The 229252-nt window shown below is 64.8% G+C and carries 204 protein-coding genes, 3 tRNA genes, 1 pseudogene and 1 riboswitch (2 of these 209 running past the window's edge); of the genes and pseudogenes, 109 read left to right on the top strand and 99 right to left on the bottom strand.

Going from position 1 to position 229252, the window contains the following annotated elements; translation table 11 throughout:
- On the top strand, positions 1–1068 hold the 3' portion of the coding sequence (locus ACFZAI_RS02385; protein ID WP_391565405.1) for an efflux transporter outer membrane subunit. 411 nt of this gene lie to the left of the window's left edge; 1068 of the gene's 1479 nt are visible here — the last part of the coding sequence; the start codon falls outside the window, past its left edge; its stop codon occupies positions 1066–1068.
- Between the two features lie 302 nt (positions 1069–1370).
- Here the strand turns inward: ACFZAI_RS02385 and ACFZAI_RS02380 are convergent, their stop codons facing one another.
- Entirely contained in the window at positions 1371–1916 is a 546-nt protein-coding gene (locus ACFZAI_RS02380; RefSeq protein ID WP_391565404.1) for a hypothetical protein, read from the bottom strand.
- Entirely contained in the window at positions 1916–2851 is a 936-nt protein-coding gene (locus ACFZAI_RS02375; RefSeq protein ID WP_054427075.1) for a LysR substrate-binding domain-containing protein, read from the bottom strand. Before ACFZAI_RS02375 ends, ACFZAI_RS02380 begins: the two co-directional genes overlap by 1 nt.
- 183 nt (positions 2852–3034) lie before the next feature.
- On the opposite strand from ACFZAI_RS02375, the gene gtdA reads away from it, so the two are divergent.
- The 9 genes from gtdA (at position 3035) to ACFZAI_RS02330 (ending at position 11571) form a co-directional block, all read left to right on the top strand.
- Positions 3035–4078 carry a gentisate 1,2-dioxygenase gene (gtdA, locus tag ACFZAI_RS02370; protein ID WP_391565403.1) on the top strand — a complete coding sequence of 348 codons (1044 nt, stop codon included), beginning with the start codon at positions 3035–3037 and terminating at the stop codon, positions 4076–4078.
- A gap of 96 nt (positions 4079–4174) precedes the next feature.
- Positions 4175–4873 (top strand): fumarylacetoacetate hydrolase family protein, encoded by a 699-nt coding sequence (locus ACFZAI_RS02365; protein ID WP_391565402.1) that lies wholly within the window; start codon positions 4175–4177, stop codon positions 4871–4873.
- Positions 4874–4891: 18 nt separating this feature from the next.
- Positions 4892–5530, top strand: coding sequence for a maleylacetoacetate isomerase (maiA, locus tag ACFZAI_RS02360; protein WP_391565401.1), 639 nt, complete (start codon positions 4892–4894; stop codon positions 5528–5530).
- Entirely contained in the window at positions 5527–5922 is a 396-nt protein-coding gene (locus ACFZAI_RS02355) for a chorismate mutase (protein ID WP_391565400.1), read from the top strand. The genes maiA and ACFZAI_RS02355 overlap by 4 nt, the downstream gene beginning before the upstream one ends.
- Positions 5923–5992: 70 nt before the next feature.
- A complete protein-coding gene (locus tag ACFZAI_RS02350) occupies positions 5993–6946 on the top strand; it encodes a Bug family tripartite tricarboxylate transporter substrate binding protein (RefSeq protein WP_391566248.1) in 954 nt (317 codons plus the stop codon).
- Positions 6947–6972: 26 nt separating this feature from the next.
- A complete protein-coding gene (locus ACFZAI_RS02345) occupies positions 6973–8325 on the top strand; it encodes an FAD-dependent oxidoreductase (RefSeq protein WP_391565399.1) in 1353 nt (450 codons plus the stop codon).
- Between the two features lie 19 nt (positions 8326–8344).
- Positions 8345–9568 carry a 3-hydroxybenzoate 6-monooxygenase gene (locus ACFZAI_RS02340; RefSeq protein WP_391565398.1) on the top strand — a complete coding sequence of 408 codons (1224 nt, stop codon included), beginning with the start codon at positions 8345–8347 and terminating at the stop codon, positions 9566–9568.
- A gap of 51 nt (positions 9569–9619) precedes the next feature.
- A complete protein-coding gene (locus ACFZAI_RS02335) occupies positions 9620–10795 on the top strand; it encodes an ABC transporter substrate-binding protein (protein ID WP_391565397.1) in 1176 nt (391 codons plus the stop codon).
- 110 nt (positions 10796–10905) lie between these two features.
- Positions 10906–11571 carry an imm11 family protein gene (locus ACFZAI_RS02330; RefSeq protein ID WP_391566247.1) on the top strand — a complete coding sequence of 222 codons (666 nt, stop codon included), beginning with the start codon at positions 10906–10908 and terminating at the stop codon, positions 11569–11571.
- A 377-nt stretch (positions 11572–11948) separates the two neighbouring features.
- On the opposite strand, the gene ACFZAI_RS02325 is transcribed toward ACFZAI_RS02330, so the two are convergent.
- The 6 genes from ACFZAI_RS02325 to ACFZAI_RS02300 all read right to left on the bottom strand — a co-directional run bounded on the left by ACFZAI_RS02325 (position 11949) and on the right by ACFZAI_RS02300 (position 17604).
- On the bottom strand, positions 11949–12965 hold the full coding sequence (locus tag ACFZAI_RS02325; protein WP_391565396.1) for a Bug family tripartite tricarboxylate transporter substrate binding protein: 1017 nt from the start codon (positions 12963–12965) through the stop codon (positions 11949–11951).
- A gap of 33 nt (positions 12966–12998) precedes the next feature.
- Positions 12999–13190, bottom strand: a complete 192-nt coding sequence (locus tag ACFZAI_RS02320; RefSeq protein ID WP_391566246.1) for a hypothetical protein — start codon at positions 13188–13190, stop codon at positions 12999–13001.
- A 173-nt stretch (positions 13191–13363) separates the two neighbouring features.
- Positions 13364–14104 (bottom strand): amino acid ABC transporter ATP-binding protein, encoded by a 741-nt coding sequence (locus ACFZAI_RS02315; RefSeq protein WP_046803291.1) that lies wholly within the window; start codon positions 14102–14104, stop codon positions 13364–13366.
- A gap of 60 nt (positions 14105–14164) precedes the next feature.
- Complete coding sequence (locus tag ACFZAI_RS02310) at positions 14165–15265, bottom strand: amino acid ABC transporter permease (protein WP_391565395.1); 1101 nt, start codon at positions 15263–15265, stop codon at positions 14165–14167.
- A gap of 1 nt (position 15266) precedes the next feature.
- On the bottom strand, positions 15267–16457 hold the full coding sequence (locus ACFZAI_RS02305; protein ID WP_391565394.1) for an amino acid ABC transporter permease: 1191 nt from the start codon (positions 16455–16457) through the stop codon (positions 15267–15269).
- Between the two features lie 130 nt (positions 16458–16587).
- Complete coding sequence (locus ACFZAI_RS02300) at positions 16588–17604, bottom strand: amino acid ABC transporter substrate-binding protein (RefSeq protein WP_391565393.1); 1017 nt, start codon at positions 17602–17604, stop codon at positions 16588–16590.
- A 326-nt stretch (positions 17605–17930) separates the two neighbouring features.
- On the opposite strand from ACFZAI_RS02300, the gene ACFZAI_RS02295 reads away from it, so the two are divergent.
- From ACFZAI_RS02295 to ACFZAI_RS02270, 6 genes are all read left to right on the top strand, one after another.
- Positions 17931–18731, top strand: coding sequence for a cell division ATP-binding protein FtsE (locus ACFZAI_RS02295; protein ID WP_391565392.1), 801 nt, complete (start codon positions 17931–17933; stop codon positions 18729–18731).
- Positions 18728–19636: a cell division protein FtsX gene (locus ACFZAI_RS02290; protein WP_391565391.1), complete on the top strand. Its 909-nt coding sequence runs from the start codon at positions 18728–18730 to the stop codon at positions 19634–19636. Before ACFZAI_RS02295 ends, ACFZAI_RS02290 begins: the two co-directional genes overlap by 4 nt.
- A 490-nt stretch (positions 19637–20126) precedes the next feature.
- Positions 20127–20981 carry a chemoreceptor glutamine deamidase CheD gene (cheD, locus tag ACFZAI_RS02285; RefSeq protein WP_391565390.1) on the top strand — a complete coding sequence of 285 codons (855 nt, stop codon included), beginning with the start codon at positions 20127–20129 and terminating at the stop codon, positions 20979–20981.
- Between the two features lie 47 nt (positions 20982–21028).
- Positions 21029–21661, top strand: a complete 633-nt coding sequence (gene thpR, locus ACFZAI_RS02280) for an RNA 2',3'-cyclic phosphodiesterase (protein ID WP_391565389.1) — start codon at positions 21029–21031, stop codon at positions 21659–21661.
- Positions 21662–21708: 47 nt separating this feature from the next.
- Positions 21709–22269, top strand: coding sequence for a 5'-3'-deoxyribonucleotidase (locus ACFZAI_RS02275; protein ID WP_391565388.1), 561 nt, complete (start codon positions 21709–21711; stop codon positions 22267–22269).
- Between the two features lie 83 nt (positions 22270–22352).
- The gene (locus ACFZAI_RS02270; protein ID WP_054427058.1) at positions 22353–23690 is read left to right on the top strand and encodes an NAD(P)H-dependent oxidoreductase; all 1338 of its coding nucleotides are present in this window, start codon (positions 22353–22355) and stop codon (positions 23688–23690) included.
- 24 nt (positions 23691–23714) lie between these two features.
- Here ACFZAI_RS02270 and ACFZAI_RS02265 read toward each other — a convergent pair whose 3' ends face one another.
- Both ACFZAI_RS02265 and ACFZAI_RS02260 read right to left on the bottom strand, forming a co-directional pair.
- Complete coding sequence (locus tag ACFZAI_RS02265) at positions 23715–24461, bottom strand: FadR/GntR family transcriptional regulator (protein WP_391565387.1); 747 nt, start codon at positions 24459–24461, stop codon at positions 23715–23717.
- A gap of 37 nt (positions 24462–24498) precedes the next feature.
- Positions 24499–25236, bottom strand: a complete 738-nt coding sequence (locus tag ACFZAI_RS02260) for an SDR family NAD(P)-dependent oxidoreductase (protein ID WP_054427056.1) — start codon at positions 25234–25236, stop codon at positions 24499–24501.
- 387 nt (positions 25237–25623) lie between these two features.
- Between ACFZAI_RS02260 and ACFZAI_RS02255 the strand changes: the two genes are divergently transcribed.
- The 10 genes from ACFZAI_RS02255 to lpdA all read left to right on the top strand — a co-directional run bounded on the left by ACFZAI_RS02255 (position 25624) and on the right by lpdA (position 37059).
- The gene (locus ACFZAI_RS02255) at positions 25624–26859 is read left to right on the top strand and encodes a branched-chain amino acid ABC transporter substrate-binding protein (protein ID WP_391565386.1); all 1236 of its coding nucleotides are present in this window, start codon (positions 25624–25626) and stop codon (positions 26857–26859) included.
- 168 nt (positions 26860–27027) lie between these two features.
- Positions 27028–27969: a branched-chain amino acid ABC transporter permease gene (locus ACFZAI_RS02250; RefSeq protein WP_054427054.1), complete on the top strand. Its 942-nt coding sequence runs from the start codon at positions 27028–27030 to the stop codon at positions 27967–27969.
- On the top strand, positions 27966–29234 hold the full coding sequence (locus ACFZAI_RS02245; protein WP_391565385.1) for a branched-chain amino acid ABC transporter permease: 1269 nt from the start codon (positions 27966–27968) through the stop codon (positions 29232–29234). The genes ACFZAI_RS02250 and ACFZAI_RS02245 overlap by 4 nt, the downstream gene beginning before the upstream one ends.
- Positions 29231–29983 (top strand): ABC transporter ATP-binding protein, encoded by a 753-nt coding sequence (locus tag ACFZAI_RS02240; protein WP_391565384.1) that lies wholly within the window; start codon positions 29231–29233, stop codon positions 29981–29983. The genes ACFZAI_RS02245 and ACFZAI_RS02240 overlap by 4 nt, the downstream gene beginning before the upstream one ends.
- Positions 29980–30759, top strand: a complete 780-nt coding sequence (locus tag ACFZAI_RS02235) for an ABC transporter ATP-binding protein (protein WP_391565383.1) — start codon at positions 29980–29982, stop codon at positions 30757–30759. The genes ACFZAI_RS02240 and ACFZAI_RS02235 overlap by 4 nt, the downstream gene beginning before the upstream one ends.
- A 36-nt stretch (positions 30760–30795) precedes the next feature.
- Positions 30796–31584, top strand: a complete 789-nt coding sequence (locus tag ACFZAI_RS02230; protein WP_391565382.1) for an SDR family NAD(P)-dependent oxidoreductase — start codon at positions 30796–30798, stop codon at positions 31582–31584.
- A 37-nt stretch (positions 31585–31621) separates the two neighbouring features.
- Complete coding sequence (locus ACFZAI_RS02225) at positions 31622–33805, top strand: thiamine pyrophosphate-dependent enzyme (RefSeq protein WP_391565381.1); 2184 nt, start codon at positions 31622–31624, stop codon at positions 33803–33805.
- A complete protein-coding gene (locus tag ACFZAI_RS02220; protein WP_391565380.1) occupies positions 33802–34290 on the top strand; it encodes a VOC family protein in 489 nt (162 codons plus the stop codon). Before ACFZAI_RS02225 ends, ACFZAI_RS02220 begins: the two co-directional genes overlap by 4 nt.
- Before the next feature lie 10 nt (positions 34291–34300).
- The gene (locus ACFZAI_RS02215) at positions 34301–35653 is read left to right on the top strand and encodes a pyruvate dehydrogenase complex dihydrolipoamide acetyltransferase (RefSeq protein WP_391565379.1); all 1353 of its coding nucleotides are present in this window, start codon (positions 34301–34303) and stop codon (positions 35651–35653) included.
- 8 nt (positions 35654–35661) lie between these two features.
- Positions 35662–37059 (top strand): dihydrolipoyl dehydrogenase, encoded by a 1398-nt coding sequence (lpdA, locus tag ACFZAI_RS02210; protein ID WP_391565378.1) that lies wholly within the window; start codon positions 35662–35664, stop codon positions 37057–37059.
- Between the two features lie 59 nt (positions 37060–37118).
- Here lpdA and ACFZAI_RS02205 read toward each other — a convergent pair whose 3' ends face one another.
- From ACFZAI_RS02205 to ACFZAI_RS02190, 4 genes are all read right to left on the bottom strand, one after another.
- Positions 37119–38000, bottom strand: coding sequence for a LysR substrate-binding domain-containing protein (locus ACFZAI_RS02205; protein WP_391565377.1), 882 nt, complete (start codon positions 37998–38000; stop codon positions 37119–37121).
- Between the two features lie 147 nt (positions 38001–38147).
- A complete protein-coding gene (gene ilvD, locus ACFZAI_RS02200) occupies positions 38148–40016 on the bottom strand; it encodes a dihydroxy-acid dehydratase (protein ID WP_391565376.1) in 1869 nt (622 codons plus the stop codon).
- Between the two features lie 124 nt (positions 40017–40140).
- Positions 40141–40980: an AraC family transcriptional regulator gene (locus ACFZAI_RS02195; protein ID WP_391565375.1), complete on the bottom strand. Its 840-nt coding sequence runs from the start codon at positions 40978–40980 to the stop codon at positions 40141–40143.
- Between the two features lie 130 nt (positions 40981–41110).
- Entirely contained in the window at positions 41111–42001 is an 891-nt protein-coding gene (locus ACFZAI_RS02190; RefSeq protein ID WP_391565374.1) for a LysR family transcriptional regulator, read from the bottom strand.
- Between the two features lie 123 nt (positions 42002–42124).
- On the opposite strand from ACFZAI_RS02190, the gene ACFZAI_RS02185 reads away from it, so the two are divergent.
- Both ACFZAI_RS02185 and ACFZAI_RS02180 read left to right on the top strand, forming a co-directional pair.
- Positions 42125–42670 (top strand): GNAT family N-acetyltransferase, encoded by a 546-nt coding sequence (locus ACFZAI_RS02185; protein ID WP_391565373.1) that lies wholly within the window; start codon positions 42125–42127, stop codon positions 42668–42670.
- On the top strand, positions 42667–43854 hold the full coding sequence (locus ACFZAI_RS02180; RefSeq protein WP_391565372.1) for an MFS transporter: 1188 nt from the start codon (positions 42667–42669) through the stop codon (positions 43852–43854). Before ACFZAI_RS02185 ends, ACFZAI_RS02180 begins: the two co-directional genes overlap by 4 nt.
- Positions 43855–44284: 430 nt before the next feature.
- On the opposite strand, the gene queC is transcribed toward ACFZAI_RS02180, so the two are convergent.
- Positions 44285–45004, bottom strand: a complete 720-nt coding sequence (gene queC / locus ACFZAI_RS02175) for a 7-cyano-7-deazaguanine synthase QueC (protein ID WP_391565371.1) — start codon at positions 45002–45004, stop codon at positions 44285–44287.
- A 171-nt stretch (positions 45005–45175) separates the two neighbouring features.
- Here queC and ppc point away from each other — a divergent pair, with 171 nt between their 5' ends.
- From ppc to ACFZAI_RS02155, 4 genes are all read left to right on the top strand, one after another.
- The gene (ppc, locus tag ACFZAI_RS02170; protein ID WP_391565370.1) at positions 45176–48025 is read left to right on the top strand and encodes a phosphoenolpyruvate carboxylase; all 2850 of its coding nucleotides are present in this window, start codon (positions 45176–45178) and stop codon (positions 48023–48025) included.
- A 371-nt stretch (positions 48026–48396) separates the two neighbouring features.
- Positions 48397–49332 carry a 3-hydroxyacyl-CoA dehydrogenase family protein gene (locus ACFZAI_RS02165; protein ID WP_391565369.1) on the top strand — a complete coding sequence of 312 codons (936 nt, stop codon included), beginning with the start codon at positions 48397–48399 and terminating at the stop codon, positions 49330–49332.
- A 177-nt stretch (positions 49333–49509) separates the two neighbouring features.
- The gene (locus tag ACFZAI_RS02160) at positions 49510–50850 is read left to right on the top strand and encodes a short-chain fatty acid transporter (RefSeq protein ID WP_391565368.1); all 1341 of its coding nucleotides are present in this window, start codon (positions 49510–49512) and stop codon (positions 50848–50850) included.
- Positions 50851–50885: 35 nt separating this feature from the next.
- Positions 50886–51614, top strand: a complete 729-nt coding sequence (locus ACFZAI_RS02155) for an SDR family NAD(P)-dependent oxidoreductase (RefSeq protein WP_391565367.1) — start codon at positions 50886–50888, stop codon at positions 51612–51614.
- 77 nt (positions 51615–51691) lie between these two features.
- On the opposite strand, the gene ACFZAI_RS02150 is transcribed toward ACFZAI_RS02155, so the two are convergent.
- Positions 51692–52474: an IclR family transcriptional regulator gene (locus ACFZAI_RS02150; protein WP_391565366.1), complete on the bottom strand. Its 783-nt coding sequence runs from the start codon at positions 52472–52474 to the stop codon at positions 51692–51694.
- A 194-nt stretch (positions 52475–52668) separates the two neighbouring features.
- Here ACFZAI_RS02150 and ACFZAI_RS02145 point away from each other — a divergent pair, with 194 nt between their 5' ends.
- The 6 genes from ACFZAI_RS02145 to ACFZAI_RS02120 are packed head-to-tail and all read left to right on the top strand — an operon-like array spanning position 52669 to position 56465.
- Positions 52669–53346: a 3-oxoacid CoA-transferase subunit A gene (locus ACFZAI_RS02145; RefSeq protein WP_054427034.1), complete on the top strand. Its 678-nt coding sequence runs from the start codon at positions 52669–52671 to the stop codon at positions 53344–53346.
- On the top strand, positions 53343–53987 hold the full coding sequence (locus ACFZAI_RS02140) for a 3-oxoacid CoA-transferase subunit B (protein ID WP_391565365.1): 645 nt from the start codon (positions 53343–53345) through the stop codon (positions 53985–53987). Before ACFZAI_RS02145 ends, ACFZAI_RS02140 begins: the two co-directional genes overlap by 4 nt.
- Before the next feature lie 15 nt (positions 53988–54002).
- Positions 54003–54278 carry a muconolactone Delta-isomerase gene (catC, locus tag ACFZAI_RS02135; RefSeq protein ID WP_006227165.1) on the top strand — a complete coding sequence of 92 codons (276 nt, stop codon included), beginning with the start codon at positions 54003–54005 and terminating at the stop codon, positions 54276–54278.
- Between the two features lie 12 nt (positions 54279–54290).
- Positions 54291–54587: a YciI family protein gene (locus ACFZAI_RS02130; protein ID WP_006216052.1), complete on the top strand. Its 297-nt coding sequence runs from the start codon at positions 54291–54293 to the stop codon at positions 54585–54587.
- A gap of 53 nt (positions 54588–54640) precedes the next feature.
- Entirely contained in the window at positions 54641–55420 is a 780-nt protein-coding gene (pcaD, locus tag ACFZAI_RS02125; protein WP_391565364.1) for a 3-oxoadipate enol-lactonase, read from the top strand.
- Positions 55421–55424: 4 nt separating this feature from the next.
- The gene (locus ACFZAI_RS02120) at positions 55425–56465 is read left to right on the top strand and encodes a cyclase family protein (protein WP_391565363.1); all 1041 of its coding nucleotides are present in this window, start codon (positions 55425–55427) and stop codon (positions 56463–56465) included.
- A gap of 145 nt (positions 56466–56610) precedes the next feature.
- Here ACFZAI_RS02120 and ACFZAI_RS02115 read toward each other — a convergent pair whose 3' ends face one another.
- Positions 56611–56943: a PsiF family protein gene (locus ACFZAI_RS02115; RefSeq protein ID WP_391565362.1), complete on the bottom strand. Its 333-nt coding sequence runs from the start codon at positions 56941–56943 to the stop codon at positions 56611–56613.
- Between the two features lie 351 nt (positions 56944–57294).
- Between ACFZAI_RS02115 and ACFZAI_RS02110 the strand changes: the two genes are divergently transcribed.
- The 4 genes from ACFZAI_RS02110 (at position 57295) to ACFZAI_RS02095 (ending at position 60012) form a co-directional block, all read left to right on the top strand.
- The gene (locus tag ACFZAI_RS02110; RefSeq protein ID WP_391565361.1) at positions 57295–57633 is read left to right on the top strand and encodes an FxLYD domain-containing protein; all 339 of its coding nucleotides are present in this window, start codon (positions 57295–57297) and stop codon (positions 57631–57633) included.
- A gap of 250 nt (positions 57634–57883) precedes the next feature.
- Positions 57884–58534, top strand: coding sequence for a carbonic anhydrase (locus ACFZAI_RS02105; RefSeq protein WP_391565360.1), 651 nt, complete (start codon positions 57884–57886; stop codon positions 58532–58534).
- A 73-nt stretch (positions 58535–58607) separates the two neighbouring features.
- Positions 58608–59216, top strand: a complete 609-nt coding sequence (locus ACFZAI_RS02100) for a glutathione S-transferase (RefSeq protein ID WP_391565359.1) — start codon at positions 58608–58610, stop codon at positions 59214–59216.
- A gap of 205 nt (positions 59217–59421) precedes the next feature.
- Positions 59422–60012: a hypothetical protein gene (locus ACFZAI_RS02095; protein WP_391565358.1), complete on the top strand. Its 591-nt coding sequence runs from the start codon at positions 59422–59424 to the stop codon at positions 60010–60012.
- 118 nt (positions 60013–60130) lie between these two features.
- Here the strand turns inward: ACFZAI_RS02095 and ACFZAI_RS02090 are convergent, their stop codons facing one another.
- Positions 60131–61468: a DUF3100 domain-containing protein gene (locus tag ACFZAI_RS02090; protein ID WP_391565357.1), complete on the bottom strand. Its 1338-nt coding sequence runs from the start codon at positions 61466–61468 to the stop codon at positions 60131–60133.
- Positions 61469–61722: 254 nt separating this feature from the next.
- Here ACFZAI_RS02090 and ACFZAI_RS02085 point away from each other — a divergent pair, with 254 nt between their 5' ends.
- The 4 genes from ACFZAI_RS02085 (at position 61723) to ACFZAI_RS02070 (ending at position 65359) form a co-directional block, all read left to right on the top strand.
- A complete protein-coding gene (locus ACFZAI_RS02085; RefSeq protein ID WP_391565356.1) occupies positions 61723–62658 on the top strand; it encodes a LysR family transcriptional regulator in 936 nt (311 codons plus the stop codon).
- A gap of 74 nt (positions 62659–62732) precedes the next feature.
- Positions 62733–62924 (top strand): DUF2970 domain-containing protein, encoded by a 192-nt coding sequence (locus ACFZAI_RS02080; protein ID WP_391565355.1) that lies wholly within the window; start codon positions 62733–62735, stop codon positions 62922–62924.
- A gap of 154 nt (positions 62925–63078) precedes the next feature.
- Entirely contained in the window at positions 63079–64821 is a 1743-nt protein-coding gene (locus tag ACFZAI_RS02075) for a nitrite/sulfite reductase (RefSeq protein WP_391565354.1), read from the top strand.
- Positions 64814–65359, top strand: coding sequence for a DUF934 domain-containing protein (locus ACFZAI_RS02070; protein ID WP_391565353.1), 546 nt, complete (start codon positions 64814–64816; stop codon positions 65357–65359). The genes ACFZAI_RS02075 and ACFZAI_RS02070 overlap by 8 nt, the downstream gene beginning before the upstream one ends.
- Here the strand turns inward: ACFZAI_RS02070 and ACFZAI_RS02065 are convergent.
- Positions 65307–66113 (bottom strand): IclR family transcriptional regulator, encoded by an 807-nt coding sequence (locus ACFZAI_RS02065; protein WP_391565352.1) that lies wholly within the window; start codon positions 66111–66113, stop codon positions 65307–65309. The two genes, ACFZAI_RS02070 and ACFZAI_RS02065, sit on opposite strands and share 53 nt — an antisense overlap.
- 103 nt (positions 66114–66216) lie before the next feature.
- Between ACFZAI_RS02065 and ACFZAI_RS02060 the strand changes: the two genes are divergently transcribed.
- The 4 genes from ACFZAI_RS02060 to ACFZAI_RS02045 are packed head-to-tail and all read left to right on the top strand — an operon-like array spanning position 66217 to position 70439.
- Entirely contained in the window at positions 66217–67209 is a 993-nt protein-coding gene (locus ACFZAI_RS02060; protein WP_391565351.1) for a tripartite tricarboxylate transporter substrate binding protein, read from the top strand.
- Between the two features lie 16 nt (positions 67210–67225).
- Positions 67226–68839: a class I adenylate-forming enzyme family protein gene (locus ACFZAI_RS02055; RefSeq protein WP_391565350.1), complete on the top strand. Its 1614-nt coding sequence runs from the start codon at positions 67226–67228 to the stop codon at positions 68837–68839.
- Entirely contained in the window at positions 68836–69627 is a 792-nt protein-coding gene (locus ACFZAI_RS02050; RefSeq protein WP_391565349.1) for a citryl-CoA lyase, read from the top strand. Before ACFZAI_RS02055 ends, ACFZAI_RS02050 begins: the two co-directional genes overlap by 4 nt.
- On the top strand, positions 69624–70439 hold the full coding sequence (locus ACFZAI_RS02045; RefSeq protein ID WP_391565348.1) for an SDR family NAD(P)-dependent oxidoreductase: 816 nt from the start codon (positions 69624–69626) through the stop codon (positions 70437–70439). Before ACFZAI_RS02050 ends, ACFZAI_RS02045 begins: the two co-directional genes overlap by 4 nt.
- A 24-nt stretch (positions 70440–70463) precedes the next feature.
- Here the strand turns inward: ACFZAI_RS02045 and ACFZAI_RS02040 are convergent, their stop codons facing one another.
- Positions 70464–71258 carry a MetQ/NlpA family ABC transporter substrate-binding protein gene (locus ACFZAI_RS02040; RefSeq protein WP_391565347.1) on the bottom strand — a complete coding sequence of 265 codons (795 nt, stop codon included), beginning with the start codon at positions 71256–71258 and terminating at the stop codon, positions 70464–70466.
- A 172-nt stretch (positions 71259–71430) separates the two neighbouring features.
- On the opposite strand from ACFZAI_RS02040, the gene ACFZAI_RS02035 reads away from it, so the two are divergent.
- Positions 71431–72504 (top strand): DUF6817 domain-containing protein, encoded by a 1074-nt coding sequence (locus ACFZAI_RS02035; RefSeq protein ID WP_391565346.1) that lies wholly within the window; start codon positions 71431–71433, stop codon positions 72502–72504.
- Positions 72505–72631: 127 nt separating this feature from the next.
- Here the strand turns inward: ACFZAI_RS02035 and ACFZAI_RS02030 are convergent, their stop codons facing one another.
- The 5 genes from ACFZAI_RS02030 to hemA all read right to left on the bottom strand — a co-directional run bounded on the left by ACFZAI_RS02030 (position 72632) and on the right by hemA (position 76937).
- A complete protein-coding gene (locus ACFZAI_RS02030; RefSeq protein WP_006227138.1) occupies positions 72632–73195 on the bottom strand; it encodes a UbiX family flavin prenyltransferase in 564 nt (187 codons plus the stop codon).
- 7 nt (positions 73196–73202) lie between these two features.
- A complete protein-coding gene (gene grxD, locus ACFZAI_RS02025) occupies positions 73203–73529 on the bottom strand; it encodes a Grx4 family monothiol glutaredoxin (RefSeq protein ID WP_006227137.1) in 327 nt (108 codons plus the stop codon).
- A gap of 128 nt (positions 73530–73657) precedes the next feature.
- On the bottom strand, positions 73658–74485 hold the full coding sequence (prmC, locus tag ACFZAI_RS02020) for a peptide chain release factor N(5)-glutamine methyltransferase (protein WP_391565345.1): 828 nt from the start codon (positions 74483–74485) through the stop codon (positions 73658–73660).
- Between the two features lie 10 nt (positions 74486–74495).
- Entirely contained in the window at positions 74496–75578 is a 1083-nt protein-coding gene (gene prfA, locus ACFZAI_RS02015; RefSeq protein ID WP_054427011.1) for a peptide chain release factor 1, read from the bottom strand.
- Positions 75579–75662: 84 nt separating this feature from the next.
- The gene (hemA, locus tag ACFZAI_RS02010) at positions 75663–76937 is read right to left on the bottom strand and encodes a glutamyl-tRNA reductase (protein WP_342067054.1); all 1275 of its coding nucleotides are present in this window, start codon (positions 76935–76937) and stop codon (positions 75663–75665) included.
- Positions 76938–77242: 305 nt separating this feature from the next.
- On the opposite strand from hemA, the gene ACFZAI_RS02005 reads away from it, so the two are divergent.
- The 11 genes from ACFZAI_RS02005 to ACFZAI_RS01955 all read left to right on the top strand — a co-directional run bounded on the left by ACFZAI_RS02005 (position 77243) and on the right by ACFZAI_RS01955 (position 87507).
- Positions 77243–77318, top strand: a tRNA-Phe gene (locus ACFZAI_RS02005).
- 95 nt (positions 77319–77413) lie between these two features.
- Positions 77414–77489, top strand: a tRNA-Phe gene (locus ACFZAI_RS02000).
- Between the two features lie 159 nt (positions 77490–77648).
- On the top strand, positions 77649–78422 hold the full coding sequence (locus tag ACFZAI_RS01995) for a hypothetical protein (RefSeq protein WP_391565344.1): 774 nt from the start codon (positions 77649–77651) through the stop codon (positions 78420–78422).
- The gene (locus ACFZAI_RS01990; RefSeq protein ID WP_391565343.1) at positions 78419–78916 is read left to right on the top strand and encodes a PIN domain-containing protein; all 498 of its coding nucleotides are present in this window, start codon (positions 78419–78421) and stop codon (positions 78914–78916) included. The genes ACFZAI_RS01995 and ACFZAI_RS01990 overlap by 4 nt, the downstream gene beginning before the upstream one ends.
- Positions 78917–78930: 14 nt before the next feature.
- Positions 78931–79022, top strand: a riboswitch (TPP riboswitch).
- A 69-nt stretch (positions 79023–79091) separates the two neighbouring features.
- The gene (locus ACFZAI_RS01985; protein ID WP_391565342.1) at positions 79092–80174 is read left to right on the top strand and encodes a long-chain fatty acid--CoA ligase; all 1083 of its coding nucleotides are present in this window, start codon (positions 79092–79094) and stop codon (positions 80172–80174) included.
- Positions 80171–81631, top strand: a complete 1461-nt coding sequence (locus ACFZAI_RS01980) for an acyl-CoA reductase (RefSeq protein WP_391565341.1) — start codon at positions 80171–80173, stop codon at positions 81629–81631. Before ACFZAI_RS01985 ends, ACFZAI_RS01980 begins: the two co-directional genes overlap by 4 nt.
- Positions 81628–82392 carry an ABC transporter ATP-binding protein gene (locus tag ACFZAI_RS01975; RefSeq protein ID WP_391565340.1) on the top strand — a complete coding sequence of 255 codons (765 nt, stop codon included), beginning with the start codon at positions 81628–81630 and terminating at the stop codon, positions 82390–82392. Before ACFZAI_RS01980 ends, ACFZAI_RS01975 begins: the two co-directional genes overlap by 4 nt.
- Entirely contained in the window at positions 82389–83153 is a 765-nt protein-coding gene (locus ACFZAI_RS01970; RefSeq protein WP_391565339.1) for an ABC transporter permease, read from the top strand. Before ACFZAI_RS01975 ends, ACFZAI_RS01970 begins: the two co-directional genes overlap by 4 nt.
- Positions 83154–83173: 20 nt before the next feature.
- A complete protein-coding gene (locus ACFZAI_RS01965) occupies positions 83174–84181 on the top strand; it encodes an ABC transporter substrate-binding protein (RefSeq protein ID WP_391565338.1) in 1008 nt (335 codons plus the stop codon).
- A gap of 1 nt (position 84182) precedes the next feature.
- On the top strand, positions 84183–84962 hold the full coding sequence (locus ACFZAI_RS01960; RefSeq protein WP_391565337.1) for an SDR family oxidoreductase: 780 nt from the start codon (positions 84183–84185) through the stop codon (positions 84960–84962).
- A gap of 43 nt (positions 84963–85005) precedes the next feature.
- On the top strand, positions 85006–87507 hold the full coding sequence (locus tag ACFZAI_RS01955) for a mechanosensitive ion channel domain-containing protein (protein ID WP_391565336.1): 2502 nt from the start codon (positions 85006–85008) through the stop codon (positions 87505–87507).
- Here ACFZAI_RS01955 and ACFZAI_RS01950 read toward each other — a convergent pair.
- A complete protein-coding gene (locus tag ACFZAI_RS01950) occupies positions 87504–88676 on the bottom strand; it encodes a M20 aminoacylase family protein (RefSeq protein WP_391565335.1) in 1173 nt (390 codons plus the stop codon). The two genes, ACFZAI_RS01955 and ACFZAI_RS01950, sit on opposite strands and share 4 nt — an antisense overlap.
- 150 nt (positions 88677–88826) lie before the next feature.
- Here ACFZAI_RS01950 and ACFZAI_RS01945 point away from each other — a divergent pair, with 150 nt between their 5' ends.
- Both ACFZAI_RS01945 and ACFZAI_RS01940 read left to right on the top strand, forming a co-directional pair.
- On the top strand, positions 88827–89750 hold the full coding sequence (locus tag ACFZAI_RS01945; protein ID WP_391565334.1) for a LysR family transcriptional regulator: 924 nt from the start codon (positions 88827–88829) through the stop codon (positions 89748–89750).
- Between the two features lie 178 nt (positions 89751–89928).
- Positions 89929–90936 (top strand): Bug family tripartite tricarboxylate transporter substrate binding protein, encoded by a 1008-nt coding sequence (locus ACFZAI_RS01940; RefSeq protein ID WP_391565333.1) that lies wholly within the window; start codon positions 89929–89931, stop codon positions 90934–90936.
- A 27-nt stretch (positions 90937–90963) separates the two neighbouring features.
- Here ACFZAI_RS01940 and ACFZAI_RS01935 read toward each other — a convergent pair whose 3' ends face one another.
- Positions 90964–91428 (bottom strand): Lrp/AsnC family transcriptional regulator, encoded by a 465-nt coding sequence (locus ACFZAI_RS01935; protein ID WP_391565332.1) that lies wholly within the window; start codon positions 91426–91428, stop codon positions 90964–90966.
- Positions 91429–91606: 178 nt separating this feature from the next.
- Between ACFZAI_RS01935 and ACFZAI_RS01930 the strand changes: the two genes are divergently transcribed.
- Together ACFZAI_RS01930 and ACFZAI_RS01925 are read left to right on the top strand one after the other, a co-directional pair.
- A complete protein-coding gene (locus tag ACFZAI_RS01930; protein WP_082387239.1) occupies positions 91607–92251 on the top strand; it encodes a LysE family translocator in 645 nt (214 codons plus the stop codon).
- A gap of 63 nt (positions 92252–92314) precedes the next feature.
- On the top strand, positions 92315–93244 hold the full coding sequence (locus ACFZAI_RS01925; protein WP_391565331.1) for an EamA family transporter: 930 nt from the start codon (positions 92315–92317) through the stop codon (positions 93242–93244).
- 137 nt (positions 93245–93381) lie between these two features.
- On the opposite strand, the gene ACFZAI_RS01920 is transcribed toward ACFZAI_RS01925, so the two are convergent.
- From ACFZAI_RS01920 to ACFZAI_RS01910, 3 genes are all read right to left on the bottom strand, one after another.
- A complete protein-coding gene (locus ACFZAI_RS01920; RefSeq protein ID WP_391565330.1) occupies positions 93382–94473 on the bottom strand; it encodes a Bug family tripartite tricarboxylate transporter substrate binding protein in 1092 nt (363 codons plus the stop codon).
- Between the two features lie 36 nt (positions 94474–94509).
- Entirely contained in the window at positions 94510–95295 is a 786-nt protein-coding gene (gene otnI, locus ACFZAI_RS01915) for a 2-oxo-tetronate isomerase (protein ID WP_391565329.1), read from the bottom strand.
- A 151-nt stretch (positions 95296–95446) separates the two neighbouring features.
- Positions 95447–97486: a TonB-dependent receptor domain-containing protein gene (locus ACFZAI_RS01910; RefSeq protein ID WP_391566245.1), complete on the bottom strand. Its 2040-nt coding sequence runs from the start codon at positions 97484–97486 to the stop codon at positions 95447–95449.
- A gap of 330 nt (positions 97487–97816) precedes the next feature.
- Between ACFZAI_RS01910 and ACFZAI_RS01905 the strand changes: the two genes are divergently transcribed.
- A complete protein-coding gene (locus ACFZAI_RS01905) occupies positions 97817–98296 on the top strand; it encodes a VOC family protein (RefSeq protein WP_391565328.1) in 480 nt (159 codons plus the stop codon).
- Between the two features lie 40 nt (positions 98297–98336).
- Here the strand turns inward: ACFZAI_RS01905 and ACFZAI_RS01900 are convergent, their stop codons facing one another.
- From ACFZAI_RS01900 to ACFZAI_RS01860, 9 genes are all read right to left on the bottom strand, one after another.
- Positions 98337–99386 carry an ABC transporter substrate-binding protein gene (locus tag ACFZAI_RS01900; RefSeq protein WP_391565327.1) on the bottom strand — a complete coding sequence of 350 codons (1050 nt, stop codon included), beginning with the start codon at positions 99384–99386 and terminating at the stop codon, positions 98337–98339.
- A gap of 91 nt (positions 99387–99477) precedes the next feature.
- Positions 99478–100497: a CobW family GTP-binding protein gene (locus ACFZAI_RS01895; RefSeq protein WP_391565326.1), complete on the bottom strand. Its 1020-nt coding sequence runs from the start codon at positions 100495–100497 to the stop codon at positions 99478–99480.
- Position 100498: 1 nt separating this feature from the next.
- Entirely contained in the window at positions 100499–102205 is a 1707-nt protein-coding gene (locus ACFZAI_RS01890) for an amidohydrolase family protein (RefSeq protein WP_391565325.1), read from the bottom strand.
- A gap of 5 nt (positions 102206–102210) precedes the next feature.
- Entirely contained in the window at positions 102211–103458 is a 1248-nt protein-coding gene (locus tag ACFZAI_RS01885; protein WP_391565324.1) for an amidohydrolase family protein, read from the bottom strand.
- Between the two features lie 27 nt (positions 103459–103485).
- Positions 103486–104367, bottom strand: coding sequence for an ABC transporter permease (locus ACFZAI_RS01880; protein WP_054426973.1), 882 nt, complete (start codon positions 104365–104367; stop codon positions 103486–103488).
- Between the two features lie 8 nt (positions 104368–104375).
- Positions 104376–105422, bottom strand: coding sequence for an ABC transporter ATP-binding protein (locus ACFZAI_RS01875; RefSeq protein ID WP_391565323.1), 1047 nt, complete (start codon positions 105420–105422; stop codon positions 104376–104378).
- A gap of 3 nt (positions 105423–105425) precedes the next feature.
- Positions 105426–106289: an ABC transporter permease gene (locus tag ACFZAI_RS01870; RefSeq protein WP_391565322.1), complete on the bottom strand. Its 864-nt coding sequence runs from the start codon at positions 106287–106289 to the stop codon at positions 105426–105428.
- A gap of 251 nt (positions 106290–106540) precedes the next feature.
- Positions 106541–107638 carry a M14 family metallopeptidase gene (locus tag ACFZAI_RS01865; protein WP_391565321.1) on the bottom strand — a complete coding sequence of 366 codons (1098 nt, stop codon included), beginning with the start codon at positions 107636–107638 and terminating at the stop codon, positions 106541–106543.
- Positions 107635–109074, bottom strand: coding sequence for an MFS transporter (locus tag ACFZAI_RS01860; RefSeq protein ID WP_391565320.1), 1440 nt, complete (start codon positions 109072–109074; stop codon positions 107635–107637). Before ACFZAI_RS01860 ends, ACFZAI_RS01865 begins: the two co-directional genes overlap by 4 nt.
- 227 nt (positions 109075–109301) lie before the next feature.
- On the opposite strand from ACFZAI_RS01860, the gene ACFZAI_RS01855 reads away from it, so the two are divergent.
- Together ACFZAI_RS01855 and ACFZAI_RS01850 are read left to right on the top strand one after the other, a co-directional pair.
- Entirely contained in the window at positions 109302–110252 is a 951-nt protein-coding gene (locus ACFZAI_RS01855) for a LysR substrate-binding domain-containing protein (protein ID WP_391565319.1), read from the top strand.
- A 42-nt stretch (positions 110253–110294) separates the two neighbouring features.
- Complete coding sequence (locus ACFZAI_RS01850) at positions 110295–111002, top strand: FadR/GntR family transcriptional regulator (protein ID WP_391565318.1); 708 nt, start codon at positions 110295–110297, stop codon at positions 111000–111002.
- A 49-nt stretch (positions 111003–111051) separates the two neighbouring features.
- On the opposite strand, the gene otnK is transcribed toward ACFZAI_RS01850, so the two are convergent.
- The 11 genes and pseudogenes from otnK to ACFZAI_RS01795 form a co-directional block, all read right to left on the bottom strand.
- Positions 111052–112305, bottom strand: a complete 1254-nt coding sequence (otnK, locus tag ACFZAI_RS01845) for a 3-oxo-tetronate kinase (protein ID WP_391565317.1) — start codon at positions 112303–112305, stop codon at positions 111052–111054.
- A pseudogene (gene ltnD / locus ACFZAI_RS01840) lies at positions 112302–113237 on the bottom strand (L-threonate dehydrogenase); the annotation flags it as partial. The pseudogene ltnD and the gene otnK, both read right to left, overlap by 4 nt.
- Before the next feature lie 16 nt (positions 113238–113253).
- The gene (gene denD, locus ACFZAI_RS01835; protein ID WP_391565316.1) at positions 113254–114228 is read right to left on the bottom strand and encodes a D-erythronate dehydrogenase; all 975 of its coding nucleotides are present in this window, start codon (positions 114226–114228) and stop codon (positions 113254–113256) included.
- 10 nt (positions 114229–114238) lie between these two features.
- A complete protein-coding gene (otnI, locus tag ACFZAI_RS01830) occupies positions 114239–115024 on the bottom strand; it encodes a 2-oxo-tetronate isomerase (RefSeq protein WP_391565315.1) in 786 nt (261 codons plus the stop codon).
- 26 nt (positions 115025–115050) lie between these two features.
- On the bottom strand, positions 115051–116382 hold the full coding sequence (locus ACFZAI_RS01825; RefSeq protein ID WP_391565314.1) for an MFS transporter: 1332 nt from the start codon (positions 116380–116382) through the stop codon (positions 115051–115053).
- A 106-nt stretch (positions 116383–116488) separates the two neighbouring features.
- Positions 116489–117127: an aldolase gene (locus ACFZAI_RS01820; protein WP_391565313.1), complete on the bottom strand. Its 639-nt coding sequence runs from the start codon at positions 117125–117127 to the stop codon at positions 116489–116491.
- Between the two features lie 186 nt (positions 117128–117313).
- Positions 117314–117763 (bottom strand): hypothetical protein, encoded by a 450-nt coding sequence (locus ACFZAI_RS01815; RefSeq protein WP_391565312.1) that lies wholly within the window; start codon positions 117761–117763, stop codon positions 117314–117316.
- 99 nt (positions 117764–117862) lie between these two features.
- Positions 117863–118786, bottom strand: coding sequence for a glycerophosphodiester phosphodiesterase (locus tag ACFZAI_RS01810; protein ID WP_391565311.1), 924 nt, complete (start codon positions 118784–118786; stop codon positions 117863–117865).
- Entirely contained in the window at positions 118776–120380 is a 1605-nt protein-coding gene (locus ACFZAI_RS01805; protein ID WP_391565310.1) for a hypothetical protein, read from the bottom strand. Before ACFZAI_RS01805 ends, ACFZAI_RS01810 begins: the two co-directional genes overlap by 11 nt.
- A 1-nt stretch (position 120381) precedes the next feature.
- A complete protein-coding gene (locus ACFZAI_RS01800) occupies positions 120382–121398 on the bottom strand; it encodes a hypothetical protein (protein WP_391565309.1) in 1017 nt (338 codons plus the stop codon).
- Positions 121399–121480: 82 nt separating this feature from the next.
- Positions 121481–121942 (bottom strand): hypothetical protein, encoded by a 462-nt coding sequence (locus ACFZAI_RS01795; RefSeq protein ID WP_391565308.1) that lies wholly within the window; start codon positions 121940–121942, stop codon positions 121481–121483.
- Between the two features lie 175 nt (positions 121943–122117).
- Between ACFZAI_RS01795 and ACFZAI_RS01790 the strand changes: the two genes are divergently transcribed.
- From ACFZAI_RS01790 to ACFZAI_RS01770, 5 genes are all read left to right on the top strand, one after another.
- Entirely contained in the window at positions 122118–122708 is a 591-nt protein-coding gene (locus ACFZAI_RS01790) for a hypothetical protein (RefSeq protein ID WP_391565307.1), read from the top strand.
- A 111-nt stretch (positions 122709–122819) separates the two neighbouring features.
- Positions 122820–123485, top strand: coding sequence for an RNA polymerase sigma factor (locus ACFZAI_RS01785; RefSeq protein WP_391565306.1), 666 nt, complete (start codon positions 122820–122822; stop codon positions 123483–123485).
- 2 nt (positions 123486–123487) lie between these two features.
- A complete protein-coding gene (locus ACFZAI_RS01780) occupies positions 123488–124096 on the top strand; it encodes a hypothetical protein (protein ID WP_391565305.1) in 609 nt (202 codons plus the stop codon).
- 8 nt (positions 124097–124104) lie between these two features.
- Positions 124105–125622, top strand: coding sequence for a caspase family protein (locus ACFZAI_RS01775; RefSeq protein ID WP_391565304.1), 1518 nt, complete (start codon positions 124105–124107; stop codon positions 125620–125622).
- 62 nt (positions 125623–125684) lie between these two features.
- On the top strand, positions 125685–126074 hold the full coding sequence (locus ACFZAI_RS01770; RefSeq protein ID WP_391565303.1) for a hypothetical protein: 390 nt from the start codon (positions 125685–125687) through the stop codon (positions 126072–126074).
- Positions 126075–126109: 35 nt separating this feature from the next.
- Here ACFZAI_RS01770 and ACFZAI_RS01765 read toward each other — a convergent pair whose 3' ends face one another.
- The 5 genes from ACFZAI_RS01765 to ACFZAI_RS01745 are packed head-to-tail and all read right to left on the bottom strand — an operon-like array spanning position 126110 to position 130747.
- Positions 126110–127315, bottom strand: a complete 1206-nt coding sequence (locus tag ACFZAI_RS01765; RefSeq protein ID WP_391565302.1) for an acetyl-CoA C-acyltransferase — start codon at positions 127313–127315, stop codon at positions 126110–126112.
- A gap of 16 nt (positions 127316–127331) precedes the next feature.
- Positions 127332–128909: an aldehyde dehydrogenase family protein gene (locus ACFZAI_RS01760; RefSeq protein ID WP_391565301.1), complete on the bottom strand. Its 1578-nt coding sequence runs from the start codon at positions 128907–128909 to the stop codon at positions 127332–127334.
- A gap of 19 nt (positions 128910–128928) precedes the next feature.
- On the bottom strand, positions 128929–129390 hold the full coding sequence (locus tag ACFZAI_RS01755) for an acyl-CoA thioesterase (protein WP_391565300.1): 462 nt from the start codon (positions 129388–129390) through the stop codon (positions 128929–128931).
- Complete coding sequence (locus ACFZAI_RS01750; RefSeq protein ID WP_391565299.1) at positions 129387–130262, bottom strand: SDR family NAD(P)-dependent oxidoreductase; 876 nt, start codon at positions 130260–130262, stop codon at positions 129387–129389. Before ACFZAI_RS01750 ends, ACFZAI_RS01755 begins: the two co-directional genes overlap by 4 nt.
- 5 nt (positions 130263–130267) lie before the next feature.
- Entirely contained in the window at positions 130268–130747 is a 480-nt protein-coding gene (locus ACFZAI_RS01745; protein ID WP_391565298.1) for a MaoC family dehydratase, read from the bottom strand.
- A 237-nt stretch (positions 130748–130984) separates the two neighbouring features.
- Here ACFZAI_RS01745 and ACFZAI_RS01740 point away from each other — a divergent pair, with 237 nt between their 5' ends.
- Positions 130985–131626, top strand: coding sequence for a TetR/AcrR family transcriptional regulator (locus ACFZAI_RS01740; protein ID WP_346552884.1), 642 nt, complete (start codon positions 130985–130987; stop codon positions 131624–131626).
- Positions 131627–131742: 116 nt separating this feature from the next.
- Here the strand turns inward: ACFZAI_RS01740 and ACFZAI_RS01735 are convergent, their stop codons facing one another.
- Positions 131743–133365 carry an AMP-binding protein gene (locus tag ACFZAI_RS01735; protein WP_391565297.1) on the bottom strand — a complete coding sequence of 541 codons (1623 nt, stop codon included), beginning with the start codon at positions 133363–133365 and terminating at the stop codon, positions 131743–131745.
- A gap of 171 nt (positions 133366–133536) precedes the next feature.
- Between ACFZAI_RS01735 and ACFZAI_RS01730 the strand changes: the two genes are divergently transcribed.
- The 6 genes from ACFZAI_RS01730 to ACFZAI_RS01705 all read left to right on the top strand — a co-directional run bounded on the left by ACFZAI_RS01730 (position 133537) and on the right by ACFZAI_RS01705 (position 142443).
- Entirely contained in the window at positions 133537–134268 is a 732-nt protein-coding gene (locus ACFZAI_RS01730; protein ID WP_391565296.1) for an enoyl-CoA hydratase/isomerase family protein, read from the top strand.
- 93 nt (positions 134269–134361) lie between these two features.
- Entirely contained in the window at positions 134362–135570 is a 1209-nt protein-coding gene (locus tag ACFZAI_RS01725; protein WP_391565295.1) for an ABC transporter substrate-binding protein, read from the top strand.
- A gap of 226 nt (positions 135571–135796) precedes the next feature.
- On the top strand, positions 135797–137896 hold the full coding sequence (locus ACFZAI_RS01720) for a PhoX family protein (protein ID WP_391565294.1): 2100 nt from the start codon (positions 135797–135799) through the stop codon (positions 137894–137896).
- A 226-nt stretch (positions 137897–138122) separates the two neighbouring features.
- The gene (locus ACFZAI_RS01715) at positions 138123–138623 is read left to right on the top strand and encodes an ankyrin repeat domain-containing protein (protein ID WP_391565293.1); all 501 of its coding nucleotides are present in this window, start codon (positions 138123–138125) and stop codon (positions 138621–138623) included.
- Between the two features lie 251 nt (positions 138624–138874).
- The gene (locus ACFZAI_RS01710; RefSeq protein WP_391565292.1) at positions 138875–141325 is read left to right on the top strand and encodes a TonB-dependent siderophore receptor; all 2451 of its coding nucleotides are present in this window, start codon (positions 138875–138877) and stop codon (positions 141323–141325) included.
- Between the two features lie 89 nt (positions 141326–141414).
- Complete coding sequence (locus ACFZAI_RS01705) at positions 141415–142443, top strand: RNA methyltransferase (RefSeq protein ID WP_391565291.1); 1029 nt, start codon at positions 141415–141417, stop codon at positions 142441–142443.
- Between the two features lie 173 nt (positions 142444–142616).
- Here the strand turns inward: ACFZAI_RS01705 and ACFZAI_RS01700 are convergent.
- From ACFZAI_RS01700 to ACFZAI_RS01690, 3 genes are all read right to left on the bottom strand, one after another.
- Positions 142617–142693 (bottom strand) — tRNA-Pro (locus ACFZAI_RS01700).
- Positions 142694–142971: 278 nt separating this feature from the next.
- Complete coding sequence (ispB, locus tag ACFZAI_RS01695; RefSeq protein ID WP_391565290.1) at positions 142972–143937, bottom strand: octaprenyl diphosphate synthase; 966 nt, start codon at positions 143935–143937, stop codon at positions 142972–142974.
- A gap of 201 nt (positions 143938–144138) precedes the next feature.
- On the bottom strand, positions 144139–145314 hold the full coding sequence (locus ACFZAI_RS01690; protein ID WP_391565289.1) for a fumarylacetoacetate hydrolase family protein: 1176 nt from the start codon (positions 145312–145314) through the stop codon (positions 144139–144141).
- 121 nt (positions 145315–145435) lie between these two features.
- Here ACFZAI_RS01690 and ACFZAI_RS01685 point away from each other — a divergent pair, with 121 nt between their 5' ends.
- From ACFZAI_RS01685 to proB, 5 genes are all read left to right on the top strand, one after another.
- Complete coding sequence (locus ACFZAI_RS01685; protein ID WP_391565288.1) at positions 145436–146194, top strand: IclR family transcriptional regulator; 759 nt, start codon at positions 145436–145438, stop codon at positions 146192–146194.
- 277 nt (positions 146195–146471) lie between these two features.
- The gene (gene rplU / locus ACFZAI_RS01680; RefSeq protein WP_006216228.1) at positions 146472–146783 is read left to right on the top strand and encodes a 50S ribosomal protein L21; all 312 of its coding nucleotides are present in this window, start codon (positions 146472–146474) and stop codon (positions 146781–146783) included.
- A 34-nt stretch (positions 146784–146817) separates the two neighbouring features.
- Positions 146818–147078, top strand: coding sequence for a 50S ribosomal protein L27 (rpmA, locus tag ACFZAI_RS01675; protein WP_050445798.1), 261 nt, complete (start codon positions 146818–146820; stop codon positions 147076–147078).
- A gap of 172 nt (positions 147079–147250) precedes the next feature.
- On the top strand, positions 147251–148387 hold the full coding sequence (obgE, locus tag ACFZAI_RS01670; protein WP_391565287.1) for a GTPase ObgE: 1137 nt from the start codon (positions 147251–147253) through the stop codon (positions 148385–148387).
- A gap of 55 nt (positions 148388–148442) precedes the next feature.
- Positions 148443–149579, top strand: coding sequence for a glutamate 5-kinase (gene proB, locus ACFZAI_RS01665; RefSeq protein ID WP_391565285.1), 1137 nt, complete (start codon positions 148443–148445; stop codon positions 149577–149579).
- On the opposite strand, the gene ACFZAI_RS01660 is transcribed toward proB, so the two are convergent.
- Entirely contained in the window at positions 149505–150320 is an 816-nt protein-coding gene (locus ACFZAI_RS01660; protein ID WP_391565284.1) for a transcriptional regulator, read from the bottom strand. The two genes, proB and ACFZAI_RS01660, sit on opposite strands and share 75 nt — an antisense overlap.
- A 35-nt stretch (positions 150321–150355) precedes the next feature.
- Here ACFZAI_RS01660 and ACFZAI_RS01655 point away from each other — a divergent pair, with 35 nt between their 5' ends.
- Positions 150356–150784, top strand: a complete 429-nt coding sequence (locus tag ACFZAI_RS01655; protein ID WP_391565283.1) for a helix-turn-helix domain-containing protein — start codon at positions 150356–150358, stop codon at positions 150782–150784.
- A 76-nt stretch (positions 150785–150860) separates the two neighbouring features.
- Positions 150861–151958: a M14 family metallopeptidase gene (locus ACFZAI_RS01650; protein WP_391565282.1), complete on the top strand. Its 1098-nt coding sequence runs from the start codon at positions 150861–150863 to the stop codon at positions 151956–151958.
- A 73-nt stretch (positions 151959–152031) separates the two neighbouring features.
- On the opposite strand, the gene ACFZAI_RS01645 is transcribed toward ACFZAI_RS01650, so the two are convergent.
- Complete coding sequence (locus ACFZAI_RS01645; protein WP_391565281.1) at positions 152032–152589, bottom strand: preprotein translocase subunit SecD; 558 nt, start codon at positions 152587–152589, stop codon at positions 152032–152034.
- A gap of 413 nt (positions 152590–153002) precedes the next feature.
- Here ACFZAI_RS01645 and thiC point away from each other — a divergent pair, with 413 nt between their 5' ends.
- Positions 153003–154916, top strand: a complete 1914-nt coding sequence (thiC, locus tag ACFZAI_RS01640; RefSeq protein ID WP_391565280.1) for a phosphomethylpyrimidine synthase ThiC — start codon at positions 153003–153005, stop codon at positions 154914–154916.
- 811 nt (positions 154917–155727) lie between these two features.
- Here thiC and ACFZAI_RS01635 read toward each other — a convergent pair.
- From ACFZAI_RS01635 to gpmA, 7 genes are all read right to left on the bottom strand, one after another.
- A complete protein-coding gene (locus ACFZAI_RS01635) occupies positions 155728–157140 on the bottom strand; it encodes an FAD-binding oxidoreductase (RefSeq protein WP_391565279.1) in 1413 nt (470 codons plus the stop codon).
- Positions 157137–157856: a FadR/GntR family transcriptional regulator gene (locus ACFZAI_RS01630; protein WP_391565278.1), complete on the bottom strand. Its 720-nt coding sequence runs from the start codon at positions 157854–157856 to the stop codon at positions 157137–157139. Before ACFZAI_RS01630 ends, ACFZAI_RS01635 begins: the two co-directional genes overlap by 4 nt.
- A gap of 120 nt (positions 157857–157976) precedes the next feature.
- The gene (locus ACFZAI_RS01625) at positions 157977–159173 is read right to left on the bottom strand and encodes a diguanylate cyclase (protein ID WP_391565277.1); all 1197 of its coding nucleotides are present in this window, start codon (positions 159171–159173) and stop codon (positions 157977–157979) included.
- A gap of 140 nt (positions 159174–159313) precedes the next feature.
- The gene (locus ACFZAI_RS01620; protein WP_391565276.1) at positions 159314–160069 is read right to left on the bottom strand and encodes a HesA/MoeB/ThiF family protein; all 756 of its coding nucleotides are present in this window, start codon (positions 160067–160069) and stop codon (positions 159314–159316) included.
- Entirely contained in the window at positions 160066–161511 is a 1446-nt protein-coding gene (locus tag ACFZAI_RS01615; RefSeq protein ID WP_391565275.1) for a S41 family peptidase, read from the bottom strand. Before ACFZAI_RS01615 ends, ACFZAI_RS01620 begins: the two co-directional genes overlap by 4 nt.
- 68 nt (positions 161512–161579) lie before the next feature.
- Complete coding sequence (locus ACFZAI_RS01610) at positions 161580–163202, bottom strand: peptidoglycan DD-metalloendopeptidase family protein (protein WP_391565274.1); 1623 nt, start codon at positions 163200–163202, stop codon at positions 161580–161582.
- Positions 163203–163209: 7 nt separating this feature from the next.
- Positions 163210–163962: a 2,3-diphosphoglycerate-dependent phosphoglycerate mutase gene (gene gpmA / locus ACFZAI_RS01605; protein WP_391565273.1), complete on the bottom strand. Its 753-nt coding sequence runs from the start codon at positions 163960–163962 to the stop codon at positions 163210–163212.
- A gap of 184 nt (positions 163963–164146) precedes the next feature.
- Between gpmA and ACFZAI_RS01600 the strand changes: the two genes are divergently transcribed.
- The 5 genes from ACFZAI_RS01600 to ACFZAI_RS01580 are packed head-to-tail and all read left to right on the top strand — an operon-like array spanning position 164147 to position 167596.
- The gene (locus ACFZAI_RS01600; protein WP_054420614.1) at positions 164147–164569 is read left to right on the top strand and encodes a rhodanese-like domain-containing protein; all 423 of its coding nucleotides are present in this window, start codon (positions 164147–164149) and stop codon (positions 164567–164569) included.
- Between the two features lie 43 nt (positions 164570–164612).
- The gene (grxC, locus tag ACFZAI_RS01595) at positions 164613–164870 is read left to right on the top strand and encodes a glutaredoxin 3 (RefSeq protein ID WP_054420615.1); all 258 of its coding nucleotides are present in this window, start codon (positions 164613–164615) and stop codon (positions 164868–164870) included.
- A 39-nt stretch (positions 164871–164909) separates the two neighbouring features.
- Complete coding sequence (gene secB / locus ACFZAI_RS01590) at positions 164910–165452, top strand: protein-export chaperone SecB (protein ID WP_054420616.1); 543 nt, start codon at positions 164910–164912, stop codon at positions 165450–165452.
- 15 nt (positions 165453–165467) lie between these two features.
- Complete coding sequence (locus ACFZAI_RS01585) at positions 165468–166553, top strand: NAD(P)H-dependent glycerol-3-phosphate dehydrogenase (protein WP_391565272.1); 1086 nt, start codon at positions 165468–165470, stop codon at positions 166551–166553.
- Between the two features lie 50 nt (positions 166554–166603).
- The gene (locus tag ACFZAI_RS01580; protein ID WP_391565271.1) at positions 166604–167596 is read left to right on the top strand and encodes a Bug family tripartite tricarboxylate transporter substrate binding protein; all 993 of its coding nucleotides are present in this window, start codon (positions 166604–166606) and stop codon (positions 167594–167596) included.
- 66 nt (positions 167597–167662) lie between these two features.
- On the opposite strand, the gene ACFZAI_RS01575 is transcribed toward ACFZAI_RS01580, so the two are convergent.
- Together ACFZAI_RS01575 and ACFZAI_RS01570 are read right to left on the bottom strand one after the other, a co-directional pair.
- Positions 167663–168133: a tRNA (cytidine(34)-2'-O)-methyltransferase gene (locus ACFZAI_RS01575; protein WP_054420619.1), complete on the bottom strand. Its 471-nt coding sequence runs from the start codon at positions 168131–168133 to the stop codon at positions 167663–167665.
- Positions 168134–168317: 184 nt separating this feature from the next.
- Positions 168318–169001, bottom strand: a complete 684-nt coding sequence (locus tag ACFZAI_RS01570; RefSeq protein WP_391565270.1) for a ComF family protein — start codon at positions 168999–169001, stop codon at positions 168318–168320.
- Positions 169002–169118: 117 nt separating this feature from the next.
- On the opposite strand from ACFZAI_RS01570, the gene ACFZAI_RS01565 reads away from it, so the two are divergent.
- A complete protein-coding gene (locus ACFZAI_RS01565; protein WP_391565269.1) occupies positions 169119–170054 on the top strand; it encodes a methyltransferase domain-containing protein in 936 nt (311 codons plus the stop codon).
- Between the two features lie 27 nt (positions 170055–170081).
- Here the strand turns inward: ACFZAI_RS01565 and ACFZAI_RS01560 are convergent, their stop codons facing one another.
- The 7 genes from ACFZAI_RS01560 to rsmB all read right to left on the bottom strand — a co-directional run bounded on the left by ACFZAI_RS01560 (position 170082) and on the right by rsmB (position 179536).
- A complete protein-coding gene (locus tag ACFZAI_RS01560; RefSeq protein WP_391565268.1) occupies positions 170082–171326 on the bottom strand; it encodes a YbdK family carboxylate-amine ligase in 1245 nt (414 codons plus the stop codon).
- Between the two features lie 327 nt (positions 171327–171653).
- Positions 171654–173123, bottom strand: a complete 1470-nt coding sequence (locus ACFZAI_RS01555) for a TrkH family potassium uptake protein (protein ID WP_391565267.1) — start codon at positions 173121–173123, stop codon at positions 171654–171656.
- A gap of 53 nt (positions 173124–173176) precedes the next feature.
- Positions 173177–174556, bottom strand: a complete 1380-nt coding sequence (gene trkA, locus ACFZAI_RS01550) for a Trk system potassium transporter TrkA (protein WP_391565266.1) — start codon at positions 174554–174556, stop codon at positions 173177–173179.
- Entirely contained in the window at positions 174553–175245 is a 693-nt protein-coding gene (locus ACFZAI_RS01545) for a response regulator (RefSeq protein WP_391565265.1), read from the bottom strand. The genes trkA and ACFZAI_RS01545 overlap by 4 nt, the downstream gene beginning before the upstream one ends.
- Before the next feature lie 11 nt (positions 175246–175256).
- Complete coding sequence (locus ACFZAI_RS01540; RefSeq protein ID WP_391565264.1) at positions 175257–177572, bottom strand: ATP-binding protein; 2316 nt, start codon at positions 177570–177572, stop codon at positions 175257–175259.
- Complete coding sequence (locus ACFZAI_RS01535; protein ID WP_391565263.1) at positions 177569–178159, bottom strand: DUF4390 domain-containing protein; 591 nt, start codon at positions 178157–178159, stop codon at positions 177569–177571. Before ACFZAI_RS01535 ends, ACFZAI_RS01540 begins: the two co-directional genes overlap by 4 nt.
- 39 nt (positions 178160–178198) lie before the next feature.
- Positions 178199–179536, bottom strand: coding sequence for a 16S rRNA (cytosine(967)-C(5))-methyltransferase RsmB (gene rsmB / locus ACFZAI_RS01530; RefSeq protein WP_391565262.1), 1338 nt, complete (start codon positions 179534–179536; stop codon positions 178199–178201).
- Positions 179537–179629: 93 nt separating this feature from the next.
- On the opposite strand from rsmB, the gene ACFZAI_RS01525 reads away from it, so the two are divergent.
- Positions 179630–180262, top strand: a complete 633-nt coding sequence (locus ACFZAI_RS01525) for a LysE family translocator (RefSeq protein ID WP_391565261.1) — start codon at positions 179630–179632, stop codon at positions 180260–180262.
- 241 nt (positions 180263–180503) lie between these two features.
- Here ACFZAI_RS01525 and ACFZAI_RS01520 read toward each other — a convergent pair whose 3' ends face one another.
- The 7 genes from ACFZAI_RS01520 to ACFZAI_RS01490 form a co-directional block, all read right to left on the bottom strand.
- Positions 180504–180824, bottom strand: a complete 321-nt coding sequence (locus tag ACFZAI_RS01520) for a hypothetical protein (RefSeq protein ID WP_391565260.1) — start codon at positions 180822–180824, stop codon at positions 180504–180506.
- A gap of 330 nt (positions 180825–181154) precedes the next feature.
- Positions 181155–181580 carry a hypothetical protein gene (locus ACFZAI_RS01515; protein ID WP_391565259.1) on the bottom strand — a complete coding sequence of 142 codons (426 nt, stop codon included), beginning with the start codon at positions 181578–181580 and terminating at the stop codon, positions 181155–181157.
- A gap of 55 nt (positions 181581–181635) precedes the next feature.
- A complete protein-coding gene (locus ACFZAI_RS01510) occupies positions 181636–182001 on the bottom strand; it encodes a hypothetical protein (protein ID WP_391565258.1) in 366 nt (121 codons plus the stop codon).
- Positions 181998–182426, bottom strand: a complete 429-nt coding sequence (locus ACFZAI_RS01505; RefSeq protein WP_391565257.1) for a hemagglutinin repeat-containing protein — start codon at positions 182424–182426, stop codon at positions 181998–182000. Before ACFZAI_RS01505 ends, ACFZAI_RS01510 begins: the two co-directional genes overlap by 4 nt.
- A 170-nt stretch (positions 182427–182596) precedes the next feature.
- Entirely contained in the window at positions 182597–182848 is a 252-nt protein-coding gene (locus tag ACFZAI_RS01500; RefSeq protein WP_391565256.1) for a MafI family immunity protein, read from the bottom strand.
- Positions 182849–182858: 10 nt separating this feature from the next.
- A complete protein-coding gene (locus ACFZAI_RS01495; protein WP_391565255.1) occupies positions 182859–197069 on the bottom strand; it encodes a hemagglutinin repeat-containing protein in 14211 nt (4736 codons plus the stop codon).
- Positions 197070–197185: 116 nt separating this feature from the next.
- Complete coding sequence (locus ACFZAI_RS01490) at positions 197186–198901, bottom strand: ShlB/FhaC/HecB family hemolysin secretion/activation protein (RefSeq protein WP_391565254.1); 1716 nt, start codon at positions 198899–198901, stop codon at positions 197186–197188.
- 378 nt (positions 198902–199279) lie between these two features.
- Between ACFZAI_RS01490 and rimO the strand changes: the two genes are divergently transcribed.
- Positions 199280–200596 (top strand): 30S ribosomal protein S12 methylthiotransferase RimO, encoded by a 1317-nt coding sequence (gene rimO / locus ACFZAI_RS01485; protein ID WP_391565253.1) that lies wholly within the window; start codon positions 199280–199282, stop codon positions 200594–200596.
- An 88-nt stretch (positions 200597–200684) separates the two neighbouring features.
- On the opposite strand, the gene ACFZAI_RS01480 is transcribed toward rimO, so the two are convergent.
- A complete protein-coding gene (locus ACFZAI_RS01480) occupies positions 200685–201233 on the bottom strand; it encodes a bacterioferritin (protein ID WP_391565252.1) in 549 nt (182 codons plus the stop codon).
- Positions 201234–201466: 233 nt separating this feature from the next.
- Here ACFZAI_RS01480 and ACFZAI_RS01475 point away from each other — a divergent pair, with 233 nt between their 5' ends.
- The 5 genes from ACFZAI_RS01475 to ACFZAI_RS01455 are packed head-to-tail and all read left to right on the top strand — an operon-like array spanning position 201467 to position 204500.
- A complete protein-coding gene (locus ACFZAI_RS01475) occupies positions 201467–202057 on the top strand; it encodes a TIGR00730 family Rossman fold protein (RefSeq protein ID WP_054420635.1) in 591 nt (196 codons plus the stop codon).
- Between the two features lie 34 nt (positions 202058–202091).
- A complete protein-coding gene (locus ACFZAI_RS01470; RefSeq protein ID WP_391565251.1) occupies positions 202092–202655 on the top strand; it encodes a hypothetical protein in 564 nt (187 codons plus the stop codon).
- A 36-nt stretch (positions 202656–202691) separates the two neighbouring features.
- Positions 202692–203318, top strand: a complete 627-nt coding sequence (locus tag ACFZAI_RS01465; protein WP_391565250.1) for an HAD hydrolase-like protein — start codon at positions 202692–202694, stop codon at positions 203316–203318.
- A gap of 14 nt (positions 203319–203332) precedes the next feature.
- On the top strand, positions 203333–203959 hold the full coding sequence (locus ACFZAI_RS01460; protein WP_391565249.1) for a pyridoxamine 5'-phosphate oxidase family protein: 627 nt from the start codon (positions 203333–203335) through the stop codon (positions 203957–203959).
- A gap of 22 nt (positions 203960–203981) precedes the next feature.
- Positions 203982–204500, top strand: a complete 519-nt coding sequence (locus ACFZAI_RS01455) for a class IV adenylate cyclase (RefSeq protein ID WP_391565248.1) — start codon at positions 203982–203984, stop codon at positions 204498–204500.
- A gap of 70 nt (positions 204501–204570) precedes the next feature.
- Here ACFZAI_RS01455 and fmt read toward each other — a convergent pair whose 3' ends face one another.
- Both fmt and def read right to left on the bottom strand, forming a co-directional pair.
- A complete protein-coding gene (fmt, locus tag ACFZAI_RS01450; RefSeq protein ID WP_391565247.1) occupies positions 204571–205512 on the bottom strand; it encodes a methionyl-tRNA formyltransferase in 942 nt (313 codons plus the stop codon).
- Positions 205513–205556: 44 nt separating this feature from the next.
- Positions 205557–206069, bottom strand: coding sequence for a peptide deformylase (gene def / locus ACFZAI_RS01445; RefSeq protein ID WP_332609728.1), 513 nt, complete (start codon positions 206067–206069; stop codon positions 205557–205559).
- A gap of 248 nt (positions 206070–206317) precedes the next feature.
- Here def and dprA point away from each other — a divergent pair, with 248 nt between their 5' ends.
- The 3 genes from dprA (at position 206318) to ACFZAI_RS01430 (ending at position 208968) form a co-directional block, all read left to right on the top strand.
- On the top strand, positions 206318–207430 hold the full coding sequence (dprA, locus tag ACFZAI_RS01440; RefSeq protein WP_391565246.1) for a DNA-processing protein DprA: 1113 nt from the start codon (positions 206318–206320) through the stop codon (positions 207428–207430).
- A gap of 146 nt (positions 207431–207576) precedes the next feature.
- Positions 207577–208485 (top strand): hydroxymethylglutaryl-CoA lyase, encoded by a 909-nt coding sequence (locus ACFZAI_RS01435; RefSeq protein ID WP_391565245.1) that lies wholly within the window; start codon positions 207577–207579, stop codon positions 208483–208485.
- 9 nt (positions 208486–208494) lie between these two features.
- Positions 208495–208968, top strand: coding sequence for a hypothetical protein (locus ACFZAI_RS01430; protein WP_391565244.1), 474 nt, complete (start codon positions 208495–208497; stop codon positions 208966–208968).
- A gap of 47 nt (positions 208969–209015) precedes the next feature.
- Here the strand turns inward: ACFZAI_RS01430 and ACFZAI_RS01425 are convergent, their stop codons facing one another.
- On the bottom strand, positions 209016–210032 hold the full coding sequence (locus tag ACFZAI_RS01425; RefSeq protein ID WP_391565243.1) for an amino acid ABC transporter substrate-binding protein: 1017 nt from the start codon (positions 210030–210032) through the stop codon (positions 209016–209018).
- A 240-nt stretch (positions 210033–210272) separates the two neighbouring features.
- Positions 210273–211514 (bottom strand): PLP-dependent aminotransferase family protein, encoded by a 1242-nt coding sequence (locus ACFZAI_RS01420; RefSeq protein ID WP_391565242.1) that lies wholly within the window; start codon positions 211512–211514, stop codon positions 210273–210275.
- Between the two features lie 191 nt (positions 211515–211705).
- Here ACFZAI_RS01420 and ACFZAI_RS01415 point away from each other — a divergent pair, with 191 nt between their 5' ends.
- Both ACFZAI_RS01415 and ACFZAI_RS01410 read left to right on the top strand, forming a co-directional pair.
- Complete coding sequence (locus ACFZAI_RS01415; RefSeq protein WP_391565241.1) at positions 211706–212425, top strand: YggS family pyridoxal phosphate-dependent enzyme; 720 nt, start codon at positions 211706–211708, stop codon at positions 212423–212425.
- 173 nt (positions 212426–212598) lie between these two features.
- Positions 212599–213567, top strand: coding sequence for a Bug family tripartite tricarboxylate transporter substrate binding protein (locus ACFZAI_RS01410; protein ID WP_391565240.1), 969 nt, complete (start codon positions 212599–212601; stop codon positions 213565–213567).
- Positions 213568–213678: 111 nt separating this feature from the next.
- Here the strand turns inward: ACFZAI_RS01410 and ACFZAI_RS01405 are convergent, their stop codons facing one another.
- Both ACFZAI_RS01405 and ACFZAI_RS01400 read right to left on the bottom strand, forming a co-directional pair.
- Positions 213679–217638, bottom strand: a complete 3960-nt coding sequence (locus ACFZAI_RS01405; RefSeq protein ID WP_391565239.1) for a DUF3683 domain-containing protein — start codon at positions 217636–217638, stop codon at positions 213679–213681.
- Positions 217639–217770: 132 nt separating this feature from the next.
- The gene (locus ACFZAI_RS01400; protein WP_391565238.1) at positions 217771–218391 is read right to left on the bottom strand and encodes a YqaA family protein; all 621 of its coding nucleotides are present in this window, start codon (positions 218389–218391) and stop codon (positions 217771–217773) included.
- 158 nt (positions 218392–218549) lie between these two features.
- On the opposite strand from ACFZAI_RS01400, the gene ilvA reads away from it, so the two are divergent.
- On the top strand, positions 218550–220058 hold the full coding sequence (gene ilvA / locus ACFZAI_RS01395; RefSeq protein WP_391565237.1) for a threonine ammonia-lyase, biosynthetic: 1509 nt from the start codon (positions 218550–218552) through the stop codon (positions 220056–220058).
- A 171-nt stretch (positions 220059–220229) separates the two neighbouring features.
- Here the strand turns inward: ilvA and ACFZAI_RS01390 are convergent, their stop codons facing one another.
- Together ACFZAI_RS01390 and ACFZAI_RS01385 are read right to left on the bottom strand one after the other, a co-directional pair.
- Entirely contained in the window at positions 220230–221342 is a 1113-nt protein-coding gene (locus tag ACFZAI_RS01390; RefSeq protein ID WP_391565236.1) for a porin, read from the bottom strand.
- Between the two features lie 515 nt (positions 221343–221857).
- Positions 221858–222241 (bottom strand): DUF4148 domain-containing protein, encoded by a 384-nt coding sequence (locus ACFZAI_RS01385; protein WP_332609705.1) that lies wholly within the window; start codon positions 222239–222241, stop codon positions 221858–221860.
- Between the two features lie 396 nt (positions 222242–222637).
- Between ACFZAI_RS01385 and ACFZAI_RS01380 the strand changes: the two genes are divergently transcribed.
- Entirely contained in the window at positions 222638–223528 is an 891-nt protein-coding gene (locus ACFZAI_RS01380) for a LysR family transcriptional regulator (RefSeq protein ID WP_391565235.1), read from the top strand.
- 90 nt (positions 223529–223618) lie between these two features.
- Here ACFZAI_RS01380 and ACFZAI_RS01375 read toward each other — a convergent pair whose 3' ends face one another.
- From ACFZAI_RS01375 to ACFZAI_RS01350, 6 genes are all read right to left on the bottom strand, one after another.
- Entirely contained in the window at positions 223619–224170 is a 552-nt protein-coding gene (locus ACFZAI_RS01375; protein ID WP_391565234.1) for an adenine phosphoribosyltransferase, read from the bottom strand.
- Positions 224171–224224: 54 nt separating this feature from the next.
- Positions 224225–225922: a thiol reductant ABC exporter subunit CydC gene (gene cydC / locus ACFZAI_RS01370; protein ID WP_391565233.1), complete on the bottom strand. Its 1698-nt coding sequence runs from the start codon at positions 225920–225922 to the stop codon at positions 224225–224227.
- Positions 225919–227664 (bottom strand): thiol reductant ABC exporter subunit CydD, encoded by a 1746-nt coding sequence (gene cydD / locus ACFZAI_RS01365; protein ID WP_391565232.1) that lies wholly within the window; start codon positions 227662–227664, stop codon positions 225919–225921. The genes cydC and cydD overlap by 4 nt, the downstream gene beginning before the upstream one ends.
- A 77-nt stretch (positions 227665–227741) precedes the next feature.
- Complete coding sequence (gene cydX / locus ACFZAI_RS01360) at positions 227742–227867, bottom strand: cytochrome bd-I oxidase subunit CydX (protein WP_006216286.1); 126 nt, start codon at positions 227865–227867, stop codon at positions 227742–227744.
- A 14-nt stretch (positions 227868–227881) separates the two neighbouring features.
- Entirely contained in the window at positions 227882–229036 is a 1155-nt protein-coding gene (gene cydB / locus ACFZAI_RS01355; protein ID WP_391565231.1) for a cytochrome d ubiquinol oxidase subunit II, read from the bottom strand.
- 14 nt (positions 229037–229050) lie between these two features.
- A protein-coding gene (locus tag ACFZAI_RS01350; protein WP_391565230.1) for a cytochrome ubiquinol oxidase subunit I crosses the window boundary here: on the bottom strand, positions 229051–229252 show its final stretch. The gene runs 1370 nt beyond the window's last position; 202 of the gene's 1572 nt are visible here — the last part of the coding sequence; the start codon falls outside the window, past its right edge; the stop codon is at positions 229051–229053.

The raw sequence follows: 229252 nt of genomic DNA, 5'->3' as shown, positions 1-229252 counted from the left end.
ACGCCGGTCACGACGTGGCGCGCGCAAGGCGCGGTGTCGTATGAAGCCGACCTGTTCGGCCGCGTGGCCTCCACGGCAGACGCCGCCACCGCCGACGCCCAGCAAAGCGAAGCGCTGTACCGTTCGGTGCTGCTCGCCTTGCAGGCCGACGTGGCCACCACGTACTTCCTGGTTCGCGAACAAGACGCCGAATCGCAGCTCTACCGCCAGACGGTCAAGCTGCGCACCGACACCTTGCAACTGATCCAGCGCCGCTACGACGCGGGCGACATCAGCGAACTGGACCTGGCGCGCGCCAAGGCTGAACTCGCATCCGCACAATCGGAAGCCCTGGGCATCGACCGCCGCCGCGCCGCGTCGGAACATGCGCTGGCCGTGCTGCTGGGCCGCGCCCCGTCCGACTTCACGATGCCGCCGCAGCCCATCCAGAAGGTCGCCTTGTCGATCCCCGCCGGCCTGCCGTCCACCTTGCTGGAACGCCGCCCCGACATCGCCGCCGCCGAACGCGCCATGGCCGCCGCCAACGCCCGCGTCGGCGCCGCCAAGTCCGCGTTCTTCCCGCGCCTGGACATCACCGGCGCCTTCGGCTACGAGTCATCTGACCTGGGCAACCTGTTCCAGTGGTCCAGCCGCACGTTCCTGCTCGGCCCCCTGGTCGGCGCCGCGCTGTCGATGCCCATCTTCGACGGCGGCCGCCGCCAAGCCGGCCTGGACCGCGCCCGCGCCGTCTACGAGGAAGACGTCGCCGTCTACCGCCAAACCGTCCTGAACGCGTTCCGCGAAGTCGAAGACAACCTGGCCAACCTGCGCATCCTGGCCGACCAGACCAAGGCCCAAGACGCCGCCGTCGACGCCTCGGCGCGCGCCGCCAAGCTGTCCCACACGCAATATCGCGAAGGGTCGATCAGCTACCTTGACGTCATCGAAGCCGACCGCAGCGTCCTCTTGCAACAACGCGTGGCCGTGCAGTTGAGCGGCGAACAAGCAAGATCAGCCGTAGAACTGATCCGCGCCATCGGCGGCGGCTGGGAAAACCCCGTCCCGCCAGAAACGGTAGCCGCCAAGTAGGACTGCTGTGTTGATAGTATGTGTGTTGGAGTCAGACTGCATTTTTGAAATTGCAGTCTGACTCCAAAAAAAATGCAGTCTGACACCTAACCCACACGCGAAGCGAACCCAAGCCTGACGCACCCCCACGCGTAAGCTCCACAAGGCCGCCCGCGCGGCCGGCATGGAGCGGGCCCCGCAAGATCTTCCGCCACCAAAAACCTAGTGGCGAGCACCCTAAGAAAACAAGTCGCCCCGCAGGCCGCCGACGCAACGGGCGTCAATAGCAAACAAAAACGCTACCGCAACCGCAAACACAACCGCTACCTCCCCCCCTCCAACCACCGCCGAGCCACCCGATACCCCACAAACACATAAAACCCCGAACTATTCGCCACCAGCCAAGCCCCCAGCCCTCCCAGCAACGCCACCACCGGCCCCACCGCCCGCACATCTCCTTGCGTCCACGCGATCACCCCCAACGCGCCCGCCGTCACCAATCCCATCGCCAGCCGCTTCACCACCACCAACCCCGCTGACCGCCCCGCCATCAGCATCACCACGCCAATTGACAACGCCAGCGCCGTCCCCGCGCACACCGCCACCAGCGCAAACGCCGCCCATGCCGACCCGGCCACCCGCAGCAGCAGGCTCAGCACTTCAATTCCCACCCCCAGCCCGCCCGTCATCACCAGCACCGACAGCGCCAGCGGCGACCACATCCCCGGCGGCGTATCGCGCGCATCCATTTCCGCCACGAACCGATGCATGGCCGCGGACTCGGCCGGGCGCTTGCCTTCCGCCAGCGCAGCCTCCACCCTGCGGCACTGCGCGATCAACGCATTCAGGCCGGAGCGGGACGATGGCATCACAACCTCGTCACACCCGGCGCATGTTCCGCCACGGTATTTCGCAACGCCGCCATGGCCTCTTGCACCGCCATCGGCCTGAACGCGTCCTCACGCCAGTACATCGCCACGGACCCGAACCCTGACAGCCGCACCGGAATGATCTGCATCGCCCGCATCTGCGAAAACCGCAACGCCGCGCGATGCGACGCCACGCCGATCATGTCGCTGTTGTTGATCAGCGTAAGGTTGATCGTCACTGAATTCGACTCCACGTGATCCACCGGCGGCGACTGCCCCGCCGCCGCCAGCGCCGCGTCCACCGCATTGCGGATCGGCGTGCCTTTGGGCCACAGAATCCATCGGTACGACAGCAGATCCTGCCAACTCGGCTGCTCAATGGAAAACAGCGGATGACGCGGCCGCGCCACCAGATGAATCGGTTCCAGATACAGCGCTTCAAAGCGGATGGCAGGGTCGTGATGCTCGGGCGCCGAACGGCCCACCACGATGTCGAGATCGCCTTGGGCCAACTGCGCCAGCAAGCGGTCTGTTGTGCCTTCCACCAGCTTCACGCGCGCTTGCGGCATGCGTTCCAGCAGCTTCATCACCGCCAGCGGCACCGTGTCGGACGCCGACGCGCCAGACGCGCCAATCACCACGCGCCCGCCGCCGCCTTCGCGCAGCGCGGCCATGTCGGCGCTAGCGCGGTCCAGCTGCGCTTCCATGCGCTGCGCATGCGCAATCAACACATCGCCATGCGGCGTGGGCCGCAGCCCGCGCGCGTGGCGTTCGAAGAGCGGCAGCCCGATGTCGTCTTCCAGGTCTTTCAGCCACTTCGACAAGCCGGGCTGCGTTGTGTTGAGCATTGCGGCGGAATGGCTGATGTTGCGGGTCTGCGCCAGACTCAACAGCATCTTCAGATTGCGCAGCCGCAGGCGGTGGGTCCAGTCCATGCAGGCCCTCGTCTTGGGGGGGGTGTCTCGTATGTATATCGTTATTCGTATGGATAATAAGATAATTTCATTTCAAAACACATAGCTGCCCTGCGCATAATCGTCTCCATATCGAGACCAGCCGCGAACCACGCGGCGGCCACCCGTAGAAGCCGGCATCAGCCGGACATACAGGAGACAACCATGCCCGACAGTAGCGCCGACCGCGCCGCCTACTACGCCCGCATCGCCAAGAAAAACATGGCTCCCCTCTGGGAGTCCCTGCACAACCTGGTTCCCCGCCAGCCCGCTCCGCGCTGCGTTCCCGCCCTCTGGAAGTACGACGACGTGCGCGACGACGTCATGGCCTCGGGTTCGCTCATCACCGCCGAAGAAGCCGTGCGCCGCGTGCTGATCCTGGAGAACCCCGGCCTGCCCGGACAAGCCAGCATCACGCAAAGCCTGTATGCGGGATTGCAACTGATCCTGCCGGGCGAAATCGCGCCCAGCCACCGCCACACGCAGTCGGCGTTGCGCTTCATCGTGGAAGGCCGCGGCGCGTACACCGCCGTCAACGGCGAACGCACCACCATGCATCCGGGCGACTTCATCATCACGCCGTCATGGACGTGGCACGACCACGGCAATGCCGACACCACCGAAGGCGGCGAGCCCGTCGTCTGGCTGGATGGGCTGGACATCCCGCTGTTGCGCTTCCTGGATGCCGGCTTCGCCGAAAACTATCCGCACGCGACCCAACCCGTCACCCGCCCCGAAGGCGACAGCATGGCGCGCTACGGCAACAACATGGCGCCGGTGCGGCATCAGACAAGCAGCGGCACGTCGCCCATCTTCAACTACCCCTACGAACGCAGCCGCGAAGCCCTGGACGCGCTGTACCGCCACGGCGAACTCGACCCCTGGGACGGCGTGAAGCTGCGCTATCTGAATCCGGCCACGGGCGGCTATCCCATGCCCACGATGGCGACCTTCATGCAGCTGCTGCCCGCGGGCTTTCAAGGCAAGACCTACCGCAGCACCGACTCCACGGTCTATAGCGTGGTGGAAGGCCGCGGCACCGCCCGCATCGGCGACCAGGAATTCCACTTCGGCCCGCGCGACGTCTTCGTGGCGCCGTCGTGGCTGCCCGTGCAATTGGCCGCGCTGGATGACGTCACCTTGTTCAGCTATTCCGACCGCCCCGTGCAAGACGCGCTGGGCGTGTGGCGCGAAGAACGCGTCGGCTGATCCACACCGCCGCGTTCGCTTGCCTTTGCGCTTGCCTTTGCGCTTTCCTCTGCGCTTTCCGCATTGATTCCTGCCGTTTCCCTCCAAGGGTGATCCATGTCTTTTGTGTTTGCTCCCCCCGCCCCTGCCGCCGTGCCCATTGCCGGCAGCCAGGACGCCTTCCCTGTGCGCCGCGTGTACTGCGTGGGCCGCAACTACGCCGCGCATGCGCGCGAAATGGGCTTTGACCCTGACCGCGAACCGCCGTTCTTTTTCTGCAAGCCCGCCGACGCCGTCGTGCCCGTGGCCAACGGCCACACGCTGGAACTGCCCTACCCGCCCGAGACCGCCAACCTGCATTACGAGATTGAACTGGTGGCGGCCATCGGCAAAGGCGGCGCCAACATCGCGGTTGGCGACGCGTTGCAACACGTGTGGGGCTACGCCGTCGGCCTGGACATGACGCGGCGCGACTTGCAGATGAAGATGCGCGAAGCGGGCCGCCCGTGGGAGCTGGGCAAAGCCTTCGACCAAAGCGCGCCCATCGGCCCGCTGCACCCTGCCAGCGCCGTCCCCAACATCCACCAGGCCGCCATCTGGCTGCAAGTCAACGGCGCCGACAAGCAGCGCAGCGACATCGGCAAGCTGATCTGGTCCGTCGCCGAAACCATCGCCTACCTGTCCAAATACTTCCGTCTGGAAGCGGGCGACCTGATCTACACCGGCACGCCCGAAGGCGTCGGCCCCGTGGTGCGCGGCGACAAGATGACAGGCGGCGTCGACGGCCTGGGCACGCTCAACGTGCAGATGGTTTGACTCTTACAGGAAGCCTCCATGCAACTTCATAGCTTCTTCAACAGCTCGACGTCGTATCGCGTGCGCATCGCGCTGGCGCTCAAGGGTTTGTCTTACGACTATCTGCCGGTGAACCTGCGCAAGCAGGAACAGCGTGCGGCCGATTATGTGGCGAAGAATCCGTCAGCGGGCGTACCGCTGCTGATCGATAAGGGCATGCAGCTGTCGCAGTCGCTTGCCATCATCGACTACCTGGACGCAACGCACCCCGAACCGCGCCTGATCCCCGCAGACACGCTGGCGCGCGCGCGTGTGCTGGAACTGTCGGACGCCATCTCCTGCGACATCCACCCCGTCAACAACATGCGCATCCTGCGCTATCTGCAAGACGTGCTGGGCGCAAGCGATGAGCAAAAGACAGCCTGGTATCACCACTGGATCAAGGAAGGGCTGACGGCCGTGGAAGCACTGCTCGCCCGCCACGGACACGGCGCGTACTGCTTTGGCGACGCGCCCACGCTGGCCGATTGCTGCCTGGTGCCGCAAGTGGCCAACGCGCAGCGCATGGGTTGCGACCTGTCCGCTTACCCGCGCATCCTGCGCATCTTCGAACACTGCAATGCGCAGCCCGCGTTCCAGCAGGCCGCGCCCGCGCAACAACCCGACTACACCTCATGACGACGCCGACTCCCCCGCAAGAGCCCGATACCCACGGCGCGCCGCTGCGCGAATACACCGACCCTGCGTATCGCCCCTTATGCGCGAACCTGGCCGACGTACGCGCCAACATCGACCGCCTGGACGACGAGATCGTGCGCCTGATTGCCGAACGCGCCATGTATGTGAAGGACGCCGCGCGCTTCAAGCGCGACGCGTTTCAGGTGAGCGCCCCCGCGCGCCAGGCCCAGGTGTTCGACAAGGCCCGCGCGCTGGCCACGCGCCACAACGCGGGCTTTGCGAACCTGGAACAGGTGGTGGACGCCACCTACCGCGCGATGGTCGCCGCCTTCATCGCCAACGAGCAAACCTATTTCGACACCATGAAAGACGTGGGAGACACGCATGCTTAAGTTCTTGCCGCCGGCGCACTTTTCCCCGCCGTGCTTTGCCCTGCCGCCTGCCAAGCGGGCGGCTGCCGCCATGCTGCTGGGACTGGCTGCGCTGACGCCCTGGACGGCATCGCAGGCCGCCGACACCTGGCCCGCGCAGCCGCTCAAAGCCATCGTGCCTTTCGGCCCCGGGTCCAGCCCCGACCAGGTCGCGCGCATCGTTGGCGAGAAGGCCGGCGCCATCCTGGGCCAGACCATCGTCATCGAAAACAAACCGGGCGCAAGCGGCAACATCGGCACCTTCGCCATCGCCAACGCCAAGCCCGACGGCTACACATTCGGCGTATCCATCACCGGCCCGCTGGTGAACAACACGCTGCTGTTCGACAAGCTGCCCTATGCGCCCGCCACCGATCTGTCGCCGCTGACGCTGGCCGTACACCAGCCCAACGTGCTCGTGGTGCCCGCCTCGGCCGGCATCGACAACGTGGGCCAGCTGCTGGAGGCGCTGAAAAAGAACCCGGACAAGTACAACTTCCCGTCGCCGGGCGCAGGCACCGTGTCGCATCTGGCGGTGGAGCTGCTGCTGCAACAGATTGGCGCGCGCGCAACGCATGTGCCGTATCCGTCGTCGCCCGCCGCGCTGACGTCGCTGCTTTCCGGCGACACGCAATTCGCGGCGCTGCCCCCGATTGCCGTCATGCCCATGGTGAAAGACGGCCGCTTGAAGGCGCTGGCCGTCACGTCATCCAAGCGCTCGGCGCTGCTGCCCGATATTCCGACCTTGGCCGAAGTGGGCGTGCCGGGTATCGAAGGCTCGGCCTGGATCGGTTTCGTGGTGTCGTCAAAGGTGCCGGCCGATATTCAAAAGAAGCTGTCCGATGCGCTGATCCAGGCGATCCGCGACCCGGACGTCGCCAAGCGTCTGCAAGCGCAGTTCATGGACCCGGTGGCCAGCACGCCGGCCGAATTCCGCACCTATATGGATGACGAACTCACGCGCTGGGCGCCCCTGATCAAGAAGCTGGGCATCAAGGGCCAGTGACACGCATCACACGCAAGGAGAATCTGATGGTCATTACCGAACCCGCCCGCCAAGTCCCGCTGTACGGGGAATATGACGTCGTGGTGCTGGGCGGCGGCCCCGCCGGCATCCTGGCCGCCACCAGCGCCGCCCGCAACGGCGCGCGCGTGCTGCTCGCGGAGCGCTACGGCTTCCTGGGCGGCATGGGCACCGCCGCGGGCGTGTCCAACTTCTGCGGGCTGCACGCCAACATCCACGGCAGCATCCAGCAAGTGGTGCACGGCATGACCAACGATCTGCTGGACCGCATGCGCGCCCTGGACGGGCTGAATGATCCGCACCTGATCCTGGGCAAGATCCACGCGCAGGCCTACGACATCTCGGCATTCAAATGCGCCGCCGACGGCCTGGTGCAAGACAGCGGCGCGCACGTCCTGTTCCACGCCTTGGCGACCGGCCTCACGCGCGACGCCGAAGGCCGCGTCGACGCCCTGTTCCTGGAAACGAAATCCGGCCGCTGCGCCGTGCGCGCAAAGGTCTTCATCGATTGTTCGGGTGACGCCGACATCGCGCAATGGGGCGGCCTGCCGTTTGAAAAGGGCGACGAGCACGGCCACATGCTTTACCCCACGCTGATGTTCAAGGTGGGCAACGTGGACGGCGCGCGCGCCCGCGATGCCTGGAAGACCATTCCGCTGCTGATGGACGAGGCCGCCGCCAGCGGCGAGTTCACGTTTCCGCGCCGGGGCGCCATCGTGCGTCCGCAAAAGCACGACTACGAATGGCGCGTCAACGTCACGCAGCTGGCCAATGCCGATGGCAGCGCGGCGGACGGCACCGATGCGGGTTCGCTGTCCGCGGGCGAACTCGAAGGCCGCCGCCAGATCGTGCAGTACTTGAGCTTCTTGCGCGCCAAGGTGCCGGGCTTTGAAAATGCCTATGTGCTGGACATCGCGCCGCAACTGGGCATCCGCGAAACGCGGCGCATCGTGGGCGAAGCGGTGCTGACCAAGGAAGACGTGCTGGGCTGCGCCAACTTCGACGACAGCATCGGCGTGAACGGCTGGCCGCTGGAAATGCACACGGCGGGCGACGTGCAATGGATGTGGCCGCCCATTCCCGAATCGCGCGGCTACAACCAGCTTCCCTTTCGCATGATGGTGCCCAAGCGCGGGCCGGGCGTCGCCAGCAACGTGCTGGTGGCGGGCCGCTGCGCATCCATGACGCACGAAGGCCAATCGGCCGCGCGCGTCAGCGGCAGCTGTTTCGTCATGGGCGAAGCAGCCGGCACGGCGGCGGCGATGGCGCTGCGCGCAGGCATCGCCCCTGCCGACATTTCCATTTCCGCCTTGCAGGCGCAGCTGACAGCACAGGGCGCCTTTCTGGGCGAACAAGGCTGATGGCATGCAGGAAGCAAACATGAACGCATCAACAACGGCAACAACGGCAACGCAGGCGGCGCGATCCGTCATCGTGGTGGGCGGCGGCATCGGCGGGCTGGCCGCCGCGCTGGCGCTGACCAGACAAGGCATCGCGGTGCAACTGCTGGAACAAGCGGCGCACATCGGCGAAATCGGCGCCGGCATTCAACTGGGCCCCAACGCGTTTGCGGCATTGGACGCGCTGGGCGTGGGCCAAACGGCGCGCACGCGTGCCGTCTTCACCGACCACATCATCATGATGGACGCGGTGGACGCCAAAGAGGTCGTGCGCATCGACACGGGCGACGCGTTCCGCACGCGCTTTGGCGGGCCATATGCGGTGATTCACCGCGCCGATATCCACTTGTCCATTCTGGAGGCCGTGCAGCAGAATCCGCTGATCCGCTTTCGCACGTCGACCCAGATCGCCAGCATGTCGCAGGACGCGCACGGCGTGGAAGTGGTGGACACCGATGGCAACCGCTATCGCGCGGACGCGGTGGTGGGCGCGGACGGCGTCAAATCGGTGATCCGCGAACGCACCGTGGGCGACCCCGCGCGCGTCACCGGCCATGTGGTCTATCGCGCCGTCGTCGAACGCGACAACATGCCCGACGAACTGCGCATCAACGCGCCCGTGCTGTGGGCCGGCCCGCACTGCCATCTGGTGCACTACCCCTTGCGCGGCGGCCAGCAATACAACCTGGTCGTCACCTTCCACAGCCGCGAACAAGAAGAATGGGGCGTGCGCGAAGGCAGCAAGGAAGAGGTGCTGTCGTACTTCGAAGGCATACACCCGCGCCCGCATCAAATGCTGGACCGCCCGACCTCATGGAAACGCTGGGCCACCGCCGACCGCGAACCCGTCGACCACTGGGGCGAAGGCCGCGTCACCCTGCTGGGCGACGCCGCGCATCCGATGACGCAATACATGGCCCAAGGCGCCTGCATGGCGCTGGAAGACGCCGTCACGCTGGGCGAAGCCGTGCGGCAATGCGATCACGATCTGCAAGCCGCGTTCCGCTTGTATGAATCGGTGCGCATTCCGCGCAGTGCGCGCGTGGTGTGGTCCACGCGCGAAATGGGCAGGCTTTATCACGCACGAGGCGTTGAACGCACCGTGCGCAACATGCTGTGGACCGGCCGCAGCCAGTCCCAGTTTTACGACGCGTTGCAGTGGCTGTACGGCTGGAAGGTGGAACACTGCCTCGCGGCACCATAACTCGCGCACCAAACAAAGCGCATCAAACAACGCGCAAAAGAGGAGACAACCATGACAGGCATCACCTTACGCAGCGCCGCCGCCATCGCGCTGGCGCTGGCGGCATCTGTAGCCGGCGCGCAAAGCAAACCGGTGGACATCGGCTTCATCGGCACGCTCTCCACGCCCGCCGGCTACATCGGCGAAGACGAGCGCGATGCGTTCATGCTGGCCGTGAAGGAAGGCGGCGGAAAGCTGGGTGGCGTGCCCGTCAACGTGCGCGTGGAAGACGACGCGCTCAAGCCCGCCAACGCCAAGCAGACGGCCGACAAGATGGTGCAGGATGGCGTGCGGCTGTTCACCGGCGTCAACTTCTCGAACGTCATGGCGGCCGTTGGCCCCACGGTGCTGAACGCAGGCGGCTTCTACGTCAGCCTGAACGCCGGCCCGTCGAACTACGCCGGTAAAGCCTGCAACCCGAACTACTTCGCCGTCGCCTTCCAGAACGACTCCTACGCCGACACCGCCGGCATCGCCGCCAACGAGCTTGGCGTCAAACGCGTCGTCGTCATGGCGCCCAATTACCAGGCCGGCCGCGACGCCGTCGCCGGCTTCAAGCGCGCGTACAAAGGCGAAATTGCCGAAGAGATCTACACCAAGCTTGATCAATCGGATTTCTCGGTGGAATTGGCGCGCATCCGCTCGCTGAACCCCGACGCCATCTTCCAGTTTCATCCGGGCGGCGCGGGCATCAACCTGACCAAGCAATTCGCCAATTCCGGCCTGTCGGACAAGATCAAAATGATCACCCCGATCTATTCCATGGACGACCGCATGCTTGCCGCAACCGGCACGGCAAGCAAAGGCTTCTACCTGAGTTCACTGTGGAGCGCCGACCTGGACAACGCGCAAAACAAACACTTCGTCGACGCCTTCACGCAAGCCTACAAGCGCCCGCCCACCGCCTACGCCGCCCAGGCCTACGACACCGCCAACCTGATCGCCTCGGCCCTGAAGGCCGTCAACGGCGACATCACCGGCCGCCCCGACGACTTCCGCGCCGCCCTGCGCAAAGCCGACTTCGCCAGCGTGCGCGGCAAATTCAGATTCGGCCCCAACAACCATCCGATTCAGGACTGGTATCTGCTGCACATCGAAGCCGGCCCCGACGGCAAGCTCGTGTATAAAAACCTGAAAGTGCTGGCCCGCGACCACACCGACGTGCACGCGGCGGAATGCAAGATGTAGCGCAGGGGGGCAAGCGCGGAAAGCAAAGCGAAGGCTTCGACGGAACTTGTGGCTGCGCTCAAGCCCCGCTAGCATCGGCTCAACTGCATCCCCGTTCTGCCCCCGCATCCCTGATGGAAGCCACCGTGACCGAACCGAACGCCATTGAAGTTTCAGCCAAAGCCGCATCTCATCAGGGCGAATTTTTCCTGATCGACGCCAGCTTCTTGGAAAACGGCAGGGTCCCCGGCATCGAAATCGCCAACGAAGAGAAGCTGATTGATCCGGGGATGAATGTCCTCATGCGCCCTAATGGAATGCCGGATCAGTATCCGGAGCGTCCCCAGCTGGTTCATGTACCGGAGAAGGGCGGAATGCCACGCGATCTGGAAGAGCTCGCTGGCATCTGGATTGTGTCGGAGCCGTTGAAGCAACTGTTTGAGCAGTTGGACGCCGAGGCGTTTGCATTTGTGGCCTGCGACTTCCGCCTTGCTGACGGCAGCCCCGCCCCTCAGTACTACCTAGGCAATGTGCTGCGCACACTCGACGCCCTGGATGAAGCCTCTTCTCGCGTGAGGATCAAGCTCGACCACAATTATCAGACCGGCAAGGACGAGAAACGATATAGCCTCGTCGGCGGAGCCAGCTTGGTGTTCAAACAGAATGTTGTAGGAGATGCCCATATCTTCCGCCAGGATCGCATGGGAGCGCCTCCCATCTGCGGCCGCGCGATGTTTGAAGCATTGAGAGCGGCCAACTTCTCCGGCGTACGGCTGCGCGATGCCGCCGATTTATAGCGCGTGTTATGAGCACGAAGTGAGCCACGCCGACGCAGCACATCGCGTAAGCCCCAAGAGGCCGCCCGCGCGGCCGGCATGGGGCGGGCCCCGAAAGATCTTCCTTCCCCACTCCGCCAACGAGCAGAACCCTAAGCAAGCAGCCCGCCCCAGCGACCGTGAGATTGCCGCTGCTGGAGTCCGTCGCGCTGGCGGTCTGCGGTGCGCGGGGCGTCGATAAGCCCGACGGAATCCGAAGGCAGGCGCCGCAGGCGCCAACGAGGATGAGGCAGGGGAAGTCCGGAGCGAAGGCTCCGGACCGCAATCGTTGCCCCGCGCACCGCAGGCCGCCGGCGCGACGGGCGTCAACAAAACCCCATCACTTCAACAAAACACCATCAATTCAAACTAGCCCCAGAAATCTTAACGATCTCCTGGTACTTCGCCTTCTCGCCCTTCACGAATTCAGCAAACGCCTCTGCCGTCATCGGCCCCGACTCCGACCCCATGGTCAGCAGGCGTTGCTTCACGTCCGGCTGTTGCATCGCATCCGCATACGCCTTGTTCAGCTTCGCCACCACCGGCGCCGGCGTGCCGCCCGTCGTGAACACGCCAAACCACGTACCCAGATCAAAGCCCTTCACACCCGACTCTTCAACCGTCGGCACGTCCGCCAGCAACGACGAACGCTTCGCCGTCGTCACGGCCAAAGCCTTCACCTTGCCGTCCTTGATCAACGGCGCCGACGCCGCCAGATTGTCGAACATGAAATCCGACTGACCCGACAGCAACGCCAACTGCGCAGGCGCCGCGCCTTGGTAGGGAATGTGTTCAACATTGATGCCAGCACGCGCCTTCAGCAGCTCACCCGACAGATGGCCCGCGCTGCCGTTGCCGCCCGAACCGTAGTTCAGCTTGCCCGGATTCTTCTTCGCGTACTCGATCAGATCCGCCAGGGTCTTGATGTTGTTCTTGTCAGCGAACTCAACGTTCATCACCAGCACGTTCGGCACCGACGCCACAATCGTCACCGGCGCAAAATCCTTCACCGGGTCGTACGGCAGGTTCGCGAACAGCCAGGGGTTGATGGCATGCGTGGCCACCGCGCCCATCACCAGCGTGTAGCCGTCAGCCGGCGCCTTGGCCACCAGGTCAGCGCCAATGTTGCCGCCTGCACCCGACCGGTTTTCAACGATCACGGGCTGGCCCAGCGAACCGCGCACCTTCTCGGCCAGCATGCGGGCCATGGTGTCCAGCGGGCCGCCAGGCGGGTAAGGCACAACGAAGCGGATCGGCTTCGTCGGAAAATCAGTGGCCTGAGCCAGCGCGGGCGCGCCGAAAGGCAGGGTCACGGCAAGCGCCACGGCGCCTTGCAACAATGCGCGGCGAACCGCGTTACGGGGGGTGTGCGTCATGATGTTGTTCTCCTCACTCCAGATCGATGGCGGTCAGTAGCATACCGCAGGGAGAAGGATGACGTAACAAAGGGATACTGGCGTGCCGTGCGCCCGAGCCACATCTTCCCACGCTTCGAGAAGCGCATCAGCCTCATCTTCCGCCGCCGCGTCAGCGAGGTAATGGTGAACAGTTTCAGCGTCCTTTAAGTAATTCGCGGCATCGAATTCACGGCATTTCGTCATATCGGCATTCCGATTCATTTGCGTCCCCGGCCTTGGCGTGGCGGTGGTCTCTGGTCAGGCTACCGAGTGTCGCTGAAATGGGAGATTCAAACCTGCGCCCATGAAAAACACCCCAAAAGCCGGACTGAAATCCAACCTTTGGGGTGCTTGCCGAACAGGCGGTCTTCAGCCGATCAATGCAAGATCTGGCTCAAGAACAGCTTCGTGCGTTCGTTCTGCGGATTATCGAAGAACTCGTCCGGGTTGTTCTGTTCGATGATTTCGCCGCGGTCCATGAAGATCACGCGGTTGGCGACCTTGCGTGCGAAGCCCATTTCGTGGGTCACGCAGATCATCGTCATGCCGCTTTCCTGGGCCAGCGACACCATCACATCCAGCACTTCCTTGACCATTTCCGGGTCAAGGGCCGAGGTGGGCTCATCGAACAGCATGATCTTGGGGTTCATGCACAGCGACCGCGCAATTGCCACGCGCTGCTGCTGGCCGCCCGACAACTGGCCGGGGAATTTCTTCGCCTGTTCCGGAATGCGCACACGCTCCAGATACTTCATGGCCGTCGCCTCGGCTTCCGCGCGCGGCTTCTTCAGCACCCACATGGGGCCCAGCGTCAGGTTTTCCAGCACCGTCAGATGCGGGAACAGATTGAAGTGCTGAAACACCATGCCCACGTCCTTGCGGATCGTCTCGATGTGCTTCAAGTCATTGGTGAGCTCCGTGCCGTCCACAATGATGTGGCCTTTCTGGTGCTCTTCAAGACGGTTGATGCAGCGGATCATCGTCGACTTGCCCGACCCCGAAGGGCCGCACACCACGATGCGCTCGCCCTGCGCCACGTCCAGATTGATGTTGCGCAACACGTGGAACTGGCCGTACCACTTGTTCACGTCCTGCATACGAATAATGGCATCCGACATGCCTGTACTCCCGTAAATATCGCTGTGCGCGCCCGCCCGAAGGCGGACGCGCGCCAGGGGCTAGCGTTTGTGATCAGTCGCAAGACGTTTTTCAAGCGCCTGACTGTACTTGGACATGGAAAAGCAGAACACGAAGTAGATCAGCGAAATGAACAGGTACGCCTCTACGCCGAACCCGCGCCATGCCGCGTCGGACAAGGCCGCCTTGGCTGCCAGTGTCAGGTCGAAAATACCGATGATCACCACCAGCGACGTGTCCTTGAACAGCGCAATAAAGATGCTGACCAGCGGCGGGATCACGATCTTCAGCGCTTGCGGCAGGATGATCTTGCGCATCTGCTGCCAGTAGTTCAGGCCGAGCGAATCGGCGCCTTCGTACTGGCCCTTCGGAATGGCTTGCAAGCCGCCGCGCACCGTTTCCGCGATGTAGGCCGCGGCGAACATGATGATGGCGATCTGCGCGCGCAAGAGCTTGTCGATGGAGAAGCCCTCCGGCAGAAACAGCGGCAGCATCACCGACGACATGAACAGCAGGCTGATCAGCGGGACGCCGCGAATCAGCTCGATGTACACGACGCACAGCGCCTTGATGGCGGGCATCTTCGAACGCCGGCCCAAGGCCAGCAGCACGCCAATCGGGAACGCAAAGGCGATGCCGAACGTGGACAGGATGAGCGTCAGCGGCAAGCCGCCCCAGCGCGCGTTTTCCACGTAGGTCAGGCCGAACACGCCGCCCCACATGAGCAACGCCACGGCCGTCAGGCCCACGGTCCAGATAGCGGCCAGCTTCCAGTTCCAGAAATAACGGATGCCGCTGCAGATGATCACGCCCACCAGAATGATGGTGGCGATCAGCGGACGCCATTGCTCGTCGAACGGATACGTGCCGAACAGGATCAGCCGGTGCTTCTCGATGATGAACGCCCAGCAGGCGCCTCCCGAGGCACGGCATTCCTGCGCGTTGGCGGCGTTGAAGTCCGCTTTGAAGAAAGCCCATTCCAGCAGCGCCGGCACCGCCATCAACAGGAACCACGCAAGCAGTACCGTGATGAGGATGTTCAGCGGCGACGAGAACAGGCGCGTCTTGAGCCAGGCCCACGCGCCCACGTGCGTGCTGGGCGGCGGCATGGCTTCGGTGGGAGTATGCGTAGTGCTGCTCATCTCAACGCTCCACCAGCGCGATGCGCTTGTTGTACCAGTTCATGAATATCGAGATCGACAGGCTGACCGTCAGGTACGCGCCCATGATGATGAGAATGCCCTCGATGGCCTGGCCCGTCTGGTTCAGTGTGGTGTTCACCACCGACACGATGTCGGGGTAACCGATGGCCACAGCCAGCGAGCTGTTCTTCGTCAGGTTCAGGTACTGGCTGGTCATCGGCGGGATGATCACGCGCAGCGCCTGCGGCAGAATCACCAGGCGCAGCACCTTCGCGCGCGGCAAGCCAAGCGAACCGGCGGCTTCCCACTGGCCGTTGCTCACCGCCTGGATACCCGAGCGCACCACTTCAGCGATGAACGCCGAGGTGTAGATCACCAGGCCCGCCAGCAGTGCGGCGAATTCCGGCGACAAGGTCAAACCGCCCGAGAAGTTAAAGCCCTTGAGTTCCGGCATGTCGAGCGTCAGCGACGCGCCGCTGACCAGCCAACCGATGAACGGCAGCCCGATCAGCAGGGCAATAGCCCAACGGCCCAACGGGAACATATGGCCAGTCGCTTCGTGGCGCTTCTTGCCGTAGTGGCCCAGGAAGATGATGGCGACAATGGCCAAACCCAGGCCCGCCAGCATCCAGTCCAGCGAATTGCCTTCCAGCCCCGGCACTTTCAGGCCGCGGTTGGAGATGAACACACCGGGCAGCGGATTGTGCGCCTGACGCGGACCCGGCATGTTTTCCGTGATCAGCGCGTACCAGAAGAACAATTGCAGCAAGAGCGGCACGTTGCGCATGACCTCGACATACACCGAGGTGATCTTCGCAACCAGCCAGTTCTTGGACAGGCGGCCGATACCGATCAGGGTGCCGAGGATGGTGGCCAGCACGATGCCGATGACGGCGACGCGTAGCGTGTTGAGCAGACCGACCAGGATGGCGCGGCCGTAATCATTTGCGGGGGTGTAGGCGATGGGCGTTTCGCCGATCGCGAACCCGGCTTCACGGTTCAGAAACCCGAAACCCGTGGCGATGTTGCGCACGGACAGGTTGTGTAGCGTGTTGGAAACCAGGAACCACACGGCCCAGGCCACCGCCGCCAGCGCAAGCACCTGGTAAACCACGGAGCGCACCCCGGGGTCATTCCAGTTCAGCCGCCGGCGAGGTGCCGAAATCGGGGCGTTTTTATTGGAAGTCGTCATGATGAATCTACAGAAGTCGTACACCGGGTGGCAACGCCGGCAAGGCCACGCCCCCCACTCCTGCCGCCCGCTCGGTGGCGGGCTAGGCAAAACGGAGCGCTAGGGCTCCGTTTTGCCAGGCAGCCGTGTGTTAGCGCACCGGCCAGCCGTACATCAAACCGCCTTGCTTGTACGACGCGTTCAAGCCACGTTCCAGCTTCATCGCGCTGTTCTTGCCCAGCGTGGCTTCGAAGCTTTCACCGTAGTTGCCCACGTTCTTGATGATGTTGTAGGCCCACTTGTCGTCCACGCCCAGGTTCTTGCCCATGCCCGGGGTCACGCCCAGGATGCGCTGGATGTTGGGGTTGGGGCTCTTGGTCATTTCATCGACGTTCGCCTTGGTGATGCCGTATTCCTCGGCTTCCAGCATCGCGTTCAGCGACCAGCGGACGATGTTGAACCATTGCTCGTCGCCCTGGCGAACCATGGGGCCCAGCGGTTCCTTCGAGAAGTCTTCCGGCAGGATGACGTACTTGTCCGGATTCTCGAGCGTGGTGCGGGTGGAAGCCAGTTGCGACTTGTCGGTCGTGAAGGCGTCGCAGCGGCCGGCCGAGAAGGCGCGGATGATTTCGTCGTACTTGTCGATCACGACCGGCTTGAATTCGATCTTCTGGCCGCGGAACCAGTCAGCCAGGTTCAGCTCGGTGGTGGTGCCCGGCTGCACGCAGATCGTGGCACCGTTCAGTTCCTTTGCGCTCTTGACGTTCAGGTCCTTGGAGACCATGACGCCTTGCGAGTCGTAGTAGTTCACGCCGACGCCGATCAGGCCCAGCGTCGTGTCGCGGGTCAGCGTCACGGTGGTGTTGCGGGTCAGCACGTCGACTTCACCGGATTGCAGCGCGGTGAAGCGTTGCTGCGTGTTCAGCGGCGTGAACTTCACCTTGGAGGCATCGCCGAACATGGTCGACGCGATGGCGCGGCACATGTCCACGTCAATGCCCTTGTACTCGCCCTTGCTGTCGGCGATGGAGAAACCCGGAATGCCCGTCGACACGCCGCACTGGACAAACCCTTTTTTCTTGACGTTATCGAAGGTCGCGCCCGCATTGGCGGCTGCCGAAACAGCGAACAATGCCGCGCCAATAGCAGCGAGTTTCAGTACTTTCATCGTGATCTCCGTGTGGGATAAAGCGAGCCTTGCGCGGGCCGGGTTGGGCCGACGCATGGGGCGGATGGTAGCGTCCACGAAGCACGCGGCGCATCCGGGAATTCCCTTGAAATATAGGGACACTGGCGAAATCAAACGTCGTTTTCGTACGAAAACGGGGACGCGTTTTCACCTATTTCGAACCCGTCCGAGACGCGTTCATTTCGTTCTAATCAAAAGGTGTCCACCCGGTCACGCCGTAATGCTTTTTCACAGGGAAGGCACGAATCGGCTTAGGTCTCCTTACTGTCCCCGAGTTACTATTGCGGCTTCATCTGACAGCCGCCATGATCGAATTCCAGCACGTATTCAAATCATATGGTCGCGGCCGAAATATTCTGGCCGACATCAACTTCCGCGTCAGCGCGGGAGAATTCGTTTTCGTCTCGGGGCCGTCCGGCGCCGGTAAGTCCACCCTGCTCAAGCTGATCGGCGGGCTGGAGCCCGCCAGCCGCGGCTCCATCCAGGTCAACGGCCAGCGGCTGGACAAGCTGCCCGCACGGGCCCGGCCGTACTTGCGCCGCGCCGTGGGCGTCATCTTGCAAGACACCCATCTGTTGTTCGATCGAAGCGCGTTCGAAAACGTGATGCTGCCGTTGGCGGTCCAGGGACACCCCTGGGATTCCGCCGCCGCGCGCGCACGCGCCGCGCTGGACAAGGTGGGGCTGTCGGGCAAGGAAGATTTGAATCCCATCGAACTGTCGGGCGGCGAGCAGCAACGGCTGGCGATTGCGCGGGCCATTGTGAACCGGCCCGCCATCCTGATTGCGGATGAACCCACCGCCAACCTTGACCACGACAACGCGCAACGCATCATGAACGTGTTCCGCGACTTCAACCGCGTGGGCGTGACGACGCTGATCGCCTCGCACGACCAGGACCTCATGGCGCGCTACGCCACTCGCACCTTGCGCATCGACCCGGGCAAATTCTCGGATTCCCACGGCACGTACGCGCCGCCGGACGCCGGGCAAACGCAAGCCCAAGCCCAAGTCCAAGCCCACCCCGGCCATGGCCATGCCGCCGCGCCGCGCGCCGGCGCCAGCCGTACTGAGCCCGGCCTGGGCCACCCGGGAGAGCCGTCATGAACGCCTGGCTTCGGCAACACCGCTATGCGTTGATGGTCACCCTGCGCCGGCTGGCCAAACAACCGTTCTCGTCCCTGGCCAACCTGCTCGTGATGGCGCTGGCGCTGGCCCTGCCCTTGCTGGGCAGCGCCATCCTGGTTTCAGTGCAGCCGGTGGCGCGCCAGATGTCCGTCACCCCGGAAGTCACTGTGTTCATGCGCGTGGACGCCCCCTCGGGCGCGGCGGCAGACGTGGCCAAACGCATCAAAGACGAATATCAGGAAGACGTGCGCGCCGTGCGCGTGGTGGGCCGCGACGCCGCGCTGGCCGATCTGCGCGCCAACCCGGCATGGCAGCAGGCGCTGGCCGTGTTGCCCGGCAACCCGCTGCCAGACGCCGTGGTCGTGACGCTGGCCGATGGCGACAACCTGGCCGGGCGCGCCGACAAGCTGGCCGCTGCCTGGAAACAATGGAATCACGTGGACCTGGTGCAACTGGACAGCGCCTGGGTCCAACGCCTGGAAGCCATTCTGCGTTTTGCGCGCATCGGCCTGGGATTCCTGGCCGCGTGCGTGGCCGTCGTGGTGCTGGCGACGGTGTTCAACACCGTGCGCATGCAAGCGCTGTCGCAGCGTGAGGAGATCGGCGTCGCCCGTTTGGTGGGCGCCACCGAATCCTTCGTACGCCGGCCGTTCTTGTATTTGGGCGCGCTGTCGGGCGCCGTGGCGTCATTGCTGGCGATTGGCGTGTCGGCCATTGCGCTGTCACCGCTGAACGACGCGCTGCTCGGGCTTGCCCGCAGCTACGGCGCGGAATTCGCGCTGCACCTGCCGGGCGCATCCGTGCTGATCTTCGCCGTGGTGGCCTCTGCCGCCTTGGGCGCCTTGTCGGCCCGGTGGTCGGTAACGCGCAGCACGCGGTTCTGAGCACCGACGCGGGCGCCCCACGCTGGGATGCCCGTGCCGGGATGCCCACGCGGGGAGGCCCGCGCTGGTACGCCCACGGTGGGATGCCCCCCGCGGGGATGCCCTCCCGGTACCGCCATACCGGTATCCCCACACCGGCGCTCGGGCCGCAGCGCCTCCAGAAATCTTCCATAAGCCACGTATGAAGCCTGAACCTCCCCGTGATCCGGGGAAAGGCCCCATGCGTGGCTGTGTACGATGATTCCAAGCCGTCCTTGCGGACGGAGCCTACGTCTTCGAGCGTCCAGCAATCAGCCGGCCATGCGCCAGGGAGAGAAAGCGCGTTAACAATCAGGGACGTATCACGTCGCCTCCGTTACAAGCATTTCCCCCGTTGTCCGCTGGGATATGTAAGAATAAAGCGACATTTTTTTACACTTTTTGAAACATTCGCTGTTTTACCGAGCTACGTCCTTCGTGTCCCAATCGCTGTTCTTGCCCCTTAAGTCCCATGGTCGCCCGTCTTGAAGCCCGTGCAACGCGCCACTATTTCGATAGCGCGTTCCAATGTCAGGCGGTGAAAGTGCTCCCCAACGAGTACTACGTCACCGACGAAGACCTGATGATCTCGACCGTACTCGGGTCGTGCGTTGCCGCCTGTATCCATGACCCGGTCACGGGCGTGGGCGGCATGAACCATTTCATGTTGCCGGAAGGCGACATGCAGTCGCCCGCGTCGGCCACGATGCGCTATGGCGCGTTCGCCATGGAAGTGCTGATCAACGAACTGCTCAAAGCGGGCGCGGTGCGCGACCGCCTGGAAGCCAAGGTGTTCGGCGGCGGCGCGGTGCTAAGCGCCATGCAGCAGATGAACATCGGCGAACGCAACGGCGAATTCGTCCTGAACTACCTGCGCACGGAAGGCATTCCGGTCAAGGCGCAGGACCTGGGCGACGTGCATGCGCGGCGCATCAATTATTTCCCGCGTGATGGCCGGGTGATGGTGCGCAAGATGGCGCCGCACCACCAGCGCGCCGAGGAAATCATCGCCAAGCGCGAACAGGCCGCGGCGCAAAGCGTGCAGGCCAAGACGCAAACGCCGCAGCGTGTCGAACGCTTTACCCGGCCGGGCGTGGAACGCTTTGACCGGCCGGGCGTGGAACGCTTTGACCGACCGGGCGTGGAACGCTTTGACCGACCCGGCGTGGAACGCTTCGACAAGCCTGCGCGGCCCGGTGTGGAACGTTTCGACAAGCCCGCCCGCCCCGGCGTTGAGCGCTTCGACCGCCCGGCCCGGCCTGGCGTCGAACGCTTTGACACCGCGCTCTCGCGCCTGCGCAACAAGCCGGAAACCACCGACACCTGAAGCGCAAGCGGCGGCGGAACGGGACGCAGCGCGCCTACAATCAGCGCATGTCCACCGTCCGTCTCTTCTTCGCCCTGTGGCCGTCGCCCCCGCTTGCCGCCTCGCTTGCCGGCTGGGCGGAAGCCGCCCGGCCTGCCTGCGGCGGGCGCGTCATGCGCACCGAAACGCTGCATCTGACCTTGGCTTTTCTTGGCCCCGTGGATGCGCAACTGGCGGATGAGCTGGCCGCCGCCACGCCGGAACACCGGCTGCCGCCAGGCGAGGTCACGCTGGATCATTACGGCGTCTTCAAACGCCAGCGCATCCTCTGGGCCGGCCCGCGCGCAACGCCTGCCGCGCTGCAAGCCGTGCATGACGAGCTGTGGCATTGGCTCGCCGGATACGGCCTGGCTGCGCCGCCCCAACCGTTCCGCCCGCACGTCACGCTGCTGCGCAATATCGAACGTGCGGGGCCGGCCGACGGCACGCCTGAGCGCCCCTCTGAACAGAGCCCGGCTCAACAGCCCCCTGATCATCCCTCTGCGCAGACGCCTGCACATCATTCCCCTGAGCAGGCACCGGCTCCGCCCCCCGAACCGCTCGTCTGGCGCTATGACCGCATGGTGCTGGTGGCGTCCGAATCGCTGACGGGCGGCAGCCGCTACCGCATCGTTGCGCAATCGCGCCCCGTGGAACCCTAGCCGGGCTCTGGCACAATCAGGCGCTTGCACAACCCCCTGGGATCACCATGATCATCCTGCTGGACCAAGACGGCGTGCTGGCCGATTTCGAACACGCGTTCATCGACGCCTGGCGCGCGCGCTACCCCGACATCGCGCCTATTGAATTCGATGACCGAAAGTCGTTCTACATCCGCGAGGATTACGGCCCCGAACTACGCGATAAGGCCGAGGCCATCTACACCGCCCCCGGCTTCATCCGCAACCTGCCGCCCGTGCCGGGCGCTCTGGACGCCGTGCGTGAATTGCTGGCGCTGGGCATGGATGTACGCATCTGCACGTCGCCGCTGTCGCAGTTTGAAAATTGCGTGGCCGAAAAATACCTGTGGGTGGAAAAGAACCTGGGCCGCGACGCCACCAACCGGCTGATCCTGACCAAAGACAAGACGCTGGTGCAAGGCCATCTGCTGATCGACGACAAGCCCCTGATTGAAGGCGCCGTGAAGCCCCGCTGGAAACACATTCTGTTTGACGCGCCTTACAACCGGCACGTTACCGGCCAGCCCCGCATCACGTGGTCGACATGGCGCAATGTGCTGGCGGGCGAGCTCTATACGGCAGACGAGTGAGTTCCCCTGAATCCTGTTCAGCGGTCATGAATTAGGACTATTCTGTGTTGGCTGTACCCCCCCACCCCGGAGGAGCCTGCACCATGAATCTGTACCGTCTGCTCAAGCAGCGAGAAGCCGACCACAAGCCTTTACGTGTTGCACTGTTAGGCGCCGGAAAGTTCGGCGCCATGTTCATGAGCCAGGCTCCCCGCACGCCGGGGATGCGGCTGGTGGCGGTGGCGGACCTGGCGCCCGACCGCGCCCGCGCCGCCCTGACCCGAGTCGGCTGGCCCGCCAGCGCCCTCAACGCCGCCAACACCAACGATGCGCTGAAAAATGGCAAAGTCTTCTTCAGCGATGACCCCTTGGCCATCATCGCCAGCCCCGACGTCGACATCGTCATCGACGCCACCGGCCAGGCCGCCGCCGGCATCACCCACGTGCTGGCCTGCTGCGAATACGGCAAGCACATCATCATGGTCAACGTGGAAGCCGACGCCCTGGCCGGCCCGCTATTGGCGCGCCGCGCGCGCGAAGCGGGCATCGTCTACTCACTGGCCTATGGCGACCAGCCTGCGCTGATCTGCGAAATGGTGGATTGGGCGCGCGCGTCCGGTTTTGAAGTGATGGCCGCTGGCAAGGGCACGAAATACCTGCCCGAATTTCATACGTCCACGCCCGACACCGTGTGGCCGTACTACGGCTTCACCGCGGAAATGGTGGCGGCGGGCGACTTCAACGCGCAAATGTTCAACAGCTTTCTGGACGGCACCAAAAGCGCCATCGAGATGGCGGCCGTGTCCAACGCCACGGGCTTGCTGCCGTCGCCATCGGGCCTGCACTTCCCGCCTTGCGGCGTAGACGATCTTGCCCGTGTGCTGCGCCCGCGCGAAGACGGCGGCATCCTGCACCATCGCGGCCAGGTGGAAGTGATTTCATCGTTGGAACGCGATGGCCGCCCCGTGTTTCGCGACCTGCGCTGGGGCGTGTATGTGACGCTTGCGGCCGATAGCGATTACGTGCGCCGCTGCTTCCAGGAATATGGGCTGGTGACGGACCCCAGCGGCAACTACACCGCCATGTACAAGCCTTATCACCTGATCGGACTGGAGCTGGGCATCAGCGTAGCCAGCGTAGGGCTGCGGCGTGAACCGACTGGCGCGCCCGCCGGCTGGCATGGCGATGTGGTCGCCACCGCCAAGCGCGATTTGCAGGCCGGCCAGATTCTGGACGGCGAAGGCGGCTACACGGTGTATGGCCGGCTGATGCCCGCGCCCGATTCGGTGGAAGAAGGGTATCTGCCGCTGGGCCTGTCGCATCAGGTCAAGCTGAAACACCCGGTGCGGCAATCGCAGGCGATCCGCTGGCGCGACGTGGAATACGACGAGCGCTCAACCGCCGTGCAGTTCCGCCGCGAAATGGAACAGACCTTCGCCTGAAGCGCTGTCCGCCCGCCCCGCCGCCTACACCGGCGCGGGGCGTTCGGCCTGGAACAAGCGCAGGCGATCCGCGGCGTTACGCAGATGCTGTTCCGCCGCGCGGCCCGCGGCGTCCGGGTCCGCCCCTTCGATCGCCACAAAAATCGCCTGATGCTCGCTTTGCACCGCGGCCATGCGCTCGGCATACCGGCGCGCGGTATTGTTGCGCGCGCTGCGGATGACGCGCCGCACATTCGCTTCCAGATAATCGTTCAGCGACACCAGATGCGGGTTGTGCGTGGCCTGCACGATGGCCTGATGAAACTGGTAGTCCTCTTCGTCGCCCAGCTTGTCGTTGATCAGCGCGTACTCCATGCCCACCAGCGCCTGGCGCATCTTCTTCAAATCCTGATCCGTGCGGCGCTGCGCCGCGTAGCGGGCGGCGGTCACTTCGATGGACAGCATCAGTTCCAGAATGTGTTCCAGGTCTTGCGTGTCGCCCGGCGTAGGCGCGGCGATACGAAACGCGTTGCGCTGGAAGTTGGGGTCCACGAACACGCCGCTGCCCTGCTGCGACGTGATGAGCCCTTCGGACTTCAGCCGGGCCAGCGCCTCGCGCACGACGGCGCGGCTGACCGAATACGTTTCGGTCAGCTGCTTTTCGGTGGGCAGGCGGTCGCCGGGGGCAAGCTCCCCTTGGCGGATCTGCTCGGCCAGCGCGTCGGCCAAGCCGGCGGAAAGCGAGCTCTTGGGCGCGTTGCGCGGCGGGTCCTGGTCTGGATTCGTCGACATGGGAAATCGTGAACTCGTAATGGCGGCGTCCTGCACTTTAAGCGATATAGATGCCGCCGTTGACCTGCATGACTTCCCCGGTCACGAAGCCCGCCAGCGGCGAGCACAGGAAGGCGATGGACCCGGCGATTTCTTCCGCCGTGCCAAAGCGGCGTAACGGCGTGCTTTCCAGCAGCTGCGCGCCTTTCTGGCCGATCAGGTCGTGCGTCATGGATGTGGCGATGATGCCCGGCGCCACCGCATTCACGCGGATCTGCGGGGCGAGTTCCAGCGCCAGGCTGCGCGTGAAGCTCTGCACCGCGCCCTTGGACGCGGAATAGGCCGCGTGCGCGTAGCTGCCGCGCTGCGCGGCCAGCGACGTCAACAGCACGATGGAGCCGTTGTGACGCAGGTGGCGCTGCGCCGCCCGGCACGTGTAGAAGGTGCCGTCCAGGTTCACGCGCATCAGCGTGCGCCAGGCTTCGTCGCTGGTGTCTTTGACCAGTTGTTCCGGGTAGATGCCGGCGCAATGCACCAGGTGATCCAACCCGCCGAAATGTTTGGCGGCCGCATCGAATACGCGTTCGCAATCGTGCGATACGGACACATCCAGCGCATGGGTGTAGACGCGCTGCCCGGTCGGGTCCAGCTCGGCCGCAACCTCTTCCAGGCGCGCGTTGTTGATGTCGGTCAGCACCAGCCGCGCGCCATGGGCGGCCATCAGCCGCGCCGTGGCCAAGCCAATGCCGTTGCCCGCGCCGGTGATGACAGCCACCTGTCCTTCAAACGAAATCATCCTGTCTCCAAGCTTGTTATGGGCGTGCCTTGCTGCCTTCCCGGCCGCCGCGGAATCTTTGATTGAACTCCTGAATCCGCCGCTTGACACGAGAAAATCGCTTGCCCTATGATTTATCGGACAACTTAATAAAGTTGCCTGACAACTTATTCCGAAAGCGTAAATCAAGTCACGTTTTCAGGCAAGCCAGTCAGCAAAAACAAGGCCGAGCGCCGCAAAACAGGCAGGAGACAACAGGGTGAATACCACCGGCAGCACGACCGTATTCGCCCCTATCTCGCGGTTATCCCCTCCCCCTTGCACGACTCCCAGCCACACAAGAGCCGCCACCAAGCGCGCTTGATCGACTCACGCACTTACCACTCCCGTTCCACGGAGGAGACACGCATGAAATTGGCTTTCACCACCGGCCTGCTGTGCCTGGCCGGCTTTGCCGCATCGGCGCACGCCGCGCCCGTCAAGATCGGTCTGATCGAAACCTTGTCCGGCCCGCAAGCGTCCACCGGCCTGATGTTCCGCGCCGCCGTCAAATACGAGCTGGACCGCATCAACGCCGCGGGCGGCTGGAACGGCCAGCCGCTGGAACTGGTTGAGTTCGACAACCAGGGCGGCCCCGTCGGCGCGTCCGACCGCTTCCGCGCCGCGGCCGCCGAAGGCGTGCAGGTGCTGGTGCAGGGGTCGTCGTCCGCCATCTCGGGGCAACTGACCGAAGACGTGCGCAAACACAATCTGCGCAATCCCGGCAAGGAAGTCGTGTTCCTGAACGTGGGCGGCGAAGCCCTGGAACTGACCGGCCAGAAGTGCCACTTCTATCACTTCCGTTTCACCACCAACGCCGACCTGCGCGTGAAGTCGCTGGCCTCCGTGATGTCGGCCGACGGCACGCTGGGCAAGCGCGTGTACGCCATCAACCAGAACTATTCCTGGGGCCAGGACATGGAAGGCGCCACCGAGCGCTTCGCCAAGCAGTACGGCTACGAAGTGGTGGGCAAGACGCTGCACGAAGTCAACAAGATCCAGGACTTCGCGCCCTACGTTGCGCGCATCCGCTCGGCCACGCCCGACACCGTCATCACCGGCAACTGGTCCAACGACCTGCTGCTGTTGATGAAGGCCACGCAAGCCGCCGGCCTGAAGGTGCGCTTCGCCACCGTGTTCCTGGACCAGGTGGGCAACCTGGCCAACGCCGGCGACGTCGCGCTGGGCCACTACATCGCCCACCCGTACAACATTGAAGCCGCGGGCGAAGAAGGCGCGAAGTTCGCCGAGGACTACAAGTCCAAGACCGGCCACTACCCCAGCTACACCGAACCGCAAACCGTGATCGGCGTGCGCTTCCTGGGTGAAGCGCTGAAGCAGGTGCAGCCCAAGGACGGCAAGCTGTCCGTGCCGGAACTGGCCAAGGCCCTGGAGAAGGTCACGTACACGTCGGCGCTGGGCGCCTACACGATGCGCGCCGAAGACCACCAGGTGCAGTTGCCGATGGTGGTGTCGAAAGTGAGCAAGAACGCCAAGTACAAGGCCGACGGCACGGACATGGGCTTTGAGCCGGTGAAGGTGTTGGCGGCGGCGGACGTGTCGGCGCCGGTGCAGGAAACCTGCAAGATGCAGCGGCCGAATTAAGAACGGGATGATGGGTTGCGCGCGCCTGGCCAACGACACCTGGCCGCGCGTGCGCAACGCCTCATCACCCAGCCCCAATAAGCGCACTCCCGGCGCGGGCCGGAAAAACAACGTGCGCAATCGCTCGCAAGACGCCTGAGGTCTTAGCGCAAGAATTATGGAGCGGACATGGAATACTTTACCGTCTCGCTGTTGAACGGCGTGATTTACGGCCTGCTGCTATTCATGGTGTCGGCAGGCCTGACACTGATTTTCGGGATGATGGGCGTGCTGAATTTTGCGCACGCCTCGTTCTACATGATTGGCGCCTACGCCGCCTATACGCTGACGCCCGTCACCGGTTTCTGGGTGGCGCTGGTGCTGGCGACGATTATCTCGGGCGTGCTGGGCATGGGCGTTGAACGCTTCTTCCTGCGCCGCGTCCACAAGTTCGGCCACGCGCAAGAGCTGCTGGTGACCTTCGGCCTGGCGTTCATTGTGGCCGAGCTGATCAAGCTGTTCTACGGTGACTTCCCCGTGGACTACCGCGTGCCGCAATTCCTGAACTTCGCGGCCTTCCGCGTGTTCGATGCGGACTACCCCTTCTACCGCCTCTTGATGGGCGGCGTGTCGCTGGCGATGTTCGCCGTCATCTACCTGCTGCTGTCGCGCACCCGCGTGGGCATTGTCGTGCGCTCGGCCATCTACCGGCCGCGCATGGCCGAAGCGCTGGGCCACAACGTGCCGCTCGTGTTCATGAGCGTGTTCGGCGTGGGCGCCGCCATGGCCGGCCTGGCCGGCGCCGTGGCGGGCGCGTTCTACACCACCAACCCCAACATGGCGCTTGAGCTCGGCGTGCTGGTGTTTGTGGTGGTGGTCGTGGGCGGACTCGGTTCGCTGGAAGGCGCCATGATTGCGTCGCTGCTGATCGGCCTGATCAGTTCGTTCTCGGTCGGTATCGACGCCAGCCTGGCGTCCCTGTTCGGCCTGTTCGGCGCGGGCGAGTGGGCGGAAAGCGTGGGCGGTTTGATGACCGTGAAGATTTCCAGCCTGGCCGCCACCCTGCCCTTCCTGCTGATGCTGGTGGTGCTGCTGGTCAAGCCGTCGGGCCTGAAGGGAGAGCAGGCATGAGCCAAACCCGTAAAGCCTCTGGCGCCTTGTTGTTGATCGCGTGTGTGGCGGCGCTGTGCGCGCTGCCCTGGCTGCTGCCTCCGGGCCAGCTGGTGGCGGCCGTGCAGATGCTGATCGCCGCGCTGTTTGCCTGCGCGTTCAATCTGTTGGCGGGCCAGGGCGGCATGCTGTCCTTTGGCCACGCCGCGTACTTTGGCGTAGGCACGTTCGCGACCATTCACGCGATGAATGCGTTGGGTGGCGCGGGCCTCTTGCCCACGCCGCTGATGCCGCTGGTGGGCGGCGTGGCCGGGCTGCTGTTCGGCTTGGTCGCCGGCTGGTTCGCCACCATGCGTTCCGGCGTGTATTTTTCGATGATCACCCTGGCGCTGGCCGAACTGCTGCACGCATTGGCCCCGCACCTGAAAGGCGTGTTCGGCGGCGAAGCGGGCGTGTCCGCCATGCGCATGCCGGCATGGGGCGTCACCTTCGGCTCCGACATCGAGGTGTACTTCCTGGTGCTGGCCTGGGTGCTGATCTCGCTGGCCGCACTCTATGGCCTGACCCGCACGCCGCTGGGCCGGCTGACGCTGGGCTTGCGTGAAAACGCCAACCGCCTGCGCTACCTGGGTTATCGCCCGCATGCGCTGAAGACGATGGTGTTTGCGTTGTCGGCCATGTTCGCGGGCATCGCGGGCGGTTTGCAGGCCTTGAACATCGAGGCCGGCAACTACGTGCTGTTCGAGGTCAAGCTGTCGACCGATGCCGTGCTGTTCGCCTACATCGGCGGCGTGAACGCCTTCCTGGGGCCGGTGCTGGGCGCGTCGATCCTGACGTTCCTGTCGCAAACGCTGGCCGACATCACGCGGTCGTGGCTGCTGTATCAAGGCATTCTGTTTGTGCTGGTGATGCTGTTTGTGCCGGATGGCCTGGTGGGTCTGGTGCAACGCGCCGCCAAGTCGCTGCGCGAACGCGGTCTGGCCAACTGGCTGCCGCGCGCCATCGTGTCGGTGGTGGGAGGCCTGCTGCTGACCGCCGCCACGGTCTTCTCGGTAGAGCTCTTGCAACGCATGTTCGCGCGTGACTACCGAGCGCTGCTCGCCATGAACCCCGACGCCGGCTGGCCCGCCATTTCCCTATTCGGCCACGACTGGGCGCCGCTTGCGGTCTCGACCTGGCTGATTCCGGTGGCGCTGTTCGCCGCGGGCCTGTTGGCTTGCCGCTGGGCGTTGGCCATGTGGCGTAACGACGGCGATGCCGCCCCTGTGCTGGAGCCCGCAAAATGAGCCACGAGATCCTGACCCTGACCGACGTGCGCAAGTCCTTTGGCGAAGCGCAGATCATCCGCGGCGTGAACCTGGCGATTCAAGCCGGTGAACGTCACGCCGTCATCGGCCCCAATGGCGCGGGCAAGTCCACGCTGTTCCACCTGATGTCGGGTTCGTTTGCGCCCACGTCGGGCGACATCAACCTGCGTTCGCGCTCCATTGGCGGCCTGGCCCCCGAAGCCATCAACCGGCTGGGCCTGGCGCGATCGTTTCAAATCACCAACGTGTTCCCGCGCTTGTCCGTGCGCGAAAACCTGCGCCTGGCGGTGCTGCGCATGCACGGGCTGGTCTACAACTTCTGGCGCCCCATTGCACGCCACCGCGCCGTCAACGAAGACGTGGACCGTCTGCTGGAAAGGGTGCGGCTGACGGCCAAGCAGGCCACCGCCGCCGGCGACCTGAACTACTCCGAACAGCGCTCGCTGGAAATCGGCATGACGCTGGCCTCGCGCCCGAAAGTCATCTTGCTGGACGAGCCGATGGCCGGCATGTCGCAACACGAAGTCGACTACACGGTAGAACTCATCAAAGACGTGACGCGCGACTGCACCTTGCTGATCGTCGAACACGATATGCAAGTGGTGTTCTCGCTGGCCGACCGCATCAGCGTGCTGGTCTATGGCGAAATTCTGGCCACCGGCACCCCCGCCGACATTCGCGGCGACGCCCGCGTGCGCGAAGCCTACCTGGGAGAGGAAACGGTATGACGACGACATCCCCCGCGCACGCCCCTGTGCACGCCCCTGTGCATTCCTCCGCGCATTCCTCCGCGCCTTCCCCCCTGCTCAGCCTGCACGGCGTGCACGCCCATTACGGCAAGAGCCACATCCTGCATGGCATCGACTTGTCCATCGGGCAAGGCGAAGTCGTCAGCCTGCTGGGCCGCAACGGCGCGGGCCGCTCGACCACCATGAAAAGCATCATGGGCCTGGTGGACGTGACGGGCGGGCGCATCGCCATTGAAGGGCGCGACATCACCAACAAGCGCCCCTTCGAAATTGCCCGCGCAGGCGTGGGCTTTGTGCCCGAAGAACGCGAAGTCTTCGCCAACCTGACCGTGGACGAAAACCTGCGCATGGGCGAACAGCCCAAGCGCGACGACGCGCCCTACTGGACGGTCGCGCAGATGTTCGACTACTTCCCGCGCTTGAAGGAACGCAGCAACACCAAGGCCGGCAACCTGTCGGGCGGCGAGCAGCAGATGCTGACCATGTGCCGTTCGCTGCTGGGCAACCCCAAGGTGATGCTGATCGACGAACCCACCGAAGGGCTGGCGCCGAAGATCGTGGAAGTGATCGCCGACGTCATCCGCGATATCCACAAGCGCGGCGTGTCCGTCGTGCTGGTGGAGCAGAAGCTGACGATTGCGCTGAAGGTATCCACGCGCGTCAGCGTCATGGGCCACGGCCGCATCGTGTTCGAAGGACCGCCCGCGCAGTTGCATGAGCGCCAGGACGTCGTCCAGGAATGGCTGGCGGTCTGACCCCGCCATCACGTAACCCCTCTACAGGTAACCCTCTTGGACAACCCTACCGAAGTCATCCATAGCGACCTGCGCGGCCAGTCGGTCGTGATTACCGGCGGCGCCAAAGGCATCGGCTTTTCCACCGCGCAGGCCTTTGTGCGCCAAGGCGCACGCGTGGCGCTGCTGGACATGGACGCGGCGGCGCTGGACGCCGCTGTGGCGGAACTGAAAGCGGCGGGCGGTGAGGCCCTGGCCGTGCAGGCATCCGTGACGGATGCCGACGCCGTGGAGCGCGCGTTCGCGCAAGTCGAACAGGCCTGGGGCGGCATCGGCGTGCTGGTCAATAACGCCGGCATCTCGGCCAACAAGCCCACGCTGGAAGTCACCGTGGACGAATGGCGGCGTGCGGTCGACATCAACCTGACCGGCGTGTTCCTGTGCGCGCAGGCCGCCGGCCGCCGCATGGTGCCGGCAGGCGCGGGCAGCATCATCAACCTGGCCTCGATGTACGGCGTGGTGGCCGCGCCCGACCGCGCCGCCTACTGCGCCACCAAGGGCGCGGTGGTGCTGCTGACCGAAACGCTGGCCGTCGAATGGGGCCCGATGGGCGTGCGCGTGAACGCGCTGGCGCCCGGCTACGTTGAGACCGATCTCGTGCGCGACCTGGCCGCGCGCGGCCGCCTGGACCCTGAACGCCTGAAGCAGCGCACGCCGCTGCGCCGCATGGCTCAGCCGGCAGAAATGGCCGACCTGGCGGTCTTCCTGGCATCGCGCCAGGCCGCCTACATCACCGGACACACCCTGGTGGCCGACGGCGGCTGGAGCCGCTACAGCTACCTCTAACCGCACCGACGCTTAAAAACATTCTGGAGATTCACTCATGGCCACCTACCAACCGCTTGAGCCCCAAGCGCCCTGGCGGCAACTGACGGTCGAGGCTCGCGACTGGCAGCAGGCGGACCCCGCCCTGCTCGGCACGATGCTGACTCAGCTGCACTGGATTCGCGCCTTTGAAGAGGCTGTGCTGGACCTGGCCGCCGAAGGCCTGGTGCACGGCCCCGCGCACTCGTCGGTCGGCCAGGAAGGCGGCGCCGTCGGTTCGGTGCTGGCGCTCGGCGCCGGCGACCAGATCAATGGCTCGCATCGCGGCCACCATCAGTTTCTGGCCAAGGCCTTGCAGCACGTCGCCCCGCTGGGCCTGGACCCGCGCAACCCGCTCACGCCCGCCATCGATGACGTCCTGCAAAAGACGCTGGCCGAAATCATGGGGCTGGCGCAAGGCTATTGCCGCGGCCGTGGGGGCAGCATGCACTTGCGCTGGCTGGAAGCCGGCGCGCTGGGCACCAACGCCATCGTGGGCGGCGGCGTGCCGCTGGCGGCGGGTGCCGGCTGGGCGCACAAGCACGCTGGCACCGACCGCGTGGCCGTCACGTACTTTGGTGACGGCGCGGTCAACATCGGTTCGGTACTGGAAACGATGAACCTGACCGCCGCGTGGAAAACGCCGCTGTGCTTCTTCATCGAAAACAACCGCTACGCGGTGTCGACGACGGTGGAAGAATCCACCGCCGAACCGCGCCTGTCCGCACGCGGCCTGGCGTTCAACATTCCGTCTTGGAAGGTTGACGGCATGGACCCGCTGGCCGTGCATCTGGCCATGTCGGAAGCCGTGGCGCACATGCGCGCGGGTAACGGCCCGACCATCGTTGAAGTGGATGTGTACCGCTTCTTCCACCAGAACGGCCCCTTCCCCGGCAGCGCCTTCGGCTATCGCTCGAAAGACGAAGAAGCGCAGTGGCGCCGCCGCGATCCCCTGGACAAGATCGCTACCGAAATGATCGGCCGCCAGCTGATCACGCAAGCCGAAGTGGACGCGCTGCGTCAACGCTGCAAGGACGTCATGAAAGACGTGTGCGGCCGCCTGACCGAAGCGGCCGACGGCGGCAAGCGCCGCGTTCGCGCCGACCTCTGGCCCAGCCCCGACTTCCGCGACGTCGGCTTGCGCAGCGACGGCTCGGAACTGGCCGGCCTGCGCTACCAGGACGCCGATGACTACACGGGCGCAAAGGTCGAACGCAAGTTCGTCGACGCCGTCGCCGACGTGCTGGACCGCCGCATGGAAACGGATGGCGGCGTCGTCGTGCTGGGCGAAGACGTGCACCGCCTGAAGGGCGGCACCAACGGCGCCACGCGCGGCCTGAAAGATAAATACCCCGACCGCGTGCTGGGCACCCCGATCTCTGAAAACGCCTTCGCCGGCCTGGGTGGCGGGCTGGCGATGGACGGGCGCTACAAGCCCATCGTTGAATTCATGTACCCCGACTTCATGTGGGTGGCGGCCGACCAGATCTTCAACCAGATCGGCAAGGCCCGCCACATGTTCGGCGGCGACATCGACGTGCCTTTCGTGCTGCGCACCAAGGTCGCGATGGGCACGGGCTACGGCTCGCAGCACTCGATGGACCCGGCCGGCATTTTCGCCACCGCGCCGGGCTGGCGCATCGTCGCCCCGTCCACGCCGTACGACTACGTGGGCCTGATGAACACCGCGCTGGCCTCCAAGGACCCGGTGCTGGTCATCGAACACGTGGACCTGTATGCGTCGTCGGGCGAGGTGGCCGACGGCGACTTGGATTACGCCATTCCGTTTGGCAAAGCCCGCGTGCGCCGCACGGGCGGCAAAGTCACCATCCTGACCTATCTGGCGATGGTGGGCCGCGCGTTAAAGGCCGCCGAGGAAGCGGGCGTGGACGCCGAGGTCATCGACCTGCGCACGCTGGACCGCGCCAGCCTGGACTGGGACACCATCGGCGCCAGCATCCAGAAGACCAACAACGTGCTGATCGTGGAGCAAGGCGCGCGCGGCACGTCGTATGGCGCGATGCTGTCCGATGAAATCCAGCGCCGCTATTTCGACTGGCTGGACCAGCCGATCAAGCGCGTCACGGGCGGCGAAGCGTCGCCCAGCATTTCGAAGGTGCTGGAACGCGCGGCGTTCGCCGACACCGAAGAAGTGCTGGCGGGCTTGGCCGACGTGCTGGCCGATCTGGGAGAGCAAGCATGAGCGCGCTGCGCATGACGGTGCCGATGGAAGTCGGCATCTGCTGCCAGAACCTGGACGCACTGCTGGCGTTCTACACCGACGTCGTCGGCCTGACGCTCGTCAACCGAGTGACGGTGCCCGCCGACAAGGCGCGCGCCACCGGCCTGACCGCGCACGGCTACGACGTGGCGCGCTTGCAGACGCCGTACGGCGAACGCATCAAGCTGCTGCAACCCAGCGTGGCGCCCGACACCGCCGTGCGCGGCGAGGCCATACTCGACCGCCAGGGCGCTACCTACCTGACCTTCATCGTGCGCGATCTGGCGGGCGTGGTGCGCAGCCTGCAAGCCAAGGGCGTGGTGTTCGACAGCGCGCCCGCACCGATGGAAGTGCGCGCTGGCACGTGGCTCGCATTCTTCCGCGACCCCGAAGGCAACGTGCTGGAACTGGTCGAATACGACGACCCCGCCGCCTACCGGCCCGACCTGGCCGCCGCCGCAAACTAGGACGACTATCGTGGCACACCTTATCAAGCTCCCTTCCGTTGCCGCCGACACCTCGGGCGGCAACCTGCACCAGTGGCTCAAGAAAGAAGGCGACACGGTCGCCGTCGGCGATGCGCTGGCGGAAATCGAAACCGAAAAAGCCATTGTCGAAATCAACGCCGAGCATGCGGGCGTGCTGGGCCGCATCGTCGTCCCGGCGGGCGCGGCGTCGGTGCCGATCAATACGGTCATAGGCGTGTTATTGGCTGACGGCGACGACGCCTCGGCGATTGATCGCGTGCTGGCCGAACAGGGCGGCGCGGCGGCATCTCCGGCTGCACCGGCTACGGCATCTGCGGCCGCATCTACGGCTGCATCTACGGCTGCATCTCCGGCTGCATCTCCGGCTGCATCTTCGGCTGCATCTTCGGCTGCATCTACGGTGGCACAGTCGGCCGCATCTTCGGCTGCATCTACCGCTGCAACGTCGGCGGCATCCACCGCCGCCCCCGCCACCAACACCCCGGTGCCAGGCGGACGCCTGTTCGCCAGCCCCTTGGCGCGCCGTCTGGCCGCGCAGTGGCATGTGGACCTGCTGGGCGTCGCCGGCACCGGACCGCATGGCCGCATCGTGCGCCGTGACGTTGAATCCGCACGCGACCGTGCGCCCGTTGCCGCAGTGGCGTCGTCTGCTGGCCGCCCCGCTGCCCGCCGCGTGCCGCACACCGGCATGCGCCGCGCCATCGCCCGCCGCTTGACCGAAAGCAAGCAGAACGTGCCGCACTTCTACCTGTCGGTGGATTGCAAGATGGACGCGCTGCTGGCGCTGCGCGCGCAGGCGAATCATGGCGGCGCGGTGAAGCTGTCGGTCAATGACTTCATCGTGCGCGCGGCGGCACTCGCCTTACGCGAAGTGCCGGAAGTGAATGTCAGCTGGCACGAAGACGCCATCGAATACCACGCGGGCGCCGACATCTCGGTGGCGGTTGCGACCGACGGCGGGCTGGTCACCCCGATCGTGCGCGATGCGGACGTGAAGTCGCTGTCGGCCATCGCGGGCGAAATCGTGGAGCTTGCCGGCCGCGCCAAGATCAACCGCTTGAAGCCCGAAGAGTTCACGGGCGGCTCGCTGACGGTCAGCAACCTGGGCATGTACGGCATCAGCCAGTTCGCGGCCATCATCAACCCGCCGCAGGCCGCCATTCTGGCGGTGGGCGCAGCCGAACGCCGCCCCGTCGTGGCCGAGAACGGCGACCTGGTTGCCGCCACCGTCATGACGGTGACCTTGTCGGCCGATCACCGCGCGGTGGACGGCGCGGTGGGCGCGCGCTGGCTCGCCGCCTTCCGCACCTTGATCGAAAACCCCGTGCGCATTTTGCTGTGAGCCCGACGATGACGAAGAACGTGTTTGATCTGGTCGTCGTCGGCGGCGGCCCTGGCGGCTATGTGGCCGCCATTCGCGGTGCGCAACTGGGCATGTCCGTGGCGCTGGTGGAACGCGCGGAACTTGGCGGCATCTGCCTGAACTGGGGTTGCATTCCCACCAAGGCGCTGCTGCACAGCGCGACGGTGCTGCGCGCCTGCCAAGAGGCCTCGCACTACGGTGTCACGGGCGCGGGCGAAGCCCGGCCTGATCTGGCCGCCATGGTGGCCCGGTCGCGTAAAGTGGCGGGCCGCCTGGGACAAGGCGTGGCGCATTTGATGAAGAAAAACGGCGTGACGGTGTACGCCGCCCGCGCCTCGCTGGCGGGCTCGGGCAAGCTGGCGCTGGATAACGGCACGACGCTATCGGCCAAACACATCATTCTGGCTACCGGCGCGCGCGCCCGCGAATTGCCGGCGCTGCCCGTGGGTGAGCGCATCTGGGCGTATCGCCAGGCCTTGATGCCCACCGAGATCCCGAAGTCGTTGCTGGTCGTCGGCGCAGGCGCCATCGGCGCCGAATTCGCAAGCTTCTACCGCGCAATCGGATCAGACGTCACGCTGATCGACATGACGCCAGAAATCCTGCCGCAGGAAGACGCGGAAATATCGCAGCTGGCGCGCAAGGCATTCGAAAAACAAGGCATCCGCGTGCTGACGCCATGCGCCGTGACGGCGTCGGCGTTGACGGCGACGGGCGTCAACGTGACGCTGGATCAACAGGGCAAGAAGACGGAACTGGAGGTCGACCGCGTCATCGTCGCCGCGGGCATTGTCGGCAACGTCGAAGACCTGGGGCTTGAGAAGACGCGCGTGCGCGTCGAGAAGACCCACATCGTCACCGATAGCTTGTGCCGCACCGCCGAGCCCGGCGTTTACGCCATTGGCGACGTGGCCGGCGCGCCCTGGCTGGCGCACAAAGCCAGCCATGAAGGCGTGCTGTGCGTGGAAGCCATTGCCGGCAAACCCGTGCACGCCATCGACTCGCTGCGCATTCCCGCCTGCACCTATTCGTACCCGCAAGTCGCCAGCATCGGCATGACCGAAGCCCGCGCACGCGAGCACGCGAAGGCAAACGGCGGCGAGATCCGTGTCGGCAAGTTCACCTTCGCCGGCAACGGCAAGGCCATCGCCATGGGCGAAGACCAGGGCTTGGTCAAGACGGTGTTCGACGCGAAATCAGGCGAGCTGCTGGGCGCGCACATCATCCATCCGGAAGCGTCCGAGCTGATCACCGGCTATGGCGTGGCGGCGTCGCTGGAAGCCACGGAGGAAGATCTGATGCACACCGTGTTCGCGCATCCGACGTTGTCGGAGACGTTGCATGAATCGGTGTTGTCGGCCTTCGGAAGGGCGCTGCACGCGTAGAAGGGGTAACGCGCGCGCTCATCATCAAAGATGAAGGGCCGTTCAGCGCGCGCAACCCCTCACACCCGCCCCGCGAAGAAATCCAGAAAGCACGCAATGCGCCGCGACAGCTGCGTATTGCGGTGGTACACGGCATGCATGGGCTGAAGGTGATCGCTATACACGCCCTCCATCACCTTCACCAGCCTGCCCGCCGCAATATCTTCGCGCACCACAAAATCCGACAGGCACGCGATGCCCACGCCGCGGATCGCCAATTGCCGCTGCGTCTCTCCGCTAGAGGTCGCCAAGGTCGGGGTCGCCAGATAACTGGACCCGCCCGCGTGCTTTAACGGCCACACGTTCAGGCTTTCGGGCTGCGTGAAGCCCAGCACCTCGTGGTGGGCAAGATCTTCAACCGTCTCGGGCGCGCCGCGCCGCGCAATGTAATCCGGGCTGGCCATCATCCAGCGCGGCGACGGCCGCAGCGGCCGCGCGTGCAAGGTGGAATCCGTCAGCGGCCCCATGCGGATGGCGACATCGGTGCGATGCTCCATCAGATCCACGATGCGGTCGTTGCTGGTGAGTTCCAGCGCAATCTCGGGATACGCGCGGCGGAACTCCGCCACATGCGGCACCACGCAATGCAGCATCACCGGCACCGACGCATCCACCCGCAAGCGCCCCGCCGGCCGCTGATGCACCATCCGCATGCACTCTTCGGCGTCTTCCAACGACGCGATGATCTGACGCGCCTTCGGCAAAAAATGCGCGCCCTCTTCCGTGAGTTCCATGCGGCGCGTCGTGCGGTTCAGCAGGATCACGCCCAGGTCTTCTTCCAGGCGCGACAAGCCCCGGCTGACCCCCGACGCCGTCTGGCCCAGCATTTCAGCGGCGGCGCTGAGCGACCCGGCATCCACCACGCCCAGGAACACGCGCAATGCATCGGAATTCAAAGCCATGGGGATTTCCTTGCGATAAAAGAAACAGCCTATGGGCTGTAAACGGAATTTACAGCCTTAAAGCGGTAATCAGCATCCGCATGAATGCCACACGAGCCAAACAAAACGGCGCCCAAAGGCGCCGTTCTTTCTACGCGTTCGCCAGCCTTAACGCTTGGCTTTCTGCTTCAGTTGCGACAGGTCGCGCACCGCGCCGCGATCGGCCGACGTGGCCAGGGCCGCGTAGGCCTGCAAGGCTTGCGACACAACGCGTTCGCGTCCAACCGGCTCCCAGCCATCCGCACGCGCGTCCATGGCTGCGCGGCGGCGCGCCAGTTCTTCGTCGGATACGGCCAGATGCATCTTGCGGTTCGGGATGTCGATCTCGATGATGTCGCCTTCTTCCACCAGGCCGATCGTGCCGCCTTCGGCCGCTTCCGGCGAGGCGTGGCCGATCACCAGGCCGGACGAGCCGCCCGAGAAACGGCCGTCGGTGAACAGCGCGCACGTCTTGCCCAAACCCTTGGACTTGAGATAAGACGTGGGGTACAGCATTTCTTGCATGCCCGGGCCGCCCTTGGGGCCTTCGTAGCGGATCACGACCACGTCGCCCGCCACGATCTTGTCGCCCAGGATGCCTTCAACGGCGTCGTCCTGGCTTTCGAACACGCGGGCGCGGCCCGTGAAGACCCATTGCGATTCGTCCACGCCGGCCGTCTTCACAATGCAGCCCTTCTCGGCCAGGTTGCCGTACAGCACGGCCAGGCCGCCGTCCTTCGAGTAGGCGTTTTCCTTGCTGCGAATGCAGCCCGTCTGGCGGTCGGTGTCCAGCGTCAGGAAGGTGGCGTCCTGGCTGAAGGCCACGGTCGTCGGAATGCCGCCGGGGGCTGCGCGATAGAACTTCTGCGCTTCCTCGCCCGCGCCGCCGGCCACGTCCCAGTTCTGAATGGCGTTGCCCAGCGTGCCGCTGTGCACGTTGCCGCAAGACAGGTCCAGCAGGTCGGCGCGCGCCAGTTCACCCAGGATGCCCAGGATGCCGCCTGCGCGGTGCACGTCTTCAATGTGGTACTTGTCGGTGGCAGGCGCCGCCTTGCACAGGCAAGGCACTTTGCGCGAAATGCGGTCGATGTCGGCCATCGTGAAATCCACACCCGCTTCCTGTGCGGCGGCCAGCAAGTGCAGCACGGTGTTGGTGGAACCGCCCATCGCCACGTCCAGCGCCATCGCGTTCTGGAACGCGCTCTTGGTGGCGATGCTGCGCGGCAGAACCGATTCGTCTTCTTCCACGTAGTAGCGGCGGCACAGGTCGACGACCAGGCGGCCGGCTTGTTCGAACAAGCCCTTGCGCCATGCGTGGGTTGCGACGATGGTGCCGTTACCCGGCAGCGCCAGGCCGATGGCTTCGGTCAGGCAGTTCATCGAGTTGGCGGTGAACATGCCGGAACAGGAGCCGCACGTCGGGCAGGCGCTGCGTTCCACTTCGGCCACTTCGGCGTCGGACACCTTCGGGTCGGCGGCCTTGATCATGGCGTCGATCAGGTCGATCTTGGCGATTACTTTGCCGTCGGTCGGCGACTTGACCTTGCCCGCTTCCATCGGGCCGCCAGACACGAACACGACCGGGATGTTCAGGCGCATCGCGGCCATCAGCATCCCCGGGGTGATTTTGTCGCAGTTCGAAATGCAGACCATGGCGTCGGCGCAATGCGCGTTCACCATGTATTCCACCGAGTCGGCGATGAGTTCGCGCGACGGCAGCGAATACAGCATGCCGCCGTGGCCCATGGCGATGCCGTCATCCACGGCGATGGTGTTGAATTCCTTGGCGACGCCGCCTGCGGCTTCGATTTCCTTGGCGACGAGAGCGCCCAAGTCGCGCAGGTGCACGTGGCCCGGCACGAACTGCGTGAACGAGTTCACTACCGCGATAATCGGCTTGCCGAAATCACCGTCCTTCATGCCAGTGGCGCGCCACAAGGCGCGGGCGCCGGCCATGTTGCGGCCGTGGGTCGATGTGCGGGAACGGTAGTGCGGCATGATTTGTCTCGAGTGCTGTTAGCGTGGCGGCAAAACGGTAAATAATACGCTGGATCGGCCCGGGGTTGTCCGATGACCCCACCAATGGCCGCCCCGAGAGCGGCCATTGGCCATCAGGCGGACGTCATTCAGCCGCCTGGCCGCGCGCCGCAAAGGCGCTGGGCGACTCGCCCACCGCGCGGCGAAACATCGCGGCGAAGGCGCTGGGGCTTTCGTACCCCAAGTCCAACGCCACATCCAGCACCCGGGCGCCCCGCGCCAGCCGCTCCATGGCGGCCAGCAGGCGCGCCTGCTGACGCCAGCGGCCGAACGTCATGCCCGTGTGGCGCAAAAACAGCCGGTGCACGGTCTTGGGGTCCACGCCCAATTCCCGCGCCCATTCCGCCGCCCCCGCCTGCCGCTCGGGATGCCGCACGATGGCGCGGCAGATGCGCGCAAGCCGCGGCTCCGCCGGCTGCGGCAAGTGCAGCGGCAGCACGGGTTCCTGACGCATTTCGTCCAGCAACAGCATCATCAGCCGGCCGTCGCGCGTGTCGGGCGCCCAGTCCAGCGGCACGTCGGCGGCGGCCACCATCAGCTCGCGCAGCAGGGGCGAAATCGACAGCACGCAACACTGCGCCGGCAGATGGGCCGCGGCCCCCGGCTCGACGAACACCGTGCGCATGCGCGGCTCGCCACTCATGCGGATGCCGTGCGGCACCCACGCCGGCACCCATACGCCGCGCGTGGGCGGCACGACCCAGATGCCAGCGTCCGTATTCACCACCATCACGCCCGAAATCGCGTAAAGCAACTGGCCGCGCCGATGGCGGTGACGGCGCACGCGGTGGCCATCTTCGTAATCCACCGCCAGGCCCGCGACGGGCGGCCGCGAGGATTCGTACGGGAAAAGATCCAGGCCGGCCGGGGAACGCGCGGGGCTTGGGGTGCTGCGGGTTGGGGTGCTGGGTGGAGTGCTGGGCAAAGTGCTGGGTGGAGTGCTGGGTGGGGTGATGGCTGGGGTGCGGGGTGGCTTGCGGGCTGGCTTGCGGGCTGGCGGCGGGGAGGAAGGCATGAAATGTTCTCGGTGATTCGTGCAGGGCGAGGCGATGCGTTCAGGCGCGCAGCGCCAGCAACGCCTCTTGCAAATGGCGCAGGCCATGGCTGAGCGGCTTGTCTCGCCGAAGCACGATCGCCAGATCGCGCGACAACCGCGGCGTCAGCGACCGCACCACCAGCGCATCGCGCTGGCCCGCAGCGCTCACGGCCAGCTTGGGCAACACCGCGCAACCCAGGCCCGCCGCCACGATCTCTTTCATGGCTTCCGTGCTGCCCAATTCCATGACGGGCTTGGCGGCGACACCCGCCGCCTCAAACCAATCATCCACCAGCCGGCGCGTGCGGGCGCCCGGCTCGAACAGCACCAGCGGACGCAGCGCCAACGTCTGCGGCGTGACCACGGCGGGAATGCCGCCCGGGTCACTTGCGGGAAAGATCGCCACAAACTCGTCCTCCATCACGGGGGTGACCTGAAACATGCGGCCGGGCGCGGGCAAGGTCACCAGCCCCATGTCCAGCGTGTTGTTCTCCAGGGCGCGCAGCATGTCGGCGGTATTGCCGGTGCTGGCCACGACGTCCAGCGCAGGAAAGCGGCGGCGCAACTCCGCCAGCACGGGCGGCAGCAAATACGTGCAGGCGGTGGCGCCCGTGCCCAGCCGGATTCGGCCAGACACCTGCGACGCATGCGCCGTCATCGCCTGCTCGGCCTGCGCCAAAGCGGCGTCGATCACGCGGATGTGCGTCAGCAACTCCAGCCCCGCCGCGGTCGGCCCGGCGCGGCGGCCAATGCGCTCGACCAGCTTCAAGCCGAAGCGCCGTTCCAGCTGACGGATCTGCAAGCTGACGGCGGGCTGCGTCACGCCGCCCCGCTCGGCGGCGGCGGAAAAGCTGCCTAGTTCCACCACCAGCGCAAAGGTGCGCAGGTGGTCCAGGTTCAGGCCTCGCATGGCGTCTACCCAAAGTTTTTCTTATAAAAACGATAACAGACCAAAGCTTTATTAATGCCAGCACTTGCTCCACACTGGCGGCTGCTGCTTTGCCCTTCCCCCTAGACCTCGCCGGCCCTTTTCATGTCGCCCAACACCCCCACCATCCTCATCCGCGACAGCGCGGAAGCCGACCTGCCCGCCATCAAGACCATCTACGCGCACCACGTCGAACACGGCACCGCCTCATTCGAACTGGACCCGCCGTCCATCTCGGAAATGCGCACGCGCCGCGCGGGCGTGCTGGAAAAGGAAATGCCGTATCTGGTCGCCGAGATCAATGGCGAAGTCGTGGGCTACGGCTACGTGACGGCATACCGCCCGCGCCCCGCCTACCGCCACACCGTCGAAGATTCCGTCTACGTCAAAGCGGGCCGCGCGGGCCTGGGCATCGGCGGCAAGCTGCTGGCCGCGCTGATCGAACGCTGCACCGCCGCCGGCTGGCGCCAGATGCTGGCCGTGGTGGGTGACAGCCGCAACGCGGCATCGCTGGCGCTACACGCCGCCCAAGGCTTTCATCCGGTCGGCACGCTGCGATCCGTGGGCCACAAGCACGGCGAATGGCGCGACACCGTCCTCATGCAACGCAGCCTGGGCGAAGGCGACACCACACCGCCGCAACGGCCGTGATTGCCCCCCGCGCCATCGTCTGCCTGGGCCTGACGCAACTGATCGGCTGGGGCGTTACGTTCTACCTGATCGGCGCGCTGGGCCCCGCCATGACGGCCGACCTGGGCTGGAACGCCGCCACCGTCTACGGCGGCTTCTCGGCCGCCATCGTGACCATGGCGCTGGTGTCGCCACTGGCCGGCGCGGCAGTTGACCGCTGGGGCGGCCACCGCGTCATGCCGGTGGGCGCCGTCATCGCCGCCTTGGGTTGCGCGTTGCTTGCCGCCGCGCACCACGTGCCGGTGTATTTCATGGCCTGGCTGCTGCTGGGCCTCGGCATGCGCCTCTGCCTGTACGACGCCGCCTTCGCCTCGCTCGCCCGCGCCGCCGGCCCCACCGCGCGCCGCCCCATGTCGCAGATCACGCTGTTCGGCGGCTTGGCGTCCACCGTGATGTGGCCAGTGGGCCACGCGCTATCAGACGCGCTGGGCTGGCGCGGCGCGGTCGTCGTCTACGCCGCCCTGGCGCTGGCCACCGTGCCGCTCTACCTGGCGCTGCCGCGCGGCCGCTACACCGCCTCCGCCTCCACCGCGAAACAGACCAGCACCGGCCTTACCCGCACGCCCACGGAACGGCGGCTCGCCGGCACCCTGTACGCCGTGATCGCCATGCTGACCAACTTCCTTGCCGCCGGCAACGCCGCCCATTTGATCTCGCTACTGTCAGGGCTGGGCCTGGCCAGCGCCGCCGCCGTCACCGTCGCCGCGCTATGGGGCGTAGGCCAATTCACCGCCCGCGTCGCCGACGTGATGCTGGGATCAAGGCTGCACCCGCTGACGCTGACCCTGGCCGTCACCGCCCTGTTGCCACTGTGCTTTTTGCTGGCGCTGCTATCGCGCGGCAACCTCTACGCCACCGCAGCCTACGCCCTGCTCTACGGCGCTTGCAACGGCCTGCTGACCATCACTCGCGGCACGCTGCCGCTGGCGCTGTTCGATTTCCGCAGCTACGGAGCCTTGGTAGGCGCACTGCTGATCCCCAGCTTCCTGCTCACCGCGACGGCGCCGGTGGCGTACGCCTTCGTCATCGATACCCACGGCGCGTCGACCGCGATGGCGATATCAATGGTGCTAGCGGCAGCCATTGCGGCGGCCGCGTTTACATTGCGATGGGAGTTTATTGGGCGGGTGGATGCGAGAGCATGAATTCGGCCAGGAACAGTAATAAGTCGCGAAATGCGAAGCGCCATCCCCCCGACGCCAGACACCGCGTAAGCCCCACGAGGCCGCCGGCGCGGCCGGCATGGGGCGGGCCCCGCAAGATATTCCTCACTCACCCCACCGGTGAGTAGCACCCTAAGCAAGCCGATCGCCCCAGCTGACGTCCGATGGCCGCTAACGAAGCCTGGGGTGTCGGCGGCCTGCGGGGCGCGGGGCGTCGATAAGCCCGAGGGAATCGGAAGGCAGTCGCCAAAGGCGACAACGACGATGACAAGGGGGAAGTCCGGAGCGAAGGCTCCGGACCGCGATCGTTGCCCCGCGCCCCGCAGGCCGCCGACGCCCCAGGCGTCAAATGAACGCAAGATCAGAACCCAGAACCCAGAACCCAGAACCCAAAATCACAACCTCAAAAACCTCACCCCTCAGCAACGCTGCTCACCACCCACTTCTCCCACCCAATCTTCCTCAACTTACAAGCCGGACACTCACCGCATCCGTACCCCCAGTCATGCCGCGCCCCCCGCTCGCCGAGATAACACGTATGGCTTTCCTCAACGATCGTCTCCACCAACGCGTCGCCGCCCAACTGATACGCCAGCGCCCACGTCTCGGACTTATCAATCCACATCAGCGGCGTTTCGATCGTCACGCGTGAACCTAAGCCCAACCCCAGCGCCACCTGCTGCGCCTTGATCGTGTCGTCCCGGCAATCGGGGTAGCCGGAAAAATCCGTCTCGCACATCCCGCCCACCAGCACATCCAGCTGACGCCGATACCCCAGCGCCGCGGCCAGCGTCAGGAACAGCAGATTGCGCCCCGGCACAAACGTGTTCGGCAAGCCATTGGCCTGCATCTCGATCGCGCGATCGCTCGTCATGGCGGTATCGCCCACCTGCCCCAGCACCTTCAGGTCCAGCAGGTGGTCTTCGCCCAACCGCGGCGCCCAGTCCGGAAAATTCGCCCGAATCTCGCGCAGCACATTCAGCCGCGCCGACAGTTCAATGTGATGACGCTGACCGTAATCAAACGCCACCGTCTCCACATGGGCATAGCGCTCCAGCGCCCACGCCAGGCAAGTCGTGGAATCCTGGCCGCCCGAAAACAGCACGAGCGCGCGACGTTGATGATTTTGCATAAAGGGGGCTTCTAGAAAGACGAAGGGAGACCTTGAACTTTAACCGAGCACAGCGCCTTTCCCGTAAGGAACGCTGCGTAAAATCAGATTCGTCTTATTTCCCGGTTTATCAGCAACGCCCATCGTCACGCCCATCCCTTTCCTCAGCCGCCAGACGGATACCCCCGCCCGATGAATGCCATGCGCCCGCAGTCCGATTCAGCAGAACCCTTGCGTCACGATATCCGGCTACTAGGCCGCCTGTTAGGCACCGTCATTGAGGAATGCGAAGGCAAACGCGTTTTCGACACCATCGAAACGCTTCGGCGCACCGCCGTGAAGTTCCGGCGCGAAGGCATCGACGCCGACAGCAAACTGCTGGAGCAGCGCGTCAAGCGCCTGCAAGGCACCGACCCCAACTCGGTTGCGCGCGCCTTCAGCTACTTTCTGCACCTGGCCAACATCGCTGAAGACCGCGACCAGAACCGCCGCCAACGCGCCCGCGCCCTGATCGACGACACCGCCGCGCGCGGCAGCCTGCGCGACGCCGTGCAGACGCTGGCGAGCCAGGGCGTCAGCGTTGCCCGCATCCGCCGCTGGCTGGCCGACGCCTGCGTCGTGCCGGTGCTGACCGCACACCCGACTGAAGTGCAACGCAAAAGCACGCTGGACGTGCATCGTGAAATCGCCACCGCGCTGACCCAGCGCGACGTCCCGTTGACGCCGCAAGAGCTCGCCGATCTGGATGCGGCCTTGCTTGGCCGCGTCGCCACGTTGTGGCAGACCCGCATGCTGCGCTACACGCGCCTGACCGTGGCCGACGAAATTGAAAACGCGCTGTCGTACTACCGCAGCACCTTTCTTACCGTCATCCCGCGCGTCTACGCCGACCTGTCCAAACTGCTGAACCGCGAACCCGCCAAGCCGTTTGCCGCGCCGCCCCCGCCGCTGGAACCCTTTCTGCGCATGGGCAGCTGGATTGGCGGCGACCGCGACGGCAACCCGAACGTGGACGCCAGCACGCTGGAACGCGCGCTGCTGCGCCAAGCCACCGTGCTGTTCGAACATTATCTGCAAGAGGTCCACGCGCTGGGTGCGGAACTGTCGATCACCACGCTGCTGATCTCGGCCGACGCCGAATTGCTGGCGCTGGCCGACAGCAGCGGCGATGACTCCCCCCACCGCAGCGACGAACCCTACCGCCGCGCGCTGGTCGGCGTCTACGCCCGGCTTGCCGCCACGGCGCAAGGGCTGACCGGGCAAAACCTGGCCCGCCGCAGCACCGTCGCCGCGCCTGCGTATCAAGCGCCGCAAGAACTATCCGCCGACCTGGCCACCATCGCCGCATCGCTTGCCGCGCACCACGGCGCGCCCATCGCCAAACTGCGCTTGGCCGGCCTGCAACAAGCCGTGGAAGTGTTCGGCTTTCACCTGGCCACCGTCGACCTGCGCCAAAGCTCCGACGTGCACGAACGCGTACTGGCTGAACTCTTCGAACGCGCCGGCACACAGCACGACGGCAAAGCGCTCGACTACCTGGCGTTAAACGAAGACGAACGCGTGGCCCTCTTGCGCACCGAACTGGCGCAAGCCCGCCCGCTCGCGTCCCCGTGGATCGCCTACAGCGAAGACACCACCCGCGAACTGGCCGTGCTGCGCGCCGCCGCCGCCGGCCGCGCCCGCTACGGCAAACAGGCCGTGCGCCAGACCATCGTGTCGCACACCGAAACCCTGAGCGACCTGCTGGAAGTGATGGTGCTGCAAAAGGAAGCCGGCCTGATCGCCCCCGCCGGCCAGGACATTGCGGCCGAAGACGGCTTGATGGTCGTGCCGCTGTTCGAAACCATTCCCGACTTGCAACGCGGCGCCGACATCATGGCCGCCTGGCTCGACCTGCCCGAAGTCCGCCAGCGCGTGAAGCAGGCGCAAAACGGCGCGCAGGAAGTCATGCTGGGCTATTCCGACAGCAACAAGGACGGCGGCTTCCTCACGTCGAACTGGTCGCTGTATCAGGCCGAACGCGCGCTGGTCGACGTGTTCTCGTCGCGCAACGTGCGGCTGCGCCTGTTCCACGGCCGTGGCGGCTCGGTGGGACGCGGCGGCGGCTCAAGCTTTGACGCCATCCTGGCTCAGCCCCCCGGCACTGTGGCCGGCCAGATCCGCCTGACCGAACAAGGCGAAGTCATCCAAAGCAAATACAAGGACGCCGAAGTCGGCCGCTGGCACCTGGAACTGCTGGTTGCCGCCACGCTGGAATCCAGCCTGGCCCCGCGCGCCGAAGCCACCAGCGCCGAAGACGCACACATGGCGCAACACGGCCCGGCCATGTCATTCATGTCAGACACCGCGCAGCGCACGTATCGCGGCCTGGTCTACGACACCCCGCGCTTTGCCGAGTACTTCTTCGCCGCCACCCCCATCAGCGAAATCGCCGGCCTGAACATCGGTTCGCGCCCGGCTTCGCGCAAAAAAGGCCAGCGCATCGAAGACCTGCGCGCCATTCCCTGGGGCTTTTCGTGGGCGCAATGCCGGCTGATGCTGACCGGCTGGTACGGCATGGGTTCCGCCATCGAGGCCTATCTGGAAACCGGCGCCCCCGACGCCCCCCGTTCGCGCCGCAGCCGCCTGGCCCAGCTGCGCGAGATGGCGCGCGACTGGCCCGCTTTCCGCACGCTCTTGTCGAACATGGAAATGGTGCTGGCCAAATCCGACCTGGCCATCGCCGCGCGCTACGCCCAACTCGTTCCGCAACGCGCGCTGCGCGAACGCGTCTTCGGCGCCATAAGCGCCGAACACGGCCGCACGCTGCAAATGCTGAAGCTGCTGACGCAACGCGAACTGCTGGCCGACAACCCCATGCTGCAAGACTCGCTGCGCGAGCGGTTTGCGTATATCGACCCGCTGAATTATTTGCAGATCGACCTGATCCGCCGCCACCGCGCGGCGCAAAAGCATCCAGACGCGGAAGTCGACAAACGCGTGCAAAGCGCGATTCATTTGACGATCAACGGCATCGCGGCGGGATTGCGCAATTCAGGGTGAAGAGGCGGTAGGCGGCGCGCACTTCGCTGCCGGTGTCGCCTGCCGGTGTCAGACTGCATTTCTTTCGGAAGAGCCGCCTCCACGCCAGGCGGCTCAATAACCCACCCCGCCCGCAACACAAGCGGCCTGGCTGGTAGCCCAGCCGCCTCCTCGCCCCCGTCCACCAGACGAACACCGCCAATCCCCCATTTGTCCACCCCCGGCAACTTTTAGTACTATTCCTTCCAGAAATTCTATACACGCACAAATGTTCGTATATAGAACAAATCGATTTTTCTGGCCCCGCCGCACAGAAAGGCACCTCAGGACGAGACAGAGATCACCCTGGTTCCCCCGCGTGCCCGACTGCATGGCAGCATCGAGCGAACCACATGGATACTCCCCTCAAGAATCTCGCCGTCATCGGCGCAGGCGCCATGGGCAGCGGCATCGCCGCGTTATTCGCCTCGAAGGGACTGAACATTGTCCTGATCGATCCGATGGAAGGCGCCCTTGAGCGCGCCTTGAAAACCATCGACCGCCAATTGAACGTCTACGCCCCCGGCAACGTTCAGGAAGCCATCCAGCGCATCCGCCTGGAACCGGCCCTGGAAGCCGCCGCCAGCTGCGATCTGGTCATCGAAGCCGTGCCGGAAAACCTGGAACTCAAGCGCGGCATCTTCGCCAAGCTTGACGCTCTTTGCCCCGCGCACACGCTGTTCGCCACCAACACATCAGGCCTGTCCATCAACGCCATCGCCAGCGCCGTCACGCGCCGCGACCGTTTCGTGGGCACGCACTTTTTCACCCCCGCCGACGTCATCCCGCTGGTCGAAGTCGTCCGTAACGACGACACCTCGGAAGCCACCGTCGGCCAGGTCATGGCCACGCTGCGCTTTGCTGGCAAACGGCCCGTGCTGGTGCGCCAGGACATTCCCGGCTTCATCGCCAACCGCATCCAGCACGCCCTGGCGCGCGAAGCCATCTCGCTGCTGGAAAAAGGCGTGGCCAGCGCCGAAGACATCGACGAAGTGGTCAAGTGGAGCCTTGGCATCCGCCTGGCCCTGTCCGGCCCGCTGGAGCAGCGCGACATGAACGGCATCGATGTGCACTACGCCATCGCCAGCTACCTGTACAAAGATTTGGAAAACCGCACCGAACCGTCGGACCTGCTGAAAAGCAAAGTCGACAGCGGCCAGATCGGCGCCAAGAGCGGCCAGGGCTTCTACACCTGGAGCCCCGAACGCCGCGAACGCGTGCTGCGCGAGAAAAGCGCCACGCTTGGCGAGTTGGCCGCGTGGCTGAACCGCAAAGCCGGCGACGCCTGACCGCGCCCCCAAGCATTCCCAAAAGATAAGGCGCGGGGGCAACCGCCAACCGCGCCATCGGGCCACGAGCCCAACCACACAAAGAAAACCAGACGTCGATCCACGCCCGGCATCGCCACCCGATGCCGGACCGGACACGACACAAGAGAACCCGCCTACGGAGTTGTTGGAGGCACCATGAATAAATTGGCTTCATTCTTTACCGAGCTGATGCGCAAGTATCTGCCCGATCCTTTCGTTTTCGCGATCGCGCTGACGCTGCTCACCGTGCTGCTTGCCATGGGCATCGAAGGCCAGAGCATCGGCGACGTCACCCGCGCCTGGGGCAAGGGCTTCTGGAGCCTGTTGGCCTTCACGACGCAGATGGCCGTGATTCTGGCCATGGGCTACGTGCTGGCCACCGCGCCGCTGACTGACCGCCTGCTCAACCGCATCGTCAGCCACGTGCACAAGCCGCACACCGCCATCATCGTCGCGACCTTGGTCGGCGGCGTGGGCAGCTACCTGAACTGGGGCTTTGGCCTGGTCATCGGCGGCATCGTCGCCAAGAAGCTGGCGCTGAAGGTCAAGGGCGTGCACTACCCGCTGATCATCGCCGCAGCGTATAGCGGCTTCACCATGTACGGCCTGGGCTTGTCCGCCAGCATCCCCGTGCTGGTCGCCACGCCGGGCCACCCGACCGCCAAGCAGATGGGCACCATCCCGCTGTCGGAAACCATCTTCTCGGTGCCCATGCTGATCACCAGCCTGGTCATCATCATCACGCTGCCGCTGCTTAACGCATGGCTGCACCCGAAGAAGGGCGAGAAGATCGTTGAAGTGGACCCGGGCATCGACCGCGACGCCAACACGTCCTCCGCCGCCGAAGACATGCTGGAAAAGGGCACCATCGCCTCGAAGCTGAACAACAGCCGCATCCTGAGCATGCTGATCGGCGCGCTGGGCATCGCCTACGTCACGTTCCACTTCATGGACGGCGGCTCGCTGGACCTGAACCTGATCAACTTCATCATCCTGTTCCTGGGCATCATCCTGCTGGGCACGCCGGCCGCCTACGTGGCCAAGCTGACCGAAGGCATCAAGACGATCTCGGGCATCATCCTGCAATACCCGTTCTACGCCGGCATCATGGCCATCATGGCCGCCTCTGGTCTGGTGACGTCGATCTCGCAAGTGTTCGTTGACTTCGCCACGCCCGCCACGCTGCCGTTCTGGGGCCTGATCAGCTCGTTCTTCATCAACTTCTTCGCCCCGTCCGCCGGCGGCCACTGGGTCATCCAGGGTCCGTTCATGATCGACGCCGCCAAGGAAATCGGCAGCGCCATGAACCAGACGACCATGGCCGTCATGCTGGGCAACGCCTGGAACGATCTGGTGCAACCCTTCTGGATTCTGCCGGCGCTGGCCTTGTCGAAGCTGAAGCTGCGCGACGTCATGGGCTACACCGTCATCATGATGCTGTGGGTGGGCGTGATCCACATCACCGCCGTGCTGGCCTGGGGCTACGCCACGCACTGATCGCCCGCGTTTTCATCGAACAGACAGGAATTGATATGAGCAAACCGACTGCGTATCTCGTCACCGGCGGCAGCGCCGGGATTGGCGCCGCCATCATCCGCATGCTGCTGGATGCGGGCCACAAGGTGGTCAACATTGACTACAAGCTGCCCGAGAATCCGCCGGCGGGGCTGGTGTCGTATCAGGCCGATCTGACCGATGAAGCGCGCACGAAGGAAGTCGCCAGCGAAGTCACCCGCGCCTACAACATCGTGGGCCTGGTGAACAACGCTGGCGCGACGCGTCCCGGCACGGCCGACACGGCCACCCTGGCGGATCTGGACTATGTGGTGAACCTGCATCTGCGCACCGCGCTGATCCTGGTGCAAGCGGCGCTGCCCGCCATGCGCGAAGCCGGCTTTGGCCGCATCGTGAACATGTCGTCGCGCGCCGCGCTGGGCAAGCCGGACCGCGTGGTCTATTCGGCAACCAAGGCCGGCCTGGTGGGCCTGACGCGCACGCTGGCCATGGAGCTGGGCGGCGACGGCATCACCGTCAACGCCATCGGCCCCGGCCCCATCGCCACCGACCTCTTCACCAAGAGCAACCCGGCCGGCGCACCGCAGACCGAACGCATCATCAACAGCATCGTCGTCAAGCGCCTTGGCACGCCGGAAGACGTGGCGCGCGCCGCGATGTTCTTCCTGTCGCCCGACAATGGTTTCGTGACGGGCCAGATGCTGTATGTGTGCGGCGGCACGACGTTGGGTGTCGCCCCGATCTGAGCGCAGCCGCCATGACCGCCGAGCCCCTCTTTCAACCCCTTGCCCGGACGCGTCTTGCGTCCCGCCGCCCGCGTGGTCTAGCGGCGCAGCAGCGCGTGGTTGATCTGGTCGGCGGCGTGGCGCAAGGGCGGCAAAAACGCCGCCAGCATGGCCTCGCGCGAAAAGCGGTTGGAATGCCCGCTGACATTCATCGCGGCGATCACCCGGCCGCTGCGGTCAATGATGGGTACCGCCACCGACTGCAAGCCCGGTTCCAGTTCCTGCGCGACGCAGGCGTAGCCATCGGCGCGCACGCCGGCCAGCACGCGCTTCAACTCGGCAATGTTGGCGACCGTGTCGGCCGTGTAGGGCTGGATCTGGCTCATGGCCAGCACGCGGTCCAGCTCCGCTTCCGGCAGGCCGGCCAACAGCACGCGGCCCATCGACGTCACCCAGGCGGGCAGCCGGCTGCCCACGGCCAGGTTGATGGTCATGACCTTGTGCGTGGACAGGCGCAGGATGTAGACGATGTCTGCCCCTTCCAGCACCGACACGGAGCAGGATTCGCGCGTCTGCTCGGCCACTTCTTCCATGTAGGGCAGCGCCAGGTTCCACAACGGCGTGCCAGACAGATAGGCGTAGCCCAGCTCCAGAATGCGCGGCGTCAGGGCGAACTTGCGGTCTTCGACGGTGACGTAGCCCAGGTGTTCCAGTGTCAGCAGAATGCGGCGCGCGCCGGCGCGGGTCAGCCCCGTCACGGCCGCCACTTCCGACAGCGTCATCTGCGAACGGTCTGGGCCGAACGCCCGGATCACCGACAGGCCGCGTGCGAAAGATTGCACGTAGCTGTCGCTGGGTTGCTGGGGGTCAAGCTCGGCCATCCGTCTGGTCCCAAGAGTAAAAAGCTCGCCGCTGGCGAGCCATCCGTTGCCATGCAAGGCAACGCAATCACGGTGGGGATGGCAGCTCGCGGGCTTGCCTTGACGCTATGCGGTCCCCATGAAACGATGTTCTTCAGAAGAACGAAAGTTCTAATGAAGAACAAATTATGACACGCCACCTATGAGCGAACATCATGATCTCTAAGCTTGTTGCAAGCGCGGCGGCCGCCCTGGCGGACGTACCCGACGGCGCCACCGTCATGATTGGCGGCTTCGGCACTGCCGGCCAGCCCATGGAATTGATCGACGCCCTGCTCGAACAGGGCGCGAAAGACCTGGTCATCATCAACAACAACGCCGGCAATGGCACTACGGGCCTTGCCGCCTTGCTGGGCGCGAACCGCGTACGCAAGATCATCTGCTCGTTCCCGCGCCAGGCGGACTCGCAGATCTTCGACGGCCTGTACCGCAGCGGCAAGCTGGAACTGGAACTGGTGCCCCAAGGCAACCTGGCCGAGCGCATCCGCGCCGCCGGCGCCGGCATCGGCGCGTTCTTCTCGCCCACCGGCTACGGCACCCCGCTGGCCGATGGCAAGGAAGTCCGCGAAATCAACGGCCGCCACTACGTGCTGGAATATCCCCTGCATGCCGACTACGCGCTGATCAAGGCCGAACGCGGCGACCGCTGGGGCAACCTGGTGTACCGCAAGACCGCCCGCAACTTCGGCCCCATCATGGCCAGCGCCGCACGCGTGGCCGTGGCGCAAGTGCGTGAAGTCGTCGAGCTGGGCACGCTGGACCCCGAAACCGTCGTCACCCCCGGCATCTTCGTGCAGCGCGTCGTCGAGATCGACGCCAAGGAGCAGCAATGAGCACCAAACTGACCCGCGATCAGATCGCCGCCCGCGTCGCCCAGGACATTCCTGAAGGCGCCTACGTCAACCTGGGCATCGGCCTGCCCACGCTCGTCGCCAACCACCTGCCGGCCGACCGCGAAGTCATCCTGCATACCGAAAACGGCATGCTCGGCATGGGCCCCGCGCCGGCCAAGGGCGAAGAAGACTACGACCTGATCAACGCCGGCAAGCAACCCGTGACCGAGCTGCCCGGCTGCTCGTTCTTCCACCACGCCGACTCGTTCGCGATGATGCGCGGCGGCCATCTGGACATCTGCGTGCTGGGCGCCTTCCAGGTGTCGCAACACGGCGACCTGGCCAACTGGCACACCGGCGCGCCCGACGCCATCCCCGCCGTGGGCGGCGCGATGGACCTGGCCATCGGCGCCAAAGACGTCTTCGTGATGATGGAACTGCAAACGCGCGAAGGCCAGAGCAAGCTGGTCGACGCGTGCACGTATCCGCTGACCGGCGTGCGCTGCGTGTCGCGCGTGTACACGGACGTGGCCGTGTTCGACATTCGCGCAGACGGCGTGACCGTCATCGATATGTTCGGCGACGTCACCGCCGACGAGCTGCTGGCCCTGACCGGCCTGCCGCTGAAATTTTCCCGCTGATCAGGAGAAACACTCATGTTGTTCATGGTTCAAATGCAAGTCAATCTGCCCGTCGACATGCCGGCCGAACGCGCCGACAAACTGAAGGCCGACGAAAAGGCCCTGGCGCAGCAGCTGCAACGCGACGGCAAGTGGAAAGAGCTGTGGCGCGTGGTGGGCCGTTACGCCAACGTCAGCATCTTCGACGTCGAAAGCAACGACGAACTGCACACGCTGCTGGCGTCCTTGCCGCTGTTCCCGTACATGGACATCAACGTCACGGCGCTGGCGCGCCACCCGTCGGCGATCTGACCGGAGCCTTCCATGCCCTACATCATCGAAACCTTCGACAAGCCCAACCACCAGGAAGTGCGCCAGCAACATCGCGCGGCGCATCTTGAGTACCTGGACGCCAACAAGCAGCTGCTGCTGGCCTGCGGCGCCAAGCTGCAAGACGACGGCAAGGATGCGGGCGGCGGTTTGTACATCGTTGACCTGGACACGCGCGAAGCCGCGCAACAGTTCATCGACGCCGACCCGTTCTCGCAAGCCAATCTGTTCGACCGCGTGACCATCACGCGCTGGCGCAAAGCCTACGTCGACGGCACCTGCCACCTGTAATCCCCTAGCGGCCGCCCCTCACGCGGCCGCTGTCTTATCCGAGGTATTCCCACATGGCTTACGCCGAACTCAGCCAGGCACGGCTGTTCTACGTCATCGATGGCCCCGCCGACGCGCCGGTGCTCGTGCTCTCCAATTCGCTGGGCACCTGCTCCGACATGTGGGCCCGCCAGATTCCCGAACTGACCAAGCACTTCCGCGTGCTGCGCTACGACACCCGCGGCCACGGCAAGTCGTCGATTCCCGATGGCGAATACACCTTTGCGCAACTGGCGGGCGATGTCGCCGAGCTGCTGGCGCATCTGAACATCAAGCGCGCGCATTTCTGCGGCCTGTCCATGGGCGGCCCGACCGGCATCGCGCTGGCGCTGGCGCACCCGGAGCTAGTTGGCAAGCTGATCCTGTGCAACACCGCCGCACGCATCGGCTCGGCCGAAGGCTGGAGCACCCGCATCGCCGCCATTGCCGATCAGACGCTGGAAAAGATGGCGCCCACGCTTGTCGAACGCTGGCTGACCGATGATTACCGCGCCGCCGAACCGGGCCTGACGCAAGTGCTGATCGATATGCTGCGCCGCACGCCGGACGCCGGCTACTCGGCCAACTGCGCCGCGCTGCGCGACGCCGACTACCGCGAGCAAGTGTCCGCCATCACCGCGCCCACGCTCGTCATCAGCAGCACGCACGACCTGGCGGCAACGCCCGCTCAAGGCCGCGAACTTGCCGCCGCCATTGCCGGCGCGCGCTATGTCGAACTGAACACCTCCCACATTTCGAACTGGGAGCAACCGGAAGCCTTCACCCGCGCGGTCGTCGACTTCCTGACGGAGTAACCGCATGCAGCGCTGGAAACACCGGCCTGAAGGCTCCAACTGGGGCGACTTCGGGCCTGACGACCAACTCGGCCGCCTGAACCTCATCACCGAAGAACAAGTGCTGAAGGGCGCGCGCGAAATCCGCGCGGGCAAGACCTTCTGCCTGTCGCTGCCGCTGGACCTGCCCGGCGGCAACGTGCTCAACCCGCGCCGCCATCCGCCGCAACTGAGCCCGACGAAACTGGCTGACACGCCCTACCTGAACTTTCCGTTGAAGAACGTCAACCCGGATGCGTTGGACGTGCTGAGCGATGATCAGGTGCTGCTGTCGATGCAGTACTCCACGCAGTGGGATGCGCTGGCGCACGTAGGCGCGCTGTTTGACGCTGATGGTGATGGCACGGCTGAACTGCGCTACTACAACGGCTTCCAGGCGGGCGTGGATGTCGTCGGCCCCGCCGATGGTGATCACACCGGCTGCGGCTGCAACAGCGGCGGGCCGTCCGCGGCGTTGAAGCTGGGGGTGGAAAACCTGGCGCAGAAAGGCATGCAAGGGCGCGGCGTGCTGGTGGACCTGTTCCGCCACTACGGCCCGGGCCGCACGCTGATCGGCCACGCCGAGCTGATGCATGTGCTGGAAACGGATGGCATCAGCGTTGAACCCGGCGACATGCTGGTGCTGCGCACGGGCTACGCCGAAGCCGTCGTCGCCATGAACGGCACGCCGGACCCCGACGTGCTGCACACGTACGGCGCGGCGCTGGATGGCACGGACGCAGCGCTGCTGCAATGGATCACGGACAGCGGTATCGCCGCGATCTGCGCCGACAACTACGCGGTCGAGGCCTACCCCGCCCGCGAAAAAACCGGCCCGCGCGCGATGCTGCCGCTGCACCACCATTGCCTGTTCAAACTGGGCCTGCCGCTGGCGGAGCTTTGGTATCTGAAGGACCTGGCGGACTTCCTGTACGCCAATGACCGCCATCACTTCATGCTGACGGCGCCCCCGCTGCGCCTGCCGCATGCGATCGGTTCGCCGGTCACGCCGATCGCCACGGCGTAAGCCGGACGGCTAAGCAAAAAGCGCCAGACTGTTCGTCTGGCGCTTTTTTTTCGGAGCGGACAACCGGCGACAACTGGCAGGGTGTGTTCCGGCTCCTGCGAGGCGTTCCTGGGGCGGCGATGCGCTGCGAACGCAACGCGCGCGATCAGCCCTTCAAGCACGTGCTCATGAAGGTCTTGCGCGCATCGCCCGTCAGCTTCTGATCACCCGCCTTGGCGTTGCAGTCCTTCATTTTCTGCTGCTGCGGCGTCAGCTTCTTTTCCGGCGCGGGCGCCTCGCCTTTCAGGCAGGAGCTCATGTAGGCCTTGCGGTCGTCGCCCGTCTTGCCGGTGGCCGACTTATTGCATTCGGTCATGCGCTGCTGCTGTGGCGTGGGCGTCTTGGCGGGCGCGGGCGCGGCGGGGGTTTGGGCGTACGCCCCGAAAAAACATGCGGACAACACAATGGCCGAGGCCAACTGGCTAGTACGGGAAAGCATGAGTTTCTCCCTTGCGTTTAAGCGCCCGCTTGCGTGGGAACGTGCCTGAAACGGGCCGCCGGCCCAGTGCCGACCCGGCCATCATCGAACAAACCCTCCCGCACTGCAAGCATCGAAAAGTTAAGAAAAGACAGGGCGTAAAGATCTCAATCTAGAGACATTCCGACGCATTCTTGTCATTAGGCGACGAATCTGGGAACAACCCACGCAACCTGTTACCGATTCATCCTTTTGCCCCGTTGTGCGCGGCCGCGGAAAGGAGTGAGATAAGCCTGTCCGCATGATGCGCGGACGGCGCAAACGGCGGCGCAGACAGTCAAGCGCCGCAACGCCGGCACACAGGAGACCGCCATGAAACTTGCCCTTGCTTCCCTTGCCTTGCTTGCCGGCATGTCCGGCGCCGTCAGCGCGCAAAGCCTGACTTACGGCGTCACGCTAGGCAATGTGCAAGCGGTGCGCGATACCACCATCAACATGTCCACCATCACCGGGTCGCTGGCCAACCTGTCGGGGCGCCCGGTATCCAGCGCGGTGCTGACCTACGTGCTTTATGACGCGCAAGGGCGCGAAGTGGGCCGGGTGAACGACGACGTGATCGGCCCGATTCCCCCGGGACAGATCCGCTTGGTCAAGGCGGTGACGCCGCTGCAATTCACCAAGGTGACGGTGCTGGACGTCAGGGCGCAATAAGCGCTGGTCCCCGCGGACAGCCAGCGCCACCAGGGGTTGCCCCGCCTTGGGGCGGCGTGCTCCCTCCGATAAAGTTACCGCTGAAAAAGCAAAAAACCCTTTGCCGAGCAGGGTTTAGACAGGGGGTTGTAGGGACAAATATGGGAAAATTCTTCTTGTCGACTCGATAACAGGGGCTTCCAAACGAAGCCCCTTATTGCGTCTGTCGGCGTGCCAGCAAGCCTGGCCTCGTTACTAGGAAGTGAAGACCATGTTCCCTAAAAGACTCACCGAAGGCTATCAATCGTTCCTGGGCGGCCGTTTCCATTCGGAAAGCAGCCGCTATCAGAAACTGGCTGAAATCGGGCAAAGCCCGGAAATCCTGCTCATTGGCTGCTGCGATTCTCGCGTGTCGCCTGAAGTGATCTTTGACGCCGGGCCTGGCGAAATGTTTGTGGTGCGTAACGTCGCCAACCTGGTGCCGCCCTGTGAGCCGGATTCCGAATCGTCCTATCACGGCACCAGCGCCGCGATCGAGTTCGCGGTCAACGGCCTGAACGTCAAGCACATCGTCGTACTGGGCCACGCGTCCTGCGGCGGCATCCGCTCGTTCTTCGACGACGCCAAGCCGCTGTCCAAGGGCGACTTCATCGGCAAGTGGATGTCGCAGATTGAACCCATGGCTGAACGCCTGGGTCCCGGCACCGGCGACCGCCAGACCAAGCTCAAGCGCCTGGAACTGGCCGTGGTCGAACACAGCCTGAACAACCTGATGACGTTCCCGTCCATCCGCCGCCGTGTCGAAAACGGCGAACTGGAACTGCACGGCACGTACTTCGGCGTGGCCACGGGCGTGCTGTTCCTGCGCGATCCGGCAACGGGCGAATTCAACCCCTGCCTGGAAACCGGCGTCACCGAATAAGGCGCATATCCGGTACGCTTGCGGCTGCTTTTCGCTTTCTTCCCAGACTGCCTGGCCTCCGACAAGGACCGATATGAAATTGTTTTTCTCGCCGTCTTCCCCCTTCGTGCGCAAATGCATGGTCATTGCCCACGAACTGGGGCTGACGGAACGCCTTGAGCAACTGCCCAGCGCCGCCGGCCCCGTCGCCCGCGACAAGAGCATCATTCCCAGCAACCCGCTGGGCAAGGTGCCCACCTTGATCACGGACGACGGCCAGGTGCTGTACGACAGCCGCGTCATCTGCGAATACCTGAACGACCTTGGCGGGGGCAGCCTGTTCCCGCCAAGCGGCCGCGCCCGTTGGCAGGCGCTGGCGGATCAGGCGCTGGGCGACGGCGTCATGGACGCCGCGCTGCTGGCCCGCTACGAAACCGCGCTGCGCCCCGAAGCGCTGCGCTGGAGCGACTGGGTCGACGGCCAGATGAGCAAGGCGCACGACGCCCTGGCCCATCTGGAAAAAGACGTGGCCCGCCTGGACGGCCGCGTGGACATCGGCACCATCGCCATCGGCTGCGCGCTGGGCTATCTGGACTTCCGTTACGCCAGCTACGACTGGCGCAGCACGCACCCCGGCGTTGCCGCATGGTTCAAGACCTTCAACGCGCGCCCGTCGATGCAATCGACGCTGCCGCCGGTCTGACGCGTAGCGCTTGCGCCAGGGCTTCCGAGTAAGCCCGGCGCCGGGGCAGGCCCTGCTCGCAAGTGAGCCTGGCCCCCGGTTACGCCTTGACGCCTAGTGCAAGGGGCTGACACGACGCCGCGCTCGCAACGCGGTAAATTTTGAACTCGTCGGCCCCGGGCCGGACCCCCGAAAGGGTCCTGGCCCACTCACTCAGGGAGCACGGATGAACGTGACTGCGATCTCCCCCATCCCCCGCGTTACCGCGCCCTACCCGGCGCGCGTGCCGCTGGTGGACGATACCCGCCCCACCTGGGAAGCCGAACGGCTGGCGAAGAACGCCGCCGTCCGCGACGCCCAACGCAGCGCGCAAGCGAAAGCGGCGTGGGAAGCCCAGCGCATCGCCCGCAACCGCGAGGCGGATGCAAGAAACACCTCCCATGCTTTTGGCGTCACTGCCCAACACGCACGCGCCACCGCCGCCACGCCACATGTGCCGGCAGCAGCGCCCCTGCCCAATCTGGATGTCTTGCGCGACCAATATGCCGACATGCGCCTGCGCCGCGCGGTGGACGACTACACGGCCCTGCCCGACCCGGCGGCCCAGCGCGCTGGCAGCGCCAATGACCTGGGCACCATCGAAGGCCTGACGCCGTTGCAGCCCTATCGCGTTGCGATGGGCAACCCGCAAGTGCAGGAACTGCAAACCGCCGTGGCCGTGAAGGCGGCCGCCGTTGCAGTGCCAGCAGTGGCCAACATCGGCCCCACCGAAAACGTCACCGACAATGCCCGCTACCGGCCTGGGTTCAAGCCCTGACGCCACGGGCCGCTGCACGGGGTTTTCCGCACGCAGACCGCGCAACGTGTTCACCCAAAAGAAAGCCGCCTGTTTTACAGGCGGCTTTTTTACTCGGTAGCGCTTACACGCAACGGGATCAGTGGAAGAATTCCGCGATCATCGTGGCGCCCAGGAACGTGCCGGCATTGGCGGCCAGCGACACCACCACGATCTTCCAGCCCAGCTTGCGGAAGGCAGGCAGGTCTTTCAGGATCGACAGGCCGGCCATGGCCAGAATCACCGTCGTGAACGGCAGGAAGTTGACCTTGCCGACCAGCGCAATGATCTGGTCCGAGTAAGGCAGCACGCCCGGGCAGCCCGCGGTCATCGCAATCAGCGACAGCACGAACACGGCCGGCAGCTTGGGCACAACGCGCAGGATCAGGTCAGTCAGCACCACCAGCGAAATGATGATGCCCATGCCCGGCAGCGCGTCCATGAACGGCACGTTGTAGCCCAGGCGGTTGCCCACCAGCGCGAACAGGCCGCAGATGACATAGGCGGTCAGGCGGTCGCCAAAACCCATCTTGGCGTTGTGGGCCGGCACGTCTTCCGACACGCTGGCGTCCACCACGGCGTCATCGGACTTGCTGCGCGAGAAGCGGCCCAGCACGGGTTCCAGCTTGCCGTAGAGGAAGATGGTCGTCGGCAGCGAGATGAACAGCGTGAAGTACACGCCAACCACCGTCGTCAGCAGGTTGGCGGCGGCGGCCAGCGCGGCCACCTGGTGCGCCATTTCCGGCGTCTGCTGCGACGCAATCGCGCCCACGCCCGCGGCCATCATGCTGCCCGAGCCCACGCCGGCGCCCATGGCGAGCGAACGCGGATCGAAGATGTTCAGGCTGGTGATGAAGCCGGCCATCAGCGCCACGAACAGCGCGCCGATGACGGTGCCGGTGATGTACTCGGCCATCACGCCACGGCCTTCCGGCGAATTCATGCCATAGCGTTCACCGATGATCGCCAGGCTGGGCTCGCGGCCCACCGAGAACGTCGCGCCAATCGCTTCGCGCTTGATGCCCAGCAGCAGCGCCAGCGGCAGGCCGATGGCCATCGTGCCAAAGAAGTGGCCGAATTCCTGGAACACCAGCGCCCAGCCGGCTTCGCGCACCTGCGGCAGCGCGCCGCCCACCATCAGGCCCAGCTTGGCCAGGAACGGCAGCAACGCGTATTGCAGATAGCCGCTGATGCGGGTCTGCATGGCCTTGTCGATGCCCGCGCCTTCCGGCAGCCGTTGGCCGAAGGCGGCCACGATGGCGCCGATGAAGATCGCCCACAGCATCGGTTGCAGAACGATCTTGCCCGGGCCTACCGCGAAGGTGACGCTGCCGATCGCTTCCGAAATGACCACCACCAACAAAATGGCGGCAAGCATGCGGACGCGTGCGGCTAGCGACATGGAAGGCGCGGCCAGACTCATGCTGGCGTGAGACATCGAATTCCCCTGATGAACGTGAATAAGTTTTCGTAGGGCGCGGCAACGCAGAGCGGCCGCGCCGAGGCAGCAGGCGCGATTTTCGCCTGGGGGCCTTCGGGGCAACCATGACACCACCTGCGCATTAGCGTTGCGTAAAATGCAACGCACAGCCTTTTCCTGGGAAAATTTTGCAAGAGATGCCGTATTTTACGGGTAAACCCTAGGAACGCACTGTGGATCTCCCGCCGCACTCAGACTGACAGAGCCCCGCCATGGACGAAAAACTCGACGCTCGCCGCACCCATTACTTCATGCAGGTCATGAGCCGCGGCTCGGTGCGTGGCGCCGCCGAAGTGCTGGACATGGACCCGTCCGCCGTCAGCCGCGCCATTGCCGCGCTGGAGCGCGATTGCGGCATGGCGCTGTTCGAACGGCGCGGCCGCGGCGTGGTGCCGACCGACGCCGGCCACATCCTGGCCCGCTACGTGAAGCGGCAACAGAACATCCAGGAAAGCTTTTTCTCGGAAATCGACAGCCTGCGCAAAGCGGAACGCGGCCATATTGATCTGGTGCTGGGCGAAGGCTTTGTCGAACTGATGTTTGACCGCGTGCTGCCCGAGTACTGGCGCAATCACCCCGAGGTCACGCTGGACATCGATGTCGCCCGCACGTCCGAGATCGTGCAGCGCATCGTGGATGACCGCGCCTATATAGGACTGGTGTTCCAGCCGCCCACCGACGCGCGCCTGCGCACGCACTATTCCCGCCCGGAACCCATACGCGCCATCGTGCGCCAGGACCATCCGCTGACCCGGCTGGGCCGCCCCCTGCTGCTGACCGACCTGGCGGATTATCCCGGCGCGTCGATGCAGGAAGGTTTTGGCGTGCGGCAACACATCCAGGCCGCCGAGATCAGCGAGCAGGTGCGGCTGCGCAACGTGCTGACGACGTCGTCGTTCAAGGCGCTGTGGCAATTCGCCGCAACCGGCATTGGCTACGCGCTGACGCCGCCCATCGCCGTCACCGCCGACATGCGCGCCCAGCGCCTGGCCAGCCTGCCGCTGGCCAACCCCATCCTGAACCAGGGCAGCCTGCATGTGCTGAGCCGCGCGGGCCGCCACATTTCCCCCGCCGCGCGCGAATTGCTGGAGCACATCGTGCGCGGCATCGGCGCGCCGGCAGCGCCCGGTTCTGATCCGGTCGCTTGAAGCCAATCTGCATCTGTTTGGGCCTTCCCGCAACGCCTACAGTGCCAGTTCCCCTCATCCGCCAGGAGGCGCATATGCTTAGTTTCCTGCGCACGGTCCGCTCCGTGCTCTGGGGCTTTTTCGGCGTGCGGCGCGGCCGCGGTTATGACGCCGACATCGCCAACAACAAACCCGGACCGTTGATTGCGACGGGGCTGCTGATGGCCGCGGTGCTGGTGATTATTCTGGTGCTGGTCGCACGCTGGGCGGTCAACGCCGCGCTGTGACGCGACGGCCCCTGCGCCGAGGCCTTATTTCCTTATTACCAGAATGACTTAGACGCTGATATCTGCTGCCTGTTACGGTTATGAATCCCCTTTTCCCGCCGCCTCGCGCCGGACGCAAAGGGCTCAGACCGAGAAGACTTCAAGGGCAGTAGACATGTACGTGTATGACCCCGTCGACCAGCAGCTTGTCGAGCAGCGAGTCGCGCAGTTTGCCGACCAGACGCGCCGCTTCCTCGATGGCCAGCTCACCGAAGATGAATTCCGCGTTCTGCGCCTGCAGAACGGCCTGTACATCCAACGCCACGCGCCCATGCTGCGCGTGGCCATTCCGTACGGCATGCTGGCTTCGCGCCAACTGCGCACGCTGGCGCACATTGCGCGCAAGTGGGACCGCGGTTATGGCCACTTCAGCACGCGCCAGAACATCCAGTTCAACTGGCCCCGCCTGGAAGACGTGCCGGACATCCTGGCCGAACTTGCCACCGTGCAGATGCACGCCATCCAGACCAGCGGCAACTGCATCCGCAACACCACCACCGACCACTTCGCGGGCGTGGCCCCGGACGAACTCGTCGACCCGCTGGTGTGGTGCGAGATCATCCGCCAATGGTCCACGCTGCACCCTGAATTCGCCTTCCTGCCCCGCAAGTTCAAGATCGCCGTCAGCGGCGCCGTGCAAGACCGCGCGGCGGTCGGCGTGCATGACATCGGCCTGCAAGCCGTTGAGCGCGACGGCAAGCTGGGCTTTCGCGTGTGGGTCGGCGGCGGCATGGGCCGCACGCCCATCGTCGGCAAGCTGATCAACCCGTTTGTCGAATGGCAAGACCTGCTGACTTACATGCAGGCCGCGCTGCGCGTTTACAACCTGCATGGCCGCCGCGACAACAAGTACAAGGCGCGCATCAAGATCCTGGTCAAGGACCTGACGCCCGAAGTCTATGCGCAGCAGGTCGATGAACAGTGGCAGCTGATCAAGGGCGGCCCCGACACCATCACCCAGGAATTCGTCGACAGCATCAAGGCTCGCTTCGTGTGGCCGCAATACGATGCGGCCGCCGCCACCGACGCCGACAACACCGACGCGCTGGCCGCCAACGACAAGCGCTTTGCGCGCTGGCTGCGCACCAACGTGCACGCGCACAAGGTCGCGGGCTACGCCGCCGTCACCGTTTCGCTCAAGCCCACCGGCGTGCCGCCGGGCGACATCACCGCCGACCAGATGGACGCCGTGGCCGACCTGGCCGACGCCTACGGTTTCGGCGAACTGCGCGTATCGCACGAGCAGAACCTGATCCTGGCCGACGTGCGCCGCGCGCGCCTGCACGAACTCTGGCAGAAGCTGGAAGCGCTGAACCTGGCCACGCCCAACGTCGGCCTGCTGACCAACATCATCGCCTGTCCGGGCGGAGACTTCTGCGCGCTGGCCAACGCCGTCTCCATCCCCGTGGCCGAAGCCATCCAGCGCCAATTCGACGACCTCGACTACCTGTTCGAAATCGGCGAGCTCGACCTGAACATCTCGGGCTGCATCAACTCCTGTGGCCACCACCACGTGGGCCACATCGGCATTTTGGGTGTCGATAAGGCCGGCGAAGAGTGGTACCAGGTCACGCTGGGCGGCCGTCAGAACGGTGGCGCGAAGCCCCTGCCCGATCTCGAATCCACACGCGGCGGCGGCGCGGCCGTTGGCCGCATCATCGGCCCGTCGTTCGCCCGCGACCAAGTCCCGGGTGTCGTCGACCGCCTCATCCGCACCTATCTCGGTTTGCGCGACAGCGAAATCGAACGCTTCATCGACGTGGTGGACCGCGTCGGCATCGACCCCTTCAAGCAGGACGTCTACGCTGACCCCGCCTTCGCCAAACCCGCACAAAGCGCCGAGCCCGCTCATGTCTGACCTCTACGCCCACGACGCCCCCGGCCCGCACCTGATTCGCGACGGCCAGCTGCAAGCCGATACCTCGCGCCCGTTTGTGCCTGAACCCGAAGTGGCCGCCGAAGGCCAGGTCCCAACCGACGAGCCCGGCTGGGTTGTGCCGCTGTCCGTCTGGAAGACCTCGCGCGCCACGCTGCGCCGCCACCAGCATCCGGTGGCCGTGCTGCTGGGCGCCGACGCCGACCTGCGTGATCTGGCCGAACCCGATGGCACCCTGAACCCTGCCGGCATCGCCTTCATCGCCGTGGACTTCCCCGTCTACACCGACGGCCGTGGCTACTCGCTGGCGCAGCTGCTGCGCACGCAGTACCAATGGACGGGCGAGCTGCGCGCGGTGGGTGATGTGATGATCGACACCATCCACTATCAGGCGCGCGTCGGCTTCAACAGCTTCCTGGTGAAGCCCGGCCACGATCCCAAGAAGGCGCTGGCCGCGTTCCAGACGTTCACGGTCCACTACCAGAAGACCTACCGCGCGCCGGCGCCGGCTGCGGCTTGACCTCGTCCTGCGCCAGCTGATTGCGGATCAGCTCCGCAATGCTGCGCTGGCGCGGGGCCTGCATCCGGTCGATCAGGCTGGATACGCTGACCGCCAGGCGCGGATAGCCGCTCGCATCGCACACGGCAACGCCCACGCCCAACACCCCAGGCACCGCGGCGTTGCCCACCACCGACCAGCCGCGGTCCCGCGTGTTCTCGACCAGGCGGCGCATCTGCACGCCGGTCATGCCGCCATAGGCGCGCAACGCCTGCTCGTTCTGGGCCACCATTTCGTCGGCCTCGGCCGGCGGCAAGGCCGCCAACAACGCCAAGCCCGCCGCCCCCACTCCCAAGGGCTGACGATGCCCCACCGTTACCGCCAGCACCTGCACCGGGTAATTGCCCACTTCGCGATGCAGGCATAGCGAATCGTTCGCCGCGCGGCAGATGAGAAAAGCCGAATCGCCGGTCACGTCGCTGATCTGGCGCAGCACCGGGCGCAGGCCGCGCACCGCTTGCGCATGCGGATCGCCCGCCATCATGACGCCCAGCTCCGCAATCCGCCACCGAGGCGCCGCGGACTCGCGCAGCGCATAGCCTTCCTGCACCAACACCTCCAGATACCGATACGCGGTAGACCGCTGCATGGCCGCCGCGCGCGCAATGTCGGCCACGTGCATGCCGCCCGCGCCGGCCTGGCGCAGCACCCCCAACACCCGCAACCCACGGCGCAAAACCACGGGCCCCGAAGACTCCGATTCCTGTTTGTTCATATTTTGGACATCCTGCGTTGCTGACGCCTGTATCAAAGCCCAATATGAAATCGGGCAGACGAAGATCTGTCCAAATATTAGACAAAACAGGACGGAGACAAACATGAAGACTGCATTGACATGGCGCTTGGCCGCCGTTGCGGTAACGCTAGCCAGCGCGCTGGCCGCCAGCGCCCCGGCACTGGCCGCCAAGCCCTATCCCGAGCGGCCCGTGACCCTGGTGGTGGGCTACGCAGCGGGCGGCGCCACCGACATCGTTGCGCGCCTGATGGCCAAATCGCTATCGGAAGCGCTGGGCCAGACCTTCGTCGTTGAAAACAAGACGGGGGCCAACAGCAACATCGGCGCCGAGATCGTGTCGCGCGCGGCGCCTGACGGCTACACGCTGTACATGGGGTCCATCGCCAACACGATCAACCGCAGCCTGTACAGCCAGCTGAACTACAACTTCGTCAAAGACTTCAAGCCCGTGGGCATGGTGGCGACCATTCCGAACATCCTGGTCGTGAACCCCAAGCTGCCGGTCAAGACCGTGCAGGAATACATCGCCTATGCCCGCGCGCATCTCGGCAAATTGACCTGCGCGTCGTCCGGCAGCGGCTCGTCCATCCACCTGTCGTGCGAGCTGTTCAAGATGGAAACCGGCACCGACATCCTGCACGTGCCTTATCGGGGCAGCGGCCCGGCCGTGGCGGACTTGCTGGGCGGCCAGGTCGATTCCATGTTCGACAACCTGCCCTCGTCGTTGCCGCATGTGCAGGCCGGCAAGCTGCGCGCCATTGGCGTCACGTCGCCCAAGCGCCTGCCGTCCACCCCCGACGTGCCCACGTTGGCGGAATCCGGGTTGCCGGGGTTTGACGTGGAATCGTGGTTCGGCCTGGTGGCGCCCGCCGGCACGCCGCAACCCGTCATCGCGCGCCTGAACGAAGCGCTGAACCAGGCGCTAGCCAGTCCGGCGTTGCAGGCGTCGTACCAGCAGGCCGGCTTTTACGCGCCCGCCACGCCCAACACGCCCGAGACCTTCGCGAAGAAGATCGACAGCGAAATAGACAAATGGGCCGCCGTCGTCAAACGCGCCGACATCAAGGCGAACTAGTTTCCAGGAGCACAAGGTGTACCCGATCGATTTCTTTTTCCGCGCGGCGGAGCAGTATCCCGAACGCGTTGCGCTGGACGGACCGGATGGCGTGATCACCTACGCCGAGCTGGCCGCCAGCACCCGGGCCTTGGCGGCCGCCCTTCAAGCTCTGGACCCCGAACCGCAGACGCGCGTGGCGATCTGCGCGGGCAACTCCGCGCAGCACATTCTGGCGCTGCTTGCCGTGCTGGCCAGCGGAAAAATCTGGGTGCCGCTCAACTACCGCAGCACCGCGCGGGAAATCGGGCGCATCCTGGATGCCACCACGCCGTCCATCGTCATCGTCGACCAGGCCGGCGGCCCGCTGACGGCCACGGGGGATGGCGCGCGCATCCATCTTGATGATGGGGATGACAGCGCGGGTACGGGCAAGGGCTCTGGCCAGGGCGCCAGTTCGGATTCGGGCGCAGATGCCGGCACGGGCAGCAGCTCAGGCAACAGCTCAGGCGCCGGCTCGCGCAGCAGCCTGCGCCTGAACGCGCTGCTGCGGCAGTACGCTGGACGCGAGCCCACGCGACACGCGCTGTCCCGCGATGCCACGCAAGCCATCAAGTTCACGGGCGGCACGACGGGCTTGCCCAAAGGCGTGATGCAGCCCTACCGCGCGTGGAACGCGGGCATCATCAATCAAATATCCAGCTGGGAACTCACGCGCGAAGACCGCTATGTGGTGTCCGCCCCCATCACGCACGGCACCGGCACGTACGTGTTGCCCGTGCTGGCAAGCGGCGGCGCGCACCTGCTGCTGGACAGCGTCACCCCGGCCACCATCACCGCCGCCTTCCGGGAACGAGGCGGCACGCTCAGCTTCATGCCGCCCACGCTGATCTACATGATCATGGCGCAGGATGGCGTGTCGCGCGCCGACTTCCCCCATCTGCGCAACCTGATCTACGGTGGCGCGCCCATGCCGCCTGAAAAAATCGACCGCGCACGCGAATTTTTCGGGCCCGTGCTGGGCACGACCTATGGGCAAACCGAAGCGCCGCAAATTGCCACCGTGCTGCGCCCAGCAGACCTGAACGACCCGCGCAACCGCGCGTCGGTCGGGCGCGCAACGTGGCTGTCGGACGTGGCCATCATGGCGCCCGACGGCACGCTGCTGCCCCGCGGCGAGATCGGCGAAGTGGTGGTGCAGGGCGACCTGACGATGACGGGCTATTGGCGTCTGCCGGAGAAAACCGCCGAAACGCTCATCGACGGCTGGCTGCACACCGGCGACACGGGCCTGATCGATGCGCGCGGCTATCTGTTCCTGAAAGACCGGCTGCGCGACGTCATCATCACCGGCGGCTTCAACGTCTACCCGGTCGATGTCGAAAACGCGCTGTCGTCACACCCCGCCGTGTACGAATGCTCGGTGTTCGGCCTGCCGGATGACAAATGGGGCGAAGCGGTCCACGCCGCCGTGCAGTTCCACCTCGGCGCGCAGGCCGATGCCGATGCGCTGAAAGCCCATGTGCGCGCGCTGCTGGGCCCGGTCGCCACGCCCAAGCAATTTCATATCCATGACAGCCTGCCGCGCTCTAGCGTGGGCAAGGTTCTGAAGAATGCCGTGCGCGACGCCGCACAAAAGGAGACGCCATGAACACCCCCGAGACCCGCCTTTGCGCCCATCATTTGACTGGCATGTCGTACCGCGACGTCGACCTGGTGGATGACCTGATCGGCAAGAAGACCTTCACCGAAGTCATGATCATGCAAATCCTTGGGCGCGATGCGCGGCCCGTGGACATGCGCATCGTGGACGCGGTGCTGGTCACCTTGATGGAGCACGGCATGACGCCCAGCGCCATCGCCACGCGTCTGATCTACATGAGCGCCCCCGAAAACCTGCAAGGCGCGGTCGCCTCGGGGTTGATGGCGGTGGGCAGCCAGTTTGTCGGCACCATGGAAAATTGTTCGCGCCTGCTCGACCGCATCAAACAGGCGCCGGACGGGCGCGCCGAAGCGCTGGCCATCGCGCGCGAGTTCCGCGAACAGCGACAGGCCCTGCCCGGCTTCGGCCACCATTTGCACAAGCCCGACGACCCCCGTTCGATCAAACTGTTGGCGCTGGCCGAAGCCGAGCCCGACCTGGAAGGCGCATCATTGAACGCGTTGCGCCTGCTGGCGGCAGCCATCGATGAGACCTACGGCAAGCACATCACCATCAACGCCACGGGTGCGGTAGCGGCGCTGTTAAGCGAGATCGGCGTGCCGACCAATCTGATGCGCGGCTTTGCCGTGATATCGCGCGCGGCCGGCCTGGTGTCGCACGTGGCGGAAGAACAGCAGAGCCCGTCGGGCCGCTACATCTGGGAAACCATCGATCACGCCATCCCTTATGTCGGCAAGGGCAAAACGCATCAGCAAGACGACGGTGAATCCGCATGACGGCGGCCGGCAGCGATGCGCGATTGGCGGGCAAGGTTGCGCTGGTGGCCGGCGCGGGCGCGTCGGCCACCGGGTGGAGCATCGGCAAAGCCAGCTGCGTGACCATGGCGCAGCAAGGCGCGTCGATTGTCGCGCTGGACGCCAACCTGGCCGCCGCGCAAGAGGCGGCTCACGAAGTCGAGCAAGCCGGCGGCAGCGCTTGGCCTGTGCAGGCGGACGTGGCCGATCCCGAAGCCATGCAGGCGGCGGTAGACGCCGCGCTGCGCCGCTACGGGCGCATCGACATCCTGCAAGCCAACGCGGGCATCGGCAAGGTGGGCGGGCCGGAAGATATTTCCCTGGAAGATTGGGATCGCATCCAGCAAGTGAACGTGACCAGCCTGCTGATCGCCACGCGCTTGCTGGCGCCCGTGATGCGTCAACAGGGCGGCGGCGCCATCGTCACGGTGTCGTCCATCGCGGGTATCCGGTACACCGGTTATCCCCACCTGGCCTATAGCGTCAGCAAGGCCGCCGTCATTCACTTCGCGCGCATGGCGGCGCAGCAATATGCCGCCGACGGCATCCGCGTGAATACCGTCATCCCCGGGCTGATCGATACGCCGCGCGTGGCGCAAAACGTGGCGCGCATGTTTGACCCTGACGATCTGCAGGCGGCGCTGGCCGCGCGCGACCGGCAAGTGCCGATGGGCCGGATGGGCACGCCGTGGGAAGTCGCCCGCGCCGTGGCGTTCCTGGCATCCGACGATGCGTCCTACATCACCGGCACCGAACTGCTCGTGGATGGCGGGCTGACCGGGAAGTACGCCTGAGCGGCGCGGCGCCCGCCGCACGTCTTACCAAGACGTCGAATACGCGCCCGGGAACTGCTTGGCCACAAACGCCTTCACCTCGTCCGACTGATACGCCTTGATGAAGCGCGCAATGCGCGGGTCGTTCTTGTTGTCTTCGCGCGCGGCGATCACCACGGCGGCAAACGGCGCGTCCTTGCTTTCCAGCGCCAGCGCGTCCTTGGCGGGCGACAGGCCGGCCGGAATGGCGTAGGCGGAATTCACGGCGGCCGCGTCCACGTCGGCCAGCGAATGCGGCAATTGCGCCGCTTCGATCTCAATGAACTTCAGCTTCTTCGGGTTGTCGACCACATCGAACAACGACGCCGTTACCGTCACGCCGTCTTTCAGCTTGATCAGCTTGGCCGCCTGCAACACCAGCAGCGCGCGGGCGCCGTTGGTCGGGTCATTTGGAATAGCCACCTTGCCGCCTTGCGGCAGATCATCCAGCGACTTCAATCGCTTGGAATAAATGCCCATCTGCTGCACCACCGCCGTCGCCACCGGCACCAGCTTGTAGCCGCGCGCCTTGTTCTGCGAATCCAGGAAGGGCTTGTGCTGGTAGATGTTCAGGTCCAGTTCCTTGGCGTCCAGCGCGGCGTTGGGCTGAATGAAATCGCTGAATTCGATCAGCTTCACTTTCAGGCCCTGCTTGGCGGCAACCTGTTGCACCACTTCACCGATTTGCGCGTGCGGGCCGACGGTCACGCCCACCTTCAATTCGGCGTCCTGCGCCATGGCTTGGGTGCTGGCGAATCCGAGCACGGCGGCGAAAACAACCAAGGAATGACGAAGGCGCATGAGGCATCTCTAGAGTAGGAAGAATGACCCGCGATTCTATTGATCGCCCTACAAAACTGGAAGCGATGAATATTCATATTGATATGTGCAAAACGATATAAGCACTGCGCCATGACAAGCCCGCCTCATGCGGACACAATAGCGGCTGCTTTCAATCACACGCATTCACGCCATGTCCCCATCCCCCGAACTCCATCCGCATGCGCGCGCCCTGCTCGCTGACCACTACGCCGCCGTCGACGCCGACCTGCCCGCGCTGCTGGACTTGCTGTTCGCCCGCAGCGCCGGAGAAGACTGGCACAAGGCCGGCACCTTCAAGCATCACTTGCTTGGCGTGTACCGCACGCTGACGCTGTGGAACCAGCCGCGCGAAGTGCGCATGCTGGGCCTGTTCCACAGCGTTTACGGCAACGAATACGTGGACCTGACCTTGTTCGACCGCGAGCGCGAACGCTCGACCCTGCGCGAGATGCTGGGCGAAGAAGCCGAAGCATGGGTCAGCCTGTTCTGCGCGATGCCGCGCACGAAGTTCGTGCAGGCGGTGCTTGCCGGACAAGGCACGGGCAGCGCAGGCATGACGCTTGAGGGCCCAGACGGACAGGTCTTCACGCTGACGCCGCGCCAGGTTGCCGCGTTCATCGTCGTGTCCGCCGCCGACATCGGCGAGCAATGGCATAGCTGGCAGGACGAAATCTTCGCCGGCTATCCGCAGCAGCAGCGCCGCGACTTGAAAACGAATTGGGCCGCGTCGTTGTGGCCGGGCCCTTTGAAGCCGCCGTCAAACATCCTGTCGATGCTGTCGCATCTGCTGGCTCCGATGTCGCGCATGCCGGCCGACACCGGCATCCCCGTCCCGCCTGCGTTTGATGGGTGCCGCGCCACGCTCAGCCCGCGCGACGAAGCGGCGGCCAGCGCGCTGTACTGGCAGGTCATCACGCGCATGCATCCGCTAACCGAGATGGACAGCGCGCGCCATCTGCTGGAAGCCGCCGTGGCGCACAACCCTTGGGTTGGCGAACCCCGCCTGCTGCTGGCGCAACTGGCGCTGACCACGGGCGATTTCGACGCCGCTGAGCAGCACGCCGCCGCCGGGCTTGCCGCGTTGCAAGCGTGGGGCACGGCGTGGGACAAGCGCATTGAATGGGCCGGCTGGATGGCCTGGGCGCGCATCGAATTGCAAAACGCCCGCGCGCGACTATGGCCGGAAAACCTGGCGGCGTTGAACGGGATGGGGCTGGTGGAATAGGCCAACGCCCTGCCCATGCAAACAGCCCCGCATGCGGGGCTGTTTTTATTTCGGGCTGGCTGGCTGACTGCGTGGCTGCCTGCCTGGCGGACTGCATGCCTGACTGGCGGGCTGCCTGGCAGGCGCGCTACTTCATGCCTTCCCAGTGCGGGCCTGGCACGACGATGTCGAAGAGTTCCAACACGCGGGCAACGGTGTGGTCCACCATTTCTTCGATGGACGCCGGGCGGTGATAAAACGCCGGCAGCGGCGGAAATACGATGCCGCCCATTTCGGTGACGGCCGTCATGTTGCGCAAGTGCGCCAGGTTGAAGGGCGTTTCGCGCACCATCAGCACCAGGCGGCGGCGTTCCTTCAAGGTGACGTCGGCCGCGCGCGTGATGAGGTTATCCGACAAGCCATGGGCCACGGCCGCCAGCGTGCGCATCGAACACGGCACGATCACCATGCCTGCGGTCTGGAACGCGCCGCTGGCCAGCGTGGCGCCCACGTCGCGCACCGAATGCACGTGGTCGGCCAGCGCGTAGATATCGTGGCGGCTGACGTCCAGTTCGTGCTTGATGTTCAGCACGCCCGAGGCCGACACCACCAGATGCGTCTCCACATCGTCCACGCCGCGCAATGCTTGCAGCATGCGCACCGCGTAGAGCGCGCCCGTGGCGCCGGTGATGCCGATAACGAGTCGACGCATCGAGGCGTTAAGCCGTGGCGCCGGATTGCTCCAGCAGCGTCTTCAGTTCGCCGGATTCATTCATCTCGTTCATGATGTCCGAGCCGCCAATGAATTCGCCCGCCACATACAGTTGGGGGATGGTCGGCCAGCTGGAGAATTCCTTGATGCCCTGGCGCACTTCGTCGTCTTCCAGCACATTGACGGTGACCAGCTTCTTCACGCCACAGCCCTTCAGGATCTGAATGGCCTTGCCGGAAAAGCCGCATTGCGGGAATTGGGCGGTGCCCTTCATGAACAGCACAACGGGGTGCTGGGTCACGGTTTCGCGGATGAATTCTTGAACGTCGCTCATGGTGGTCTCTTCGACAGGCATAACGGAATAGGGCAATTATAGGTACAGCCGGAAAAACCGCCCGAATTACCCGGGCGCGCCGCCGGACTTTGCCGGGAATCCGGGGGCTGGGTTCTGTAACAACCGGCCTAGCGGCGGGGGTAGCGGCCGCCGGAAATGCGTTCGATGCCCGCCAAGTCCTGGCGGCTGTGCACGTCATCGAACCCGGCTGCGGTCAGCAAATCCCGTACCGCCTGCGCCTGGTCCCAGCCATGCTCCATCCACAACGCGCCGCCCGGCTTCAGATGCCGGCTTGCGCCCGCCACGATGCGGCCCAGGTCTTCCAAGCCGCCCGCGCCGTCGGTCAACGCGCCGCGCGGCTCGAAACGCAGGTCGCCCTGATCCAGATGGGGGTCGTCGCTGGCCACATAGGGCGGGTTCGACACGATCAGGTCAAAGCCTTCGCCGGCCGGCACGGCGTCATACCAGCTGCCTTCCACGAACCGCACCGACGCGGTCAGCTCCCACGCGTTGGCGGCCGCCACTTTCAACGCCGCGGCGCTGACATCCGACGCCATCACCCGCGCATCCCGGCGCGCCAGCGCGATCGAGATCGCAATGGCGCCGCTGCCCGTGCCCAGGTCCAGCACGGCAGGGCCGGCCGTACCGGCCACGCATTCCAGCGCGGTTTCCACCAGCACTTCCGTGTCGGGACGCGGGATCAGCACGTCGGGCGTCACGCGAAACGAATGGCCCATGAATTCGCGATGGCCCAGCAGATACGCCATCGGCTCGCCCGCCAGGCGGCGCGCAAGCAGGGCCTCGTAGGCGGCGGCAACCTCAGGCGCCAACGGGTCCGTGTCGTGCGCCAGCAGCCACGCACGCGGCTTTTGCAGCACGTGCTCAAGCAGCATGCGCACTTCCAGACGCGGCAGGCGCGTGTCGAGCAGCAGGCTTTTCAGCTGGGGCGCGGTCATGGGCCGGGGCTCAGATGTCGTCGCCCAGCGCCGCCAACTGCTCGGCCTGATGCTCGGCAATCAGCGCGCCAGTCAGTTCTTCCAGATCGCCTTCCATGATCTGTTGCAGCTTGTACAGCGTCAGGTTGATGCGGTGATCCGTCACGCGGCCCTGCGGGAAGTTATACGTGCGGATGCGCTCGGAGCGGTCGCCCGTGCCGATCAGGCTCTTGCGCTCGGCGGCTTCCTTGCTTTGCCGTTCGCGCGTTTCCTTGTCTTTCAGGCGCGCGGCCAGCACCTGCATGGCCTTGTCCTTGTTGCGATGCTGGGAACGGTCGTCCTGGCATTCCACCACCAGCCCCGTCGGCAAGTGGGTGATACGCACGGCCGAATCGGTCTTGTTGATGTGCTGGCCGCCCGCGCCGCTGGCGCGGAACGTGTCGATGCGCAGGTCGTTCGCATTGATGACGATCTCCGACATCTCGTCGGCTTCCGCCATGATCGCGACCGTGCAGGCCGACGTATGGATGCGGCCCTGCGCTTCGGTCGCCGGCACGCGCTGCACGCGGTGCGCGCCGGACTCGAACTTCAGGCGGCCATACGCGCCATCGCCGTCGATACGCGCGATCACTTCCTTGTAGCCGCCCAGTTCCGATGCGCTTTCCGACATCAGCTCAACGCGCCAGCCACGCGTTTCCGCATAGCGCGAATACATGCGCAGCAGGTCGCCGGAGAACAGCGCGCTTTCGTCGCCGCCCGTGCCGGCGCGGATTTCCAGGAACACGCTGCGGCCATCGTTGGGGTCGCGCGGCAGCAGCAACAGCTGCAACGCGCTTTCCAGGCTTTCCAGCTTGCCGCGGCCCGACTTGATCTCGTCTTCGGCCATCGCTTTCATGTCGGGGTCCGACAGCATTTCCTGCGCCGTCGCCAGGTCTTCCTCGGTGCGGGCAAACGCCGTGAAGGCCTCGACCACGGGTTCCAGCTCGGCGCGTTCGCGCGAGAGCTTGCGGAAACGGTCCATATCGGACGCGGTTTCCGGTTGGGCGAGCAACGCGTCCACCTCGGTCAGGCGGTGACACAGATGCTCCAGCCGGCTACGCATGGAAGATTTCATGGGGGAATGACCAAAGAGAAAACAGGAATAGCGGGCGCCCACAAGACGAACGCCCGCCAGGAGGCGGGACGTGGGACAGATTCGCTAACGGCGGGAATCGCGGCCGGGGAACAGGCGCGGCATCCACGCAAGCAGCTGCTTGCGCTCATCGCCTTCGCTGCGGTTCAACGCCGCCAGCGGGCCGTGCAGATATTTTTGCGTCAGGCCGTGGGCCAGTTGTTCCAGCACGGCTTCGGGCGATTCGCCACGCGCCAGCATGCGGCGCGCGCGTTCGAGTTCGGCAGCGCGGACGTCTTCGGCGGCCTGATGCAGGTCGCGGATGACGGGCACCACTTCGCGGGACTGCATCCAGTGCATGAAGCCCTGGACGCGGGTCTCGATGATGGCTTCGGCTTGCACGACAGCCGCGCGGCGCGCGTCGGTGCCGGTCTGCACCAGGCGGCCCAGATCATCCACCGAATACAGATAGACGTCGTCCAGGCGGCCGACTTCGGGTTCGATGTCGCGCGGCACGGCCAGATCAATCATGACCATCGGGCGGTGACGGCGCAGGCGCGTGGCCCTTTCCACCATCCCCAGACCGAGGATGGGCAAGGAGCTTGCCGTACAGGAAACGATGACGTCGAACTCGGACAGGCGGTCTGTCAGGTCAGACAGTTTCATCGTGCTGGCCGAAAACCGGTTGGCCAGAATTTCTGCGCGCTCGGCCGTGCGGTTGGCCACGACCATGCTGCGCGGACGTTGCGCGGCGAAGTGCGTGGCGCAAAGTTCGATCATTTCGCCCGCGCCGATGAACAGCGTGCGGGCCTGGTCCAAATTGCCGAACACGCGTTCGGCCAGCCGGACAGCGGCCGCAGCCATCGATACCGACTGCGCGCCGATCGCGGTTTGCGACCGCACTTCCTTGGCGACCGAGAACGTGCGCTGGAACATCTGGTGCAGCAACGTGCCCAACGACCCGGCTTCGCCCGCGGCGCGCACGGCGTCTTTCATCTGGCCCACGATCTGGGTTTCACCCAGCACCATGGAATCCAGCCCGCTGGCCACGCGGAACGCGTGACGCACGGCGTCGTCTTGATGATGGCGGTACAGGTGCGGGCGCAGCGTGCCGGCGTCCAGGCGGTTGTGTTCAGCCAGCCAGGCGGGCAATTGATCAGCGACGTGGCCGTCGGCTGCGCAATAGATCTCGGTGCGATTACAGGTGGACAGGATGGCGGCTTCGCGGACGGAACCGCCGAATGCCGAACGCAGACCTTCCAACGCCGGCTTGACCAGATCGACGGGCATAGACACGCGTTCGCGAACCGAAACCGGCGCGGACGTGTGATTCAGACCGAAGGCAAGGACAGCTACCGACATGAGTTAGCGTTAAGAACTGCCACTAAGAACAAGGCGTTACGTCAGGGCCACCTTGAGCAACACGGGCGGAACCCGAGCGGAACATGGGCTGGAAATTTTCCGGAAACGTAACAGCGAACTGTCGAAGATTATACCCCCGCGGGTTATCCCCAAGCCAATTCACGCCCCGTCCGCGACCCTGCGTCGCACCCTTGCGTGCCATTCACCCAACACTTTGGCTCTGGCCCTTTAACCGGAAATTGTCGCGATTTTTTCTCTCCGGCTGGCACAGGCACAAAAAATTGTGTATAGTTGCGGACTTCGTTGGCCTGGTAGCTCAGTCGGTAGAGCAGAGGATTGAAAATCCTTGTGTCGGTGGTTCGATTCCGCCCCAGGCCACCAAAAGAATTATTGGAATTATTGGGATTGCGGTAGCAATATCAAATCCCAAAAAAAGCCCAGCCGCCGCGCTGGGCTTTTTGCAAAGCGTACGTGTTGGCCTGGTAGCTCAGTCGGTAGAGCAGAGGATTGAAAATCCTTGTGTCGGTGGTTCGATTCCGCCCCAGGCCACCAAAAGATTCAAGCATTGAGCCCCGCCTTGGCGGGGCTTTTTGCGTTTGGTACGTTGATCAGCCTGCGGCCTAATCTTGTCATGATGACAAGATTCCCACGCTGCTTGCAAAAGATTACAAGACCTCCGAAAAAAGCAGTGCGAGGTCTACAATCAACGCCATGAAACCCGCCGACAACCTTCGCTTCGCTATCCGCGACCGCATCAACGGCGTTGATGTGGGGCCGAAGCATGTCCCATTGAGTCTGCTCGGGGAATTTCAAAAGGACGTTAGCGACTTTTTGCAAGGTTCAACCCGAGAGGTAAACCCGGCAGATGTCTTGGTGTCTATTGATGAAGGCTCGTTGGTGTTAGTCGCGAGCGGTTTGCTGGGCGCCTCGTTGCTATGGGCTGACGTGGAGCAATTGACCACCCCCGACTCGATGCGTACGATCGATCCAAGACGCGCCGCCATCGTCGAGCGCTGGCAAGCTCAGGCCCGTAACAACCCAGACCGCGCGTACGTTCTGGAAGACATGGGCAAGCATCCCCTCGCGATCGTCAATGCGCAATCAGACTTCAAGCAAACCGTCGATATCTGGGTAACAGTCGAAAAGTATCTACACGGCAAAATCGTGGATTGGGGCGGCAAGACCAAAGCCAACGTTCATCTTGTACTTGAGAACGGCAAATCCCTTACGGTGGCGGCCACTCAGCAATTGCTCGCGCAAGAGAGTGAAAATCGCCTCTATCGTCAGGCGTTGCTCCACGTGACCGCAGAAGAAAATCTGCGCACCGGTGAACTTCGCAATTTAAATCTGCGTTCCTTCGAGGTGCATCACCCCGCTTACGACGAAGACGAATTTCAGCAGATGGTTCGCAAAGGCACCGCCGCCTGGGCGGATGTCCCCAGCGCCACTAAATGGGTTGAATCGCTGCGAGGCGACGACACATGACGGCGGCAGTGCTGCTGGACACCAGCTATCTGATCTCCCTGGTCGACGCGAGGCGGCCCAACCACCACACTGCCACCAAGTATTTCCGACAAATGCTCGACGAGTCCTTGCCGATTTACTTTTCGGCCGTTGTTGCAGCAGAGTTCGGAATCAAGCAACCCATTACTGATTTACCGCTGCAAAAATTCCGGCATTTGCCATTCAACATTCCGCACGGACAACGAGCGGCCCAGCTGTGGAATGCATTGGGTCCAAGGGAAGACGACACACCGCGCGCGGTGGCGCGGGATGACGTCAAACTGATCGCCCAGGCCTGCCACGAGCGCATTCCCTTTGTCATCACGGAGGATGCGTCGTCACTGCAAAAGTACTGCGACCGGCTACGTGTTGCCAGTGTATGCCAAGTGCGGTCCATCGTGTTGTCCAGCGGCTATGACCCCGCAGCATTCCGGCTGGACGGCCAGCAAGGACTCGACCTGGGCGATGATTCCTAGGCCGGGTTAACATTGCCTCTGCTCCGGGGTGCACGCCAGTGCTGAGATTCAGACCCGCGAACTTGACCCGGTTCATGCCGGCGTAAGAAGAGCATTCGTCTTGCCCTGCCGCGCCGTTGCGCCGCTTGCGCAGGCGGGCTTCGGAGCTTCCTTGTACTGGAATCATCGAACGCCCATGAACAACGTCGCCCCGCCGGTCGCGGAACTACTCGAATTCATCGCCCAGGACGGCTGCACCGACGAGCAGTTTGATCAGCTCGCGCTGCGGCTTTTTGCCTATCAATATGGGGCCAGTGCGCCCTACCGCAGCTTCTGCCAGCGCCGTGGCGCCACCGTGCGCAATGTGAAGACGTGGAGCGATATTCCCGCCGTGCCGATTGACGCGTTCAAGGCGATGGAGTTGCGCTGCGAACCCGCCCGGCCTGATGAGCGCGTGTTCATGACCAGCGGCACGACGCGCGCCGATATGCGTGGGCGCCACTTTCATCCGCATCTGGCCGTGTACGACCTGTCCATGACGCGCAACTTCGCGGCCCGCGTCATGCAGGGCACGGCGCGACTGCCGATGGGCATCTTGTTTCCCGATGAAGTGGCCATGCCGAATTCGTCGCTGGCGCATTATCTGGCGCTGGCCAAATCCGCCTTTGGCAGTGAAGGCAGCCGCTATTTCATGTCGCCGCAGGGCATTGATCTTGACGGTTTGTGGCGCCAGCTGGAAGACGCCGAGCGCAGCGGCGAGCCTTATGCGCTGCTGGGCGCGAGCTTCAGCTTCGTGCATGTGATTGACGCCTTGCGCCGTGAAGGCCGCACGTTTCGCCTGCCGCCGGGCAGCCGCATTCTGGATACGGGCGGCTACAAGGGCCAGTCGCGCGAGCTGCCGCTAGACACGTTCTATGCGGAGCTCTCTGCGCTGCTGGGCGTGCCGCGGTCGCTGTGCATCAACATGTATGGCATGACCGAGCTCAGCACGCAGTTCTATGACGACGGCAACGCCACCGTGCCGTCAGTGAAATCGGGGCCGCACTGGATTCGGTCGCGGCTGGTGGACCCGGCCACGGGCCGCACGGTGCCAGCGGGCGAACGCGGCATCCTCGCGCACTGCGACCTGGGCAACTTCAATTCGGTCAACACCATCCTGACGGAAGACGTGGGCGAGCCCGCTGATGGCGGATTCCTGCTGCTGGGCCGGGCTGAAGGCGCGCAGGCCAAGGGCTGCTCGCTGGCGGTCGAAGAGTTCATCCAGTCGGCGCGATCATGAACGTGCAACGGGTCGAGGGGGGATACCTGCCGGGGCTCGCCTCGGCGGATGTGCAATGGCAGACGCTGCCGTTCGAGCAGGACGGGCAACGCGTGGACGTCGCCGTGCCGGTGCTGTCCGCCGCGCAGATGCAAGCGCTTGCCGCGCGCGTCAAACGCGCCAGCGCGCAGCATCTGAAGACGATGACGGTGTCGGAAATCATCACCATCATCGACCGCGCCATCGCCCGCCTGCTCGACCCGAACGACCCGCTGCGCCGCCAGGCCGATGCGCTGCTGCCGGTTGTGACCGGCTACGACGCCGACATGGTGCGGCTGGGGCTCACCGGCTTGCTCAAAACATTCCGCGCGCCGCAGTTGCATCGTTTTGTGGCCGAGGACTTCGCCAACCCCAAGGTGCTGGACAGCTTCCAGCCTGCGATCAAGGGCGGCGCCGTGCGCGCCTACGGCCCGCAATTGCTGGTGCACAGCTGGGCCGGCAACGTGCCGGCACTCGCCTTGTGGAGCTTGATATGCGGCCTGCTGGTGAAGGCCGGCAATATCGGAAAACTGCCCAGCGCCGAACCGCTGTTTGCGGGCTGGTTCGCGCGTTTGCTGGCCGACGTGCACCCGCCGCTGGCGGACTGCATGGCGGTCGTCTGGTGGCGTGGCGCAGGCGATGACGACGCGTCGGCGCTTTATGCACAGGCCGATACCGTGGTCGCCTATGGCGGCAACGACGCGCTACATGCTATCCAGCGCCGCCTGCCCGTCACGACACGCTTTCTGGCGCACGGCCACAAGCTGGGCTTTGGCGTTGTCAGCGCCATGGCGCTGGATGCTCAGAAAGCCCCTGCGCTGGCGCGCCGCGCGGCCTGGGACGTCATGCGTTATGACCAGCAGGGTTGTTATTCCCCGCATGTGTTCTACGTGCAGCGCGGCGGCCGGGTGTCGCCGCGCGAATTCGCCAGCTATCTGGCGGGCGAACTGTCGAATCTGCAACGCCGCTTTCCCCGGCGCGCGATGGACCTGGCGGAATCCGCTGCCGTGGCGAAGTGGCGGCAGTCAATCGAATGGCAACTGCCTGCCGACGGCGCGGATGCGCTGATCGGCGACCCTGATTCCGCGTGGAGCGTCGCGTATGCCGACGCGGCGCAGCCTCTGATGCCAACCGCCCTGCAGCGCAGCATCGTGGTGGCGGGCATTGATACGCTGGATGATGTGGCGCCGCTCGTGGCCGCCCATCACGACTATCTGCAAACGGCGGGCGTCGCGGCGACGCCCGAAGAACTCTACCGCCTGGCCGAGCAACTGGGCGCAGCGGGCGTCACCCGCATCAGCGCCATCGGCTCGATGAGCGTGCCCGAAGCGGGCTGGCATCACGACGGCCGCTTCAATCTGCTGGACCTCGTGCGCATGACGGAAATCGAACAGTCCGCCGAAACCGCCGCCGACCCGTTCGCCCCCTACGAGCCATGAGCGCGCACCACGCCATGCCTTTTCTGAACCTTGAACAGGTGGTCTACACCTACCCCGGCCGCCCGCCCATCGTGGATGGCGTCGACTGGCGGCTGGAGGCCGGCGGTGTGCATTGCCTGGTGGGGCGCAGCGGTTGCGGCAAGACGACGCTGCTCAAACTGGCCGCGGGCCTGCTGGCCCCGCAGTCGGGCCGCGTCCAGCTGTGGGATGGCGCGCCCGCCACGCCCGGCCCGCAACTGGGCTATGTGTTTCAGGCGCCGACGCTGCTGGAATGGCATCGCGTCATCGACAACGTGCTGCTGCCCGTGTCGTTGCAGCGCCGGCCCCTGCCTGAAGACATCGAACGCGCGCAGTCCTTGCTCGCCATGCTGGGCTTGTCCGACTACGCACAGCGCTATCCCCGCCAGCTGTCTGGCGGCCAGCAAAGCCGCGTAGCGCTTGCGCGCGCGCTGATTCTTGAGCCCGCGCTGCTGCTGCTGGACGAGCCCTTCGCGGCGCTGGACGCCATTACGCGCGGCGAGCTGCAAGACGACTTGATGCGGCTGTGCCGCCTGCGCAAGACGACCGTGCTGTTCGTCACGCACGACATCGGCGAAGCCGTGTACCTGGGCGACCGCGTCGCCGTCATGCACCAGGGCCGCATGGCCGCCGACCTGCCGATCGACCTGCCCGCGCCGCGCACGCAGCCGATGCGCCACGGCGCCGCGTTCAACGCCTATTGCGCGCAGGTCTTTGAATTCATGAACGGAGCGCGCGCATGAAGCCCGCCATCCCCTTTCGCCTGCTGTCGTTGGCGCTGCTGGTGTTGCTGGTGGGCGTATGGGAAGTCACGGTGCGGCAGGCCGGTATCTCGGCACTGGTGCTGCCCGCCCCCTCGGCCGTTGCGAAGACGCTGTGGACGAGTCTTGCCACCGGCTATCTCTGGCCGCACATCGGCGCGACGCTTGCCGAGATGCTGCTGGGCCTGGCGCTGGGCGGCGCGGCCGGGCTGGCGATGGGGGTGGCCTTGGCCGAATCGGCGCTGCTGGACCGCGTATTCAAGCCCTACGTCATCGTCAGCCAGGTGGTTCCCAAGCTGGCCCTCGCGCCGCTTTTTGTGTTGTGGTTCGGTTTCGGCATGGCGCCCACCATCGTCATGACCGCGCTGATCTGCTTCTTTCCGCTGATGGAAAACACGCTCACCAGTTTGCGGCAGGTGGACCCGAACCGGCTTCAACTGTTTCGCATGCTGGGCGCATCGCGCGCGCAGACCTTGCTGCGCCTGAAGCTGCCCGCGGGGCTGCCCGGCATCCTGGCCGGCCTGCGCGTGGCGTTGGTGCTGGCGCTGGTGGGCGCCGTCGTCGGTGAATTCATTGGCGCCAGCCGTGGGCTGGGCGCCGTCATCATCGCCGCGCAAGGCATGATGGACACGCCACTGATGTTCGCCGCGCTTACCGCCATTGCCGCCATCGGGCTGCTGGGCTACCAAGCCACGCTGATGCTCGAACGCCGCCTGCTGCGCCCCTACGCGGATCAATCGTGACCCCTATCAGGACCTTACCCATGCTCCCGTCCCCTACCCGCCGCGCGTTGTTGACGGCCGCCGCCGGCCTTGCCGCCACGTCGCTCGTGCCCGTGGCCGCGCGCGCCCAAGGCAACCCCGCCGCCACCGGCACGGTCACGCTGGCCGGCTGGAGCAAGCCCATCAGCGAAATCACGAACCTGCTGGCCGAACCCGACAAGGGCTTCTTCAAGGCGCAGGGCGTGAACCTCGTCTACCTGCCAGGTGCGGGCGGCGGCGACGCCATCCGCAATATTCTCAGCGGGCAGGCCGACGTGGCCTTCACCGACCCCGGCTCGTTCTTCATGGCGCTGGACAAAGGCGAGAAGCTGCGCGCCATCTACGACATCTATCCGCAGAACGTGTTCAACGTGGTGTCGCTGAAGTCGGCAAACATTTCGCGCCCGGCAGACTTGAAGGGCAAACGCATCGGCGTCTACAGCCTGGCAAGCGGCACGCGCCAGAATCTGCTGGTAATGCTGCACCAAGCCGGCCTGACCGAAGCCGACGTTGAAATCGTTGTGACCGGCGTGCTGAACTTTGCGCCGCTGTTGCAGGGCCAGGTCGACGCCACCGCCGCCACCGACACCGGCCTGCTGGTCGGCCGCCGCCGTGGCCTGGGGGAGGTCAACGTGATGGAAGTGCGCGACACCCTCAACGTATCCAGCGACCTGTTCGTGGTGCGGGAATCGGTGTATCAACAAAAGCAGCCGTTGCTGCGCGCGTTCCTGAAGGCGTATCGCGACAGCGCCGCGTGGATGATCGCCCAGCCGGAAGAAGCCGCCACGCTGGCCGGCAAACGCGCCATCGACGGCACCGACCGCAGCATCAACCTGGACGTGATCCGGCTGCGCAACGCCGCGTCCGTCTCGCCTGCCGGCCGCCCGCTGGGCGCGTTTGACCTGGACCTGTTGCAGAAGGCCGCTGACGCCTACCGCGCGCTGGGCCTGATCCAGCACCCCATCGATGTCGCCGCCGTCGTCGACGCCAGCCTGTTGCCCGGAGCCTGACATGACCGCCGCCCTGAAGTTCGCAGGCAAGGTCGCGCTGGTAACCGGCGCCAGCCGGGGCATCGGCGCGGAAATCGCGCGCAGCTTTGCGCGCGAAGGCGCCACCGTCGTCGTCAATTACCTGAGCAACGCCGAAGCCGCCAACGCCGTCGTGGCGCAGTGCGTGGCCGCAGGCGGCGACGCCTGGGCCGTGCAGGCCGACGTGGGGTCGGCGCACGCCGTACAAGCCATGGTTGACGGCATTGTGCAGGACGCCGGCCGGCTGGATATCGTCGTCAACAACGCCCTGCGCCATTACGCGTTTGATCCGCGCACGCGCACCGCGTTTGATGATCTGTCGTGGCGGCAGTACCAGTCGCAATTCGACGGCTCGGTTGGCGCGGCGTTCAACGTCTGCCGCGCCGCGCTGCCGCACTTCAAGCAACGCGCGCAAGGGTGCATCGTCAACATCGTCAGCAACCTGGTCGAGCATCCCGTCGTGCCGTATCACGACTACACCACCGCGAAGGCCGCGCTGGTGGCGTTCAGCCGCAACCTGGCGGCGGAACTTGGCCCCTACGGCGTCCGGGTCAATTGCGTGGCCCCGGGTTTGGTCTACCCAACCGACGCCAGCGGCGGCACGCAGGAAGCGTTTCGCGAACAGCTGATCGCCGCCACCCCGCTGCGGCGCATCGCCCGTCCCGAGGACGTCGCCGGGCCGGTGCTGTTCCTGGCCTCCGGCTGGAGCGGCTTCATGACAGGGCAAGTCCTGTTCGTGGACGGCGGACTGGTGATGCGCTAGAGTGGGAAACCCCCGGTTCGCAGCATCCTGACGGAGTCGCGACATGCGCGTCCGAGCACGAATTCTCAACGGTTTGTTCGGATGGATGCTGTGCCTGCCTAGCCTCGTCAGCGCGCAGGCCACGCCGGCCCCCACTCCCCCAGCCGCCCCCGCGCCTGCCACCGCCGCCATCATCACCATGGCGGAAATTCCGCTTCGGGCGGACACCGACCTGCGCTACGCGGAAGGCGTGCTTCAGCGCGTGGCCACGACGGACCCAGGCGCCACCCTCAGCCCCCCGTTGGACGCCATCGCCAAGTCAGCGGACGAAAAACTCTACGAATTCCAGCCGGCCCAACTGCGCACGCTGCCCATCATGCGCGTGGAAAGCCTGGAGCGGCATTGGATCTTTGACGCGCGCCGCCTGGCGCGCTGGCATGCCGACCTGCGCCAAGCGACGGCGTGGTACGCCACCGACGCGGCCGAACTGTTCCGCCGCCATGCCGCGTGGCAGGCCATCAAAGACTCGCCCACCGCCGCCAGCCTGCCACCCGCGCTGGCCGACCGCGTGGACGCCGTCCTGGCGCAGCTGACTGCGGCGGGCCAGGCGCTATCAGGGCCGCTATCCCGCCAGGTCGAGCTTGAACAACGCGCCAACGCCATCGAAGAACGCATCAAGGCCGGCCAGCGCCAAGTGGCCGATGCCATCAACGATATTGATGCGCGTCTGATGCGGGTGGACTCCCCGCCCCTGTGGGACCTGGGCAAGACGCGGGACGACAGCGAAGGCACCCTGGCCTTGCTGCGTACCGGGCTGGACATCGAATTGCGTTTCGCGCGTGACTACGGCGCGGCGGACAGCGGCAATCAGCGCGCGCTGCATGTGCTGCAAGTGCTGCTGTTGCCGCTGCTGCTGTGGCTAGCCAGAAAAAGCCGCGATGCGATACGCGCAGGCGTCATGAGCGAAACGGCGGCGGGCGTACTGGGCCGCCCGCTATCCACCTGGCTGCTGCTGTCGATGCTGGGCGTTCTGGCGCTGGAGCCGGATGCGCCACTGATGGTGCAGCAGGTGGCGCTGGTGCTGGCCGCCGTGCCTGTGTTGCGCCTGCTGCCGCCCGCCGCGCGGCGGCAGCTGGACGAATGGCCGCGCGTGATCACCGCGCTGTTCCTGGCGGAGCGGCTGGGTTTCCTATTCCTGGCCAACACCTCGTTTTATCGCCTATCCACGGTGGCGCTGACGGCGCTGGCGCTGGCCGCCATTCTTTGGCTGCTGCACCGGACCCGGCACCAGACCACGCCCGCCGCCTCCGCGCGGCTGGCAAGTATCCTGCGGGCCATTGCGTGGGGCGCAGCCACGGTGCTGTGCGTGTCCCTGGCAGCCAACGTGTTCGGCAACGTATCGCTGGCCGAAATGCTGACCAGCGCCGTCATCGGCTGCGGTTACTTCGGGCTGGTGCTGTACGCCGGCGTCACGGTCATCATCACGCTGCTGCAACTGCTGCTGACACGCCAGGGCATTTCACGTTTCCGGCTGGCGCGCGAACATGCGCCGCCGCTTGTGCAGTTGATGATCCGCCTGCTGACCGCCGCCGCCGCCGTGGGCTGGGCCGTGTACGCCATGGACCGCTTCCGCATCCTGCGGGCCACCTACGCGTTCATGACCGAGGTGCTGTCCTACACGCTGACGGTCGGCGAAATCTCGATCAGCCTGGGCAACGTTCTGGTGTTCCTGATCTCGGTGGTAATCGCATTCTGGGCCGCGCGCACCATCCGTTTGATCCTGCACGATGAAGTGCTGACACGCATGGCGTTGCCGCGCGGCGTGGGCAATAGCATCGCGTCGCTGACGTACTACCTGGTGCTGCTGCTGGGCCTGGGCATTGCGCTGTCTGCGGCGGGCTTTCAGACCAGCCAGCTCACCATTGTGTTCGGCGCGTTGGGCGTAGGGATCGGGTTCGGCCTGCAAAACGTGGTGAACAACTTCGTGTCGGGCTTGATTCTGATGTTCGAACGGCCGGTGCAGCCGGGCGATGTGGTCGACATTGCCGGCACATCAGGACAAGTGCGCGACATCGGCATGCGCGCCACGCGCATCAAGACGTTTGAAGGCGCCGACGTGATCGTGCCCAACGGCACGCTGTTATCGGAAAAACTGACGAACTGGACGATGCTGGACCGCAGCCGCCGCATTGAAGTCAGCATCGGGCTGGCCTATGGCACTGAACCGCGCCGGGTCATTGAACTGCTGGACCCCGTCGCCCGCCAGACGCCGGGGGTGGTGACGGAACCCGCGCCCACCGTGCTATTCATGGGCTTTGGCGCCAGCACGCTGGACTTCAGCATCCGCGCCTGGACTTACGACTTCGACCGCTGGATCGACATCCGCAGCGACCTCATGACGCGCATGTACGACGCGCTGCGCGAAGCCGGCATCGAGATCCCGTTTCCGCAGCGCGATTTGCATCTACGGTCGGTGTCCGATAAAGCCAGCGCCGCGCTAGGCGCCGGACGCAGAACCGGCGAACCCGGTCCCAACTTATCCGATTCCGACGCTCAGGCGCGTTAGACCGGCATCGCCATCTTCACCAGCTCTACCCAGTAGTGCGCGCCCAACGGCAAGATATCGTCATTGAAGTCGTAGTACGGGTTATGCACAGGCGGGTTGTCTTGCCCCGGACGCGCCGCGCCAATGAACACATAAGCGCCCGGACGCTGCTCCAGCATGTACGCGAAATCTTCCGACCCCATGCGCGGCGTGCAAGCCGTATCCACCTTGTCTTCACCCACCACGCGCGCGGCGGCGCGAGCGGCCAGCGCCACCTCGGCTTGCGTGTTGACGCATGCCGGATAGCCGCGAAACACCTGCACGTCGATGGCGGCGCCCGACGTCAACGCCACCCCCGCGCACACCTCGCGCAAGCGGCGCTCGGCCAGGTCGCGCGTGGCGGCGGTCAACGTGCGGCAGCTGCCGCGCAACATCACACTGTTAGGCACCACGTTCCAGGTGTCGCCCGCGTGAATCTGCGTCAGGCTCAACGCCAACGAATCGGTCGGTTTCACGTTGCGGCTGACGATGGTCTGCATCGCCAACACAAGCTGCGCCGCCGCCACGATGGGGTCCACGCCGTGCTCGGGCTGGGCGGCGTGGCAACCCTTGCCGGTGACGTTGATTTCATAGGTGTCGCAGTTGGCCATCACCGTGCCCACGCGCGTGGACACCGTGCCGAATGGCAGATTGGGCGAGTTATGTAGCGCGAACACGGCCTCGCACGGGAACTGATCAAACAGCCCGTCCCGCACCATGGCGAGCCCTCCGCCCGCGTGTTCTTCGGCGGGCTGGAAGATCAGGTGCAAGGTGCCGCGCCACTGCGGATCGGCCGCAAGGTGACGGGCCGCGCCCAGCAGCATGGCGGTATGGCCATCGTGGCCGCAGCCATGCATCTTGCCGGGGATGGTTGAGCGGTGCGACGCATCGCCCAATTCCTGCATGTCGAGCGCGTCCATGTCGGCGCGCAATCCAATCACCGGCCCGTTGCCGCGCGTCAGCGTGCCGACCACGCCGGTGCGTCCCAAGCCGCGATGCACCGTGGCGCCTACCCGTTCCAGCTCGCGCGCCACCACGTCGGCGGTGCGAAATTCACAGAAGGCGGTCTCGGGATGGGCGTGCAGGTCGCGACGCCATTCGCGCATAAGGCGCAGCAATTCCGGGCTGACGGGCGATTCGACGATGGCCATGGCGGTGTCTCCGTAGGGCGGGCTTGGGGGAAATACGCCTATCGACTATAGACAGCCGCGGGTACAAAGCCGATAGCAATGATCACGCCTTATCGATGCGGTTTTTGCAACGATTCAATCCCACGCCACGACCCGGCAAGGAACCCCGTCATGGACGATGTCCTGGAATTCAAGCGCACCTTGTGCCTGCTGCAAGTGATCGAGACCGGCACCTTGCGCGCCGCCGCCGATCAGCTGAACACCGACCCCTCCGCCATCAGCCGCGCCATCGCCCGCCTGGAGGCGGACACCGGGCTGACGCTTTTGGAACGCCGTGGGCGCGGCGTGGTGCCCACGGATGCGGGGCGGCTGGTGGCGCTGTTCGCGCGCCGCCAGCAAGATCTGAACGAGTCGTTCCAGGCCGAGGTGAACAACTTGAAAAGCGCCACGCGCGGCCATGTGGAGCTGGCGCTGGGCGAAGGCTTTGTCGACATGCTGCTGGAACCCGTGCTGCTGACATTCGTGCGCAAGCACCCGGACATCACCTACAGCATCCACGTGGCTGGCACCAATGAAACCGTGCGGTGCATCGTCGAGGAACGCGCGCAGATCGCCCTGGCGTTCCAGCCGCCTAACGACGTGCGGCTGCGTTCGCATTATTCGCGCCCCGCGCCCATGCGCGTGCATGTCCACAAAGACCATCCGCTGGCGCGCTCCCGCCGGGCCTTGCGCCTGTCGGATCTGGCGCCTTACGGCTGGGCCGCGATGGACGAATCGTTCGGCGTGCGCCAGCACATCCAGGCCGCCGAGCTGGATGAGAACGTCAAGCTCAAGCCCGCGCTGCTGACAAACTCGTTCAAGATCCTGTGGGAATTCGCCAGCCAGGGCCTGGGCTATGTGGTGAACCCGTTGTCGATGCCGTTAAAGGGTGCGCAGTTTCGCCAGATGGTGTCGCTGCCGCTGGCCAACCCCATCCTGAACAACAGCCGCACGCATGTGATCAGCCTGGCGGGCCGCCATCTGCCGCCCGCCACCGCCAGCATGCTGCGCCATATCCTGAAGGCATTTCCCGCGCTGGAATCCCGGCGCGCGTGATCAGGGTTGATGGAGGGTGCAGGGGCTTGGGGTGGATTTGGCGCATCCATCGTTGCGGTTTTCACAATGATCCAACCTGCGCCGCGTCATTGATGCGGGCAAACGCCGCTGCCTAGACTGCATGCAGCAGCCACGATATCCGGCTGCTTCACAACAGCAATGACAAGGGAGAAGCAGCATGCGTTGGACCCTACCGCCCCTCCTCGCCCGGGCCGCCGCGCTAGGCGTGTTATGCGTTTCCGCATTCACCGCCGCGTCGCTGGCGCACGCCGCGGACTACCCGACAAAAAAGCCCCTGAGCCTGATCGTGCCCTATCCGGCCGGCGGCGCCAGCGACGCGTCCGCGCGGCAGTTCGGCGTACACATCGCCCATGCGCTCAAGCAACAGGTCGTGGTGGAAAACGTGGGCGGCGGCGCGGGCATGCTGGGCGCGCGGCGCGTCTTGACCAGCGCCCCTGACGGCTACACGTTTCTGCATGGTTCCGCCAATGAAATCATCTTGAGCCCCTTTCTGAATGCGGCTGCGCATTACAAGCCCGAAGACTTCCGGCTGACGCAACCGATCAGCGAGGCCACCATCGTGCTGCTCGCGCGCGCCGACCTGCCGGTGGACGACGTCGACGCGTTCATCGCCTACGCCAAGCGCCCGGGCGCCAAGCCGCTGACGTTCGGCAGCGTGGGCGTGGGCTCGCTGTACCACATCATGACCGAGTACCTGGGCCGCCGCGTCGGCGCGGAATTTCTGCACGTGCCGTACCGGGGCGCAGCGCCCGCGCTGCAAGACCTGATCGGGCGTCAGGTGGATTTCGCCGTGCTGCCATACCAGCAGGCCATGGAAGGCATGGCGGCGCAAGGGCAGCTGAAAATCCTGACCAGCTTCTCCGATACGCTGCCCGCCCCGCTGGCAAAGCTGCCGCTCATCTCGCGCAGCAAGACCATTCCTGATTTCGTCTACACGATTGCGGGCGGCTACTACGTGCGCCAGGACACGCCCGCGCCCGAAGTGGACACGCTGCGCCGCGCCGTCGGCTATGCGCTGGAGCAGCCCGAGCTGCGCACGCGCATGGAAGCCGAAGGACGCTTGCTGCTGCAACCGATGAGCCAGCAGGATGCCGATGCCTACGCCGTGGCGCAGGTGGCCAAGTATCAGGAAATGATCCAGACGCTAGGGCTGAAACCGATGTAGCGGCTGCGCGGGCGATGCCGGCAAGGGTTAAACCGACACCGGCACCGTCAACCCGTTCTTCACCCGGTTCATCACGACCAGCGTCGAAAACCGTTTGACGTTGGGGTTGCCCCAGAAGTGGCGCTGCGCGAAGACTTCGTATTCCGCCATGTCGGCCATGGTCAGGGTCAGCACAAAATCCACTTCGCCCGTGACCGACAGGCACTGCATGATTTCCGGCGCGCCCTGCATGGCGCGCTTGAAGAGATCCAGCTTGTCGGCGCGCTCGCTTTCCAGCGACACCAGCACCACCATCATGATGCCGCGCCCCACCGCGGCCGGGTCCACGACCGACACGTCGGCCGTCACCACCTTGGCTTCACGCAGCCGCTTCATGCGGCGCAGGCACGATACCGGCGACAGGTTCACGCGCTGGGCAACGTCCTGGCTGGTGCGCTGGTTGTCTTCTTGCAGGCTTTGCAAGATTTGAAGGTCGAAGTCGTCTAGTTCCATGAGGGTCTCGGAACGCAGGGGAAGCAGGAGCAGATTCTAATCCTGACGGCGACGCAACCCGGCCCCATTTCGACGGGAAACTTCATTTCGCCCCCTCCGGACGCAGGAATTCATCAAGCCGCTTGCTTACACTGGGAACCCACCCCCCGCGCTGCGGGATTTCCAGCCGTATCCCGCAATGCCCTCACTTCAGTTGTTCCTGCTTTTCCTCGCCGCCGACGCGGCGCTTAAACTCACGCCCGGCCCCGACATGGCGCTGACGCTATCGCGGGGCATGACCCAAGGGTTCCGCCCTGCATTCCACAGCGTGCTGGGCAACGTGGCGGCCGGTTTCATCCAGGTGCCAGCCGTGGTGCTGGGGCTGGCGTCGGTGCTGCAAGCCTTTCCGACGCTGTTCGTGGGCATCAAGGCGGCGGGCGGCTTGTATCTGGGTTACCTGGGCGTGAAAGCCATCATCCGCTGCGCGCAGTCGGCCGACGTGTCGTTGTCGGCACGCCCTGGCGATGCGCGCGACGCCTTCTGGCAAGGCTTCATGACGAACCTGCTGAACCCGAAGGTGCTGCTGTTCATGATCGCCTTCCTGCCGCAGTTCACCACGCCGGATAACGGGCCGGTATGGATTCAGATGCTGGTGCTGGGCGTCACCATGAAGGTGCTGAGCCTGCCCTATGGCAGTTGCTTTGCCTACGGCGCGTCGCGCATCCGGGGGTGGGTCGGGCGCAATCCGTGGTTCTTGCGGATGCAGCAAGGCTTGCTTGGCGCCATCATGCTCGGCCTGGCGCTGTATGTGCTTTACTCCACGGCCGCGAACCCCATCCCGTGATGCCTGGGCAACGCCCTTTTGATATTTGCTCCGCCCCAACGTTTTGAGCTTCACCCCGCTTCCATGACCGCCGCCACCTTGAACTCCGGGCAAAACGCCTCGGCCTCCACCCTGCTCCCCACGCTGTCGCTGATCGGCGCGATGGCGTCTTTGTGCATCGGCACGTCGTTTGCCAAGTCGCTGTTTCCCGAAGTGGGAGCGCAAGGCACGACGGCGTATCGCATTGTCATCGGCGCCATCATCCTGATTGCGTTCTGGCGCCCGTGGCGTTTTCCGCTGACCCGTCAAAACGCCGGCAAGATCGCGCTGTACGGGGTGACGCTGGCGTGCATGAATCTGCTGTTCTATATGGCGTTGCAAACGCTGCCGCTGGGGGTGGCCATCGCCATCGAATTCACCGGCCCGCTGACCTTGGCGGTGGTCTTATCGCGGCGCGCAATCGACTTCGTCTGGATCGCCTGTGCGCTGGCCGGCCTGGTGCTGCTGATTCCCACCGGCCAATCGGTCCATGACCTGGACCCCACCGGCATTGCCTATGCGTTGGCGGCGGCGGTGTGCTGGGCGCTGTACATCATCTTCGGCAAGATGGCCGGCAATGTGCACGGCGGCCAGGCCACATCGCTGGGCCTGCTGGCGGCCGCCATGGTCGCGCTGCCCGTGGGCGCGGCGCATGCGGGCATGGCCTTGCTGGACCCGAAGCTGATTCTGGCCGGCATCGGCGTGGGCATCCTGTCCAGCGCGCTGCCGTACTCGCTGGAAATGGTGGCGTTGCGGCGCTTGCCGCAAAAGACGTTTGGCGTGCTGCTCAGCATGGAACCTGCCATGGGCGCGCTGGCCGGCGTCGTCGTGTTGAACGAACATCTGAGCCAGACGCAATGGCTGGCCATCTGCGGCATCATCATTGCGTCGGCGGGTTGCGCGGCGACAGCGCAGCGTGGGAAGAAGCGGGCGGCGGCGCAATCAGGGAAGCAGCGCGCTGCCGCGCGGGACTAGGCGTCTGGGTCGCGTGTCTGGGTCGCGCGTCTGGGGCAAGCGTCTGGGTCACGCGTCTGGATCGCACGTCTTGGTCGCACGTCTGGGTCGCGTGTCTGGATATCGCACCAACGCCGCCTGCGGCCCCCGCTTGGCGCTTACTCCGCCGATATGCCCTTATGGCGGATCACCGCGCCCCAGCGCTCGTATTCCTCGCGCGTGAACGCCGCGAATTCCCGTGGCGTGCTGCCCGTGGGCTCCATGCCTTGCAGGGTCAGCTGCTTGACCACGTCGGGCGACTTCAACGCGGCGACAATCGCGCGGCTGAGCTTGTCGACGATGGGTGCGGGCGTACCCGCCGGCGCCACGACGGCTTGCCAAGCCGCAGCCTCGAACGTATGCCCACCCGCTTCGGCAAACGTCGGCACGTCGGGTAACTGCGCCGAGCGCTTTGCGGCAGGCACCGCAATCGCACGCAGCTTGCCCGCCTGAATCAACGGACGCGCGGCGGCCAAGTCGGCCATCATCAGCGGCACCACCCCCGACGCCACGTCCTGCAACGCGGGCGGCGTGCCCTTGTACGGAATCGCGGTGGCGCGCCCGCCTATGGATTCCAGGAACAATTCCATCGCCAGATGATGCGGGCTGCCCACGCCCAGCGACGCATAACTGCCTGGCTGCGCGCGGCGCAGATACGCCATGACGGCCGGCATATCGTCCAGGCCGGAACCGGGAGACGTCACCAGCACAATCGGCAACGACACCAGCGTCGAGACCGGCGTGAAATCGCGGCCCGCCGCGTACGGCAGCTGCTTGTACAGCCACGGGTTCAGCGCCAGCGTGCTCATGCCCGCCGTCATCAGCGTGTAGCCGTCGGGCGCGGCGCGCGCGGTTTCCTGGGCGGCGACGATGGTGGCCGCACCGGGGCGGTTTTCAACGACGATCGGCTGCCCCAGCGATTCGCCCACATGCTTGGCGACGATGCGGGTGGCAATATCGCTGCCGCCGCCCGCACTGAACGGCACCAGCCAACGGATGGGGTGGTCGGGATACTCCGCCGCGCACGCGGCAGCGGCTGCGCCTGTCAACGCAACGGCCATCAAGGCGCGGGACAACGCAAGGGGCAGCGCACGGGACAACGCACGGGGCATCACACGAAACACCGCACGAAACAACGCACTGAACAACGCACTGAACAACGCACAAGATGGCGCAAACGCCGCAACGCGCGGCAACAAACTTCGGGTCATGTCAGATTTCCTGGACTTATTGTTTGATGAACTGCATCAGGCGCGCGCGGCGTTCAGCCATCGCAAGCCGGCCGAGGTGGCGCCGGCCGGCCGGTATTCGCAGCCGATCCAACCGGCATATTCCAGCTCGCGCAGCACGTTGAAAATCCAGCCGTAATCAAGTTCGCCGCGATCCGGTTCCTGACGCAGCGGCACGCCCGCAATCTGCAAATGCCCCACGCGGCCGGTCGGCAAATATTCCCGCAGCTTGGTGGTGACGTCGCCCTCGACGATCTGGCAATGATAAAGGTCCATCTGCACTTTCAGATTGGACGCGTTCACCGCCTGCACAATCGCATGCGCATCGTCCTGACGGTTCAGAAAATATCCGGGGATGTCGCGGGTGTTGATGGGTTCGATCAACAGGGTGACGCCCACCGACCGCGCCTGGCGCGCGGCCCAGTCCAGGTTCTCGTAATAGCAATCCAGCAAGGTCTGGCGCGAGGCCTCTGCGGGCGCGATACCCGCCATCACATGCACGTTCGAGCAAGACAGCGTGGTGGCGTAAGCCAGCGCCTGCTCAATGCCCGCGCGAAATTCCGACTGCCGCCCCGGCAAGGCGGCCAGCCCGCGATCCCCCTGTCTTGCCACGCCGGGCGGCGCGTTGAACAGCACCTGCGACACGCCGGCCGCGTCCATGCGTTCGCGCACGAAGGCGGCGGGCTCCTCATACGGGAACATGCATTCCACACCGGTATAGCCGTCAGAGGCGGCGGCGGCATAGCGGTCCAGGAACGCGTGTTCCTGATACATCATCGACAGATTGGCGGCGAATTTCAGCATGGCGGGGCTCCGTACCGGGCGGCATCCCGGCAACTTAGCACACCGCCGCGCGGTCCAGGCTCATGGCGCGGCGCAACAAACAAACGCCGGGGCATCAGGCCCCGGCGCGGTGTTTGCAGGCGGGCGTCTTGACGTGACGCCCTTGCCCTTTTTAATACGTCAGCCGCACGCCCAACATCACGCTGCGGCCGGGCAGCGGCGCCACCGACGAGATAAACGAGGCGTGGTTGTAGGCCAGTTTGTTCAGCAGGTTGGCGCCGCGCAGATAGACTTCGTAGCCCGTCTCGTTGTAGCGGCCGCGGTAGGCGACGACGGCGTTGACCAGGTTGTAGCCCGGTGTGCTGTCTTCATACGACGCGATGTCTTTTTGCGAGAACACGCGCGCGTATTCCACGCCGCCCGACCACTGATCCCATTTCACATTCCCGCGCACCCCTGCGCGCGCTGCCGGAATGCGCGGCAGGTTGCCGTCGCCGCCCGTCAGCTTGCCGCGCACGTAGTCGCCGAACACGGCGGCCGAGAACACCGGCGTGAACTGGTGGCGCAGCTCGCCTTCCACGCCCGTGAATTCTGCGTCGCGCTGCGTGTATTCGATCAGGCGGAAGTCTTCGTAGCGGTCCAGCGTATTGGCGTAGATGTAGTTCTTCACGCGGTTGTGGAACACGCTGGCCGAGAACGTGGTGTCGCCCGAATGCTTGCGCAAGGTCAGGTCGATGTTGTGCGACGTTTCGCGGCCCAGGTCGGCGTTGCCGAGCTCGTAGGTATTGGTGGCCAGGTGCACGCCGTCAGCGTAAAGCTCTTGCGCGTTGGGCAGACGTTGCGAACGCGACAGCGACAGCGCCACCGAGTACTGCGGGGCGAAGTCCCAAATGGCCGCGGCCGACAAGGACGTGCCAGACAAGCTGCTGCGCGGCGCGCCGCCTTCCGGCGAAATGCGCTGCCAGTCCTGACGCGCGCCCACTTCAAAGCGCCAGTCGTTCAGCTGATATTCCTCAAGCACGAACAAGCCGTTCGAACGCGTGCGGCTGCGCGGCAAAAAGGCCTCTTCGCCTTCGGCGCGAAAATCGCTATAGGCGTTTTGCAAACCCACCACGCCGCGCCAGCCGGCAATCGGCTTGTGCTGCAATTCCACGCGCAAGTCGTAGCCTTTGTTCTTGAAGCGCGTGCCGACTTGGCCGCCTTCAATCTCGTCGTGCTGATAGTCGGTCAGACCGCCGCGCACGCGTATCTTTTCAAAGCCGGCGAACGGGTCTTGATATTCGGCGCGCAGATCCAGGCGGTTGCTGCGCAGCTTCACGTACGGCACGCCGCCGTGTTCATGATCATGATCGTGGTCATGGCCTGCTTCTTCGTGGTCGTGGTCGTGGTCGTGGTCGTGGTCGTGGTCGTCGTGGCCGCCGCAATGCAGGTGCGTGCCGTGCGGGTGGCAGCCTTCGTATTCGTGGTTGTGTCCCGGCAAGCCGTATTTGCTTTCCAGATGCGTGAACGCCAGGCCGACGTAACCGCGCGGGGTGATCCACGACATGCCGACGGAGCCCTGCGTGGATTCGCTGTACGACCCTTCAAGCTTGCCGCCCGGCCAATCGGGCACGTCGTAATCGCTGGTGCGGCGCTTCATGCCTTCGACGCGCACGGCGAACTGGCCTTCCCCCGCCGTGATGCCGACCGCGCCGGAACGTTCCTTGGTACCCGTCGCGCCGCGCAACTCGGCTTCGGCCTCGATGCCCTTTTCTGGCACAGCGGTCGGAATCTTCTTGTCCACCACGTTGACCACGCCACCAATTGCGCCGCCGCCGTAGAGCAAGGTCGCGGGGCCACGCAGCACTTCAATGCGCTCGGCAAGCAGCGGTTCGACGGTTACCGCGTGATCAGGGGAAATGCTGGAGGCGTCCATCACCTCAGACCCATCAGACAGCACCTTCACACGCGGCGCACTTTGGCCCCGGATCACCGGACGGCTCGCGCCGCCGCCAAACGTGTCGCTATTCACGCCCGGCAAATTCTTCAGCGTTTCACCCAGCGTGCCGGTGCGCTGCTCAATCAGCGCATCGCCTTCCAACACGGAAGCGGGCAGCGTGGTGCTGTTCAAGTCCAACCCCAAGGGATTGGCGGACACGGTAATGGGCGCCAGCGTCTTCGCCCGTTGCGGATCGGTTTCGGACTCGGCCTGCGCCACCGGCGCAATCAGCATCAACGAGCAGACCAGCGGTTTCAGACTGCCCCCGCGCGGCTTGCGGCCGCCCGTCGCGTTGCGGCTTCCCTTCTTGAACCCCAGCTTCTTGCCTTTCATCTACGTTCTCTCGGATGTTATATCATTACAAATAGCTGACGAATGATATAACATTTCATCATCAACGCAATCGGCTTTTGGCAAAAACGTGACATTTGAAACCGAGCTTTGGCGACGCCGAATTAGCGAAATGATGCGGGTATTCTGAGCAATACGAAAACCCGTTCCCGCAATTTGCGCCGGTTGTTCGGGCGTCAGCGATGGCGGGTAACCCACAACAGGAGACCCCCAATGATTCCCAAGAATACGATCTGCCTTTGGTTCGATGGCACCGCGCTGGAGGCCGCGCAGTTTTACGCGAAGACGTTCCCCGATAGCTCCGTGGACGCGGTTCACCAAGCGCCGTCCGACTACCCTTCAGGCAAGGAAGGTGAAGTGCTGACGGTGCAATTCACCGTAATGGGTATACCGTGCCTGGGCCTGAATGGCGGCCCGGCGTTTCAGCACAACGAGTCGTTTTCATTTCAGGTCGCCACTGACGACCAGGCGGAGACCGACCGCTTGTGGAACGCCATCGTCGAAAATGGCGGCCAGGAAAGCGAGTGCGGCTGGTGCAAGGATAAGTGGGGCCTGTCGTGGCAGATCACGCCGCGTGTGTTGACCGAGGCGTACACGGGCGCCGACCGCGCGGCCGCCAAGCGCGTCTTCGAAGCCATGATGACGATGGGCAAGATCGACGTCGCGAAGATCGAGGCGGCGCGCCGCGGCTGATAGGCGCGGCGTAGGGCCGGACGCGCCGGCCCCCCCCGCCTCAACCCGCCTTGAATTCCTTGTTCCAGAATTCCAGCATGTCGGCTTTGCCTTCGGTCAGGCCCTTTAGATCGTAGGCATGCAGCAGCTTCACTTCGGCGTCGGTGAAGCCCACGCGCTTTAAGTTTTCCGGCAGCGTGGCGTTGGTGACCGTCGGCGCGTAGCCCATTTTTTCGGCAAAGCCGATCTGGCCTTGCGGGTCGAGCATGGCGTTCAGGTATTCCCACGCCGCGTCCTTGTTGCGGCTGTTCTTCGCCACGCCCGATTCGAACGACACCGGCACCGAGCCTTCCTTCGGGATCACAAAGCCCAGCGGCAGGCCGCTGTCTTTCCATTGCAGGGCGCGGGCTTTCCACATGCAGGCGATGGCGATTTCGCCGGATTTGAAGGCGGACGCCACCGCCTCGTTGGACGGATAGATGCGCGGCGCGTTGGGCTTGAGCTTGGCCAGGAAGCGCTTGCCGCCATCAAACGTCTTGGTGTCGCCGCCCGCGCCCAGGCCGACGAAGACGGCGTTGTACAGGTACAGAATGTCGGAGAAGCCCACCTGACCCTTCCATTTCGGGTCCAGCAGCACTTCCAGCGAATCCGGCGGCGTGGGGAATTTTTCGGTGTTGTAGACCAGCGTCATCGCGCTGAAGATGTGCGGAATCGAGTACGGCGTTTTCAGCGCGGCAATGGCGTGCGCCAGATTCGGCAACTTCTTTACGTCGATGGGTTCCAGCGTGCCGGAGCGTTCGGCGTCGTACATGTCGACTTCGCCCAGCAGCGCCACGTCCATGCTGCCGCGACGCGAGTTCTTCTCAGCGCGCAGCTTGGTCACACGGCCGACCGCGTTGCCGGTGTCGTACACCACCTTCACGCCCTGTTTCTCGACGATGGGGTTGATGATCTGTTGCAGCAGGTTTTGGTAATCGCCGCCCCACGTGCCCACGACGAGTTCTTTTTCAGCGGCGTGCGCCATGCCCGGCACCCAGCCCAGCGCGGGTGCCAGCGCCAGGCCGGAGGCGGTCTTGATGAAGCCACGGCGAGTCAGGTTTTTCTCTTGCATAACAACCTCGTATCGAAGGGGACTGACGACTTGCTACGGTGCGGGTGCGCGGGCGGCTGTGCCCGCCGCGCGCCCGGGTTTTTAAATAAATTCAGGCCAACATCTCGACTGGCGCGTCGGGTGCGGACGCGCGGATGTCGTCCACGTCGATATCGCGCGCGATGACGATGATGGCGTCGCGCGCATCGGGTTGACGCGTCAGCCGCTGCGGCGCGCTGAAGGTGGTGCCCACCGACTGGATCAAAATGGGCTCGGCGCATTCGGTCACGCGCACGACCGCTTTCACCCGCAAAAGGCGTTCGCCGCACAAGCCCGCCAGGTTATCCAGCCACTCGGAAAAATCTGTCCAGCTGATACCCTCGCGGGCGCGTGCGGCCATGACGCGGATGCGGGGGTGCGCGGCGGTGCGCGCAGCGTTTTTAATGGCACCACCCCCGGCGCCACCCCCAGCACCACCCGCAATCAGCATGCGCGCGGCCAACCCCGCCAGGTCCGCCACGCCTTGCGACGGCGCGAATGCCGCTTGCACGGCCTGGCGGCGGTCGGGGTCGGCAATGACCAGCGCCAACGGGTTCAACGCGGCGGCGCGCTCGGCGCGGGCGTGAAGCAGGGACGCCGGCAACAGATCGGTTTTCGTCAGCACAATGCGATGCGCCGCGCCGAACTGCGCCATGGCTTCATCCATCTCGGCCAGCGCGTCAGGATCGCGCGCGCAATCATCGGTGCAGACGACCGTCAGCCGCAGGCCCCGGCTGGCCAATTCAGGGTCGGCCAGCGACGCAATGATGGGGCCGGGCCGCGACAAGCCGCTGCATTCCAGAACCACACGCTGCAACGGCCCCGCGCCTTCGGGGCGCGGTGCGTCCAGCAAGGCGCTCAGGGTGTAGACCAGATCGCTGCGCAACGAGCAGCACACGCAGCCATTGGCCATCAGCGTCATCGGCACGTTGTCGCTGTCATTGGCGACGATGGCGCCGTCCACGCCGATTTCGCCCGCCTCGTTGACGATCACCCCCGTATCGCGCGAGGCGGGGTCGCGCAGGTAATCCACCAGCAGCGTGGTCTTGCCGCTGCCCAGAAAACCGCACAAGAGGAATAGATCGACAGCCATATCAAACGGCCTCGCCGGCGCTGTCGCAGGGTGAACCGGCGGGTGAACCGCGAAGCGAACCACCAGTTGCCCCACCAGTTGCCCCACTCGGTGACCCACCCACGGGAGGACGCTCGCCATCGGGGTCTTCCGCCCAGCTGTCCTTGACCATCTTGCGCACGTCCGCCAGCAGTTCGGCGGTGTCGTACACCACGCCAGACTTGATGGTGGTGCGCAGGCAGCGCTGCCATTCCACCTTGGCCGTGTCGTCGTTCAGACGCATGGCGCCGGTGCCGAACAGCAGCTTGAAATCGGTCAACGGATTTTGATCGTGAATCAGCAGGTCGGCGCGCTTTAGCACGTCGATGGAGCCGGTGTCGTCATCGATGCCCAGCAACGCCGCGCTTTGCGACGTGGCGGCGCGCAGCACTTCAATGGGGTGGAAGCCGGCCTCTTGCAGCAGTTCCAGCTCGCGCACAAAGCCGAAGCCGTAGATCTGGAAGATGAAACCGGAATCGCTGCCGGCGCATACGCGGCCGCCAAGATTCTTGTATTCGTTGATGAACTGCATCCACAGCCGGTAGTTCTGCTTCCACTCGATCTCGTTGGTGGTGCTCCAGCGATACCAGTACGCGCCGTGCCCGCCGCGCTGCGGCTGGAAGTACTTCCACACCGCCTTCCACGTGTAGTCGTCGTGCCAGTCAGCGCGGCGCGCGCGCATCAGGTCGCGGTTGGCGTCGTAGATGTTGAAGGTAGGCACGAACGTGTGGCCGAGTTCAAGGAATTGGTCCATGACCTGGCGCCACTTGGCCGAGCCCGGTTGGGCGGCCTGCATGAAGGTCTGCCCGGCCACGGCGAAGCGGTAGTACTCGTCGCTGTAGTTGTAGTCAGTGGGAAACGACTGCACCACGCGGTCTTCGAATAGCGCTTCGGGCAGGCCGTAATAGTGTTCGGAACTGGTCAGCCCCCAGCGCGCGGACTTCAACGCGTTCACGCGGGTGACGGCCATCTGCGCGTGGTGGCAGCCCGAGCGCAAACCCAGTTGCGCGGCTTCGTCCAGCGCGGCTTCCATGATGGCGGGCGGCGCGCCAAAGAACTTGATGCCGTCCGCACCACGCGCAGCCAGCTTGCGCACCCATTCGCGGCCCTGCTCCGGTGTGTGGATGGTTTTCACGCGGTCGTTCACGGCCGGAAAGACGGAATGCACGATCATGCGCGGCGCGGCGATCTTGTTGGCGGCGGATAGCTCGCGCTGCTCCATCGTCCAGCCCAGCCCGCCCATCGCGCCCATCTCGCGCACCGTGGTCACCCCGTGCGCCAGCCACAGTTTGTAGATGTAGTCAGCGGGCGGCACGATGCCGCTCATGGCGTGATACGGCGTGCCGATGTGCGCGTGCGCATCCACAAAACCGGGGGTGACGAACTTGCCGTGGCAATCAATTTCGTGGTCGCCCGGACCCGGGCGGCGTTTGGGGTCGATGGCCTTGTGCGGCGTGCCCACGTTGACCAGCGCGGTGATGCGGTCGTTTTCAATCACGATGTCGACCGGCCCCCAAGGCGGCGCGCCCGTGCCATCGATGATTGTCGCCCCGCGCAGGATCAGCCGGGGAAACGGCCCCAGCCCGCGGTCGCGCGACACCGGCGCCGTCGGCGGATGCCATCCCTTGGCGGCGTTGACGTCGCGGGATTCCTCACCGACTTCCGATTGTGAAAACGTGGGATCGCTCATGGCGCTTACACCCCCAGACCGTTATGTTCAATGACGCCGCCCTTCATGATCAGCGCCAGATGCTCGCCCTGCCCCAGCAGGCAAGACAGGTCGCGGTACGGGTTGCCATCCACCAGCAGCACGTCCGCCAACGCGCCCGGCTGAATGCGGCCAAGCTGGCCGACCTGGTTCAGCACTTCGGCCGCGGTGGTGGTGGCGCACTGAATGACTTCCTGCGCGGACAAGACTTCGTTGCGTATGCGGAATTCATCGCTTTGCAGGCGCTGCGACGGGCCGAGCAGATCCGAGCCATAGCCGATCTTCACGCCCGCTTTCTTGTAGATTTCAAGCGAATGCAGGCCCGCGGTGCGCACGGTGGCAATCTTCGCAACCGAGTCCGGCGGCAGGCCGTAGTCGGCGCCTTCGTTGGCCAGCGCTTCGTAGGTGACCAGCGTGGGCACAACAAACGCGCCCTTCTCGGCCATGAAGCGCGCCACGCGTTCATCCACCAGGTTGCCGTGTTCAATCGTGCGCACGCCGTTGCGAATGGCGCGTTCGATGGCGTCGGCGGTGTAGGAGTGCGCCATCACATACGTCTGGCGGCTGGCGGCTTCTTCGACGATGACGCGGATTTCTTCTTCCGAATAGCCGTAGGACGCGATGGGGTCGGTGGGCGACGCCACACCCCCCGAGGCCATCATCTTGATCTGGTCCGCGCCCATTTGCAGTTCCTGGCGCACGGCCTTGCGCACGTCGTCGATGCCGTCGGCCACACGGCCGATGTCGCCCGCGCGGAAGCAGCAGCCGCAGAAGCTCATCGGACGCAGATGGTCGGAACGCGGACGCGGGTCGCCATGGCCGCCCGTCTGGCTGATGGCGCGGCCCGAAATGAACAGGCGCGGCCCCTTCACCGTGCCTTCGTTGACGGCGCACTTCAGGCCCCAGCCCGCGCCGCCCGCATCACGCACGGTGGTGAAGCCGCGGCGCAGCATCGCCGCCATGATGGGCACGGCGCGCATCATCACCAGCGCATCAGGCAGCACGCCCTGCGTGCTCAGGTTCAGCTGCGTGGCCAGCACGTGCACGTGCAGGTCGATCAGGCCGGGCATGAGCGTGCGGCCCGCGGCGTCGATCACCTGCGCCGACGCGCTGGTAATCGGCGTGTCTGACACTTCCTTGATGACGCCGTCCTCGACCAGCACATGGTGGCCTTCCAGCAGGTCGGCCTGCAAGGGATCAAGCAGGTTCGCGTTCTTGAACAATACGGATGCCATGGAATTTCCTTGTTAGGGGAGCCAGGATCAAGACGCCATGGTCTTGATGTAGCGCCGATGAATCAGCCAATTCGAGATCAGTGCAATGACCAGCGTGCCGCACACCAGAATGACGGCCAGCGCCGCGCCAAATGGCCAGTTCGACGCGCGCGTGATCTGGTCATAGAGCGCGGGCGCCATCATCGTCAGGCCGGAGCCGCCCAGCAGCACGGGCGTGGCGTAGGCGTTCATGCACAAGATGAACACCAGCATCGTGCCCGCCGCCACGCCCGGCGCGGCAATGGGCAGCACAATGCGGCGAAACGTCGTGAAGAAATTCGCGCCCACGTTGCGGGCGGCTTCCTCGACCGATAAGTCCATGCCTTCCAGCACGCTTTGCAAGGTAAGGATCAGGTAGGGCATGACGACGGCGGTGGTGCCGATGACAACCGCTGTGGGCGTGTACATCAGCGTGATGGGTTTATCGACCAGCCCCAGCCCCAGCAACACCGCGTTCACCACGCCCGCGTTGCCCAGCGCCACCATCCAGCCCGCCGCGCGCACCACGTTGCCCACCATCAGCGGGAACACCAGCAGAATCACGAACAGGCTCTTGTATTTGCTTTGCGTGCGCGCCAGGAAGTACGCCACCGGAAAGCCCAGCACCAGCGCCAGCACGGTGCACAGCGCGGCCACCCAGAGCGTTGTGAAGAAGATGTCGCGGTAGTACGGGTCGCCGAAAAACTTGGCGTAGTTCTCGAAGGTGAAGGCGGTTTGCATCAGCTCCGCCGGATCGAAATGATTGAAGCTGTAGCGCGCCAGTTGCAGGATGGGAACCAGGATGATCACCAGCACCACCAGCGACGCCGGAAACGCCAGCCCCGGCCCCAACCAACGGCTGGGCCGCCCGTCTTGTGTTGCAGTCGTCATGGCGGCTCCTATTGCGTGAAGGCCACGCAGTCTTCGGGCTCGAAGCACGCGTACACGCGCGCGCCCGGCGCCGGTTGCGCGCGGCTTGCGCCACCATTGACGATCTGGCTGATCATGCGGTTGCCGCCTTCGAGCTGCACGCGCACTTCCAGCACCGACCCCAGATACAACGACGATTCCACCACGCCCGCCAAGGCGTTGCCGCCCGCGGGCTGCTCGGCGAGCCGCACGCGTTCCGGCCGCACGCCCACGTGCGTCGCGCCCGCGCCGCCCGGCGTGGTGATGCGCTGCCCCGCGTCGGTGTGGAACTGGTTGTCGGCCTGGCCCCGGCCCGTGAAGACGTTCATCTTGCCCAGGAAGTCGGCCACGAAAAGATTGGCGGGGCGCTCGTACAGCGTGGCGGGTGCGCCCACCTGCTGCACGATGCCGTCATGCATGATGGCCATGCGGTCGGCAATGGCCAGCGCTTCTTCCTGGTCGTGCGTGACGAACACGGTGGTCAGGCCCAGACGCTGCTGCAAGGATCGAATCTCTTCGCGCACTTCCAGCCGCAGCTTGGCGTCCAGGTTGGACAAGGGCTCGTCCAGCAAAAAGACTTTGGGTTCGATGGCCAACGCGCGCGCAATCGCCACGCGCTGCTGCTGGCCGCCAGACAACTGGCGGGGATAGCGGTCACGCAGCTCGGTCATGCGCACCATGTCCAGCACGCGGCGGATCTTGGCGTCGCGGTCGGCCTTGGGCACCTTGTGCATTTCCAGCCCGAAGGCCACGTTCTCGGCCACCGTCATGTGCGGAAACAGCGCGTAGCGCTGGAACACCATGCCGGTATCGCGCTTGTGCACGGGCAGCCGGGTGACGTCGGTGTCGCCGATGCGGATGCGGCCTGCGGTGGGGGTGATGAAGCCGGCAATCATGCGCAGCGTGGTGGTCTTGCCGCAGCCGCTGGGGCCCAGGAACGTCACCAGCTCGCCTTCGGCGATCTCCAGCGAAAAGTCGGACACCGCCACCGCCGAGCCGAATTGCTTGCGGATATTCTCGATTGAGACCTTCGCCATTTCTTACACCACCTGACTGAGTTTCACATAGCGGTCGGTCACAAGCATGATGATCCCCAACAGCAAGATTTGCACCGATGCCACCGAAGCGATGGTCGGGTCCAGATTGAATTCCAGGTACTGCATGATGGCGATCGGCAGCGTGGTGCGGCCCGGTCCCACCAGCGATAGCGACAGCTCAAGGTTTTCGAACGACACCACGAAACTGAACAGCGCCGCGGCCACAATCGACGGGCGCAGCATGGGCAGCGTCACACGCATGAACGCGACCGGCGCGCTTGCGCCCAGGTTGCGCGCGGCTTCCTCGATGGAGCCGTCCAGCCCGGCCATGCCGGCCGTGACCAGCCGCACGGTCCAGGGTATCGTCAAGCAGACGTGCGCAATGACCAGCCCGCCGAACGTGCCGATGATGTCTTGGTCCAGCACCTCTTCGGCGCGCAGGTAAAAGAGATAGATGCCCACGCCCGCGACGATGCCGGGAATCAGCAGCGGCGACAGCAGCAAGGTGTTGACGCCCTTGCTGCCCTGGAAGCGATAGCGCGCAATGCCGACCGCGGCCAGCACGCCCATGACGACGCCAATGCCGGCGGCCACCAGCGACACTTGCAGGCTGAACAGAAAGCCATTGGCGAACGCGGGGTTCTGCCACGCTTTCACGTACCAGGACAGCGTGTAGCCGGACGGGGGAAAGTAGAGAATGGCGTCCTTGAAGAAGCTCAGCCAAACCACCAGCACGATGGGGCAGAGCATGAACGCATACATCAGGACGACGAAGACCCGGTGCAGCCACGTTGCCCACGGGATCACGCGGATGGGCGTAACCCGGGTGGCCGCAACGGCCGGGTCCAAAGGAGGCGCGCTATGCAAATCCAGATTCCTTGTCAGCGAGGTGCCGGCTCGGTGTGAAACTCCTCCTGGAACTCTTCGGTTCACTTGGTTAACCAAAGCATATCGATGGGTTGCTGCTCGACTCAACTAGGGATAACCCACGCGCTTTGCAACTCGCGGGTAATCCCTGAAATTCCGAAAAAAGAGGTGCAACCTACCGCAGTGCAATAGCCTGATGAGGTGCAACCCGGTGTAATGATTCGGGTTGCTGCAATGCCCGCCTGCCCGGCTTACCGCGCGGCTTCCAAGCCGCACAAGGCTTGCAATACCGCAACGCGGCTTTGCCCCAGCACCATGCCGTGCCAGTCATACGCGTGGCAATAGAACGCGTCTTGCGTGGCTTGCAGGATGTCGCGGCGCAATGCGGGCGGCGCATCGGGATTGGCCCGCAGCCAGTTGCGCCCGCGCAGCGCCAGCACGATGTCATCGAACGGCACCGTGCCGTATTCCAGCGCCATCAGCGTGGGCGAAGAATCGGGGCACGCTTGATAGATCAAGCCGGCCAGATGCCCGGTGATGTCCACCGACGCCGAGCTGCCCTGATACGGCACCGCAATATCCGCGCCCCACCACTGCCGCGCGCGCGCCACTTCCGCATCATTACGCCGCCCGGCGTAGATTTTTTCACCGTGGCCGCGCGGACCCAGCCCCGTGTGCACGTCGATCCAGCCGATGTGCGCGTAGCGGCTGGCGTGCGTTTCCAGGATGCGGCGCAGGTTCAACAGCGACGCCGCCGGGCGCGCGCCGCCGTAGAACAAGCCGTCAGCGTGCGTGTACTGGCCGCGCGACACGGCCTGCGCGAAGGCAGGTTGCCCGTGCTCGGCCACGTAGCGGGCAATGTCGCGCTGGTTGCTTTCCGATGGCGGCCATTCTGCGGGCAGCAGCAGCGGATGCAACGCGGCATAGCCCGGGTTGACGGGCAGCGGCGTGCCGTCAAAGGGCTGGGCGTTGCGGTTCAGGTCGACGTTGCCTTCATCGGTGCGCGCCATCCACGAGAAGCCATACGGGTTCACCGCGTGCACCAGCAGCAACGCCACGCCCGCTTGCGTGGCGCGCTTGATCATGGCGGCGTCATCCATCAGCGAAAACTGGCAGCCCGCGCCGCAGAACCCTTCCACGCCGTGCGTCGCCGACGTCATGATCAGCAGGCGTTGCGCGTCCGGCGCGCCCAGCAGCGCCACGTCGGTGGCCAGCGCTTCGCCCTCGCTGCCCACATCCGAAATGGGATAGGACGCAACGGCGGCGCCCAGGCGCGCGGCGTCGGCCAGGAAGCGGTCGCGGGACTCGGCGTAGCTGCGGGGGAAGTAACTCGTGCTGCTGGGCATCATGGCTCCTGCGTATCGATGACGTGGCCGGTGCGGTCCTGAATCCAGAACAGCACCACGGTGGAAAGCGTCACCGTCACCATCAAGTACCAGGCAGGCGCCATGGGATTGCCGGTGACGTGCAGCAGCCAGGTCACGAAGAACTGGGCGAAGCCGCCAAAGACCGAGATGCCCAGACCATACACGACCGACATCCCCGTCGTGCGCACGGCCTTGGGAAAGAGTTCGGGCAACATCGTGATCACCGGCGCGGTCTGTAGCGCCAGCAAAATGGCCAGCAGCGCAATCACCGTCATCAGCCGTTCGGTGCTGGGTGCGGACACCAGCCATTGAAAGCACGGCAGCAAGGCGCACACCGTGGCGGCGCGCGACCAGAAGATGACCTTCTTGCGCCCCACGCGATCGGCCAGCATGCCGACAAACGGCGCGATGACAAAGCCGATTGCGCCCAGCACCACGCTGGCGAACAGCGTGGAGGTGGCGGGCAGGCCCAATTCCTTATTGGCATAGGCCGGCATGTAGAAGCCAATGATTTGCGCGCACACCATGCCGCCGATCACCAGCAAAATGCCTTTGACGATTTGCGCCTTGTGTTCGGCAAAGACCAAACGCAGCGGCTGATGCTGCGACGCGGCTGGCGAGGGCTTCGAGGTGAGCGGGGTTTGCGAGCTGTGCGATGTATGCGAGCTGTGCGGGGTGTGCGAGCTGTGCGGGGTGTGCGAGCTGTGCGCGGTTTGGGCATTCTGAGAGGATGTGAAGGTGTTCGCAGGCTCCAGCGTCTCTTCCAGGTTGCGGCGAATGTACGCGCCCACCGGCACGGTCAGGATGCCGATCACGAACGGCACGCGCCAGCCCCAGGCCTGCATCTGCTCCTTGCTGAGCGCCGCCGTCAGCAGCGCCACCGTCAGCGCGCCCAGCATCACGCCCAGCGACTGGCTGCCGAACTGCCAGCTGGAATAAAACCCGCGCTTGTCCGCGGGCGCGTGCTCCACCAGCAGCGTGGTGGACGCGCCGACCTCGCCACCCGCGGCGAAGCCCTGAATCAGCCGCGCCAGCACCATCAGCACGGGGCCGGCGACGCCCATCTGGGCGTAGGTGGGCGCGGCCGCAATCAACGCACAGCCCAGCCCCATCAGCCACAACGTCAATGTCATGGCGGCGCGGCGGCCATGGCGGTCGGCATAGGAACCAATCAGCATGCCGCCAACGGGCCGCATCAGAAAGCCCACGCCGAACGTGGCGGTGGTAAGCAGCAACTGCCCGTAGGCTGACGCAGCCGGAAAGAACAGCGGCCCGATCACCAGCATCAGGAACGTGAAGACGGTGAAGTCAAAGAACTCCAGCGCGTTGCCAATAGTGGTGCCGGCGATCACGCGCCGGCGCATGGCGCTTGAATGCAGATCCTGCCGGCCGGGCGCGGCGGCAATGGCGATAGACATGTTTTCCCCTTGATGTCCGTTTTTCCGGGCGGCCGGTCCGTGAACCCGGACGCTGTAACCGCCCTGACTGGATGAATATACGGATGGCGGACGATAAGGAAAAGACAGTATTTTTGTTCCAGTGAAACCTTTTCCTTATATCCCCTGCCGTTCGCCAAGCCGTCATCCGCCCACCCGGCCCCATCGCCGGCAGCGAATACCGGCGAACCCTTTTTGAGACCTCGCTCATGAACCTGCGCCAGTTGCGCGCCTTTGTGCTGATTGCCGAACACCGCAGCATTCGCGCGGCGGCGCGCGCCCTGTTCGTCACCCAGCCCGCCGCCACGCGCAGCCTGCGCGAGCTGGAGCAAAGCGTGGGCGCGGAACTCGTGCGACGCAGCGCGCGCGGAGTCGAACTCACCACGTACGGCGAAGCGCTGTACAAACGCGCCGTCATCATCCTGCAAGAGACGCGGCGCGCGCAGGAAGAGATCGGCCAGATGCTCGACGGCGAAGGCGGCACCTTGAATCTGGCCATCAGTTCATCGGCGCTGACCGCGCTGCCCGCCGCGCTGATGGCGTTTCGCGCGCGCATGCCGCGCGTGGCCGTGTCGTTCAACGAAGTGGCGCCGCCCTATAGCCACGAGCAACTGGAATCGGGCCGCTACGACCTGCTTGTGCAAACCGAGTACGACGGCGACATCGAAGACGGCTTCGCGCGCCGCACCCTGTTCACGTTGCCGATGGCGATTGGCGCGCGCGCCGGCCACCCCTTGCGCCATGCGCGCAGCCTGGCCGACCTGCACGGCGCGCTGTGGCTGCTGCCGGGCAATATTCAAGCGCCGTCGAACCTGCTGCGCCTGGCGTTCGACGCGCATGGTTTGCCGCCGCCGCGCGACATCATCCCGTGCCAGTCCATCGCCATCGCGTTGGCCATCATGGCCGAAAGCGATGCGCTGGGCATCTTTGTGCGCGCCTTGTTCGACCATCAACTGATGCCCCGGCCCTTGCGCATGATGCCGCTCACGCACGAGCTGCCCGCCGCCCGCGTATCGATTCTGACGCGGGCCGATTCCCCTCCCACGCCCGCGGCGCAATGTTTCATCGACTGCCTGATGGCGGCGCGTTCCAGTCCGGCGGGCAAGCGTCCAAAGGCGGCCAGCAGACCGGTTATCATTGGCGCCGGGCCACGCCAATGACGTCGCAACCGGCCTGTCGCCCACACTCTGCGGTTCTCATCCATGGCGTTTCCACGACTTCCCTCCCCGCCCACCTTGACCGATACGGTCGCCAAGCGCCTGCTCGCCGAAATTGACGAAGGCCGCGTGCTGCCCGGCGAAAAGCTGCCCACCGAGGCCGCGCTGGCGGAACAGTTCGGCGTGAGCCGCACCGTCATCCGCGAAGCCGTGTCGCGGCTGCGGCAGGATGGCATCGTTGAAGCACGGCAAGGCAGCGGCGTCTATGTCACCGGCTTGACGGGCAACCGTGCGCTGCGCATCGACGCCGCCGACCTGAGTTCGCTTGACGCCGTGCTGCACATCGTGGACCTGCGCCGCGCGCTGGAAACCGAAATCGCCGCCCAGGCCGCCGCCATGCGCAAGAAGCGCGACATGGCCGAGATCGACGCGGCGCTCGCTGCGATTTCACAAGCGGTGGCCGATGGCGGCGACGGCGTGAAGGAAGACGTGGCGTTTCATCGCAGCATCGCGCGCGCGACGGGCAACCCGTATTTTCTGACGACGCTGGCGTTTGTCAGCCAGTTCCTTGAAGCCGCCACACGCGTGACGCGCGGCAACGAAGCGCGCCACGCGGACCTGATGCGCGACGTGCTGCAAGAGCACAACGCCATCGTCGAAGCCATCCGCCGCCAGGATGTGGAAGGCGCCCGCGAAGCCGCCCGCATCCACATGGTGAATGCGGCCAAGCGGCTGCGCCAGGCGCATCGTTAGCCTGACACCCGCGACAACGCTGGCCGCATCGGCAAGCATTGCCGCGTCGTCAGCGAAACGCCTTGATGAAGAAGTCCTGCGTGCCGAAGTTGCCCGACTTCAGCGCGATGCTGACGTCCGCGTTCGCCACCGGCGTGTAGCCCGCGCACCACGGCACGCCGGGGTCGATCTGTTCGCCAATGGCGATCTGCTCCAAGCCCAGCGCCTGCACCACCGCGCCCGACGTTTCGCCGCCCGCCACGATCAGCTGGCGCACGCCGCGTTCGACCAGGCCCACCGCAATGCGGGCAATGGCCGCTTCGATCATCGCGCCCGCACGCTCCACGCCCAACTGCGCTTGTGCGGCCTTGACCTGATCAGGCTGCGCGGTGGAATAGACCAGCACAGGGCCGTCCTGCATGCGCGGTTCAGCCCAGGCCAATACTTCCGCCACGACGTCGTCGCCCGACGCCAAGCGCATCGGGTCCAGCGCGTAGGCCGGCCGGCCGCTCGCGATGAATGCGGCGACTTGCCCGTTGGTGGCGGTGGAGCAACTGCCCGCCACCACGGCCTGCAAGCCCGCTGAACGGGTTTGCGCCGCGGCCTGCGCGGCGGTCAGCCCCCAGTTGCCCGGCAGCCCGATCGCCACGCCCGAACCCGCGGTCACCAACGGCATGCCGCGCAGCGCCGGTCCCAAGGTCAGCAGATCGTTGTTCGACACGGCATCCACGATGGCGATCTCGACGCCGTCGTCCTTCAACGCTTGAATGCGCGCGCGGATCGCGTCGGCGCCCGCGGCCACCACGGTGTAATCGATCAGCCCAACCTTGCGTCTTGTCTGCGCAGACAAGACGCGCACCAGGTTCGGGTCCGTCATCGGCGTCAGCGGATGATGCTGCATGCCCGATTCGTTCAACAGCACATCGCCCGCGAACAGATAGCCTTTGAACACCGTGCGCTTGTTGTCGGGGAAGGCGGGCGTGGCGATGGTGAAGTCCGTGCCCAGGCGCGTCATCAGCGCATCGGTCACGGGCCCGATATTGCCCTGCGCCGTGCTGTCGAACGTGGAGCAATACTTGAAGTAGATTTGTTCTGCGCCCTGCTGTTGCAGCCATTCCAACGCAGCCAGTGACTGCGCCACGGCCTCGTCGGCGGGCAACGTGCGCGTCTTCAGCGCGACGACCACGGCGTCGGCGTCATCGCGCAGCGGCGCGCCGGGAATGCCGATGGTCTGCACCGTGCGCATGCCCGCGCGCACCAGGTTGTTGGCCAAGTCGGTGGCGCCGGTGAAGTCGTCGGCAATACAGCCCAGTTTGATGCTCATTTTTCCTCCGGCAGCGTGATGCCCGGAAATATCTTGATGACGGCGCTATCGTCTTCGCGGCCATGCCCGGCGGTGGACGCCTGCATGAACATCTGATGTGCCGTGGACGCCAGCGGAAGCGGAAATTTGGTGTGCCGCGCGGTGTCCAGCACCAGCCCCAGGTCCTTCACGAAGATGTCCACAGCGGACAGCGGCGTGTAGTCGCCCGCCAGCACGTGCGCCATGCGGTTTTCGAACATCCAGCTATTGCCCGCGCTGTGCGTAATGACTTCGTACAAGGCGTTGGCGTCCACGCCTTCGCGCAGGCCCAGCGCCATGGCTTCGGCGGCGGCCGCAATGTGCACCCCGGCCAGCAGCTGGTTGATGATCTTGACCTTGCTGCCCGCGCCCGCGCGGTCGCCCAAACGGTAGACCTTGCCCGCCATGGATTCCAGCACCGCGCCGCAGGCGTCGTACGCCGCCGCGCTGCCGGCCGTCATCATCGTCATCTGGCCCGACGCCGCCTTGGCCGCGCCGCCCGAAATCGGCGCATCCAGATACAGGATGCCCTGCTCGGCCAGGCGCGCTTCCAGCGCGATGGACCAGTTGGGGTCTACGGTAGAGCACATCACAAACACCGCGCCAGAGCGCAAGGCCGCGGCAATGCCGCCCTCGCCGTACAACACGGCTTCGGTCTGCTGCGCGTTGACGACCACGCTGATGATGATGTCGCACGCGGCGCCAAGCTCGGCCAGCGTGGCGCAGGCCACACCGCCCTGCGTGGCGAAGGCGGCGGCCGCTTCGGCGCGGATGTCGTAGACGTGCACGTCGTGGCCCGCGCGCCGCAGGCTTTGCGCGATGCCCGCGCCCATGGCGCCCAGGCCGATGACGCCAACGCGGCGTGAAGAAGATTGCGAAGAGTTCATGTGGGGTTCGTCCGGGTAGATGGTCGGTGCGCGAACGGTGCGCTTAGCGCGTCAGGTCGTCGGCCATGTAGGCGCGGATGATGTCGGCAAAGTCCTTGTCGCCCGCCAGGCCAAGCCGCGCCGCGCGCGTGGTGTCCCAGCGGCCCGGCCAACTGCCGACGATGCGTTCGACGCGCTCGTCGCGTTGCCACGTAATGCGGTCGGCCACGGCGTCGCCCGCCACCTCGCGCAGCGCCTGCTCCATCTCGGCAACCGAAACGGAGACGCCGGGCAAGTTGATCGGCGCGCGGTCCGCGACCGCGTCTGCCGGCAATTCGCAACCGGCAATCAAGGCCTGGATCGCGCCGCGCGGCGACAGCAGCCACAAGCGCGTATCGGCGCCCACGGGGCACACGGCGGGTTCGCCGTTCAAGGGTTCGCGAATGATGCCGCTGGCAAACGATGAGGCCGCGGCGTTGGGCCGGCCCGGCCGCACGCTGATGGTGGGCAGGCGCAGCACGCGGCCATCCACAAAGCCGCGCCGCGTGTAGTCGGCCAGCAGCAATTCGGCAATGGCCTTTTGCGTGCCGTAAGACGACTGCGGATTCAGCGCGGTGTCGTCCTGCACGATGTTCGGCAAGGCGCCGCCGTACACCGCCACCGAGCTGGTGAAGATGACGCGCGGCTGGTGGCCCAGCGCCCGGCACGTTTCCAGCAAGGCGCGCGAGGCATCCAGGTTGATGCGCATGCCCAGATCAAAATCCGCCTCGGCTTGCCCGCTGACAATGGCCGCCAGATGGAAGATGGCGCGCGTGTTCTTGTCGATGGCTTGGCGCAGCACGGCGGGGTCTGCGATATCGCCCACTAGCGAGTGCACGCGCGGGTCGGTGAAGGCATCCGTCTTGACCACATCCAGCAGATCGATCTGCGTGATGGGTTGCGGCCCCCGGGCGTCCAGCGTCAGCGAGCCTTGCTCCAGCAGTTTGCGAGCCAGCCGCTGGCCCAGGAATCCGGCGCCGCCGGTGATCAGAATCTTCATGATGGAGTGCTCACTGATTGTGGAGATAAGGACGGGCCCAGCCCAGGCCCGCAGAGGTGCCCGCGCGCGGCCGGTATTCGCAGCCGATCCAGCCCGTGTAGCCCAGCGCGTCGATGCGCTCGAAAAGATAGGGGTAGTGCAGCTCGCCCAGGTCGGGCTCGTGCCGGTCTGGCACGCCTGCGATCTGGATGTGGCCGATGCCTGCGATGTCGCGCTGCAACTTCACGGCGATGTCGCCTTCGACGATCTGGCAGTGATAGCAGTCGAACTGCACCTTCAGATTGCCGGCGCCGACCTCGGCGCAGATGGCTTGCGCGTCGTCTTGGCGGTTCAGGAAGAAGCCGGGAATGTCACGCGTGTTGATGGGTTCGATCACGATGGTGATGCCGGCGGATGCCGCCGCGCTGGCGGCGCGCGCCAGGTTCTTCACGTACACCTCGCGATGCGCCGCGCGGTTCTGGTCCGCGCGGATCAGGCCCGCCATGACGTGCAGGCTGCGGTTGCCCAGCTGCGCGGCGTATTCCAGCGCTTGATCCAGCCCGCGCTGGAACTCGGCCTCGCGGCCGGGTAACGACGCAATGCCACGTTCGCCAGCCGCCCAATCGCCCGGCGGCGCGTTGAAGAGCGCTTGCGTCAGGCCGTTGTCTTGCAAGCGCGCCTTCAGGTCGGCCGCCGCAAACTCGTACGGAAACAAAAACTCCACGCCTTGGAACCCGTCGCTGGCGGCCGCCTTGAAGCGGTCCAGAAAGGGGTGTTCGGCGTACATCATGGTGAGGTTGGCGGCCAGGCGCGGCATGGGCATTCCTTATCGAATCAAGCGGATCAGCGGTTAACGAGTTTGGCCGGCGTGAACCAGACCGCGATGGCGCCTACGACCAGCACGGCGGCCAGCACATACATGCCGGACGCGGTAGAGCTGGTGACGTCTTTCAGGTAGCCGATCATGTAGGGGCTGGCGAAGCCGGCCAGGTTGCCCACCGAGTTGACGATGGCGATGCCTGCGGCAGCGGCGGTGCCGGACAGGAAGGCGGTGGGCAAGGACCAGAACAACGGCGCGCACGTCAGCACGCCGGCCGCGGCCATCGACAGGCAGATCAGCGAAATCACGGTGTTGTCGGCAAAGGACGCCGCCGCCGTGAAACCCACTGCGCCCGCCAGCGCCGGCACGATCAGGTGCCAGCGGCGTTCACGGCGCTTGTCGGCCGAGTGGCCCAGCAGGTTCATCACGACGATGGCGCACAGGAACGGAATGGCGCTGAGCAGGCCGATGTTGAACGCGCCCGTCACACCCGTGGACTTGATCAGCGTGGGCATCCAGAACGTCAGGCCGTACTGGCCGGCGACGAAAGCAAAGTAGATCAGGCACATCCACCACACGCGCGAGTCCGCAAACACGGCGCGCAACGAGTGCTTTTGCGTGCCGGTCTGCTTCTGGTCTTGCTCGATCTCGCGGGTCAGGATCTGCTTTTCATCCGCGGTAAGCCACTTGGCGCTGGAGATGCCGTTATCCAGATACATGACGGTGACGATGCCGATGACCAGTGCGGGAATGGCTTCAATCAGGAACATCCACTGCCAGCCTTGCAAGCCGTGCGCGCCGTGAAACGCTTCCATGATCCAGCCCGACAGCGGATTGCCGAAGATGCCGGCCACCGGAATGGCCGACATGAACAGCGCAATGATCTTCGCGCGGCGATGCGCCGGATACCAGTAGGTCAGGTACAGGATGACGCCGGGGTAGAAGCCCGCTTCGGCCAGACCTAACAGGAAGCGCAAGATGTAGAAGCCGGTGGGCGTCTCAACGAACATGAACATGCCCGACAAGATGCCCCACGTGATCATGATGCGCGCAATCCAGATACGCGCGCCCAGCCGGTGCATCAACAGGTTGCTGGGCACTTCAAAGAGGAAGTAGCCGATGAAGAACACGCCCGCGCCCAGGCCGAAGACCGTTTCGCTGAAGCCCAGGTCTTGCGACATTTGCAGCTTGGCGAAACCGACGTTGACGCGGTCCAGATAGGCGATCACATAGCAGAGCATCAAGAACGGCACGAGCCGCCAGAACACCTTGGCATAGGCGCGGGCGGTCTCGCGGGATTCAGGCTGTGAGGCCGCAGCGGGTGCGGCGTTCGACGCCAAGTCCATCGGGGGCATGAAAAGTCTCCAGGGATGCGCCGTGCGGGTCCGCGAGCGGTGTCGTGTCGGCCTGCCGGCTTTGTACGGAAGTGGGGAGTAATGCGAGAGGGTCAGTACAGCGAAATCAGTACCGCGCGCCGAAGGTCACGCGCAGGTCTTCGATGGCAACGGCGGACAGCGGCGCGGGGCGCGGGTTGGACATCAGCCACAAGCGCGCGGTCTCTTCCAGTTCTTCCAACGCATACGAGGCATGGGCGACCGAACGTTCCCATACCACCGGCCCCAGCCGCTCGAACAACGCGCCGCGCACCTGGCTTGCCACCGCGGCCACTTCAGCCGCCGCTTGCGCATCGCCGGGCCGGCGATAGCCGATCAGCGGAATACGGCCCACCTTCATCACCTGATACGGCGTGATGGGCGGCAGCACTTCGTCGGGCCGCCACACACCCGCCAGCGTCAGCGCGACCAGATGCGTGGAATGCGTATGAATGATGCCGCGCGATTCGGGGCTGGCGCGGTAGATGCCTTGATGCAGCACGAGCGTCTTGGACGGCTTGGCGCCCGACACCCAGTTGCCGTCCAGATCCACCTTGGCCAACTGCGCCGGATCAAGCCGGCCCAGGCAGGCGTCGGTGGGGGTGATCAGCCAGCCGTCGTCCAGGCGGGCGCTGATATTGCCGGCCGCGCCGACGGTATAGCCACGGTTGTAAAGGCTGGCGCCGACAGTGCAGATTTCTTCGCGGACGCGGGTTTCGGCCTGCATGATGAGATGTCTCTTGAGTAAAAGTTATCGGGTCATCATACAAATTTTGGCGTGGCGAGCCATACCGGGTAAACCCTGAACAGGCATAAAAAAGGCCCGGACTATTGTCCGGGCCATCAGCCAGATATGCGCCCGCGATGCAGCCGCCTTGCACACCCGTGCAAAGGATGGCCGGGGCGGCGGCGCTTAAATCGAGTAGTGGTACTCGCAGGTCAGCGTGGCCTTGAGCGGGCTGTTGGTTTGCGCGCCCGCCGCCGAGCGCGGGCGAGGCGCCGTCAGCTTGGCCTGGAACTTGCCGGCCACTGCGCCATCGGCCTGCTTGTCCACCGACACGCTGGACGGCAGCGCGTACAACGTCAGCGCGACGCCCTCGGCGGGCACCAGCAGCGTGAACACCGATTGCGGGAAATCCGACACGACATAGCCATTGGCATTCTTGTCTGAAGTGAACGCCAGATTCGCGTCGAAATAACGCAGCGTGACGTCCAGGTCTTCCGACGACGGCGACGGGATGACGCCTTTGAGCGCGACGTTGCCGCTATCCGAAACGCAAGACAGTTCGGCCGGCGCGGAGCCCGCGTGGGCGACTCCCGCCAGCAGCATGCAGGACAGGAACCAGGTGGCGCGTGCGGTCATGGGCGTTTCCTTGCGAGTGGGTAGCGGGAAGAAGGCGCCCAGTTTATGCGGAAACGGCGGCCGCGCACGAAGCTCGGGTTCGGCGACGTTCAGCCGCGTTCAGCCGCCCATGGCCCGGCAAAACGTCTGCGCGTCGCCATCGATGATCACGCCCGACGGCAGATAGCCTTCGCGCTGCTTCGTGGCCCGCAGTTGCTGCGCCAAGGCCGCATCCCCGCCCACGGCATAGACGAACACGCGCACCGATTGCGCCGCCGCGTCGCGCAGCAGTTGCGGGTTGGCGGCCAGCGTCATCGCGTCCACATGCACGCCCACGGGCGCGCCCACATTGGCCGCCAGGTTGGCCAGCCATTGCCGTGTGAGCTTGGGCGCCGTGGCGCGCTGCGCCACGTACTTGCCCAGCGGGTTGGCGCTGACCGACTCCGCATGGCGCGGATCAAAGACGATCAGCCCCAGATAGCCCTGACGATCGGTGCCGCGCACGCAGCGCAGCGCTTCCGGAAAGGCCGACGTGATCATCCAGTTGCCATGCGGCAACGCCTGCTTCATGCCCGCCACCAGCTGCCCCACCGGCGCGCAGTCGCGATAGACGACCTTGAGTTCCGCATTGAACGTCTTGGCGGGCTGCGCCGCCGCCACGCGCAACGCGTCGTCCAGGAAGGGCGGCGGTGAACCTCCGCCCTGCCCCAACAGCTTGGCCCCGCGCCAATCGGCGCTGCTCAGTTGCAGCACGGCCTTGCGCCCGACGCCGCCCACCGTGCGGCCCGTGAGCATGTCGTGATGCAGCACCCAGCGGCCGTCTTTCAGCCGTTGCATGTCGATCTCGACACCATCCCAGCCGCCCGCATACGCCGCACTGATCGACGCCAGCGAATTCTCCGGCAGCGTGGGCGCGCCACGGTGCGCGTGCACCTGCATGCCCAGGCAGGCCGCGCTTGCGCCCGACCACGGCAGCGCAACGGCAAGCACCGCCGCGATCACGCGTTTAGCTCGCACCGCCGCAACCAAGCGCTTAGCTCGCATCGCCGTGATATCCATACTTGATGCCGCCCAGCACGCGCATGCGCACCGCTTCGTTGAACGGGTACGTGTAGGCCTGGCCCACCACCACCACATGCGCCACGTTGGCCAGCACGCGGCGGCGCAGCGCCTGGACGATCGATTCATCCTCGCGGCCGGATTCCACCCGCGACATCTGCTGAAAGAGTTCGCTTTTTGTCACCCCGTTCTGCATGAACGAGAACGCCGTCCACACGCAGACCAGCGTCAGCACCAGCGCCAGCCCGGCCGCGCGCGTGGCGGTGCGGCCCGGCTCCTGGCCGGCGGGCGTACGCCACCACACCAACAGTTTTGCGATCAGGTACAGCAGCTTGGCAAAGTGGCCCACCGCGCCCAACAGCGAGAACAACAGCGCCACCGGCGGCACGATGGCCGCGCGCGCCGCGTCTTCGCCCAGCTTGTAGTGTTGGCCGCCGCGGGCGAAGTCCACATTGCTGGCCGAGAATCGCGGCAGCGCTTCGTCCACCGCGCGGTCCAGCATGCTGTCATACAGGCGCTTGAAGCTGGCGGCATCCGTGTAGTTCGACGAAACAGGCATGTTGGCCGGCACCATCAAGGTTTGGCGCAACAGTTTCTGCACGCCAGGGCGCGCCACAAAATCTTCGTACGACAAACCTGGCGGGATGGCGTCGCCTTCCACATGCACGGTGCGGCTGCGCATCGTCTTCCAATACTGCTGCGCAACCGCGGCATTGAAGGTGGCGCGGTCATGCGGCTGCCAGTCGCCCGGCACAGGGATGCGCTTGCGCACGTCTTGCACCACGCGGCCTTGATAGCGGGCAGGCACGTTCTCCGGCGTCCAGCCGCGGCGCGACAGGTTGCGGCGGTAATCGCTCCAGGCGCTGTCCTGCTCGCGCGCCAGACCAATGTCAGACGCCACCGGCACACCCGCGTATTTCTTCCAGCGGTCAGCCACCGACTGCATCACGCTGGTGTAGACCTGGTGATAGCCCCGAATGCCCGGCGCCGTCATGCGGACTTCGCGGTCATCGAACGTGAAGGTCTTCATCTGGCGTTGCAGATCGGTGCGGATGACCTGACGCTTCTTGGGCTCGACCTTCTCGTCCAGGTTCTCGATGTTGGACAGCAGCACCTGGAACACCGCCAGGAACGCCTTGCCCTCGGGCCGCGCATAGACCTCGTCGTCGACCAGCCCGTCCAGATGCAGATCGCCCTGCACCAGCGAGCGTTGCAGCAAGCCGGAATTCGTGGCGATGCGGCGGAAGTCGCCATCACGCGTATCGACCAGCACATTCACAATCAGCTTGATGGCGCTGAACACCAGCAGCGCGGTCACGGCGCAAGCGATGGCGATCTTCAGGTATGACGGCCGGCCGCCCGTGCGCAAGCGCCGGGTCAGCATCAGTTGCAGCACCACCAAGGCGGCCGCGATGCCGGACAGCGTGCGGCCGAAGAATTCGAGTTCTTCGATGTCGTGCGGCGTGGCGCGGCTGCCCACCACGTCCAGCAAGCGGGCGTTGAATCCCAATTCAAAGCTGAGGTAAATCACCGTCAGCACGATCAGGAAAAGAATCTGGCGAATCTGGGCTTGGCGCACGTCAATCCCTCAGATCAAGGCGCGTCGAGGTGATTTCCTCGTCAGGCAGATCCAGCTTGGCCGGCGTGCGCGATGCGCTGGCGCTGCGGGAAGGTGCAGCACCGGTGGCGGCGGCGGCAGGCGCATCGCCGCCTGGCACGCGTTGTGGTGGCGGCGGGATGACCCGGCCTGCGGATTGGGTGCCGGTCTGCATCGGCGCAGGCGCATCAGGCGTGGCCGAACGCGACGGCGCGGCAGAGGGCGTTGACGTGCCCGGCTTGCCAGGCTTTCCCGATTTACCTGATCGGCCCGATTTCGCGGCGGGCGCAGCGGGTGGCGGATACACCCCATACAGGCGCAGCGAATCCATGTACCCCGGCGGATACAAGGATTCGTCGGCAAAGGGCTTGGCGCGCGGGTTCATGCCCGCCACGGTCTTGACGTCGCCCCGGCGCATGCGGCCGTCCTGCGTATAGACGAAGCGTTCGATGACAGAACCCTTCGGAAAGTCGAACGTCAACGCGCTGCGGTCGTCCTGCACCAGCACGGCGGGCCGGTCGCGGCAATTGCCCAAGTCCCACGACAATACGTCGGACCCTTCAATCGCCAGCACGGTGTAGCGGTAGTCGCAGTTGCGGCGTTGCGTTTCAATGACGACAACGGTGCGCGGCCCCACGTTCTCGGTGCGCGCAATGCGGGCCGAGTCCACGTTGTTCAAGGGCACCACGCGCTGGTTGCCCGACAGCTTGACCGAAAAGTTCTTGCCTTCGCGGCGCAGCGTGCCCAGCCCCCCGTCCTGCAAGGGGAACTGGCCGATCTCGGTGCCGAACAAGGCGGCGGTATCCACGCCATAGACCAGCCCGCCCCGCGAATTGGTCTTGACCGCGCAGGCGCTCAACGTCCCCAGCAACAGCAGCAGGGTCGCAAGACGCAGGAGCAGAGAACGGGAAAAGAACGGCGCAGATAAAGGCGAACGGGATAAGGGCAGGCGCATCGACATCATCGTGGTGGCGGGAAATCCGGCGGTGGCAAGGCGCAATTTCCGTCAAAGCCCTGCAATGTATCGCAAAGTTACAGCGCAGGACCAGGCTTGTTTCAATTCCGCCTTGCCGGTTTGGCGCTTACTGCGCGGCCGCTTGCTTGAGTTCCAGCGCGTCCTTCACCAGCTCGCCGGCGCTGTGACGAATGACCGACACGCAACGCGCCACGATAGCGCGCAGCAGCGCTCCTGCGGGCAAGGTGTCGGGCGCGGCCACAAAGCTTTCCACCGATGCCGACACGCGGCCTGCCTTGCCGTCGCGATCTTGTTGCAGGCTCAGCTTGACGGCCTTGCAGCGGTTGTTCACCGCGTTGATGACTTCCAGCAATTGAACGCGGGTCAGGCCCAGTTCGCCCGCGTCGACAAAGCTCGGGTAGACCAGGCGCAGGAATTCCGGGTCCGACTCGCTCAGGCTGAAGAACATCGTGCCCAGGTCGGGGTAGCGAAACACCACGTCGCCGTCATCATCAGCGCGGGCGACCAGGCCCAGTTCTTCTTGCACCACGGTCTGGTACAGGGCGGCTAGCGGGGTGGGGTTGGACATGTTTGGACTCTCCGTATGGGTGGTTGGCGGCGGGAAAATCCGCGCCCTTGTCCCCTGCTACGCGCCAGCCGCGAAAAGGTTCGAAAAATTTTCAACGAAAAATAAATCGAACCTTTTTCGCCGCCATGCATAGCTAGGGGTACAGGCACCCTGCCACAACCAATAAGGAAAGACCATGCAAGAAGCGAAAGAGCCGCGCGACGTACTGACCCAGGCCAAGGCGCACGGCGCCCGCTGGGCGACCCTCTTCGTCCAGCGCGTGAACCGGGGCGACGCCGTGGGCGCCGTCCTGTTCCTGCTGGCCACCACGATGTTCTCGGTGATCTCCGTGCGCATGATGGGTTCGAACGCCAGCTTGAGCTTTTACGACCTGCTGCGCTTGCAGAATGGCGGCAATGTGCAGGGCGCGATGGCCGGTCAGGGCTCGGGCGCCGGCATCTACGCGCTGCTGTGGCTGCTGGCGGTGGTCGGACCGTTGCTGCCGTCGCTGTTGAACCATCGCGCCGGCCGTCTGGGCTATTTCGCCCCGCTTATCTTGTGGGGCATCGCGCTGGCCGGTGTGGTGTCGCAAGTGCGTGAAGTGATGAATGCCACGCGCCAGTTCGCCGGTTTCATGGGCAATTCGCGCGCCAGCCGCAACCTGGCGGGCGACATGGCATCGAACCTGTGGAACAGCATGAGCTTCGGTTTTGGCTTCTACCTGTCGCTGGCGATTGTCATTGCGTTTACCGTCCGCGGCGTCGCCGTGCTGCGGCGCCGCGCTTGATTTTCCGCCCCTGCACGGCTAAGGTGCCGCAGCCCTCGCCCCGGAGGGCTGCGGCATTTTCCGCCGATGGGCTGACGTTCCGCGTCCAGTTCGACACCAAGAATCTGAACCATGAACACGCTCGATCCCAAGCGCTACGTCATCAACAACGTCGACGCGCTGCTGCGCATCATGCATGCCGACCCGCGCTACGCGCTGGACTTCCGCAACAAGGCCGAGCAGCACATCACGCTGAAGCTGCGCAAGAAGTTCTTCAACACCTCGCCGGAAGGCGTGGTGGACGCCTTCAATAATGCGCTGATGAAGTTCCTGCAAACGCGCACGTTCAAGGACGAAGGCTTCCAGCATGGCCAGCCGCCTGGCGGCTGGGCCGCGCATGAGCTCGCGGTCAGCAAGCTGGGCGGTTACCTGTATCGGGGGTCGCTGCACGAGCTGATCCAGATGCATCGGCGCACGCGGCACGAAGTGCGCTGGACCGGGCCGGATGGTGACGGCGGGCTCGACGACACGGCCTTTGACGATGCGGAAGACGTGGGCGACCCATCGCCCTTTGCCGACCCGGCGCACGCCTACGAACACCTGTCGATCGTCAAGCGCATGCGCGACTGCCTGAACAAACTCAGCGATACGCTGCGCGCCACGATGTTCCTGTATCTGGACGAAGTCCCCATGGAACAGATCGCCAAGCAGCAGGACCTGCACGTGCCAACCGTCAAGAGCCGCCTGCATGCCGCACGCAAGCTCGTGGCCGAGTGCACGCGCAAAGGAATGGACTGATCATGTCTGAAGACCGAGTGCTGTCCTATTTGTCGGGCGAGCTCGACGATGACGCCCGCCGCGCCTTCGAAGCCCACATGGCGCGCGACCCCGCGCTGCACGCCGAAGTCGAAGAATGGCGCACCCTGGCCCAAGCGCGCCAGCTGGCGCACAACGAGATCGGCCAGGCCGGGCGCGACGCCGCGTTTCTGCGGGCGCTGGCCGAACGCCCGCAACCCGCACAAGCTGTGCCCTCGCGCGCGCGCCGGCTGTGGCAATGGCTATGGCCCACGCCCGCCAGCCCGCTGATGCCGCTGGGCTGGGCGCTGGCGATCATGTTGTCGGTCATCGTGGTGCAACAAGCTCCGCTTGACGTCGCCGCGCCGGACGGCGTGCTGACGCGTGGCGGCGGCTCCTGCCCACGGCTGGTCGTGGACCTGCCTGACACGCTGACCGCCAAACAGCTGCGCAACACCTTGTCCCAGTACGACGTGTCGATTGTGGACGGCCCCGATGCCGATGGCCGCTACGTGCTGAGCGCCGCGCGCGAATCGTCGTTGCAGGATGCCGCCCACGCGCTGGGGGTGCTGTCCGCTACCGCCGGCCCGGCCGGCGTTTGCCCCCGTCCATAAGGCCCGGTATGAAGACGAATCCGTTTCCGATTGCGATGCCGCCGGTGATGCCGCCGACGTTGCCTTTATCGCGCCGGCGGCTGCTTGCCGCCATGCTGGGCGCGGGGCTGTTGCCGTTGCAGGCGGGGGTGTTGGCCAACCCGGCCGCGGCAGACTCGCCCGCTGCCGCAGCCAACCCCGCAGCCAAATTTGCCCCGACATCCGCCCCAACAGCCGCACCTGCCAAGCACCGCTACGCGCTGGTCATTGGCAACGCCCGCTACGCGGTGCCGGCCAACGCGCTGGTCAACCCGGTCAACGACGCGCGCTTGATTGCCGAGTCGCTGCGCAAGCGGCAGTTCGACGTCACGCTGCTGACCGACCTGACCACCGCGCAAATGGAAGACGCCGTCGATGAGTTCGCCACGCGCGCAACGGGCGCCGATCTGGCGCTGGTGTATTTCGCCGGCCATGCGGTGGCGGTGGACGATGTGAACTATCTGTTTGGCGTGGACCTGGCGCTGCCGTTGGGCGAAGTCCGCATCCGCACCGCGCAGCAAAGCTCGCTGAGCCTGAAGCGCGTGTCGCAAGCCATGCGCCGCGCCAACGTGCGCGCCCGGCTGATGGTGCTGGACGCCTGCCGCACGAATCTGACACGCGGCGCGCCCTCGGCGGGCCTGGTTCACACCGTGCCGGCAGGCGGTGAACTGATCGCGTTTTCCACGCAGCCCGGCGCCACGGCCGAAGACGGCTTTGGCAGCGACGGCCCGCGCCATAGCCCCTACGCGTATTACTTCGCGCAGGGCTTGGACGAGCTGCCCGCCTCCGCCCCGGTCGAGAATTTCTTCAAGCAGCTGACGGGCGACGTTCAAGTCGCCACCGCTTACCGCCAGATTCCGCACTACGCCAGCAGCCTCGTCGGCACGGTCACGTTCACGACGCTGGCCGACGGGCAGACGCCCGCGGTGCCGGGCGGCAAGCCCGGGCAAGCCGGCCGCGGCCCGTCGCCCACGCTGGGCCGCGACTTGATCAAGGCGCGCATGAGCGCGTGGGAATTCGAAATTGAACGGGGCGCGAAATACCTGGACGAGCCCCGCCTGGCCTCGCTGCAAGCGCGCGCCAAAGCCGGTGACGTGGTCGCCATGACCACGCTGGGCCTCATCGCCGAAAACGGCGAACACGTAGAGCAGGACTACAAGGCGGCGGCCCGCTGGTATCAGCGCGCCGCCGACCAGGGCTTTGCCCCCGCGCAAACGTACCTGGGCGAACTGACCGGCATGGGCCGGGGCGTGCCCAAGAATTACAACGTGGCCGAGCGCCTGTTCCGTGAAGCCGCGGAAGCCGGCCACCGCCGCGCCGCGCTGGATCTGCTGGACGTGCGCGCGCGCATGGGCGAACCCATGGACCCGCGCGAATGGATGACCGTGCTGCAAGACGCTGCGCTCAACCCGCTGGGCATGCCCGCACCCGGCATGCCGCAGATACAGGGGCTGCCCGATATGCCCTGGATACGCGCGCCCGCCATGCGTACGCCCGGCCGGCCCTGAACTCGTCGGCGCGGCGCACTTCGGCTAGGATGGAGCACTTGTCCCCGTCAAAGGAAACTGCCATGCCCTTGATGAAGCATCTGGCCTGCGCCGCCGCGCTGGCCTTGTCGCTGCCCTTGGCCGCGCACGCCGAAACCGTCACGCTGCAAGCCGCCAGCGCCACCCCCAGCGCCGACCCGCACACGGGCGCCCGCGTCGTCGACGTGGCCTTGAAACCCGAAAGCCAAAAAGCCCTGGCCGACTTCACGCGCAACCGCGTGGGCAAACGCATTCAGCTGCGTTCGAATGGCGTGCTGCTCACGTCCGCCACCTTGAAAAGCCCGCTGGAAGGCGACAGCTTTCGCATCACGGCGGGCGAACACGGTTTTGCCGGCAAGAGCGCCGAAGAGATTGCGCAAGGCATCATGAAAGACGGCGGCCTGACCGTGGACGACGAGAACACGGCCAAGTAGCGCTTGCAGTCAACGCTGGCAGGCGCGCAGCGGATTCAGTTCGTGATTTCGAACAAGCCCGCCGCGCCCATGCCGCCCCCCACGCACATCGTCACCACCGCGTAGCGCACGCCGCGCCGGCGGCCTTCGATCAGCGCATGCCCCGCCATGCGCGCGCCTGACATGCCATAAGGATGGCCGATAGCAATGGCGCCGCCGTTCACGTTCAGGCGATCGTCCGGAATGCCGAGCTGGTCGCGGCAGTACAGCACCTGGCAGGCAAAGGCCTCGTTCAATTCCCACAAGCCGATGTCGTCGATCTTCAGTCCGTGCCGCGCCAGCAAGCGCGGCACGGCATGCACGGGGCCGATGCCCATTTCCTCGGGGCCGCAACCGGCTACCGCCATGCCCCGGTACGTGCCCAATGGCGTCAACCCGCGCCGGCGCGCCTCGGCCGCGTCCATGATGACGCAAGCCGACGCGCCATCCGACAACTGCGACGAATTGCCCGCCGTGATGTGTTCCCCGGTCTGAAGCCGCTGGCCGTTCTTGAACACCGGTTGCAGCTTCGCCAGACTTTCCAGCGACGTGTCCGGGCGGTTGCCTTCGTCGCGCGCCAACGTCACGGCTTGCGCTGAAGTCTGCCCCGTGGCGCGGTCAGTCACTTGCATCACGGCGGCAAGCGGCACGATCTCGTCATCGAAACGCCCCGCAGCTTGCGCGGCGGCCGTGCGCTGTTGCGAACGCAGCGCGTAAGCGTCTTGCGCGGCGCGCGGAATGCCGTAGCGGCTGGCCACGATCTCGGCCGTCTCCAGCATGCTCATGAAGATTTCGGGTTGCTCGCGCATCAGGGCGTCATCAAACCAGCGGTGGCGGTTCATCGTGTCGTTCTGCACCAGCGAGATCGATTCCAGCCCGCCCGCCACCACGATATTCATCCCTTCCTGCGTGACTTGCCGCGCCGCCGTGGCAATGGCCATCAAGCCGGACGCGCACTGGCGGTCCAGCGTCATGGCGGCCACGTGCGCGGGCAAGCCGGCGCGCAATGCGGCCTGGCGCGCCACATTCATGTGGGTCGTGCCTTGCTGCAAGGCCGCGCCCAGAATCACATCTTCGACCTCGCCGGGCGCAATGCCCGCGCGCGCCACCGCGTGCGAAATTGCATGCCCGCCCAAGGTGGGTGCGGTGGTGTCGTTGAATGCCCCGCGATAAGCGCGCCCAATCGGCGTGCGCGCGGTGGAAACGATGACGGCTTCTCTCATGATGGGGTCCTGTGACTTAGCGATGCCAGACGGTGTGGCTTTGTTCTCGTGCGAATTGGGCGACGTAGTACGGCCCCAGGCCGCCCTTGCCGGTCATGCCTGAACCCTTCCAGCCGCAAAACGTCTGGATGCCCGGCCACGCGCCGGTCGTCGCGCCGCTGGCCCGGTTCACGTACAGCGCGCCGGCTTGGGCGCGATGCAAGAACAGGTCGATCTCGTCCTGCTCTTGCGCGTAGCAGCCCGCCGTCAGGCCGTAGTCGACGTTGTTGCCGTCATCGATCGCGGCATGCAGGTCGGTAAACGGCAGCACGGAGACGAAGGGCAGGAACAGTTCCTTACGATTCAAGCGGTGCTCGGCAGGCAACCCGGCCGCCACCGCAGGACGCACGTAGTGGCCATAGGCCAGTTCGCCCGCGCTCAAGCGGCGGCCCCCGGCCAGCAGCTGGCCCGCCGCGCTGACGTCTTCGCACGCCGTGCGGTAGCGCCGCCAGGCGGCTTCATCAATCAGCGGCCCCATGAACACGCTGCGCTCGCGCGGGTCGCCCACGGATACGGCTTCGGTGGCGGCGCACAACCGTTGCAAGAAGGCGTCGTGCACGGACGCGTGCGCATAGACCTTCGAGCCCGCCGAACACTTTTGCCCTTGCAGCCCGAAGGCCGATCGCACCACGCCTTGCACCGCCACATCCAGGTCGGCGCTGGCCGTGACGTAGGTGGGGTTCTTGCCGCCCATCTCGGCAATCACGGGCCGCGCATGGCGGCCTTGGGCAACGGTTTGCAGCAAGTCCATGCCTACTTCCAGGCTGCCGGTGAAGGCATAGCCGTCCACGTCGGCGTGATGCGCCAGGATGGCGCCGGTCTGCGCGCCGCCGAAAACGCCGTTCACGCAACCCGATGGCACACCTGCCGCATCGCAGGCGCTAAGCAGTAGCGCGCCCGTCAACGCGGCGCGCGGCGATGGCTTGTAGACGACCGCATTGCCCGCCAGCAAGGCCGCGCACACCATGTTCACCGACAAGGCCAAGGGAAAATTGAACGGCGCGATCACGGCGAAGACGCCGTAGGGGCGCAACACATCGTGCGTGCTTTCATTGTCGAAGGCGCGCGCAAGCGGCTGGCGGTAGCCGTCGCTGCGTTCGGCCTGATCGCAGTAGTAGCGGATCAGGTCCACGGCTTCTTCCGCTTCACCCAGCGCTTCCATGCGCGACTTGCCGATTTCGATCATCGTCGCCATGGCGAAGTCGTACTTGCGTTCGGACAGCACCATCGCCAACCGCCGCAATACCGCGATGCGCGCCGTCCAGCCTTGCGCGGCCCAGGCCGGCTGCGCGTGTCGCGCGCATGCGATGGCCTGATCGACCGTGTCTGCGCCCGCGTTGGGAAAGCGGCCGATCAGCAACCAGTGATCAATCGGCGAATACGATTCTTGCAACGGCTCGCCCGCCACGGCGCGTCCATCGAAGCGATGGCGGTAATCCAGGCCCAGCATGCGCGATTCAAAATCCGGCAGGCGCTGGTCCAGCACGTTGTGCACCGCTGAAAAGTCGGTGTGGATGTTCGAGTACGTGACGCGAGGCAGGGTGTGGTCGATCACAGCAGCTCCGGGGCGGCGTTCAGGCCGAGGCGCGCACCAGCGGTTCCAGCGCGCGCCGCAAGGCCGGCGGCAATTCGACGGGCCGGCTGCTGGCGCGGTCGACATAGGCGTGGGTGTAGCTGCCTTGGGCGGCGGCGCTGTCGTCGTCGCCGCGGAACAACGCGAATTCGTACGTCACGCTGGTGCGGCCCAGGCGGCCTACGCGCAGGCCCAGCACAACGCGGTCGGGAAATGACACCGGGCGGAAGTACGAGGTCTGGCTGTGCACCACCAGGCCAATCACGTCGCTTTTTTCCAGGTCCAGCACGCCCAGTTCGACAAGCGTCTGGTTGACGGCCGTATCAAAGTATTCGTTGTAGACCACGTTGTTCATGTGGCCGTACACGTCGATATCGCGCAGCCGTATGGTCATGGGCAGCAAGCGCGGGTAGTCGGCGCGCGCGTGCGGCGCGGCGCGTTGGGGTTGGGGTTGGCCGCTCATGCCGCCTCCTGCGCGCGCTTCAAAATGCGCGCCACGTGCGCCAGGCCTTCGGGCGGCTCGATCGGGTGAGCCAGGCTGGCGATCTCGTCAAAGTGCGCCGCGATGTTTTCAGGCGTGCGTTCGCCTTCAGGGAAATACATGCCCGCGCTTTCAACGATGGCCAGGCGCGCGTAGGTGCCCGCGCCCGCCAGCAACGCCGTGCGGCTGGGCGCGCCCTCGGCCACCAGGAACAAGGCGGCGGGCGTGACGAACGCCGGGTCCAGCGCCCGCAACGCGTCCGCATCAAACATCTCGGCCGTCATGCGGGTGGCGGCGGTGGGCACGAGCGCGTTGACGTGGATGCCGTGCTTTTGCCCTTCCAGATGCAGCACGTTCATCAAGCCCACCACACCCGCCTTCGCCGCGCCGTAGTTCGACTGCCCAAAGTTGCCGTACATGCCGGACGTGGAGGTCGTCATCAGGATGCGGCCATAGCGCTGCTCTCGCATGATCGGCCACACGGCGCGCGCGCAATTCGCCGAGCCCAGCAGGTGCACGTCGACCACCGCGTTGAAGTCATCGGCGCTCATCTTGGCGAAGGTCTTGTCGCGCAGGATGCCGGCGTTGTTGATCAGGATGTCGACGCGGCCCCAGGCGTTCATGGCGCGCGCCACCATGGCGTCCACGTTGGCGCTGTCGCACACGTTGCCGTCGTCAGCAACCGCTTGGCCGCCCGCCGCCACGATCTCGTCCACCACGGCTTGCGCCGCGCCGCCAAAGTCGTTGACCACAACGCGGCAGCCGCGCGCGGCCAGTTGCAACGCATGGCTGCGGCCCAGGCCTTGGCCCGCGCCCGTCACGATGGCGACGCGTTCATCGAAGCGAATGTTCATGGATGTCATCCTTGAAGAATGGTCATGGTGATCCAGTCGGCCACCAGCGCGGGACGCGCGGCGCCCTCGATCTCGACGGTGACGGCGTACCGGGTGGTGAATTCACGCGCATTGCGCGGCGTGAATTCGCTCAACACAAAGCGGCCCCGCACGCGCGCGCCCACCGGCACCGGCGTCAGGAAGCGGACTTTGTCGAAACCGTAGTTGATGCCGATGGCGCCCTCGAACGCGGGCAACACGTTCTGGCTCAAGGCCGTCAATAACGACAACGACAAAAAGCCATGCGCGATGGGTCCGCCAAAGGCGCTTTCGCGTGCGGCGCGCGCGGGGTCCACATGGATGAACTGATGGTCATCGGTGGCGTCGGCAAACAGATCCACCTGCGCCTGCGAAATGGTCACCCATTCCGACACGCCGATTTCCTGCGACACCTGATCGGCCAGGGCTTGGGGGCTTGCAGGTGCTTGAACAAGGTCTGTGGTCATGGGCTGCTGGGAGTCGAATGCGAGGGGGATGGCAGGCGGAAAGGCCAACGGGCCATGGGCCATGGAGCCAAAAACATACCGAGTAGTATAAACTTCGATTTTCTGATTTGTACAGCCATTCGGCCACACGGACGAGGCCGCACCCCACCACCCATTCAGGCTAGGGGCTCGGCCATGTACACGCGGGCAATTGGCTAAACTGGCGCTTTGCCGTAACGCATGGATGGAGGAAGGCGCATGAAGGGGGAACCTACGGTGACGGCTGCACGCGATGACGGCATGGGCAACATTGAACTGCTGACCGCGGCGGCTGAATGCTTCATGGAGCAAGGGTTCCACGCATCCAGCATTGACGACGTCGCCCGCCGGCTGGGGGCTACCAAGGGCCGCGTCTACCACTACTACCGGTCCAAGACCGATCTGTTCTTCGACGTGCACCGCGAAGGCATGCGGCGCAACTTCGAAGCCGTGCGCCCGGTCATGAAGGAGAAAGGCACGGCCGCCCACCGGCTGGCGCTGATGCTCAAGCACCACGCGCTGTCGATGATGGAGAACCTGGCCTTCGAGACGGTGGTGGTGCAAGGCGTGCATATGCATCGCCTGGGCGCGACCACCCCGGCCCAGCGCCAGACGCTGGCCGAACTGATGACCATCCGCGATGACTTCGAAGCGCTGTTTAAGCGCGTGGCGTACGAAGGCGTGGAAGATGGCTCGCTGGCCATCGACGACGTTTCCGTTGCGGTGAAGGCGGCGCTGGGCGCCATCAACTGGCTGGCCGTGTGGTATCGCCCGCGCCTGGGCGAAACGCGCGATGACCGCGAGATTCTGGCGGGCAAGGTGGTTCACACCATCATCGCGGGCTTGGGCACACGCGCCTGACGGCAGCACGGCGCGCTTTTCGTCAAAGCGCGCCGCTCGCCATCGATCTCCGGGCAGCGATCCGGCCAGCGATCTCCGGCCATCGATCTCCGCCCATCACTGTCCGGGCAGCGGCTTCAGGCCAGCCGCTCTCGGCGCAACCGTATCCCCGCCGCGTCGCGGTCCCACGTGCCATCGGCCAGCCCTTCGCTGCGCAGCACATGCTTTTGCAGCTTGCCGCTGGCGGTTTTCGGCAGTTCTTCCACCACCCGCACATAGCGCGGCACCATGTAATGCGGCACGCGTTCGGCCAGCCAGTTCACCAGCGCGCCCGGTTCGATTTCCGCGCCGTCCACCGCCGTCACCACCGCCAGCACTTCGTCTTCGCTATGTTCACTGGGAACCGCCACGGCAACCGCTTCGCGCACAGCGGGATGCGCGCAGATTTCTCCTTCCAGCTCGAACGACGAGATGTTTTCGCCCCGCCGGCGGATGACGTCTTTCAGGCGGTCCACGAAAAAGAACGTGCCGTCTTCGTCGCGCCGGAACGCGTCGCCCGTGTGGAACCAGCCGTTGCGCATGGACGCGGCGGTGGCTTCGGGGTTGCGGTAGTAGCCCGAGAACAGCGCCCAGGGCCGATGCGAGCGGATCAGCAGTTCGCCCACCTGGCCGTCTGGCACCGCGCGGTCTTGCGCGTCGCCCACGCGCAGTTCAAACCAGGGGCGGGGCTTGCCGCAGCGCCCGGCTTCGGTCAGCCCGGGGCCGGCGCTTAAGGGGCTGGCGATCTCGGTCATGTTGTAGACCGTGTAGAGGTCCACGCCAAAGCGCGTCTTGAACGCCGGCGCGTCTTCGCCAAACGGCACGATGAACGCCTTCTTCAAGGGGTGTTCGCGGTCACGCGGCGACGGCGGCTGCTTCAGCAAAAAGTTCGCCATGACGCCCAGCAGCAGCACCACCGTGCTCTCGGTGTCGCGTATGGCGTCCCAGAATTCGGCGGTGCGGAACTCCGGCACCATGGCGATCGACCCGCCATAGGCCAGCATCGCGTACACGTAGAGCGTGCTGCCGCAGTGGAAGATAGGGCCTGCGATCATGCAGCGGTCATCCGGCGTGATGCAGTCAAACGCGTCCGGCCCCATGGTGTAGATCTGCACGTAGGACGTGACGACACCCTTGGACAGCCCGGTAGTGCCGGACGTGTACATGATGGATTGGGTATCCCAAGGTTCGATCGGCGTTTCGGTGGCCAACAAGTCCGCCCCTGGTTCGCCGGACGCATCCACCAGCGCGGCAAACGACACGCCTGCGGGCGCCGCAGGGGAAGCGTCCCCTTCGCCCGTCAGCAGCACGCGGCGTAGCGCCCCCGGCGACAGCTCCTGCAACCGCCCGACCAGCGCGCGGTGCGCGAGCATCAGCCGCGCCTGCGCGTTTTCCAGCACATGTTCCAGCGGCCGGCCGCGCAAAGCGGTATTCAGCGGCACATACACCGCGCCCAGGTAATTGATGGCGAACCAGTTGGCCAGCAGTTCAGGGCCGTTGCCCATCCAGCACAGCACGCGGTCGCCCTGCTTGACGCCTTCGCGCCGCAGCGTAGCCGCACGGCGGCGAACCTGCGCCAGCGTTTGGGCATACGTCCATGTGGGTCCCCCATGGAAACGGACGAAGATTCTGTCCGGTATCTTTTTCGCCTGGCTTTCCAGCAGATAGCGCAACACGCACGCCTGGCGGTCGGGAACGGCCGCCCGAGCCTCGTCGTTCATCAACTGTCTCCTCGCTTTGTTATTTCGCTTATTTTTCATGACTTTTCCGCCGCCATCCAGCGTGGGCAGATGCGGACTTACCCGCACACCCCCTGCCAGACGACGTGCGGAGTCTTGCGACTTTCAACATACTTGGTAGTATATCCACGAAATAAACCTGAAGGACAGCGGATGAGCATGGTTTCAATTGAGCGTGACGACGGCGTGGCGGTGGTGCGTTACGACCGGGGCGGCAAGGCCAACGCGCTGAATCTGGCGGCTATCGAAGCGTTGATCGACGCCGCGCACGAGTTGGCGCGCGATGACCGCATCCGCGCCGTGGTGCTGACCGGCACGTCCGCCCTTTTCTGCGCGGGCATCGACTTGAAAGACCCCGCGCTCTGGCAGCACGGCGACCCCTTGGCCACGCAACGCGCGCTGGCGCGCGGCGAAGCGCTATGCCGCGCCTGGAGCGAGCTGCCGCAACTGACCATCGCCGCCATCGAGGGCGCGGCGGTGGGCGGTGGCGCGGTGCTGGCGCTGGCGTGCGACTGGCGCGTGCTGGGCGCCGATGCGTTTCTGCGTTTGCCGGAAGTGCGCCTGGGACTGCCGCTAGCCTGGGGCGGGCTGCCGCGCCTGGCCAGCCTGGTCGGCCCGGCACGCGCAAAACGGGCGCTGTTCACGGACTTGCAACTGGATGCCGGCACGGCCGAAACCTGGGGCCTGGCCGACCGCGTCGCCCCTACGGGTGCAGCCGTCCACGCCGCCACGGCGCTGGCGCGGGACGCCGCCGCCTGCCCGACGCTGGCGCTGCGCTTGACCAAGCGCGCCATCGACGCCCAATTCGACGCAAGCCCCCTCGCGCACGCGCAGACCGATCAATTCCTGTTGTGCCATTTGCTGTCCCCCGCTAAGGCGGTGTAGCGCCACCTTGTCGCTCCATCTCACCTTGTAGCTCCATCTTTAGATACGCCATTCAGACCCGGCTAGAACGGGCACCCATCCTGGAGGAAAGACATGAAACCACTGCTTAGCGCCCTGCTTGTGGCCGGCGCCTTCGCGCTGCCCGCTGCGCACGCGCAATCCGACAAGCCCATCCGCATCGGTGTTCTGACCGACCTGTCCGGCATGAACGCCGACCTGTCCGGCCCGGGCTCGGTGGAAGCCGCCCGCATGGCGGTGGAGGACTTCGGGCCGACCGTGCTGGGCCGCAAGATTGAAGTCATCGTCAGCGATCACCAGAACAAGGCCGACGTGGGTTCGGCCACCGCGCGCCGCTGGATCGACCAGGACAACGTGAAGGCCATCGTGGATGTGCCGACGTCTTCCGTTGCGCTGGCCGTGCAAGAGATCACGCGCACCGCCAACATCGCGTTCCTGGCCTCCACCGCCGGCACGTCGGACCTGACGGGCAAGGCGTGCTCGGCGTCGACCGCGCAATGGACCTACGACACTTACGCACTGGCCAACGGCACCGGCCGCGCGCTGACCGAATCCGGCATCAAGAAGTGGTATTTCCTGACGGCCGATTACGCGTTCGGCCACGCCTTGCAGGCCGACACCGAAAACGCCGTGAAGCAGGCGGGCGGGCAGACTTTGGGCGCGGTCAAACACCCGCGCGCATCGAACGATTTTTCGTCATTCCTGCTGCAAGCGCAGGCTTCCAAAGCCGAGATCGTGGCGCTGGCCAATTCGTCGGGCGACACCACCATGGCGATCAAGCAAGCCAATGAATTCGGCCTGATCAAAGGCGGCCAGAAGCTGGCCGGCCTGCTGATGTTCATCACCGATGTCGATGGCGTGGGGCTGGACCAGGCGCAAGGGCTGGTGCTGACAACCGGCTTTTACTGGGACATGGACGACCGCACGCGCGACTGGAGCAAGCGCTACGCCGAGCGCATGAAGGGCCGCGTGCCGACGATGGCGCAAGCGGGCGTGTATTCGTCGGTGCTGACCTTTCTGAAGGCCGTGCAGGAAAGCGGCAAGCTGGAAGGCGATGCCGTGATGAAGCAGATTCGCGGCATGAAGATCGACGACATGTTCGCGCGCAACGCCTATCTGCGCGAAGATGGCCGGCTGGTGCACGACATGTACCTGGTCGAAGTGAAGAAGCCGTCGGAATCGAAAGCGCGCTGGGACTACTACAAGATTCTGCGCACCATTCCGGGCGACAACGCCTTCCGCCCGCTGAATCAGGGCGGCTGCCCGCTGGTGGCTGCGAAGTAGCCCGCCCTTCTTTCGCGCGCAAGCCCGACAACAGGCCGGCCCGTGCAAACGGCGCCGGCCTTTGACTTGGCGCGCGCCATCGCGTGGCGGCGTGCGTGCCGCGCCCGCAGCCCATCACCCCATCGTCAAATCTTCCACGCATTCAGCTGACTGTCATTAACCTTTCATTTGCGACTTCTAGCATTGCTCGTCCCTTCAAGGCACAGCCCCCCAGCCAGGAATCCAAATGAGCAAATCCATTTCCGACAAGACCGTCCGCAACCCCAGCCAGAACAGCCCGTTCAGCGACATTCTGGAAAAGAACATGTCGCGCCGCATGGTGATGCGCGGCGGTCTGGCGGCCGCCTTCGCCACCATGACCTCGCTGGGTCTGGCCGGCTGTAACAGCAGCGACGATGATGACGATATCGTGGACGGCGGCACGCCCCCGACGCAACCGCCCGAAGTACCGGGTGGCGGCACCGAGCCGCCCGCCGCGCTGAAACTGGGTTTCGAATCGCTGCCCAACTCGATGACCGACGGCTGCGTCGTGCCCAACGGCTACGTCGCCCACGTGTTCGCGCCCTGGGGCACGCCGCTGAACGACAACGCCCTGCCCTGGGACCAGAACGGCAACAACTCGTCGAACGACCTGCTCAACTCGATGGGCATGCATCACGACGGCATGCACTTCTTCCCGATTGAAGGCAGCTCCACCGAAGGCCTGCTGGCCATCAACCACGAATACATCGACCCGGCCGCGCTGCACCCGAACGGCCCCACCACCGTTGCCGGCAAGCGCCCCGCCGAAGAAGTGCGCAAGGAAATCAACGCGCACGGCGTGGCCATCGTCCACGTGCGCCGCGAGAATGGCCGCTGGAACATCGTCAACAATTCGCGCTTCAACCGCCGCTTCACGTCGGCCACCGCCATGAAAATTGCCGGCCCCATCGCCGGCACGGATTGGGTGAAGACGCCGTTCTCGCCCAACGGCACGCAAGTGCGCGGCACCAACAACAACTGCGGCAACGGCTACACGCCGTGGGGCACCTACATCACCGCCGAAGAAAACTGGGCGGCCTGCTTTGTGAACACCGGCACGCGCCCCGCGCATCAAATCCGCGTGGGCGTGTCTTCAGGCCCCACTGGCCGCTACCAATGGGAAACCGCGGAAGGCGACGCGACGGAAGTGCTGGGCGAATTCGCACGCTTCAACGTCACGGAAACCGGCGCCAGCGCCACGCAAGACTGGCGCAATGAAGTCAACGGCTTCGGCTATCTGGTTGAGATCGACCCCTACGACCCCGCCAGCATCGCCACCAAGCGCACGTCGATGGGCCGCTTCGCCCACGAAGGCTGCGCCTACAGCAAGCCCGAAGCCGGCAAGCCGCTGGCCTTCTACAGCGGCGACGATTCGCGCTTTGAATACATCTACCGCTTCGTGTCCGACGCCGTGTGGGACCCGAAGGACGCCGAGCGCACCGACCGCCTGGCCGTGGGCGCCAAGTACCTGGACAAGGGCACGCTGTACGTCGCGCGCTTTAACGAAGACGGCACGGGCGAATGGCTGCCGCTGGTCGGCGCCACCAAGGGCGCGGGCGGCCGCACGCTGGCCGATGAATTCGGCGGCCCGGACGCCATCCTGATCAACACGCGCGGCGCCGCCGACTTCGTGGGCGCCACCCCGATGGACCGCCCCGAGTGGACGGCCACGCACCCGACCAACGGCGACATCTACCTGACGCTGACGAACAACAGCAGCCGCAACGCCGCCAGCGGCACCAACCCGCCCAACCCGCGCCTGAACAACGTCAACGGCCACATCATCCGCTGGCACGACGAAGCGGGCTCGACCAAGTTCGAGTGGGACATCTTCGTCTTCGGTTCGAACGCCGCCGCCAACGCCGACACCAACCGCTCGGGCCTGACCACGCTGAACCAGCTGGCCAGCCCCGACGGCCTGGGCTTCGACCCCCGCGGAATCCTGTGGATTCAAACCGACAACGGCATCGATGGCGGCCGCAACAACGACGTAGCCCGCGCCACCAACGACCAGATGCTGGCCGTGATCCCCGGGTCGCTGGCCGACAGCACCGGCACCGGCCCGGCCATCAACGCGTCGAACCAGGCCGACCTGCGCCGCTTCTTCGTTGGCCCCAACGAAGCCGAAGTCACCGGTTTCGCCTTCACGCCGGACTACACCAGCATCTTCCTGAACATCCAGCACCCGGTGAACTGGCCGGCGTATGGCACGGATGATGCAACGGTTGCGTCGACGGGCACCGTGCGCCCGCGCTCATCCACCGTGGTGATCCAGCGCGCCGATGGCGGGCCGATCGGGGTGTAACCCACACGACCGCCCTTCAGAAAGAGAAGCCGCCGCAAGGCGGTTTTTCTTCGGACGCGGCCGCTGGGCCAGAGGGCCACCGGAATGCGCCGCGGTCCAGCGCGACCCAGCGCGACCCAGCGCGATCTGAAGCGCGCCATTCAAACGGGGCAAGCCGCCAGGCGCCGCGGACACCCGGCACCGTGTATCGTTCGCGTACCTGCTTTCCCTGACACTCACCTGCCTTATGACTCCAGACCAACAACTCCTGCACGCGGCAAGCAAGAACGACACCGTGGCCATCGAACAGGCGCTTGCGCTGGGCGCGTCCGTCGACACCCGCAACGACTTCGGCGGCACCGCGCTGTTCTGCGCCGCCACAGACGGCGCGGCCGATGCCGTCCGCGTCTTGCTCGCCCACGGCGCCAAGCTATCCAGCCGCGCCGGCCACGGGCTGACCGCGCTGCATCAAGCCGCGAGCTGGGACCGCGAAGCCGTGGTCGCCTTGCTGCTGGAGGCGGGCGCCGACGTAGACGCTGTCATGGATGATGGCGGCACGCCGTTGATGGCTGCCGCGGCCCGCGGCAATCTGAAGATCGCGCAGCTCCTGCTCGCCCACGGCGCGCAAGCGGACCTGCGCGACAACGAAGGCTGGAACGCCTGGGCCTGGGCCACCGAAAAAGGCGCCGACGAGCTGGCCGACCTTCTGGAAGAGGCAGGCGCGGAACCCGCATTCCCGGGGGAGTAATCGGAAAGGTGGTGGCTGGGCCGGTGTTTGGGCGGATGGCTGGGCTGATGGCTGGGCTGATGTTGGGGCTAATGTCTGGGCCAGTATCTGGGCCAGTGTCTTAGCCCGTCGCTCAGCCAGCATTTCAGCCGTTCTCTCTGAGGGAACTCCGCACATTTACATTTGAGGCGAACAAAAGCTGATCCGTTTTTGAATCTCGGGGGTCATGAGGGGTAAGCACCCATTCCTCTTGCTCTCCCGAAAGGTCACCCATGCATGTCGCCCTGGCGTCACGACGCCTCGCCTCTCCTGCTTTGCAGCGCTCGCTCCATGCCACGACGTTGAAGGCCGCCCTGTTGGCCGCCTTCGTCGCCGCGCCGGTCTTGCTGGCCCCCACCGCCGTTCACGCCCAGCCGCAAACGCGCAGCTACGCGATTCCCGGCGGCCCGTTGGGTGACGTGCTGGGCCGTTATGGCCGCGCTGCCGGTATCGTGCTGTCGTTCCGCCCGGAACTGACCGAAGGACGCCAAAGCCCGGGGCTGAACGGCAGCTACACCGTCGACGGCGGCCTGAATGCGCTGCTGGCCGGCTCCGGCCTGCAAGCGGTGCCGCAATCGGGCGGCAGCTACGTGCTGAACCGCCAGCCCAGCGCCAGCGACGGCACGGCCACGCTGCCCGCCGTCACCGTGACGGGCGCATCGCAATACGACCTGCCCGAACCGTACGCGGGCGGCCAGGTCGCGCGCGGCGGCGGCCTGGGCGCGCTGGGCAATGTCGATGTCATGGACACGCCGTTCAGCACCACCAACTACACCTCGCAGATGCTTGAAGACCAGCAGGCCCGCACGCTGGCCGACGTCGTCGTCAATGAATCGTCCGTGCGCGTCATGACGTCCACCAGCAGCTTCAGCGAAGACTTCCAGATTCGCGGCTACAACGTCGCAAGCGGCGACGTGGGCTTGAACGGCCTGTACGGCCTGACGTCGGCCAACCGCATGCCCGCCGCGTTGATGGAGCGCGTCGAAGTGCTGAAGGGCCCGGGCACGCTGATGTACGGCATCAGCCCCAACGGCGCTATCGGCGGCAACATCAACATTGTCACCAAACGCGCTGGCGACACGCCGCTGACCCGCCTGACCACCACCTACGAAAGCAAGTCCGTGCTGGGCGCGCATCTGGACATGGGCCGCCGCTTTGGCGAAGAGAACCAATGGGGTATCCGCTTCAATGGCGTGTACCGCAACGGCGACACCAGCCTGGACGGCGGCCGCAACAAGTTCGGCCTGGGCGCGCTGGCGTTGGACTACCGCTCGCCCACGCTGCGCTGGACGCTGGACACCTATTCGCAACGCGAAAACGTCGACAACTTCCGCGCGCAAACGGGCTTCAAGCCGGGCATTGAAAACATTCCGGCCGCCCCGTCTGGCCACCGCGCCATCTACGACGGCGCCAACCTGATGTCGCGCGACTCAACCATTGCCTCGCGCCTGGAATACGACATCTCGGATCACCTGATGGTGTACGCGGCGGGCGGCTATCGCTATGGCGCGAGCGAGCAAGATTTTCCGTCAGCGCGCACCACCGACGCCGTCGACGCGCTGGGCAACTTCCGCGTCATCAACGCCTGGTACGACGCGTACTCGCGCAACAAAACCGGCGAGATCGGCGCGCGCGCCAACTTCGATACGTTCGGCATCAAGCACCGCGTGAGCGTGTCAGGCTCGATCCTGAAGACGGAAGCGGGCAGCTTCTACCTGTCGGCCCCGTTGAGCCAGAAGATCGACTCCAACATCTACAACCCGTCGCCGTTGATTCCGATGACGGGCGACCGCCAATCGCCCACCAAGAACTCGGAAACGACGTTGTCCAGCCTCTCGCTGACCGACACGCTGTCGTTCGCCAACGAACGCGTGCTGATCACCGGCGGCTTGCGCAAGCAGCAAGTGAAAGCCGAGAACTTCAACGCGGCTGGCGCCGTCACATCCTCGTATGACGAAGGCGCCATCTCTCCGCTGGCCGGCATCGTCGTGCGGCCGCTGGAAAACGTCTCGGTCTACGGCAACTTCACCTCGGGCCTGACCCGGGGCGGCACCGCACCCGTCGGCACCGCCAACGTCGGCGAAGTCTTCGCCCCGTACAAGTCCAAGCAGTACGAGGCGGGCGTGAAGGTCGATTGGGGCACCGCCATCACCACCGTGTCGGTCTTCCAGATCGACCGCCCGAACGCCATGACCGACCCGGTCAGCAACGTCTACAGCTTTGACGGCGAGCAACGCAACCGCGGACTGGAACTGTCGGCCGTCGGCGAAGTCACCCCCGGCCTGCGCCTGATGGCCAGCGCCACGTTCTACGACGCCAAGCTGCAACGCACGGCAGGCGGCGTGAACCAGGGCAACAACGCCAACGGCGTGCCCAAGCGCACGTTCAACCTGGGCGCGGACTGGGACCTGCCCTGGGTGCCGGGCTTAAGCGTCAACGCCCGCGCCATCCACACGGCCGCCACCCCCTACAACGCGGAAAACACGCTGACGCTGCCGTCATGGACCCGGTATGACATCGGTGCGCGGTATCGCACACAGATCATGGGCAAAAATGTCACGTTCCGCGCCAACGTAGAGAATTTGTTCAATAAGGACTATTGGCTGTCGAGCAGCACGCTGCTGACGGTGGGCACGGTGGCGGCGCCCCGCACAGTGTTGTTGTCGGCGCAGATTGAGTTTTAAGCGCGTTTAGCTAAAAGCGCCGCTGCGGATCACCACGTAGCCCGGGGTTGGCAGATTGCCCATACCGGGCGGAGTAAAATCCGCTCCCCATGCGCTTTTCTGACTTCGAACTCCGCCTCGCGGCCCTTGGCGCCCAGCCCGCACATCGCGGCCGGGTTGTGCGCGCCTGGCTGAGCGGGCAAGCGTTCGATAGCGACACATGGCGGCGGCGCTTCGACAACTTCCTGCCGCTGGCCGTGCGTGATGCGCTGCCCGCGCTGACGATGGAGCTGGACGGCCTTGCCCGCATCCACGCCGAACATGCGGGCAACGACGGCTCGCGCCTGCTCCTGTCGCTGGCCGACAGCCAGATGGTGGAAAGCGTGCTGCTGCCGCGCGACGGGCTCTGTGTGTCTACGCAGGTCGGCTGCGCGGTGGGCTGTCTTTTTTGCATGACGGGCAAGAGCGGCCTGATCCGCCAAGTCACCAGCATGGAAATCCTTGCCCAGTTTGTGCTGGCGCGCCGTCTGCGCGCGGTGAAAAAAGTGGTCTTCATGGGCATGGGCGAACCGGCGCACAACCTCACCAACGTGCTCGAAGCCATCGACTTGCTCGGCACCGAAGGCAACATCGGCCACAAAAACCTGGTCTTCTCCACCGTGGGTGACCGGCGCGTGTTCGAGGCCTTGCCGCAACAACGCGTCAAACCCGCGCTGGCGCTGTCGCTGCATACGACCAAGGCCGATCTGCGCCGGCGCCTGCTGCCACGCGCGCCGCACATCTCGCCGGAAGAACTGGTTGAGCTGGGTGAAGCCTATGCGCGTGAGACCGGCTACCCGGTGCAGTACCAGTGGACGCTGCTCAAGGGCGTGAATGACGGCGACGACGAACTCGACGCGATCCCGCGCCTGCTCAAGGGCAAGTTCGGCGTGCTCAACGTCATTCCCTTCAATAGCCTGGAAGGGGATGAGTACGAACGCCCCGATACGGAACGCATCCGCGAGATTGTCCGCACCCTGCACCGCCGCGGCGTGCTGACCAAGATCAGGAACAGCGCCGGACAAGACGTGGAAGGTGGCTGTGGCCAGCTGCGCGCGCGCGCCGTGGGCGCGGAGCAAGTGATCGAACTGCGCCGCTGATCGGCTGGGTTAAGGTGGCTAGCCGTTTAGCGCTTCCGTCAGGACGTTGCCCGTAATCAACGATCAACGATCAACAATGACAGCGCAAACGCAAAAAAGCCGGCCCGCTTGCGCGATACCGGCTTTCAGCTAAAAGTGTCGGGAAACACTTTCAAGAATTCGACCACATCAAGTGGTCGGGGCGAGAGGATTCGAACCTCCGACTCCTGCGTCCCGAACGCAGTACTCTACCAGGCTGAGCTACGCCCCGAGTCTTACTACTGGAGTATCACCGCTGAGATATTGCTACCCCGAGCATTGCTACTCTAACTACCTGCTCGGCTACGCTCAGTGCAACCAAACATCTTTCGCTGATGAATCTGAAAGGCATCTGCCAATCAACAGCGACCGCTATTAGAACCTAAATTCAGTTTTTTTGAAAATCGGGTTTTTCAACCGAACTTCCAAGCCCTGATTTGGTTGTGATCTAGTGCGCTCTTTGGCTTTTCAACCAGGGGTTTTAAGCCCGGCCCCAAACCTTAGTTCGCGCTAGCGATCTCTATTCACCGCGAAAGCGCAGAATTCTAGCAGAGAATTCAGGAAAGGGGAAACGGGGTAGATCGACAGGGCTTCGCGGGCACGGTCGGCTTCGGCTACGGCGGCCTGGCGGGCGTGTTCCAACGCGTCCGTGGCTTGAATTGCGGCAGCCACGGCGACGAAGTCGGCGTCGCCGGTCTTGATGGCGTCGCGGATCAATTGCTGCTGTTCCGGGGTGCCCACTTCCATCACGCGGATCAGCGGCAGGGTCGGCTTGCCTTCGCGCAGGTCGTCGCCCACGTTCTTGCCCAGCGCGGCGGCGTCGCCGCTGTAGTCCAGCACGTCGTCCACCAATTGGAACGCGGTGCCGACGTGGCGGCCGTAAGCGGCGGCGGCGGCTTCCTGTTCGGGGGTGGCGCCCGCCAGCACGGCGCCGACTTGGGCGGCGGCTTCGAACAGCTTGGCGGTTTTGTAGCGCACGACTTGCAGGTAGCGTTCTTGCGAGACGTCCGGGTCGTGCACGTTCAGGAGTTGCAGCACTTCGCCTTCGGCGATGACAGTGGTGGCTTCGGACAGGATGCTCATGATGCGCATCGAGTCGGCTTCCACCATCATTTCGAAGGAACGGGAATACAGGTAGTCGCCAACCAGCACGCTGGCGGCGTTGCCGAAGACGGCGTTGGCGGTCTCGCGGCCGCGGCGCAAGTCGGATTCGTCCACCACGTCGTCATGCAGCAAGGTGGCCGTGTGGATGAATTCCACCACGGCGGCCAGCAGTTGGTGATGCGTGCCTTCGTAACCGAGCGCGCGCGCCACCATCAGCACCATGGCCGGGCGCATGCGCTTGCCGCCCGCGCCAATGATGTAGTCGCCAATCGTGCGGATCAGAACCACATCCGAATTCAGCCGATCGCGGATGACCGCGTCGACAGCCTTCATATCGTCAGCAATGGGGGCAATAAGCGCGGGGAGATTCAAGACGTATCCGACAAGTGAAACGAGCCGCGTGGGGGCTCTTACCGCTGGGCCCGCCAGAAGCGGCGGGGGATTCGACCAGCGATTATACGGGGTGTTCAGGAGCGGGACGCAGGGCAAGACGCCGGGGCGGGACGCTGGCGTCCCCCGGCACTTCGCCTGCCTGGCCCCCCTATTCCCCGCCCGGCTTCCAGCGGCCTGGACTTATGCCGCTGGCGCTTTCGGGAACACGCCGCGCTCGGCCAGGTTGGCGTACAGCGCACGCACGCCAAACGTCCAGGGCGCAATCTCGGTAGACAGCTGCACGTCGTTCACCAGCGCGCCGATGCGGTCGGACGCGATGACGACGCGGTCGCCCAGCTTGTGCGTGAAGCCGGTGCCGGGGCCTTTGCGGTCCTGGCTGGGAGAGAACATCGTGCCCAGGAACAGCATGAAGCCGTCGGGATATTGATGGTGCGCGCCGCAAGCCTGGCGCACCAGGTCGAGCGGGTCGCGGCTGATTTCGCGCATGTGGCTCACGCCGTCGAGTTCAAAGCCGTCCTTGCCTTCGATGCGCAAGGACACATCCGCCTGGCGCACGCTATCCATCGTAAAGGCGTCGTCGAACAGCCGGATGAAGGGGCCGATGGCGCAAGAGCCGTTGTTGTCCTTGGCCTTGGTCAGCAGCAAGGCGCTGCGGCCTTCGATGTCGCGCAGGTTGACGTCGTTGCCCAAGGTGGCGCCCACGACTTCGCCGCGGCTGTCCACCGCCAGCACGATTTCGGGTTCGGGGTTGTTCCACTGGGACTCGGGCAGCACGCCGATCTGCGCGCCAAACCCCACCGACGCCATGGCGGGCGTCTTGGAGAAGACTTCGGCGTCGGGCCCGATGCCCACTTCCAGGTATTGCGACCACTGGCCGCGGTCAACCAGTTCAGTCTTCAGCTTGGCGGCCTCGGGCGAGCCAGGGCGCAAGCGGGACAGGTCCGACCCAATCAGCGCCTGCATCCGCACGCGGATCTCGTCAGCGCGGCTGGCGTCGCCGCCCGCCTCTTCTTCGATCATGCGTTCCAGAAGGCTGATGGCGAACGTGACGCCCGCCGCCTTGATGGGTTGCAGATCGCACGGGGCCAGCAGGCGCGGCCCGCCGCCGCCTTGCAGGGTGGCGGCCATCAAGGCCCGCACATCGCCCAGCGATTCTCCTTCGGCGCTTGCCGCGAACGCCACGCGATCAGGGCGATCCAGCAAGTCCGACACGGTGGGCACAGCGGCGGTGATGTCGAAGACTTCGCCGTTGCGCACCACCACCACGCTGGGGCCATTGACCGGCGCCGGACGCCATACCCGACCCACGAGCAACGCCCGCGCCAAGTCGGAAGGCAGAGTGATTCCTTCGTTCATGTGTCTCCTCGCTGTATGCCCTCTGGGCGGCACTCAAATGATGTGCGACGAGTCTAGGGGAATCCATTTATCATGTCCAACATTATGAATTCTAGTCCAATATATTGGACAAAAGACATCGATGGCCACTGAATACGACGTCCCCGCCATTCGCCGCGCCCACGACATCCTGCGTGTGCTCGCCAACCGCCGCACCCCGGTAAAGGCAGCCGAACTGGGCCAGGCCTGCCAACTTGCAAAAAGCACGCTCTACCTGCTGCTGGACTGCCTGGAGCACCGCCGCTGGATCGAACGCAAGGACGGCGGCTACATCATCGGCCTCGAATTGATGGCGCTGGGCTTCGCCTATCTGCGCCACGACGGCCTGCAAGCCGCGTTTCATGAAGCCGCCAGCGCGTTCGTGGCCCGCCACAACGAAGTCGTGCAACTGGCCGTGCTGGACGGGTTCGACGTGGTCTATATCGCCCGCGAAGACGCGCGCCGCCCGGTGCGGCTGGTGTCTGAGCTGGGCATGCGGCTGCCGGCCCACGCCTGCGCGCTGGGCAAGGCGCTGTTGGCCCACCTGCAACCGGACGAACTGGCCGCCTGTGTGCCGGATGAATTGCCGCGCGTCACCGACCGCACGCTCACCACCCGCCATGCGCTGTACCAGGAGCTGGATCTTGTCCGGCAGATGGGGTTGGGACAAGACCTGGAAGAAGTGGCGACGGGTCTTGTCTGTTACGCCGCCTATGTGGGCGAGACGCCGCTGGGCAAGCGGGTGGCGGTCAGCACGTCGATCCCCACCGACCGGCTGGACGACGCCCATCGGCGCGACGTGATGGAAGGCATCCGCCAGGTGGCGCACGACATCGCACGACGGGTTGTTCCCCCGGCGTGAAGCGTGCGCGCCACACCTAAGCCCTTACCCTGCAACGGCTTTTTGACTTTTGAAAAGCCTCGCGCTAATATCCCGGATTCGGTCAGCAATGCCCGAATTACGTCGGTTGTTTGCGTAACCCGTCTGGAAGCTGTGCGGTAAAGCGCCAGGGTCCTTTCCTTCTTGCCAGTCTTCTGGCGCCAAGACAGGAATGCGATCTTTCCAGAAACGGACATCCCGCCCAGCAGGGTTGGGGCCCCGCGCAAATAAACCCATTTACCTATTTAAGGAACACCCCATGTACGCGGTCGTAAAAACCGGTGGCAAGCAGTATCGCGTTGCCGCTGGCGAAAAACTCAAGATAGAACAGATACCGGCAGACATTGGGCAAGAAATCACCCTGGACCAAGTGCTGTCCGTGGGCGAAGGCGACCAACTGAAAGTTGGCACGCCCCTCGTCTCCGGCGCTGTGGTCAAGGCAACGGTTCTTGCGCAAGGCCGCCACGACAAGGTCAAGATCTTCAAGATGCGCCGTCGCAAGCACTATCAGAAGCGTCAGGGCCACCGTCAGAACTACACCGAAATCCGCATCGAAGCCATCACGGCTTAAGACGCGACTCGGTACCACTTAGCAGGAGCTAAACATGGCACAGAAAAAGGGCGGCGGCTCTACGCGAAACGGACGCGACTCAGAATCAAAGCGTCTGGGCGTCAAGACTTTCGGCGGTGAACTGATTCCCGCTGGTTCGATCATCGTGCGTCAGCGCGGTACGCGCTTCCACGCTGGCGTGAACGTCGGCATGGGCAAGGACCACACCCTGTACGCGCTGATCGACGGCAAGGTTCAATTCGGCTTCAAGGGCGCATTGAACAAGCAAACCGTTTCGATCGTCGCTGCCGAGTAATCGGACAAGCACGGTCAGTGCAACGCGGTTTACCGCGTTGCCGGACGGCAAAAGCCCTGTCGCATGCGGCAGGGCTTTTTTGTTTTAAGGCAATTGGCGAGTAAGCTTTCCAATGCCTCCTGGCGGCGCCCCCTGGGCGACTGCCCCATTACCCACTACACGCGCAAACACCATGAAATTCGTAGACGAAGCCACCATTGAAGTGGTCGCCGGTAAAGGCGGCAATGGCGTGGCGAGCTTTCGCCGCGAAAAGTTCATCCCCAAAGGCGGCCCGGACGGCGGCGACGGCGGACGCGGCGGCACCATCTATGCAGTGGCCGATCGCAACATCAACACGCTGATCGACTTCCGCTACGCACGCCTGCACCGCGCCAAGGGCGGTGAGAACGGCCGCGGCTCTGACCAATACGGCGCAGCCGCCCCCGACATCACCTTGCGCGTGCCCGTGGGCACGGTCATCCATGACGCCGAAACCGGCGAAGTCCTGTTCGACATGGACACGCATGACCAGAAAGTCGTGCTGGCCGCCGGCGGCCAGGGCGGCATGGGCAACATCCACTTCAAATCCAGCTTGAACCGCGCGCCCCGCCAGTGGACGCCCGGCAAGGAAGGCGAACACCGCTACCTGCGCATGGAATTGAAGGTGCTGGCGGACGTGGGCCTGCTGGGCCTGCCGAATGCCGGCAAATCGACGCTGATCACCCGCATCTCGAATGCGAAGCCGAAGATCGCCGACTACCCGTTCACCACGCTGCACCCGAACCTGGGCGTCGTGCGCACGTCGCCGTCGCGCAGCTTCGTCGTGGCCGACATTCCCGGCCTGATAGAAGGCGCGTCCGAAGGCGCGGGCCTGGGTCACTTGTTCCTGCGTCACCTGGCGCGCACCCGCGTGCTGCTGCACCTGGTTGACGTGTCCACGCCCGACCCCGACGCCGATCCGGTCGAGCAAGCCGTCGTCGACGCGCGCGCCATCGTTGAAGAACTGCGCCGCTACGACCCGGAACTGGCTGAAAAGCCGCGCTGGCTGGTGCTGAACAAGCTGGACATGGTGCCGGACCCCGAAGACACCAAGCGCCGCTTCCTGGAGCTGTATGACTGGAAGGGCCCGGTGTTCGCCATTTCCGGCCTGACCGGCGAAGGCACGCAAGACCTGCTGTACGCGCTGCAAGACTACCTGGACGCCGAGCGCGAAAAGGAACACCTGTCGCGCGACCAGGCCGAAGGCACCTATGTGGCGCCGGACCCGCGCTTTGACGACACGCGCTCGGATGCCGACAAGCCCGCCGCGCCGCGCGCAAGCGACGAATAAGCCATAATCGCAGTCCTTACGATTACGTCTTTTCTCGCCGCAGCCGGCGCCCAACATGTCTGCTGAAACACCCGCCGTTTCCGTCGTCACCAACGCCCAGCGTCTTGTCGCCAAAGTCGGCTCGTCGCTGGTCACCAACGAAGGCCGTGGCCTGGACCGCGCCGCCGTGGCGCACTGGGCCGCACAGATCGCCGCCCTGCATAAGCAGGGCAAGCAGATCGTGCTGGTCTCCAGCGGCGCCATTGCCGAAGGCATGGCGCGGCTGGGCTGGCGCAAGCGCCCGTCCGTCATGCACGAACTGCAAGCCGCCGCGGCCGTGGGCCAGATGGGCCTGTGCCAGGCCTATGAAGCGGCTTTCGCTGAATACGGCCTGCGCACCGCGCAGATTCTGCTCACCCACGAAGACCTGGCTGACCGCCACCGCTACCTGAACGCCCGCAGCACGTTGTTTGCGCTGCTGCGTTTGGGCGTCGTGCCGATCGTGAATGAAAATGACACGGTTGTCACCGATGAAATCCGGCTGGGCGACAACGACACGCTCGGCGCGCTCGTCACCAACCTGATCGAAGCCGACACGCTGATCATCCTGACCGATCAGCGCGGCCTGTACGAAGCCGACCCCCGCAAAAACCCCGACGCCAAGTTCATGTCGCACGCGCAAGCAGGCGACCCGGCGCTGGAAGCCATGGCGGGCGGCGCAGGCAGCGGCATTGGCACCGGCGGCATGCTAACCAAGGTGCTGGCCGCTAAACGCGCGGCGCACAGCGGCGCGCACACCATCATCGCCTCGGGCCGTGAACGCAATGTACTGACGCGTCTTGCGCAAGGCGAATGCATCGGCAGCGAACTGCGCGCCGTGCTGCCGGTATGGTCGGCCCGCAAACAATGGTTGGCTGACCACCTGCGTCTTCGTGGCCGCGTTGTGCTGGATGACGGCGCGGTGCAAGCCTTGCTGCGCGAAGGCAAGAGCCTCTTGCCGATCGGCGTGACCGAGGTCGAAGGCGAGTTCGGCCGCGGCGACGTCGTGGCCTGCGTGGATAGCCAGGGACGCGAATGCGCCCGCGGCCTGATCAACTATTCGTCTGCGGATACCCGGCGCATCCTGCGCCAGCCGTCTTCACAGATCGCCCGCATTCTGGGCAGCATGACCGAACCCGAGCTCATGCATCGGGACAACCTCGTCGTGCTCTGAGCCCGCGCTGGCCACGGCGGGCGTGTGCTGCAGCAGAATGTAGCCCCACCCCCGCACGGCCAGCACCGGCAGTTCGATATCAAAGCGGCGCGCCTTGCTGCGCAGCCGCGACACCAGCACATCGACGCTACGCGCGCCCTCTTGCGGATTACGCGGAAAGAAGCGATCACGACGCAGGCATTGGCCCGGCGCGCGCAACAAACGGACAAAAAAAGCACGTTCAGTCAGCGTCAGTGGCAGACGCTCGCCATCGGGGCCGGACAACACCCGTTCATGCAAGCGCCATGCCGGGCCATCGGTGGCGGGCGGCAACATGCGGCGGCGCAGATTGCGCAGCAACGCATCCCACTCCAGCGCCTCCATGCGGGCTGAACTATAGGCATCCACGCCCGCCTCCAGCGCCTCGACACGCTCGCGCGCTGACGCAGCCGGCGCCTGCCATACGACGGCCGCATCAGGCGCCGCGCGGCGCAGCGCCGCAATCAGCTTCGGCACCCCTTCCGCCTGCCCACGCAACACCATTGCGTCGACATCTTGCGTGCGTAACCGATCTAATAGCTCATCCGGCGATTCACACGCGCTGACCTGCCATTGAAATTCTCGCAAGGCCGCGACAAAATTATTGCTCGCCATTTCATCAAGTTGCACGACGAACACATAGCCCCGTTCAAGCATGTGACCGCGCCTCCCAAAACTATCACTCAGGTAATGCTTATAACCACCAAAGTAAATCCTGAGCAAGCTTCAATCGACGCGTGAAGACATTTTCAGACCGATTGAAGCAAGCCCGTCTTCTGCGTGGTCACACGCAGAAGACGCTCGCTCGTCTCGCGCGAATCTCGCAAAGTGCAATCGCCAGTTACGAAAACGGCCTTCGGCACTCCAGCCGATCGACCCGTAAGCTCGCGCAGATTCTGAAGATTGAGCTTGAATGGCTGGAGACAGGTAAGGGTCCCATGGAATTGCCCATGGAAGGCTACGACCTGTCTGATACTTTGCCTGCGGCTGGCATTGCCGAGACCATGCCACGCGTGGCCCGGCGCCCTCGCCCCCAAGCGCCCTGGCCGTTTCCCAACATTGCGCCGTCGCAATTCGACGGCTTGACCCCCGATGACCGCGCCATGCTCGAAGCATTGACGCAAACCTTTATTGAAACGGCGCAGGCGCGCCGCACCGTCAAACCGCGCGGCCGCAAGATCGGCTGATTTCCCCGGCAGCGCGAGTCAGCTCAAGACCCCGCGCGCGCAATCGGCGCGCGGCGACTTGCAGGAATCGTGAGCCATGGACTTGAGCAGCTTTTCAAGCCAGTACCCAGAAGCGCGCAGCAAGTTCCTGGACGCGTGCGCCGACCGCGGTCTGGCCGTGCAACACCACATCCATCCCCTGCCCGGCCGCCACGGCGAGACACTCGCGCTGGATGTTGCGCGCCAGGGTGCGGCCGACGCGCCCAACCTGCTCGTCATCAGCAGCGGCTGCCATGGCATCGAAGGCTATTGCGGGTCCGCCGTGCAAACTGCGCTGCTGCGCGACACACGCTGGCATGCGCAATGCGCGCGCGACGATCTGGCCGTGCTCTACCTGCATGCGCTGAACCCCTATGGTTTCTCATGGGACCGCCGCGCCACGCACGAAAACGTGGACCTGAACCGCAACTTTCGCGACTTCTCGCAACCGCTGGAAAACGACCGCCACTACCTTGCGATTGCGTCGCTGCTTGTGCCTGATGGCGATCAGCCGCCGGGTCTGGGCAGTGAATTGAGCTTGGCGTGGCGCGCGCTGCGCCATGGCCGCAGCGCCCTGCAAGCGGCGGTGTCAGGCGGCCAGCAGGTTGACCCCAACGGGCTGTTCTACGCGGGCCGCGCGCCCACCTGGAGCCACCTGACGCTGCGCGCCATCTTGCGCGAACACGGCCGGCGCTGCGCCCGCATGGCGTGGATTGATGTGCACACCGGCCTGGGCGCGCAAGGCGTTGCGGAGTGCATCTATCAAGGCACGCCTGCCGGCCCCGAATCATTGGCGCGAGCACGGCGCTGGTGGGGTCCTGGCGTGACCAGCGCGGAAGAAGGCAGCTCAACGTCCTGCGAACTGGCCGGCACCTTGGACATCGCCGCGATGGAAGAATGTCCGCAAGCCGAATACAACGGGCTGACGCTGGAATACGGCACGCTGCCTGGCCTGAAAGTCTTGAATGCGCTGCGCGCCGAACAATGGCTACACAACCATCCCGAGGCCTCGGCCGATTTACACCATCGCATCAAGCGCGATCTGCGCGCGGCGTTCTATATCGAAACGGATGCGTGGAAACGCGATGTGCTGATTCAAGCGCGCCGCGTCATGGACGCATCGTTGGCGGGCCTGGCCACGCCGCTATCCGCCTGAAGATTTGCATTGCGCGCGCGCAAAAAAATATCCGCGCCGAGGGGCGCGGATATTTAATTGAAGCGTGTCGCGATCAGGGCTTCGGAGCGGGGGCCGGTGCGCCGTTGGCCGGGGCCGGCGCGGCATCGCCACGAATCTTGGCGGCGATTTCAGAAGCGGCTTGAGCCGAAGCCACACCAAAAGCCAGCACGCCACGGTTCAGCGGTTCGGCGATGCTCGGGGCAGCGACCAGTTCCTGATCAATCACCAGCGCCAGGCGCTTGCCGACGTTCTTGGTGCTGACTTCGGTCAGCTTGCGAGCGCCCGATTCCGAGAAACGCAGACCCACGAAGTTCTGGCCTTGACGATCAACCAGCGCAGCGGCGTCAGTCAGATCGGCGCGCGTCAGCACGGGCATTTCCTGCATGTAGAGCTTGCCATCGGGCAGCGAGATTTCACGCATGCCGGGGGCCGGTTGTTGTTGCGCCAGGTAGAAGTCCACCGACGATGCGGTGGCCGGCTGCGTCGATTGCTGGGTGGCATCGGGCGTGGCCGCGGCGCCGGGCGCCTTTGTCGGGGCGGTCTTGCAACCCGCCAGCGCCAACGTCACAACAACGAGAGCGGGCGCCAATTTGCGTAGGGTCAGTTGCATGCTCGATTCCTTCTTCTTAAGTTAACTATGCCCGGCGAGTCGATAGCCCGCCAGGCGTTTGGTTGGAAAAAAGTGTACAGAACCTGCATGACCGTGTCGCCGCAGACTGAATCCAAATGTAAAGCAGTAATACCAGCTCTGGATGACAAGCACTTAAAGAATGGCTTCATGCATGTTGATCATGGCTGGCGCAACGCAACATCGCATCGTTGAAGCGACTGGCCCGCCAGGCTCTATACTTCGCTTTCGCGCAGGGGTACTCGTCCCGCCTTTTCGGCTGGACGTGTTGAGAGAGTCCCTTCGTACCAGTACGGATAATGCCGATGCTGGGAGCCGTATTTCCGCCACGTGTCCCCGCACGCGTGGCGGAAGTCCATTCCCAATCGGCTCCAACCAATCGCTTGGAGCTTTCCATGAATGCCAATCCCAAATTCCTGGCCGCCACCGCCGAAGTCGACGCGGCGGCCGTCGCACCGCTGCCCAAATCGCGCCGCGTGTATGAGACGGGCTCGCGCCCCGACATCCGCGTGCCGTTTCGGGAAATCGAGCAGGACGACACGCCGACCATGTTCGGCGGGGAAAAGAATCCGCCCCTGACGGTCTACGACTGCAGCGGCCCCTACACCGACCCCGACGCCAAGATCGACATTCGCCGCGGCCTGCCCGAGCTGCGCCGCGGCTGGATCGAAGAGCGCGGCGACACGGAAGTGCTGTCGGGTCCCACCAGTGACTATGGCAAAGAACGCCTGACCGATCCCAAGCTGACGGCGATGCGCTTTGACCTGCAACGCCCGCCGCGCCGCGCCAAGGCCGGCGCGAACGTGTCGCAGATGCACTATGCGCGCCGCGGCATCATCACGCCCGAAATGGAATTCGTGGCCATCCGCGAAAGCCTGCGCCGCGAGCACTATCTGCAAACGCTGCGAGACAGCGGCCCCGACGGCGAAAAGATGGTGAAGCGCCTGCTGCGCCAGCACCCCGGCCAATCGTTCGGCGCGGCCATCCCCGCCGCCATCACGCCGGAATTCGTGCGCGACGAGATCGCGCGCGGCCGCGCCATCATTCCCGCCAACATCAACCACCCCGAAGTGGAACCGATGGCCATTGGCCGCAACTTCCTGGTGAAGATCAACGCCAACATCGGCAACTCGGCCGTGAGCTCGGGCATTGGCGAAGAAGTCGAAAAGATGACGTGGGCGATCCGCTGGGGCGGCGACACGGTGATGGACTTGTCCACCGGCAAGCACATCCACGAGACGCGCGAATGGATCATCCGCAACTCACCCGTGCCGATTGGAACGGTGCCGATATACCAGGCGCTGGAAAAGGTGGATGGCAAGGCCGAAGACCTGACGTGGGAAATTTTCCGCGACACGCTGATCGAACAGGCCGAACAGGGCGTGGACTACTTCACGATCCATGCCGGCGTGCGCCTGCCTTTCATCCCGATGACGGCCGACCGCATGACGGGCATCGTGTCGCGCGGCGGCTCGATCATGGCGAAGTGGTGCCTGGCGCATCACAAGGAAAGCTTCCTGTACGAGCGCTTCGAAGAAATCTGCGAAATCATGAAGGCGTACGACGTCAGCTTCTCGCTGGGTGACGGCTTGCGTCCGGGCTCGGGCTATGACGCTAACGACGAAGCGCAATTCGCCGAGCTGAAGACGCTGGGCGAGCTGACGCAGGTGGCGTGGAAGCATGATGTGCAGGTCATGATCGAAGGCCCGGGCCATGTGCCGATGCAGATGATCAAGGAAAACATGGAGCTGCAGCTGGAACATTGCCACGAGGCGCCGTTCTATACGCTGGGCCCCCTGACCACCGATATCGCACCGGGCTACGACCACATCACCTCCGGCATCGGCGCCGCGCTGATCGGCTGGTACGGCACGGCGATGCTCTGTTATGTGACGCCGAAAGAGCACTTGGGCCTGCCGAACAAGAAAGACGTGAAGGACGGGATCATCACGTACAAGATCGCAGCGCACGCGGCCGACCTGGCCAAAGGCCACCCGGGCGCGGCGATTCGCGACAACGCGCTGTCAAAAGCGCGATTCGAGTTCCGCTGGGATGACCAGTTCAACCTGGGACTGGACCCGGACACTGCGAAGGAATTCCACGACGAGACCCTGCCGAAAGACTCGATGAAGGTGGCGCATTTCTGCTCGATGTGCGGACCGCATTTTTGCAGCATGAAGATCACGCAGGACGTGCGGGATTACGCGGCGGCACAGGGCGTGAGTGAGAAGGACGCCTTGCAGAAGGGCATGCAGGAGAAGTCGGTGGAGTTTGTTCGAAAAGGGGCTGAGGTTTATCACCGGCAGTGAGGGTCGGGTGAGTGCTGTGGGGTGAAGGCTGTGGGGTGAAGGCTGTGGGGTGAAGGCTGTGGGGTGAAGGCTGTTGGGAGTCTTGGGTTCTTTAGACGTCCGGTGTGGCGGGGGCCTGGGGTGGGCGGGGCAACGATTGCGGTCCGGAGCCTTCGCTCCGGACGGTCCCTTCGTCATCTTCGTCACCCGCCGTTGGCGGGTTCCTTCAGATTCCCTCGGGCTTATCGACGCCCCGCCCACCCCAGGCCCCCGCCACACCGGACTCGTTCAGCGGCAATCTCTCGGCCGCTGGGGAGAACGGTGTGCTTAGGGTTCTTCTCCACGGCGAGGGAGTGGAGAAGTATCTTGCGGGGCCCGCCCCCGGCCGGCCGCGCGGGCGGCCTTGGGGGGCTTACACGTCGTCTTACGTCGTGTCAGGGTTCGCTTCGCGTGTGGGTGCGGCGGGACCATTAGAAAACGACTCCCCGCATTCGCGAAAGCGGCTATCGCGCAAACGCCCACCACCGCGTATGCCGAGTAAGGCCGCCCGCGCGGCCGGCACTCGGCGGGCCCCGCAGCACTCGTCACTAAGGCACTCCCTAGCAGCGCATCAGGCCAAGACGCTGGCAGCCCGTCGGCGCGGTGGCCCTGACTGCGCGCAACCTCGATGCGCCCGAGGGAATCTGAAGGAACCCGCCGAAGGCGGGTGACGAAGATGACGAGGGGGAAGTCCGGAGCGAAGGCTCCGGACCGCAATCGTGGGCGCGCGCAGTCAGGGCCACTGCGACGACGGGCGACCTACGAAGATCCACGACCGCCCCAAAAATACCGCCTACAACAACTTCCCAGGATTCATAATCCCCGCCGGGTCCATCACCTTCTTGATCTCCCGCATCAATCTCAACTCCACGGCATCCTTGCTATGCAGGAAATGCTCGCGCTTGAGCTGCCCGATCCCGTGTTCCGCTGAAATACTCCCGCCATAGCGATTCACTTCGTCCAGCACCGCATCGGTAATCGCCGCGCCATGCACGGCGACCCAGTCGCGTGCCGCACCTGCCGGGCGGGACAGGTTGTAGTGCAGGTTGCCGTCGCCGAAGTGGCCGAAGATGAAGGGGCGGATATCTGGGAACAGCGCGCGCACGCGTGCTTCCGCCGACACCATGAAATCCGGAATGCGTTCAATCGGCAGCGACACATCGTGCTTCAGATGCGGGCCGTCGGCGCGTTGGGCTTCCGAGATTTCTTCGCGCAACTTCCACAACGTCTGCAACTGCGACAACGACGCCGACACCGCCGCGTCCAGGCACAGGCCGCGTTCCAGCGCCGTGCCGATCACGGTTTCCAGCAACGTGGTCAAACCCGCTTCGTCCGCCGTATCGGCCAGCTCGACCAACACATACGCGGGGTAGCGTTGATCAAACGGTTCCTGCACGCCCTCGGCATGCGTCAGCACCAGGTCCAGGCAATCGCCCGAGAAATACTCGAACGCCTGCAAACGCGCGCCGCATTGTTCGAACAGAATCTCGAACAACTGCAACGCCTGCGCCGGTGACTCGACCGCCGTCAGCACCACGGAGCGGACATCGGTGCGCGGAAACAAGCGCAGCGCCACGGCGGTGATCACGCCCAGCGTGCCTTCGGAGCCGATCAGCAACTGCTTCAGGTCGTAGCCCGTGTTGTCCTTGCGCAGCGTGCGCAGGCCGTTGAAGATTTCGCCCGTGGGCAGCACGGCTTCCAGACCCAGCACCAATTCGCGCGCCATGCCGTAACGCACCACGTTCACGCCGCCGGCATTCGTGGCGACGTTACCGCCGATCTGGCTGGAGTCTTCCGCCGCCAGGCTCAAGGGCAACAAGCGCCCGGCGTCCTGCGCCGCGCGGCGCAGGTTGCCAAGGATGGCGCCGGCTTCGGCCACCATCGTGTTGGCGACCGTGTCGATCGAGCGCACGGCGTTCATGCGGTCCAGGCTCAGCACGACGTTCTTCGTTCCGCTGTCTGGCGTCGCGCCGCCGCACAAACCCGTATTGCCACCGCGCGGCACCACCGGCACGCCCTCTTGCTGGCACAAGGCCAGGCAGGCGGCGACTTCTGCGGTGTTGCGCGGGCGCACCACGGCTTGCGCGTGGCCGTTGTACAGGCCGCGCCAATCGGACAGCCACGGCGTGATGTCCGCCTCGGCGGTGTAGACGGTGTCAGGGCCCAGGGCTTGGGTGAGGCGTTGCGTGAAATCGGATGCGCTCATGATGTCTGCGTGGCTGCGGGAAAGAGGGAATCAAGTTGCAGGCGGCTGGCCGCCTGCTGCAAATGGCGCACCGCCGCCTGGCGGGCTCGTTCGGGATTACGTGCGCGAATCGCTTCAAAGACCGCGACGTGCTCTTGGTGCACGGCCGCCGTCAGGCCATCTTGCAGCCGGCTGTTGGACCGGGCGGTGCTGACGGCCAGCCGCAGTTGCAGGTTCAGGTACTGCAACAGGTCTTGATAGCTGCGGTTGTGCGTGGCGGTGGCAATGGCGACGTGGAACGCGATGTCGTGTTCCACGCCCTGCTCGGGATGTTCAAGATGGGCCTCAAGGTCCGCCAGCGCCTGCGCCATGGCGCTAAGGTCTTCGGCGTTGCGCCGCACGGCGGCGAGCGCGGCCGCACCGCCTTCGAGTTCCATCCGCAGTTCGTAGACGTCGGCCAGCTTGTTGCGGTCAACGGCGAGGCCGCTGGACACCTGAAACCCTTGAGCGCCCGTGCGGGATATCACGGTGCTGCCCGAGCCTTGGCGGCTTTGGATCAGCCCTTGGGCGCGCAGGCGTTCGGTCACTTCGCGGATCACGGCGGCGCTGACGCCGTACTGCTCGGCCAGGACGCGGCCGGGGGGGAGTTTGACGCCCACGGCATGCACGCCATCGGCGATATCCGTGGCGATCTGGCGGGCGACCTGTTCGGTCAGGGTGAGGCTCTTGGTCAGCATGGGCGGATTATAGGCCAGCTTTTCAGGTTATCTGATAACTTTGGATGAAAATTCGGATTCAATAACGTTGCCGGATCGCGCCAGGCATTGCTTGATCGCGTCAGGCGCTCCTTGATCGCGTCAGGCGGTCGCCGGTTCGCCGTTGCCGCGGGCCATCGCCGCGTCTTCGGCTTCGCTGTCCCCCACGATTTCGCAGCAGCGGCCGCCGCGCGCCTTGGCGCGATACAGCGCCGCGTCGGCCAGGTCCAACGCCGCTTGCGGGCTGCGATGGGCGCCCGAAATGATCGAGATGCCGATCGACAAGCCCACGCAGACGCGCGTGCCGTCCGCCAAAGCGATAGGCTGCGAAGCGTCACGCAGCAAGTGTTCGCCAAGCCGCAATGCGGCCGTGGCGTCGATGCCCGTCACCAGCACGATGAATTCGTCGCCGCCGATTCGGGCCGCCACGTCATCCACGCGCAGCATGGCGCGCATGCGCTGGGCGGTGGTCGTCAGCACCTGATCGCCCGCGGCATGGCCGTAGGTATCGTTGATGCGCTTGAAGTCGTCCATGTCCACGTACAGCAGCGCGGCATCACTGTCGTGCTCGCGCTCGCTGGCGCAGACCCGTTCCAGCGCCGCCTGCAGGCCGGTGCGGTTGGCCAGGCCCGTCAGGGCATCTTCGCTGGCGCGGCGTTCGCTAGCGCGTTCGGCCAGCATGGTCGACACCAGAATGCGGTTCAGCCGATGCGAGGCGATGCTCATGCTGGCCAGGTAGAACGGAATCTGCACGAAGACGATGGCAGTGACGTATTCGCCGGTGAACAAGGCGCCCAGACACATCGGCCCCAGGCTCAGGAAAATCATCGCGCCAACCAGCCGTGGCGCGCCGTAATTGCGAAAGCAGATGCCACCGGCCATCGCTCCGCAGGACACGCCAGCCAGGGTCGCGGCCAGCCAGTCGCCATTGATGAACGTAATGAAAACGCCGTAGCCCACGCTGAACGCCCACAGCAGGGCCAGCAGAATGTAGATGTCGGTATGGGTATTGCCGCCCTTGGGCGCGGCGCGTAGCGCAGACCGCAGAATGGTGACGCGGACGATGGCCAGCACCACTTCCAGCACCAGCCAGGAAATATAGAGGGGCTCGGGCCGGCGCCAGGCGACCACGCCGGAAATCATCAAGGTGTTGATCACGCCGCCGGCAAAAATGGGCAGCGTGCCGAACAGGCTGGCGATCAGCGCAGCGCGGATATCAGCGGGCGTGTCCTGACCAGCATGCGTCAGCCAGCGCGTCAGGCGCCACTTAGGCAAGCTGAATTTCAGTCCTGTATCCACACCGTCACGTCCAAAGCCATCACCCGAATTCTGTAGGCTGGAGGGCGTTATAGCAGGTATTTCAAGGCTTTAACATTGTCCGGCGGGGCAATTCGGCCACGAGATGAGGCGAAACAACAAACGGCGCGGGTGGCGCCTGCCTAGCGCCCGCGGTGTCCGCAGACCTCGCATTCCGGGTCGCGCTGCACATTGACGCTGCGCCATTGCATGGTGCGCACGTCCAGCCACAACAAGCGGCCCGACAGGCTTTCCCCAATGCCAGACAGCAATTTCAGCGCCTCGGCGGCCTGCATGCTGCCGATGATGCCGACCACCGGCGCAAACACGCCCATCGTGGCGCAATTGGCTTCCTCGACGTCGTCGGCTTCCGGGAACAGGCAGTGATAGCAGGGCGCGTTGTCGTCGCGCAGGTCGTACACGCTGACCTGCCCGTCAAAGCGGATGGCCGCACCGGAAACAAGCGGCTTGCGGTGTTGCACGCAGGCGCGGTTGATGGCGTGGCGGGTGGTGAAGTTGTCGGTGCAGTCCAGCACCAGGTCCGCTGCCGCGACGGCGTCGGAAAGCGCCTGGTCTTTCAGGCGCTCGACACGGGCGTGGACCTGCGCTTGCGGGTTGAACGCCGCCAGCATGTCGCGCCCGGACTCGGCCTTGGGCCGGCCGACGCTGGCCGTGGTGTGCAGGATTTGGCGTTGCAGGTTGCTGAGTTCGACGATGTCGTCGTCAGCGAGCGTGATGTCGCCCACGCCGGCCGTGGCCAGGTAGAGCGCAGCGGGTGAACCGAGTCCACCCGCCCCCACGATGAGCACACGCGCCGCCAGCAGTTTTTCCTGCCCTTCGATTCCTAGCTCGTCCAGCAGGATGTGGCGGGCGTAGCGCAGCAGTTGCTCGTCGTTCATTTGTCCTTGCTGGGCTCGACTCCGGTCGGCGTGATCTTCATGCGCGTTGCCGTACCGCCGCCCGGCTTGGCGTCAGCCTTGGCCTGAGCGCGCGCCGAACCCTTCTGCACCGGCTTGCCGGCCAGCACGTTCAGCGCTTGTTGCAGCTGGAAGTCGTCCTTGCCGCCGAATTCGAACACCTTGGCCGGCAAGTCCACGTTGTCTTGCGCCGAGTTGGACTTCACCTCGTTGGCGGTCTCGGGGTTGGACAGGTGGCGTTGCAGGTCGGCTTCGCGCGGCAGGCGGAACAAGTCGCCATCTGCCGTATCGGCCACGACGAAGTCGGGTTCGATACCGGTGGCCTGGATGGAACGGCCGCTGGGCGTGAAGTAGCGCGAGGTGGTCAGCTTGACCGCGGTCGATTCCGACAACGGCAGGATGACTTGCACCGAGCCCTTGCCGAACGTGCGGTTGCCCAGCACCTTGGCGCGCTTGTGGTCTTGCAAGGCACCCGCCACGATCTCGGAAGCCGAAGCCGAACCCACGTTCACCAGCACCACCATCGGCACGGTCTTGGTCCAGGCCGGCAGGCCCGACAGGTAGTTGCTTTCACCGCGAGCGTATTCCGACGGCGTGGCCAGATACTTGTGGCGGGCGTCAGGCGTACGGCCATCGGTGGACACCACCAGGGCGTCAGGCGGCAGGAACGCGCCGGACACGCCGATGGCGCTGGTCAACAGGCCGCCCGGGTCGTTGCGCAGGTCAAGCACCAGACCCTTGGGCGCTTCCTTCGCGCCAAGGTCCTTCAATTGCTTGGCCAGATCAGCGCCGGTCTTTTCCTGGAACTGCGCGACGCGGACGTAGCCAATGCCGTTGTCCAGCATCTTGCTGCGCACGCTGCGAACCTTGATGACGTCGCGAACGATCTTCAGCACGATGGGCTGGGGACGGTCGGCGCGCATGATGGTCAGCGTGATCGGCGACTTGGGCGCGCCACGCATGAGCTTCACGGCGTCGTTCAGCGTCATGCCCTTGGTGGGCGTGTCGTCGATCTTGATGATGAGGTCACCGGCCATCACGCCAGCGCGCGCGGCGGGCGTGTCTTCGATCGGCGAAATCACTTTGACGAAGCCGTCTTCCGCGCCGACCTCGATACCCAGGCCGCCGAACTCGCCTTGCGTAGCCGTCTGCATTTCGCGGAACGCGTCGGCATCCAGATAGGCGGAGTGGGGGTCAAGGTTGGAGACCATGCCAGAGATGGCATTGTCGATCAGGGTCTTGTCATCGACCGCTTCGACGTAGTTGTTCTTGATGGCCGCGAACACGTTGCTCAGTTGCCTGAGCTCGTCCAAAGGCAAGGGACTGCCGCGCTGGGCAACGGCTGTTACCCCTACGCTAAGCAATACGCCAGCCACCGCACCGATGGCAATCAGACCGAAACCGCGAAACTTGCGAGTGCCCATGCACACTTCCCGAATTTTGTTTTCGCCGATGGGGGTTTGGTAATTTACCAACGACTTTACCTACCAACCTATTGGGCCAGCCACTGGGCCGGGTCCACAGGAGCGCCACGATGGCGAATTTCAAAGTATAGGCCGGATTCCACTTGGCCGCCGGTTGCCCCTACCGTAGCAATAGTATCGCCACCTGTCACCGAATCCCCCACCCGTTTGAGCAGACTTTGGTTGTAAGCATAGACCGTCAGGTATTGCTGGCCATGATCCACAATGATGAGGTTGCCAAAACCCCGCAGCCATTCGGCGTAGACCACGGTGCCGGGGGCCACCACTTTGACAGGCGTGCCTTCCGGCGCGCGCAGCACCACGCCCCGCCAAACGCCGCCATCCGGGCGGTCAACCCCGAAACGGCCTTGCACCTGGCCGCGCACCGGCATGGCCAGGCCATGCTTCAAGCCGCTGCCGCCGCCGACCGCAGGCGCGGCGCGGCTGGCCTGCTGAGCCGATGCACTGCGGGTTGGAGTGGTTTCTGCCTCGGCGGGTTCCGCTTTGGGTTCCGCTTTTTTGGGCGGTTCCGCGGGTTTTTCGGCAGCCGCGGGCGGTGTTTGCACCGGATCGGTCAAACGTGTGTGTTTCTGTTCAGCTGGGCGTAATCCGGCGGCGTCGGGATCAGCCACGGCGACCGGCCCGCGATTCTGCCGCGACGCCGCTTCGACTTGCTCACGCGCCTGCGCGGCATCGCGAGCATCGCGGGCGTCCCGCGCATCGCGATCGCGGCGGGCGGCGGCTTCGGCGGCCAGCTTGCGGTCGGCCTCGGCCTTCTTGCGGGCTTCGTCGGCGCGGCGTTCGGCCTCGGCGCGCTTCTTCGCCTCTTCGGCGGCGCGGCGGGCTTCTTCCACGCGGCGGGCCTCTTCCGCCTTCTTGCGCGCTTCCTCGGCCTTGCGGGCCTCTTCGATCTGCTTGGCGATGGCCGCGTCCAGATCGGTGATCAGGCGCGACAGGCGCTGATCATCGCGGCCCAGCTTGTTGGCCTCGGCGCGCTGAGCGGCAATCTGCCCTTCCAGCTGCGCGAGCAAGGTGGCGCGCTCTTTCTGCTGGCCGACCAGCGCGGTCTTCTGCTCTGAAGTTTCGGCCACGACTTTTTCAATTTCCGCACGCCGGGCATCCGCACGCGTCTGCAATGCGGCCAGGCGTTCGATGTCTTCGCGCAAGGCCTGCACCGCGTGGGCGCGGGCCTGCGACACGTAATCCAGGTAACCCAGATTGCGGCCCAGCACTTGGGGATCGTCACCCGACAGCAGCGCCGTCCAGGGCGACAGCCCGCTGGTGTACTGGGTGCGCAATTGTTCGGCCAGTTCCGTGCGGCGTTTGGCCAGCACGGTTTCCTGTACACCGATCTGCTTTTCCAGACCGGTCAGGTCCGCCTGCGCCTGGCGGTTGGCCTCGGCCAGCTCCCGCAGGCGCAGGTTGATCTTGGAGATGGCCGATTCCGATTGCTTCAACGCATCGGCGGCTTCCTTGCGCGCGGCCTCGCGGCCATCGATATCCTTTTGCAGGTTTTCGATGCGGTCGCGCAAGGCGGCCTGCTGACGCTCAGCGTCGGACTGGCGTCCGGCAAGGTCGTTGGGCGCGGCGCGAGCCGACAACGCTCCGCCGGTCAACATGACCGCCAACAACACCCCTGCCGTGCGACGCATAGAAATATCAGTCCTTCTTAGCCTTGCCTTGGGCTGCGACCGCAGCCATGGCCGCCTCGATCTCGGCGGCGTCGCCCAGATAATAGTGGCGGATCGGGCGCAGGTCATCATCCAATTCGTAGACCAGCGGCTGGCCGGTCGGAATGTTCAGGTTGACGATGTCGTCGTCCGACACATTGTCCAGGTGCTTGATCAGGGCGCGCAGGCTGTTGCCGTGGGCGGCGACCAGCACCTTGCGGCCGGCGCGGATGGCCGGGGCGATCGATTCGTTCCAGAACGGCAGCACGCGGGCCACGGTGTCTTTCAGGCACTCGGTGGCGGGCAGCTGGTCAGCCGGGATCTTGGCGTAGCGGGTGTCGAAACGCGGGTGGCGTTCGTCGTCCAGCGACAGCGGTTCCGGGGCGATGGCGTAGGCGCGGCGCCAGATCAGGACTTGCTCGTCGCCATACTTAGCGGCGGTTTCGGCCTTGTTCAAGCCTTGCAGCGCGCCGTAGTGGCGTTCGTTCAGGCGCCAGTTCACGCCGATCGGGGTGTACATGGCGTCCATGGCGTCCAGCGCGATCCACAGGGTGCGGATGGCGCGCTTGAGCAGCGACGAATAGGCCAGATCGAAGGTGTAGCCCTCTTTCTTCAGCAATTCGCCCGCCTTGCGGGCCTGTTCGCGGCCGGTTTCGGTCAGGTCGACGTCGGTCCAGCCGGTGAAACGGTTTTCCAGATTCCACTGGCTTTCGCCGTGGCGCATCAGAACAAGTTTATGCATGGTTTGGCACGCTTTCCGCGCGGGTTAAAGTTAAAGGATGGTTAAAGAATGCGCTCATTTTATAATTGAGTGATTTTGCCCTTGATTTAGCCCCGGCGCACCCGTCCATTTCCCTGGCGCGGCCACCCGGATTTCATCTCGGGTTCGCCGTTACCAGGCTCGTCGCCACCCTTCAGGATGCCCCGTGGATCTTTTGCAATTCTTGCTCGATAAAAACAACGTCTTCATCGTCGGCGTGGCCGTGATCTCTGGCGTGATGCTGGCGATTCCAGCCTTGCGAAAGGGCCGCTCCGGCTCGGCCGTCAGCACTGGCGAAGCCATTCAGATGGTCAACCAGCGCAACGCCGTCTGGGTTGACGTGCGCCCCGCCGAACAGTTCCAGGCCGGCCACATCGCCCAGGCCCGCAACGTGCCGGCCGCCGATCTCGAACAAAAGGCCGCGTCGCTGCCCAAGAACAAGCCGCTGGTTGTCGTGTGCGACAACGGCCGTGACTCGGCCCGCGCCGCCGCCAAGCTGCGCGCCCAGGGCTTTGCCGACGTGGTGCCGCTGGACGGCGGCATGCGCGCCTGGTCGGCCGCCAGCCTGCCGGTTACCCAGAAGGGCTGAGCGCGGCTCGCCCCCTTTTCATCTTGAATCCTCAGGAGCGCCTATGAATAAAGTTGTCATGTACAGCAAGGACTATTGTCCTTATTGCGCACGCGCCAAGGCTCTGCTTGAGCAACGCGGCGTGAGTGACCTGGAAATCATCCAGATCGACCGGGACCCGTCCCAGCGCGATGTCATGATCGAACGTACCGGCCGACGCACCGTGCCGCAAATCTTCATTGGCGATACCCATGTCGGCGGTTGCGACGACTTGATGGCCCTGGATCGCTCGGGCGGCCTTGCCCCCTTGCTGAACGGCTAATCGCCTTACCTTTGCCCCCTCCCACCAACGGAAACACTCATGGCTGATCAAGACCAAAACACCCAGCAAGAAGGCGGCAACGACGCGCCCTCGTTCAATCTGCAACGCGTCTACCTGAAAGACCTTTCGCTGGAAATGCCGAACGCGCCCCACGTCTTCCTGGAGCAAGAAGCGCCCCAGGTTGAAGTGAGCATCACCGTGGGCGGCCAGCGCCTGGCCGAAACCGTGTTCGAAACCACGGTCACCGTCACCGTCACGACCCGCATCAACGACAAGGTCGTGTACCTGGTTGAAGGCACGCAAGCCGGCATCTTCGAAGCGGCCAACATCCCCGAAGAGCAGCTTGATCCGCTGCTGGGCATTGTTTGCCCGACGATGCTGTACCCGTACCTGCGCGCCAACATCGCCGATGCGATCACCCGCACCTCGATGCCGCCGCTGCACCTGACCGAAGTCAACTTCCAAGCCCTGTACGAACAGCGCCTGGCCGAGTTGCAACAGCAGCAGCAAGGCGCCGCCAACGGCAATGGCAACGGCAGCGACTCGGGCATCATCCTGCCCGCCAGCGCCACCCGCCAGTAAGCACGCCGCGCCCCGATGAACCATCCCACCGAGCCGCGCTTGCGCGTTGCTGTTCTGGGTGCGGGAAGTTGGGGCACCGCGTTGGCGGCGGCCTCCAGCCGCCGCCACGCCACCACGCTTTGGGCGCGCGACGCCGCGCAGGCTGCCGCCATGGCCGCCACGCATGAAAACGCGCGCTATCTGCCGGGCATCTCTCTGCCCAAGTCCCTGAATTTTTCCTCTGATCTCGACGCCACGCTGCGCAGCCTGCAAGACGAGGGCGCACGCCGCCTGATCGTGCTGGGCGTCCCCGTGGCCGGGCTGACCGCCATTTGCGGCGAACTGTCGCACCGGCTGCCCGCCTTGGGATTGCAGGACACCCCTATCGTCTGGACGTGCAAGGGCTTTGAAGCCGACACGGCCAGGCTGCCCCACGAAATCATGCGCCAGGCTCTGCCTGACGCCATCGGCGGCGCCTTGTCTGGCCCGTCATTTGCGCGCGAAGTGGCCCAAGGCCTGCCAGTTGCGCTGACGGTCGCCAGCACTAGCACCGCGTTGCGGGAAGCCACGACATCCGCGTTTCACGGCGCCGCGCTGCGCGTCTACGCCAGCGCGGATCTGGTTGGCGTGGAAGTGGGCGGCGCGCTGAAGAACGTGATTGCGGTTGCCTGTGGCATCGGCGACGGGCTGGCGCTGGGCACCAACGCCCGCGCCGCGCTGATCACCCGCGGCCTGGCCGAAATGACCCGCTTTGGCGTTGCGCTGGGCGCACGCGCCAGCACCTTCGCCGGCCTGACGGGCCTGGGCGACCTGGTGCTGACCGCCACGGGCGAACTGTCGCGCAATCGCCGCGTGGGCCTGGGAATTGGCGCCGGCCGCAAGCTGGCCGATATTCTGGCCAGCGGCATCACCGCCGAAGGCGTGCGCTGCGCCCGCGCCGCGCGCGACCGCGCCCGCGCCATCAACGTCGAATTGCCCATCACCGAAGCCGTCTGCGCCGTGCTGTTTGACGGCGTCGCCCCCATGACCGCGGTGTCCGCCCTGCTTGCGCGCGACCCGCGCGACGAAAGCGCGGACGCCAGCGGCCCGCTGGACGACGAATCGCTGGGCGGCCACCTCTGATTTCACCCTAACAACAAGACACCCGCCCCCCTTTCGAGGAGACATTCTTCATGACGCAAACCCGCAAGCTCCGGGTCGGCCCGCTTCTGCGCGGCCTGTGCCTGGCTCTAGCCGCCGTGCTGCCGGCCGCCGCCCATGCCGACTGGCCCGATCACCCGATCCATATGGTCGTGCCCTTCCCGCCCGGCTCGTCGCCGGACATTCTTGCGCGCACGATTTCCGAGCCGCTGTCGCAAGCGCTGGGCCAGCCCATCGTCATCGACAACAAGCCGGGCGCGGGCGGAAACATCGGCACGCGCATCGTGTCGCAGGCCAAGCCTGACGGCTACACCTTGCTCTACACGATCAACGGCCCGCTGGTCACTGCCCCCACGCTGTACAAGAAGACGCTGGGCTATGACCCCATCAACGATCTGGCGCCGATCACGCTGGTAGGCACGAGCCCCAACGTGCTGGTGGTGCCGGGCAGCCTGAAGGTCGACAACGTCCAGGACTTCGTCAAACTCGTCAAAGGCCGCGGCAACTCGCTGAACTACGGTTCGGTCGGCCCGGGCAGTTCGGCGCATCTGGCGATGGAAATGTTCAAGGAAAGCGCGGGCGTGGACCTGGCGCACATCCCCTATTCGGGCTTCCCGCAGGTCATTACCGCCATCATCGGCGGGGATGTGCAGGCCGGGTTCATGGTGCCCGCCATCGCCGTGCCGCAAGCGCGCGACGGCAAGGTCAAGCTGCTGGCCGTGACCAGCCTGCAACCCAGCGAAGCGCTGCCGGGCGTGCCGACGATGGCCTCGCAAGGCTACCCCGACTTCGAAGCCATTTCGTGGAACGCGGTGCTGGCCCCGGCAGGCACGCCCACCCCGATCGTTGAACGGCTCAATAGCGAGCTGGCGCGCATCATCAACAGCGACGCCGTGCGCAAGCAACTGGCGTTGCAGTACTTCACGCCCGCGCCGTCCACACCAGAAGCCCTGACCGCCCGCATCAAGAATGAGAAGGCGCGTTGGGACCAGGTGATTGAAAAGCTGAACCTGTCGCTGGATTAAGCAGGGTTCAGGCTCAAGGCTCGCGCCCTGGGGTGCTCGCCAAAGGTACGGATTCAGGCGGCGTGCTTATACGCCGCCTTCAAACCCTTGCTGGCGCCACGCTTCGAACACCGTCACCGCGACGGCGTTCGACAGGTTCAAACTGCGCTGCCCGGCGCGCATGGGCAAGCGCAGGCGCTGCTGGGGCGCGAACATCGCCTGATGTTCATCCGACAGCCCGGCCGTCTCGCGGCCGAATACGAACACATCTCCCGGCTTGAATCCGATGTCCGCCACGCTGCGCTGCGCCTGCGTCGTCAGCGCGTAGATGCTGGAGGCGTCGGCGCCGGTATCGTCCAGCGCTTCCTGCAAGGTGTCGTGCACGCGCACGGGCTGCCACTCGTGATAGTCCAGGCCGGCGCGCCGCATGCGGGCGTCGTCCAATTCAAAACCCAGCGGGCGCACCAGGTGCAATTGCGCGCCGGTGTTGGCGCACAGCCGGATGGCGTTGCCGGTGTTGGGGGGAATCTCGGGGCAGACGAGGATGACGTGGAACATGGCAGGGAGACGGTGGGGGAAGACGAATGACGACACAGCAACGCGCCGCCTGGCGGAATTGTCGCCGATTTGCGGGGGGGGAAGGCGTGTGGGGTAGCGGTGGATGAGGTCATGGCGGGCGAGGTCATGGCGTATGGGGTCATGGCGTATGGGATCACACCGTAGGGGATCATGGCGTGGGGAATCACGGCGTACGCGCGGCCACCAGCACGGTCACCCCGGCCGCGCCTGCCGCCAGCAACGCGACGGCGGCGGCTTCAACGGTGCTGCCTGTCGTCATGACGTCGTCCACCACCGCGACATGCCGGCCCCTCACCGACGGCGCGCCCTGAAATACACCCGCCGCCACCTGCTGCCGAGCGCGCCGGCCCAACGCTGTCTGCCGGGGCGTTTCGCGCCGCCGGCGCAGCGCGTGGCGGACAAGCGGCACATTCAGTTCCGCCGAGAGGCTGCGCGCGATCTCCGCCGCCGGATTCATCCCGCGCAGGCGCAGCGACGCGCGGCTGGCGGGAATGGGGGCCAGCAAGATGCCCTCGGGCAACCCCCCTTCGCTACGAACGGCGTCAGCCAGCAGGCGCGCCAGCGCCGGCGCCATGCTCAAGCGCAGCTGGGTCTTCAGCATACGAATCAGGGCGTCGGCGGGCGGTAGATAGTCGAACGCGACAATCGTGCGCTGGTAGGCGCGCGGGGCGCCCAGACAAGCCGGGCAGGTTGACGCCGTGGCGGGCAGCCGCAAGGCGCAGCGCGGGCAACGCGGGCCGCTGCCCGGCGGCGCGGCGGTGATATCAGCCTGGCATCCGCCGCACAGCCGCGCCCCGGCCACACGCGCGCCGCATAGCGGGCAGTCGCAGCCGATCCGGGACGCCAACCACCGCCCCATGGCCTGTAGGGGCAATCGGGTGCGTCGGCCGGGATGCGCAATAATGGGTGCCATCCCCCATGAAATCATGTTCCGCCCCGCGGCGACGCCGCGGGCGTGACCGAAATGTCCCTGCCAGAATCCGCTCCTCTCCCCACCCTTCCCATCGTCAGCGCCGACGTGCCGCGCCAGTTTGCCCGCCGTGGCGACCTGTCTGACGCTCAATTCCTGTATGGCGAAGTCGCCCGCCGCATGCTTGGCCGTCTGCAATACATACGCGTACAACCGCAAGCGATGCTGGATGCGGGCTGTGGGGCGGGTGACAACCTGCCGCTGCTGCGCGAACGCTATCCAGACGCCGCCTACACCGGGCTGGATAATTGCGAACCGCTGCTGGAGCTGGCCCGCAAGCGCCACGCGCCTGCGGGCCTGGGCGCCTGGATCGGCAAGCTGGCCCGCCGCGGCCCCTCTGCCCCGGCCTTCGTGAACGCTGATCTGGCGGAAACCGGGCTGGCCCCGGAATCGCTGGAACTGGTCTGGTCGAACCTGGCGATGCACTGGCACCGCGCCCCGCACGCCGTGCTGGCCGAATGGCGCCGCATCCTGAAGGTGGGCGGGCTGGCGATGTTCTCCTGTCTGGGGCCGGCCACGCTGCGCGAACTGCGCCAGGCGTTGACCGACGCCGGCCTGGCGACCGCCACGCCGTCCTTCGTAGACATGCACGACTTTGGCGACCTGCTGGTGGAAAACGGCTTTGCCGACCCCGTCATGGACCAGGAAATCCTGACCTTGACCTACCGCAGCCCCGAAAAGCTGCTGGCGGACGTGCGCGCGCTGGGCGGCAACCCGGCTGAAGGCCGTCGAGGCGGGCTGGTCGGCCGCGATTGGCGCGACCGCCTTGTCGCCGCACTGGAAGCGCAGCGCCGGCCCGACGGGCTGATCGCATTGAGTATTGAAGTGGCCTATGGCCACGCCTGGCGCGCCGCCGCGCATCGAACGGTAGCCGGAGAAACCCGGCTGTCCGTCAGCGCCATCGGCGGCCGCCAGCGCGCAAACCCCTGAACAGGGTCCGCGCCCCGGAACGCATGCCTAGTGCAAGCGTTCCGGCAGGGGCACGCTGACCCCCGGTTCAGACGCCGACAAAGGCTGCATCGGCTCGGAGTTCGCCCGGATACGGCGGCGCAGCACCGCCGTGGGCTCTGCGGGGGCAGCGGCAGCCGCCGACTCGCCACGCCAGGCGTGCGACATGGCATCCACCACCAGCGGCAGGTCACGCAGGCGATGAAACTGGCTGCGCAGCCAGCGCGCATCGTTGCCGCTGCGCATGGCTTCGTCGCGCAGCGCGGCGATCATGTCGCCCGTACCCAACTCTTCCGCCACCGGCATCAGACGCTGGAACAAGGCGCGCAGATGGTCGATCAGGCGCAGGCGCTGGCCGTCCGGCGTGACATAACTGCCCTGCAAGCCGAAACGGCAAGCCTGGAAGTGGTTGCTGCGATAAGACAGCCACGCCTTGTCGCTGGGGTCGTCCTCACGCATCAGCAACACGGCCAGGGCCTGGGCGAATGCCGCGATCTGGCAGGCGCGCTCAACCGTCAGCGGCGTGTCGCAGACGCGGATCTCGACCGTGCCGAACTCCGGCTTCGGGCGAATATCCCAGTACAGGTCCTTGATGCTTTCCGCCAGGCCGTATTCACGCAGCTGGGACAGATGGGCCTCGAACTGATACCAGTCCTTCACTTCGGGCGGCATGTGGCCAGCCAGCGGGAAGCTGTTCACCGCGTTCAGGCGCGAGCACGAAAACAGCGTATCCACGCCCTCGCAGTACGGCGACGAGGCCGACAGCGCGATGAAGTGGGGCACATAGGGGGACAGGCGGCGCAGCAGCTTGATGGAATCGTCGCCGCTTTTCACGCCCAAGTGGATGTGTTGGCCAAAAACCGTAAATTGACGCGCCAGGTAACCGTACATTTCGGCCAGGTACTGGAAGCGCGGGGTGTCCGAGATAGACCGCTCTTGCCAACGCATGAACGGGTGAGCCCCGCCCCCAGCAACCGAAACGCCGACCGCGTCGGCCGCTTCGACCAAGGCGTCGCGCATCTCGCGCATTTCAGCCAGCAGGCCCATGGGGTGCTCATGCACCGAGGAATTCAGTTCGATCATTGACCGCGTGATTTCCGGTTTAACGCGATCGGCAATGGGGTGGTTGGCCATCTGGGCCAACAGTTCATCGGAGGCAGCGGTCAAATCAAAACTACGGGGGTCGATCAGTTGCAGCTCGAGTTCGATGCCCAAGGTGTTGGGGGCCGACGAAATGAACGGGATCTGTTCCATCTCGGACTCCTTTGAATGTTTGATGAGGGATGCGCCGTTCGACCTTGAAGCCCGGCAACATCCCGGGGGGCACTAGACGGCAGCTTGTGAACGCATGATAGCCGCAGGTTTGTGGCAAAACGATTGAAAATCGTGACATTTGTGTGCAACATCGCGAAGCATCCGGTTTTGCCCTCTGAGGATAAGTGAGCAAGTGCTTACAACATAGAAACGGCGCGGGTTGCGGGCCGATGGCGGCGGCAATCCCAGTCTGGAAGCGGATTTCGGGATGGGGTGGGATAACCCTTTATCGGGTTATCCCGGATGAAAATTCGAGCCCGGTGGCCCTTATTTACGCCAGAAAATGGGCGTGAACAGCACGAGCACGGTCAGCAATTCCAAGCGGCCAATCAGCATGGCGAAGGTGCAGACCCAGATCTGGAAATCAGACAGCACGGCGAAGTTGCCCATGGGGCCCACCGGGCCCAAACCCGGGCCGGTGTTGTTGACGCTGGCGAAAACGGCCGAGAACGCCGTAATCGGGTCCAGGCCAGAGAGCAGCAGCAGGCTTGTGAAAACCGCGATAGAAAGCCCGTAGAACAGCATGAAGGCCAGCACGGACGACATGGTGCGGCCCTCTACCGCGCGGCCGTTGATCCGCACCGGGCTGACCGCATGTGGGTGCAACATTGTTACAAGCTCGTTGCGCGCCTGTTTGACCAGCAGGATCGCGCGAATCATCTTGATGCCGCCCCCGGTTGACCCGGCCGACGTCGCAAAACCGGACAGCAGCAGCATCGTCAGCGGCGCAAACAGGGGCCACTGCGCGAAGTCCGTGTTGGCGTAACCTGTGGTGGTGGCCATCGAAATGGTGTTGAACATGCCGTAGCGCAGCGCTTCCAGCGGCTCGGCGTAGACGCCCTTGACGTACAGGAACATCGAAATGACCAGCCCCACGCCCAGCACGATGACCAGGTAAGGAATCGCTTCCGGGCACCGGACATAGGCGCGCGGGCTGCGCTGGCGGAAGGCGTTGAAGTGGGTGGCGAAGTTGATGCCGGCGATCAGCATGAACACCATCGCCACCATTTCCACGGCGACCGAATCGAAATGGGCGAAGCCGTCGTCCCAGGTGGAAAAACCGCCCAGGCCCATCGTGGTGGCCATGTGGCACCACGCTTCAAACCACGACAGCCCCACGGCCCGATACGCCAGAAAGCACAGGATCGAGAACACGAAGTACACCGCGTACAGCGCCTTGGCCGTGCTGGCGATGCGCGGCGTCAGGCGTTCGTCCTTCATGGGTCCGGGCGTTTCGGCCCGCACGACCTGATGGCCGCCCACGCCCAGCAGCGGCAAAATCGCCACGGCCAGCACCAGGATGCCCATGCCGCCAATCCAGATCAACGTGGCGCGCCACAGGTTGATCGACGCGGGCAAGGCGTCCAGATTGGTCAGCACCGTGGCGCCGGTGGTCGTCAACCCGGACATGGCTTCGAAATAGGCGCCCGTGAACGACAGCGGCAGCCCCGCGCCGTGGAAGTACAGCAGCAGCGGAATTGCGGCTAACAGCGGCAGCCCCGCCCATACGGCCGACACCAGCACAAAGCCGTCACGCGCCCGAAGCTCACAGCGGCTGCGCCGGGTCAGCGCGGCCAGCCCGCCCCCGATGCCCACGGATATCAGGAAGCCATTCAGGAACGCCTGGCGCGCGGCATCGCCGCCGACATACGCGACCACCAACGGGATCAGCATGGTGAGGGCGAACATCACCATGGTCAGACCCAAGATATAGAGGGTGCCCAGGACGCGCTTCATGGGAGCCTATCCAGCGGCGCGTGGCCCGCAACGGAGCATGGGAACGGCGCGCATCAGAAGAAGGACGCCGAGACTTGAAACAGCTTTTCCACGCGCGGCATCTGCCGGCGCGAGGGCACGAAGACGATCACGTGGTCGTCCGTTTCGATAACGGTGTCGGCGTCGGGCAGGATGATTTCGTCACCCCGGACCAGGGCGCCGATGCTGGCGCCCTTGGGCAGGCTGATCTGGCCAACCGGCCGGCCCACTACCTTGGAGGTGGAGCGGTCGCCGTGGGCGATGGCTTCCAACGCTTCCGCCACGCCTTGGCGCAGGCGGTGCACGGCGGCCACGTCGCCGCGCCGCACATGGCGCAGCAGTTCGCTCATCGTCGCCTGCGACGGCGATACGGCGATGTCGATATGGCTGCCCTGCATCAGCTCGCCATACGCCTGCCGGTTGATCAGCGCGATCACCTTGCGGGCGCCCAGCCGCTTGGCCAGCAACGACGACATGATGTTGTCTTCGTCGTCGCTGGTCAGGGCCAGCCAGGTATCCATGTCTTCGATGTTTTCGCGTTCCAGCAGGGCCTCGTCCGTGCCGCTGCCATGCAGCACCAGCACGCTGTCGGGCAACTGGGTCGCCAGGTATTCGCAACGCTTCAGGTCGCGCTCGATGATGCGGACGCTGTACTTTTCTTCGGCCAGCTGGCGCGCCAGACGCAGGCCGATATTGCCGCCGCCGGCGATCATCACCCGGCGCACGGCGCGCTCGGCGTCGCGCAACTGCCGCACGGCGCGGCGCGCATCGCGCGAATCCACCACCAGCACGACCTCGTCGCCCGGAGCGATCACGGTGCCGCTGCCCGCCCGCAGCGGGCGTCCGCCGCGCAAGACGTCGATCACGCGCGCCTTCACGTCGGGCCAGACATCTCGCAGTTTGTCGACGGGCGAATGCGCCATCGGGCTGCCATGGCCGACCCGCACGGTGACAACGCTGATGCGGCCTTCAGCGAATTCGACGACCTGCAAGGCCTCGGGGAATTCGATCAGGCTGTGCAGATAGGTCGTGACGCTGCGTTCGGGGCTGATCAGCGCGTCGATGCAGAAGCCGTCTTCGCTCATCAATTCCGGGTGTTCCGGAAATTCGGCGGAGCGGATGCGGGCAATGCGGCGGGGGATGTTGAACAGTTGGCGGGCGATCTTGCACGCCACCATGTTGGCGGCGTCAGAGGCCGCACAGGCGATGAACAGGTCGGTATCGGCCGCGCCAGCGGCTTCCAGCACCGACACTTGCGAGCCGTCGCCATGGACGACCCGCAAGTCGAAGTGTTCTTGCAGGTACTGCAACTGCGTGGGATCAGAATCCACCACGGTGATGTCGTTTTCCTCGGACACCAGGTTTTCGGCCACGCTGGTGCCTACGCGACCAGCGCCCATGATCAGGATTTTCATGTGCTGCGCTTGCGCGCCGACTCGATGCCCAATTGCTTGAGCTTGCGGTAGAGGTGAGTACGTTCCAGCCCGGTGCGTTCCGACACACGCGTCATGCTGTGGCTTTCGCGGACCAGGTGGTATTCAAAATAGATGCGTTCGAACTCGTCGCGCGCTTCCCGCAGCGGCTGATCCAGCGAAATGCTGCCCAGTTGCCCGTTGGACGCCACCGGCGCGTCATTAGCGGGCGCCGTCGTCAGCACGGGGGGATCAAGCTCGTCTTCAAGCGCCACGGTGGCGCTGGCGGCGGCAGGATGTGCGGCAACCGGCGCCGGGTGCGGCGCGCGGCCGCGCGCCAAACCCGCGGCAACGGTCTTCAAGAGACGTTGCAGCGTGATCGGTTTTTCCAGGAAATCCATGGCGCCAATGCGCGTCGCTTCGACTGCGGTATCGATGGTGGCGTGGCCGCTCATCATGATCACCGGCATGTCGAGCAGGCCTTGCGAGCCCCACTCTTTCAGCAGACTCACGCCATCGGTGTCGGGCATCCAGATGTCCAGCAACACCAGATCAGGACGCATGCGAAGGCGTGCGGCGCGTGCTTGCGCCGCGTTTTCGGCCAGTTCGACCGTGTGTCCTTCGTCGTAAAGGATCTCCGACAAAAGCTCGCGTATACCGACTTCGTCGTCAACCACCAGAATTCTGGCCATAAAGCATCCACCTATTGCGTAGCCGCATTATCCTTTTCTTGCGCGGTCGCGTCCATAGTGTCTGTCCCGGGAGCCAGCCGGGTCAACAAGATGGAAATCCGCGCGCCTCCTTCCTTGCGGTTGGCAAGGTCGATACGTCCGCCATGCTCTTCCACAATCTTGCGTACGATTGCCAATCCTAACCCAGTCCCGTGGGACTTTGTGGTTACGTAGGGCTCGAACGCGCGCTGCATCACCTGCGCCGGAAAGCCCGGCCCGGTGTCGGCAACGGTAAATCTCAGTGCCTGCTGGTCGGCCCGGTCGGGCTGTTCGCTGCGCATTAACTGGGTTGTGACGCTGACCCGGCCCTCGCCGCCCAGCTCGGCAATCGCGTCGCGGGCATTAGACAGCAGGTTGTGAATGACCTGGCGCAACTGGGTGGGATCGCCTTCAATCTCGGGCAGACCCGGCTCCAGCTTCACGTCCAGGTTCAGCGCCTTGCCCACATGGCGCGACGCCGCGCCATCGGGCTCCCAGCCATATAGAGACAGCACATCGGCCACCAGCGCGTTGAAATCTATGCGCTGCATGACGGCCGGCGGCGTGCGGGCGTATTCGCGGAAATCGTCCACCATCTGCTTGAGCGACGCCACCTGATTCACGATGGTGTTCGTGGACCGCGTGACGATCTGGGCCTCGGCCGGTTGCAGCTTGCCCTCCAGCTTCATGGCCAGGCGTTCGGCTGACAGCTGAATCGGCGTCAGCGGGTTTTTGATTTCGTGCGCCAGCCGGCGCGCCACTTCGCCCCAGGCCACGGTCCGGTTGGCCGAGATCACTTCGGTGATGTCATCGAACACCACCAGATACCCGTTGCCGCGCCCATCCACCCGCAAATGGGTGCCGCGGGCCAGCAAGGTCAGCGGGTGCGGCGCGGCAGGCGCATCACCCTGGGCCGGGCTGATTTCAAACTGCTGCTGCCAGTGCTGGCGCTCGGAGCCCACCGCCGCATGCGTCGAAAACGCCTGCCGGACGATGTTGGCGAATTCAAGCATGCCGTCCACGGTTTCCAGCGGCCGGCCAATTACCGAACGCAGGTCCACGCCCAAAATGGTCTGGGCGCCCTGGTTGACGGTGGTCACACGGAACGACTCGTCAAACACCAGCACGCCCGATGACAGGTTCGACAGCACGCTTTCCAGATAAACGTTCGACCGCTCCAGCTGCTGGCGATTGCTTTCGACCATCCGCCGCGCCTCGTCCAACTGGCGCGTCATGGCGTTGAACGAGCGCGTCAGCTGGCCAACTTCGTCGCGTTCCGGGGGTTCTGGCAGCGGCCGGTAATCGCCCACACCCACTGCCTGCGTACCGCCCGCCAGGCTGAGCAGCGGACGCACCAGCCGCTTGGACAGCGACAACGCCACGGCGATGGCGCCGAATGCGGCCAGCAGCAGCGCCAGCGTCAGCGTAATGCCGTAAAGCTTGCGCAGCCCTAAGCGGGATAACGCAAGCTCCTGATAATCACGGAAACCTTGTTGCACCAGATTGGCGTTGTGCGCAATTTGTTCTGGCACGGGTTGCAGCAGTTGCAGCCAGCGCGGTTCAGATGCCGCGCCCAGCAGATTGTCGTAACGGTCCGGGCCAGTCAGGGGGATCACCACCCGCAGATGCAGGCCGCCCTCGGCGCCCGGCGTGACCGGGTCGTCGGCTTCGGCCGCCGAATAGCCGCGCGCGAGCCGCAACTGGTTCATCACGGTCGACGGCGGCATCGCGGGCAGCAACTGCCCGTACTGGCTGGTCGAAAACGCGATCATGCGGCCGCTGCCCGTGAACACCATGGCCTCTTGTACGCCATTGGCTTCGCGCAAGCGGGTCAGGGCCAGCGTTACGCCGCTGTCAGTGCTGCGGTTCAGCTCCATCGCCATCGACCGGGCGCGCGCATCCAGGTCGGCCAGCAGCGAATCCAGCGCCGCGCGGCCCAGGTTCAGGCCGGCTTCCAGCGCCGTGTCGACCCGCACGTTGAACCAGGATTCGATGGATCGCGACATGAACTGCACCGACACGGTGTAGATCAGGGCGCCCGGAACGACGCCGATCAGCGCAAAAGCCAGTGAAAATCGCGCAGTCAGGCGCGCGCCGAACTGCCGGCGCCGGATCTGCCGGGCCAGCCGCACCGTCAGCGCCACCACCCAGACAAACAGCGCCAGGGCGAAGATGCCGTTCAACACCAGCAGCGTGTCGTAATACCGCGCAAAGCGCGAGGCATTGCCCGTGGACCATGCCAGCAAGCCCAGCAACGCCAGGCCGCTTACGGCACCCACCATCAGGGCCAGCCGAAGCAACAGCCTCATGAGGGATCTTTCTCCTTGTCGCTCAGCATGAACGAGAAGTCCATCCAGGGAGTCCCCTGCGCCCACGAGCTGCTATTCAAGGCGTTGACCTGGAACGGCCGGGGCAAGAGCGAGGTGTCCAGACGCAAGCGCAATTGGCCGCCATACAGCACCCCTTCGTCAAAATCAGCGGCATCCGCCACCGGCCAGTTGCGGATATGGCGGATGACGCTCATTGCGTCATCCAGCGAAGCCACGGGGAAAGACAGTTCGCCCACGCCCGCGCGCCATTGCCGGGTCAGGGCGTTGTAGACCACCCGCCACGTGCGCGAGGTGTCCACTAAGGACTTGTCGAACCACCACCAGCGCTCGCGCGTCATGGTGAGGTCAGCAGTGAAATAGAGCGGGACGCCGCGCTGGGCGGCGTCCCGCAACTGCTGGTTCAATTCGAATTCGATATCCGCGTCGATCTCGAGCTTGCCGTTACGCACGGCCGGTTCGACCCGGGTGACCTTGGGCTCGGCGCCATAAACCTCGCCGCCCGGCACTAACGAAAGCAAGGCAGATACCAGCAACAACCCAAGAAATAAGCGAGAAATAATGGACATACGACACCGAAACACCGTCATGCCCCTATTCTTGGTGATTCAGGACTGCTTGGCAAACAAGGCGTAGAAAAACCCGTCATGTTGCTCGGCGGGTGTTGCATTGAGCGCAACTGGCAGCAACTGGCCCGGCGCTTCCAGCCGCTGGGCTTCCGGATGGCGCTGCATGAATTCCAGCGCCTGGCGGGCGCCCTCGATCGGGAACACCGAGCACGTCACATACAGCAGCCGGCCGCCAGGCGCGACGGTTTGCCACAGCGAATCCAGAATCTTGGCTTGCAGCGTGGCGGTGCGGCGCACGTCGTTTTCACGGCGCAACCAGCGGATGTCGGGATGCCGGCGCACGATGCCCGAGGCCGTGCAGGGCACGTCCGCCAGCACCGCATCAAAGGGCTTGCCGTCCCACCAGGCGTCCAGATCGGCGGCATCGGCCGCTTGCAACTGCACACGGTTGCCAGCCAGACCCAGGCGACCCAGGTTTTCTTCGACGCGCTCAAGGCGTTCGCCGTCGGCATCCAGCGCCACCAGATCAATGTCGGCCAGTTCCAGCAGATGCGCCGTCTTGCCGCCGGGCGCCGCGCAGGCGTCCAGCACGCGCATGCCGTCAGCCGGGGCCAGCAGTTCGGCCGCCAACTGCGCGCCCGCATCCTGCACCGACCACCAGCCTTCGGCAAAGCCGGGCAACTGGGCCACAGGCTTGGGGCTGCCCAGCACCAGGCCAGACTGGCCCACCGGCTCCGCCGCCAGCCCTGCCGCCTGAAAAGCGGCCAGCACCTGTTCGCGGGTCGCGCGGCGGCGGTTCACGCGCAGCGTCAACGGCGCCGGCACATTGGCGGATTCCAGGATCTCGCGCCATTGCTGCGGATAAGCCACGCCCAACTGCTTCACCCACCAGCCGGGATGGTTCCATTGCGCCTCGGGGCTGTCGGCTACGGCGGCCTCAAGCGCGGCACGTTCCCGCAGGAAACGGCGCAGGCACGCATTCAGCATGCCCTTGAAGGACGACAGGCTGCGGGTATTGGAGGCAGCCGTCACGGCCTGGTCCACCACGGTATGCGGCGCATACACCGGCATGCCGGGCAGCGCCGCGGCGGCGTCGCCCTCTTCTTTCAGCAAGGTCAAGGACACCAGCAGCAGCGATTCAAACAACACGCTGGGATAGCGCTGCACCAGTTCGCGGCCAACGGCATCAGCCCAGCCCAGATAACGCATCGCGTGGAAAGACACGGCCTGCGTGGCCGGACGCAGGGCGGAACTGACGTCGGTCAACGCGTCCGTCAAGGAACGGCCGTCCAGCACGCCCTCGACCACCCCCGCGCTGGAAAGAAGAACGGAGGAAAGCGGGGGGGCAAGATTTGGGGAGTCGGAACGCGTGGACATGGTGGGAATTCAAAGGATAAGACCGATATGGTAGCCGCACCTGGACGAATGGCGGCCCGCGCGTCAAACTTGCCGCTGCCCCGGGAGCCCGTTATGACCACCGCCACGCTGCTGCTTTTCATCCTGGCTTCGGCCGTCGCCATCGTGACGCCGGGCCCCACCACCCTGCTGGCCATGAGCAACGGCTCGCGCCACGGCGTGCGCGCCGCCAGTTGGGGCATGGCGGGTGCGGTCCTGGCCGATTTGATATTGGTCGGTGCGGTGGCGTCTGGCCTGGGCGTCGTGCTGGCGGCGTCAGAAGTCGCCTTTCAGATTATTAAATGGGCGGGCGCGGCGTATCTGGCATATCTGGGCTGGAAGATGCTGCGGTCGGATTCGGCGCTGGTCTTGCCGTCAACAGCCTTGGCAAGCACCGGGCGGCCGGTCGGGTTGGCGCTGGGCATGCGCAGCTTTCTGGTAGCGCTGACCAATCCCAAAGCACTGTTGTTTATGTCCGCGTTCCTGCCGCAATTCATTAACCCGCAAGCGCCGCTGTTAATGCAATACGCCATCGTGGCGGCGGTGCTGGCCACCATCAATATATTGACGATGCTGGTTTATGCGGCCCTGGGCGCGCAACTGGTTCGGGCGTTTCAGGGGTCGGGACTGCGCTGGCTGAATCGGGTGTGTGGGGGGCTGATGATTGGGCTGGCGGGGACGCTGGCGTTGTATCGGCGGGGATCTTAAGGGGCATTACCCATCACCGGTGCACCTACTTTCATATGCGAACTGCCAACGATGGATGCCTATCGGCCCTCAGGCCCGCGTGATATCCATGCTGCGCTCGGTCATCAACGTGCTGGCCGCTTAACGCTTGGCCTGCGGGCTTGCTGCTTTCTTCGGCTCAGAAGGTCCTGAAGTACAGGTTTTTCTAGCATCGATTCAGCCTACAGCTTCTTGAACTCGTGGTTCTCATAGTCCAGCCCTTTCATTCGCTGGGCATCTGAAACGTGAATTTCGCCAAACTTCGCCTGAGGGCGCGACAGCACACGCCGATTATCGAAAATATTAATAATAATATTGGGAAAACTTTACCTTGAACTGCTCCGTCACATTCAGACCGGAGGCAACGCCGCATCACGGTGCGCTTACTGCTCTTGCCGTCGGTCTTCTGGCTGGCGGTGTTCTGCTGGGCCGTGAGCAGGATGTCACCTTGCGCGTCCAGCAGAATGTTGGGGCCCGCGGCCAGGTCGCAGCCAGCAACGACGACGTTAGATAGTTCTGCCTTGCCCACTACGATGGTCGTCAAGTCGCGGCTAGACTACGATTTCCCATTAAATGGATTAGCCGCCTGACGAAGGGCATGAAAAAAGGTGTCAGACTACATTTCCGGGGAACGGCTGAAAATGCAAAGTAAAACATCAAACTCATTTTTTCGGCGATAGCCAGCATGAAAATGCTATCTGACCCCTTATTTTTATCGGCAAGGCCATAGCGGGATGTCGTCTGCACTTAAACTGACGCTGCAACCACCAAGACCTATTCCACTTGGAAGGTTTGACGCTGAACTTAAGCCACTAGTAGCTCGATCATCTACCTTTCCGGCAGCGCCGCCAATTGCTTTTGCACCAAAGAAAACTCAGACAAACGAAATATCTAACCTATCGATTTTCCATGAAATCAGCTTTCCCTCAAGAAAACCGAAATCCGCCAGCAGAATCTCATCACAGAAAGTCAACCCACCACAGCGCAAACAGCCATCCCTCAGCTCGCCGATAATTCTGCATGAATAGCCTGATCCTTCTCTAACGACCGCCGGTTCAGCATGAGAAATTTCTTGAACAATATATTCATCAAAAACCATGGGTAATAACTCTGCCTGATACATTCCCCCCACCTCAAGCCGATAGGGAAGATAGCTTGCAAAGCAGGTAAGCCGCTGACCACAGACAACAATCGAAACCTCCTCCTCAACTTCAGGACTGATGGCATCAACAAGCACTGAGCAAATCATGGTACAGGCCTTATGGTTTTGTCTGCGGGGTTGCCATTCAACATCTTCCAAAAACTCTTACCACGTTCCACACGAATTGTAGTGATAGCACCATCAGAATTAGTTCCTACAAATCCATATTTCGCATCTCCACGGGACGAGTTACCCATAGACTGAACGTAGCCAGTTCGCATTTCGCCTTTGCATAGATACTGAAATTTATCCCCGCTTTGCATAATTTCCTTACCCACCTGCAAATACTCGGCTGATGACTTTGCCCCAAATTTAACGCCGTGCTTTTCAGGTGACCAATTAACTTTGCTTCAGCAGCAAAGCCCGTCGTCAACTTGTTAAAGCCGTCAACCACCCGCGTGGTCGCTGCTGGCGATGACGCTGCCGATAAACGTCGTGTTGTCTTAACGTCGATCAGAAAGCCGCTGTCGCCTGCCCACAAGCCCGTCTGTTCAGTGGCCGTCTTGAAGTCGCTGTTCATCTTGCGGGCGCTAGCGTTGGCCGAGACACTGCTCGAGCCCACGCAATGCGACGGATGCAAAGAGTCAGGCCGAAGCCCGCGCTCTTGATCTTGGAGTTGTACTGGCTACTATCCCGCAAGCTCTCTAACAGCAGGTTGCCCCCTACCGACGCGATGATCTGATCGGCACTGCCCCCTGCTCCTTTAAGCGTGGTATCTCCGCCCGACTTCAACGCCAGCTCGTTGCAAGCCGTTATGTTGCTGTTCGTCCAGGCTTCATCGCGGCAATTGGCGTTGCCCCGGTTGACCGACGCACCCAGTTCGAGGGTGAAGCTAGTCTGCTGGCCACCAAGCGAATAGCAGATGCCAATGCCAGCGCTGCTGCTCTTGCTATCCGTATTTTGCGCGAACGCAGCATTATCCGTGTTGCGCGCGGCATCCACCATACGCACCCCGGTCTGCGCGGTGCCAGCCTCGGGCTTGCTGGCGGTGAGCGTCAGCCCGGCGCTTAAAGCGTCAGACTACGATCATGACTGTGGGCGCATTGGAAAATATAGCCGAGCACTTTAAATCGAAAAAATTCCTATTGACTCATGAATAAAATCTACACTAGCTTTTATCTATTGGGATTTATATATAAATATCTATTCGTCATTTTTAACCTTAGATCCGCCACCAGCCCGACTATTTGAGAATACTCTTCCGGGGTTATCGAGATTTCCATATCCCCAATTTGATCGCACAGGGTTTCTAACGCCAGAACATTTTCGTTTTTATCAATAAAACCTAAAGCATAATCAACCAAATCTGCATCTATCCTATTTTTTAATTTCTCACCCAACAACTTAATTCTATCGTTTAAATCCATAGCAACCACCTCACGGCTTTATTGGCCTCAATGCCGGCACAGGATTATTATCGGGAAAAGCGGTTATTACTTTTCCGCTCGCAGGCTCGTAAACTACCCGCATTCGAATTCCGTCCCTGACGTCCCATGCAACCCACCGGGCGGGATCGCCAGCTTTGGTGTAGAGCCCGCCGGTGCCGGACTGCGCATACCACCGCGTATTTGGCGAAGTTGCTACATCACTAATCTCATGGATGATTTTTTCCGCTGACCAACTTTCGGGAAACACTGTTTTCCCCGGTTGCCCTGGCCACAAATGCCCACCGCTTCCAGGACCGTCGCCATACAAAATATGATTCTTGGTATCCGGGGAAAGAATATCAACATATTCTTTAGGTTGCCAAGTTACGTCAGCAGGCGGTGCTTTCCCCCCCACCTTCGCCGCATCAACTGCCTTGTCTGCCTCGGCAAACACGTGCACTGCTTGGCCGCCCTTCTTAATAATGCCACCAAGCACCGGCACCAGACCAATCGCAGCAAAGTAACGATTCGCCTCATCCCCTGTCGCCGTCTTACCCGTCACAAGCTCATACAACGCGCTAGCGTTTGACACCCCCGGGGCCAGATCGAGCACGGCTTGCGCAAGTGTGTCGGCCTTTTCCTTGCTCAGTTGCGGGTAGTGGCTCAGCGTGAGTGCCACGTCATACGCAGCCGCCATCTTGTCGGCTCGATCGAACTCCACTTGCAAGCAAATATTGTCATTGACGCACGTGGCGATCGCTTTCGCTGTCACGTCTGCCTTCATGCGAGCGACCTTATCGCGATTCTTATAAAGGCTGTTGTTCTCCACCTCTATCCGCGCCGCGACTGCTGCGGGCACGGCAGCCGTCGAATCAACCGATGCGGCAATGCCAGCGACAATGCTGCTTATCAAGTTAACGCGCGCTTGTTCCTCCTCAGGCGTCAGCTTCTTGCGATTGACATCATCAATGCTATCCAGCAGTTTGCTCAAGACCACGCCGGAAAGCGCGCCGGCCCCACCAGCACCGCAAGACGCACCTTGCGCGGCCGCTCCGGCACAACCCAGCACCGCATGTAGCGCGGCATGCCCGACGGAACCTTCCCCGCCCAGCGCACCACTGATTTCCTTAATTTTGGCCGCGCCCAGCGTCTGCAGGTAGTTCACCGTGGCGGCCTGAATGAATTGCCCCGTGCCTCCCATGACGTTGCCACTCGCAGCGCCCAGGATGATGGTCCCCCACTGGCTATAGCTTCCTTGAGCGCCCCATTTACTTTCAAGGTCGGCATATTCCTGCGCCGCTTTGGCACGCTCCGCATAGGAAAGCGATTTGTCTTCGGAACGCTCCTTCGCGTTTTGCGTTTCCTGCGCCCGATTCGTCAAAAATTGCCCGACCTGACGGCCAGCTTCCCCTACGATCTCAAACCCGGCCCTGATCTCCTTCTCATTAAAAATCGGGTTCAGGCTGTTCAACGTGTTCTTGGTGTCGCGGTTTAGTCCGGCGATCGCCTCGGCCGCCGTTTGCCCCGTCAATGCCTTTTGTTCCGCCTCATCGCGAATGACGACCGTTCCGCCGCTGATACCCGCAAGCGTGGTGGAGCTGGACTGGCCGCTGGCGCCCATGACAACGGGCACACCCATACTGATGCCATTGGCGCTGGGCAGGTTCGAGTTTGGTGTCGCCTTGCTTCCACCCGCGACCTCACCCTTGCCGTCGGTGCCGATATTGCTCTTGTCTTTGCCGCCGTCCTTACCGCCGCCAAAGCTCACGCCTCCGCCCAATTGAATGGATTGCCCGTCGTAGCTGGCACGGTTTTCGACGTCGCGGCTGGTGAGGGTGCCGGTGATCAGGACGTTCTTGCCATCGGCAACCGCCTTGTCACTGCTGGCAATGACGCCACCGATCAGTCCGGTGTTATTTGCCACATCAAGCTGGAAGCCGCCGTCGCCCGCCCACAGGCCCGTCTGCTCCGTCACGCTGGCGTATTGGCTGTTGATCTTGGTGTGGCCGTAGTTGCCGCTGACCGAACTGGCGCCGTAGCACAGCGGCGGTATGCACAGGCTCACCTGCACGCCGGCGCTGCGGTCGCGCGCGGTGTATTTGTTAATGTCCTGCAGGCTTTCAATAACGAGGTTGCCGCCTACCGTCGCCAGAATCCGGTCAGCGCTGGCCTGCGCGCCGCGCAAGACCGTGTCGCCGCCGGAGTTCAAGGTCAGGTTGCCGCCAGCCTGGACATGCGTGTTGTTCCACGTCGTATCCTGGCCATCGCCCTTGCTCTTGCTGCCGCCCGCCGCCAGGTTGATGCTGACGCCGTTCTGGGTTCCACCGATCGAAAAGCCCACGCCGATACTGGCGTTGCTGCTCTTGCCGTCGGTCGTCTGGCTGGTGGTATTCCGCTGGGCCGTGAGCAGGATGTCGCCTTGTGCGTCCAGCAGAACGTTGCGGCCCGCAGCCAGGTCGGAGCCAGCCACGGCGATGTTAGATTGCTCTGCCTTGCCCGCTGCAATGATCGTCAAGTCGCGGCCAGCCGCGATGGCGGCGCCGCTTGCTGTACGGCTTTGCCCGCTGCGGGTCTGGCTGGCGCTGCTGGCGCCGACATCGACGTTGACGTTGATGCCGCCAACCTTCGACGGGTCTTTGGCCACGGCATCGTAGGCATTCTTTGCCGCCAAGCCCGCCGCGACCGCAGCGATTGCCTGCAGGCGGCCATTGTTTGTCTGTTGTGCCGCCTCGCGCATGCGGTTGGTGCTTTGCACCGCGCTCACAACGGGATTGCTGGCGCTGATGGTGACGCCGATCTGGCTGGTCTCCTGGAACTGGCGATACGCGCTGGTGTCGTAGCTGCCGTCGATAGTGACCGTCTGCCCGCCCACCAGCACGTCGCGGCCCGCGCGAATGTCGCTTCCACGAACCAGCACATCCTCCGTGGCAACGATAGAGACGTCGCCACGAGGACTGGTGACGGTGCTGCCGGCCGCGCTGGGCGTGCTGCTGCGTTCATCCAGGCTGCCGCTGCTGCTGCGCGAACCCACGCTGAAGCCGCTGCCTTCGCGCCCCAGATCGCCCACCGTCTGATTGCTATAGCTGCTGCTGTGGTCGCGCGTCGCGTTGCCCGTGTCGATGGAGATCGAGCCGCGCTTGGCCATTAGGCCTACGTTGTTGACGGCGTCGATCGCCGACCCGGCGATTCGGATATCTCCGCCGCGGCTGTTCAGATGGACGCTGTTGCCCGTGATGAGCGATGACGTCTGTCCCGTGCCCGAGGACAACTCATTGGACTTCGCCGATTCGCTGCCATAGGGGAAAACTTTGACCCCGCTGGAGTTCGGGCCCCCATCAATTGCCCGTCCGATGTCGCCCAGACTCATGCCCCCCAACTCGAAGCTGCTGCGCTTGCTCGACTCCTGGCTGGTCTTGGTCTGATGGTTGTCGGAGCCAACGACGGAGATATCGCGCTGAGCATCCAGCACGACCCCACCTTGAGCACGCAGGCTGGACCCGGAGATCAGAACGTCGCCATCCCGTGCACGGCCCGAGGCATCACGCGAGCCGTTGCCGGTGGCGCGGATCACGATATCGCCAGCGGCGCTAAGTGAGGCACCGCTACCGACCTGACTAGACGAATCGTACGACCCGCTGCTCTTGCTGCTGCTATGCGAGAACGACACGCCAGGCATCGCGGCCCCGCTGTGGGCGAGCTCTTGCGCTTTGGCTTTGCTGGAACCGGCAGCGGACAGGTTCTTGAAACTGTCCATCAGCGTTCCGACAGCGGACACGCCAAAGCTGCTTTCCTTCAGTGAATACTCGCTGTGCGTGTTTTCGACGTCGCGGCCCGCCACGATGGCCACGTTCTGTCCTTGGATGTCGATGTTGCCCGTGTTCCCGGCGATATCGCCCGCGGCCCTGCCCGCGACCACATCGCTACCTGCGATCACGACATTTCGTCCCGCCGTCAGAATGACGTCGCCGCCCGAAGTACCCAGAAGACTACGTGCGTCGCTCTGAGTCACTCCATCGACGGTCTGCAACGATTGCGCATCGCTGCGCTTGTACGAAATTCCCAGGCCGCCTGTGGAAAGACCGCTTTTCTTCACGCGCTCGGAATGGCTTTCCCCGTAAGTATTCGTTCCCGCCGTCACCGACAGATCGCGGCCAGCATCGGCGATAAGCTCACCGCCGGCAAGGACGTTTGAAGCGTTCAGCGAAACGTCCCGTCCGGCCCGAAGCACGACATCGTCACCGCTGAAGATTGAACCCTGGGTTTGTGTCTTAGCCTGCGAGTCGACCGAATGTGTGGTCTTGCTGGATAGGAAACCCTTGGTCTTGAAATGCACCTCGTCGCGCGCAGATGCCGAGGCTTCTCCCGCGCCGATGTTGATATCGCGGCCCGCCGCGACGCCCAGTTTTTTGCCGGCCGAGACATCAGCCACGCGCGCGTTGACGTCCTGCCCAGCAATCAACGTGACATTCCCGTCAGCCGCAATGCTTGAACCGATCTCCTTGCTTGTGGCGAGGTCATGCCGGTTCTTCTTATTCAGAACCAGCGATTCGCCGTGGCTTTCCTCGAGCGTGGCCAGATTGATATCGCGGCCCGCTTGCACTCGCACGCCGTCCTTGGCGCTGACCTGCGCCGCCGTCAGGGTGACATCGCGTCCCGCCTGCATGCTGAGGTTGCCAGCGTCCACGCGCGACACGCCTGACATGTACGAACCCCATGTCGCGCCGTTATTTTCCGACGCCGATGTGGAGGTCAGCGCAATATCGCGCCCCGCTTTCAACGCGACGGTATCTCCCTTGATCAGCGACACCAGGCTGGTCAGATCGGTGCGCGCGGCAAGATCCACCGTGGCGCCCTGGATCAGGCTGCCGGCCTGGTTGACGATATTGGAGGCGCTCATGACGGTGGCGTGGCGCGCGCCGACGGTGCCGCTGTTGGTGATGCCGCCGTCTGCCGTCAGCTTGACGTCTCGGCCAGCCATCAATGTGCCGTCGCCCTTCAGGTCGCCTTTTCGCACGACCAGGTAGACCTTGGGGACCAATACGGTTTCGGGACTGCCATCAGGCAAGGTGACCGTTTCGGCCACCAGCCACACCAGATCGCGGGTCAGCTGGCGTTGTTGGGCTTCAGTCAGCGCAACGCCCACCTGGACGTTGTGGTCGCGGGCGAATGTGGCGCCTTCGGCCATCAAGGCCTTGTACTGGCTGTCGTTGTCGCTGAAGCGGCCCAGGAATCGCTGACCGGTCGTCGCCAGGATTTGATCAGATACGAGCTTTTGCTCGTAGAATCCGTCACCCAGGCGTTTGGGTTGACCCGAAGGCGTTAGGAACTTGGCGCCCGGCGGAACCAGAGCGTCCCAGCCGGCCAGCGTCTTGCCGCCTTGCACGGCGTTGTCCGTCACAGCGCCGCCATTGGCCAACACGCTGCCCGCCGCAGACGCCGCCGGGACGTCAAGACGCTGCGCGTCTACGCTCGAACCGGCGCCTAATTCAGGGCCTGCCGGCCCCTGCGTCGTGACGGCTCCCTTGCCGATGGTCGCCTGGACATGGCTGGGCTCGACTGGCTTGTCGGCATGTGGACCGGCAAGCCCGGCACCTGCCCCGCCCGCCACTGTGGTTCCCGGCAGCGCATCCGGCTGGCGCAGCAGGTCGAACAGATAGTCGCTGGACACGGTGGGGCGTTGGCCGATGAAGCGCGAATCGGTGGCGACGATGTAAGGCGCGTCGGGGCGCCTGTCCACCGCAAAGAGCTGGTTATCCGGGATGCTGGCCGGGTTCGACACCGTGCGGACAACCTCTCCACTGGGCAAATCCAGGCTGGCGACTAGTACGGGTCCCGGCTTACCGACGCCCGTGGTGCCGGGCGCCGAGCCGTCTAGCGCGACGCTCGCGTGTCCGCCCGAGGTGCCCACGGGAAGTTCGATGGACTGTCCAGCCAGAGTGGCGGTGTACGGGCTGGAGTATTCCTTGCGGTCCTTAGAGCGCGCCTGCGAAACCGTGGCCGTGCCTTGGCGCGTCACGATGCGTTGTCCGCCCGCGCCGATGTTGTTGATGGCCGGGCCCGCCACATTGAGCGCCCCGCCCGCAGCAATCTGGCTCTTGTCGTTGGTGACCGAACCGGCCAACGTCATGGCGCCGCCGGACAGGATCTTGCCCGGGTCAGACGACAGCGTGCGAGTCTCGGTGACCGTTTCGTTGACCTGGTAATACGTCAGCGTGCCAACCAGCCGGTTGCTGAAATCGGCGTTGAATGCGCGGATGCGCGCGTCCAGGGTCTTGTAGGGCTCCGTGTAGGCGGCATAGGCCGCTTCAAAGGCCTTGCGGCGCGCGGCTTCTGCAAGACACGCGGGGCTGGTGGTAAAGCAGGGCGCTTCCGGAGGGACCCACACAGGCAAGGAGCCCGTTGGCGGCGTAACACCGAACACCGACCAGATGCGCGCGCCGGTGTCATAGCCGAACCATTCGGGCACGTCCCAGCATCCGCCGCCCGCGTCGCCGCCGCTACACGCGACGTCGGCCGGCGTATAGGCCAGTGCAATTGGCGAACTGACGCCCGCCTTGCGTTTTCCGCCGGGCGTGTAGTCGAACGGCGGGCCGTAGCGCGCCGCCGGATACTTGTCGGACGGCAGCAGGAACATGCGCTCGGGGTCATCGTCCAGCCAAGCCGGGTCCTTGCTGCACTGGGGCGTGACCTCGTCGCACAACCAGTGCGTCTCGGCGTCATACATGTCGGTACTGCCGGCCGGTGTGAAGTACACCTTCGACTGCGACGCAACCTGCACGGTGTGGCTGGTGTAGCCGGCGTTTTGGTTTATCAGCGACGCCGCCGAAATGCGGACATCGCCCGCCGCTTCGATGGTGGAACCCGAGTTCAGCAGCGACCCTGCCTGCCCTGACGCATTGCCGCCGGCATCCAGCGTGCCGCCGATGGCAAGATCCGCCCCGGCATAGACCAGCGCGTGCTCGCGATTCACGAGCGTCGCGGCGGCCAGATCCATGGCGCCTCGAGACGCGATGACGGCGCCGGCGCTATTCACTAGCGTATGCGTCTGGACCGCGACTTTGTCTCCGTAGAGTCGGGCAAGGTTATCCACGCGACCGGCATTGATGTGCGTGGCGGCGCCATCGATCAGCCCTGCATTGGTCAAGCCCTGCGCCACGTTTAGCGTATTGGCGCCGCCGGCCAAAAGCTGGCCGCTCGCCTGGTTGACGAGCGAGTCCGCGTTGATGCTCAAGTCACGCCCGGCGCTGATCGTGGCGCTGTTGTGCAGCGCACCGCCCAACGACAAGTGCATGTCGCGGCCACTGGAAAGGTCGCCCGTCTGGTTCAACGCACCCGCATATTGAAAGGTAAGATCGCCCGCCGATTGCAGTGTGCCCAGGCCGTGCAATACCTGCGCGATGACGGTCAGGCCGTTGCCCGCCAGCAGCTTGCCTTCGCCGTTTTTCAACGTGTCGGCCACGATGCGCGCGTTGCCCTGCGCGGCCACCTCGCCGCCCTGGTTATCCAGTTCCCGCGTGGTCAGGGTCAGGTCCTTGGCCGCCTGGATCGAGCCACCTTGGTTGTTGACGCGGTCCGCCACCACGGCGATCACCTTGCCCAACACGCCCTTCGGTGCTGCACGTTCCGCTGTCAGCGTGGCGCTGTTATCCAGCGAGGACGACGTCAATGTCAGTGCGTTATCGGCCTGGATCAGACCGGCGCGGTTGTCGAGCGCGCCTTCTGCCTTGAGCAACACATCGCCGCCAGCCAACGTGCCAGCGCGGTTGACGACCGTGGCGGCCACAATGTTCAAGCCGCCCGCCGCGGCGATCAGCCCGTCGGTGTTGTCGAGCTTGCCCGCCAAGGTCAAGGCCGCAGCGCCCGTCGAGGTCAATTTGCCTGCCTGGTTGTGCAGATTGTCGGCAGTGATCGCCAGGCCGCCGCCTTGCACGACCGCATTGCGCGTGTCGATTTCGCCCGGCGTGGCGAGCGTTACGTTGCCCAATGCGGACAGCGTGCCGCGCGCAAGGTCCAGTCGGCCTGCGGTAAGCGTCAGGTCTTTGCCGGCCAGGCTCGTGCCGTGATGGATGATGCCGCCCGCCGTCAGCTTCAGGCTGCCGGGCTGGTTGAGGACGCCGTCGCCGTCCATGCCGGCCACGAAGCGGCCGGCGTTGGTCAGCACGTCCGGCGTGGTGACGCGCACGTCGCCACCCGCCAGGACCGAACCCTGATTCAGCAACGTCGCGCCCGCACTTGCGCGAGCATCTTGCCGGGCAGACACAACGCCCGCGTTGGTGAGGGCGCCGCCCGCGTCCAGGTTCAGCACGCTGGCTGCTTGAAGACGGCCATCTTTCGCAATGGCCAGATCGCCCGCCGCGCTGGCGTTCAGGTCACCTGCCTGGGTTGCGGCGATGCCGCCAAGCGTGGCGTCGGCGCCCGCGCGCAAGGTCATGCTCTGACCTGCGGCCAGGGAGCCCTGCACACGCAACGCAGCGCCGGCATCGGCTGTCAACGCGCCGCTGGCCTGTAAGGCCGATGCCGCGCCGAATGCCAGATCGCCTTGCCGCGAATTCAGCGTCAGGTCGCCATTGAGCGCGGCAACCGTGCCGTCCACCGTCAAGTCCTTGCCCGAGATCAGCGCTTGCGAATGTCCGGCCAACATGCGCCCGGCCGCATGCAGCACGCCTTGCGCGGTGGCGGAAAGCGCGCGCCCTGCTTGCGCAAGGCTCGATGCGGCGACGCTTACGTCACGTCCGGTCAAAGTCAGGTTCGCATCGGATGCCGCGGCGCCGTCCACTCGCACATCGCGCGCCGCGGCCAACGCCATGTCAGCGACCGAACTCAATGCGCCCACGGTGGTCAGGTCTTGACCCGCGCGTGCGCTCAGCGCCCCCGCGGCCTGGACTTGCCCGCCTTGCTTCACGACCAAGTCATGCTGTGCGGAGATCAGCGCATCACCTGCCGCGCGCTCGCCCAACGCCGCCACAACGCCGCCCAATCGGGCGCTACCGCCCGCAGCCAGCGTGAGGCCGCCGCCAGCGGCAATGACGCCGTCGGTATCCAGATCGGCGCCCGCGCTTGCGGCAAGGCCGTGGGAAGATTGCATCCTGCCCGCCGCGCCCACTTGCAGCTTGGCGCCGGCATCCGCTTGCAGCGCGCCCGCCAGAGCCGTTGCGATGCCGTCAATGTGGATGTTGCGATCCGCCTTCAACACGACGGGGGAACCTGCGGTAACCGTACCCGTGTCTGTGATGACCAGGTCGCCGCCGGCCTGCGCGCGCAGCATGCCGCCCATGCCGGCCCTGGCGTCCGCGCCGTTTGCAGTGCTCGCCGTGCCAGCCGTGCCAGCCGTGCCAGCAATATGCAAATCTTGCCCGGCAGCCATCAGCAACTTGCGGCTGCCTTGTGCCAGGGCCTTGGCGGCCACCGTCAGATTTCCGACGGCATCGATTTCAAGAGCGCCGTTGGCGACCGTCTTGCCGTGCAATGCAGCGTCCGTACCCGCGGTCAGGGCAATGTCGGCTTCGCTGGAAATAATGCCCGCGGCAAGCAGCTTCCCGCCCGACTCTGCAAGCACTTTGCCGCCCGCTTGCAGTTCACTTGCGCCGCCCAGCGTCATATTGCCGCCGCTACTGGCCGCAAGCGTACCCGTATCCGCCAACACGTCGCCGTCGACCTTCAAATCGTGCTGCGTGCGCAACTGCACCGAGTTTCCGGCGACAAGCGCGCCGGACAATGCCGCGCTATGCGCCTGGATCGCGACGGTTCCATCCGCCTGCACGCGCGAGCCCGCCAAGGCGGCCAAAACGCCACCGGCCTTTGCACTGATCGAGCCCGCCGCCAGGTTCTGGCCTGCCAGCGTTATGTTGGACGCCCCAACCAGAGCCAGATCAGTCAGTGATGACATTGTGCCGGCCGACATGAGCGACGCGCCCGCGCGCGCCAGCAAAGCCCCGCCCGCCAGCGATCGGCTGTCAGACGACAGCGTCATATCGCGTCCGGCGATCAACTGCAACGCCCCCTTCGCCGAGGCCGCCGTGCCTGTCAGCGCCATGGCGCCGCCGCTCTGTATCAATGTGCCCCGATCGCCGCGAACGGCGCCCGCGATTGTCGCCACGCCCGTTGCCTGGATGTGCGTGTTCTCGGATGCTTCCAACTGCCCCGGCGCGCCGACGCGCACGTCGTTCTTGGCAGCCATAGTCAGCGAGCCATCCACGCCTACCTTGCCGTCTGCCACAACATCCCGGCCCGCCCGCAATTGCGCATTGCCCTTGGACACCAACACGCCATTGGCGACAAGGTCGCGCCCCGACTTCACGTGAACGCCCTGCCCTTGCAGCTGGCTGCCCGAGCCCAGCAGCAGGTCGTCGCCAGTATTCAGAGCCAGCGTGCCGCCGTAGGCCAGCGCATCGCCATCTACGCGCAGATTGCGCACAGCCTGCAAGGTCAACGCCTTCAATGAGCTGACCCTGCCCGCCACATGCAGATCGCCGTCCGTCTTTGCCCGCGCGGCCCCGGCCGCTGCAATGCGCGCCAAGCCGCCAACCGACAGGCCGCGCCCCGAACTCAAGTCCAGGCCGCCAATGCTGGCCGCCATTTCGCCATTGATCGTCAGCGCGCCGATGGCGGCGACGGTGATGTCGCCGTTGCCCCGCCATGCGCCAGACATCGCTATATCGTTGCCCGCCGTCGCGCGCGACGCGCCTTCGGTTTCCCATTGCGCCGCCCGGCCCATGATGAGATCACGCTTGGCGACAAGCGATATGTCGCCGCTTGCCGACACGGTGCTGTCCACACGCGCATCACCGCCCGCCGCTACATCGATCACACCGCGCGATCCCATCGTGCCTGCCGCGTGCAGATCGCTGCCCGCCTGTGCCGCGATGCCCTGGCCCTGCGTCTGGCTGGACTCGCCCAGTTGCAGCGCCTTGCCCGCATTCAAGGTCAGCGCGCCCGCGTAGGCCCGCGCCGCGCCATCGATGCGCAGGTCGCTACCCGCGTCCAGGGTGACGCCCGCGTTGGCCAGCGCGTCGCCCGCCAAGGCCAGATTCTGACCCGCAAGCACGTTCATGGCCCCTTCCGATTGCAGCCGCGCATTGGCGCCTGCCGCAACGTTGCCCGTCGCTTGAAGCCACAGGTTTCCGCCCGCCAACAGATTGCCGTCGACCGTGGCGTCGCGCGCCGCCTGCGCCGTCAAGGCTGCCAACGACGACACCGTGCCGGCTGCACTCAACGCCCCCCCGGCAAGCAAGGCCACCGGCCCCGCCGCATTCACCCGGCCGCTTGCGCCGATGGACAAGTCACGGCCCGACGCCAGGGTCACTGCGCCCCGCGCCGCTTCCACCGTGCCGGTGAGATCCAGTTTGCCCGCCGCGTTCACTTGCGTGCCCAGGTTGCTGCGCAGGCTACCCGCCAGCCCGACATCGCCACCGCCAGCCAAGGCGGCGCTGCCGGTGGCTTCGAATGCACCGGTGACGTGGGCCGCACCCGCCGCCCGCAACGTCAGATGGCCATCGGCGCCAAGCCTGCCGCCGAGCATCGCCAGACTGCCCGCCGTGAGTTCTGCCGGGCCCACGGCGGATACGTCGCCGCTTGTGTAAAGGTTGCGCGCGGCGGCAACCGCAATCGCGCCGTCGCTGGTAGCCGTACCTGCCAGATCCGCGTCCCGCCCTGCGTTCAAGGCCATGTTCGTTGCCGATTGCAGCTGCGCGGCCGCGCGAATGCCCAAGTCCTGGCCCGCGCGTAATGACAGCGTGTCGCCAGATAGCAGTTGCCCGCCCACGGCGATGTCGCGCACTGCCGCCAGTGTCTGCGCGCCCTTGCTGGACAGCGCACCCTCCATTCTCAGGACGCCGCCGCTATCGCCACGCAACGTCGCGCCAGCCACTGCCTTGCCCTGCTTGCCGACCAGCAGGTCTCCGCCCGCCAGCATCTCCAGCCCGCCTTGGGCGGCAGACGTTTCGCCATCCAGACGCAACACGCCCTTGGCTTCAATGCGATTGCCGTCATTGCTGCGCAACGCGCCAGCGATCAGCATGTTTTGCCCCGCCTTGACGAGCGCGCTGCGTTCCGCGTCGATGCTTGCGCCCTGGCTGACCGTGACATTGCCCGCGGCCTGAAGCTGCAACGGCCCGCCTGCCAATAGCTTTCCGCCGGCCTTGGCGTCACGCGCGGCCTGCACCGTCAGCGCAGCCAGGGATGAGACCGTGCCGGCCGCATTCACGTCGCCCTTGGAACGCAAGGTGACCGGACCGCCGGCCCGTACGCTGCCTTTGTCGCCGATGGACAGGCCGCCGCCCGACGTCAGCGTCAGTGCGCCTTGCGCGGTGTCGGCCGTGCCGGTGACAGCCATCGTGCCCGCCGCCCGCGCGCCCACGCCTTGATTTCCGCTCAGCGCGCCCGTCAGCAGGGCGTTGCCGCCCGCCTTCAATTCGACGGTTCCCTGGGACACCATTTGACCGCCCGTGCGGACATCGCCACCGGCGTCCACCACGATGCGTTCGCCCTGTGCGCGGCTGGCCTGGCCCAGCCGCAAATCGTTTCCACTCTTAAGATCCAGGCCGCCGCCGTAGGCCAGCGCGCTGCCTTCGATGCGCAAGTTTCGCGCCGCGTCGATCGACAGTGCGCCATCCGTCAAGGCCTCGCCCGCAAGATTGGCGTCCGCGCCTGCGCGCATCGTCGTGCCGTTTGCCGACTGCGCCTGCGCGCCCGCTTCGGAAACCATATTGGCGCCTGCCTGTGCCAACAACGCGCCAGACGTGTAGACCTGCCGCGGCAACACCAGGTCGCGCCCGGCTTGCAACGAGACGCCTGCCTTGGCAGAAACAACGCCGGGAGTTTCCGACGCGCCGCCTGCCTGCTTGCCGGATGCCGCGACGCCTGTCGTTGCGCCGTTTCCAGGCTTGTCTGGCCCCCCATTGCCGCCGCTGCCACCGTTACTGCCGTTACCGCCGTTACCACTTCCGTTGCCGCCGCTGCCGCCGTTACCACTTCCGTTGCCCGGATCATTGCCGCCGCCATTCGCTACGCCCGCGTCGGGCTGAACGGCGGGAACCGGCAAGCCCGTCATCCTCAGATTGCGTCCAGCCGACGCGCTGATGTTCTGATCCGCCATCAGCATGTGACCCGACAGCACCAGATCCTTGGCGGCGGCCACTCTCAACACATCCTGCGACCGCAAACTGCCTTGCGCGCCGACAATCACCGTCTTGCCCGCCTGCACGCTTAACGGTCCGCCCGACCCGACCCCGCCCGAAATGGTTGCATCGCGCAGCGCGGTCAACGTGGCCGCGCCCTTGGCCTGCGCGATTCCCTGCACGGCAAGGTCCCGGCCGCTGTCTACCCGAAGCGCCCCCGCGGCCTGCACGGTGCCGCTGGACGCAATACGCACGTCTCCTGCCGCGTCGACGTGCAGGTCGCCCGTCAGCGCCACGAGATTGCCGCCAATGTTCACGCCTACGCCGGACTCGGTGCCGATCAGCCGGATGCTGTTGGCGTACATGCCGCCCAACGCGGCTGTGTCCAGCGCCACCTCGGGCGCAGCGCCTTGTCCGGCTCGAGCGGACACAACGCCCGTTTCGTAATTGACCTGCGCGGCGCCGGCCGTGACGTTGAGCCTATCGGCCCACACGCTTGCATTGATTTCCAACGTGCGAGCCAGCAGGTCCACCTGGCCAAGGTTCGCGCCGTTCAGCCCGGCGCCATCGACGCGGATGTTGCCCGATGCAATGTCAAAACCGATACGCCCATCAGGACCGATCTGCGGACGCCCGGTAGTCAGCGTGGCGCGGTCGGCGTTCAAGAAGCCGCAGCCGTTGCAGGTGATACCGGCGGGGTTGGCGACGATGACGTTGGCGCGGTGGCCGGCCACTTCCAACGCGCCCATCAATTGCGAGGGGTTCGGCGCGGTGACCTGGTTCAGGATGGTGGTTGCGCGCTGGTTACCCAGCATGGTGTTGCCTGCCACCTGCCCCGCCAGCGCCGTCTGGCTGGCGCCGCCGCTATTGTTAAGCACTGCGCCGGACGGACCCACGTTGAAGTGTGTGTAGCGGTTGTTCGACACGCCACCGGCGCTGGGCGGCGCGATGTTGATCACCGGGACCCCATTGCTCACGCCCACGGCAGGTTTGGCGCCCGCCACGCTTCTGTCGACCGTGATCGGCAGAGTCTGCGCCAGCACTGGCGACCAGACCTGCAAGAAAATGACGGACCAGACACTCATCGAACGAAGCTTGGACATCATGCAACCCCGGGTAACGAAAAGGCCGACATCGGCGTAAGCCGTTGCGCCCCGGGCATAAGCCCACGGGCGATGTCGAGCAGAGCAATCAGGAAAGCCGGCGACTCAAGGCCGCGGCGTCAAAACTCGAACATCACGGCAACGGCGTAGACAGTGGAGGCGGTCTTTAATGAATCAGGTTTTTTCAGCGGCCAGCCGGCAGACAGGTCGTAGCTGGCTTGAACGTATGGAAGGGATAAGCGCCCGCGCAGTCCGGTGACCGCTCCCGCCAACGTGCGCCCCGATAGCCATTGCGCGGATTCGCCGCCCACGCGCCCCACGTCCACGCCCGCATACAGTTGATGGCCGGCCGCACCCAGCAGGTTGTCCAGGCCCAGCGACAGGTCATTGCGCAGCGTCCAGCCGTCTTCCGCCGCCAAGGTCATCTGTCCGTCGAAACCACGCACCGCGTAGCGGTTGCCGATGGTGAAGTAATCCGAGGGCACCACGGGCGTCTTGGCATGCTGGATTTGCCAGTTCACGTGATAGGCCCAGGGTTGGTCCGCCATTTGGAACGGCAGGTACAGGCCGGCATTGGCGGCAACGATAGTGCTGCGGCCGTTCCACTCGGGCTTGCCGTAGACGTAGCCGGGCTGGTCGGACAAGCCGGTCAGGGTGCCGCGCACGCCTGCGCCCGCGTCCAGCACCGCGCGGCCCAGATAGTGGCGGTGCGTCACGCTGAAGTCGTAGCCGGTGACGTCGCGGCGTTGAACATCAATAGGCTCATCGTTCAGCGTGCTGCCAACGCGTTTGCGCAGTGCGGAGAGCGTCGCCGTGCCTTTGTAGTCAGCGCCGCGATAGGGCACCAGCGACACGCCCGCTTGCAGCTGCTTCGTCGTGCCGCCGTAGACGATGGGCTCAACGAAGCCGGCCACGCTTTGGCGATAGGTGGATTTGCTGGCGCTGGCAAACACGGCCCAGTAGCCAAACGGAATGCTGTAGTGGATGGACGCCGCCCGCGTGTTGGAGTCCGCGTCGCGCCAGCGCGCGTTGCTGTTCCACGCGACGGACACCTGGTCGTAAAGGAACAAAGGGGAATCCAGGGTCAGCCCGGCGTTGACCTGATACTTGCCGATGGCATCCAGGCCGCCGTTGTCGCCCCCCACATATCCATGCCAGCGTTTGCCGGTGCCTGGGCGCAGGATGATGTCGGAGTCGCCCAGTTCCGGGCCCGGCGCGACGTCGATGGCGGCGTCGGACTGGCCGCGAAGCCGGCGTATGTTCTCCAACGCCTGATCCAGATCGCGCTGATTCAAATTGCCGCCGGGGCCGGTCGGCATCGCGGTGCGCCACCAGCCGATGGCGCCTTCGTCTTGCACGCCGGAAATCCGGCCGGGCAAATACCGCAAGGCCAGCTTCCCCGCAGCTAGAGACTGTTCAGGCACGACGACCCGCGCCGTGATTTGCCCGTTTTGAATCAGCAGACCGTTCAGATAATCCTGCAAGCGGCGCAGACCCTGCCCGCCGATGCAACGGCCCGTAATAGCGCCGCCAGCGGCCTCAGCCACGGCCGTGGACGGCGCGGCGTCCTCCCAGGACAGATCGCGAATGACGAAGCACGGCGTCTCATCAGGCAGATCCCGCTGGGCCGGGTGGGCGTGGCCGCCCGCGGACATGACGTCCGGGCGCTCGGCCGCGCGGGCGCGCTGAGCGTCCAGCTCCAGCTCTTGTCTGCGTTCAATATCCACAGGGCGCAACACCGCATCTGGCGGGGTCTGCGCGATAGGCTCGGTGGGGAAAGCGCCCGCCGCGATCAAAACAATTGCGGCGACACGCCGGCACCAAGAGGAATTCATAAGGGGCTGGACGCCGCAGTGAGCCGCGGGCGCCATCTATCTCGATGAAACTAAATGTTGAGCTAGTTTGCGATACAAGATAGCCAAGAACCACAGGAAACCGCCGTAAACGGCAAAAATCTGAGTTTTACTAATATTTGAACGACGTTTTAATACTATTGAGCGACGTTGCGGTTTTTTAGTAATTATCAGATTTTCTCAACGCGTACCCGGCCGGGTGGGACACCCGTTTCCGCCATCGCGAAAGCAACGCCGAGGCGCCTGCGCAAAATAGGGGTTTGCGCCCGTTTCCCATAAAATGACGGCCCCCGCTCTGCCCGCGCTAAAATTGCGCAGCTTTTGATCATTGGCGCTGGCTCGCGCCCACCGAGGTATTCCATGTCTTCCCCCAAAGTCGGCTTCGTCAGCCTGGGCTGTCCTAAAGCCCTGGTCGACTCCGAACGCATCCTGACCCAACTGCGCACCGAAGGGTACGAAGTCACGCCCGAGTACAACGACGCGGATGTCGTCGTCGTCAACACCTGTGGATTCATCGACAGCGCCAAGGCGGAGTCGCTGGAAGCCATTGGCGAAGCGCTGGCCGAGAACGGCAAGGTGATCGTCACCGGCTGTATGGGCGTTGAGGAATCGGTGATTCGCAAGGTGCACCCCAGCGTGCTCGCGGTGACCGGCCCCCAGCAATATGAAGAAGTGGTGCGCGCCGTGCATGACGCCGCGCCGCCCAAGCAGGACCACAACCCCTATCTGGATCTGGTGCCGCCGCAAGGCGTGAAGCTCACGCCGCGCCACTACGCCTATCTGAAGATTTCGGAAGGCTGTAATCACCGTTGCAGCTTCTGCATCATTCCGTCGATGCGCGGCGACCTCGTCAGCCGTCCGGTGGGCGATGTCTTGAGCGAAGCCGAGCGCCTGGTCAAAGCCGGCGTGAAGGAAATGCTGGTGATCTCGCAAGACACCAGCGCGTACGGCGTGGATGTGAAGTACCGCAGCGGGTTCTGGAACGGCCGCCCGGTCAAGACGCGCATGACCGAGCTCTGTCTGGCCTTGTCCGAAATGGGCATCTGGACGCGCCTGCACTACGTGTACCCGTATCCGCACGTGGACGAAGTGATTCCGCTGATGGCGGAAGGCAAGATCCTGCCGTATCTGGACATTCCGTTCCAGCACGCCAGCCCGCGCATCCTGAAGGCCATGAAGCGCCCGGCGTTTGAAGACAAGACGCTGGCGCGCATCAAGCGCTGGCGCGAGATCTGCCCCGACCTGACCATCCGCTCGACCTTCATCGTGGGCTTTCCCGGCGAAACCGAGGAAGACTTCCAGTACCTGCTCGACTGGATGCAGGAAGCGCAGCTGGACCGCGTGGGCTGTTTCCAGTATTCGCCGGTGGAAGGCGCGCCCGCGAATCTGCTGGACAACCCCGTGCCGGACGACGTGAAGCAAGACCGCTGGGAACGCTTCATGGAATTGCAGCAAGGCATCTCGACCGCACGCCTGGCCCGCAAGGTCGGCCGCGAAATCGACGTGCTGATTGATGAGGTCGACGAAGACGGCGCCGTGGGCCGCAGCAGCGCCGACGCGCCCGAGATCGACGGCTGTGTCTACGTCAGTTCGGACAAGCCCTTGAAGGCGGGCGACATGGTGCGTGTGCGCGTCACGGATTCCGACGAATACGACCTGTGGGGCGACGTGATCTGATCACGCCCGGCAACGCACGCAGCGCCTGCGCCGCAAAACAAAACCCGGCCTCGCAAGGCCGGGTTTTTTTACGTCTGCGCTGTCGCGCTTACGTCTTAGCCAGAAAGTCCGACATATCGTCGGCGTGTTCTTCTTCCACCGCCAGAATCTCTTCCAGCATGCGGCGCGTGGTGGAATCCTGTTCGCCGATGTATTCGATCATCTGGCGATAGCTGTCGATGGCGATGCGTTCAGCGATCAGGTTTTCCTTGATCATGTCTTCCAGCGTCTTGCCTTCGACATACTCCGAGTGGCTGCGATCCAGAATGCCCTTGGGCGACAGGTTGGGTTCACCGCCCAACTGCACAATGCGCTCGGCCAATTGGTCGGCGTGCTGCTGCTCTTGCGCCGCGTGTTCGGCGAATTCCGCGGCCACCGGTTCGGCGTTCAAACCCCGGGCCATGAAGTAGTGGCGCTTGTAGCGCAGCACACAGACGATCTCGGTGGCCAGCGCCTCGTTCAGCAGTTTCAGAACGGTCTCGCGGTCTGCACGGTAGCTGTCCGTGACGGCGCCAGATTCAATGTCCTGACGCGCCTTGGCGCGTATCGCCTTCACGTCCATGTCGAAGGGGCGGTGGTTTCGGGTTGCTTGTTCCATATCGTTAGCTCCTCTAGGTTAGTGAAAGCACGACGACCCTGGATATCCAGTCGTACCGAATGCTTGAGTCTACCGATCATGGCGGATCTTGCTGTGTCCAAACATTGCTCCTGCCCCCGTTTTGCGCCACCCCCAACAGCGAAAACCCCTCGGGCAAACCTTGCGTAAACTATCGGCTTCCCGAAAAGCCGGTGACGCAATCTGTAACTGGCCCGGCAATCTGCAACCTTTTTATGACTCTGAAGAACATCTGCGTGTATTGCGGCTCGAACCCGGGCACGCGCCCCGACTACATCGAGCAAGCCCGCGTACTGGCCCGCGAACTGGTCAAACGCGACCTGGGCCTGGTGTACGGCGGATCGGTCGTCGGCATCATGGGCGTGATCGCCAATGAAGTGTTGGCGGGCGGCGGCCGCGTGATTGGCGTGATTCCCGAGTTGCTGCAAAAGAAGGAACAGGCGCATCGCGGCCTGACCGAGCTGCACCTGGTGCAGAACATGCACGAACGCAAGGCCATGATGATCGACAAGGCAGACGGCTTCATCGCCCTGCCCGGCGGCGCCGGCACGCTTGAGGAATTCTTCGAAGTCTGGACCTGGGCGCAATTGAACATGCATCAAAAGCCCTGCGGCTTGCTGAACATTGCGGGGTACTACGATGCGCTGGTCCAGTTTGTGGATCACGCCGTCGACGAAGCCTTCATCCGGCCGCAGCATCGCGACATGCTGGTGGTGGAAGAAGACCCTGCCGTGCTGCTTGACCGCTACGCCATTTACGAGCCGCCCAACGTCTCGAAGTGGTTCGATCCCATCAAGGCCGCCTGACATCCTTATCAAGACCATGACGGAAACCCACGCAATGTCCTCTGATTCGTTGTCCCCTTCCAGCACCGAGTCCGTGTTGCGCGACTACTTTCACGCGAAGGACGAAAACCGCCCGCATTTCATGACGCGTGCGTTCGCCCCTGGCGCCGTGCTGAAAATGGCGCTGCGCACGCAGGCCATTGCCTTCCCGCCCGAATCGCACGGCGTTGCCGCGATTGCCGACACGCTGGTGCGCAAGTTCGGCCAGACCTACGAGAACGTGTACACGTTCTACCTGTCGCGCCCCGCCTCCGGCGCGCGGCTGCCTGATTACCAATGCGACTGGATCGTCGGCATGACGGAAAAGGCCACCGGCAATGTGCGCGTGGGCTGTGGCCGCTACGACTGGAAATTCCAGCCCGAACCGTATCGCGCCACCGACCTGACCATCACCATCGAAACCATGGTGACGCTGCCGCCCGGCGACATGCCCGCCGTCTTCGGCTGGCTGCTGGGCCTGGACTACCCGTGGACCAACGCCGCCCGCGTCGTGGCCAGCGCGCCGCCCCTGGAAGCGCTAGCGCCGGTCGTCCATTATCTGCTTCACCCCAACGGCTAGCCGGCATTGCCGCCAGCCGGTTATCGGATTGATTACTTGAAATACGACCTTGCTGCTTTTGATTTCGACGGGACCCTGGCAGACACCATGCCCTGGTTCAATTCCATCCTCAACACGGTGGCGGACAAGTATGGTTTTCGCAAAATCGACTTGTCGGAACGCGACCAGCTGCGCCACCGCGAAGCCTCCGAGATCCTGAAGTATCTGGGCATCCCGCTGTGGAAACTGCCGTCGATCATGACGCACGTGCGCACGCTGATGCAGGACATCGACCCCAGCGTGCATCTGTTTGACGGCATCCCTGCCGCGCTTGCGCAGTTAAAGGCCAGCGGCATGCGGCTGGCGATCGTCAGTTCGAACTCCATCGAAAACGTGCAGCGCGTGCTGGGTGCGGAGACGGCCGCGCTGTTTGACGACTATGAATGCGGCACCGACCTGTTCGGCAAGGCCGCCAAGATCGACCGCCTGATGCGCCGCCACACGATCGCGCCGGAACGCTTCTTGCTGATCGGCGACGAGATGCGCGACATCGACGCCGCCCGCAAGGCCGGCGTGCGTGTCGGTTCCGTCGCTTGGGGCTATAACCACATGGACGCGCTGCGTGAACGCGGCCCGGACGAACAATTCCTTGCTGTCGAAGACCTTCCCGCCATCCTGGCCTGAACCGGAACCTTGCCATGCACACTGATCCCGCCCACCTCATCACCGACGCCGACGCCTTGCAGGCGCTTTATGGCGCGCCTGGCGAAGCGTCGTTGAAGAAAGAAGTCGATCACGTGCACCCGCACTATCGCGCCTTCATCGAGGCCGCGCCGTTTGCGGTGTTGGCTACCTCCGGCCCCGGCGGATTGGATGCGTCACCCCGCGGCGACCCCGCAGGCTTTGTGGTCGTCGAAGACGAAAAGACGTTGCTGCTGCCTGACCGCCGCGGCAACAACCGCGTCGACAGCCTGCAGAACGTGCTGGCCGATCCGCGCGTGGCGCTGTTGTTCCTGATTCCCGGCGTGGGCGAGACCCTGCGCGTGAATGGTACGGCACGCATCAGCGTTGACCCGGCCTTGCTGGCGCGTTTTGAAATGGATGGCAAGCTGCCGCGTTCCGTGCTGATCGTGGATGTGCAGACCGTGTACTTCCAGTGCTCGCGCGCGCTGCTGCGTTCGCGGCTGTGGGATGCGTCCTCCCAAGTGCCGCGCAGCGCTTTGCCCAGCGTGGGCCGCGTGCTGTCGGACCTGACCGCCGGCACGTTTGATGGCGTTGCTTACGACCGCGACTTGCCCGCCCGCGTCGCCAGCACGCTGTACTGATCGCAACGCAGAGGTGTCACGCATGGCCCGCAATGTGGAAATCAAGGCCCAGGTGGACAGCCTGGACGCCATCGAACCCTTGGCTGCCGCCTTGTCCGGCCAAGAGCCGGTTGCCATCGCGCAAGACGACACTTTCTTCGCCTGCACCCACGGCCGGCTGAAGCTGCGCGCGTTTGCGGATGGCACGGGCGAGCTGATTTTCTATCAGCGCGCCGACGACAAAGGGCCGAAAGAAAGCTTCTACGTGATCTCGCCCACCGACTCGCCCGACACCTTGCGCGAAGCGCTGACGCTGGCGTACGGCGCAATCGGCCGCGTGAAGAAGCAGCGCGTCGTGTTCATGGCCGGACGCACGCGCATCCACCTGGACCGCGTCGAGGGGCTGGGGGAATTCCTGGAATTGGAAGTGGTGCTGCGCGATGGCGAAAGCGCCAGCGATGGCATGGAAGAAGCCCGCACCTTGATGGCCGGGCTGGGGGTGTCGCCCAAGCAACTGCTGTCGGGCGCCTACCTGGACTTGCTGGCCAGCCGCCAACCCTAAACCCTAAACCCTAAGCATCGCTAGCGGCATCCGGGCCGTCAGAGCGGCCCGCGCTGCCAGATACCCGCGTTCAGCCCGGCTGCCAGCCGCGCACGAACACATCCACCGGCTGGCGCTTGCCGCCGGCTTTTTGCAGCTCCAGCAAACGCAGCACGCCGTTGCCCGTGGCGATATCGATGCCTGACGCGTCGGCACGCAACACGCTGCCGGGCGCCCCCGTGGCGTCAGACGCAAGCACCTGCGCGCGCCACACCTTTACCGGGTCGGCCAGACCGGGCAAGCGGATGCTGGCGCCCGGCACGGGGTTAAAAGCGCGCACACGGCGTTCCAGCAACTCGGCCGGCTGCGTGCAATCCAGCGCGGCTTCGGCCTTGTCGAGCTTGGCCGCGTAGGTCACGCCGTCTTCGGGTTGCTTCACGGGCGTCAAACCGCCCTGGGCCAAGGCATTCAGGGCTTCAACAATGGCTTGGCCACCGACCTGCGCCAGCGCGTCGTGCAGTTGCGCCGCGTTGGTGTCGGGGGTGATTGGCACCACGCGTTCCAGCAGCATGTCGCCCGTGTCGAGGCCCTGGTCCATCTGCATGATGGTCACGCCGGTCTGCGCATCGCCCGCTTCAATGGCGCGCTGGATAGGCGCTGCGCCGCGCCAGCGCGGCAACAGGCTGGCGTGGATATTCAGGCAACCCAGGCGCGGCAGGTCCAGCACCCATTGCGGCAAGATCAGGCCATAGGCCGCCACCACCATCACGTCCGGCGCAATCTGCTCCAGCAACGCGCGGGCCTCGGCGGCCTCCTCGGGATAGCGGCCGTCCAGGCGCAGGCTGCGCGGCTGAGCGACGGGAATGCCGGCATCCAGCGCGGCCTGTTTGACCGGGCTGGGCGTCAGCTTCAAGCCACGGCCAGCCGGACGGTCGGGCTGGGTCATGACGAGCGGAATCTCGTGACCCGCGGCCCGCAAAGCGTCGAAAGCAATACGGGCGAATTCCGGCGTGCCGGCAAAAACTAGGCGCATGGGGTGTCAGACCAAAGAGTGGAAAACGGGAAGCAACCCGGGAATCAGTCGCGCAGCGCTTCGCGCTCGGCCTTCTTCAGCTTGGTCTTGATGCGGTTCTGCTTCAGGTTGGACAGGTATTCGACGAAGACCTTGCCTTCCAGGTGGTCAAGCTCGTGCTGCACGCACACGGCCAGCAGGCCATCGGCTTCGAACTCGAAGGGCTTGCCGTCAATGTCCAGCGCCTTGCAGCGGATACGCGAGGCGCGTTCGACCTCGTCGTAGATGCCCGGCACCGACAGACAGCCTTCTTCGTAGATCTTGTAGTCGTCGCTGCGCCAGGTGATCTCGGGGTTGATCAGGGTCAGCAGATCGTTGCTGTCTTCGGACACGTCGATCACCACCACGCGCTCATGCACGTCGACCTGGGTTGCAGCCAGGCCCACGCCGGGCGCGTCGTACATGGTCTCGGCCATGTCGCGCACCAGTTGGCGGATGCGGTCGTCGACTTCGGCTACCGGCTTGGCCTTTTTGTGCAAGCGCGGGTCCGGGTAGCGAAGGATAGGAAGTAAAGCCATTGAAGGGGAATCGCCAAAATAAGGTTTGGGTAAGAGTTTAATTCATTAGAGTCTTGATTTCTAATAGTTTTCGGCTAAGTCAGACATTGCGCCATTGATGCCGGCACGGTTGTGTCCCTGCTTTTTCAGATGCGTTTATCAATGGGCTGCGGTGACGGTTTTGTCGCGGCGCGGCCCGCCCCCTTCGCCCCGCATGCGACACTGCCAGACCCTTAACGCCTGACTCGCCTTACCCCGCCGTCCTGCTCATGCCGCTTACGCACTCTTCCGACGAACTGTCCGCCTGGTTGCGCTTATCGCTCGAGCCCAACATCGGCTCTGCCACCGCCTGTACGCTGCTGAGCGCGCTTGGCCTGCCAGAGCAGATCTACGCGCAACGCGCCACGGCGCTCTCCCGCCACATTCCGGACGCGCTGGCGCGGCAACTGGCCGCCCCGATGCCGGCCGATATGGCGGCGCTGGTGGACAGTGCGCTGGAATGGGTCAGCGGCCCCGGCCGCCACATCGTGACGCTGGCCGACCCGACCTATCCGCAAAGCCTGCTGACCATCGCCGACCCGCCCATCCTGCTGTATGTGGCGGGCGACCCGGCATTTCTGCAAGGCCCGTCGCTGGCGGTGGTGGGCGCCCGCAACGCCACGCCCGGCGGCCAGGAAAACGCCCGCGCCTTCGCCCGCCATCTGGCTGCGCACGGCTGGCGCGTCGTCAGCGGCTTGGCGCTGGGCATTGATGCCGCCGCGCACGAAGGCGCGCTGGACGCCGGCCGCGATGGCGCGGGCACGGTCGCCGTCATGGGTACCGGCATTGACCGCATCTATCCCGCCCGCCATCACGACCTGGCGCACCGCATCGCCGCGCACGGCGCGCTGGTCTCGGAATTTCCGCTGGGCACAGGCGCGCTGCCGCCTCATTTCCCCAAGCGCAACCGCATCGTGGCGGGCTTGGCGCGCGGCGTGCTGGTGGTGGAAGCCGCCAAGCAAAGCGGGTCGCTCATCACGGCCCGGCTGGCCGGCGAAAGCGGGCGCGAGGTGTTCGCCATTCCCGGCTCCATTCATTCGCCGTTGTCCCGAGGCTGCCATGCGCTGATCCGCCAGGGCGCCAAGCTCGTCGAAACCGCCGCGGACATTACCGATGAACTGGGCGGCGGCCCCACCCCTGCTGCGCGCCGCACGCGCGAGGCCGAGGCGCCGCTGCCGGATCACCCCGTGCTGGACGCGCTGGGCTACGACCCGCTGCACCTGGACGCCATCCAGGCGCGCTCGGGGCTGGATATTGCCGACTTGCAGGCGCATCTGGTCGAGCTGGAATTGCAGGGCCGTATCGCCCGCCTGGACGACGGCCGATACCAGCGTCTGAAGTAGGGACTTTTTACGCCAGCATCCACGGGGGCAGCCATCCGAAGCCTCCGTCCGATGGATCAAGCAGCCCGTCATGCGATGGCGCTACTATTGCCGATAGCGCCGCCGCATTGCGCGCGGCGCCATCCAATACCGAACCAGGAAGAGACATGGCTTTGCCCTCCCGCGTGAAGATCGTCGAGGTGTCGCCTCGCGACGGTTTGCAGAATGAAAAGGAATTCGTGCCCACCGACATCAAGGTGGAACTGATCAACCGGCTGTCCGCCGCGGGCTTCCCCAACGTGGAAGCCGCGTCGTTCGTGTCGCCCAAGTGGGTGCCGCAAATGGCCGACGGCGCCGACGTGATGGCGCGCATCGAGCGCCGCCCCGGCACGATCTACTCGGTGCTGACGCCCAACATGAAGGGCTTTGAAGGCGCACTGGCCGCGGGCGCAGACGAAATTGTGATCTTCGGCGCCGCCAGCGAAGCGTTTTCGCAAAAGAACATCAACTGCTCCATCGCCGAATCCATCGCCCGCTTCGAACCCGTGGTGCAAGCCGCGCGCGAAGCCGGCATTCGCGTGCGCGGCAGCATCAGCTGCGCGCTGGGCTGCCCCTACCAAGGCGAAGTTCCCGTTGAAGCGGTGGTTGATGTGGCGCAGCGCTATCTGGCCATGCAGGTTGATGAGATCGATGTCGCCGACACCATCGGCGTCGGCACCCCGCAACGCGTGCGCGACGTCATGACGGCCGTCACGCGCGTGGTGGACCCCGCCCGCGTGTCCGGCCACTTCCATGACACCTACGGCCAGGCGCTGGCCAACATCCTGGCCGCGCTGGAAACGGGCATCTCGATTTTCCACACCTCGGTCGCCGGTCTGGGCGGTTGCCCCTACGCCAAGGGCGCCACGGGCAACGTCGCCACCGAAGACGTGCTGTACATGCTGCGCGGGCTGGACATCGACACCGGGGTGGACTTTGACGCCGTGGTCGATATTGGCCAATGGATGTCGGCGAATCTGAACCGCAAGGGTTCCAGCCGCGCCGGCAACGCCATTGCCGCCAAACGCGCCGCGTAAACGGGCCGCATGACGACGCCTGCCCCTGCCCCGTCCACCGAAGACCGCGCGGCGCTGCTGCGCGAAATCGGCCCGCTGCCGCTGTCGGGCCAGGCCTGGCCCGACTGGGTGCGCATCCTGGCCTGGGTGATTCTGGCCGTGCTGGGTGTGCAGGTCGTCACCACCGCCATCCGCGCGCCCGCGCAGCCGTTCGATACCGTGCTGGCCGTGGTGGTGGTGCTGTGTTTCGTGGGGCTGCTGTTTGTGTCGTGGCACATGCAGACGTCGATCACCACGATTGATGAAAACGGCTTGCGCCAGACCTGGTTCACGCGCCGCGAAGTGGCGTGGGAAGACGTGCGCGCCGCGCGCTTCGTACCATTGCTGTTTTCAAAGCGGCTGGTGATCTTCACGCATCGGGGCAAGCCCGTGATCATTCAGGGCGGCACGCGCGAACTGCGTGTGGCCTTTGTGAAGATTGCGCAACTGTACCGGCGGGGATGAGGAATGGCGCGCGATGGGAGCCCATCGCGCGCAACCCATGCTGACCGTCAACGAATCGGCAGTGCGTACATCAAACCGCCTTGGGTCCACTGCGCATTCAATCCGCGCTTGATCTTCAGCGGGCTGCCCTCGCCCACGTTGCGCTCAAAACTTTCGCCGTAGTTGCCCACCTGCTTGACGATGTTGTAGGCCCACTTTTCGTCCAGCCCCAAGTTCGCGCCGCTGCCCGGCGTGACGCCCAGGATGCGCTTGATGTTGGGGTTGGCGCTTTTCAGTTGCTCGTCCACATTCTTGGACGTGACGCCGTATTCTTCGGCTTCAATCATGGCCGACAACGACCAGCGCACGATGTTCAGCCACGTGTCGTCGCCCTGGCGCACGAAGGGGCCCAGCGGTTCCTTCGAGATGATTTCCGGCAGCACGACGTAATCGTCCGGGTTTTGCAGCTTGGAAATGCGGATCGAGGCCAGGCCCGAGGCGTCGGTCGAGAACACATCGCAGCGGCCCGCGGCAAACGCGTTGACCACTTCGTTGAAGGTCTCGATCACCACCGGCTTGTACGTCACGTTGTTGGCGCGCGCCCAATCGGCCAGCGTGTTCTCGTTGGACGTGCCAGTTTGCAGGCAGATCGTGGCGCCGTTGATGTCTTTGGCGCTTTTCACCCCCAGCGACTTCGGCACCAGGAAGCCCTGGCCGTCGTAGAAGTTGATGCCTGCGTGGATGATGCCCAACGCGGTGTCGCGCTGCTGGGTGACGGTGGTGTTGCGCGTGAGCACGTCCACTTCGCCCGATTGCAGCGCGGTGAAGCGCTGCTGCGAATTCAGCGGCACCACCTTGATCTTGTTGGCGTCACCGAACACCGCCGCCGCAATGGCGCGGCACAAGTCCACGTCCAGACCCTGCCACTTACCTTGCGCATCGGGCGCCGAAAAACCGGCGAAGCCCGTGGTCGTGCCGCAAGCCACGGCGCCGCGCTGGCGCACGACATCTACCGTTGCCGCCTGCGCGCCTTGCGCGGCCGCCATCAAGAGCGCCGCACCCACCAACCCTTTTGCAATGTTCATGACCTGGATTCCTGTTAAGCCGGGCGCGAGGACGCGCCGAGGCGAGAAGCTTATAGACATGAAGCGCCCGCGCCAAATAACAAGCGCTTATTTAGGTATGACCGGCCGCGCCCGTCGGGTAACGGGCGCGGTTTAGCAAGCACAGCATAGCCAAACCAGGAAAACCGGCCTTGTCCGGCATCAGGCCACCTTTCAGGCCACCCCTTAAGCCGCCCCTTAGGCCACCACTTAGGCCGCCCCTCAGGCCGCCAGCGAAATCGACACCGGCTCGTTGGCTTGGCAAGCATCCAGCGCGCGGCCCAGGCGCACCATGCCCTGCGCGATTTCGGCTTCGTTCATGGTGGCGAACGACATGCGCATGGCGAAGAGATCCGCCTCTTTCTCATTGGCGTAGAAGGCCTTGCCCGGCACATAGACCACTTCGTGTTCGATGGCGTAGGGCAAGAGGCGCGTGGCGTCGATGTCGCCCGTCAGGCGCGCCCAGAAGAACATCCCGCCTTCGGGCTTGCGGAACGTGACGCGGCCGTCCAGTTCGCGGGCCAGCGCGTCGGCCATGGCGTCACAGCGCAGGCCATAAGCGGCGCGGATGCGCGGCACGTGTTCTTCGTAGCGGCCGTTGGCCAGATACTGCGCCACCACTTCTTGAATCCAGGCCGAAGACGCCATGTCGTCGGCGGCTTTGGCGCTGACGCAACGGCGGCGGATTTCGGGCGGGGCCACCAGCCAGCCGATGCGCAGCGCGGGCGCCATGGTCTTGGACATGCTGGCCAGGTACACGGCCCAGTGGCGCGCTTCGCCTTCGGCCAGCGCCGCAATCGGCGGCACCGCTTCGCCCGCAAAGCGCAGTTCGCTGTAGGGGTCGTCTTCAACGATCAGGAAGCGATGCTTGACCGCCAGTTCCAGCAAACGCAGACGGCGCTGGCGCGTGATCGTTGCGCCGCAGGGGTTCGAGAACGACGCCACCACGCACACCATCTTGGGCTTGATGCGGGCGGCCAATTCATCCAGCGCATCCACGTCAATGCCGTCCGGACCCGAAGGCACCGTGTGTACGGTCGCGCCCGTGTAGCGCAGCGCTTGCACGGAGTTCGGGAAGGCGGGAGATTCAATGATGGCGTGGTCGCCAGGTTGCAGCATGACGCGCGTCAGCAACGCCAGCGCCTGCTGCGAGCCGCCCGTCACCACCAGCTCGGTATCCGCGTTGCAGTTCAGGCCGCGCGCGGCCGACAAGCGGGCCAGTTCGTGGCGCAGGCTGGCCTGGCCGTCGATGTTGGAATACTGCAGGCATGCGCCCAGGCGGGACATGACTTGCGTGGAGGCAATCGACAGGCCCTCGACGTCGAACAGCGCCTGCGCGGGGTAGCCGCCAGCCAGCGAAATCGTGCCCGGACGCAAAGCGTACGGCATGAGCGAGCGGATGGGGGACGCGGGGGGATTCAGGAAAGGCGTGGCAAAGGCGTATTCTGGCGCTGCGCTGGACATGGCGGGGGACTGGAGGAAAAGGGACGGCCCTGGGGCGGCGCCGGAGGGCTTAGAACATTGAAATATAAACAAATCTCCGCAAATTCTAAGCCTGCCAATTACGCAGGGTCAACGACGCACGCAGGCAGTGTGGCGAAACGATCATCCAGAGTCCTACACTATGGGACATCCTGTTCCTGCAAGAGAGCTGCATGACCGTCGAAGACACCATGGCCGGGCGTATCGCCCAGATCCAGCAACGCATTGCCGACGCCTGCGCGCGTGCCGGCCGCGCCCCTGACAGCGTGGTCCTGCTGCCCGTCAGCAAGACCTTCGACGTGGACGCCATCCGGGAAGCCATGGCGCTGGGCCTGACGCGCTTTGGCGAAAACAAGACGCAAGAGATCCGGCAAAAATCTGCCGCGCTGGCGGGCCAGGGTTTGCAATGGGTGCTGATCGGCCACTTGCAAACCAATAAGGCCCGCGACGCCGCCCGCGACGCAACGGAAGTGCAGTCGCTGGACCGCGCCGATCTCGCCGAAGCCCTGCACCGCCGGCTGGTTAACGAGGGCCGGACGCTGGACGTGCTGATCCAGGTGAAAACGTCCCCCGAACCCAGCAAGTTCGGCATGGCGCCCGAAGACGTGCCCGCCTTCCTGCGCTTGATTGCCGCGGACTACCCCACGCTGCACGTGAAAGGCTTGATGACGCTGGCCGTGAACTCGCCCGACACCGAGGCCGTGCGCGCGTGCTTTCGCGCGCTGCGCGAGTTGCGCGACCGGCTGCAAGGCGAGCCCATCGCGGGCGTCTCGCTGGACCGCTTGTCGATGGGCATGAGCGGCGACTTTGAACTCGCCATTGAGGAAGGCTCGACCGAAGTGCGCATCGGCACGGCAATCTTCGGCGCGCGCACCTATCCCGACCCGCAGTAATCCGTCTGGCCGATGCGGGAAAACAGGGGGCCCGTGCGGCCCCCTTTTCACGTCGAACGCGAGCATAATAGCGGCGCAAAAATGGCGGCGCAAAAATAGCAGCGCCCCTGACGACCGACAACAAGACGCAGCGCGCACCGCGCGCGAACTTGACCCGCACGAGGAGACACTTCATGCATACCCCCGCACGGCGCCTGTTGGCGCTGGCCGCCCTGTCGCTGGCCGCCGCCACGGCGTCCGCCCAATCCTGGCCCACGCAACCGATCCGCTGGATCGTGCCCTACCCGGCCGGCGGCGGCACCGACGTCGTTGCGCGCACCGTCGCCAGCGGCCTGGAAAAGCCGCTGGGCCAGACCATCGTGGTGGAAAACCGCCCCGGCGCCGCCACCATCATCGGCGCCACCGCCATCGCGCAGGCCGAACCCACCGGCTACATGATCGGCACGGCCGACTCCGGCACACTGGCGTTCAACTCGTCGCTGTACGCCAAGCTGTCTTACGACCCGGCCAAGTTCACCTACATCGGCGGCATCGCCAAGTTCCCGCTGCTGTTGGCCGTGAACGTCAATTCGCCGTACAAGACGGTGGACGACGTGCTGGCGGCCGCCAAGAAAGAACCGGGCAAGCTGACCGCGGCGTCTGCCGGCGCCGGTTCGCCGCACCATCTGGCGCTGGAACTCTTCAAGCAGCGCACGGGCGCCAACCTGCTGCACGTGCCGTACAAGGGCGCAGCGCCAGCCATTCAGGATCTGCTGGGCGGACAGGTGGACGTGATGTTCATCGACCTGGCCTCGGGACTGCCGAACGTCAAGGCCGGCAAGCTGCGCGTGCTGGCCGCCGCCACGCCGGAGCGCGTGTCGGTGCTGCCTGACACCCCGACGATGGCCGAGCAAGGCGTGGCCAATTTCACGGCCTACGCCTGGCAAGGCCTGGTGGGCCCGGCCGGCGTGCCGGACGCGGTTGTGAAGAAGCTGTCGGCCGACCTGGACGCCACGCTCAAGACCCCGGCCGTGTCGCAGAAGATGCTGGACATGGGCGTCGTGCCGATGCCGATGTCGGCGCAAGACTTCAAGGCCTACGCCGAACAAGAACGCGCCGCCTGGGCGGACGTGATCAAGAAGGCGAATATCAAGCTGGAGTGATCCGGCAAGACGATAAAAACCCGCGTTCAGCGATGAACGCGGGTTTTTTTTGGGGGTGATGACCGCTTGCGCGCGACGCCGTCAGTTCAGTGACGGCCTCGGCGCATGGGCTTACACCAGCACGCGTTCGATGCCGCCTGCGTTGGCGCGCTTCACGTAGTCTTCCATCCAGCCTTCACCCAAAATGTGGCGGGCCATTTCGACCACGATGTAGTCCGCTTCCATCTTCGTGTCGCCTTCATAGCGCGACAGCCCTTGCAAGCACGACGGGCACGACGTCAGCACCTTCACGTCGCCGGTAAAGCCATCGTCGCGCAAGGCGGCGTCGCCCTTCAGCAGCTCTTCCTGTTTGCGGAAACGCACCTGCGTGGAGATGTCCGGACGGCTGACCGCCAACGTGCCCGACTCGCCGCAGCAGCGGTCGCTCTTGATGGCCTCGTCGCCCACCAGGGCGCGCACGGTCTTCATCGGCTCTTGCAGCTTCATCGGCGTGTGGCAGGGGTCGTGATACATGTAGCGCACGCCCTTGGCGCCTTCCAGCTTGATGCCCTTTTCCAGCAGGTATTCGTGGATGTCGATCAGGCGGCAACCCGGGAAGATCTTGTCGAATTCATAGCCCGACAGCTGGTCATAGCAGGTGCCGCAGCTGACCACCACCGTCTTGATGTCCAGGTAGTTCAGCGTGTTGGCGACGCGGTGGAACAGCACCCGGTTGTCGGTGATGATCTGCTCGGCCTTGTCCGTCATACCGTTGCCGCGCTGGGGATAGCCGCAGCACAAGTAGCCCGGCGGCAGCACCGTCTGCACGCCCGCATGCCACAGCATGGCTTGCGTGGCCAGACCCACTTGCGAGAACAGGCGCTCCGAGCCGCAGCCCGGGAAATAGAACACGGCTTCGGTGTCGGCGGTCGTGGCCTTGGGGTCACGAATGATCGGCACGTAGTTTGCGTCTTCGATGTCCAGCAGCTTGCGCGCGGCCTGCTTGGGCAGCCCGCCCGGCATTTTCTTGTTCACGAAGTGAATGACCTGCTCGCGCAGCGGCGGTTTGCCCACCGTGGCCGGCGGCTTGGCCGTCTGCTTCTTCACCAGGCCCGAGAACAGGTCATGCGCCGCGCGCTGCACCTTGTAGCCCACGCCCACCATCGCTTTGCGCGTGGCGTTGATGGTGGCCGGGTCTTTCGCGTTCAAAAAGAACATGGCGCTGGCCGTGCCCGGGTTGAACGACTTGCGGCCCATGCGGCGCAACACGGCGCGCATGTTCATCGACACGTCGCCGAAATCGATATCCACGGGGCAAGGGTTGTAGCACTTGTGGCAAACCGTGCAGTGGTCGGCCACGTCTTCGAATTCTTCCCAGTGCTTCAGGCTGACGCCGCGGCGCGTCTGCTCTTCATACAGGAAGGCTTCGACCAGCAGCGACGTCGCCAGAATCTTGTTGCGGGGCGAATACAGCAGGTTCGCGCGCGGCACGTGGGTGGCGCACACGGGCTTGCACTTGCCGCAACGCAGGCAGTCCTTGATGGATTCCGAAATGGCGCCGATGTCGCTTTGCTGCATGATCAGCGACTCGTGGCCCATCAGGTTGAAGCTGGGCGTCCAGGCGTGGCGCAGGTCCGCGCCCGGCATCAGCTTGCCGGCGTTGAAGTGGCCGTTGGGATCGACGCGGCGCTTGTAGTCCTGGAACGGCGCCAGTTCGGCTTCGGTCAGGAACTCGTACTTGGTCAGGCCGATGCCGTGTTCGCCGGAAATCACGCCATCCAGGTCGCGGGCAATCTGCATGATGCGGTCAACGGCCTGATGGGCCTCGCGCAGCATCTCGTAGTCGTCCGAGTTGACCGGGATGTTCGTGTGCACGTTGCCATCGCCCGCGTGCATGTGCAGCGCCACGAACACGCGGCTTTTCAGCACGCGGCCGTGAATGGCGATGAGCTCGTCGACGATCTTCTTGTACGACGCGCCCGAGAACGTGCGCTGCAAGCCTGCCAGCACTTCGGTCTTCCAGGACACGCGAATGGTGCGGTCCTGCACCACGTCGAACACGCGCGCGGTGGACTGCGCGGCCAGGCGTTCAGACAGCGCGTGATACACGTCGCCCAGGCCCAGCGCCTGCAATTCCGGCAGCGCTTGCGCCAGCGGCAGGTCCAGGTTGTCCAGCAGCCATTGCCAGCGCTGGCGCACGCTGCCCAGCAGCTCAAGCGCCTGGCGGGTGCGATCCGCCAGCACTTCGGCGCGCGTGCTTTCGATGTCGGCGTCATCGGCCTTGCCCACCGGCAGCGGCGTGCAGAGGTACGCGTCCAGCGCGCCCAGCAGCTTCAACTTGTTGCTGGTCGACAGTTCGATGTTGATGCGTTCGATGTGATCCGTGTATTCGCCCATGCGGGGCAGCGGAATCACGACGTCTTCGTTGATCTTGAAGGCGTTGGTGTGGCGCGCGATCGCGGCGGTGCGCGAGCGGTCCAGCCAGAATTTCTTGCGCGCTTCGGGACTCACGGCCACAAAGCCTTCGCCATGGCGCGTGTTGGCCAGGCGCACGACTTCGCTGGCGGCGGCGGCCACGGCGTCATCGTCGTCGCCGACGATATCGCCAATCAGCACCATCTTGGGCAGCACGCCGCGCTTGCTCTTGGTGGCATAGCCCACCGCGCGCAGATAGCGTTCGTCCAGGTGTTCCAGGCCGGCCAGGATGGCGCCGCGGGCTTTGCCCTCGCCGTCCAGGTAGCCCTTGACCTCGACAATCGACGGGATGGCGTCGCGCGCCTGCCCGAAGAATTCCATACAGACGGTGCGCGTATGGCGCGGCATGCGGTGCAGCACCCAGCGCGCCGACGTGATCAAGCCGTCGCAGCCTTCTTTCTGAATACCGGGCAGGCCCGCCAGGAACTTGTCGGTAACGTCCTTGCCCAGGCCTTCCTTGCGGAACACGCGGCCCTTGATTTCCAGCAGTTCGGTTTTCAGCAGACGCTCGCCGGGCTTGCCCTTGCCGTCGAACCACTTGAGTTCAAAGCGCGCCGTTTCCACGTCATGGATCTTGCCCATGTTGTGGTCCAGGCGGCTGACTTCCAGCCAGTTGCCGTCCGGGTCCACCATGCGCCACCAGGCCAGGTTGTCGAGCGCGGTGCCCCACAACACGGCCTTCTTGCCGCCCGCATTCATGGCGATGTTGCCGCCCACGCACGATGCTTCGGCAGACGTCGGGTCCACAGCGAACACAAAGCCTGCGGCCTCGGCCGCTTCCGACACGCGCTTGGTGACGACACCGGCGCCGGCATGGATGACGGCCACGGGCTCGGTAAGCCCCGGCAAAATACAGGACTCGACCTTGCCCAGCTTGTCGAATTTTTCGGTGTTGATGACGGCCGATTTCCACGTCAGCGGAATGGCGCCGCCCGTGTAGCCGGTGCCGCCGCCACGCGGGACGATGGTCAGGCCCAGCTCGATACAGGCAGTGACGAGCGCGGCGATCTCGTCTTCCGAGTCCGGCGTCAGCACGACGAAGGGGTATTCCACACGCCAGTCGGTGGCGTCCGTCACGTGCGATACGCGCGACAGGCCATCGAACTTGATGTTGTCGCGCGCGGTGATGCGGCCCAGCACCTTCTGCGCCTGCTTGCGCATCATGGTTGTCTGGTCGAACTCCCCTTCGAACGCGGCAATGGCGGAACGGGCGCGGGCCAGCAAGCCAACGACCTTTTCGTCGCGATGCGGATCATGGCCTTCTTCCGTGGGCGAGCCCGGTTCGCGGCGGCGGTCGATTTCGCCCAGGCGATGGTGCAAAGCGTCGATCAACTGCTTGCGGCGCTTGGGATTGTCGAGCAGGTCGTCCTGCAAGTACGGGTTGCGGCGCACCACCCAGATATCGCCCAGCACTTCGTACAGCATCCGCGCGGAGCGGCCCGTACGGCGTTCGCCGCGCAAGTCGGTAAGCAGGCTCCAGGCGTCATCGCCCAACAGCCGGCCGACAATTTCGCGGTCGGAAAACGACGTGTAGTTGTAGGGGATTTCGCGCAATCGCGCGGGAGCTGCGGGCGGCATCGCCCCGTTCAAAATGTGGCTAGCGAGTGGGGCGTTCATGGCGGCAAGAGGGGCCCATAAAAAATTATTTTATGCCATTGGCCAGACTTGACCCCTAATACCCCTAGGAAGCCGGCCAAAAGCGGCGGGAAACCGGCTTGAACCGTCCCCGTTTTAAGTTCGAAGTCAGCGCTAGATTTGGCCAGGAAAGAACCAGAGCAAACCGGCCGTCATCACCAGATAGCGCAGGAATTTGCCGATGGCCATATAGAGCACGCAAGGCCAGAACGACAGGCGCAGCCAGCCGGCCACGGCGCATAACGGGTCGCCCACGGCGGGCAACCAGGACAGCAGCAAAGCGGGCGGACCCATGCGGTGCAGCCAGTCGTGGGCGCGTTCGTTCCAGCGGCCACGCATGCGGCCGCCTTCCGTCGCATTCGGATGAGGGTGTGGGTGACTCTCCCCGCCGGGCCGCCCCAAGGGGAGAGCGCCCCCTTGGGGGGCAGCAAGCCCGCCTGGCGGGTGCGGCGTGGGGGCCTTTCCTTCTTTCCAGCGCTGAAAGGCCTTTTCGGCGCCCAGGCCCATCCAGTAGCTGATTGCGCCGCCGATTGTGTTCCCGGCTGTCGCCACCAGCACCGCCGGCCAGAACATATCGGGCGACAGCTTGATGTAGCCGAACACCGCGGGCTCGGAACCCAACGGCAGCAAGGTGGCGGACACGAGCGACACCGTAAAGATGGCCGACAAGCCCACCGAGGGCAGCGCCAGCATCCCCAGGAGCCAGTGAACAGCGGATAAGAGGCTTTCTTCCATGATGAGCGAGTGTAGCCGCGTAGCAGCGCATGACGATCGGGAATCGATCCGGCCTTTCGCGTCCATGGCGCGTCATCGCGGGCACAAACCAGTCAGGCGTTGCGGCTTTCCCTGCAATAATCGTGCCCACGTCCCCACTCTTGCTCTCTGCGCAGTCCATGTCCACTGATTATCTGAAACGCATCCTGACCTCGAAGGTTTACGACGTCGCGGTTGAATCGCCGCTGGAAGCGGCGCCCCAGCTGTCCGCGCGCATCGCGAACACCGTCCTGCTCAAGCGCGAAGATACGCAGGCGGTGTTCAGCTTCAAGCTGCGCGGGGCGTACAACAAGATGGCCAACCTGCCGCAAGCCGCGCTGAACCGCGGCGTGATCGCGGCATCCGCCGGCAACCACGCGCAGGGCGTGGCGCTGGCGGCCAGCCGTTTGGGCTGCCGCGCTGTCATCGTCATGCCCACCACCAGCCCGCAGGTGAAGGTTGACGCCGTGCGCCGGCTGGGCGGCGAAGTGGTGCTGGCGGGTGAGAGCTTCACCGACGCCTTTGCGCACGCGCAAGTGCTGGAAAAGAAAGAGAAGCTGACCTTCGTCCACCCGTTCGATGACCCCGACGTCATCGCCGGCCAAGGCACGGTGGGCATGGAGATCTTGCGCCAGCACCCCGGCCCCATCGACGCCATCTTCGTGGCGATTGGCGGCGGCGGATTGATCTCGGGCGTGGCCGCGTACATCAAGCAGTTGCGCCCCGAGATCAAGATCATCGGCGTGCAGACCGAAGATTCCGACGCCATGCTGCGCAGCATTCGCGCGGGCCGCCGCGTGCAGCTAAATGATGTCGGGCTGTTTTCGGACGGCACCGCCGTCAAGATGGTGGGCGCGGAAACCTTCAAGCTCACGCGCCAGTACGTGGATGACTTCGTTGTCGTCAACACCGATTCCATCTGCGCCGCCATCAAGGATGTGTTCCAGGACACCCGCAGCGTGCTGGAACCGGCGGGTGCGATGGCGGTGGCCGGCGCCAAGCAATACGCCGCCGAGCACCATCTGAAAGGCAAGACGCTGGTGGCGATCGCCTGCGGCGCCAACATGAATTTTGACCGCCTGCGCTTTGTGGCCGAACGCGCCGAAGTCGGCGAAATGCGCGAAGCCGTCTTCGCCGTCACCATGCCCGAGCAACGCGGCAGCTTCCGCCGCTTCTGCGAGCTGGTCGGCGAGCGCAGCGTCACGGAATTCAACTACCGCATTTCGGATGCGGACCGCGCGCATGTCTTTGTCGGCATCCAGGTGTCGTCCGCCGCCGAACCCGACAAGATCGCCGCGAATTTCCGGCGTCATGGCTTTGACACGCTGGACCTGACTCACGATGAAATGGCCAAGACGCACTTGCGCCACATGGTCGGCGGACATTCGGCCCTGGCGCGAAATGAACTGCTGTACCGCTTTGAATTCCCCGAGCGTCCGGGCGCGCTGATGCGCTTTTTGAACGCGATGAATCCGGACTGGAACATCAGCCTGTTTCACTACCGCAACCAGGGCGCAGACTATGGCCGCATCCTGATTGGCATCCAGGTGCCGCCGGCGGACAAGAAGCAGTTCCGCACGTTCGTGGCCGAACTCGGCTACCCGCATTGGAACGAGACCGAAAACCCGGCCTACAAGTTGTTCCTGTAGCGTTTTTCCATTAGCGCCGCCCCAATGCGAGAGGGCCTCCTTGCGGAGGCCCTGCCCTTCTAATTATCAGCTGCGCCTGCCTGGACCCAAGTAGGGGGGGGTTCGCTGTCACTCGGCGGCTCACGGAGATAAGCCGCGCATTCAGCAAGGTCCAGCCAGGCGCGCCGCCGCTTAGAACCGGTGACGCACACCCACGGCAACCGCGGTGTCGCGGGCGTCGTGCTGGAACGCGTAGTTGTCGCCGTAGGAGGCGTACGCGTACAGGTTGGTGCGCTTGGTGAAGTCGTAGGTGTAGCCCAGGCTATACACGTTGAACGTGGCGTCGTCGCCCGTCAGCTTGTCGTTGCCCGGGGTGGCGCGCTGCCACGAACCGAAGATGGCGTGGCGGCCCAGCGGCACGGTCGCGCCGATCATGTACGAGTTCGCGCGGAAGCCGTCAGCCAGCTTGAACGAGCCCAGGTTGTTCATGCCTTCCGGCGTCGTGCCCATGTTCTGGCCAACGAACCAGCCGTCACGCGTCTGGCCGAAAGCGGCCGCCAGCTTCACGACTTCAAAGTCGTACGAACCACCGATGATGTATTCCTGGATGCGCGCCGAATCTTTGCCGCCGACACGATTGTTCGTCGGGTCAAAGCGGTCGTAAGCGGCGGCCAGGTTCAGCGGGCCGTTGACGTATTGCACGCCGGCGGTCAGCACACGGTTGTTGTTGCCCGTGGCGAAGCCGGTTTGCGTGGTGTCGCTGACGGTGTCATCCGCGCTGAACGAGTAGCCCACGCCCACCTTGAAGCCACCCAGGCTCGGGGTTTGATACAGCACCATGTTGTCCAGGCGCATCGTGTTGGCGCTGCCGAACGTCGTACCCATGTTGGCGGTGTTGTAGCTGATCGAGAACGGGTCGATCGAACCGAAGTACTTCGACGCCAGGTTCGTCTGACGGCCGAATTCCAGACGGCCCCAGGAATCGCTATCCAGGCCCACGGTGGCTTGACGGCCAAACAGGCGGCCGTTCTGGGCCGACTTGCCGTTCATGGGGCCGAAGCCGCCTTCCAACGTGAACACGGCACGCAGGCCGTCGCCCAGATCTTCCGTGCCGCGCAGGCCAAAGCGCGAGCCGCTGCTCACGCCTTGAACGCCGCCGATGCGGCTTTGCGACACGCCGTTGAACTTCACTTGCTCGTAGCCGACACCGGCGTCGATCAAGCCGTACAGCGTCACGGAGTCGGCGGCTTGCGCGGCGCCGGCAAAGCCAGCCAGCAACGCGACGGCCAATAGCGTCTTCTTCATATAAGTCCCCAAAATGGCGAGATGAAAGGCATCCGCCAAAGCGCCGTCCTGTCGACGGCGCCGTGGCGTGCCGCTGCGAACAAGCAAGCGGCGTCTGCACTAAATCTAGTGTCCGGCGTGCGGCGATCCGAAGTAACACGGATTTCGACGAACTACTTTCCATGGTTGGGATAATGACGATCCGCTGACACGCGCAACAGTCTGGAAACCAGCGGGAATGCGTCGTTAACGCTTTGAAAACAAATATGAATCTTTGCTCGCAATTGGGCGCCAGGCCTGCGTAGGCAGGATCACCTCCCTCACTTTTGCCGACAGAACTTGTTGCCCGGCGCGAACAGTGATGCGGCAAAAACGCCACACTGTTCACGACTCGGCTTACGACCCGGATCACGACCCGCATCACGACCCGGCTCACGACCCGGATCACCCCGCGGCACGATGCTTCGGCAATAAAAAACCCCTCGGCGTCTCAAGGGGTTTCTCGTGACCTCGGTTCAGGGCGTGCGCCCCGGCACTTACTTACCCTTGGGCGGATAGTCCAGTTCACCGAAGGTGTATTCGCCGCGAGCCTTGGCTTCAGCCAATTCCTGGCGGACTTGTTCGCGGGTCTTGCCGCCGGATTGCGACACGGCGGCGCGGGGCGGGTAGTCCAGTTCAGCGGTGGTGACCTGGCCAGCGGCCTTGGCGCTTTGCAGCTCTTGCTGAACCTGGTCGCGCGTCAGACCGGTTTGCTGCACGGTGGCGGGCGGGTAATCCAGTTCACCAAACGTGACCTGGCCAGCGGCCTTGGCGGCTTGCAGTTCTTGTTGGACCTGTTCACGCGTCTTGCCATCGGCGTGAGCGGCGGACATACCCACTAGGGTTGCGGTAACCATGAGTGCAGTTGCTAGGGCTTTCATTGTGATGACTCCATCCTAAACCTTGCACACCGTCTGCTGCCAGGCTGGCAGTTGCGAATGTGACTGTTTGATTGCTGGGACGAAGTATCTGGGGAATCGCGCCTAGTAAAAACCCTTATTTTGGTGAACATATTTGCACGGATGGGACAATTGCATGTTGTATCCGGCGGGTGATGCACGTTTGCTGCGCGTTTATTGCGCAATCCCCTCGTACACACAGGCGGCGCAAGCCTTGCCAGCGTTCAGCCACATGCCAGCTAGGTAACGGAACGTGAAGCTCGCCATTCAGGCAACGCGTTATCCCTCACAAGGAAATAGACATTTCTGCTGGCGGGACAATAAATCCATTTATCATACAAATCTGCCAGAAATGGAATTTTGAGTCTCGAGGGCCCCATGGATATCCAGCTTAACGACATCGCGCTCTTTGTCGAAGTCGCCAAGCGCAAGAACTTCAGCCACGCCGCGGAAGCCTTGAATATTCCAACATCCACGCTCTCGCGCCGCGTCAGTGAATTGGAACGCAGCGTTGGCATGCGGCTCTTGAACCGCAGCACGCGCAAGATCGACCTGACCGAAGCCGGCGCCATCTACTTCGAACGTTGCCGGCACATTGTGGAAGAAGCGCGCATTGCGCACGACCAGTTGCTGGACATGGCGGTGCAGCCTAAAGGCCGCCTGCGCATCTCGCTGCCCACCAGTCTGGCGCAGCTATTTCTGCCCGCGGTCATCAGCGAATTCCGCGAACAGCATCCCGATATCGAATGCGACTTCGATCTGAGCATGCGTCCGATCGACCCCATCAGCAATCCGTTCGACCTGATTCTGCGCTTCGGCCAGCAGCCGGATTCCAGCCTGATCTCGCGCAAGATTGTGCTGATGGCGCATCAGCTGTACGCGTCGCCCGACTACCTGGCGCGCCATGGCGAACCGCGCGTGCCGGCCGACCTGACCCACCACGAATGCCTGCGCCCCACGATGCGTGAGGAGTCCTCGTTCTGGATGCTGCATTCGGGCGACAAGGTGGAACGCGTGCAGGTGTCGGGCCGCCTGTCGGCGAACAACGTGGGCATGCTGGGCCGGCTGGCGAGCCAGGGCCTGGGCATTACGCCCTTGCTGGTGTTCGATGCGATGGAACGCGCCATCAAGCAATCGGGCCTGGTGCGCGTGCTGCCGGACTGGAGCTTGACGCCCCTGCCCCTCTTTGCCCTGCTGCCCTCGCGCATGCTGCCCGCAAAAACCAAGGCGTTCCTGGACTTCATTCAGCCCAGGTTGTCGGATTCTTGAGGATAGGAGCGCGAGGCGCGGCCTGGATTACGGCGTGAATTCCGGCGTGACCGGCGGTGTGCACTACAGCGTCAATGAACGCGTGCCAGCTTACGGCGTAGCCGCGTCGTACTGACAGACCGTATAAAGCGGCGTGCCCGTCTCGGCCACCTTGGCCGACCCGCCCAGATCGGGCAGATCGATAATCGCTGCGGCTTCGACCACATTGGCGCCCAGGCGTTGCAGCAGCTTGATGGCGGCCAGCATGGTGCCGCCGGTGGCGATCAGGTCATCCACCAGCAGTACGCGTTGACCGGTGCGCACGGAATCTGTGTGCATTTCGACCGCCGCATTGCCGTATTCCAGCGAATATTCCTCGGCCACCGTGCGAAACGGCAGCTTGCCCTTCTTGCGCACGGGCACGAACCCCAGATTGAGCTCATAGGCCAACACGCTGCCCACGATGAAGCCGCGCGCATCCACGCCCGCCACCAAATCCAGGCGCTGGCGCATATAGCGGTAAACGAAGAGATCGATCAGCACCCGGAAGGCACGCGGGTCCTGCAATACCGGCGTGATATCGCGGAAGATGACGCCGGGTTGGGGCCAGTCCGGAACGCTTCGGATGGTGCGCCGGATGTACTCGGCGTTGTCGGTCTGCATGGAAGGCGGCCCTGAAGAATTGAAGCAAGGCGAACTATAACCTTGCCACCGCGCTTAAGCCAGGATTGCCGCCTGCCGTGACAAGTCATGTAATTGTCCGTTGCGCAGTTCCAGGCAACGGTGCACCGCGCCGGGGGGCAGATCGGCGTGCGTGGCCAAGATAACGGTGCGTCCCCGCACCGCGTCTTCCAGGTCATTGAAGAAGTCGGCTTGGGCCGCAGCATCCAGCCCGGCGGTGGGTTCGTCCAGCACGATGACGGCGGCGGGCGACAACAATGCGCGCGCCAGACACAAGCGCCGCGCCTGCCCTGCCGACAATTGCGAACCGGTTTCCCCTGCCCAGGTGTCCAATCCATCTGGCAGACCGCGCACAAAATCCCCCAGCCGGGCGGCGTCCAGCGCGCGCCACAAGGCGGCGTCGTCGGCATCGGGGTCACCAATCAGCAGATTCGTGCGCAGGGTGCCCAGAAATACCGGCGCATCTTGCGACAACAACGCAATACGCCGGTGCCAATCGGCTTGCGCCGCATCGCGCGCATTGCAACCGCCGAAACGCACTTGCCCGGCTAGCGGGTCTTCCAGGCGCAGGATCAGGTGCAGCAGTGTGGACTTGCCCGCGCCGCTGGCGCCGACAATCGCAACGCGCTCGCCGGGTTCCACGCGCAAGTCGATACCCTCCAACACTGCCGCCGCCTGTTCCGTCTCGCGTGCCGGGTAGCGAAAGCTCACGCTGTTCAATTCCAGCGTGCCGTTCAACGGCAAGGCAAGCGGCGCGATGGGGTCTTGCATATCAGGTTGGCTCTGCGTCACATCGCGGATACGCGCCGCCGCCGACATCGCCGAACCCATGCGGGACGCTCCACGCATGATGGGGCCCGCCACTTCAAAGATTCCAATGACCGCCAGCAGCAGGCCCACCAGCACCGGCCCTTCGATGCCGCCCGCTTCGTGCGTCGCCAGCCCGAACCACAGCAGCGCCAATACCGAAATGCCGGCCGCGGCTTGCAGAAACCATTGCCCGCGGGCCGCCACGCGCGCCTGGGTACGGCGCGCTTGCGCACTGGCTTCGCATAGGCGTTCAAAATGCGCAGCGGTCTGCGCCTGCGCATGCAGCGCCACCATGTCCGCATGGCCGTCCACCGCATCCAACGCGGCCGCACGCAAGCCGGCAGCGCTTTCCTGCGCGGCCACACCGGGCTTGCGCGCCGCGCGCAGCAACCACCACGGCACCAGCACGCAGGCCGTCAGCAGCGCCAGCGCAACCGCCAGCGCGGCGGCCGGCACCCACATGCCCAACACGGCGGTGAGCACCGCGCCACCCAAAATGGCCGTCGCCAACGGCGCCAGCACAAATAGAAAGACGGTATCCAGCGCATCGACGTCGCCCGTCATGCGCGCCACCAGATCGCCGCTGCGATAGCGCGCCAACTGGCGTGGAGTTAGCCGGATCAAGGCGCCGAACACGGTCGCGCGCAGATCGGCCAGCAGACGCAAGGTGGCGGAATGCCCCACCACCCGGTCGGCGTAACGCGACACGATGCGCAGGAAAGACAAGCCGCGCACCAGCGCCGACGGCGCAAACAGGTTGAACATGCCGCCCGCGCCCGCCAGCGCAGCACCCGTCAAAAACCAGCCGGACACGCCCAGCAAGCCCACGCCCGCCGCAACGGTAGCCAGCGCACAAAATAATGCGAGTAAAAGCCCGCTTTTTCGACGCGCGTACAGCGGCAACAGCAACAACAGATTCTTCATGCGTCTTCCACTTTTCCGCCCGCCACGCGCAGCACCCGGCCAAAGCGGGCCGCCACGGCGGGCGAGTGCGTTGCCAGCAGCAAGGTACGCCCGGCTGCGAACGCAAGAATTTCATCCAGCACGCGCGACTGCGTGGCCTCGTCCAGATGCGCGGTGGGTTCGTCCAGCAGGATCAACCCGGGGTCGCGCAGGAACAAGCGCGCCAATGCCACGCGCTGCGCCTGCCCGCCCGACAGGCCGTGGCCTCGGCTGCCCAGCGGGGTGTTCAAGCCTTGCGGCAGGGCCTCTGCAAACTCCAGCACGCAGGCGCGGCGGGCCGCGTCGTGCACATCGCTATCGGCGGCGTCGGGGCAACCCAGCCGGATGTTGTCGGCAATGGAACCGGCCAGCAATTGCGGCTTCTGTCCGATCAGCGCCACGCGGCCGCGCAGGCCAGCTTCGTCCCAATCGGCCAAGGGCTTCCCGTCAATGCGGATATCACCCTGGCTGGGGCGCAGCCGCGCAATCGCTTCAATCAGGGTGGATTTGCCAATGCCGCTGGGTCCCATCAAGGCGGCATGCTCGCCCGCGGCAAGGCGCAGCGTTGCGTCCGACAATACAGCCAGCCCCCGGCCGGGCGCCGTTACCGTCAGCCCGGTGAGCGCCAACGCGGCGCCCGATGATGCCGATGTGGATGGCGATGCGGGTGCCGATGCAGGTGCCGATGCGGGTTCCGATGCCGATGCCGATGCCGATGCCGATGCGGGAGCAGCCGCGTGGCCGATGCGCGTCTGCGCCACGGCTTCGTCTTGCGGCAGGCCATCGAACAACACGGCAATTTGCGTCACGGCGGCAAGCGCCGTGGCGCGGTCGTGATAATGCGCGGCGAACTGGCGCAGCGGCGCGTAGACCTCCGGCGCCATCAGCAGGCAGAACAAGCCCGCCTGCAACGTCAGCGGCGACCAGCGCACATCCAGGAATCCCAGATACGTCAGGCCGATATATACGGCCACGCCCGCCACGCCCAGTGCGGCAAAAAATTCCAGCACGGCCGACGACAGGAACGCGATGCGCAACACCGACATCGTGCGCTGGCGCAGCGCGTCGCTGGCGGCCACGACGGACGCCGCTTCGGCATCCGCGCGGCCATAGAGCTTCAGCGTGGACAAGCCGCGCAGCCGGTCCGCGAAGAAGCCGGACAAGCGGGCAAACGCGCGCAGATGGCGGCGGCTGGCGCCTTCTGCGCCCCACCCCACCAAGGCCATGAACAGGGGAATCAGCGGCGCGGTGATCAGCAGCACCAGGCCGGCGACCACATCCACCGGCAGCAGCAAAACCGAAAACGCCACCGGCAACATGGCGGCCGCCGCCATGGCGGGCAGGTACTTGGCGAAGAAACCATCCAGCGCCTCGACCTGGTCCACCACCGCGCTGGCCAATTCGCCGGAGGCCTTGCCCCGGCTCCAGTACGGCCCCTTGGCAACCATCCGGGCAAACAGCGACTGACGCACGTGGCGCTTGATGCGTTCGGCGGCATCCGCGCCCGCACGCTCGCCGGCCCAGGTAATACAGGCACGCATCAGCATCAGCGCGGCGATGCCCAGAATGGGGGCCAGCAGTTCCTGGCGCGGCACATCACGCATGATGGCCGCATCCAGCACGCTGGCCAGCAACCAGGCCTGCACCACCAGCAAGGCGCCGCTTACGAGCGGTGCGGCGCCTGCCAACATCAACGGAAGCCTGGCCGCCTTGGCAAGCGCCATCAACCACCGCGACTGCTCGCGCGGCGGTTTCTGCAAACTGGCCGAAGGGTCGTGCTCGAGGCTGCTAGCGCCGCCGCTCACTCGTCGTCGCGGCTGGCGCGCGGGTCATGCGAATGACCTTCGCGCAGCTCGAACCACATTGCATTGAGGATGGCGAACGCGCACGCCAAACCCAGACCGAGTATCCACGAGAAATACCACATGGTGGAGGCTCCTTTTAGTATGAGTTGGGCGTGTCGCCCACGGATTCATGCGTGACCTTGCCGCGCATCACGCGATACACCCAGGCGGTGTAGAGCGTGACGATTGGCAGGAACACGGCCACGGCGATCACCATGATCCACAGCGTCAGATGGCTGGACGAACCGTCCCAGATGGTCAGGCCGGCCTGCGGCTTGGTCGAGGACGGCATGATGAACGGAAAGAGCGAAAAGCCCACCGTCAGAATCACACCGGCGATCGACACCGCGGATGCCAGGAACGCCAGCACATTGGCGCGCGCCGTCAGCAGCAGCACCACCAGCAAGGCCCCCGCCACACCCAGCGCGGGCGCGATCCACATCAACGGCCACTTGGCGTAGTTGGCCATCCACGCGCCCGTTTGCACGGAAACGGTCTTGAGCATCGGGTCGGACGGACCCGCCATGTTTACCGCGCTGGTGATGGTGTGGCCGCCGATGCCGCCCGCCACCCAGAAGCCGCCGGCCGCGAACAGCGCGGCGGTCAGCAAGGCGGCCAGACGGCCCCAGTTGCGGGCGCGCGACGAGACCGGATCTTCCGTGCGCCAGGCCAGCAGCACCGCGCCATGCATGGCCAGCATCACCACGCTGAGCACGCCGGCCAGCAACGCGAAGGGCGCAAACAGCTGATAGAAGTGGCCTTCGTAGATGGGCCGCAGCGTCACGGCATCGAACGTGAACGGCACGCCCAGGACGATGTTGCCCATCGCCACGCCAAACACCAGAGACGCCACCACACCCGAGAAGCACAGCACGCCATCCCAGCTGTTGCGCCAGCGCGTGCCTTCCATCTTGCTGCGGTACTTGAAGCCCACGGGACGCAGGATCAGCGCGATCAGCACCAGCATCATCGCCAGGTAGAACCCGGAGAACGACGCGGCATACAACAGCGGCCAGGCGGCAAAGATAGCGCCGCCCGCCGTGATCAGCCAGACCTGGTTGCCTTCCCACACGGGGCCGACCACATTGATCACCACGCGGCGTTCGGCGTCGGTTTTGGCCACAACAGGCAGCAGCGCCGCCACGCCCAGGTCAAAGCCGTCCATGACGGCAAAGCCGATCAGCAAGGCGCCCAGCAGCACCCACCAGATCACGCGCAAGGTGCCATAGTCAAAAGGAATAAGGGTATCCATCTGCTTCTCTCCCCTTAGGCGCGCACGGCGGCGCGCACAGGATCGGCGGCGGCGCCCGCCACCGGCCCATCGGATTTCGGACCCGCCTTGATCGCGTGCAGCATGACCTTCACGCCGATGATCAGCAGAACCGTGTACAGCACCAGGAAGATGGCAAGACTGATGGCCAGGTCGGCGATCGTCAGGCCGGATGCGGCGTAGTACGTCGGCAGCACG

The organism is Achromobacter sp. NPDC008082, from assembly GCF_042957345.1.
In the GTDB taxonomy this organism is placed as follows: Bacteria; Pseudomonadota; Gammaproteobacteria; order Burkholderiales; family Burkholderiaceae_B; genus Achromobacter; species Achromobacter kerstersii_A.
The sequence above is the reverse complement of the archived record's forward strand: the minus strand, read 5'-3'. Positions and strand labels throughout refer to the sequence as shown.

Bases quoted from the DNA above. Each gene is read 5' to 3' on its own strand.
- ACFZAI_RS01405 (WP_391565239.1), bottom strand. From the start codon at position 217,638: ATGAACGCCCCACTCGCTAGCCACATTTTGAACGGGGCGATGCCGCCC.
- ACFZAI_RS02225 (WP_391565381.1), top strand. From the start codon at position 31,622: ATGGCCACCTACCAACCGCTTGAGCCCCAAGCGCCCTGGCGGCAACTG.
- ACFZAI_RS01555 (WP_391565267.1), bottom strand. From the start codon at position 173,123: ATGAAGCGCGTCCTGGGCACCCTCTATATCTTGGGTCTGACCATGGTG.
- ACFZAI_RS02220 (WP_391565380.1), top strand. From the start codon at position 33,802: ATGAGCGCGCTGCGCATGACGGTGCCGATGGAAGTCGGCATCTGCTGC.
- cheD (WP_391565390.1), top strand. From the start codon at position 20,127: ATGGTCGCCCGTCTTGAAGCCCGTGCAACGCGCCACTATTTCGATAGC.
- ACFZAI_RS02045 (WP_391565348.1), top strand. From the start codon at position 69,624: ATGACGGCGGCCGGCAGCGATGCGCGATTGGCGGGCAAGGTTGCGCTG.
- cydX (WP_006216286.1), bottom strand. From the start codon at position 227,867: ATGTGGTATTTCTCGTGGATACTCGGTCTGGGTTTGGCGTGCGCGTTC.
- ACFZAI_RS01775 (WP_391565304.1), top strand. From the start codon at position 124,105: ATGAAGACGAATCCGTTTCCGATTGCGATGCCGCCGGTGATGCCGCCG.
- rpmA (WP_050445798.1), top strand. From the start codon at position 146,818: ATGGCACAGAAAAAGGGCGGCGGCTCTACGCGAAACGGACGCGACTCA.
- ACFZAI_RS01745 (WP_391565298.1), bottom strand. From the start codon at position 130,747: ATGACCACAGACCTTGTTCAAGCACCTGCAAGCCCCCAAGCCCTGGCC.
- ACFZAI_RS01375 (WP_391565234.1), bottom strand. From the start codon at position 224,170: ATGCAGACCGACAACGCCGAGTACATCCGGCGCACCATCCGAAGCGTT.
- ACFZAI_RS01755 (WP_391565300.1), bottom strand. From the start codon at position 129,390: ATGAGCGGCCAACCCCAACCCCAACGCGCCGCGCCGCACGCGCGCGCC.
- ACFZAI_RS01985 (WP_391565342.1), top strand. From the start codon at position 79,092: ATGAACAACGTCGCCCCGCCGGTCGCGGAACTACTCGAATTCATCGCC.
- ACFZAI_RS01910 (WP_391566245.1), bottom strand. From the start codon at position 97,486: ATGCTGATTGCGCCGGTGGCGCAGGCCGAGTCCGAAACCGATCCGCAA.
- ACFZAI_RS01785 (WP_391565306.1), top strand. From the start codon at position 122,820: ATGAACACGCTCGATCCCAAGCGCTACGTCATCAACAACGTCGACGCG.
- ACFZAI_RS01940 (WP_391565333.1), top strand. From the start codon at position 89,929: ATGCGTTGGACCCTACCGCCCCTCCTCGCCCGGGCCGCCGCGCTAGGC.
- ACFZAI_RS02205 (WP_391565377.1), bottom strand. From the start codon at position 38,000: ATGGCTTTGAATTCCGATGCATTGCGCGTGTTCCTGGGCGTGGTGGAT.
- queC (WP_391565371.1), bottom strand. From the start codon at position 45,004: ATGCAAAATCATCAACGTCGCGCGCTCGTGCTGTTTTCGGGCGGCCAG.
- proB (WP_391565285.1), top strand. From the start codon at position 148,443: ATGTCTGCTGAAACACCCGCCGTTTCCGTCGTCACCAACGCCCAGCGT.
- ACFZAI_RS01690 (WP_391565289.1), bottom strand. From the start codon at position 145,314: ATGAACGAAGGAATCACTCTGCCTTCCGACTTGGCGCGGGCGTTGCTC.
- ACFZAI_RS01960 (WP_391565337.1), top strand. From the start codon at position 84,183: ATGACCGCCGCCCTGAAGTTCGCAGGCAAGGTCGCGCTGGTAACCGGC.
- ACFZAI_RS02240 (WP_391565384.1), top strand. From the start codon at position 29,231: ATGAGCCACGAGATCCTGACCCTGACCGACGTGCGCAAGTCCTTTGGC.
- ACFZAI_RS02165 (WP_391565369.1), top strand. From the start codon at position 48,397: ATGGATACTCCCCTCAAGAATCTCGCCGTCATCGGCGCAGGCGCCATG.
- ACFZAI_RS01545 (WP_391565265.1), bottom strand. From the start codon at position 175,245: ATGGCCAGAATTCTGGTGGTTGACGACGAAGTCGGTATACGCGAGCTT.
- ACFZAI_RS02110 (WP_391565361.1), top strand. From the start codon at position 57,295: ATGAAACTTGCCCTTGCTTCCCTTGCCTTGCTTGCCGGCATGTCCGGC.
- ACFZAI_RS02035 (WP_391565346.1), top strand. From the start codon at position 71,431: ATGTCCCCATCCCCCGAACTCCATCCGCATGCGCGCGCCCTGCTCGCT.
- ACFZAI_RS02375 (WP_054427075.1), bottom strand. From the start codon at position 2,851: ATGGACTGGACCCACCGCCTGCGGCTGCGCAATCTGAAGATGCTGTTG.
- ACFZAI_RS02185 (WP_391565373.1), top strand. From the start codon at position 42,125: ATGTCGCCCAACACCCCCACCATCCTCATCCGCGACAGCGCGGAAGCC.
- ACFZAI_RS01710 (WP_391565292.1), top strand. From the start codon at position 138,875: ATGCATGTCGCCCTGGCGTCACGACGCCTCGCCTCTCCTGCTTTGCAG.
- grxD (WP_006227137.1), bottom strand. From the start codon at position 73,529: ATGAGCGACGTTCAAGAATTCATCCGCGAAACCGTGACCCAGCACCCC.
- ACFZAI_RS02155 (WP_391565367.1), top strand. From the start codon at position 50,886: ATGAGCAAACCGACTGCGTATCTCGTCACCGGCGGCAGCGCCGGGATT.
- ACFZAI_RS01855 (WP_391565319.1), top strand. From the start codon at position 109,302: ATGAACCTGCGCCAGTTGCGCGCCTTTGTGCTGATTGCCGAACACCGC.
- ACFZAI_RS02095 (WP_391565358.1), top strand. From the start codon at position 59,422: ATGAACGTGACTGCGATCTCCCCCATCCCCCGCGTTACCGCGCCCTAC.
- ACFZAI_RS01475 (WP_054420635.1), top strand. From the start codon at position 201,467: ATGACTCTGAAGAACATCTGCGTGTATTGCGGCTCGAACCCGGGCACG.
- ACFZAI_RS02335 (WP_391565397.1), top strand. From the start codon at position 9,620: ATGACAGGCATCACCTTACGCAGCGCCGCCGCCATCGCGCTGGCGCTG.
- ACFZAI_RS01460 (WP_391565249.1), top strand. From the start codon at position 203,333: ATGCACACTGATCCCGCCCACCTCATCACCGACGCCGACGCCTTGCAG.
- ACFZAI_RS01380 (WP_391565235.1), top strand. From the start codon at position 222,638: ATGGATATCCAGCTTAACGACATCGCGCTCTTTGTCGAAGTCGCCAAG.
- ACFZAI_RS02065 (WP_391565352.1), bottom strand. From the start codon at position 66,113: ATGAACAAACAGGAATCGGAGTCTTCGGGGCCCGTGGTTTTGCGCCGT.
- ACFZAI_RS02030 (WP_006227138.1), bottom strand. From the start codon at position 73,195: ATGCGTCGACTCGTTATCGGCATCACCGGCGCCACGGGCGCGCTCTAC.
- ACFZAI_RS01885 (WP_391565324.1), bottom strand. From the start codon at position 103,458: ATGGCATCCGTATTGTTCAAGAACGCGAACCTGCTTGATCCCTTGCAG.
- ACFZAI_RS01865 (WP_391565321.1), bottom strand. From the start codon at position 107,638: ATGATGCCCAGCAGCACGAGTTACTTCCCCCGCAGCTACGCCGAGTCC.
- ACFZAI_RS02305 (WP_391565394.1), bottom strand. From the start codon at position 16,457: ATGACGACTTCCAATAAAAACGCCCCGATTTCGGCACCTCGCCGGCGG.
- ACFZAI_RS02275 (WP_391565388.1), top strand. From the start codon at position 21,709: ATGATCATCCTGCTGGACCAAGACGGCGTGCTGGCCGATTTCGAACAC.
- ACFZAI_RS02130 (WP_006216052.1), top strand. From the start codon at position 54,291: ATGCCCTACATCATCGAAACCTTCGACAAGCCCAACCACCAGGAAGTG.
- ACFZAI_RS01420 (WP_391565242.1), bottom strand. From the start codon at position 211,514: ATGTCCAGCGCAGCGCCAGAATACGCCTTTGCCACGCCTTTCCTGAAT.
- ACFZAI_RS02235 (WP_391565383.1), top strand. From the start codon at position 29,980: ATGACGACGACATCCCCCGCGCACGCCCCTGTGCACGCCCCTGTGCAT.
- pcaD (WP_391565364.1), top strand. From the start codon at position 54,641: ATGGCTTACGCCGAACTCAGCCAGGCACGGCTGTTCTACGTCATCGAT.
- ilvA (WP_391565237.1), top strand. From the start codon at position 218,550: ATGTCCACTGATTATCTGAAACGCATCCTGACCTCGAAGGTTTACGAC.
- ACFZAI_RS01955 (WP_391565336.1), top strand. From the start codon at position 85,006: ATGCGCGTCCGAGCACGAATTCTCAACGGTTTGTTCGGATGGATGCTG.
- catC (WP_006227165.1), top strand. From the start codon at position 54,003: ATGTTGTTCATGGTTCAAATGCAAGTCAATCTGCCCGTCGACATGCCG.
- ACFZAI_RS01715 (WP_391565293.1), top strand. From the start codon at position 138,123: ATGACTCCAGACCAACAACTCCTGCACGCGGCAAGCAAGAACGACACC.
- secB (WP_054420616.1), top strand. From the start codon at position 164,910: ATGGCTGATCAAGACCAAAACACCCAGCAAGAAGGCGGCAACGACGCG.
- gpmA (WP_391565273.1), bottom strand. From the start codon at position 163,962: ATGCATAAACTTGTTCTGATGCGCCACGGCGAAAGCCAGTGGAATCTG.
- rimO (WP_391565253.1), top strand. From the start codon at position 199,280: ATGTCTTCCCCCAAAGTCGGCTTCGTCAGCCTGGGCTGTCCTAAAGCC.
- ACFZAI_RS01535 (WP_391565263.1), bottom strand. From the start codon at position 178,159: ATGTCCATTATTTCTCGCTTATTTCTTGGGTTGTTGCTGGTATCTGCC.
- ACFZAI_RS01920 (WP_391565330.1), bottom strand. From the start codon at position 94,473: ATGACCCGAAGTTTGTTGCCGCGCGTTGCGGCGTTTGCGCCATCTTGT.
- ACFZAI_RS01560 (WP_391565268.1), bottom strand. From the start codon at position 171,326: ATGGAACAGATCCCGTTCATTTCGTCGGCCCCCAACACCTTGGGCATC.
- ACFZAI_RS02070 (WP_391565353.1), top strand. From the start codon at position 64,814: ATGTCTGACCTCTACGCCCACGACGCCCCCGGCCCGCACCTGATTCGC.
- ACFZAI_RS02145 (WP_054427034.1), top strand. From the start codon at position 52,669: ATGATCTCTAAGCTTGTTGCAAGCGCGGCGGCCGCCCTGGCGGACGTA.
- ACFZAI_RS01945 (WP_391565334.1), top strand. From the start codon at position 88,827: ATGGACGATGTCCTGGAATTCAAGCGCACCTTGTGCCTGCTGCAAGTG.
- ACFZAI_RS02300 (WP_391565393.1), bottom strand. From the start codon at position 17,604: ATGAAAGTACTGAAACTCGCTGCTATTGGCGCGGCATTGTTCGCTGTT.
- ACFZAI_RS02115 (WP_391565362.1), bottom strand. From the start codon at position 56,943: ATGCTTTCCCGTACTAGCCAGTTGGCCTCGGCCATTGTGTTGTCCGCA.
- ACFZAI_RS02080 (WP_391565355.1), top strand. From the start codon at position 62,733: ATGCTTAGTTTCCTGCGCACGGTCCGCTCCGTGCTCTGGGGCTTTTTC.
- rplU (WP_006216228.1), top strand. From the start codon at position 146,472: ATGTACGCGGTCGTAAAAACCGGTGGCAAGCAGTATCGCGTTGCCGCT.
- ACFZAI_RS02190 (WP_391565374.1), bottom strand. From the start codon at position 42,001: ATGCGAGGCCTGAACCTGGACCACCTGCGCACCTTTGCGCTGGTGGTG.
- ACFZAI_RS01720 (WP_391565294.1), top strand. From the start codon at position 135,797: ATGAGCAAATCCATTTCCGACAAGACCGTCCGCAACCCCAGCCAGAAC.
- ACFZAI_RS01735 (WP_391565297.1), bottom strand. From the start codon at position 133,365: ATGAACGACGAGGCTCGGGCGGCCGTTCCCGACCGCCAGGCGTGCGTG.
- ACFZAI_RS01780 (WP_391565305.1), top strand. From the start codon at position 123,488: ATGTCTGAAGACCGAGTGCTGTCCTATTTGTCGGGCGAGCTCGACGAT.
- maiA (WP_391565401.1), top strand. From the start codon at position 4,892: ATGCAACTTCATAGCTTCTTCAACAGCTCGACGTCGTATCGCGTGCGC.
- ACFZAI_RS01705 (WP_391565291.1), top strand. From the start codon at position 141,415: ATGCGCTTTTCTGACTTCGAACTCCGCCTCGCGGCCCTTGGCGCCCAG.
- ACFZAI_RS02150 (WP_391565366.1), bottom strand. From the start codon at position 52,474: ATGGCCGAGCTTGACCCCCAGCAACCCAGCGACAGCTACGTGCAATCT.
- dprA (WP_391565246.1), top strand. From the start codon at position 206,318: ATGCCGCTTACGCACTCTTCCGACGAACTGTCCGCCTGGTTGCGCTTA.
- ACFZAI_RS01565 (WP_391565269.1), top strand. From the start codon at position 169,119: ATGTCCCTGCCAGAATCCGCTCCTCTCCCCACCCTTCCCATCGTCAGC.
- hemA (WP_342067054.1), bottom strand. From the start codon at position 76,937: ATGTCGGTAGCTGTCCTTGCCTTCGGTCTGAATCACACGTCCGCGCCG.
- ACFZAI_RS01410 (WP_391565240.1), top strand. From the start codon at position 212,599: ATGCATACCCCCGCACGGCGCCTGTTGGCGCTGGCCGCCCTGTCGCTG.
- ACFZAI_RS02140 (WP_391565365.1), top strand. From the start codon at position 53,343: ATGAGCACCAAACTGACCCGCGATCAGATCGCCGCCCGCGTCGCCCAG.
- ACFZAI_RS02255 (WP_391565386.1), top strand. From the start codon at position 25,624: ATGAAATTGGCTTTCACCACCGGCCTGCTGTGCCTGGCCGGCTTTGCC.
- ACFZAI_RS02290 (WP_391565391.1), top strand. From the start codon at position 18,728: ATGAACGCCTGGCTTCGGCAACACCGCTATGCGTTGATGGTCACCCTG.
- ACFZAI_RS01425 (WP_391565243.1), bottom strand. From the start codon at position 210,032: ATGAACATTGCAAAAGGGTTGGTGGGTGCGGCGCTCTTGATGGCGGCC.
- ACFZAI_RS01575 (WP_054420619.1), bottom strand. From the start codon at position 168,133: ATGTTCCACGTCATCCTCGTCTGCCCCGAGATTCCCCCCAACACCGGC.
- ACFZAI_RS01900 (WP_391565327.1), bottom strand. From the start codon at position 99,386: ATGCAAGAGAAAAACCTGACTCGCCGTGGCTTCATCAAGACCGCCTCC.
- ACFZAI_RS01765 (WP_391565302.1), bottom strand. From the start codon at position 127,315: ATGAGAGAAGCCGTCATCGTTTCCACCGCGCGCACGCCGATTGGGCGC.
- ACFZAI_RS01850 (WP_391565318.1), top strand. From the start codon at position 110,295: ATGGCGTTTCCACGACTTCCCTCCCCGCCCACCTTGACCGATACGGTC.
- ACFZAI_RS02340 (WP_391565398.1), top strand. From the start codon at position 8,345: ATGAACGCATCAACAACGGCAACAACGGCAACGCAGGCGGCGCGATCC.
- ACFZAI_RS01895 (WP_391565326.1), bottom strand. From the start codon at position 100,497: ATGGCTGTCGATCTATTCCTCTTGTGCGGTTTTCTGGGCAGCGGCAAG.
- ACFZAI_RS01500 (WP_391565256.1), bottom strand. From the start codon at position 182,848: ATGGATTTAAACGATAGAATTAAGTTGTTGGGTGAGAAATTAAAAAAT.
- ACFZAI_RS01585 (WP_391565272.1), top strand. From the start codon at position 165,468: ATGAACCATCCCACCGAGCCGCGCTTGCGCGTTGCTGTTCTGGGTGCG.
- ACFZAI_RS02315 (WP_046803291.1), bottom strand. From the start codon at position 14,104: ATGTCGGATGCCATTATTCGTATGCAGGACGTGAACAAGTGGTACGGC.
- ACFZAI_RS01770 (WP_391565303.1), top strand. From the start codon at position 125,685: ATGCCCTTGATGAAGCATCTGGCCTGCGCCGCCGCGCTGGCCTTGTCG.
- ACFZAI_RS01750 (WP_391565299.1), bottom strand. From the start codon at position 130,262: ATGAACATTCGCTTCGATGAACGCGTCGCCATCGTGACGGGCGCGGGC.
- ACFZAI_RS02260 (WP_054427056.1), bottom strand. From the start codon at position 25,236: ATGATTTCGTTTGAAGGACAGGTGGCTGTCATCACCGGCGCGGGCAAC.
- ACFZAI_RS01935 (WP_391565332.1), bottom strand. From the start codon at position 91,428: ATGGAACTAGACGACTTCGACCTTCAAATCTTGCAAAGCCTGCAAGAA.
- ACFZAI_RS01480 (WP_391565252.1), bottom strand. From the start codon at position 201,233: ATGGAACAAGCAACCCGAAACCACCGCCCCTTCGACATGGACGTGAAG.
- ACFZAI_RS01860 (WP_391565320.1), bottom strand. From the start codon at position 109,074: ATGTCTATCGCCATTGCCGCCGCGCCCGGCCGGCAGGATCTGCATTCA.
- ACFZAI_RS01730 (WP_391565296.1), top strand. From the start codon at position 133,537: ATGAGCATGGTTTCAATTGAGCGTGACGACGGCGTGGCGGTGGTGCGT.
- ACFZAI_RS01980 (WP_391565341.1), top strand. From the start codon at position 80,171: ATGAACGTGCAACGGGTCGAGGGGGGATACCTGCCGGGGCTCGCCTCG.
- cydC (WP_391565233.1), bottom strand. From the start codon at position 225,922: ATGAAGAATCTGTTGTTGCTGTTGCCGCTGTACGCGCGTCGAAAAAGC.
- ACFZAI_RS02120 (WP_391565363.1), top strand. From the start codon at position 55,425: ATGCAGCGCTGGAAACACCGGCCTGAAGGCTCCAACTGGGGCGACTTC.
- ACFZAI_RS01820 (WP_391565313.1), bottom strand. From the start codon at position 117,127: ATGCAGGCCGAAACCCGCGTCCGCGAAGAAATCTGCACTGTCGGCGCC.
- ACFZAI_RS01470 (WP_391565251.1), top strand. From the start codon at position 202,092: ATGTCCTCTGATTCGTTGTCCCCTTCCAGCACCGAGTCCGTGTTGCGC.
- fmt (WP_391565247.1), bottom strand. From the start codon at position 205,512: ATGCGCCTAGTTTTTGCCGGCACGCCGGAATTCGCCCGTATTGCTTTC.
- grxC (WP_054420615.1), top strand. From the start codon at position 164,613: ATGAATAAAGTTGTCATGTACAGCAAGGACTATTGTCCTTATTGCGCA.
- ACFZAI_RS01790 (WP_391565307.1), top strand. From the start codon at position 122,118: ATGCAAGAAGCGAAAGAGCCGCGCGACGTACTGACCCAGGCCAAGGCG.
- ACFZAI_RS01810 (WP_391565311.1), bottom strand. From the start codon at position 118,786: ATGCGAGCTAAGCGCTTGGTTGCGGCGGTGCGAGCTAAACGCGTGATC.
- ACFZAI_RS02040 (WP_391565347.1), bottom strand. From the start codon at position 71,258: ATGCGCCTTCGTCATTCCTTGGTTGTTTTCGCCGCCGTGCTCGGATTC.
- ACFZAI_RS01795 (WP_391565308.1), bottom strand. From the start codon at position 121,942: ATGTCCAACCCCACCCCGCTAGCCGCCCTGTACCAGACCGTGGTGCAA.
- ACFZAI_RS01495 (WP_391565255.1), bottom strand. From the start codon at position 197,069: ATGATGTCCAAGCTTCGTTCGATGAGTGTCTGGTCCGTCATTTTCTTG.
- ACFZAI_RS01925 (WP_391565331.1), top strand. From the start codon at position 92,315: ATGACCGCCGCCACCTTGAACTCCGGGCAAAACGCCTCGGCCTCCACC.
- ACFZAI_RS01825 (WP_391565314.1), bottom strand. From the start codon at position 116,382: ATGCCCCCGATGGACTTGGCGTCGAACGCCGCACCCGCTGCGGCCTCA.
- ACFZAI_RS01540 (WP_391565264.1), bottom strand. From the start codon at position 177,572: ATGAGGCTGTTGCTTCGGCTGGCCCTGATGGTGGGTGCCGTAAGCGGC.
- ACFZAI_RS01620 (WP_391565276.1), bottom strand. From the start codon at position 160,069: ATGAACGACGAGCAACTGCTGCGCTACGCCCGCCACATCCTGCTGGAC.
- ACFZAI_RS02075 (WP_391565354.1), top strand. From the start codon at position 63,079: ATGTACGTGTATGACCCCGTCGACCAGCAGCTTGTCGAGCAGCGAGTC.
- ACFZAI_RS02320 (WP_391566246.1), bottom strand. From the start codon at position 13,190: ATGACGAAATGCCGTGAATTCGATGCCGCGAATTACTTAAAGGACGCT.
- ACFZAI_RS02345 (WP_391565399.1), top strand. From the start codon at position 6,973: ATGGTCATTACCGAACCCGCCCGCCAAGTCCCGCTGTACGGGGAATAT.
- prmC (WP_391565345.1), bottom strand. From the start codon at position 74,485: ATGACCGCGCCCCAGCTGAAAAGCCTGCTGCTCGACACGCGCCTGCCG.
- ACFZAI_RS02245 (WP_391565385.1), top strand. From the start codon at position 27,966: ATGAGCCAAACCCGTAAAGCCTCTGGCGCCTTGTTGTTGATCGCGTGT.
- ACFZAI_RS02365 (WP_391565402.1), top strand. From the start codon at position 4,175: ATGTCTTTTGTGTTTGCTCCCCCCGCCCCTGCCGCCGTGCCCATTGCC.
- ACFZAI_RS02350 (WP_391566248.1), top strand. From the start codon at position 5,993: ATGCTGCTGGGACTGGCTGCGCTGACGCCCTGGACGGCATCGCAGGCC.
- ilvD (WP_391565376.1), bottom strand. From the start codon at position 40,016: ATGCCGCACTACCGTTCCCGCACATCGACCCACGGCCGCAACATGGCC.
- ACFZAI_RS01455 (WP_391565248.1), top strand. From the start codon at position 203,982: ATGGCCCGCAATGTGGAAATCAAGGCCCAGGTGGACAGCCTGGACGCC.
- ACFZAI_RS01430 (WP_391565244.1), top strand. From the start codon at position 208,495: ATGACGACGCCTGCCCCTGCCCCGTCCACCGAAGACCGCGCGGCGCTG.
- otnI (WP_391565315.1), bottom strand. From the start codon at position 115,024: ATGCCGCGCCTGGCCGCCAACCTCACCATGATGTACGCCGAACACCCC.
- ACFZAI_RS02270 (WP_054427058.1), top strand. From the start codon at position 22,353: ATGAATCTGTACCGTCTGCTCAAGCAGCGAGAAGCCGACCACAAGCCT.
- ACFZAI_RS02310 (WP_391565395.1), bottom strand. From the start codon at position 15,265: ATGAGCAGCACTACGCATACTCCCACCGAAGCCATGCCGCCGCCCAGC.
- cydD (WP_391565232.1), bottom strand. From the start codon at position 227,664: ATGGCGCTTGCCAAGGCGGCCAGGCTTCCGTTGATGTTGGCAGGCGCC.
- ACFZAI_RS01385 (WP_332609705.1), bottom strand. From the start codon at position 222,241: ATGAAAGCCCTAGCAACTGCACTCATGGTTACCGCAACCCTAGTGGGT.
- ACFZAI_RS01505 (WP_391565257.1), bottom strand. From the start codon at position 182,426: ATGGTGGATGCCGCGCGCAACACGGATAATGCTGCGTTCGCGCAAAAT.
- ACFZAI_RS01725 (WP_391565295.1), top strand. From the start codon at position 134,362: ATGAAACCACTGCTTAGCGCCCTGCTTGTGGCCGGCGCCTTCGCGCTG.
- ACFZAI_RS01580 (WP_391565271.1), top strand. From the start codon at position 166,604: ATGACGCAAACCCGCAAGCTCCGGGTCGGCCCGCTTCTGCGCGGCCTG.
- ACFZAI_RS01875 (WP_391565323.1), bottom strand. From the start codon at position 105,422: ATGGCGAAGGTCTCAATCGAGAATATCCGCAAGCAATTCGGCTCGGCG.
- otnI (WP_391565329.1), bottom strand. From the start codon at position 95,295: ATGCTGAAATTCGCCGCCAATCTGTCGATGATGTATCAGGAACACGCG.
- obgE (WP_391565287.1), top strand. From the start codon at position 147,251: ATGAAATTCGTAGACGAAGCCACCATTGAAGTGGTCGCCGGTAAAGGC.
- ACFZAI_RS02295 (WP_391565392.1), top strand. From the start codon at position 17,931: ATGATCGAATTCCAGCACGTATTCAAATCATATGGTCGCGGCCGAAAT.
- ACFZAI_RS02250 (WP_054427054.1), top strand. From the start codon at position 27,028: ATGGAATACTTTACCGTCTCGCTGTTGAACGGCGTGATTTACGGCCTG.
- gtdA (WP_391565403.1), top strand. From the start codon at position 3,035: ATGCCCGACAGTAGCGCCGACCGCGCCGCCTACTACGCCCGCATCGCC.
- ACFZAI_RS01490 (WP_391565254.1), bottom strand. From the start codon at position 198,901: ATGAATTCCTCTTGGTGCCGGCGTGTCGCCGCAATTGTTTTGATCGCG.
- cydB (WP_391565231.1), bottom strand. From the start codon at position 229,036: ATGGATACCCTTATTCCTTTTGACTATGGCACCTTGCGCGTGATCTGG.
- def (WP_332609728.1), bottom strand. From the start codon at position 206,069: ATGGCTTTACTTCCTATCCTTCGCTACCCGGACCCGCGCTTGCACAAA.
- prfA (WP_054427011.1), bottom strand. From the start codon at position 75,578: ATGAAATCTTCCATGCGTAGCCGGCTGGAGCATCTGTGTCACCGCCTG.
- ACFZAI_RS01615 (WP_391565275.1), bottom strand. From the start codon at position 161,511: ATGGGCACTCGCAAGTTTCGCGGTTTCGGTCTGATTGCCATCGGTGCG.
- ACFZAI_RS01930 (WP_082387239.1), top strand. From the start codon at position 91,607: ATGCCCTCACTTCAGTTGTTCCTGCTTTTCCTCGCCGCCGACGCGGCG.
- ACFZAI_RS01815 (WP_391565312.1), bottom strand. From the start codon at position 117,763: ATGACCGCACGCGCCACCTGGTTCCTGTCCTGCATGCTGCTGGCGGGA.
- ACFZAI_RS01880 (WP_054426973.1), bottom strand. From the start codon at position 104,367: ATGACGACTGCAACACAAGACGGGCGGCCCAGCCGTTGGTTGGGGCCG.
- ACFZAI_RS02100 (WP_391565359.1), top strand. From the start codon at position 58,608: ATGAAATTGTTTTTCTCGCCGTCTTCCCCCTTCGTGCGCAAATGCATG.
- ACFZAI_RS01685 (WP_391565288.1), top strand. From the start codon at position 145,436: ATGGCCACTGAATACGACGTCCCCGCCATTCGCCGCGCCCACGACATC.
- ACFZAI_RS01995 (WP_391565344.1), top strand. From the start codon at position 77,649: ATGAAACCCGCCGACAACCTTCGCTTCGCTATCCGCGACCGCATCAAC.
- ACFZAI_RS02060 (WP_391565351.1), top strand. From the start codon at position 66,217: ATGAAGACTGCATTGACATGGCGCTTGGCCGCCGTTGCGGTAACGCTA.
- ACFZAI_RS01390 (WP_391565236.1), bottom strand. From the start codon at position 221,342: ATGAAGAAGACGCTATTGGCCGTCGCGTTGCTGGCTGGCTTTGCCGGC.
- ACFZAI_RS01400 (WP_391565238.1), bottom strand. From the start codon at position 218,391: ATGGAAGAAAGCCTCTTATCCGCTGTTCACTGGCTCCTGGGGATGCTG.
- ACFZAI_RS01975 (WP_391565340.1), top strand. From the start codon at position 81,628: ATGAGCGCGCACCACGCCATGCCTTTTCTGAACCTTGAACAGGTGGTC.
- ACFZAI_RS01435 (WP_391565245.1), top strand. From the start codon at position 207,577: ATGGCTTTGCCCTCCCGCGTGAAGATCGTCGAGGTGTCGCCTCGCGAC.
- ACFZAI_RS02380 (WP_391565404.1), bottom strand. From the start codon at position 1,916: ATGCCATCGTCCCGCTCCGGCCTGAATGCGTTGATCGCGCAGTGCCGC.
- rsmB (WP_391565262.1), bottom strand. From the start codon at position 179,536: ATGTCCACGCGTTCCGACTCCCCAAATCTTGCCCCCCCGCTTTCCTCC.
- ACFZAI_RS01740 (WP_346552884.1), top strand. From the start codon at position 130,985: ATGAAGGGGGAACCTACGGTGACGGCTGCACGCGATGACGGCATGGGC.
- ACFZAI_RS02090 (WP_391565357.1), bottom strand. From the start codon at position 61,468: ATGTCTCACGCCAGCATGAGTCTGGCCGCGCCTTCCATGTCGCTAGCC.
- ACFZAI_RS02050 (WP_391565349.1), top strand. From the start codon at position 68,836: ATGAACACCCCCGAGACCCGCCTTTGCGCCCATCATTTGACTGGCATG.
- ACFZAI_RS02355 (WP_391565400.1), top strand. From the start codon at position 5,527: ATGACGACGCCGACTCCCCCGCAAGAGCCCGATACCCACGGCGCGCCG.
- thiC (WP_391565280.1), top strand. From the start codon at position 153,003: ATGAATGCCAATCCCAAATTCCTGGCCGCCACCGCCGAAGTCGACGCG.
- ACFZAI_RS01965 (WP_391565338.1), top strand. From the start codon at position 83,174: ATGCTCCCGTCCCCTACCCGCCGCGCGTTGTTGACGGCCGCCGCCGGC.
- ACFZAI_RS01650 (WP_391565282.1), top strand. From the start codon at position 150,861: ATGGACTTGAGCAGCTTTTCAAGCCAGTACCCAGAAGCGCGCAGCAAG.
- ACFZAI_RS01510 (WP_391565258.1), bottom strand. From the start codon at position 182,001: ATGAACAGCGACTTCAAGACGGCCACTGAACAGACGGGCTTGTGGGCA.
- ACFZAI_RS01645 (WP_391565281.1), bottom strand. From the start codon at position 152,589: ATGCAACTGACCCTACGCAAATTGGCGCCCGCTCTCGTTGTTGTGACG.
- ACFZAI_RS01415 (WP_391565241.1), top strand. From the start codon at position 211,706: ATGACCGTCGAAGACACCATGGCCGGGCGTATCGCCCAGATCCAGCAA.
- lpdA (WP_391565378.1), top strand. From the start codon at position 35,662: ATGACGAAGAACGTGTTTGATCTGGTCGTCGTCGGCGGCGGCCCTGGC.
- trkA (WP_391565266.1), bottom strand. From the start codon at position 174,556: ATGAAAATCCTGATCATGGGCGCTGGTCGCGTAGGCACCAGCGTGGCC.
- ACFZAI_RS01950 (WP_391565335.1), bottom strand. From the start codon at position 88,676: ATGGCCATCGTCGAATCGCCCGTCAGCCCGGAATTGCTGCGCCTTATG.
- ACFZAI_RS02325 (WP_391565396.1), bottom strand. From the start codon at position 12,965: ATGACGCACACCCCCCGTAACGCGGTTCGCCGCGCATTGTTGCAAGGC.
- ACFZAI_RS02085 (WP_391565356.1), top strand. From the start codon at position 61,723: ATGGACGAAAAACTCGACGCTCGCCGCACCCATTACTTCATGCAGGTC.
- ACFZAI_RS02160 (WP_391565368.1), top strand. From the start codon at position 49,510: ATGAATAAATTGGCTTCATTCTTTACCGAGCTGATGCGCAAGTATCTG.
- ACFZAI_RS01610 (WP_391565274.1), bottom strand. From the start codon at position 163,202: ATGCGTCGCACGGCAGGGGTGTTGTTGGCGGTCATGTTGACCGGCGGA.
- denD (WP_391565316.1), bottom strand. From the start codon at position 114,228: ATGAAGATTCTGATCACCGGCGGCGCCGGATTCCTGGGCCAGCGGCTG.
- ACFZAI_RS01990 (WP_391565343.1), top strand. From the start codon at position 78,419: ATGACGGCGGCAGTGCTGCTGGACACCAGCTATCTGATCTCCCTGGTC.
- otnK (WP_391565317.1), bottom strand. From the start codon at position 112,305: ATGAGCATCAAACTGGGCTGTATTGCCGACGACTTCACCGGCGCCACC.
- ACFZAI_RS01525 (WP_391565261.1), top strand. From the start codon at position 179,630: ATGACCACCGCCACGCTGCTGCTTTTCATCCTGGCTTCGGCCGTCGCC.
- ACFZAI_RS01635 (WP_391565279.1), bottom strand. From the start codon at position 157,140: ATGAGCGCATCCGATTTCACGCAACGCCTCACCCAAGCCCTGGGCCCT.
- thpR (WP_391565389.1), top strand. From the start codon at position 21,029: ATGTCCACCGTCCGTCTCTTCTTCGCCCTGTGGCCGTCGCCCCCGCTT.
- ACFZAI_RS01905 (WP_391565328.1), top strand. From the start codon at position 97,817: ATGATTCCCAAGAATACGATCTGCCTTTGGTTCGATGGCACCGCGCTG.
- ACFZAI_RS01630 (WP_391565278.1), bottom strand. From the start codon at position 157,856: ATGCTGACCAAGAGCCTCACCCTGACCGAACAGGTCGCCCGCCAGATC.
- ACFZAI_RS02265 (WP_391565387.1), bottom strand. From the start codon at position 24,461: ATGTCGACGAATCCAGACCAGGACCCGCCGCGCAACGCGCCCAAGAGC.
- ACFZAI_RS01890 (WP_391565325.1), bottom strand. From the start codon at position 102,205: ATGAGCGATCCCACGTTTTCACAATCGGAAGTCGGTGAGGAATCCCGC.
- ppc (WP_391565370.1), top strand. From the start codon at position 45,176: ATGAATGCCATGCGCCCGCAGTCCGATTCAGCAGAACCCTTGCGTCAC.
- ACFZAI_RS02105 (WP_391565360.1), top strand. From the start codon at position 57,884: ATGTTCCCTAAAAGACTCACCGAAGGCTATCAATCGTTCCTGGGCGGC.
- ACFZAI_RS01970 (WP_391565339.1), top strand. From the start codon at position 82,389: ATGAAGCCCGCCATCCCCTTTCGCCTGCTGTCGTTGGCGCTGCTGGTG.